The sequence below is a fragment of the Agarivorans sp. MS3-6 genome, assembly GCF_054112545.1.
Genome location: NZ_CM134202.1, coordinates 1,381,646 through 1,612,331 on the forward strand (window position 1 = coordinate 1,381,646; position 230,686 = coordinate 1,612,331).

The 230,686-nt window shown below is 44.5% G+C and carries 190 protein-coding genes, 2 tRNA genes and 2 pseudogenes (2 of these 194 cut by a window edge); 93 read left to right on the top strand and 101 right to left on the bottom strand.

Translation table 11 applies throughout. The features are described from left to right. The 6 genes from ACVFI8_RS06290 to ACVFI8_RS06315 all read right to left on the bottom strand — a co-directional run. Nucleotides 1–496, bottom strand: the 5' portion of a protein-coding gene (locus ACVFI8_RS06290; protein ID WP_457873384.1) for a hypothetical protein. Its footprint begins 29 nt before the window's first position; 496 of the gene's 525 nt are visible here — the first part of the coding sequence; the start codon lies at nucleotides 494–496; its stop codon lies off the left edge, out of view. Between the two features lie 63 nt (nucleotides 497–559). Continuing rightward, a complete protein-coding gene (locus ACVFI8_RS06295) occupies nucleotides 560–1,429 on the bottom strand; it encodes a phosphorothioated DNA-binding restriction endonuclease (protein ID WP_457873385.1) in 870 nt (289 codons plus the stop codon). Continuing rightward, nucleotides 1,419–6,989 carry a DNA phosphorothioation-dependent restriction protein DptH gene (gene dptH / locus ACVFI8_RS06300; RefSeq protein WP_457873386.1) on the bottom strand — a complete coding sequence of 1,857 codons (5,571 nt, stop codon included), beginning with the start codon at nucleotides 6,987–6,989 and terminating at the stop codon, nucleotides 1,419–1,421. Before dptH ends, ACVFI8_RS06295 begins: the two co-directional genes overlap by 11 nt. Next, on the bottom strand, nucleotides 6,970–8,325 hold the full coding sequence (gene dptG / locus ACVFI8_RS06305; protein ID WP_457873387.1) for a DNA phosphorothioation-dependent restriction protein DptG: 1,356 nt from the start codon (nucleotides 8,323–8,325) through the stop codon (nucleotides 6,970–6,972). Before dptG ends, dptH begins: the two co-directional genes overlap by 20 nt. Nucleotide 8,326: 1 nt before the next feature. Next, nucleotides 8,327–9,976, bottom strand: coding sequence for a DNA phosphorothioation-dependent restriction protein DptF (gene dptF / locus ACVFI8_RS06310; RefSeq protein ID WP_457873388.1), 1,650 nt, complete (start codon nucleotides 9,974–9,976; stop codon nucleotides 8,327–8,329). 299 nt (nucleotides 9,977–10,275) lie between these two features. Then, nucleotides 10,276–10,362 (bottom strand) — tRNA-Leu (locus ACVFI8_RS06315). Between the two features lie 205 nt (nucleotides 10,363–10,567). On the opposite strand from ACVFI8_RS06315, the gene ACVFI8_RS06320 reads away from it, so the two are divergent. Further along, nucleotides 10,568–11,038: an RDD family protein gene (locus tag ACVFI8_RS06320; RefSeq protein ID WP_457873389.1), complete on the top strand. Its 471-nt coding sequence runs from the start codon at nucleotides 10,568–10,570 to the stop codon at nucleotides 11,036–11,038. A gap of 36 nt (nucleotides 11,039–11,074) precedes the next feature. On the opposite strand, the gene lptG is transcribed toward ACVFI8_RS06320, so the two are convergent. Together lptG and lptF are read right to left on the bottom strand one after the other, a co-directional pair. Beyond that, nucleotides 11,075–12,142 (bottom strand): LPS export ABC transporter permease LptG, encoded by a 1,068-nt coding sequence (lptG, locus tag ACVFI8_RS06325; protein ID WP_248714322.1) that lies wholly within the window; start codon nucleotides 12,140–12,142, stop codon nucleotides 11,075–11,077. Next, on the bottom strand, nucleotides 12,126–13,241 hold the full coding sequence (gene lptF, locus ACVFI8_RS06330; RefSeq protein WP_248714321.1) for an LPS export ABC transporter permease LptF: 1,116 nt from the start codon (nucleotides 13,239–13,241) through the stop codon (nucleotides 12,126–12,128). The genes lptG and lptF overlap by 17 nt, the downstream gene beginning before the upstream one ends. 193 nt (nucleotides 13,242–13,434) lie before the next feature. Between lptF and pepA the strand changes: the two genes are divergently transcribed. The 4 genes from pepA to ACVFI8_RS06350 all read left to right on the top strand — a co-directional run bounded on the left by pepA (nucleotide 13,435) and on the right by ACVFI8_RS06350 (nucleotide 19,161). Beyond that, nucleotides 13,435–14,943 (top strand): leucyl aminopeptidase, encoded by a 1,509-nt coding sequence (gene pepA / locus ACVFI8_RS06335; protein WP_248714320.1) that lies wholly within the window; start codon nucleotides 13,435–13,437, stop codon nucleotides 14,941–14,943. A 129-nt stretch (nucleotides 14,944–15,072) separates the two neighbouring features. Next, entirely contained in the window at nucleotides 15,073–15,519 is a 447-nt protein-coding gene (locus tag ACVFI8_RS06340) for a DNA polymerase III subunit chi (RefSeq protein ID WP_248714319.1), read from the top strand. A 14-nt stretch (nucleotides 15,520–15,533) separates the two neighbouring features. Further along, nucleotides 15,534–18,395, top strand: a complete 2,862-nt coding sequence (locus ACVFI8_RS06345; protein ID WP_457873390.1) for a valine--tRNA ligase — start codon at nucleotides 15,534–15,536, stop codon at nucleotides 18,393–18,395. A gap of 64 nt (nucleotides 18,396–18,459) precedes the next feature. Next, a complete protein-coding gene (locus ACVFI8_RS06350) occupies nucleotides 18,460–19,161 on the top strand; it encodes a DUF445 domain-containing protein (protein ID WP_248714317.1) in 702 nt (233 codons plus the stop codon). A 15-nt stretch (nucleotides 19,162–19,176) separates the two neighbouring features. Here ACVFI8_RS06350 and ACVFI8_RS06355 read toward each other — a convergent pair whose 3' ends face one another. The 10 genes from ACVFI8_RS06355 to nudF all read right to left on the bottom strand — a co-directional run bounded on the left by ACVFI8_RS06355 (nucleotide 19,177) and on the right by nudF (nucleotide 30,399). Then, nucleotides 19,177–19,923 carry a substrate-binding periplasmic protein gene (locus ACVFI8_RS06355; protein WP_248714316.1) on the bottom strand — a complete coding sequence of 249 codons (747 nt, stop codon included), beginning with the start codon at nucleotides 19,921–19,923 and terminating at the stop codon, nucleotides 19,177–19,179. Nucleotides 19,924–20,020: 97 nt separating this feature from the next. After that, the gene (rraB, locus tag ACVFI8_RS06360; RefSeq protein ID WP_248714315.1) at nucleotides 20,021–20,398 is read right to left on the bottom strand and encodes a ribonuclease E inhibitor RraB; all 378 of its coding nucleotides are present in this window, start codon (nucleotides 20,396–20,398) and stop codon (nucleotides 20,021–20,023) included. Further along, nucleotides 20,398–21,180 carry a 1-acylglycerol-3-phosphate O-acyltransferase gene (locus tag ACVFI8_RS06365; protein ID WP_457873391.1) on the bottom strand — a complete coding sequence of 261 codons (783 nt, stop codon included), beginning with the start codon at nucleotides 21,178–21,180 and terminating at the stop codon, nucleotides 20,398–20,400. The genes rraB and ACVFI8_RS06365 overlap by 1 nt, the downstream gene beginning before the upstream one ends. Nucleotides 21,181–21,254: 74 nt before the next feature. Next, nucleotides 21,255–23,546, bottom strand: coding sequence for a DNA topoisomerase IV subunit A (gene parC / locus ACVFI8_RS06370; protein WP_457873392.1), 2,292 nt, complete (start codon nucleotides 23,544–23,546; stop codon nucleotides 21,255–21,257). Between the two features lie 15 nt (nucleotides 23,547–23,561). Next, nucleotides 23,562–25,964, bottom strand: a complete 2,403-nt coding sequence (locus ACVFI8_RS06375; protein WP_248714312.1) for a putative bifunctional diguanylate cyclase/phosphodiesterase — start codon at nucleotides 25,962–25,964, stop codon at nucleotides 23,562–23,564. 20 nt (nucleotides 25,965–25,984) lie between these two features. Next, nucleotides 25,985–27,877, bottom strand: a complete 1,893-nt coding sequence (parE, locus tag ACVFI8_RS06380) for a DNA topoisomerase IV subunit B (protein WP_248714311.1) — start codon at nucleotides 27,875–27,877, stop codon at nucleotides 25,985–25,987. A gap of 11 nt (nucleotides 27,878–27,888) precedes the next feature. After that, nucleotides 27,889–28,473 carry a YqiA/YcfP family alpha/beta fold hydrolase gene (locus tag ACVFI8_RS06385; protein ID WP_248714310.1) on the bottom strand — a complete coding sequence of 195 codons (585 nt, stop codon included), beginning with the start codon at nucleotides 28,471–28,473 and terminating at the stop codon, nucleotides 27,889–27,891. Then, on the bottom strand, nucleotides 28,474–29,298 hold the full coding sequence (cpdA, locus tag ACVFI8_RS06390; protein ID WP_248714309.1) for a 3',5'-cyclic-AMP phosphodiesterase: 825 nt from the start codon (nucleotides 29,296–29,298) through the stop codon (nucleotides 28,474–28,476). 20 nt (nucleotides 29,299–29,318) lie between these two features. Continuing rightward, a complete protein-coding gene (locus tag ACVFI8_RS06395) occupies nucleotides 29,319–29,759 on the bottom strand; it encodes a DUF1249 domain-containing protein (protein ID WP_248715589.1) in 441 nt (146 codons plus the stop codon). Continuing rightward, the gene (gene nudF, locus ACVFI8_RS06400) at nucleotides 29,749–30,399 is read right to left on the bottom strand and encodes an ADP-ribose diphosphatase (protein WP_248714308.1); all 651 of its coding nucleotides are present in this window, start codon (nucleotides 30,397–30,399) and stop codon (nucleotides 29,749–29,751) included. Before nudF ends, ACVFI8_RS06395 begins: the two co-directional genes overlap by 11 nt. A gap of 257 nt (nucleotides 30,400–30,656) precedes the next feature. Between nudF and tolC the strand changes: the two genes are divergently transcribed. Further along, complete coding sequence (gene tolC / locus ACVFI8_RS06405; RefSeq protein WP_457873393.1) at nucleotides 30,657–31,982, top strand: outer membrane channel protein TolC; 1,326 nt, start codon at nucleotides 30,657–30,659, stop codon at nucleotides 31,980–31,982. Nucleotides 31,983–32,055: 73 nt separating this feature from the next. Here the strand turns inward: tolC and hldE are convergent, their stop codons facing one another. Further along, nucleotides 32,056–33,489, bottom strand: coding sequence for a bifunctional D-glycero-beta-D-manno-heptose-7-phosphate kinase/D-glycero-beta-D-manno-heptose 1-phosphate adenylyltransferase HldE (gene hldE / locus ACVFI8_RS06410; protein WP_248714306.1), 1,434 nt, complete (start codon nucleotides 33,487–33,489; stop codon nucleotides 32,056–32,058). Between the two features lie 118 nt (nucleotides 33,490–33,607). On the opposite strand from hldE, the gene lpxL reads away from it, so the two are divergent. After that, nucleotides 33,608–34,534 carry an LpxL/LpxP family Kdo(2)-lipid IV(A) lauroyl/palmitoleoyl acyltransferase gene (gene lpxL / locus ACVFI8_RS06415; RefSeq protein WP_248714305.1) on the top strand — a complete coding sequence of 309 codons (927 nt, stop codon included), beginning with the start codon at nucleotides 33,608–33,610 and terminating at the stop codon, nucleotides 34,532–34,534. Nucleotides 34,535–34,575: 41 nt separating this feature from the next. Here the strand turns inward: lpxL and glnE are convergent, their stop codons facing one another. Then, nucleotides 34,576–37,440, bottom strand: a complete 2,865-nt coding sequence (glnE, locus tag ACVFI8_RS06420; protein WP_457873394.1) for a bifunctional [glutamate--ammonia ligase]-adenylyl-L-tyrosine phosphorylase/[glutamate--ammonia-ligase] adenylyltransferase — start codon at nucleotides 37,438–37,440, stop codon at nucleotides 34,576–34,578. Nucleotides 37,441–37,661: 221 nt separating this feature from the next. Between glnE and ACVFI8_RS06425 the strand changes: the two genes are divergently transcribed. Then, nucleotides 37,662–38,408 carry a potassium channel family protein gene (locus ACVFI8_RS06425; protein WP_248714303.1) on the top strand — a complete coding sequence of 249 codons (747 nt, stop codon included), beginning with the start codon at nucleotides 37,662–37,664 and terminating at the stop codon, nucleotides 38,406–38,408. Nucleotides 38,409–38,416: 8 nt separating this feature from the next. Here ACVFI8_RS06425 and ACVFI8_RS06430 read toward each other — a convergent pair whose 3' ends face one another. Both ACVFI8_RS06430 and ACVFI8_RS06435 read right to left on the bottom strand, forming a co-directional pair. Next, nucleotides 38,417–39,181, bottom strand: coding sequence for a YdcF family protein (locus ACVFI8_RS06430; RefSeq protein ID WP_457873395.1), 765 nt, complete (start codon nucleotides 39,179–39,181; stop codon nucleotides 38,417–38,419). Continuing rightward, nucleotides 39,181–40,668, bottom strand: a complete 1,488-nt coding sequence (locus ACVFI8_RS06435; protein WP_248714301.1) for a CYTH and CHAD domain-containing protein — start codon at nucleotides 40,666–40,668, stop codon at nucleotides 39,181–39,183. The genes ACVFI8_RS06430 and ACVFI8_RS06435 overlap by 1 nt, the downstream gene beginning before the upstream one ends. A gap of 182 nt (nucleotides 40,669–40,850) precedes the next feature. On the opposite strand from ACVFI8_RS06435, the gene ACVFI8_RS06440 reads away from it, so the two are divergent. The 4 genes from ACVFI8_RS06440 (at nucleotide 40,851) to ACVFI8_RS06455 (ending at nucleotide 44,898) form a co-directional block, all read left to right on the top strand. Next, nucleotides 40,851–41,528 carry a TIGR00153 family protein gene (locus ACVFI8_RS06440; protein WP_248714300.1) on the top strand — a complete coding sequence of 226 codons (678 nt, stop codon included), beginning with the start codon at nucleotides 40,851–40,853 and terminating at the stop codon, nucleotides 41,526–41,528. 31 nt (nucleotides 41,529–41,559) lie between these two features. Continuing rightward, nucleotides 41,560–42,825 carry an inorganic phosphate transporter gene (locus ACVFI8_RS06445; protein ID WP_457873396.1) on the top strand — a complete coding sequence of 422 codons (1,266 nt, stop codon included), beginning with the start codon at nucleotides 41,560–41,562 and terminating at the stop codon, nucleotides 42,823–42,825. A gap of 110 nt (nucleotides 42,826–42,935) precedes the next feature. Then, complete coding sequence (locus ACVFI8_RS06450; RefSeq protein WP_248714298.1) at nucleotides 42,936–43,547, top strand: TIGR04211 family SH3 domain-containing protein; 612 nt, start codon at nucleotides 42,936–42,938, stop codon at nucleotides 43,545–43,547. A gap of 256 nt (nucleotides 43,548–43,803) precedes the next feature. Next, nucleotides 43,804–44,898, top strand: a complete 1,095-nt coding sequence (locus ACVFI8_RS06455) for an acyltransferase family protein (protein ID WP_457873397.1) — start codon at nucleotides 43,804–43,806, stop codon at nucleotides 44,896–44,898. A gap of 61 nt (nucleotides 44,899–44,959) precedes the next feature. Here ACVFI8_RS06455 and ACVFI8_RS06460 read toward each other — a convergent pair whose 3' ends face one another. Together ACVFI8_RS06460 and ACVFI8_RS06465 are read right to left on the bottom strand one after the other, a co-directional pair. Next, nucleotides 44,960–45,769, bottom strand: coding sequence for a general secretion pathway protein GspB (locus ACVFI8_RS06460; RefSeq protein ID WP_457873398.1), 810 nt, complete (start codon nucleotides 45,767–45,769; stop codon nucleotides 44,960–44,962). Continuing rightward, nucleotides 45,769–47,391, bottom strand: coding sequence for an AAA family ATPase (locus ACVFI8_RS06465; protein WP_457873399.1), 1,623 nt, complete (start codon nucleotides 47,389–47,391; stop codon nucleotides 45,769–45,771). Before ACVFI8_RS06465 ends, ACVFI8_RS06460 begins: the two co-directional genes overlap by 1 nt. A 137-nt stretch (nucleotides 47,392–47,528) precedes the next feature. Here ACVFI8_RS06465 and ACVFI8_RS06470 point away from each other — a divergent pair, with 137 nt between their 5' ends. Then, nucleotides 47,529–48,776 carry a multifunctional CCA addition/repair protein gene (locus ACVFI8_RS06470; RefSeq protein ID WP_457873400.1) on the top strand — a complete coding sequence of 416 codons (1,248 nt, stop codon included), beginning with the start codon at nucleotides 47,529–47,531 and terminating at the stop codon, nucleotides 48,774–48,776. Nucleotides 48,777–48,816: 40 nt separating this feature from the next. Here the strand turns inward: ACVFI8_RS06470 and ACVFI8_RS06475 are convergent, their stop codons facing one another. From ACVFI8_RS06475 to folB, 3 genes are read right to left on the bottom strand one after another with little or no spacing between them, the layout of a single operon-like run. After that, nucleotides 48,817–49,617, bottom strand: a complete 801-nt coding sequence (locus ACVFI8_RS06475) for an undecaprenyl-diphosphate phosphatase (protein WP_248714293.1) — start codon at nucleotides 49,615–49,617, stop codon at nucleotides 48,817–48,819. Between the two features lie 20 nt (nucleotides 49,618–49,637). Next, nucleotides 49,638–50,126 (bottom strand): 2-amino-4-hydroxy-6-hydroxymethyldihydropteridine diphosphokinase, encoded by a 489-nt coding sequence (gene folK / locus ACVFI8_RS06480; RefSeq protein ID WP_457873401.1) that lies wholly within the window; start codon nucleotides 50,124–50,126, stop codon nucleotides 49,638–49,640. Continuing rightward, nucleotides 50,126–50,491 carry a dihydroneopterin aldolase gene (gene folB / locus ACVFI8_RS06485; protein ID WP_248714291.1) on the bottom strand — a complete coding sequence of 122 codons (366 nt, stop codon included), beginning with the start codon at nucleotides 50,489–50,491 and terminating at the stop codon, nucleotides 50,126–50,128. Before folB ends, folK (ACVFI8_RS06480) begins: the two co-directional genes overlap by 1 nt. 124 nt (nucleotides 50,492–50,615) lie before the next feature. On the opposite strand from folB, the gene plsY reads away from it, so the two are divergent. Beyond that, entirely contained in the window at nucleotides 50,616–51,206 is a 591-nt protein-coding gene (gene plsY, locus ACVFI8_RS06490; RefSeq protein ID WP_248714290.1) for a glycerol-3-phosphate 1-O-acyltransferase PlsY, read from the top strand. An 82-nt stretch (nucleotides 51,207–51,288) separates the two neighbouring features. On the opposite strand, the pseudogene tsaD reads toward plsY, so the two are convergent. Beyond that, a pseudogene (gene tsaD, locus ACVFI8_RS06495) lies at nucleotides 51,289–52,312 on the bottom strand (tRNA (adenosine(37)-N6)-threonylcarbamoyltransferase complex transferase subunit TsaD). 221 nt (nucleotides 52,313–52,533) lie between these two features. Between tsaD and rpsU the strand changes: the two are divergent. The 5 genes from rpsU to ACVFI8_RS06520 all read left to right on the top strand — a co-directional run bounded on the left by rpsU (nucleotide 52,534) and on the right by ACVFI8_RS06520 (nucleotide 57,223). Next, on the top strand, nucleotides 52,534–52,749 hold the full coding sequence (gene rpsU, locus ACVFI8_RS06500; protein WP_016403353.1) for a 30S ribosomal protein S21: 216 nt from the start codon (nucleotides 52,534–52,536) through the stop codon (nucleotides 52,747–52,749). A 15-nt stretch (nucleotides 52,750–52,764) separates the two neighbouring features. After that, nucleotides 52,765–53,208 carry a GatB/YqeY domain-containing protein gene (locus ACVFI8_RS06505; protein ID WP_248714288.1) on the top strand — a complete coding sequence of 148 codons (444 nt, stop codon included), beginning with the start codon at nucleotides 52,765–52,767 and terminating at the stop codon, nucleotides 53,206–53,208. Between the two features lie 84 nt (nucleotides 53,209–53,292). Beyond that, nucleotides 53,293–55,059, top strand: coding sequence for a DNA primase (dnaG, locus tag ACVFI8_RS06510; RefSeq protein WP_457873402.1), 1,767 nt, complete (start codon nucleotides 53,293–53,295; stop codon nucleotides 55,057–55,059). 147 nt (nucleotides 55,060–55,206) lie between these two features. Continuing rightward, complete coding sequence (gene rpoD, locus ACVFI8_RS06515; RefSeq protein ID WP_248714286.1) at nucleotides 55,207–57,033, top strand: RNA polymerase sigma factor RpoD; 1,827 nt, start codon at nucleotides 55,207–55,209, stop codon at nucleotides 57,031–57,033. Between the two features lie 113 nt (nucleotides 57,034–57,146). Then, nucleotides 57,147–57,223 (top strand) — tRNA-Ile (locus ACVFI8_RS06520). Between the two features lie 453 nt (nucleotides 57,224–57,676). Here the strand turns inward: ACVFI8_RS06520 and ACVFI8_RS06525 are convergent. Then, nucleotides 57,677–58,738: a hypothetical protein gene (locus ACVFI8_RS06525; protein WP_457873403.1), complete on the bottom strand. Its 1,062-nt coding sequence runs from the start codon at nucleotides 58,736–58,738 to the stop codon at nucleotides 57,677–57,679. Between the two features lie 509 nt (nucleotides 58,739–59,247). On the opposite strand from ACVFI8_RS06525, the gene ACVFI8_RS06530 reads away from it, so the two are divergent. After that, nucleotides 59,248–62,577, top strand: coding sequence for an alpha-amylase family glycosyl hydrolase (locus tag ACVFI8_RS06530; RefSeq protein WP_457873404.1), 3,330 nt, complete (start codon nucleotides 59,248–59,250; stop codon nucleotides 62,575–62,577). A gap of 209 nt (nucleotides 62,578–62,786) precedes the next feature. Here the strand turns inward: ACVFI8_RS06530 and ACVFI8_RS06535 are convergent, their stop codons facing one another. The 4 genes from ACVFI8_RS06535 to ACVFI8_RS06550 form a co-directional block, all read right to left on the bottom strand. Then, the gene (locus ACVFI8_RS06535) at nucleotides 62,787–63,077 is read right to left on the bottom strand and encodes a putative quinol monooxygenase (RefSeq protein ID WP_457873405.1); all 291 of its coding nucleotides are present in this window, start codon (nucleotides 63,075–63,077) and stop codon (nucleotides 62,787–62,789) included. 56 nt (nucleotides 63,078–63,133) lie between these two features. Next, nucleotides 63,134–63,424, bottom strand: a complete 291-nt coding sequence (locus ACVFI8_RS06540; RefSeq protein WP_248714254.1) for a putative quinol monooxygenase — start codon at nucleotides 63,422–63,424, stop codon at nucleotides 63,134–63,136. A 258-nt stretch (nucleotides 63,425–63,682) separates the two neighbouring features. Further along, nucleotides 63,683–64,339 carry an NAD(P)H-dependent oxidoreductase gene (locus ACVFI8_RS06545; RefSeq protein ID WP_248714253.1) on the bottom strand — a complete coding sequence of 219 codons (657 nt, stop codon included), beginning with the start codon at nucleotides 64,337–64,339 and terminating at the stop codon, nucleotides 63,683–63,685. 60 nt (nucleotides 64,340–64,399) lie between these two features. Next, a complete protein-coding gene (locus ACVFI8_RS06550; protein ID WP_457873406.1) occupies nucleotides 64,400–64,948 on the bottom strand; it encodes a thioredoxin family protein in 549 nt (182 codons plus the stop codon). Between the two features lie 453 nt (nucleotides 64,949–65,401). Here ACVFI8_RS06550 and ACVFI8_RS06555 point away from each other — a divergent pair. From ACVFI8_RS06555 to ACVFI8_RS06565, 3 genes and pseudogenes are all read left to right on the top strand, one after another. Continuing rightward, nucleotides 65,402–65,575: pseudogene (locus ACVFI8_RS06555) on the top strand (helix-turn-helix domain-containing protein); the annotation flags it as partial. A gap of 69 nt (nucleotides 65,576–65,644) precedes the next feature. Next, nucleotides 65,645–66,337: a substrate binding domain-containing protein gene (locus ACVFI8_RS06560; RefSeq protein WP_457873811.1), complete on the top strand. Its 693-nt coding sequence runs from the start codon at nucleotides 65,645–65,647 to the stop codon at nucleotides 66,335–66,337. A 95-nt stretch (nucleotides 66,338–66,432) separates the two neighbouring features. Then, the gene (locus tag ACVFI8_RS06565; RefSeq protein WP_248714250.1) at nucleotides 66,433–66,774 is read left to right on the top strand and encodes a thiamine-binding protein; all 342 of its coding nucleotides are present in this window, start codon (nucleotides 66,433–66,435) and stop codon (nucleotides 66,772–66,774) included. A 70-nt stretch (nucleotides 66,775–66,844) separates the two neighbouring features. Here ACVFI8_RS06565 and ACVFI8_RS06570 read toward each other — a convergent pair whose 3' ends face one another. Further along, nucleotides 66,845–69,367 carry an MMPL family transporter gene (locus ACVFI8_RS06570; RefSeq protein WP_457873407.1) on the bottom strand — a complete coding sequence of 841 codons (2,523 nt, stop codon included), beginning with the start codon at nucleotides 69,365–69,367 and terminating at the stop codon, nucleotides 66,845–66,847. Between the two features lie 133 nt (nucleotides 69,368–69,500). Then, nucleotides 69,501–70,490 carry a LacI family DNA-binding transcriptional regulator gene (locus tag ACVFI8_RS06575; RefSeq protein WP_457873408.1) on the bottom strand — a complete coding sequence of 330 codons (990 nt, stop codon included), beginning with the start codon at nucleotides 70,488–70,490 and terminating at the stop codon, nucleotides 69,501–69,503. 361 nt (nucleotides 70,491–70,851) lie between these two features. On the opposite strand from ACVFI8_RS06575, the gene ACVFI8_RS06580 reads away from it, so the two are divergent. From ACVFI8_RS06580 to ACVFI8_RS06600, 5 genes are read left to right on the top strand one after another with little or no spacing between them, the layout of a single operon-like run. Then, nucleotides 70,852–71,904, top strand: a complete 1,053-nt coding sequence (locus ACVFI8_RS06580; protein ID WP_248714247.1) for a sugar phosphate isomerase/epimerase family protein — start codon at nucleotides 70,852–70,854, stop codon at nucleotides 71,902–71,904. A 10-nt stretch (nucleotides 71,905–71,914) separates the two neighbouring features. Further along, nucleotides 71,915–73,084, top strand: coding sequence for a Gfo/Idh/MocA family protein (locus ACVFI8_RS06585; protein ID WP_457873409.1), 1,170 nt, complete (start codon nucleotides 71,915–71,917; stop codon nucleotides 73,082–73,084). Next, nucleotides 73,071–74,609, top strand: coding sequence for a sugar ABC transporter ATP-binding protein (locus ACVFI8_RS06590; protein WP_457873410.1), 1,539 nt, complete (start codon nucleotides 73,071–73,073; stop codon nucleotides 74,607–74,609). The genes ACVFI8_RS06585 and ACVFI8_RS06590 overlap by 14 nt, the downstream gene beginning before the upstream one ends. Continuing rightward, complete coding sequence (locus tag ACVFI8_RS06595) at nucleotides 74,606–75,610, top strand: ABC transporter permease (protein WP_457873411.1); 1,005 nt, start codon at nucleotides 74,606–74,608, stop codon at nucleotides 75,608–75,610. The genes ACVFI8_RS06590 and ACVFI8_RS06595 overlap by 4 nt, the downstream gene beginning before the upstream one ends. Before the next feature lie 37 nt (nucleotides 75,611–75,647). Next, nucleotides 75,648–76,622, top strand: a complete 975-nt coding sequence (locus ACVFI8_RS06600; RefSeq protein WP_248714243.1) for a substrate-binding domain-containing protein — start codon at nucleotides 75,648–75,650, stop codon at nucleotides 76,620–76,622. A gap of 112 nt (nucleotides 76,623–76,734) precedes the next feature. Here ACVFI8_RS06600 and ACVFI8_RS06605 read toward each other — a convergent pair whose 3' ends face one another. The 13 genes from ACVFI8_RS06605 to tkt form a co-directional block, all read right to left on the bottom strand. Next, nucleotides 76,735–77,628, bottom strand: a complete 894-nt coding sequence (locus tag ACVFI8_RS06605; protein ID WP_457873412.1) for a transglutaminase domain-containing protein — start codon at nucleotides 77,626–77,628, stop codon at nucleotides 76,735–76,737. Nucleotides 77,629–77,772: 144 nt separating this feature from the next. After that, nucleotides 77,773–78,462 carry an SIMPL domain-containing protein gene (locus tag ACVFI8_RS06610; RefSeq protein WP_248714241.1) on the bottom strand — a complete coding sequence of 230 codons (690 nt, stop codon included), beginning with the start codon at nucleotides 78,460–78,462 and terminating at the stop codon, nucleotides 77,773–77,775. Between the two features lie 27 nt (nucleotides 78,463–78,489). After that, nucleotides 78,490–80,421, bottom strand: coding sequence for a bifunctional diguanylate cyclase/phosphodiesterase (locus ACVFI8_RS06615; protein WP_248714240.1), 1,932 nt, complete (start codon nucleotides 80,419–80,421; stop codon nucleotides 78,490–78,492). Nucleotides 80,422–80,430: 9 nt separating this feature from the next. Next, entirely contained in the window at nucleotides 80,431–81,102 is a 672-nt protein-coding gene (locus ACVFI8_RS06620; RefSeq protein WP_457873413.1) for a transglutaminase-like cysteine peptidase, read from the bottom strand. A gap of 7 nt (nucleotides 81,103–81,109) precedes the next feature. Continuing rightward, the gene (locus ACVFI8_RS06625; RefSeq protein WP_248714238.1) at nucleotides 81,110–81,712 is read right to left on the bottom strand and encodes an OmpA family protein; all 603 of its coding nucleotides are present in this window, start codon (nucleotides 81,710–81,712) and stop codon (nucleotides 81,110–81,112) included. Next, on the bottom strand, nucleotides 81,712–83,007 hold the full coding sequence (locus ACVFI8_RS06630; protein WP_457873414.1) for a TolC family outer membrane protein: 1,296 nt from the start codon (nucleotides 83,005–83,007) through the stop codon (nucleotides 81,712–81,714). The genes ACVFI8_RS06625 and ACVFI8_RS06630 overlap by 1 nt, the downstream gene beginning before the upstream one ends. A 47-nt stretch (nucleotides 83,008–83,054) precedes the next feature. Further along, nucleotides 83,055–84,449: an HlyD family type I secretion periplasmic adaptor subunit gene (locus ACVFI8_RS06635; protein ID WP_248714236.1), complete on the bottom strand. Its 1,395-nt coding sequence runs from the start codon at nucleotides 84,447–84,449 to the stop codon at nucleotides 83,055–83,057. Beyond that, on the bottom strand, nucleotides 84,442–86,601 hold the full coding sequence (locus tag ACVFI8_RS06640) for a type I secretion system permease/ATPase (protein ID WP_248714235.1): 2,160 nt from the start codon (nucleotides 86,599–86,601) through the stop codon (nucleotides 84,442–84,444). Before ACVFI8_RS06640 ends, ACVFI8_RS06635 begins: the two co-directional genes overlap by 8 nt. 93 nt (nucleotides 86,602–86,694) lie before the next feature. Then, complete coding sequence (locus ACVFI8_RS06645; RefSeq protein ID WP_457873415.1) at nucleotides 86,695–96,636, bottom strand: Ig-like domain-containing protein; 9,942 nt, start codon at nucleotides 96,634–96,636, stop codon at nucleotides 86,695–86,697. Nucleotides 96,637–97,069: 433 nt separating this feature from the next. Beyond that, entirely contained in the window at nucleotides 97,070–98,146 is a 1,077-nt protein-coding gene (fbaA, locus tag ACVFI8_RS06650; RefSeq protein WP_248714233.1) for a class II fructose-bisphosphate aldolase, read from the bottom strand. 143 nt (nucleotides 98,147–98,289) lie between these two features. Continuing rightward, nucleotides 98,290–99,453: a phosphoglycerate kinase gene (locus tag ACVFI8_RS06655; protein WP_248714232.1), complete on the bottom strand. Its 1,164-nt coding sequence runs from the start codon at nucleotides 99,451–99,453 to the stop codon at nucleotides 98,290–98,292. Between the two features lie 55 nt (nucleotides 99,454–99,508). Continuing rightward, complete coding sequence (gene epd, locus ACVFI8_RS06660) at nucleotides 99,509–100,534, bottom strand: erythrose-4-phosphate dehydrogenase (RefSeq protein ID WP_248714231.1); 1,026 nt, start codon at nucleotides 100,532–100,534, stop codon at nucleotides 99,509–99,511. A gap of 84 nt (nucleotides 100,535–100,618) precedes the next feature. Then, entirely contained in the window at nucleotides 100,619–102,613 is a 1,995-nt protein-coding gene (gene tkt / locus ACVFI8_RS06665) for a transketolase (RefSeq protein ID WP_457873416.1), read from the bottom strand. 207 nt (nucleotides 102,614–102,820) lie between these two features. Between tkt and ACVFI8_RS06670 the strand changes: the two genes are divergently transcribed. Continuing rightward, nucleotides 102,821–104,092, top strand: a complete 1,272-nt coding sequence (locus ACVFI8_RS06670; RefSeq protein ID WP_248714229.1) for a chloride channel protein — start codon at nucleotides 102,821–102,823, stop codon at nucleotides 104,090–104,092. A gap of 120 nt (nucleotides 104,093–104,212) precedes the next feature. Further along, nucleotides 104,213–105,364, top strand: a complete 1,152-nt coding sequence (gene metK, locus ACVFI8_RS06675; protein WP_457873417.1) for a methionine adenosyltransferase — start codon at nucleotides 104,213–104,215, stop codon at nucleotides 105,362–105,364. A gap of 385 nt (nucleotides 105,365–105,749) precedes the next feature. Here the strand turns inward: metK and ACVFI8_RS06680 are convergent, their stop codons facing one another. Beyond that, entirely contained in the window at nucleotides 105,750–107,612 is a 1,863-nt protein-coding gene (locus tag ACVFI8_RS06680; protein ID WP_457873418.1) for a hypothetical protein, read from the bottom strand. A gap of 481 nt (nucleotides 107,613–108,093) precedes the next feature. Between ACVFI8_RS06680 and ACVFI8_RS06685 the strand changes: the two genes are divergently transcribed. Further along, nucleotides 108,094–109,983 carry a putative ATP-dependent zinc protease gene (locus tag ACVFI8_RS06685; RefSeq protein ID WP_457873419.1) on the top strand — a complete coding sequence of 630 codons (1,890 nt, stop codon included), beginning with the start codon at nucleotides 108,094–108,096 and terminating at the stop codon, nucleotides 109,981–109,983. Nucleotides 109,984–110,151: 168 nt separating this feature from the next. Beyond that, nucleotides 110,152–110,853 carry a substrate-binding periplasmic protein gene (locus tag ACVFI8_RS06690; RefSeq protein ID WP_248714225.1) on the top strand — a complete coding sequence of 234 codons (702 nt, stop codon included), beginning with the start codon at nucleotides 110,152–110,154 and terminating at the stop codon, nucleotides 110,851–110,853. Between the two features lie 42 nt (nucleotides 110,854–110,895). On the opposite strand, the gene ACVFI8_RS06695 is transcribed toward ACVFI8_RS06690, so the two are convergent. The 4 genes from ACVFI8_RS06695 to ACVFI8_RS06710 all read right to left on the bottom strand — a co-directional run bounded on the left by ACVFI8_RS06695 (nucleotide 110,896) and on the right by ACVFI8_RS06710 (nucleotide 116,581). Continuing rightward, on the bottom strand, nucleotides 110,896–112,164 hold the full coding sequence (locus tag ACVFI8_RS06695) for a cation:proton antiporter (protein ID WP_457873420.1): 1,269 nt from the start codon (nucleotides 112,162–112,164) through the stop codon (nucleotides 110,896–110,898). A 138-nt stretch (nucleotides 112,165–112,302) separates the two neighbouring features. After that, the gene (locus ACVFI8_RS06700; protein WP_457873421.1) at nucleotides 112,303–113,487 is read right to left on the bottom strand and encodes an AGE family epimerase/isomerase; all 1,185 of its coding nucleotides are present in this window, start codon (nucleotides 113,485–113,487) and stop codon (nucleotides 112,303–112,305) included. Nucleotides 113,488–113,694: 207 nt separating this feature from the next. Further along, entirely contained in the window at nucleotides 113,695–114,108 is a 414-nt protein-coding gene (arfB, locus tag ACVFI8_RS06705) for an alternative ribosome rescue aminoacyl-tRNA hydrolase ArfB (RefSeq protein WP_248714222.1), read from the bottom strand. A gap of 64 nt (nucleotides 114,109–114,172) precedes the next feature. Next, a complete protein-coding gene (locus ACVFI8_RS06710; RefSeq protein ID WP_248714221.1) occupies nucleotides 114,173–116,581 on the bottom strand; it encodes an EAL domain-containing protein in 2,409 nt (802 codons plus the stop codon). Between the two features lie 350 nt (nucleotides 116,582–116,931). Between ACVFI8_RS06710 and ACVFI8_RS06715 the strand changes: the two genes are divergently transcribed. The 6 genes from ACVFI8_RS06715 to ACVFI8_RS06740 are packed head-to-tail and all read left to right on the top strand — an operon-like array spanning nucleotide 116,932 to nucleotide 121,819. Further along, nucleotides 116,932–117,681 carry a DUF3450 domain-containing protein gene (locus ACVFI8_RS06715; RefSeq protein WP_248714220.1) on the top strand — a complete coding sequence of 250 codons (750 nt, stop codon included), beginning with the start codon at nucleotides 116,932–116,934 and terminating at the stop codon, nucleotides 117,679–117,681. Further along, nucleotides 117,668–118,990 carry a MotA/TolQ/ExbB proton channel family protein gene (locus tag ACVFI8_RS06720; protein ID WP_457873422.1) on the top strand — a complete coding sequence of 441 codons (1,323 nt, stop codon included), beginning with the start codon at nucleotides 117,668–117,670 and terminating at the stop codon, nucleotides 118,988–118,990. Before ACVFI8_RS06715 ends, ACVFI8_RS06720 begins: the two co-directional genes overlap by 14 nt. Beyond that, entirely contained in the window at nucleotides 118,987–119,532 is a 546-nt protein-coding gene (locus ACVFI8_RS06725; RefSeq protein ID WP_248714218.1) for a MotA/TolQ/ExbB proton channel family protein, read from the top strand. The genes ACVFI8_RS06720 and ACVFI8_RS06725 overlap by 4 nt, the downstream gene beginning before the upstream one ends. Further along, nucleotides 119,533–119,940: an ExbD/TolR family protein gene (locus tag ACVFI8_RS06730; protein WP_248714217.1), complete on the top strand. Its 408-nt coding sequence runs from the start codon at nucleotides 119,533–119,535 to the stop codon at nucleotides 119,938–119,940. It begins immediately after the preceding gene. Next, a complete protein-coding gene (locus ACVFI8_RS06735) occupies nucleotides 119,940–120,620 on the top strand; it encodes an energy transducer TonB (RefSeq protein ID WP_248714216.1) in 681 nt (226 codons plus the stop codon). Before ACVFI8_RS06730 ends, ACVFI8_RS06735 begins: the two co-directional genes overlap by 1 nt. After that, the gene (locus ACVFI8_RS06740; RefSeq protein ID WP_248714215.1) at nucleotides 120,617–121,819 is read left to right on the top strand and encodes a tetratricopeptide repeat protein; all 1,203 of its coding nucleotides are present in this window, start codon (nucleotides 120,617–120,619) and stop codon (nucleotides 121,817–121,819) included. Before ACVFI8_RS06735 ends, ACVFI8_RS06740 begins: the two co-directional genes overlap by 4 nt. Here ACVFI8_RS06740 and focA read toward each other — a convergent pair whose 3' ends face one another. Then, the gene (gene focA, locus ACVFI8_RS06745; protein ID WP_248714214.1) at nucleotides 121,820–123,337 is read right to left on the bottom strand and encodes a formate transporter FocA; all 1,518 of its coding nucleotides are present in this window, start codon (nucleotides 123,335–123,337) and stop codon (nucleotides 121,820–121,822) included. Nucleotides 123,338–123,527: 190 nt separating this feature from the next. Here focA and ACVFI8_RS06750 point away from each other — a divergent pair, with 190 nt between their 5' ends. Further along, nucleotides 123,528–124,433: a LysR substrate-binding domain-containing protein gene (locus tag ACVFI8_RS06750; protein ID WP_248714213.1), complete on the top strand. Its 906-nt coding sequence runs from the start codon at nucleotides 123,528–123,530 to the stop codon at nucleotides 124,431–124,433. Nucleotides 124,434–124,534: 101 nt separating this feature from the next. Here the strand turns inward: ACVFI8_RS06750 and ACVFI8_RS06755 are convergent, their stop codons facing one another. Next, complete coding sequence (locus ACVFI8_RS06755) at nucleotides 124,535–125,626, bottom strand: glycosyltransferase family 4 protein (RefSeq protein ID WP_248714212.1); 1,092 nt, start codon at nucleotides 125,624–125,626, stop codon at nucleotides 124,535–124,537. A 112-nt stretch (nucleotides 125,627–125,738) separates the two neighbouring features. On the opposite strand from ACVFI8_RS06755, the gene ACVFI8_RS06760 reads away from it, so the two are divergent. Next, nucleotides 125,739–126,836 (top strand): glycosyltransferase family 4 protein, encoded by a 1,098-nt coding sequence (locus tag ACVFI8_RS06760; protein WP_457873423.1) that lies wholly within the window; start codon nucleotides 125,739–125,741, stop codon nucleotides 126,834–126,836. A gap of 11 nt (nucleotides 126,837–126,847) precedes the next feature. Continuing rightward, nucleotides 126,848–127,852 (top strand): hypothetical protein, encoded by a 1,005-nt coding sequence (locus tag ACVFI8_RS06765; RefSeq protein WP_457873424.1) that lies wholly within the window; start codon nucleotides 126,848–126,850, stop codon nucleotides 127,850–127,852. 39 nt (nucleotides 127,853–127,891) lie between these two features. Here the strand turns inward: ACVFI8_RS06765 and ACVFI8_RS06770 are convergent, their stop codons facing one another. The 3 genes from ACVFI8_RS06770 to ACVFI8_RS06780 form a co-directional block, all read right to left on the bottom strand. Beyond that, on the bottom strand, nucleotides 127,892–128,227 hold the full coding sequence (locus ACVFI8_RS06770) for a DUF3634 family protein (protein WP_248714209.1): 336 nt from the start codon (nucleotides 128,225–128,227) through the stop codon (nucleotides 127,892–127,894). 329 nt (nucleotides 128,228–128,556) lie between these two features. Continuing rightward, complete coding sequence (locus ACVFI8_RS06775; RefSeq protein WP_457873425.1) at nucleotides 128,557–129,135, bottom strand: YceI family protein; 579 nt, start codon at nucleotides 129,133–129,135, stop codon at nucleotides 128,557–128,559. A gap of 17 nt (nucleotides 129,136–129,152) precedes the next feature. Further along, the gene (locus ACVFI8_RS06780) at nucleotides 129,153–129,704 is read right to left on the bottom strand and encodes a cytochrome b (RefSeq protein ID WP_457873426.1); all 552 of its coding nucleotides are present in this window, start codon (nucleotides 129,702–129,704) and stop codon (nucleotides 129,153–129,155) included. Nucleotides 129,705–130,148: 444 nt separating this feature from the next. Between ACVFI8_RS06780 and ACVFI8_RS06785 the strand changes: the two genes are divergently transcribed. After that, nucleotides 130,149–130,316: a PA3496 family putative envelope integrity protein gene (locus ACVFI8_RS06785; protein WP_248714206.1), complete on the top strand. Its 168-nt coding sequence runs from the start codon at nucleotides 130,149–130,151 to the stop codon at nucleotides 130,314–130,316. Nucleotides 130,317–130,382: 66 nt separating this feature from the next. Then, nucleotides 130,383–130,814, top strand: coding sequence for a VOC family protein (locus tag ACVFI8_RS06790; RefSeq protein WP_457873427.1), 432 nt, complete (start codon nucleotides 130,383–130,385; stop codon nucleotides 130,812–130,814). Nucleotides 130,815–130,848: 34 nt separating this feature from the next. On the opposite strand, the gene ACVFI8_RS06795 is transcribed toward ACVFI8_RS06790, so the two are convergent. Next, nucleotides 130,849–131,280, bottom strand: a complete 432-nt coding sequence (locus ACVFI8_RS06795) for a DUF3859 domain-containing protein (RefSeq protein ID WP_457873428.1) — start codon at nucleotides 131,278–131,280, stop codon at nucleotides 130,849–130,851. A 155-nt stretch (nucleotides 131,281–131,435) separates the two neighbouring features. Here ACVFI8_RS06795 and ACVFI8_RS06800 point away from each other — a divergent pair, with 155 nt between their 5' ends. Next, nucleotides 131,436–131,879 (top strand): DUF2059 domain-containing protein, encoded by a 444-nt coding sequence (locus ACVFI8_RS06800; protein WP_248714203.1) that lies wholly within the window; start codon nucleotides 131,436–131,438, stop codon nucleotides 131,877–131,879. A gap of 63 nt (nucleotides 131,880–131,942) precedes the next feature. Here ACVFI8_RS06800 and ACVFI8_RS06805 read toward each other — a convergent pair whose 3' ends face one another. After that, entirely contained in the window at nucleotides 131,943–132,599 is a 657-nt protein-coding gene (locus tag ACVFI8_RS06805; RefSeq protein ID WP_248714202.1) for a 7-cyano-7-deazaguanine/7-aminomethyl-7-deazaguanine transporter, read from the bottom strand. Between the two features lie 272 nt (nucleotides 132,600–132,871). Between ACVFI8_RS06805 and ACVFI8_RS06810 the strand changes: the two genes are divergently transcribed. The 6 genes from ACVFI8_RS06810 (at nucleotide 132,872) to ACVFI8_RS06835 (ending at nucleotide 141,523) form a co-directional block, all read left to right on the top strand. Then, nucleotides 132,872–136,597, top strand: a complete 3,726-nt coding sequence (locus tag ACVFI8_RS06810; RefSeq protein WP_457873429.1) for an ATP-binding protein — start codon at nucleotides 132,872–132,874, stop codon at nucleotides 136,595–136,597. Continuing rightward, the gene (locus ACVFI8_RS06815; RefSeq protein WP_457873430.1) at nucleotides 136,594–137,253 is read left to right on the top strand and encodes a hypothetical protein; all 660 of its coding nucleotides are present in this window, start codon (nucleotides 136,594–136,596) and stop codon (nucleotides 137,251–137,253) included. Before ACVFI8_RS06810 ends, ACVFI8_RS06815 begins: the two co-directional genes overlap by 4 nt. After that, a complete protein-coding gene (locus ACVFI8_RS06820) occupies nucleotides 137,250–138,464 on the top strand; it encodes a phosphoenolpyruvate carboxylase (protein ID WP_457873431.1) in 1,215 nt (404 codons plus the stop codon). Before ACVFI8_RS06815 ends, ACVFI8_RS06820 begins: the two co-directional genes overlap by 4 nt. A gap of 201 nt (nucleotides 138,465–138,665) precedes the next feature. Then, on the top strand, nucleotides 138,666–139,346 hold the full coding sequence (locus tag ACVFI8_RS06825; protein WP_457873432.1) for a MaoC family dehydratase: 681 nt from the start codon (nucleotides 138,666–138,668) through the stop codon (nucleotides 139,344–139,346). Between the two features lie 55 nt (nucleotides 139,347–139,401). Then, a complete protein-coding gene (locus ACVFI8_RS06830; RefSeq protein WP_248714197.1) occupies nucleotides 139,402–140,379 on the top strand; it encodes a carboxylesterase family protein in 978 nt (325 codons plus the stop codon). A gap of 538 nt (nucleotides 140,380–140,917) precedes the next feature. After that, nucleotides 140,918–141,523, top strand: coding sequence for an acetate uptake transporter (locus tag ACVFI8_RS06835; protein WP_248714196.1), 606 nt, complete (start codon nucleotides 140,918–140,920; stop codon nucleotides 141,521–141,523). Here ACVFI8_RS06835 and ACVFI8_RS06840 read toward each other — a convergent pair. Next, nucleotides 141,456–142,406 carry a DUF6279 family lipoprotein gene (locus tag ACVFI8_RS06840; protein ID WP_457873433.1) on the bottom strand — a complete coding sequence of 317 codons (951 nt, stop codon included), beginning with the start codon at nucleotides 142,404–142,406 and terminating at the stop codon, nucleotides 141,456–141,458. The genes ACVFI8_RS06835 and ACVFI8_RS06840 overlap by 68 nt on opposite strands. A 152-nt stretch (nucleotides 142,407–142,558) precedes the next feature. Between ACVFI8_RS06840 and ACVFI8_RS06845 the strand changes: the two genes are divergently transcribed. Genes ACVFI8_RS06845 through ACVFI8_RS06855 form a run of 3 tightly spaced genes read left to right on the top strand, consistent with a single transcriptional unit; the run spans nucleotide 142,559 to nucleotide 144,081 of the window. Continuing rightward, on the top strand, nucleotides 142,559–143,014 hold the full coding sequence (locus ACVFI8_RS06845) for a hypothetical protein (RefSeq protein ID WP_457873434.1): 456 nt from the start codon (nucleotides 142,559–142,561) through the stop codon (nucleotides 143,012–143,014). Then, nucleotides 143,011–143,619 carry an SCO family protein gene (locus ACVFI8_RS06850; RefSeq protein ID WP_457873435.1) on the top strand — a complete coding sequence of 203 codons (609 nt, stop codon included), beginning with the start codon at nucleotides 143,011–143,013 and terminating at the stop codon, nucleotides 143,617–143,619. Before ACVFI8_RS06845 ends, ACVFI8_RS06850 begins: the two co-directional genes overlap by 4 nt. A 15-nt stretch (nucleotides 143,620–143,634) precedes the next feature. Continuing rightward, the gene (locus ACVFI8_RS06855) at nucleotides 143,635–144,081 is read left to right on the top strand and encodes a copper chaperone PCu(A)C (RefSeq protein ID WP_248714192.1); all 447 of its coding nucleotides are present in this window, start codon (nucleotides 143,635–143,637) and stop codon (nucleotides 144,079–144,081) included. Nucleotides 144,082–144,121: 40 nt separating this feature from the next. On the opposite strand, the gene ACVFI8_RS06860 is transcribed toward ACVFI8_RS06855, so the two are convergent. After that, nucleotides 144,122–145,315, bottom strand: a complete 1,194-nt coding sequence (locus tag ACVFI8_RS06860; protein WP_248714191.1) for an HD-GYP domain-containing protein — start codon at nucleotides 145,313–145,315, stop codon at nucleotides 144,122–144,124. 139 nt (nucleotides 145,316–145,454) lie between these two features. Further along, entirely contained in the window at nucleotides 145,455–145,895 is a 441-nt protein-coding gene (locus ACVFI8_RS06865) for a GAF domain-containing protein (protein WP_248714190.1), read from the bottom strand. An 83-nt stretch (nucleotides 145,896–145,978) separates the two neighbouring features. Between ACVFI8_RS06865 and ACVFI8_RS06870 the strand changes: the two genes are divergently transcribed. The 3 genes from ACVFI8_RS06870 to ACVFI8_RS06880 all read left to right on the top strand — a co-directional run bounded on the left by ACVFI8_RS06870 (nucleotide 145,979) and on the right by ACVFI8_RS06880 (nucleotide 149,581). Next, nucleotides 145,979–146,776, top strand: coding sequence for a sterol desaturase family protein (locus ACVFI8_RS06870; RefSeq protein ID WP_248714189.1), 798 nt, complete (start codon nucleotides 145,979–145,981; stop codon nucleotides 146,774–146,776). A 107-nt stretch (nucleotides 146,777–146,883) separates the two neighbouring features. Then, nucleotides 146,884–147,789, top strand: coding sequence for a lysine exporter LysO family protein (locus tag ACVFI8_RS06875; RefSeq protein ID WP_457873436.1), 906 nt, complete (start codon nucleotides 146,884–146,886; stop codon nucleotides 147,787–147,789). Between the two features lie 136 nt (nucleotides 147,790–147,925). After that, a complete protein-coding gene (locus tag ACVFI8_RS06880; RefSeq protein ID WP_457873437.1) occupies nucleotides 147,926–149,581 on the top strand; it encodes a diguanylate cyclase in 1,656 nt (551 codons plus the stop codon). Between the two features lie 107 nt (nucleotides 149,582–149,688). On the opposite strand, the gene arcB is transcribed toward ACVFI8_RS06880, so the two are convergent. After that, nucleotides 149,689–152,034 carry an aerobic respiration two-component sensor histidine kinase ArcB gene (gene arcB, locus ACVFI8_RS06885; protein ID WP_457873438.1) on the bottom strand — a complete coding sequence of 782 codons (2,346 nt, stop codon included), beginning with the start codon at nucleotides 152,032–152,034 and terminating at the stop codon, nucleotides 149,689–149,691. Nucleotides 152,035–152,210: 176 nt separating this feature from the next. On the opposite strand from arcB, the gene folE2 reads away from it, so the two are divergent. Continuing rightward, entirely contained in the window at nucleotides 152,211–153,137 is a 927-nt protein-coding gene (gene folE2, locus ACVFI8_RS06890; RefSeq protein WP_457873439.1) for a GTP cyclohydrolase FolE2, read from the top strand. Nucleotides 153,138–153,149: 12 nt separating this feature from the next. Here folE2 and ACVFI8_RS06895 read toward each other — a convergent pair whose 3' ends face one another. Both ACVFI8_RS06895 and ACVFI8_RS06900 read right to left on the bottom strand, forming a co-directional pair. Then, nucleotides 153,150–154,943 (bottom strand): sensor domain-containing diguanylate cyclase, encoded by a 1,794-nt coding sequence (locus ACVFI8_RS06895; RefSeq protein ID WP_248714184.1) that lies wholly within the window; start codon nucleotides 154,941–154,943, stop codon nucleotides 153,150–153,152. A 106-nt stretch (nucleotides 154,944–155,049) separates the two neighbouring features. Continuing rightward, nucleotides 155,050–155,958 (bottom strand): TIGR01212 family radical SAM protein, encoded by a 909-nt coding sequence (locus ACVFI8_RS06900; protein ID WP_248714183.1) that lies wholly within the window; start codon nucleotides 155,956–155,958, stop codon nucleotides 155,050–155,052. Nucleotides 155,959–156,128: 170 nt separating this feature from the next. Here ACVFI8_RS06900 and ACVFI8_RS06905 point away from each other — a divergent pair, with 170 nt between their 5' ends. The 9 genes from ACVFI8_RS06905 (at nucleotide 156,129) to ACVFI8_RS06945 (ending at nucleotide 165,381) form a co-directional block, all read left to right on the top strand. Further along, on the top strand, nucleotides 156,129–156,506 hold the full coding sequence (locus ACVFI8_RS06905) for a DUF2750 domain-containing protein (RefSeq protein WP_248714182.1): 378 nt from the start codon (nucleotides 156,129–156,131) through the stop codon (nucleotides 156,504–156,506). Nucleotides 156,507–156,631: 125 nt separating this feature from the next. Continuing rightward, the gene (gene tyrS, locus ACVFI8_RS06910; protein ID WP_457873440.1) at nucleotides 156,632–157,918 is read left to right on the top strand and encodes a tyrosine--tRNA ligase; all 1,287 of its coding nucleotides are present in this window, start codon (nucleotides 156,632–156,634) and stop codon (nucleotides 157,916–157,918) included. 309 nt (nucleotides 157,919–158,227) lie between these two features. Further along, nucleotides 158,228–159,088 carry a glycoside hydrolase family 16 protein gene (locus tag ACVFI8_RS06915; protein ID WP_457873441.1) on the top strand — a complete coding sequence of 287 codons (861 nt, stop codon included), beginning with the start codon at nucleotides 158,228–158,230 and terminating at the stop codon, nucleotides 159,086–159,088. 181 nt (nucleotides 159,089–159,269) lie between these two features. Beyond that, nucleotides 159,270–159,698, top strand: a complete 429-nt coding sequence (locus ACVFI8_RS06920) for a GNAT family N-acetyltransferase (RefSeq protein WP_457873442.1) — start codon at nucleotides 159,270–159,272, stop codon at nucleotides 159,696–159,698. 63 nt (nucleotides 159,699–159,761) lie between these two features. Next, nucleotides 159,762–160,460: a 5'-methylthioadenosine/S-adenosylhomocysteine nucleosidase gene (gene mtnN, locus ACVFI8_RS06925; protein WP_457873443.1), complete on the top strand. Its 699-nt coding sequence runs from the start codon at nucleotides 159,762–159,764 to the stop codon at nucleotides 160,458–160,460. Continuing rightward, nucleotides 160,460–161,407: a cobalamin biosynthesis protein CobD/CbiB gene (locus ACVFI8_RS06930; protein WP_457873444.1), complete on the top strand. Its 948-nt coding sequence runs from the start codon at nucleotides 160,460–160,462 to the stop codon at nucleotides 161,405–161,407. Before mtnN ends, ACVFI8_RS06930 begins: the two co-directional genes overlap by 1 nt. Before the next feature lie 49 nt (nucleotides 161,408–161,456). Next, nucleotides 161,457–162,248 (top strand): cobalamin-binding protein, encoded by a 792-nt coding sequence (locus ACVFI8_RS06935; protein WP_457873445.1) that lies wholly within the window; start codon nucleotides 161,457–161,459, stop codon nucleotides 162,246–162,248. A 380-nt stretch (nucleotides 162,249–162,628) separates the two neighbouring features. Next, nucleotides 162,629–164,266: a peptidoglycan DD-metalloendopeptidase family protein gene (locus ACVFI8_RS06940; protein WP_457873446.1), complete on the top strand. Its 1,638-nt coding sequence runs from the start codon at nucleotides 162,629–162,631 to the stop codon at nucleotides 164,264–164,266. 8 nt (nucleotides 164,267–164,274) lie between these two features. Further along, nucleotides 164,275–165,381 (top strand): anhydro-N-acetylmuramic acid kinase, encoded by a 1,107-nt coding sequence (locus ACVFI8_RS06945; protein ID WP_457873447.1) that lies wholly within the window; start codon nucleotides 164,275–164,277, stop codon nucleotides 165,379–165,381. A 412-nt stretch (nucleotides 165,382–165,793) separates the two neighbouring features. On the opposite strand, the gene ACVFI8_RS06950 is transcribed toward ACVFI8_RS06945, so the two are convergent. The 4 genes from ACVFI8_RS06950 to ACVFI8_RS06965 form a co-directional block, all read right to left on the bottom strand. Beyond that, complete coding sequence (locus ACVFI8_RS06950; protein WP_457873448.1) at nucleotides 165,794–168,922, bottom strand: efflux RND transporter permease subunit; 3,129 nt, start codon at nucleotides 168,920–168,922, stop codon at nucleotides 165,794–165,796. Further along, the gene (locus ACVFI8_RS06955) at nucleotides 168,922–170,031 is read right to left on the bottom strand and encodes an efflux RND transporter periplasmic adaptor subunit (protein ID WP_457873449.1); all 1,110 of its coding nucleotides are present in this window, start codon (nucleotides 170,029–170,031) and stop codon (nucleotides 168,922–168,924) included. The genes ACVFI8_RS06950 and ACVFI8_RS06955 overlap by 1 nt, the downstream gene beginning before the upstream one ends. Before the next feature lie 184 nt (nucleotides 170,032–170,215). Next, a complete protein-coding gene (gene erpA / locus ACVFI8_RS06960) occupies nucleotides 170,216–170,575 on the bottom strand; it encodes an iron-sulfur cluster insertion protein ErpA (protein ID WP_248714171.1) in 360 nt (119 codons plus the stop codon). A 57-nt stretch (nucleotides 170,576–170,632) separates the two neighbouring features. Beyond that, the gene (locus ACVFI8_RS06965) at nucleotides 170,633–171,304 is read right to left on the bottom strand and encodes a DUF6776 family protein (protein WP_457873450.1); all 672 of its coding nucleotides are present in this window, start codon (nucleotides 171,302–171,304) and stop codon (nucleotides 170,633–170,635) included. Nucleotides 171,305–171,452: 148 nt separating this feature from the next. Between ACVFI8_RS06965 and hemL the strand changes: the two genes are divergently transcribed. Then, nucleotides 171,453–172,736, top strand: coding sequence for a glutamate-1-semialdehyde 2,1-aminomutase (hemL, locus tag ACVFI8_RS06970; RefSeq protein ID WP_457873451.1), 1,284 nt, complete (start codon nucleotides 171,453–171,455; stop codon nucleotides 172,734–172,736). Nucleotides 172,737–172,801: 65 nt separating this feature from the next. Here hemL and ACVFI8_RS06975 read toward each other — a convergent pair whose 3' ends face one another. Together ACVFI8_RS06975 and ACVFI8_RS06980 are read right to left on the bottom strand one after the other, a co-directional pair. Next, nucleotides 172,802–173,083, bottom strand: coding sequence for a hypothetical protein (locus ACVFI8_RS06975; protein ID WP_457873452.1), 282 nt, complete (start codon nucleotides 173,081–173,083; stop codon nucleotides 172,802–172,804). Nucleotides 173,084–173,142: 59 nt separating this feature from the next. After that, the gene (locus tag ACVFI8_RS06980) at nucleotides 173,143–173,517 is read right to left on the bottom strand and encodes a YbaN family protein (protein ID WP_457873453.1); all 375 of its coding nucleotides are present in this window, start codon (nucleotides 173,515–173,517) and stop codon (nucleotides 173,143–173,145) included. 213 nt (nucleotides 173,518–173,730) lie between these two features. On the opposite strand from ACVFI8_RS06980, the gene ACVFI8_RS06985 reads away from it, so the two are divergent. Beyond that, on the top strand, nucleotides 173,731–173,925 hold the full coding sequence (locus ACVFI8_RS06985; protein WP_457873454.1) for a hypothetical protein: 195 nt from the start codon (nucleotides 173,731–173,733) through the stop codon (nucleotides 173,923–173,925). Between the two features lie 93 nt (nucleotides 173,926–174,018). On the opposite strand, the gene ACVFI8_RS06990 is transcribed toward ACVFI8_RS06985, so the two are convergent. The 3 genes from ACVFI8_RS06990 to mrcB all read right to left on the bottom strand — a co-directional run bounded on the left by ACVFI8_RS06990 (nucleotide 174,019) and on the right by mrcB (nucleotide 177,744). After that, nucleotides 174,019–174,210 carry a hypothetical protein gene (locus ACVFI8_RS06990; protein ID WP_248714165.1) on the bottom strand — a complete coding sequence of 64 codons (192 nt, stop codon included), beginning with the start codon at nucleotides 174,208–174,210 and terminating at the stop codon, nucleotides 174,019–174,021. A 647-nt stretch (nucleotides 174,211–174,857) separates the two neighbouring features. Then, a complete protein-coding gene (locus ACVFI8_RS06995) occupies nucleotides 174,858–175,511 on the bottom strand; it encodes a dUTP diphosphatase (RefSeq protein WP_248714164.1) in 654 nt (217 codons plus the stop codon). 28 nt (nucleotides 175,512–175,539) lie between these two features. Continuing rightward, nucleotides 175,540–177,744 (bottom strand): penicillin-binding protein 1B, encoded by a 2,205-nt coding sequence (gene mrcB / locus ACVFI8_RS07000; RefSeq protein WP_248714163.1) that lies wholly within the window; start codon nucleotides 177,742–177,744, stop codon nucleotides 175,540–175,542. Between mrcB and ACVFI8_RS07005 the strand changes: the two genes are divergently transcribed. Continuing rightward, complete coding sequence (locus ACVFI8_RS07005) at nucleotides 177,734–177,973, top strand: hypothetical protein (RefSeq protein WP_248714162.1); 240 nt, start codon at nucleotides 177,734–177,736, stop codon at nucleotides 177,971–177,973. The two genes, mrcB and ACVFI8_RS07005, sit on opposite strands and share 11 nt — an antisense overlap. A 264-nt stretch (nucleotides 177,974–178,237) precedes the next feature. On the opposite strand, the gene ACVFI8_RS07010 is transcribed toward ACVFI8_RS07005, so the two are convergent. From ACVFI8_RS07010 to hrpB, 3 genes are all read right to left on the bottom strand, one after another. Continuing rightward, on the bottom strand, nucleotides 178,238–179,443 hold the full coding sequence (locus ACVFI8_RS07010) for a patatin-like phospholipase family protein (protein WP_457873455.1): 1,206 nt from the start codon (nucleotides 179,441–179,443) through the stop codon (nucleotides 178,238–178,240). 116 nt (nucleotides 179,444–179,559) lie between these two features. Continuing rightward, nucleotides 179,560–180,066, bottom strand: coding sequence for a porin family protein (locus ACVFI8_RS07015; protein ID WP_248714160.1), 507 nt, complete (start codon nucleotides 180,064–180,066; stop codon nucleotides 179,560–179,562). Nucleotides 180,067–180,301: 235 nt separating this feature from the next. Continuing rightward, nucleotides 180,302–182,776: an ATP-dependent helicase HrpB gene (gene hrpB / locus ACVFI8_RS07020; protein WP_457873456.1), complete on the bottom strand. Its 2,475-nt coding sequence runs from the start codon at nucleotides 182,774–182,776 to the stop codon at nucleotides 180,302–180,304. A gap of 228 nt (nucleotides 182,777–183,004) precedes the next feature. Between hrpB and ACVFI8_RS07025 the strand changes: the two genes are divergently transcribed. The 12 genes from ACVFI8_RS07025 to ACVFI8_RS07080 all read left to right on the top strand — a co-directional run bounded on the left by ACVFI8_RS07025 (nucleotide 183,005) and on the right by ACVFI8_RS07080 (nucleotide 193,028). After that, nucleotides 183,005–183,751, top strand: coding sequence for a substrate-binding periplasmic protein (locus ACVFI8_RS07025; protein WP_457873457.1), 747 nt, complete (start codon nucleotides 183,005–183,007; stop codon nucleotides 183,749–183,751). 140 nt (nucleotides 183,752–183,891) lie between these two features. Continuing rightward, the gene (gene sfsA / locus ACVFI8_RS07030) at nucleotides 183,892–184,593 is read left to right on the top strand and encodes a DNA/RNA nuclease SfsA (protein ID WP_248715587.1); all 702 of its coding nucleotides are present in this window, start codon (nucleotides 183,892–183,894) and stop codon (nucleotides 184,591–184,593) included. Between the two features lie 332 nt (nucleotides 184,594–184,925). Then, the gene (gene dksA, locus ACVFI8_RS07035) at nucleotides 184,926–185,369 is read left to right on the top strand and encodes an RNA polymerase-binding protein DksA (protein ID WP_248714157.1); all 444 of its coding nucleotides are present in this window, start codon (nucleotides 184,926–184,928) and stop codon (nucleotides 185,367–185,369) included. 69 nt (nucleotides 185,370–185,438) lie between these two features. After that, on the top strand, nucleotides 185,439–186,311 hold the full coding sequence (gluQRS, locus tag ACVFI8_RS07040; RefSeq protein WP_457873458.1) for a tRNA glutamyl-Q(34) synthetase GluQRS: 873 nt from the start codon (nucleotides 185,439–185,441) through the stop codon (nucleotides 186,309–186,311). A gap of 121 nt (nucleotides 186,312–186,432) precedes the next feature. Beyond that, the gene (pcnB, locus tag ACVFI8_RS07045; RefSeq protein ID WP_457873459.1) at nucleotides 186,433–187,773 is read left to right on the top strand and encodes a polynucleotide adenylyltransferase PcnB; all 1,341 of its coding nucleotides are present in this window, start codon (nucleotides 186,433–186,435) and stop codon (nucleotides 187,771–187,773) included. A gap of 2 nt (nucleotides 187,774–187,775) precedes the next feature. Then, nucleotides 187,776–188,276 (top strand): 2-amino-4-hydroxy-6-hydroxymethyldihydropteridine diphosphokinase, encoded by a 501-nt coding sequence (folK, locus tag ACVFI8_RS07050; protein WP_248714154.1) that lies wholly within the window; start codon nucleotides 187,776–187,778, stop codon nucleotides 188,274–188,276. Between the two features lie 56 nt (nucleotides 188,277–188,332). Beyond that, nucleotides 188,333–189,127, top strand: coding sequence for a 3-methyl-2-oxobutanoate hydroxymethyltransferase (panB, locus tag ACVFI8_RS07055; protein ID WP_457873460.1), 795 nt, complete (start codon nucleotides 188,333–188,335; stop codon nucleotides 189,125–189,127). Further along, entirely contained in the window at nucleotides 189,128–189,991 is an 864-nt protein-coding gene (gene panC / locus ACVFI8_RS07060) for a pantoate--beta-alanine ligase (protein ID WP_457873461.1), read from the top strand. Between the two features lie 10 nt (nucleotides 189,992–190,001). Next, nucleotides 190,002–190,382, top strand: coding sequence for an aspartate 1-decarboxylase (gene panD / locus ACVFI8_RS07065; protein WP_248714151.1), 381 nt, complete (start codon nucleotides 190,002–190,004; stop codon nucleotides 190,380–190,382). A 240-nt stretch (nucleotides 190,383–190,622) separates the two neighbouring features. Beyond that, nucleotides 190,623–191,084, top strand: a complete 462-nt coding sequence (locus tag ACVFI8_RS07070) for a hypothetical protein (RefSeq protein ID WP_457873462.1) — start codon at nucleotides 190,623–190,625, stop codon at nucleotides 191,082–191,084. Nucleotides 191,085–191,101: 17 nt separating this feature from the next. After that, nucleotides 191,102–192,193: a methyl-accepting chemotaxis protein gene (locus ACVFI8_RS07075; RefSeq protein ID WP_305883150.1), complete on the top strand. Its 1,092-nt coding sequence runs from the start codon at nucleotides 191,102–191,104 to the stop codon at nucleotides 192,191–192,193. A 1-nt stretch (nucleotide 192,194) separates the two neighbouring features. Next, nucleotides 192,195–193,028: a nitrate- and nitrite sensing domain-containing protein gene (locus ACVFI8_RS07080; protein ID WP_248714149.1), complete on the top strand. Its 834-nt coding sequence runs from the start codon at nucleotides 192,195–192,197 to the stop codon at nucleotides 193,026–193,028. On the opposite strand, the gene trmB is transcribed toward ACVFI8_RS07080, so the two are convergent. From trmB to hpt, 4 genes are read right to left on the bottom strand one after another with little or no spacing between them, the layout of a single operon-like run. Then, complete coding sequence (gene trmB / locus ACVFI8_RS07085; RefSeq protein ID WP_248715585.1) at nucleotides 193,025–193,702, bottom strand: tRNA (guanine(46)-N(7))-methyltransferase TrmB; 678 nt, start codon at nucleotides 193,700–193,702, stop codon at nucleotides 193,025–193,027. The two genes, ACVFI8_RS07080 and trmB, sit on opposite strands and share 4 nt — an antisense overlap. After that, nucleotides 193,699–194,472, bottom strand: coding sequence for an ABC transporter permease (locus tag ACVFI8_RS07090; protein WP_248714148.1), 774 nt, complete (start codon nucleotides 194,470–194,472; stop codon nucleotides 193,699–193,701). Before ACVFI8_RS07090 ends, trmB begins: the two co-directional genes overlap by 4 nt. Beyond that, nucleotides 194,469–195,386, bottom strand: a complete 918-nt coding sequence (locus tag ACVFI8_RS07095; protein ID WP_248714147.1) for an ABC transporter ATP-binding protein — start codon at nucleotides 195,384–195,386, stop codon at nucleotides 194,469–194,471. The genes ACVFI8_RS07090 and ACVFI8_RS07095 overlap by 4 nt, the downstream gene beginning before the upstream one ends. Before the next feature lie 56 nt (nucleotides 195,387–195,442). Further along, a complete protein-coding gene (gene hpt / locus ACVFI8_RS07100; protein WP_457873463.1) occupies nucleotides 195,443–195,973 on the bottom strand; it encodes a hypoxanthine phosphoribosyltransferase in 531 nt (176 codons plus the stop codon). A gap of 293 nt (nucleotides 195,974–196,266) precedes the next feature. On the opposite strand from hpt, the gene ACVFI8_RS07105 reads away from it, so the two are divergent. Beyond that, nucleotides 196,267–196,884 (top strand): TetR/AcrR family transcriptional regulator, encoded by a 618-nt coding sequence (locus ACVFI8_RS07105; protein ID WP_248714145.1) that lies wholly within the window; start codon nucleotides 196,267–196,269, stop codon nucleotides 196,882–196,884. A gap of 32 nt (nucleotides 196,885–196,916) precedes the next feature. On the opposite strand, the gene mpl is transcribed toward ACVFI8_RS07105, so the two are convergent. Both mpl and ACVFI8_RS07115 read right to left on the bottom strand, forming a co-directional pair. Next, a complete protein-coding gene (gene mpl, locus ACVFI8_RS07110; protein ID WP_248714144.1) occupies nucleotides 196,917–198,266 on the bottom strand; it encodes a UDP-N-acetylmuramate:L-alanyl-gamma-D-glutamyl-meso-diaminopimelate ligase in 1,350 nt (449 codons plus the stop codon). 68 nt (nucleotides 198,267–198,334) lie between these two features. Then, complete coding sequence (locus ACVFI8_RS07115) at nucleotides 198,335–198,670, bottom strand: hypothetical protein (RefSeq protein WP_457873464.1); 336 nt, start codon at nucleotides 198,668–198,670, stop codon at nucleotides 198,335–198,337. Nucleotides 198,671–198,716: 46 nt separating this feature from the next. On the opposite strand from ACVFI8_RS07115, the gene ACVFI8_RS07120 reads away from it, so the two are divergent. From ACVFI8_RS07120 to ACVFI8_RS07135, 4 genes are all read left to right on the top strand, one after another. After that, the gene (locus ACVFI8_RS07120; protein ID WP_457873465.1) at nucleotides 198,717–198,953 is read left to right on the top strand and encodes a hypothetical protein; all 237 of its coding nucleotides are present in this window, start codon (nucleotides 198,717–198,719) and stop codon (nucleotides 198,951–198,953) included. 83 nt (nucleotides 198,954–199,036) lie between these two features. Continuing rightward, on the top strand, nucleotides 199,037–199,957 hold the full coding sequence (locus ACVFI8_RS07125; RefSeq protein ID WP_457873466.1) for a hypothetical protein: 921 nt from the start codon (nucleotides 199,037–199,039) through the stop codon (nucleotides 199,955–199,957). 75 nt (nucleotides 199,958–200,032) lie between these two features. Beyond that, complete coding sequence (locus ACVFI8_RS07130) at nucleotides 200,033–200,575, top strand: YtfJ family protein (protein WP_248714140.1); 543 nt, start codon at nucleotides 200,033–200,035, stop codon at nucleotides 200,573–200,575. A 241-nt stretch (nucleotides 200,576–200,816) separates the two neighbouring features. Further along, nucleotides 200,817–201,635 carry a TIGR03899 family protein gene (locus tag ACVFI8_RS07135; RefSeq protein ID WP_248714139.1) on the top strand — a complete coding sequence of 273 codons (819 nt, stop codon included), beginning with the start codon at nucleotides 200,817–200,819 and terminating at the stop codon, nucleotides 201,633–201,635. Between the two features lie 81 nt (nucleotides 201,636–201,716). Here ACVFI8_RS07135 and ACVFI8_RS07140 read toward each other — a convergent pair whose 3' ends face one another. Genes ACVFI8_RS07140 through ACVFI8_RS07150 form a run of 3 tightly spaced genes read right to left on the bottom strand, consistent with a single transcriptional unit; the run spans nucleotide 201,717 to nucleotide 205,955 of the window. Then, entirely contained in the window at nucleotides 201,717–202,469 is a 753-nt protein-coding gene (locus tag ACVFI8_RS07140) for a phosphoadenylyl-sulfate reductase (RefSeq protein ID WP_248714138.1), read from the bottom strand. Then, nucleotides 202,462–204,165 carry an assimilatory sulfite reductase (NADPH) hemoprotein subunit gene (cysI, locus tag ACVFI8_RS07145; RefSeq protein ID WP_248714137.1) on the bottom strand — a complete coding sequence of 568 codons (1,704 nt, stop codon included), beginning with the start codon at nucleotides 204,163–204,165 and terminating at the stop codon, nucleotides 202,462–202,464. Before cysI ends, ACVFI8_RS07140 begins: the two co-directional genes overlap by 8 nt. Beyond that, nucleotides 204,165–205,955: an assimilatory sulfite reductase (NADPH) flavoprotein subunit gene (locus tag ACVFI8_RS07150; RefSeq protein ID WP_457873467.1), complete on the bottom strand. Its 1,791-nt coding sequence runs from the start codon at nucleotides 205,953–205,955 to the stop codon at nucleotides 204,165–204,167. Before ACVFI8_RS07150 ends, cysI begins: the two co-directional genes overlap by 1 nt. A gap of 285 nt (nucleotides 205,956–206,240) precedes the next feature. Here ACVFI8_RS07150 and ACVFI8_RS07155 point away from each other — a divergent pair, with 285 nt between their 5' ends. The 5 genes from ACVFI8_RS07155 (at nucleotide 206,241) to ACVFI8_RS07175 (ending at nucleotide 212,560) form a co-directional block, all read left to right on the top strand. After that, the gene (locus tag ACVFI8_RS07155; protein ID WP_457873468.1) at nucleotides 206,241–207,995 is read left to right on the top strand and encodes a sensor histidine kinase; all 1,755 of its coding nucleotides are present in this window, start codon (nucleotides 206,241–206,243) and stop codon (nucleotides 207,993–207,995) included. Then, complete coding sequence (locus ACVFI8_RS07160; RefSeq protein WP_457873469.1) at nucleotides 207,995–209,335, top strand: sigma-54-dependent transcriptional regulator; 1,341 nt, start codon at nucleotides 207,995–207,997, stop codon at nucleotides 209,333–209,335. Before ACVFI8_RS07155 ends, ACVFI8_RS07160 begins: the two co-directional genes overlap by 1 nt. Nucleotides 209,336–209,544: 209 nt before the next feature. After that, entirely contained in the window at nucleotides 209,545–210,525 is a 981-nt protein-coding gene (locus ACVFI8_RS07165) for a TRAP transporter substrate-binding protein (protein WP_248714134.1), read from the top strand. Nucleotides 210,526–210,601: 76 nt separating this feature from the next. Then, nucleotides 210,602–211,138: a TRAP transporter small permease gene (locus tag ACVFI8_RS07170; RefSeq protein ID WP_457873470.1), complete on the top strand. Its 537-nt coding sequence runs from the start codon at nucleotides 210,602–210,604 to the stop codon at nucleotides 211,136–211,138. Nucleotides 211,139–211,162: 24 nt separating this feature from the next. Next, nucleotides 211,163–212,560, top strand: coding sequence for a TRAP transporter large permease (locus ACVFI8_RS07175; RefSeq protein ID WP_457873471.1), 1,398 nt, complete (start codon nucleotides 211,163–211,165; stop codon nucleotides 212,558–212,560). A 33-nt stretch (nucleotides 212,561–212,593) separates the two neighbouring features. Here ACVFI8_RS07175 and ACVFI8_RS07180 read toward each other — a convergent pair whose 3' ends face one another. The 8 genes from ACVFI8_RS07180 to ACVFI8_RS07215 all read right to left on the bottom strand — a co-directional run bounded on the left by ACVFI8_RS07180 (nucleotide 212,594) and on the right by ACVFI8_RS07215 (nucleotide 222,178). Beyond that, nucleotides 212,594–213,040, bottom strand: a complete 447-nt coding sequence (locus ACVFI8_RS07180; protein ID WP_248714131.1) for an acyl-CoA thioesterase — start codon at nucleotides 213,038–213,040, stop codon at nucleotides 212,594–212,596. A 76-nt stretch (nucleotides 213,041–213,116) separates the two neighbouring features. After that, nucleotides 213,117–214,463 carry a PEP-CTERM-box response regulator transcription factor gene (gene prsR, locus ACVFI8_RS07185; RefSeq protein WP_457873812.1) on the bottom strand — a complete coding sequence of 449 codons (1,347 nt, stop codon included), beginning with the start codon at nucleotides 214,461–214,463 and terminating at the stop codon, nucleotides 213,117–213,119. Nucleotides 214,464–214,482: 19 nt separating this feature from the next. After that, a complete protein-coding gene (gene prsK / locus ACVFI8_RS07190; RefSeq protein ID WP_457873472.1) occupies nucleotides 214,483–216,522 on the bottom strand; it encodes an XrtA/PEP-CTERM system histidine kinase PrsK in 2,040 nt (679 codons plus the stop codon). Nucleotides 216,523–216,567: 45 nt separating this feature from the next. Then, nucleotides 216,568–217,629 carry an XrtA/PEP-CTERM system-associated ATPase gene (locus ACVFI8_RS07195; RefSeq protein ID WP_457873473.1) on the bottom strand — a complete coding sequence of 354 codons (1,062 nt, stop codon included), beginning with the start codon at nucleotides 217,627–217,629 and terminating at the stop codon, nucleotides 216,568–216,570. A gap of 2 nt (nucleotides 217,630–217,631) precedes the next feature. Continuing rightward, on the bottom strand, nucleotides 217,632–219,095 hold the full coding sequence (locus ACVFI8_RS07200) for a TIGR03016 family PEP-CTERM system-associated outer membrane protein (protein ID WP_457873474.1): 1,464 nt from the start codon (nucleotides 219,093–219,095) through the stop codon (nucleotides 217,632–217,634). Continuing rightward, the gene (locus ACVFI8_RS07205) at nucleotides 219,073–219,960 is read right to left on the bottom strand and encodes an XrtA-associated tyrosine autokinase (RefSeq protein WP_248714127.1); all 888 of its coding nucleotides are present in this window, start codon (nucleotides 219,958–219,960) and stop codon (nucleotides 219,073–219,075) included. The genes ACVFI8_RS07200 and ACVFI8_RS07205 overlap by 23 nt, the downstream gene beginning before the upstream one ends. After that, complete coding sequence (locus tag ACVFI8_RS07210) at nucleotides 219,957–221,519, bottom strand: XrtA system polysaccharide chain length determinant (RefSeq protein WP_248714126.1); 1,563 nt, start codon at nucleotides 221,517–221,519, stop codon at nucleotides 219,957–219,959. The genes ACVFI8_RS07205 and ACVFI8_RS07210 overlap by 4 nt, the downstream gene beginning before the upstream one ends. Nucleotides 221,520–221,536: 17 nt before the next feature. Continuing rightward, a complete protein-coding gene (locus ACVFI8_RS07215; RefSeq protein ID WP_248714125.1) occupies nucleotides 221,537–222,178 on the bottom strand; it encodes an XrtA/PEP-CTERM system exopolysaccharide export protein in 642 nt (213 codons plus the stop codon). Between the two features lie 276 nt (nucleotides 222,179–222,454). Between ACVFI8_RS07215 and ACVFI8_RS07220 the strand changes: the two genes are divergently transcribed. Continuing rightward, a complete protein-coding gene (locus ACVFI8_RS07220) occupies nucleotides 222,455–223,858 on the top strand; it encodes a TIGR03013 family XrtA/PEP-CTERM system glycosyltransferase (RefSeq protein ID WP_457873475.1) in 1,404 nt (467 codons plus the stop codon). Between the two features lie 3 nt (nucleotides 223,859–223,861). Next, nucleotides 223,862–225,298, top strand: coding sequence for an exosortase (xrt, locus tag ACVFI8_RS07225; RefSeq protein WP_457873476.1), 1,437 nt, complete (start codon nucleotides 223,862–223,864; stop codon nucleotides 225,296–225,298). On the opposite strand, the gene ACVFI8_RS07230 is transcribed toward xrt, so the two are convergent. The 6 genes from ACVFI8_RS07230 to ACVFI8_RS07255 all read right to left on the bottom strand — a co-directional run. Beyond that, the gene (locus tag ACVFI8_RS07230; RefSeq protein WP_457873477.1) at nucleotides 225,275–225,490 is read right to left on the bottom strand and encodes a hypothetical protein; all 216 of its coding nucleotides are present in this window, start codon (nucleotides 225,488–225,490) and stop codon (nucleotides 225,275–225,277) included. The two genes, xrt and ACVFI8_RS07230, sit on opposite strands and share 24 nt — an antisense overlap. Nucleotides 225,491–225,523: 33 nt before the next feature. Next, nucleotides 225,524–226,822, bottom strand: a complete 1,299-nt coding sequence (locus ACVFI8_RS07235) for a hypothetical protein (protein WP_457873478.1) — start codon at nucleotides 226,820–226,822, stop codon at nucleotides 225,524–225,526. 86 nt (nucleotides 226,823–226,908) lie between these two features. Further along, the gene (locus ACVFI8_RS07240) at nucleotides 226,909–227,916 is read right to left on the bottom strand and encodes a polysaccharide deacetylase family protein (RefSeq protein WP_457873479.1); all 1,008 of its coding nucleotides are present in this window, start codon (nucleotides 227,914–227,916) and stop codon (nucleotides 226,909–226,911) included. Next, nucleotides 227,906–229,096 carry a hypothetical protein gene (locus ACVFI8_RS07245; RefSeq protein ID WP_457873480.1) on the bottom strand — a complete coding sequence of 397 codons (1,191 nt, stop codon included), beginning with the start codon at nucleotides 229,094–229,096 and terminating at the stop codon, nucleotides 227,906–227,908. Before ACVFI8_RS07245 ends, ACVFI8_RS07240 begins: the two co-directional genes overlap by 11 nt. After that, the gene (locus tag ACVFI8_RS07250; protein WP_248714119.1) at nucleotides 229,093–230,265 is read right to left on the bottom strand and encodes a glycosyltransferase family 2 protein; all 1,173 of its coding nucleotides are present in this window, start codon (nucleotides 230,263–230,265) and stop codon (nucleotides 229,093–229,095) included. The genes ACVFI8_RS07245 and ACVFI8_RS07250 overlap by 4 nt, the downstream gene beginning before the upstream one ends. Further along, on the bottom strand, nucleotides 230,265–230,686 hold the 3' portion of the coding sequence (locus ACVFI8_RS07255; RefSeq protein WP_248714118.1) for a serine O-acetyltransferase. 106 nt of this gene lie beyond the right edge of the window; the window shows 422 of its 528 coding nt (coding positions 107–528); its start codon lies beyond the right edge, outside the window; its stop codon occupies nucleotides 230,265–230,267. Before ACVFI8_RS07255 ends, ACVFI8_RS07250 begins: the two co-directional genes overlap by 1 nt.

Consider the following 230,686-nt stretch of genomic DNA (forward strand, 5'->3'; position numbering starts at 1 on the left):
TAACTTCTGGGCCACCAGAAGCGGCATTGTCTTCTTCACTCTTCTGATAATTAGGATTGTCTACATTACCTAATATCCATACGTATAAGACAAGTAACCAAGCAAAAAATGAAGGCCAAGTAAAACCACTGCCTGACTTATAGCCAAAAACAAATAAAATACCAACGAACATTACAACCACTACAAATAATACCGAAAACCAGATTGCCACAGCGGCTTCTTCCGCTTTACCTTTTGCTAGCACTGTAACAATTTTGTCAAACACCAGGGTAACTAGAAGGGGTAGCGTGAAGGCAAGCAAATTTAGTGTATTAAAACTATTTTTCAAATTATTCCAATCGAATTGTGGTGCGACAAAAATGGGACTAACCCAAATTCCAAATGTACCAACTACAACAATAAAAACAATAAAAAACAATAAAAACAAATGATTCTGAAACAAGCACATTGTTCTTCTAATGACTTCATCCTTAAAATCAGATATTTTATACATCATTACCTCTCCACTCTTCCTTTACGTACATATCAAGTTTCATTGTTACTCTCTTATCGATAAGAATCATTTAAATACTTCTTTCTGATGCCAATTCAAATATCCAACGTTTGGCAACCACTTATCTCTTTTTGGTAAACGTATTAATTTGTCTTCAAAATCAAAAAATAATCGTTGTGCTTGCTCTCCACCATTAAGACTTTCTGACAGTTTCACTTTAAAATCTTCAGCGATTGAAAACGCACCTTTATCAAAAGCTTTATGATGCACGGCACAGAGTGTTAGCCCATTGCTTACATCACAGGGACCATGAAACTGCTTCCACTTGATATGTGCAGCTTCTAAACCAACGGTTACTTCATCCATTTTGAGATCATAGCCACACACTGCACATTGATAGTTATATGCACGGAGTACTTCTTTCCTAAAATTAGGATCGCGCTTTTGCACATTTCTTATCACTAAATCAACACCTAACTGTGTAGCAATATCAGGAATAAGACTTTCGGGAAAGCTCTCACTTAGAATCAGTTCAATCAACTCCAAAGTTAATTGGTGGTTTCCTTTTAAAATGGCATAAGCTTGGTCGTTAAAGCCAGCGGTTACTCCATGTTTGAATAACTCAGCTTTCGATGGATCTGTATTACTCTTACGAGACTTGCAATCTTCATCATTGTTTACCGCCCAAAAACCATCATTTTTTAAACGCCAAAATGGATATTCAGGATGATAAATGGAGCGTTGAGGCCCAAAACGTTTTAGCAGATCTTGTACATCTTTATGGAACGACTCTTCATATAAGAAGAACTGATGATGCCCATGAAAGTACTGAGACAAAACATACGCCATCATAATTGGCTTATTCGGTGCACGTTGGTCACTACGCGACCAACGCTTAACACCCAAAACTGCTACTTTAAGCTGATCAGGTGTCACTAAGTAACTCCCAAAACGCTTTATCACGCATCTTCTGAATTTTCTTGGCTCCATCAATATACAAGCTGCAATGCTTCTCAAGCTTGTTAATGCTTTCCATTAGCTTGTCTTGCTCGGCTTTCTCGTTCACTCCAAAGATGGCTTTGATATCTTGGTTTTTGATTTTAGCAACACGGTGTACAACCCAGGTAAGTACATAACTTGAGTAATCATTCTCGCTGGTTTGGAAATGAGTAATATCTTGAGTGGATAAGATCATGCCTACTCCGTATTCGCGGCCTTCTTTAAGTATTTTTCGAAGGCTTGGGAAGTTTTGCGACATAAAGTTATCAGCTTCATCCACCAAGATCATTTTGGTTACTTGGCGGTAGTCACCCTGCACAACTGGCTTTCCCTGCTTTTGCATTTGGGTGTAAAACAAGTCTAGGGTAAGTGCTACTACTAAGTTCTGAATTTCCCCCGGGTAGCCTGCTAGCTCAATGACTGTAACCCCGCTAACAAGCTCATACAGGCTTTGGCAATTGGCGCTGTTGTCTTCAAATATCTCTAGGTCATTGAGGCTCTCTAGTGCAGCGTAGAGTGAATCTTCGTCGGGTTCACTTTCGATAAACAAGGCCCAAACATCAGCAATCGTTGGTGCCGGTTTAGTCCAAGTACTTGCATTCGCTTTATTGATACCAGCATTTTCGTAGGCCTCGCCTACTAGTTTGCGTAGTCGTAGCTGCTGCTTTTGGCCCAAGTTAAAGGCCTTCCCCATGGTTTCAGAAAAACCGCGCGCCGTATGTACCGGCAGCATTGGCATATCACCAAACAAGCTTAAGGGGTTATATGGCAATTTGTGTAAATTGTAGTTTTTACCGCTGGTAGCATCTTGAAATTGGGTATCGACATAATCAGATTTGTAATCGAACACAAGCATGCCAATTTGAGCACCACTTACATTGTCTGCACGATTGCGATAAAGCTGGGTGAGCACAGATTTGGTAAACTGCGTTTTACCAGTACCCATGGTGCCAATAATACCGGTATTGGTATTCATAAATTTGGCGGTATTGGTTGGTTCCCAGTTGAGGGGGGCTTGTGTTGTTGCGTTGCTACCAAAAAGCACCGTTAAGTTAATCCCAGAAGCTACTGGCTCTATTACAACTTTTGTTTCTAACTCTTCGAGGTCTTTTGGTACTGGATCTAATTTTATATCAATTTTGGATTCAACTTTCGGTTCGACATTAGGTGCAATACCTCGACTCTTAAATATAGAGCCGTCAGCAAGGGCCCTTGTTTCAAAACTAGTATCAACAACATGTTCCACATCGTGGCCACTGCCTGTTGTTTCCTGATTCTCTTTGGGGTTTTCAGTATCGAATGAGTTATTCATTAAACAATCACTTTTGGTCTCACTTTCAAATTCAGAGAGGGTCAGATCGCAATTGACTTCGAAAAAGTCAGACAGAGCTCGAGTGTCAAAGCCATTTAGTTCGTATTGGCTGCGCACCCCTTTCATGCTTGGTTTACCTGAACTTGCTAAGTTTTGTTTAATCGTTGCAATAATTATCGCTTTTACGGCTTCGATTTGTTCGTTTATTTTTTGTGCTTCTTCATCAAATTTGTTCACATCTGTTGCTGGTTTTTCTGGTGTATAGCCAACATTATTTGTATGCGTTTCTTTTGGTGGCAGAGCTTGAATTGGCGTCGTCTTTAGTGACTCTACTGTTTTTATTGGCGCAGCACCGAAGCTTGAATCATCTTGCTGCTCAGGATTAAGGATAAACTCCAGTGGAACATGGCACGTTTTACTTATATCGATGACATTTAGCATGTCTTGCAAGGGCGTTTTAACCAATGTCGGTAGCAGTCCCATTGGCAAATCTATTTTTAGAATGCCATCTACCATCTTATAATCGGGCTCTAGGCAGCTGGCAGAGTCTAAGTGACTTACAACAAAACCCTGGGGGTAATCTGCAATGCTTGCGAGCTTGTAGTCGCCTTTAAGCCAAAACTCTTTGTTAGCCAACAGCAAATCAAAGTAATTTGGACTAAACACTTTGTATAAGTTGTATTTGTCCACTTGCATAAGTACCTGGCGTACAAACAAACCTTTATAAAGCTTGCTAGCCAAGTTTGATTCACCTAACAACTCTTCACTTAGATACCTGCCTAGCTCCTTAGCTTGTTTTATTGCTTTGTTGTAGTCAGGCCGAGCCCCAGTTTTTACTTCGACCGGCAGTATGTATAAGTTCTGGTCTCTAAATCCAACCAACAAAACATCATCTGAGATTGCACCTTGCCGATACCCATTCACATTACGTGAAAAATCACTTTCAGACATTTTGAGGCCGATATTACCTGAAACTCGAATCATTTCGGCCACAGACAAGGGCACCCAAGTAATATCAGATTTACACACTAAACTTGTAACAAACTTATAAGCTCCAATAACACCTTTGCGCTCTTTGTTAATCGTGGGTGAGCAGGTCATCATTTTAAGCAACCAGTCACCATTAAAGGCGTTAAATTCGTTAATTTGTCCGCCATCATCTTGTTCGATTAGTTTATCAAACAAACGGCGTTTTGCGGTTACTGTGATGGCATCATAGCTAGACGAACTTGTGTACTGATCCGAATAGTGAATCAGCACCACGTCTTCGTTGCTATGAAAGAAGTCTAAGGTGACTTTGGGGTCAATGATTGTGGTCCACATTGAACTACTGTAGGAGCGCTCCAGTAACTCTTTAAAGTCGTCACTTACAGCTAGTGCCACAGCATTAGCACCATGATAAGGTGTGTTTGCCTTTAAGGCCGGTTGAATCAAGCTTCCCATAAGCTTAGCAAGCTTTAAATGCGGAGCGTTGCTGTAATCTATGTGCTTTAGGCCAAAACCGGTAAAATAGGAACCTGATTTTTGCTCTGATGCTTCGCCAGCTAGCAATCCGCCACAAGCAATACCACTAGCCATATCGTCGATTGAGACGTTAGCAAAATCAACCTTGTCGTTGTTTCTAAAAAAACTTAAATGCGCATAAGCCTGGCCATCTTTTTTAGTCTGCGAGTTGCTAAATTTACTATAAGTTAAACGCGTTCTCATGCTGTCTATAATGGTGTCAGCTTGCTCACGTACTTTACCTTTGTTTAACTCCAACCATTGCTTAATTTCATCATAGTTCGCTGTTTCAGCGAAACGATCAAAGGCGTTAAAACTTAAGGTCTCATCATACAAATTTATGTGTATAGCGGTTGTATTGTTTAGATTGGCTCTAAAGAAGTCAGATAGTCCGAGAAACAGTTCTTCAGCTTGTTCTTGGTTTACGGCATTGATAATGATGCTTTTCCCACTTGCCTCAAATAATTGGGCGAATGATGATTGAAATTCATCAATTTTTTCTTTTACAAGTTTACGTACAAAACTTAGGCTACTTTGCTCTTGTGGAACACTTTTTATCCAAAAAAAGTTTTCTTTAATGTGTTGGTTGATCGAATACTGATGCTTAGGATGAAAAACATAAGGCAGCAGGCCTTTGGGCGATAATCGTTCTAAGGTAATTTTAGGCAGTGAACCAAAACTGTTGCTTTCGTCATTGATTATTTGTTGAGTAAGATTCACATAATAAGCCAGAATCAAAGGATGCAATGGCGAGTAGTATTCGTCCTCTCCATCAAGGACTATTCCTATTTTCAAGCTAAGCTTTTGAGCATCCGTTAAAATTTCTCCAGTGGGGATAGCCGCATAAAATTGGAGACACGATTGCACTACATTATGAGCAAGCTCCAAGAATTCAGGGCCCCAAGACACCAGCGAAGGCAATGTTTTCTTTTGTTGTAGATAATTAAATAGAGCTTGGTATGCGGCAAAAATACTTGGGTGTATATCTAAAAGATCTTCCAAGCTTATTTGATCATCATTAAGCAGTGAAACTACCTCTTCCTTTAGGCATTGCTCTTCCCATCGAAGTAAGTCACGCCTTAAGCCTGGTACTGTAAACTCACTGTTGTCGATACTAACTTTGCTTTTTTGCGAATAGAATTCACCATTGTATTCATCATTGAATAGCTTGTTGAATCGCCCTTGATTTAACAGCAGAGGCAAATTTAGAGAGTCTGTGGCAACAGCCCCTTCAATGTTAAAACACAGACTATTTTCACCAGACTTAACAGAAAAATTTATGACATCGGCTTCATTGGCTAGGTTTTCAAAATCAACCCAACCACAGTTGGCAACATTTGCTGTTTGGCCTGAATCGGTAATCTGACAAATATCTCCAACTGACTCACCGATCTGTAACTTATTCGCTTCCATATTCAGAGTAAGTCGTTTTTTAGAAGGCTCGACTAGGAAATGGTTTTTAAAAGCATCAACATAAAACTCATTGTTACGTAGTACTAAACATCTAAAGTTACACGACTCAGATTTGTTTTCGCGCTTAAGTGCGAGGGTAAAAAACAGCGGCTCCTGATGATAACTTGCTCTTAGAGTTGCGCTAGCCCCATTAAAACTGTTTCGCGCCGATATCAATTCTTGCTTGTTTAAGGCTTTTTGGGGAACAATCCCAAATTGCTTTTTGTCGAGATTTGAAGCGCCTTGAAATGATATTTTTAGTTCAAACTCATTCACGCCTTCATCAAGAAGAATGATCACTTGCCGGTCACGTTGGCCGGCTTTAGTTTCAGAGCGGGCTCGTGCAATAAATGTTGAACCGTCGCTCGTTTGTTCCCCTTCTAAAACTAACTTTTGCTGGGAGTTGCGCTTTTTCTCTTGCACATAAGCTTCAAAATCAACATCTTTCCACGCATCGGTTTCGCTGAAGTGCTCTTCAATAAACTTATCACCTAGAAATTTCAGGCGTTCTTTTAGCATGTTTGGGTAATGCTCAACCTCGAACGACAGACCTTGGTATAGCTTTCGATTTTCTTCCAACCGACGTTTTATCTGATTTTGATTACCACTCATCTGCGCAATGAGAGGGTCTTCAAACATGCCTAATTCATTGAATCGTAAATCGCCATCTTCTACAGCGTTATATAGCGATTCAAAGCCAAACATAGTCGCGCCATCGTCAGAAATAGCGGCAAACTGGTCGTCAAGCAAACAAAACGATACATCTTTACCTTTATCTTGTAGGTCAATTAATCCCTCTAAAGAGATTTTTATTTTGCTAGTACTCCACACCTGATCTTTGCCTGCTAGATCGTCCGCAGAGTTTATTAAGGTATCAAGTAAACTGTTATGTATAACAACTAAAGCGCAGCCTTTGAGTACTCCGGTTTGATTTGAAACTTCGTCTCGCAGATGCGAGATGTAGTTTTCGGAATATCCATCTGGGTTCTTAGGATCGTCACTATGCAGAACAGGTAAAATCTTTGTATCGCCACTAATAATATATGGGATATTTATACCATTGCCGGCGTCAATGCTACCATTTGCCTTTGCCAGCATTGCATGGTGCAAACGAATGCTGTTGGCAAAAGCGGGAGATTTAAACTGATAGCGAAAACCAGCTTCGAAAACGCCTCGCCCATCACCTAGAAGCTGTTCAACCAAAAAATCTTCAAATGGTTTTACGGACATATACTGCGTCTCCACTATCGCTCATGCGTTCTACATTACCAATGCGCTCATAAAAACTGATGAGCTCTAATTCTGTCTGTTTGTCTACAAATACACCACGATTCTGGAACTCAACAATTAACTCATGAAAGCGAAGTTTGTCGCTCGCCCCAACCACCAAGTTGGTTAGCAAAATCACGTAATCTTGATTGAGAACAAACACCTTTCCTGAGCGGCCTCTGCTTTGAATGAAACTTTTGGCTAAACTCTTTTCCACCTCATTAACATACTTTTTGTTAATCGCTGGTCTTTCCGTTGTGCTATCAGCAAACTGTGCATTAGCTAAAACAATAATATTTTCTAGCCAATCTAAGGCACTCTCAGATTCTTGAAAATAGGTACTCAAATTACGTTGCGAGCGAAAAGCGCGCGCAAAATTACGCAGGATGTCGACCAAGTTGTCTTTTGCTGAAGACTCAATGTCTTTTGCTATTTTCCACAACGGATACTTTTCAGTTTTAGGTGTTGGCTGGAGTAACTCCAGCATGGTTAATACAGGGTAAAGCTGTTTACTGGTTTCATGGAACAATTTATAACCGTGATTTTGAATATGAGTTCTTTCTATACTTGCCTTTTCATGGTCCATAATAAAATAAAGTGGTTTTGCTTTCGGTTCTTGCCCGCTTTTCCAATCTGGTATAGATAAACTCAGCTGCGCTGTATAGCTAAATGCATAAAACGTTAGCAGTTGTTGAAATTCACTAAGAAGATACTTAGGTTTTGTTGCAAGAAATTGGATGTCCTGCTTGAATGCTTGTGATAAAAACGGCAAGTATGGCGCTTCTTTAGGGCCAGTTTGTTGCGTTTTCTTCATTTGATTTTGGAGTACTAGCAACATTTCTTTTTCGACAAAATTAACTTGCGCATCAAAGCGTTCGATTTGTTGGTTTTGCGCCAAACTGTTAAAAAGAGATGCGATTCTTTGGTCACTTTGGGTCCGAATTTCCTTTTGGGCACTAAATAGTGAAAATTCAGGGCTAACACTAAGAATATCTTTATTTTTGAAATACATATCCTGCAAGACTTGCCAAAAATCCTTATTACTAAGCTTTCCTTCAAACTTGCTCTTACAAGCTTCTTCAAACTGCTCAAAACTGTAACTTTTAATTTCTTGGCGTAATAATCCTCTTAGCACTAAACCAACAACAGCATCCCAATTAAACTCATTTCCTTTAGTCCTAATCGGTAAAAAGCTGTTTAAGCTATTTTTATTGGGAATTCCTTCACTATCAGCACTTGAGTAAGCGGTTTGCGGAAGGTTCTCGTTTATTGGGTACGTATGTCTATCGATATTCATATTAGCTACCACTCACTTCAAAATACTCATTACCATCATTGGTAATTTTGTACCTTTTACTGTCTTTGAAGATAAACAACACATTGTTGTCGCTGGCTGCCTCTACGATTTGCTCAATAACCTCATCGAGCATTAACACAGCATTTTTATCATGCTTATTGGGTCTATAGCCTTGATTTATTCGCAATAACAGTTCGAGGAAATTTATGGATATAGAAACGGCGATAGAGACAGGTTCTGAGTGCCTTCGATCTACACAAAAATAAGCGTTGAAATACCCCACCTTGGTCGCATCTTGTTGATGAATTCGACTAAAATCGGGTTTTACCTCTAATTCAACTGCGCTCTTATACCCATTGAGATCCGATACAAAGTAAGTATCTTTATCCATTTGAGGGGCATTGCGATTACAGTAACGATGAATCGCCGAGATCAATACTTCTTTGTAGAAACGACTTAGCTCCCTTCTGGTATGTTGATGGCCGTTAAACTCTTGATGTATTAACCAGTTTTTAGAATAAAGTTCGACTATAGACAACTCAAAATCTTGCTTGAGCTCGTCAATGTAATCGTACGAAAACTGCTCTTCATCCTTTAAAAGGTAAATTAACCGTAGAAATGAATGCGCGTTTCTAACATCTAGCACTCCCAACTGGCTAATAGCTTGTTTAAAGCCATCGAGTTCTTTATTCTCAATGCCTAAGCCAAATTCTAAGACAAACTCATCAAATTTTTGAGTGTGGATATTACTTGGGTCAAAGCTTTCTATGTTCTCTAGTAGTTCGTTGTCAGCACCTGAAAAAATATTATTAAATAAGTAGTCATCTTTAGCCAATACTTGAAACACAAAGTCTAGTAATGCTCGAGCATTCATAAACTGGTCTTTTACCAAGCGCGACTTTAGTAACAACGAAATTAGATTTTTTCTGACAGACTCCAAACTTAATAAAGCGTAGTTTGCCCCCAATTTAGAAAAACCAAGTTTTGCTCGTTCATTTTCATACAAAGCATAAAAAGGATTTTCAAGGGTAGCTGAGGTGAGCTTCTTAATGAAGTCATCGGCAAACTTGGAGGTATTACCATCGTAGGCTAATGAAAATTTAGGAAACTTTTCAAAATCAATAAAAATACAATTTTGGGGTAGTTCACTAGCTCTGTTTTCCAAGAAGCTCTTGATCCACTTTATGATTAAAGTGTTTTGAGCTGAACCCTCTTCGGCATAATTGCCAAGCATTCCAATATTAATGCCGACTACTAAGGACTTTGAGCCGCTAGTAAAGCCCTCAAAGAGCCGGTCTAAGGTTTCAATTGCTGTTTGGTGAGGGTCAAAACTGTGCGTTGCATCAAGGTGAAAATAAGCTCTGTTAGCATATTTAGATGAATATTTGGTCAAAATCTCGGACTTGCCATCACCACTACTTCCGCATAAAAAGATTAACTTTTTTTCGCCAACTGTTGATATTTGGTTCAAGGTTGATACAAATTCGGTTTCAACATCCGTTTCGATATACAAATAGCGCTTATAAGTATCAAGCAAGTTAGAGTTAAGCTCTTTCCTCTGGGTAGCTACTGCATATGGCGAAGACTTTGACAGGACACTGAGAGCATCAAGAAAGGTAATTGCTGACTTAAAGTTGTAATCAGTTGACATTGTTCCCCGGCTAAGACTTTATAAACAGTTTTGTTAATTTGATACTACCAACCTACTTTAATAGGCACAATATTAGCTGTAGAAATTTTAGCTAAACTGTTCAATACATTGAGCTTCCTACCATTCTGCTAAGAAACTAGCCAATACTAAAGTTTGATTTCATTAATTATTGATATATTACGAACGGCAATTAGGTATTTGTTCTGGTTTTATTTCGTCGAGTAGTACTGAAATATCAACAAGGTAAGGATTGAATTTAAGGCACAAAAAAGCCGTCACTAGGACGGCTTTTTCTAATTTGGTACCAGAGGCCGGACTTGAACCGGCACGTTATTTCTAACGGGGGATTTTGAATCCCCTATGTCTACCAATTTCATCACTCTGGCATTTGTTTTACTCGCCTTAGCGAGTGATTGGCATTATAAGCTGCGTTTTAAGATTGGCAAGCGCTTTTTAACCAATAAGGCGCTAAGTGTTTAAGAATTGCGCTAGCGCTATGCTTATTCGGCCTAAGCGGCAAAAAATGACGATTAATTACTCTGTGCCCGCTAGTTTTGCTAAAATGCGCAAAATTTCTGAGGGTTAACATAGATGAGCCAAGTTTCTTCTTTTGCACAGCTTCCATCAGCCGGCTTTTTTCGCCGACTCGGTGCTTACATATACGATGCTGTAATGGCAATTGCCATTGCAATGGTTGCCACCATGATTGGCCTAGCGATGGTTGCGCTGTCCACCAGCATGGGCTGGACCGTTTTACCCGAGGGCATAGAGCACGCGAACTACTTAGTATCGCAAATTTGGTTTCAGGGATTGATGTGGGGCAGTATTATTTTGTTCTATATTTGGTTTTGGCATAACTCGGGGCAAACCATTGGTATGCGCGCTTGGCGACTACGGGTGCAAAATAAAGACGGCTCTAACATTAGCTATTCGCAGGCTTTAATTCGCTTATTTACCTCTGCACTGGGCTTAGGCAATTTGATGGTTATTGTCACCAAAGACAATACTGCTTTTCAAGATATGTGGGGCCAATGCAAGGTGGTAACTTTACCTAAAAAGTAAGCCCTCTAGCCCCCCAGCGAAGATTAATCGCCTCGCTTATGCGCGGCGATTAATAAGATAAAAAGCAATCGCTAGCACTAATACACTAGGTATAGCGGCACTAAAATAAGGTGGCACCCCATAAACTAGGCTCATTGAGCCAAGTACCTGATCCAAAATATAATAACTAAAGCCTGCTACCACACCTAACATAATTTTGGCCCCCATGCTGGAACTCCGCAATGGGCCAAACACAAACGACAAGGCCAGCAACATCATAATACCGGTTAATATCGGCATCATTAATTTGCGTGCTAGGGCCAGCTCGTAGCGCGCTGGGTCTTGCTTGTTTTGCTTTAAATAACCGATATATGAGTACATGCCAGATATCGATAAATCGTGCGGCTTAATGGTTACCACACTCAATTTATCTGGTGTTAGTGTGCTGCTCCAAGGGTAGTCGTCATACACCTGCCTAATCACTCCGTCATCACTGAAGTCTGTCACTTTTGCTTGGCGAATGATCCAGCGGTTTGAATCATAAAAGGCTTGGTTACCTTCCACTTGTTGATAAAGCTCGGCGTCATCATTGAAGCGATAAATGGTAATATTAAACAGCTCTTTGCTCTCTTGAACTTCTCCAATATTTACAAAGCTGTCACCATCTTTAGCCCATACACCGCGCTGCACGGCAACTAATGCCCCACCCGATATTTTGCTTGAGCGCAGCTCTTTAGCGGCTAAATCGGTACGCGGAGCCACATACTCGCCTAATAACATCATCGCAATCATCATTGGCACAGCGGTTTTTACCACCGCGGTGGCAATATTCAACCTTGATAAACCGGCGCTTTGCATCACCACTAGCTCACTGGTGCTAGCCAACGAACCTAAGCCAATTAATGAGCCTAATAAGGCCGCCATAGGAAAAAATACTTCCAACTCTCGCGGCACACTAAGTAGTACATACCAAAGCGCATCAACCACTTGATAATCACCTTGGCCAACACTGCCAAGCTGCTCCACAAACTTAACGATCATGCTCAGGCTTTGTAAGGTAACCAGTACCAGCAGGCAAGACATAATAATGGTGCGCCCAATGTACCAATCAAGAATTCGAAACACAGGCTTTTCCTTTAATCTTTCCACGCATTTTTAAGTAGTATTCACTGCGAATAAACAGGTACGCCAAGGCTATAACCAGCATCAATAAATGCACCGACCATAAACCAATATGAGGCGCTAAGCTGCCATCTTCCACACCGCTGCGTGCAGCACTTAGCATCAGGTAATAACTGAGGTAAAGTAGTATCGCCGGTAGCAATTTAGCATAACGGCCTTGTCGAGGGTTTACCGCTGCGAGTGGCACCACCATAAAGGTCAAAATGGGAATGGTTAAGGGCAACGATATTCGCCACTGCAATTCAGCAATGTGCGTTAACTCAGTGGCCCCCCATAAATCACGAGTAGGCAAAGACCATAAGCGCCTTTGTGATTGGTTACCTTCCTGTTGGCGTAAGTAAACCCTATAGCGCTCAAAATGCAGCACGCTATAGTCTAGTTGTTCGGGCGCTTTCTCATAACGTTTACCGTTCGTCAGCACCATCCATTGCGAACCGTCAGTGCGTCGTTCAATACCGCCTTCTGCGGCCATGACAACCGAGGGGCGAGTATCTGAATCACCTGAAGGCGTATGGGCAACAAACACTTTTTCTAAGTGTTGGCCTTTATTTTCAATTTGTTCAACAAAAGTAACAACCCCCCCACCTAAAGATTCAAAGCGCCCCTGAACTAATACCGAGATCCCCGCTTCGGCGTCCATTTGATCAAATAGCTTTTGTTCGAGTTCATTGGTATAGGGGCTGAGGTATAGGGTATTAAAGCCAGCAGCAGCTGTTGAGAACAGTGCCAAAATCAAGGTGTCTCGCAACAGCTGGGCAGTACTGTAGCCGCAGGCTTGCAATACCACCATTTCACTATCAGCGTATAAACGGCCGTGAGCCACCAAAACACCAAGAAACATGCTTATTGGCAAGATAAGAATCAAAAAGGCCGGCATATTTAACAACATAACCTTAGCGATGATTTCGCCGGCTACATTGCCTTCTGCCGCTTGCCCCAAGACTCGGACAAATTTTTGTGAGGTAAAAATCAACAGCAAAACGGCCAACACTGCCAGTTGCGTTTTTGCAGTTTCTTTAAACAGATAGCGGAATATTAGCACTCAGTCATTCACTTCAAACATAGAACTTTGCTGGTAATAGCAAAATTTTCAGATAAACTTTCTATTTTTTACAGTTTCGCATAGCAATATGCGCCTGTATAACCCATATTTGTTTAATCAGCAGACAAGATCAGTAATCAGATCCTAGTCAGTCGGCTATCTTAACCCAGTTTTGGTGATTGTAGGAGTATTCATGGAGTTTAGCGTAAAAAGCGGCAGCCCGGAAAAACAACGAAGCGCGTGTATTGTTGTTGGAGTGTATGAACCACGCCGTTTATCACCAGTAGCCGAGCAACTAGATAAAATCAGTGATGGCTACATCAGCGCCTTATTGCGCCGCGGTGACCTAGAAGGTAAAGCCGGACAAGTATTGTTACTGCATCATGTACCTAACGTATTAAGTGAACGGGTATTGTTGGTAGGTTGTGGTAAAGAGCGCGAGTTAAACGAGCGTCAATACCGCCAAATCATTACCAAAACCATTAATACCTTAAACGACACAGGTTCTATGGAAGCGGTATGCTTCTTACCCGAGCTACACGTTAAATCACGCAATACTTATTGGAAGGTTCGTCAAGCGGTTGAAACCACCCAAGAGAGCTTATATAGCTTTGATATGCTTAAAAGTAATCGTGAAGAAACCCGTCGTCCACTACGCAAGATTGTGTTCAATGTGCCTACTCGCCGTGAATTAACCATTGGTGAAAACGCCGTGCAGCATGGTTTGGCGGTAGCCCGTGGGGTGAAACATGCTAAAGATTTAGCCAACCTCCCGCCTAACATTTGTAACCCCGCTTACTTAGCCGAGCAAGCTAAAGAGCTGGCTGAAAAATACGACAACGTTACAGTAAGTACCCTTGGCGAAGCTGACATGGCCGAGTTAAAAATGGATTCTTACTTAGCGGTAGGCCGCGGTTCAGAGAATGAATCAATCATGAGCATCATTGAATATTGTGCCCCTGGCTGCGAAGACCAAAAACCGATTGTATTAGTAGGTAAAGGCCTTACTTTTGATTCAGGTGGTATTTCACTAAAACCAGGCGCAGGCATGGATGAAATGAAATATGACATGGGTGGTGCTGCGGGTGTATACGGCACAATGAAAGCTCTTGCAGAGTTACAACTGCCGCTAAAAGTAACCGGCATCTTGGCTGGCTGTGAAAACATGCCAAATGGCAATGCCTACCGCCCAGGTGATGTGATTACTACGATGTCTGGTATCACCGTTGAAGTGCTTAATACCGACGCTGAAGGGCGCATGGTATTGTGTGATGTTCTTACCTACGTAGAGCGTTACGACCCAGAGTTAGTCATTGATGTTGCCACCTTAACCGGTGCATGTGTGGTGGCTTTAGGTCATCACACTAGTGGCTTAATGACTCCACATAACCCACTAGCCCATGATTTGCTAAACTGTGCAGAGCAAAGTGGCGACAAAACGTGGCGACTACCATTAGGTGAAGAATACCAAGAGCAGTTAGCCAGCAACTTTGCTGACATGGCTAATATTGGAGGCAAAACTGCCGGTTCAATTACCGCAGCCTGTTTCTTATCGCGCTTCACCAAAAAGTACAACTGGGCTCACCTAGATATTGCCGGTACCGCATGGAAAACCGGTGGAGAGAAAGGTGCAACCGGTCGACCAGTGCCGCTGCTTACTCAGTTTTTACTGAGTAAAACAGGACAAGAAGTCGAAGAATAAGCACTAAGTTATTTGCTACCTACAGGGAGCTTAGCTCCCTGTTTTGGTTTTTAACGGGCTTTGCCTTTTAATGTTTAGTGGCCGCGGTTATCGTTGCCGAGCTTATTTCAAACAAGTAGTCTCTAGCGTATGCAAGCGAAATTTTATATCATGCCCGATTCTGTCACCACTGACAGCGAAGCGCTCGATAAAATAGTGTGCCAAATAGTTGCGCAGTATTACAGAAATGGTGAACGCATTTTTGTTTATACCTCATCGCAACAACACGCCGAGCGGCTTGATGAACAGCTGTGGAAATTTGAGCCAGAGCAGTTTGTCCCGCATAACCTCAGTGGTGAGGGCCCCCAAGGTGGGGCGCCTGTCGAGATATCTTGGCAAGCACCTAGGCAACGCCGCCAGTGTTTAGTGAACCTCACAGATACCGCGCCCGAGTTTGCCAGGAATTTTCAACATATTATCGATTTTGTGCCAGCAGATGAAACCGGCAAGGCTGCGGCTAGAGAACGTTATCGAGTGTATCGCCAGCAGGGTCTACAATTAGACACTGCCGCATACACAAACCCAGACATTACATAGAGTCAGTACATCCAATGGAAAAGACCTACAACCCTAGCGCTATTGAACAGGCGCTTTATCAAGAATGGGAACAACAAGGCCATTTTAAGCCGCATGGCGACACCTCTAAAGAGGCGTTTAGCATCATGATCCCACCGCCAAACGTCACTGGCAGCTTGCATATGGGACATGCTTTTCAAGACACCATTATGGATACGCTGATCCGTTATCAACGCATGCAGGGCAAAAATACCTTGTGGCAAGTGGGTACCGACCATGCAGGTATTGCGACCCAAATGGTCGTAGAGCGTAAAATTGCCGCTGAAGAAGACAAAACTAAACACGATTATGGTCGTGAAGCCTTCATCGACAAAATCTGGGATTGGAAAGCAGAGTCTGGCGGTACCATTACCAAACAGTTACGTCGATTAGGTGCCTCTGTGGATTGGGAGCGTGAGCGCTTTACCATGGATAAAGGCATGTCTAAAGCGGTAGAAGAAGCCTTTGTACGTTTGTACGAAGACGACCTCATTTACCGTGGCAAACGCCTAGTAAACTGGGATCCAAAGCTACACACCGCTATTTCAGACTTAGAAGTTGAAAATAAAGAGCAAAAGGGCCACATGTGGCACCTGCGCTACCCGCTGGCCGATGGTGAAACCACCAGTGAAGGCCTTAACTACCTCGTGGTAGCCACCACTCGCCCAGAAACAATGCTTGGTGATACGGGTGTTGCGGTTAACCCAGACGATCCCCGTTATAACGGCTTAATTGGTAAATTTATCGAATTGCCTTTGGTTGGCCGTCGCATTCCTATTGTGGGTGACGAACACGCCGATATGGAAAAAGGGACTGGTTGTGTGAAAATCACACCAGCCCACGACTTTAATGACTGCGAAGTCGGTAAGCGCCACCAATTACCAATGATCAACATTCTTACCTTGAATGCTGACATTCGTGACGAAGCAGAAGTATTTAATACAAAGGGTGAGCCATCAAAAGCCTACTCAACCGACATTCCAGCCGAGTACCAAGGCCTTGAGCGCTTTGCGGCCCGTAAAGCCATTGTTGCCAAGTTTGATGAACTCGGTTTACTAGAAGAAGTGGCAGAGCATAACAACACCGTTCCTTATGGAGACCGTGGTGGCGTAGTGATTGAGCCAATGCTTACTGACCAATGGTATGTACGTGCTGCCCCGCTAGCTAAAACAGCAACCGAAGCGGTAGAAAATGGCGATATTAAATTTGTTCCACAGCAATACGAGAACATGTACTTCTCGTGGATGCGTGATATTCAAGATTGGTGTATCTCTCGCCAACTTTGGTGGGGACACCGCATCCCAGCTTGGTACGACGAGGCAGGCAAAGTGTACGTAGGCCGAGATGAAGCCGAAGTACGCAGCAAACATGGATTAAGCGACGACATAAGCCTTCGCCAAGACGAAGATGTCCTTGATACCTGGTTCTCTTCAGGTTTATGGACCTTTGCCACCCAGGGCTGGCCAGAGAAAACCCCAAACCTTGCTACCTTCCACCCGAGTGACGTATTGGTAACGGGTTTTGACATTATCTTCTTCTGGGTTGCCAGAATGATCATGATGACTATGTACTTCATCAAAGACGAAAACAACAAACCCCAAGTGCCGTTTAACACCGTGTATGTCACAGGGCTTATTCGCGATGAGAACGGCGATAAAATGTCTAAATCAAAGGGCAACGTGCTTGATCCTTTAGATATGATAGACGGCATCGATTTAGAAAGCTTAGTCACTAAGCGTTGTGGCAACATGATGCAGCCACAGCTTGCCAAAAAGATTGAGAAAGATACCCGTAAAACCTTTGAAGGTGGCATTGAAGCCCATGGCACCGATGCTCTGCGTTTCACCCTAGCAGCAATGGCGACCACTGGTCGTGACATTAACTGGGACATGAACCGCCTTGAGGGCTACCGTAACTTCTGTAACAAGTTATGGAACGCCAGCCGCTATGTATTAATGAATACCGAAGAGCAAGACTGCGGGAAAGACGGCGGCGAAATGGAATTTTCACTGGCTGATCGCTGGATCGAAGGCCAGTATCAAGAAACCATTAACGCTTACCGCGAAGCCCTAGATACTTACCGCTTCGACATTGCCGCTCAGCTAATTTACGAATTTACCTGGAACCAGTTCTGTGGTTGGTACTTAGAGTTAACCAAACCGGTATTGTTCAAAGGTAACCAAGCACAGCAACGCGGTACCCGCTATACCCTGCTAAATGTATTAGAAAGTCTGTTACGCCTAATGCACCCGATTACGCCATACATCACCGAAACCATTTGGCGCCAAGTGGCACCGTTAGCCGGTAAAGCGCAAGCTAGCGATAGCATTATGCTGCAAGCCTTTCCTGAGTTTGACGCATCACGCATTGACCAAGCAGCGGTAGCCGATTTAGAGTGGCTGAAACAGTTCATTCTAGCGATTCGTAATATTCGTGGTGAGATGGACATTAGCCCTAACAAACCACTTAGCGTATTGCTGAAAAATGCCTCTGCTGAAGACTTACGTCGCTTGAACGACAATGCTCCGTTCTTAGCGTCACTGGCCAAACTAGAAAATACCACCGCATTGGCCGAAGGCGAACAAGCTCCGGCCTCAGCAACCGCTATTTTGGGTGATATGGAAATATTGATCCCAATGGCTGGCTTAATCGACAAAGACGCCGAGTTAGCACGGATTGGCAAACAACTTGAAAAACTAGAAAAAGAGCTAGCTAAAGTGTCTGGTAAGCTGTCTAACCAAAAGTTTGTGGCGAACGCACCTGAGCAAGTGATTGCTAAAGAACGTGCCAAGCTAGAAGAAATGGAAAGCGCTAAAGCTAAGCTTGTGGCTCAGCAAGAGACTATCGCGGCACTGTAAAACACCGCCTATAAAAAAGTCCTCCCCATGGAGGACTTTTTTGTTTTTGTAGAAAGGAGCAAATATGAATAAAAGCTTAATCACTAATCTGATAACTTTGGCCTTAGTGAGCTATGGGCATTTTGCGAATCAGCCGCTGGTGTTCTCCATTGGTTTATTTGCTTTATCTGGCGCGGCAACCAACTGGATAGCTATTCATATGCTGTTTGAAAAGGTGCCTGGTTTATATGGCTCGGGGGTTATTCCTGCCCGATTTGACGACTTTAAGGCTGGTATCAAGCAATTGATGCTTAATCAGTTTTTTACTGCTGAAAACATCGACCGATTTCTATCTGACGCAAGCGGCAAAGCGGTGCAGCTCAATTTGCGCCCAGTGATAGATAAAACCGACTTTAGCCCGGCCTACCATGCTTTAGTTGACACCATTGAAAGCTCATCTTTTGCAGGAATGTTAGCCATGGTTGGCGGTAAAGATGCGCTGACCCCCCTAGAGCAACCGTTTGTCGAAAAGCTGAAAAACGCCGTGATTGAAATTAGCGAAGACGAACAATTTTGTGAAGCGCTACGCGAAGAGCTTGAGCAACCAGAACACCTGGGTGATGTACAACAAAAAATAACGGTAATCATTGAGCAACGTTTAGCTGAACTCACCCCAAAATTGGTTAAGCAAATTATTCAAGAAATGATCCGTAAGCACCTTGGCTGGTTAGTGGTTTGGGGCGGCGTATTTGGTGGCTTATTTGGACTGGTTAACGGCTTAGTATAAAACCTAAAGAGCGCGCTAGTCGCGCGCTTCTAATTTGTGCTGATTGAGTATGGCGCTTATTTCACCGCTATCTAACATGCTTTGTATAGCAGTAGAGATCTCTTGCCTACGTTGCAACAGCGGTGACTGCTTAGACACTGCCAAATAAACATTTCGCTCACTATACTCAACGTAATGGGCATGTTTAAACCACTGGCTCAGCCCCTGTTGCTTGAGGAAGTTGTCCCCTTCAATACATGACATAATGACCGTATCGACGCGATCCCCTTTGAGTAAACGAAACAAACTCACATCATCAATGGCTTCATGTTTTGATATACTATCGTCATTATCAAACCGTTCAAAATAGGCTACTTTGCTTTGCAAACCCACGGTGATACTGGATAGGTCTTGGTAGCTGTTAAGCTCTACATCAGTTCCTCTATGTAGATAAAAGCAATGGCTTTGCTTGCTACGATACGGCGGGTCGATAAACGCCATGTATTGCTCGCGTTCTGCAGTTTTGAGCAGCCCTGTCATAACATCGCTTTCGCCCAGTACCATGTGTTTCAGGCAACGCTTCCAGCCACAGCCCTTAGTCTCTAACTGCAAGCCTAAACGCTGGCTCAGCTCTGTGAGAATGTCGATTTCAATGCCCGATAAACGTCCATCAGGCTCAAGCTCTCGCCAAGGGGGCCAATGGGCGTTGGCGGTGGTCAGCGTTTGCTGGGCCAGCACCGGCCAACAGAGCAAACATCCCAACACCACGAATCGTTGAATCACTGCTATTCCTTTAGCCTGTAGTCATCATGTCTAGTACTAATCAGTGTAGCAAAAAAAAACGACGCTATAGCGTCGTTTTTTAACAAATCTTCAACAACTAGTCTTCCTGCTCTTCGTCTTCATCCGACTCAAAGTAGGTACCCCAGCCATCATAAGTCACCTTATTCTTTTCGGCGATGTTGGCGAGGCTTTCAATATCTTGCTTAATTCCAGCAGCGTCTAAGGGCGCTTCAACAATCACATCGAAACACCATACCTTATCGCCATCTTCCCACTCTGCTTCTTCGGCGTCACTGACTTCATAGCCAGCTTTAAATACGTCTACTGCCGCTTTCTCAAGGATCTTAAAGTCTTTACAGGCGATGTGGTGCTCAATGGTGTATTCAGCATCAGGATCACTGCCGTCAGCCAACAATTCTTGAATAATTAAATCGGTTTCAGTTTGCCAATCAGCAATAAGTTGTTTGGTACTCATTAATTCTCTCCTGCCATCGCTTTGCTAGTGTCGGTGATATTACGTTGATGAACCTCTGCATAGTCGGCGGCTTCACCGCGTGCTTCCATGGTGAGTTCATAAATACGCTGTTCCATTTGCTGATGCAAGCCAGCGATTTCAGCACGTAAATTACTCTTCCAATCGCTCACGTCAATTGGGCGGCCTACTTCTACAATCACTTTGCCGTTATTCCAACGGTTAAGTTTTACTTGGCCGTGAGTAGACGAACAGCAAATAGGCAGCATGGGCACTTTAGCTTGCATTGCTAAATGAAACGCACCGGTTTTAAACGCTTGCAAGCCACGTCCATAGCTTCGTGTACCTTCTGGGAACATCCATACCGACAAGTGGCGTTTATCAATGGCCTCAGCGGCTTGCTTAATCGTATCCGCAGCTTTACTACGGCGATCTCGGTCGATCAAAATATTACCGGTAATCCAGTAAATTTGACCAAAAAACGGGATCTTCGCCAAACTCTTTTTACCGATGGATACCACCCCTTTACGCAGCGCAAATGGTAGGGTAAACATATCGTAACTATTTTGGTGGTTAGCTACCCACACGCCTTTCTCAGGCAAGTCTTGAGTAACAAATCGCACCTCAACCTTAATCCCAACGAAACGCCCACACTTGGCGATCAATACACCAATCTGATGGACCAAATCTGGATGTCGTGGTCGAGTTAAGCAATACAAGATCACAAACGGAAATGCCGTTAACATCACTACGGCAATAAATATAATTCGAATAACAGCTAACATAGCACCCCCATTAAAACAGCCAGCAGTATACTTGCTGATTTTTCGGTGAACAAGTGTAAGCTGAAAAACTTAAGCTAAGCATCATCTTGATTAAGCTCTTCGGTATCTATTGCGATTGTTTCAACCTCAATGGCGTCAACCCGTTGCAGGCCACGCGGCAGCTTGTTACCTCGGCGGCCACGCTCTCCTCGATAGTGGTCTAAATCACTCGGTTTTAAGGTTAACTTACGTTTGCCTGCAAATAGCGTCACCGAAGCATCATCGGGTACGACACTTAGCAAGGTCACAAACTCTTCGCGGTTTTTAACCCTAGCAGAAGGGATACTAATCAGTTTATTCCCCTTGCCTTTAGCTAACTCAGGCAAGCTAGTTAACGGAAATACCAGCATGCGGCCTTCGTTAGAAATAGCCAAGCAACTATCTTTTTCGTAGTTATGTACTTCAATGGGTGCAATCACTTTGCTCCCAGCGGGTAGGTTCAAAAAGGCTTTACCGTTTTTATTTTTACTGAGCATATCGACAAACTTACCGATAAACCCATAACCCGCGTCTGAAGCCACCAAATAGCGTTGCTCATCATTAGCCATTACGACATTACAGAACAACTCCCCGGGGGCTAAATTAAATCTCCCCGTTAAGGGCTCACCTTGGCTACGCGCAGACGGAAGTGTATGCGAATCTAAAGCATAACTTCGCCCGGCTGTATCAAGAAACGCCGCTTGCTGGTTGCTGCGCCCAATAGCGCTAGCGAGGAAGGTATCACCGGCTTTATAACTTAGCCCATGCGCATCCACTTCATGGCCTTTAGCGGCACGCGCCCAGCCTTTCTCTGATAGCACCACGGTTAAGGCTTCATTTGGCATTAGCTCTTTTTCGCTTAAGGCTTTGGCTTCTGCACGAACCATTAAGGGTGAACGACGCGCATTGCCATAAGTTTCAGCGTCGGCTAATAGTTCTTTCTTAAGCAAGGTGCTCATACGACGTTCGCTGCCTAGCAGCTTTTCTAGCTTGTCGCGCTCTTCAGCTAACTCGGCTTGCTCACCACGGATCTTGATTTCTTCTAATTTGGCCAATTGGCGCAATTTAATTTCAAGGATCGCTTCGGCTTGTTTATTCGATAAACCAAAACGTTCCATTAAGGCCGCTTTAGGATCATCTTCGGTGCGAATGATATCAATCACTTCGTCAATATTGAGGAACGCAATTAATAAGCCATCCAAGATATGTAAACGCGCCAGTACTTTATCCAAACGATATTGCAAGCGGCGACGTACCACATCACGACGAAAACGCAGCCACTCGCCCAATATCTGAACTAAACCTTTCACTTGCGGGCGATTATCTAGCCCCAGCATGTTGATATTTACTCGGTAGTTTCGTTCAAGATCAGTAGAGGCAAACAAGTGGTTCATTAACTGATCAATATCCACTCGGTTAGAACGAGGCACGACGACAATGCGGGTTGGGTTTTCATGATCAGATTCATCACGTAAATCCACCACCATAGGCAACTTTTTAGCTTGCATCTGCGCCGCAACTTGCTCGAGTACTTTAGAGCCAGACACTTGGTGCGGCAAGGCGGTAATCACGACTTCGCCATCTTCGGTATGAAATACCGCACGCATTTTTATTGAGCCACGACCGCTTTCATAGATTTTACGAATATCTTTAGCAGGGGTAATTATCTCTGCTTCAGTGGGGTAATCAGGCCCTTGCACATGCTGTAACAAATCATCCAGCTGCGCTTTGGGGTTATCTAATAGATGCACACAAGCACTGGCTACTTCTTTGACGTTATGTGGTGGAATATCAGTCGCCATACCCACCGCGATGCCGGTCACACCATTTAATAAAATGTGTGGTAAACGTGCCGGTAATACCTTGGGTTCGTTCATGGTGCCATCAAAGTTCGGCGTCCAATCACAAGTCCCCTGACCTAGCTCACTGAGTAACACTTCCGAAAATTTAGAGAGCTTCGCTTCGGTATAACGCATAGCCGCAAACGATTTAGGATCATCGGGCGCCCCCCAGTTGCCTTGTCCATCCACCAAAGGATGACGATAAGAGAACGGCTGAGCCATTAACACCATGGCTTCATAACAGGCCGAATCGCCATGGGGGTGGTACTTACCCAATACGTCACCCACGGTACGTGCTGATTTCTTATACTTAGCGTTAGCCGATAAGCCTAATTCAGACATCGCATAGATAATGCGTCGCTGTACTGGCTTGAGGCCGTCACCAATATGTGGCAAAGCCCTATCCATGATCACGTACATGGAGTAATTTAAATACGCCTGCTCTGTAAATTGACTCATTGAGAGGCGTTCTACGCCTTCTAAACTGAGATCATTAGCATCAGTCATGCTCTATAACCCTTTTTATGTACCTTGCAAAGCTAGCACTGCAGATGCTTTGTCAAATTGCCAGAAATAGCGTGCGCTAGCTGGTTTTCCAATGTAATAGCCTTGTGAGTAATCCACTCCCAAGCTGATTAGTTCTTCGTTTAGAGCCTCAGACTCTACAAATTCAGCCACCGTTTTATGGCCCAACTTGTTGGCTATTCCCACCAAAGCTTGAATAAACACTTTGTCTTCTGGCTGGTTAAGAATTTCTCTAACAAACGAGCCATCAATTTTTAGAAAATCAAAAGGCAGCTGTTTTAAAGAGTGGAACGAAGAATAACCTACGCCAAAGTCATCAAGTGCGATCGCACAACCCAACGCTTTAAGCCTTCTTATATGTTCTTCAGCTTGTTTCATATTTGGTAACGCAGCGGTTTCAGTAATCTCAAAAATAATCATATCACCGGCAATATTTCTGCTGACAAACTCACGCGCAATGCGGGCAATGACTTTCTCACTGCAGAACGAACGGGCCGACAAGTTAATCGCTAGCTTGTCTTGGTAACCATTTCTTAAGTTGGTTTCCATTTGCTGTAAGGCCTGTTGCACTACCCACAAATCAATTTTGTCGATTTGGCCGTTTTTCTCTGCCGCCAAGATCAATTGATAAGGCGAATGCAGTTGATTATTGTCATCACGAACACGCAGTAACACTTCATAGTGTTCAACTTTATTCAGCTTATTGTTCATGATGGGCTGATAGAACAACTCTAAGCGATCTCGCTCAATGGCGTTTTGTGCTAGATCTAACCAGTAGTGTTGTTTAACTAACTCAGTATCGGCGTCTTCACTTTGAAAACTGACAACACAATTTTTGCCCCGTTCTTTAGCTTGGTTGTTACATATATCAGCTTTCGCCATTAAGTCTTCGCAACTATTACCATGCTCAGGGAAAGCCACAATCCCCACACAGGCTGAGGCGGTATGGATAATTTCATGCCCTGGTACACTGACTTGAGCCAACATACTAATAATACGCTGAGCTACCACCTCTGCGTAGGCTAAACTGGTGCCTTCAAGATACACGGCAAACTCATCACCACTGATACGCGCCAAAATGGTATCGCTAGGTAGTAGTCGCTCTAAACTGCTAGAGACTTGGCGTAGCATTTCATCACCAGCGCCATGACCACTGATGTCATTGACGTACTTAAAGTTATCTAAATCGACCATCAACAAACAACCAGAGCGCTGCTCATGTACCATTTGGTTGATCACGCGTTCAAATTTTCGGCGATTAGGTAGATCGGTCAAATTGTCATAATTTGCCACCCATTCTAACTCTTCTGCGCGGCTTTTTAGCTGCTGCTCTAGTGCTTCTAATTGATAAGATAATCTGATTAGTGCGTGGTTAAGTTCATCAGACTCATCTTGCAATAGTCGCTTGCTGGTGCCTTCTAAATTACGCCTAAACAAATTATGAGATGAACGTGCCAGCAAAGGTAGGTTATCAATCGTGCGGCGCACTCTGCGTAGCGAGGGGCTAAGCGCAAATATCACAATAGCGCCGGCAAAAATCCACGCGCTAATACCAAACAGGAAATTATTATAATCAGCATTTTTCAGCTGCTCTAGCTGAGTACTTACATCGTTAACAATGGCGTAATAAACAGGGTTTTGCTTACTGGTACTATTGACCTCAAAGGCATGCAATTCGGTCAGTCCCATCTCGGTGTTGAACTGTTCGATGCCGTCTACAATATCTTGGCTAGTCAAACCTTGAATAATGTCTTCTATGGCGTTTCGATAATCAGACTCGGCATACAATAGCGTTAACGAACTATCTTGATGTAGCTCAACCAAAAAATGGTGGCTGCCTTGGCTGGATGGAAATAACTCTAATAAACGTAACGAATCTAAGCTATAAAACGCACGATAGTCTTCATTACCTACGACGTTATCAAACTCAGTTGCAATAATGATTCGGCAGCTTAAAGGACAATCTAAAATCCAATTTGGGCCCGCTGGGTCTGGCGGATTGAGCATCCACTCTAAGGCTTTTTCGCTATGCACCAGATAGCCATATTCAAACTTTAAGCCATCTTGGGGGTCGATAATGCTCAGGCTGCGCACTGGTAACTCAGAGTTGCTGCGCAAGTCTTGCCAAAACGAGTCAAAAATCGTGGGGAGTTGCTGCGGCTGATAATAATCGAAGCGATAACTTTGGCTGTCATTTATATTTTGAAGGCGAGCAAATACCTCACGATAATAATTATGTAACTGATATTGCTGATTTTCGATGATTTGAGCGCGACCCACTCGAAAAAAAGTTTTCAAGTTATCGTGATTAAAACTAATCAACCCTACTAAGGTGATTAGCAATACACCACACAGCAGTAATAATGCCTTGGTAGCTAAACCCAGTCGTAAATCGCGCATGTTATTAATGTTCCCTGTGCTTAAACTAAGTCAGATGCCATATTCCCTTTAGCTTCTAACCATTCCTTACGATCGCCTGAGCGCTTTTTGGCTAACAACATGTCCATCAAACTAAGTGTACCTTGTTGATCGTCCACGGTGAGTTGCACTAAACGTCGAGTATTGGGATCCATTGTTGTTTCGCGAAGCTGTAGAGGGTTCATTTCACCCAAACCTTTAAAGCGTTGTACGTTCACTTTGCCGCGCTTTTTCTCTGCTTCAATACGATCGAGAATGCCTTGTTTTTCGTCTTCATCCAATGCATAAAAAACCTCTTTACCTACATCTATTCGGTATAAAGGTGGCATGGCTACATAAATGTGGCCTTGCTCAACCAAGGTTCTAAAGTGCATCATAAACAGTGCACACAACAAGGTAGCAATGTGTAAACCATCGGAGTCAGCATCTGCCAAAATACAAATTTTACCGTAACGTAAACCGCTTAAGTCACTACTATCGGGGTCAATGCCTATGGCTACCGAGATATCATGAACCTCTTGTGAGGCTAATACTTCACTGGCATCAACTTCCCAAGTATTAAGAATTTTACCGCGCAAGGGCATAACCGCTTGAATCTCGCGATCTCGCGCCTGCTTAGCACTCCCCCCCGCAGAGTCCCCTTCAACTAAAAACAGTTCACCTTTTAGCGGGTCTTGGCTAGTACAGTCGGTGAGCTTACCCGGCAGTGCCGGTCCAGAGGTGACTTTTTTACGGGCAATTTTCTTGCTTGAGCGCATCCGGCGCTGGGCATTGTTAATGAACACTTCAGCCAACAGCTCAGCTTGATCAGTATTGGTATTAAGCCACAAACTAAAGGCGTCTTTGACAATTCCCGATACAAACGCCGCTGATTGCCGCGAAGATAAGCGCTCTTTAGTTTGCCCCGCAAATTGGGGATCTTGCATTTTTACTGACAACACGTAACAACAGCGATCCCAAATATCATCGGGAGTCAGCTTTAAGCCACGGGGTAGTAAATTTCGAAACTCACAGAATTCGCGCATGGCATCCAATAAGCCTTGGCGTAATCCATTAACGTGAGTACCGCCTTGCGCAGTAGGGATTAAATTAACATAACTTTCGGTGATGCTATCACCACCCTCTGGCAACCAACTTACTGCCCAATCTACCGCTTCATCTTTACTGGAAAACGCCCCAGTAAACGGGTCTTCAGGTAGACTAATAAAATCTTTAAATGATTGGCTTAGATAGTCTTTTAAGCCGTCTTCGTAATACCATTCTTCTGTTTCGTTATTGACCTTGTCAATAAACTTAATGGTAAGGCCAGGACAAAGCACCGCTTTGGCCCGCAGCAAATGGCGTAAGCGCGAAACCGAAAACTTAGGGCTATCAAAATAGCTACCAATAGGCCAAAATCTTACGCGAGTGCCCGTGTTGCGCTTACCCACAGTACCCGTGACATGCAGTTCTTCTACTTTGTCACCACTTTCAAAAGCCATTTCAAAAACTTGGCTATCTCGTTTTACTTGTACTTCCACCCGAGAAGACAAGGCATTAACCACCGAGATACCCACGCCATGTAAACCACCAGAAAACTGGTAATTATCATTGGTAAACTTTCCGCCAGCGTGTAAACGCGTAAAAATAAGCTCTACGCCACTCACCTTCTCTTCCGGGTGAATATCTGTAGGCATACCTCGACCATCATCAATCACCTCGATTGATTGGTCAGCAAACAAGGTCACGCTAATAGAGCGCGCATGTCCGGCCAAAGCTTCATCGACACTGTTATCGATAACTTCTTGGGCTAAATGGTTTGGGCGAGTGGTATCGGTATACATACCCGGTCTACGTTTTACCGGGTCTAAGCCGCTTAATACCTCAATAGAGTCTGAATTATATTGATCAGCCATGATAGAAATCGTTACCTAAGTGCCAAAAAGTCAAGAATCGCCGCGCAGTGGTTTTCAAAGCCTTGAAAACTATGGTCGCCGCCCTCTTCGATAGTGAATGTCGCGCCTTTATACTCTGTGACCGCCAAGTTAAAGTCCAGCACTTCGTCTGCGGTTTGCAACAGCACCCAAAGCCGTTGTTGGCAGCTTAAGTTTGAGACTTCTAACTGTTTCAAGTGCTCAATATGCTGTTGTTCTAAACGGTAAACTTGTTGAGTATAAGGATTGGTTTGTTCGCCCAAAAAATCTTTAAGCAAGTTATAAGGCTTAACCGCTGGATTAACCAGTACAGCTGGAGCCTGAGTTAATTGGGCGACTCGGGTGGCTAAGAAACCACCTAATGAACTGCCCACCACCCCTAAATTAGCTGTTTTGTGTAGCTCAAGCAGCTGTTCAATTTGTTGCCAAGCAGCCATTGGATAACAAGCCAGTTGAGGACATACAAATTGAATGTGCGGTTGATGTGTCTTGAGGTAGCTGGCCATTGCTTGTGCTTTAGCCGAGTTCGGTGAACTATTAAATCCGTGCAAATACAATAATACTGATGCTTGCTCCACTCAATAACCCTTGGATTTTGGATCAGGAAGAAAACTTTGCTCTGATAAGCGACGCAAACGAGTAGCAATACGCCCTTCAGGGGTCAGTTGTAAAAAACGCCACCCGGGTTGCTGATGGTCCAAGGCGAAGTTAGCCGATAACGGTAAAAACTGAATACAGGTACTCGGCGTTGCAATAAACGCGACGCCATCAAACTGAAATTCGTAGTTTTGATGAACATGGCCGAATATCACCCCGCGAACATTTGGGTAATTAGCAATAACCGCGAAAAACTCATCGGCATTTTTTAAATTGTGCTGATCTAACCACTTACTACCAACCGGTATGGCCTGATGATGCATGGCTATCAACACATGTTTATCCGGATACTCAGCTAAGGCGTGTTCCAGATCATCAAGTTGCCGTTGACTCATCGTACCGTGAGGCTCACCTTCCACCTGAGTGTCCAGCATGATGATTTGCCAATGCTCGCTAATCAATTGTTTGGCAGCCATCACCCCATGTTGCTCAAGGGTGCGCATATTGTGCTGCAAATCATGGTTGCCCGGTAACCAGAAACAAGGGCGGTCTAGCTCTGCAATTTTTTCAGCAAAACGTTGATAGGAAGCTTTGGTATGATCTTGAGACAAATCACCCGTCGCCAAAATGTAATCAAAAGCGATATTGTCGTCTTGAATATTTTGGGTCACCGCACTAAAGCTGTCATAAGTGTTCACCCCTAACAAACCGGTTTTCTGATTTGCAAACAGGTGAGTGTCAGTGACTTGCAGTAAATGCACGTTGCCGTCGTCGGCTGTAGTTATATTTAATTTAGTAAATGCCACAATGTTTTCTTGGAGTTCGACTATTCAAACTCAACTTTAATCCGCTGTTTAAAACAAAATGCTAACCAGTCGTTAAGAAACTGATTTGTTTGATGCTTTTCATCTCGATGATGCATCTTTTTATTTGGGTAATCATACCTTGGTTTCAGCTTATAAATCTGCTGACTAGCACACACTTCCGCCAACCTCGCGTCGTGGTATAAGCGCACCAGCAATTGCGGCTGCAAATAATTACGCGGTATTTCACTCGCCTGAGTGATCTCATACAAAGAGGTATAACGCGTTCGCTCTTTACATTCAAGTAAGTAGTCATCCCCCACTTGTGGCGTAAGGCGTAAACACTGGCCCAACTCTAAAGCAGGCGGAAATAACCGCATCATAAAGGTGTAATTAGCCGCATACAATTGCATCAGCTCATCAAGATTAACTCGATATTTTGACGAAACACCCTTAGCGTTCATCACCGCGGCCACTATTCTGCCATTGCAGTAACACTTTCTGCAAATTAAGCTGTAACCACTGAATGGTAATTACCGCTGCTGCATTGTCTATAATACCAGCTTGCACTGCTTGAAAAGCCTGCTCTCTACTAAGTACTTTGACTAAAATATCTTCATTTTCATTATCTAGGCCATGCACACCACCCGCTGAGCTTGCATCAACTTCACCAATAAATAAATGAATCCGCTCGCTCAAGCCACCCGCGCCTGGCAAAAAACTATTACAGGGTATCACCCGCTTTACGCTTAAACCGGCTTCTTCTTGGGCTTCACGCACTGCAACGTCCAACGGCGCCTGATTACTATCTAGCATCCCCGCCACAATTTCGAGTAACCACGGGCTACTGCCCGTTTCTACTGCGCCAATTCTGAACTGCTCAACTAATACCACTTGGTCTAATTTGGGGTCAAATAACAAAATGCCCGCCGCATGCCCGCGGTCCATCATTTCTCGTTGGATCCAGTTACTCCAACCGCCTTGGTATAAGCGGTGGCGCAGAGTATAACGTTGAAGCTTAAAGAAACCTTGATATACGTCTTCTACCTCTTTAATTTCTAGGTCTTGATGAGAAAATTGGCTGTTTTCATGCATTGTCGACATACAAACTGGATCTCCGTTTTTTTGCTGCTTAGTGTATAATTTTGTCATGAGCGATAAATCAAACACCGAATTAACTTAGATTAGTAGTTTTTCTTTGTTATCTTGCTCTTACTCTACAATTAAAGCTGTTATAGACTAGCATCAATGAATAATAGTGAGATTAAACACTAGACTAGAGAATTAAGACTCTCGCAACTAACTTAACTCACTTCATATATAATCTCGCAGTTAAAACTAGCGTTCAAAGGAAAGGCGTAATGAAGCTTAAAATAAAATCGTTAATACTGGCTTGCGGTATGGGTTCAATCGCCCTTCAAGCTCAAGCCGATGATTTGTTGCAAATTTATCAATTAGCCCAAGAAAAAGATCCTGTTATTTTGCAAAGTAAAGCCCAGCGCGACATTGCCTTTGAACAGATCACCGAAACCAGAGCATCGCTACTGCCACAAATTGGCTTCGCTGCAGGCGCTGAATATACTGCTACCGACAACAGCTCTATTGACAGCATTACTAATACCAATGCGTCGGTAGGACTTAGCCAATCAATTTATTCAAAGACCAATTGGACCAGCTTAAGCATTTCTGAAAAAAATGCTACTCGCATTGATGCTTTGTACGGCAACGATGTTCAAAGCCTGATTATTCGCGTCAGTAATGCTTACTTTAATGTACTACGAGCCATTGATAACGTATCGTTTGTTGAAGCCAACAAAACCGCGGTTGGCCGACAGTTAGAACAAACCAAACAACGCTTTAATGTAGGCTTAACCGCCATTACAGATGTGCACGAAGCTCAGGCTGAATATGACCGAACCTTGGCCCAAGAAATTCAAGCGCGTAACGACTTGTCTAACAGTTATGAAGACCTACGTGAGTTAACGGGTATAGAGCACCGCCAACTAAACGTATTAAATACCGAGCGTTTTGAGCCAGCCGAACTGACTGATGGCTCAGACTTCTGGTTAGCGACCGCTACCGACCGTAACCTAGAATTAAATGCCCAACGTATATCTAAAGAAATCTCGCAAGAGCAAATTGAGTTGGCACAATCTGGCCATCTACCAACTTTAGATTTAACAGCCGGTATTGGTTATGACAACAATAAATACGGCAATAGCGCCTATGATTCACTTCAAGGCGGCGCTTCTAACGCCGGTAATATTGGCCTTGAGTTCAACTGGCCTATCTACTTAGGTGGCAGCATCGACTCTCAAGTCAAGCAAGCTCAATTTAGCTACATTGCCTCTTCTGAAGCGCTAGAGCAAACTTATCGCTCGGTACAAAGTACCGTTAACTCAGTGGTAAACAACGTGAGTGCTAGCATTGGCTCAGTAAAAGCGTTTGAACAAACCGTCGTTTCATCGCAAAGTGCATTAGAAGCCACTGAAGCAGGTTTTGAAGTGGGAACTCGTACTATCGTTGATGTACAAGATGCGACTCGTAACTTGTACTCCGCTAAAAGTGATTTATCCAATGCGCGTTACGATTACATTCTTAACATGCTAGCGCTTAAACAAGCCGCAGGCACCTTAACTGAAGAAGATGTGGCATTGGTGAATTCTGGTTTAATGCCAGCCCAATAGTAAATAGCAGATAGTAAATAGCAGATAGTAAAAAGGCGCCTTTCGGCGCCTTTTTTATTGCAAATAGTATGAGTTAGTCAATCTGGTTTTGACGAATAGACCTAATAATTTCAGAGGTCGAACAACCATCTTCAAAGTTAAGCACCCGCACTTCACCACCGTTGGCAATAACCTCTGCACCACCGGCGATGTCTTCAGGTTTATAATCACCGCCTTTTACCAACAAGTCAGGCAATAAATTAGCAATTAAACGCTGCGGCGTATCTTCACTAAAATCAACCACCCAATCTACTGCGCCTAAGCCGGCTAATACTGCCATACGCCTATCGACACTGTTCACAGGGCGGCCTTCGCCTTTAAGACGCTTAACCGAGTCATCACTGTTAACCGCAACAATTAAGCGATCGCCTAAGGTGCCTGCATGGTTAAGATAAGATACATGCCCTGCATGTAAAATATCAAAACAACCGTTAGTTAACACCACCGTTTCACCGCGTCGCTTGGCGGCTTCTAAAGCATATTTAAGCTGTTGTTCGCTCAATACCCCAAAGCCCGTTTCTTGGTGACCATATACCGCATTAGCCAACTCAATAGTAGACACGGTAGAGGTGCCCAGTTTACCCACCACAATACCGGCCGCTGCATTAGCTAAAGCACACGCATCGTCTAGGCTTGCGCCTGCGGCTAGCGAGCTTGCAAGCGTAGAGATAACCGTGTCACCGGCTCCGGTTACGTCGTAAACTTCTTGGGCAAGTGCCGCCAAATGTAACTCGGGCTGGCCCTTACGTATTAAGGTCATACCGTGTTCACTGCGAGTCACGAGCAAGGCTTCAAGGTCTAACTGTTCAATCAGCGCGAGGCCTTTAGAGATAATTTCGTCATCATCTTTACAGTGGCCCACCACCGCTTCAAACTCGGAGAAGTTTGGCGTAAGCAAAGTGGCTCCGCGGTATTTATCAAAAGCACTACCTTTCGGGTCAACCAACACTGGTACGCCCGCTTCGCGCGCTAATGCGATTAAATCACCAACTTGGTTAAGCGCACCTTTGTTGTAGTCAGATAATATTACCACTTGATGCTGTTTAATATGCTGAGCAAAACTTGCTGTTAAGTCTTTACTATCAACATCTTGAAAGCTTTCTTCGAAGTCTAAGCGAATCAGCTGCTGATGGCGGCTTAATACCCGAAGCTTAGTGATAGTGGGGTAATCAGCAAACTTGGTAAATTGGCAAGCAACCCCAACCGTTGCCAATTGGTTTTCTAAAGCAATACCCGCTTCATCTTCACCACTCATACCCAACAGTGTAGAACTAGCCCCTAAGGCAACGGCATTTAAGGCTACGTTAGCCGCGCCACCAGGGCGTTCTTCAATTTGCTCTACTTTAACCACTGGAACAGGAGCCTCTGGAGAAATTCGTCCAGTGGGTCCATGCCAGTATCGGTCTAACATTACGTCACCAACAACTAACACCTTAGCTTGGGAAAACTCAGGGAGGGTAATTCGCATTGTTCACTCTCATCGAAAATTAATTAATAGCAGTTTATCATAGTTAAATATTCGGTCTGCGGCATAATTGTTGAAAATGCGGTAGACTTTTATCATTACTCGGAACAACAAGTTAAATATGGCGAAAATATCTCCTCCTAAACTCTCGGCCTCATCGTTTCACCCTAAAAACTGGGGAGCTTGGCTGCTGATTGGGTTTATGTTCACAATCAGTTTATTGCCCTACCGAGTACAACACTATTTAGCGATAGGTATCGGTCATTTAGCCAAACGCTTGTTAAAATCACGGGTGCATATCGCCCGTAGAAATTTAGAAATTTGTTTCCCGGAAAAAACGACCGCGCAGCGCCAACAAATTGTAGACCAATGTTTTCAACATTTGGGACACTCGGTACTCGATACTTCAAATGCTTGGTTTTGGCCGCAATGGCGCTTTGCCAAACACTTTACAATTGAAGGTTTAGCGCATTTAGAACAAGCCAGAAAACAACCCGGTGGGATTTTATTAGTAAGTGCTCACTTTTGGACATTAGAGAGCCACGCCAGAGCCTATGGCACTATTGACCCAGGCGTGGGAATTTATCGCCCCAACAAAAATTCAGTGTATGAGTATTTTCAATACCATGGGCGCACCCGATCAAATAAATACTTAGTGGACCGTACCGATGTACGCGGGATGATTAAAGCACTAAGAAACGAAAATGCAGTTTGGTATGCACCAGACCATGACTATGGGACACACGCAGCGGTGTTTGTGCCATTTTTTGCCCAGCCCAAAGCCGCTACAATTACTGGCACAGCCACTCTCGCCAAGGTAAAAAACGTGCAAATACTCCCTACCTATGCACTGCGTAATGCTGATGGCTCAGGCTTTACCCTGATGATAGAACCCGCGGTGGAGAATTACCCTTGTGGAGACGATGAAGCCGACGCTCGCACCATCAACCAGATCATCGAACAGGCCATTTTAAAAGCCCCCGAGCAATACATGTGGATCCACCGGCGCTTTAAATCCCGCCCTGCCGGTGAAAAAGGCCTCTATTAACAAGTAGGCGCTGAGGCAAACTCAGCGCCTAAGCGACACGCTTAATGAACGATTAGTTGCTGCCAAGTAGCCACTACTACACTCAAGTCTAAAGCAAAATCTTGTTTATTCGCCAAACGAGGCAAGCCTTGCAAGCCACAGCGATGACACTCATCGCGAATGTCTAAATAACACTGAGACAAACCTTTAGCTTGACCTTCATCAAGCAACCCGACCCGCGCACAACTCTCGAATATACGAACATTGTCAGTCCACTGGCTCAATTCTGGAAACTGCTGAGTATTAAGCAAAACCAAATACTGAGCAATAAACTCGATATCTACCATGCCACCCGCTGACTGTTTTAGATCAATCACCTCGTGAGTTTCACGGCTTAGATGGTCACGCATTTTAGTGCGCATTTGGGTTACCTGTGCGGCTAACTCAGCAGGTTGACGGGCTATCGACAAAATCCCATGGCGTACCTGCTCAAAACGCTGTGCCAAGTCTTTGTCACCATAAATCACTCTAGCCCGCACTAGGGCTTGATGCTCCCAAGTCCACGCTTCTTTAAGTTGGTACTGCTCAAATGCCTCGATAGCCGATACCAACAAGCCAGACGCACCAGAGGGGCGTAAGCGCATATCCAATTCATACAACACGCCAGAGGCGGTGCGCGTATTAAACAAATGCATAATCCGCTGTGCCAGCTTTAAATAAAACTGTTTACTATCAATTTGTTTAGCGCCATTGGTATAAGTACTGCTGTCGCTATTGTGTAAAAACACCAAATCTAAGTCAGAACTATAACCCGTTTCGATGCCGCCAATTTTGCCATAACCTACTACCGCAAATCCGCGCTGCTGCTCACTCAAGTGCTCGGGGTAACCATGACGCTCTACCATTTGTGACCACGCCTGCTCTACAACTGCATCGACAATTACTTCAGCCACTGCGGTTAAGTGATCGCTCACCTTCATCAATGGCAAGGCCCCCGCGATATCGGCCGCGGTTATCCTTAACTGTTGAATTTGCTTAAACTGACGTAATGCCTCCATCTGTTGTTCCATATCATCTGGGGGTATGCGCAGCATAAATTCACGTAACTGTTGGGCATAACTGTCTGGACTAGCGGGGTTATACAACAATTTAGGGTCGAGCAATTCATCTAATAAGATAGGGAAACTGGCGAGCTTTTCAGCCAACATAGCGCTACCCGCACACAGCCTTAATAACTGCTGTAATGATGCTGGGTTTTCGGCCAATAACTCCAAGTATGCGGTGCGCGACAAAATACGCTCTAGCAATACCATAACGCGCGGTAGCACCAGACTGGTTTTGGGATGTTCAAACAACTGCTGAAGCAAACTTGGCATCAGTCTTTCTAGGGTTTGCCGGCCCCGCTGACCAATGTGTCTATGCTCAACCGCATGCATGAAGTGATACATAGTTTCTACACGCCGCAGCTGCTCTTCAGCACTACATACATGTCTATCCATCAGGCTGGCCAAGGCCTCACGATCGGCACCACAGTGCCACAAATCATCGTATTCTTGACCCGCTGGCTGCTCGTTTTGCTCTTCTTCACCAATCGCACTTTGGAAACACAAGTTAACCTCAGCGAGACGCACTTGTAGCTGCTGATAAAAATCATCCCAACTGACGGCGCCCATGGCCCAAGCAATACGCTGCTGATCAATCGACGAACTGGGTAAAGTTTGGGTTTGTTGGTCGTCGATTTGCTGCAGAATGTTTTCAACCTGACGTAAGTAAAGATAGTGTTCACGCAACAACTTAGTTTGCTCTAGCGTTAACTCGCCATGTTCACTTAACTGTGACAAAGCCATTAACAACGAGCGAGTTTGCAGCACCGGCTCTCTACCGCCTCGAATTAACTGGAAAGTTTGCGCAATAAACTCAATCTCGCGGATCCCACCCGAGCCCAGTTTAATATTGTCGCGTAAGCCTTTGCGGCGGATCTCTGAATTGATCATCGCCTTCATCGAACGCAAGGCTTGTATCGCACTGAAATCAATATACCGCCGATAAACGTAAGGTTTTAGCATGGCTTGTATATCTTGGTCATAGCGTAAATCTTGATTAATGACCCGCGCTTTTACCATGGCATAACGTTCCCAATCACGGCCATGGTGCTGATAGTAGTCTTCAAATGCAGCGTAACTCACCGCCAAAGGGCCGGAGTCACCAAACGGTCGCAAGCGCATATCAACCCTAAATACAAAGCCATCTGCCGTTGGTTGATCAATCAACTGAATTAAGCGCTGTCCCATGCGAATAAAAAATTGCTGATTAGCAATACTGCGGCGACCGCCTTGGGTCTCGCCGTTTTCTGGGAAACAAAAGATAAGGTCTATATCGGAAGAGAAGTTAAGCTCGCGCCCCCCTAACTTGCCCATACCTATCACCACCAAAGGCTGGGCATTGCCCTCGGCGTCCATGGGGGTACCAGATTCAGAACAACAGCGCTGATATAACCACTGGTTTGCACAATCAACACTACTGTCAGCCACCGCCGACACTTGAACAAAACTGTCACTGGCCGCTTGCCCGTGCATCAAATCACGCCACGCGATGAGAACCATCTGTAAACGGCGGAATTGACGTAGAACTTTTTTAGCGCCGTCATCATTTATTTGCTCCGCCAAGTTTTGGCTAAGCTGTTGACGCATTTGAGTTTCATTTAGAATCTCATCCAACAAGTTATTCTGCCAAATATCCACCAGCATTAAGGGCTGGCTTATACAACTGCGAGCAATAAAGTCACTAATGGCAAACACAGCCTGAGTTTGCCGCTGTTGTTGCTGACTAAGCGTAGTTAGCAAGCTCGGTTGTAACTCTACAAGGCGTTCCCAAGACTTAAGCGCCAAGGCTTCTAGCTCGGGTTGAAGGGGTGAATTATTTGACATAACCTGAAAAGACCACAAGACAAAGAATGAATTAATCTGAACATGAAAGCTTGGCAAGTACAAGCGTCCGATGTCTGCTTATTGCAAACTTAAATGAGCAAACATAAGTCGCGCTAAGTCACTCAAATCATTTGATATGGGTGACTTAGTAGCGGCTTATGTGAGAATCTTAATAAGGTATAGTTTGGATGGTTCGAACACCTTGGCGATAGGACAAATAAATGAAAACCAACGTAAATGCCTTCGACTTGGCGATCATGCTGCTATCAATCATCGCTATTGGTATTGTCAGCTGCCTATTTTTCTACCCCACTGACTCCGAATTACGTTCTTTACTGGTCACCTTGGATACCTTAATTTGCTGTGTTTTCATTGCCCATTTCTTTAGCAAAATGCTACGTAGTAATAACCCTAAACGTTATTTTCAGCATCATTGGATAGATTTATTAGCCAGTATCCCTATGGTTGAACCTTTGCGCTTTCTGCGTTTCATTCACGCCTATAAGTTAATCAGTGCTATCTCAAAGCAACGACAGCTGTTTAAAAAATTACTTAGCCGAAGAATTGAATCCACCTTGGCGATGATTCTACTGATTATCTTTTTAATCGTTTTAGCGGGTTCGGTGGGGATTTTATTGGCCGAAGGGGGAGAAGGCGGACAGATACAAAACTCAGGAGAAGCACTTTGGTGGGCGATAGTCACGGTCTCCACCGTCGGTTATGGCGACTTTGTACCCGTCACCGATGCAGGGCGGATTCTCGCCAGTATCATGATTTTCACCGGCGTTGGCTTTTTTGGCGCGATATCAGGCTTAATGTCGGCACTATTACTCCGTGATGACGCCACTAAAGAAACGAGGCTAGAGCGCTTAATTCAACAACACCAAGCCGAACAAAAAATGCTGCGAGAGCAATTAAGTTTGATCCAGAAGCAACTCAAAAAAATGCAGCAGCGAGATAAAGATTAAGGGTAGATTCAGCTTTTCAGCCGCAGCCAAAGATTTGCTAAAGTCTCATAAACAGCGGTATCGGCTTTAGCGATGTGACTTAAACGAGGAACAAAGGAGCGCCAGGTGAATGGCTTTTGCCAATTTCTAACTTGATAGTAAGTCGGCGCGGCGACAACCTGTAAATCATACCTTGCAAACCAAGACATCGCTCTAGGCATGTGTGAAGCTTGGGTCACCAGCACCATCGATTGATCAGTATAAGTATTAGCCAGCCGAGTCACTTCGGTAGCGGTATCCTGATTATGATAGCTGCGGATTAATTGGGATTTTGGTACGCCTAAAGACTCCGCCAATGCGGCCAGCATATCGGCATGTTGTACGCCACTGCCTTCTATGTCGCCGCCAGAGAGTAATATACTTACCGAAGGGTTTTGTCGCCATAGCCGCACAGCTTCAACCACCTTCACCACCCCACAGGGCAAAATTTGACTAGATAGCGGTTGGTTATCATCTTGATAGTGTAAGCAGCCTAAGACCACGATTAAGTCGCTATCAGCGGGCAAGCGGGTTAAGCCTGAATACTGCCTTTCCCAGTAATGCAGCATTGCACCGCTAATCGGATACAAACTTAACAACAAGGTAGTGACTAAAGAAAAGCCAATTAAGCTTCGCCCTAGAAAGCGCCGCCCGACCAGCATAAAGAGCAAGCCCAATAACAGCAATATGACTAAAGCCGTGCTAGGCATAATCAGAGTAATCAGGATTTTTTTAAGAGCAAATGCGCTTAGCACTACCAATATACCGCTTGTTGTAGAGCTTGTTGTCGAGAAAACTCGATAGCCTCAAGTAAAGACTGTTCTTTTCTACGCATCCATTTTTCTATCGGCTTTTGTTGCTCTTGGTCTAAATTGGGCAATATATCGCGCAAGGGCTTGAACAAACTAAGTTCATCAATACCAGACAGTATATCAACCCATGGCAATCTAAACTCTTGCCGAGAGTCGGCTTCAAACAGTTCACCCACACAAATACCTACTAATAGGTTACGCCTAAGCTTAATGGCTTGCTTTATATAGGTATCGGCATTGACTTCAGGCGCGGCTAACTCTGACTTACGTAGCTTAGACCAACTGGTATCTAATACTTCTGTTGCCACCTGACGAATATTCTGCGATTGCAGCTGCTGATTTTTTTGCCATTGGCTTTCATATAACCAACGGGTGATTTTTAACATTAAATTGCAGTAGCGGGTGCTATGTAACAGCTGAATCACTTGCTCAGATTGCGGCAAGGCCAACTGCTGTTGCTGAAGAGATTTTAATAAGGAACGTTGCTGAGGGAGTTTTTTTATTAGAGCCCCGCGCTCGGCGGTTAAACGAGATAAGCTATTGGCCTGATTAATCCAACTGAACTGCTGGCGTAGCCAACGCAGCTCGGCTAACCAAGGGCACTCTACCAAGTTTAACTCACTAAACATCTTACACGCTTGACACAACATTTGTACTGCTAGCGATAACTGCTCTAAGGCGGCTAAGCTGGGGCGCTCAACAAAAAGCTGTTCATGATATTGCCAATGTTCCAGCGCGGTTAAAAAGATCAGGGTCAGCGATTCAGCAGTGTTGTTTGCGTCATTTAGAGGCACCGCCACCAGTGGCTTGACACTTTCGCTATGCGTAGTCGCCAATAAATAACCGCGTTTTGCTTTGCTTATGTTAGCTAAACGCAGGCCTTCTATGGTTGCAATGTCTTTAGCTAACTCAAAGAGCTGGGCAACATCACCTTTCACTAACTCTAACTCTATTTCACATATTGCTTCTTGATCGGTATTGGCCGTGAGCGAACCTTGATCAAAGGCCACCTCGATTAAAGTGTCGTTATCGAGATCAAGTAACCACGTTTGACGGGAAAAGGTAGTCGTAAATAAGGGGGCAAGCAAATTATTTAGCTGATTAAGATTCGCGTCGGCTGGCCATTCTAGCTGGTCAAACAAATACAGTTGCGGCTGGTTAGACTTAACAACCGTGTTATATTCAGGCCGCTGATGAAGGCCCCCTACCACCACACCGTTGGTTTTTAAGGTTTGAACATCATCGCCATCACCACTGCGAATACGTAAACCCATGCCCCAGCGCATTAATTGATGGTCAGGTGTATCAAAATAAACACTGGTTAAGGTTTTTATTTCTGTCTGTAGCACACTATACTGTGCAAGCCGTTCTAGCAAAACCGACGCACATTGAGGGTTAGCTAAGAGCTTGATTTCAATTTCATTGTTCATGGTTTATCCATGTTTGCTGACACAGTGACCAGCCCTCCTGTTCAGTTTTCAATCAAAACTTTTGATTCAGCTCTAGTAAAACTCGTGAATTAGACACATAAAAGCTTGCAACTATGCTTGGCTACGTTACCATGCGCCTCGCAAAAAATATATCGTTTGCATAGCTAATTGGAACAGAGATTATGTCCGGAAATACAATTCTAGGTTTGTTTGCAAAATCGCCAATTAAACCTTTAGAAGAACATATCAATGTAGTGCACGAATGTTGTGAAGGTTTAGTACCTTTTTTCGATGCTGTGTTAAATAAAGATTGGAAAGCGGCAGCTAAGCGCCGTAGAGACATCTCTAACTTAGAGAAAGAAGCCGATCGCATGAAGCGTGAAATCCGTTTAAACCTGCCGGGTGGGATTTTCATGCCCGTTGAACGTTCAGACGTGCTAGAGCTGCTAACCCATCAAGATAGAATTGCCAATAAAGCAAAAGATATTTCGGGCAGAATGCTTGGTCGTAAAATGGAGTTACCACCAAAACTAGCAGAGATGTTCATGGCTTACTTAGCCCGTTGCTTAGATGCAACAGGCAAAGCAAAAGAAGTGATCAACGAGCTAGAAGATCTGCTTGAGACCGGCTTTAAAGGCCGTGAAGTAGACATTGTTAAACAATTGGTTCAAGAACTCGATCTAATCGAAGATGAAACCGATGCCCAGCAAATCAAGATTCGTCGTAAGTTACAGAAGCTAGAGAAAAAACTAGACCCTATCGACGCAATGTTCCTATATTTCATCATTGAAGCTATCGGCGAACTCGCTGACCAAGCTCAGCGTGTTGGTGCACGTTTAGAATTGATGATTTATCGCTAAACAATAAAAGAAAATTACTTAGGTAACTCCAATGGAAATTCTTGCAACTTACGGCACTACGCTGATTATTATTGCGGCCGTTTTTGGCTTTGTGATGGCTTGGGGTATTGGTGCTAATGATGTAGCCAATGCTATGGGTACGTCTGTAGGCTCAAACGCTATCACTATTAAACAAGCGATTTTTATCGCTATGATCTTTGAATTTGCTGGTGCTTATTTGGCTGGCGGTGCAGTAACTAATACTGTGCGTAAGGGGATCATTGATTCAAGCGCGTTCACTCAAACACCTGAATTACTGGTATTTGGTATGATCGCAGCCTTATTGGCAGCAGGTACTTGGCTATTGATTGCTTCGTATAATGGTTGGCCAGTATCAACCACTCACTCTATCATCGGCGCTATTGTTGGCTTCGCAGCCGTAGGCGTAGGTACAGAAGCGGTTGAATGGGCCAAAGTAGGGGGCATTGTAGGTAGCTGGATTATTACTCCTGCCATCTCAGGGGTATTTGCTTATCTTATCTTTGTCAGCGCTCAAAAACTGATTTTTGACCATGACAACCCCTTAGCCGCAGCCAAGCGTTATGTGCCTGTGTACATGTTCTTAGCTGGCTTTATGATGGCACTTGTAACCATCAAGAAAGGCCTTAAGCACGTCGGCTTAGAAATGAGCGGTGCAGAGGGATACATTTGGGCAATCATTATTGGTCTATTGGTCGCGGTGGTGGGTAAAGTCATCATTAGTCGCTTAAAAATCGATCCTAAAGCTGACCGTCAAATGCACTACACCAACGTAGAGAAAGTGTTTGCGGTATTAATGGTTATTACCGCCTGTTGTATGGCGTTTGCCCACGGTTCGAATGACGTAGCTAACGCTATCGGTCCATTGGCAGCAGTAGTCAGCGTAGTCAGTAACGATGGTGAAATTGGTGCTAAAGCAGCCCTAGCTTGGTGGATATTGCCTCTAGGTGGCTTAGGTATCGTTGCGGGTTTAGCACTATTTGGTCATCGAGTGATCGCCACTATTGGTAAAGGTATTACTCACCTAACGCCTAGTCGTGGCTTTGCAGCTGAATTAGCAGCAGCCACCACAGTGGTCGTTGCATCAGGTACCGGTTTACCTATTTCAACCACCCAAACCTTAGTCGGTGCGGTATTAGGTGTAGGTATGGCTCGTGGTATTGCTGCGCTAAACTTAGGCGTAGTACGTAGTATCGTGGTTTCTTGGGTTGTTACTCTGCCTGCAGGTGCGGCTCTTTCTATCGTGTTTTACTACATCATGCTGGGTATTTTTGGCTAGTTTGATAAAAACAGCCTAACTTTACTCACAATAACAACGTTGCTGGTTGAGACTAGCAACGTTGTTTCGTACACTAAGCGCGACTACCCACCAATTCGAAGAGATACGCCGTGATCGTCAGAAACTTATCTGCTGCTGTTTTATCGCTTGCCCTCGCCTTTCCTGTCATCGCCCAAACTCGATATATTTCCGATGACTTATTTATTTTTCTCCACTCTGGTCCTAGTAATCAATTTCGTATTTTAGGCAGTGTTAACGCTGGCACCAAAATCAACCAAGTTGACTACAACGCGGAAAACAAATACGCCAAAGTGGTCTTAGAGAACGGCCGAGAAGGCTGGGTAGAGGCTAAATACTTAAATCGCACACCGGGTCTTGCCGCTCAATTGCAACAAGTGAAAACGCAATTGGAAACCAGTGAGAACCAAAGAAAGCAGCAGCTTGAAGACAGTGGCAACGCCACAGCAGAGCAAAGCGCACAGATTGAAGCGCAAGCTGTACAAATTGAACAGCTACAAGTCACTAACGACCAGCTTAACGAACAGTTAAACCAAATCAGTGAGCAAAACAGTAGCTTACAGCACGAACTAGACACCAAAGATGAAGCAGTGCAAATGCAATGGTTCATGCGTGGCGGGGCCGTGGCTGGTATAGGCTTACTACTTGGTGTATTACTGCCAATGATTCCTCGTCGTAAAAAACGCGATCAGCAGTGGATGTAATCTCAATCATTTAAAAAGGGCGCCTAATCAGGCGCCCTTTTTATTTTAATGAAAATTTAACTGTCCTTTAGCAAAGCCGCTGACTCTACAACTAAATACACCTCTCTCATTTCGCTAAACTGACGCTAAATACTGTTCATCGCGTAAATCGTAGCCACTGGCCGAACCATTACCTCCCCGCGCGTAAGACATCGAGTCTAGGTAAAGCGTGTTATAGTTTTAATTGATTTAGAAAAAGTAAGCACAAGGATGTGTCATGCGGGTTGAATCACTCACCTTTTTTAGATTTATTGCTGCATTAATAGTGGTTATATTCCACTTTGGTGATGCCACGGGGTTTGAAGGGGCATTAATAGCGGGACCGGAAATGGTCACGTTTTTCTTTGTTCTATCTGGCTTCGTCATGTCCATATCGCATTTTGAACGAGATATTAAGACCCGCTCTTATTTATGGGCAAGGGTATCGCGAATAGTGCCTATTTACATGGTGGGGATACTTTTAGTAATAGGCTTGGATTTCTACCACAATACACCTATATGGTGGTCAGCATTATTGTTAAATGTTACTTTTCTACAATCGTGGGTTTCGCCATATCCACTCTCTATTAATTACCCTGGATGGTCACTATCAGTAGAGGCGTTTTTCTATTTAAGCTTTCCGTTCATTTTACTGTATATCAAGAAGAATAAGTGCTCTGTAAAGTCCTTAGCTATATACTCAGCCGTTTATTGGCTGATAACCCAAACCATATTAACTTATGCTTTATCCAAAGAGACAAACAGCGCTTATTCCTCACTATTAAATGATTTAATTTACTACTTCCCTGCTTCTCATCTATGCAGCTTTTTAATTGGCATTTCAGGTGGAATATGGCTACTTCACAACAGATCTAACAAATCGAACGATACAATCGGATCTACGCGCCTTCCTATCGCATCAGCCGTGACCATCGTACTGGTGCTAGATAATAAGGAACACTTGGTAGACGTTATTGGGTTTGCAGTGCCGTTTAGCTCGAGCTTTTTAGCACCTTTATTTTTGATCTTTATTATTTCATTATCACTTTGTCAGTCAACGCTAGCCAGCTTTTTCAGCAGAAAACCTTTGGTGTTACTTGGTGAGGCGAGTTTTTCACTTTATATTCTTCAAGTTCCAGTACATAAACTATATACGATGCTTTCCTCTAAATTTTTTATCACATCGCCACTAATAAACTTTCTAACATACCTAATATCGTTAGTATTTATCTCTATTTTGACTTTTTTGTATTTTGAAAAGCCATCCAATAAGTTTTTAAGATATCAACTACCGAAATTACTCAATATGGGAGCTAGGGACCGCAAAAAATAACCACTACTGGTAACAAGCTAGATTCTCTCGCAATACCTTTAGCAGTGGCTATTGATAGCATTTAACCCCAGTCTGATAGCGCCTTTAGGCGGCACAAATGGCCAGCCACCCTCAGCACGACATCGTCTAAACGAATAGCAACGATCTCAATGTTGTTATTAAGTAAGTCCCCTTCTAGTAACTGCTTATTGTTAAACGTAACGTATCGACGAGCAGGATCAGAAGAAAAGACATGCGAGTTAAAGGTAATAGCCGGTACCAGTTTTTGCATCTCAGGAGACAATGCCCCTAGCATGGGCGCTTCATCGTAAGCGACGGTATCGGTTTCTTCCTGCCACTCTAATACTTGGGTGGCCTCTACGGCTGCTGCAAAACGCTCTGCTAAGTTGGCATCATCGGCAGGTGCTAAGGGCTGACTTTTTTGCGGCGTAACAATAGGTGCTTGTTGAACCGTACGCTCAGCAACAGCATTACTTGTAGGTGCGTTAGGCGAACCCTCGACAATCTCTGTTTGGTTTGTTTGTTGTGCCAATAGCTGGTCAAACCGTTGTTGGCGTAAAGTCAGTAAATCTACCTTCTTTAAATCGTTAAATTCGGGCAAGGGCATCAGTTCAAAGGCTAAGGGATTGGGCTCAATAGTCGAGACTTTAAGCACCGGCGGGTTAACCGGCGCAACAGTCACTGCAGGCGTAATAACTTGGTTCTCAGGCTGTTGATGCCCCATCCACCACCATAGCGCCAACGCTCCTAAAGCCAAGGTTAACCCCGAGCTAATTAAGGCTAACACTAAAGGATTAACCCTAGAAGGAGCCACCAAGCTGACAGCTTCATCTGGTTGATGACGGCGCTGCGCCGTTAAAATACTAGACATTAATTCAGCTCCTGAAGACGCGGTTGGTCAACATAAATTTGCTGGTTTAAACGCAGTAAAGTAAAGACGCCGGCAATACCGTCGGCGGTTAAACGATGACGGCGTTGAAATTGCTCAACTTGTTCGGCTAATTGGCGGTCAAACTGATAAATCTGGCGCGGCCTTTTACCCTGCAACAGTGACAAGCTTTGCTCTAGCCAATAAACAGCCTCACCTTGGCTGCCCTGTTTCAAGAGGTCATTAAAACCTGAAGGCGGCTGCCATAACACTTGAAACTCTCCATTCCAACGTTGCCCTAACCAGCGTTCACTCACTTTAAAAGAACGATCGCCTAGCCATAGCTCTACTTTCGCCCCCCAATGCCTAACCACGGCATAAAATTGAACCCCGTCTTCTTCCAGTTTAATCACCGCGGGAGAGTTTACATCGCGTAATGCCCGCATGCCGCCACTGAGAGATAAACAATGCAGATCCAAGTTACTGATTAAATCGCAGCGAGCTTGCACACTAGGTACATCGTAACCCCACAACCGCAGCAGTAACTGCCAAGCACCGTCAGAAAATCCATTGCTGCTTGTCAGCACTTGCCATTCTTTGGCTGTATCACTTAAGGCTTGGCTAGGCGCCAACGCAGCTAGCGGCGCTTGAGGTAAATCCGGCGGTGTTGGTTGCGCCGCAGCAGCGAGCGTTTTAGGGGGATGTTCAGGGGCTATGTTAGTGGTACTTTGCTGATACAAATAGCCACCAGCCAAAATAAAGCCGCCCAGCAATGCACCCGCTAATACATGGTTAACGCTCAGTTCAGACTTAGGCTCTGTTAACGCCACCTCTTCAATGGCTTGCTGCAGGGCGCGTTTATCAACGTGCATGAGATGTCGGCCATAACTGGCCAGCAGCGCCCTATCACAGAGTAAATTAATCACCCTTGGGATGCCTTCAGCCGCTTTGAAAAGTTGCTTAATGACGGCACGAGGGAACAATGGCCGCTCACAGCCCGCCACCTTCAATCGGTGTGCAACATACGATTCAACTTCAAACACATTTAACGGCAGTAAGTGATAACGCGCGGTGATCCGCTGGGCTAACTGACGCAAAATAGGTTGCTTTAGTTTTTGCTGCAACTCAGGTTGACCAATCAGCACCACTCTTAATAGTTTGCGGGTATCAGTTTCAAAATTGGTCAGCAAACGCAGCTGCTCTAACACTTCTACCGACAGATGTTGCGCTTCGTCGATAAGCAACATGGTATTGCCACCCGCCCAGTGGTTTTCAAGCAGCCGCTGACGAATAATATCGCCGAGGCTTTTCACGGTAAGATGAGCGCTGTCATAGCTAATATTTAACTCATCACATACCGTCGCTAATAACTCCACTTCCGTTAAGCTGGGGTTAAGCACCAAAGCCACTTCTGTTTGCTCTGGTAATTGCTTTAACAAAGCACGCGAGACGGTAGTTTTCCCAGTTCCAACTTCACCCGTTAACAGAACAAAACCACCGGTTTCGCCCAAGCCAAAAGTGAGGTGAGCCAGCGCTTCTTTATGCCGCTCGCTCATAAACAAAAAGTCTGGGTTTGGCGCTATCGAAAAAGGATTTTCCTTTAAGCCAAAATAATCCAAATACATTAAACCACTATCCTTAAGCCTTAATCACTCAGCGGTAGTTTGCTCACTACCAGTAATCGAAGCGCTATTGCGCATTGATAGGTGTATAATACCCCCACACAAGCCTTTTGTGCATAGAGATTAGTGAGGAGTGATAAGTGGAAACCTATTTAGTGGGAGGAGCGGTTAGAGATATGCTGCTGGGTTTAAAGGTTTTAGACCGTGACCACGTAGTAGTAGGTGCATCGCCTAAGCAAATGTTAGCCTTGGGTTATCACCGTGTGGGTAAAGACTTCCCAGTATTTATTCATCCTCATTCTCAAGAAGAGTATGCCTTAGCACGCACCGAACGAAAACAGGGCAGTGGCTATACTGGCTTTACTTGTTACTTCGCCAAAGATGTCACCCTTGAAGATGATTTACTCCGTCGCGACCTCACCATCAATGCCATTGCCAAAGCCGAAACGGGCGAGTTAATAGACCCCTACGGCGGCCAAGCCGATCTGCAAGCAAAACTGTTACGGCATGTATCTCCAGCGTTTGTTGAAGATCCTTTAAGGGTGCTGCGAGTAGCACGCTTTGCGGCGCGTTTTCATCATCTCGGTTTTACAATTGCTGATAACACTAAGCAGCTAATGAAAGACATCGCGCATTCGGGCGAGTTAAGCAGCTTAACGCCTGAACGGATCTGGAAAGAACTAGAAAAAGCCTTAAGCTGTGACTCACCGCAGGTGTTTTTTGAAGTACTGAAAGAGGCCGATGCCTTAACTGTGTTATTTCCCGAATTAGACAATCTATTTGGCGTGCCGGCTAGCCCCAAGTGGCACCCAGAGATTGATAGCGGCATTCACACCTTGATGGTGATAGAACAAAGCGCTAAGCATCACTACAGTAACGAAGTTCGATTTGCCGCCTTATGCCATGATTTTGGTAAAACCCTCACCCCTCAAGAGAAATTACCATCTCACCCAGGGCATGGGCCAAAAGGCGTAAAGCTGATCAAAGCATTTTGCCAACGGCTCAAAGTACCCAATCATTATCGTGATTTAGCGCTGCTGGTGGCGGAACACCACATCACTATTCATAGCGCATTAGAACTGCGCCCTGAAACGGTTTTAAAGCTGTTTGACCGCTGTGACGCTTGGCGCAAGCCAGTACGATTTAAACAAATATTAGAGGCTGGAGTCGCCGATATTAGAGGCCGCTTGGGTTTTGCTGAACAGCCCTACCCCGCTTATGACTACTTGCTAAGCCAACTTGAAGTGGCTAACAGTGTTAATGTACAAGCGATAGTACAAGAAGGTTACCAAGGCTCGGATATTCGTGAGCAATTACACCAACAACGCTTAGCCTTAATCAGCCAAGCCAAACAAGCCTACTTAGCAGAACACGCTAACTCAAACTAGCGAATATGGGCTATCTTAGCGATAGCCCATATAACAACCCTTACGCTAGGGCTAAAAACGCAAACAAACCTACGCCCAACAACATGCGGTAAATAACAAACGGCTTCATCCCTACTTTATTCACCCACTTAATAAACAAGTGTATGCATGAGTAAGCACTAACAAACGACACCAAGATACCTAAAGCCATCGCCGACCAGTCAATCACTACTGGTGCATCAGCAATGTCTTTCGCCATTAATACACACGCGCCAACAATTACCGGAATAGACATTAAGAAAGAAAAACGCGCCGCTGCTTCACGGGTTAGCCCCAACATTAAGCCTGCAGTAATGGTTATACCGCTGCGCGAGGTGCCAGGGATAATCGCAATCGCTTGAGCAACACCAACAAATAAGGCTTGTTTCCAGCCTATTTGATGCTCGGTTTTCTCTAACTTGGCTTGCGAGTCAGCCCACCAGAGTAGCGCACCAAATATTAAGGTGGTACTGGCAATAACATAGGCCGAACGCAAGTGTTCTTCAATCAGCGACTTAAACAAACCACCAAATAATACCGCAGGAATAGTGGCCAAAATAATCAACCAAGCAAGCAATGCCTCGGGGCTACGTTTACCGGTAAAAGACCCAAGCCAAGCCGTTAACATCGTCCAAACTTCTTTACGAAAGTAGCCCAATACAGCAAACAAGCTGCCTACGTGTACCGCTACGTCAAATGTGATCCCTTGATCATCCCAACCAAAGATCTGTGAAGGCAGAATAAGATGCGCCGAGCTTGAAATAGGCAAGAACTCGGTGAGTCCTTGAATCAAAGCTAAAAATATCGTTTCAAAAGTACCCATTAAATAATCCTGTAACTAATCTAAAAATCGAGAGAGTCAACCAAGGTCAACACCTGACTAGGGTGATCAAAATCTTGCCACAATTGCATGTAACTTTTATTTATTGTTGGATGAATCATCGAACCCGCAATATCTGCAAGCGGTTTTAACACAAACGCACTTTTGGTTATTTCTGCTCTAGGCAGCGTACATGGTATATCTACCACTAAGTGGTTATATAAAAGAATATCGATATCTAGGGTGCGTGACGAGTACTTTTGCGCATCCATTGCTCTGCCGTGTTCAAATTCAATGCCTTTGATGGCATCAAACACCGCTTGTAAAGACAAGGGGCTAGAGAATTTCGCGACTAAATTGTAGAAAGCCGGGCCGTCAAACCCTAAAGCGGGGCTTTCGTATACCGGGCTAAGTGTTAACCCACCAAAGCGCGCCTCTAAGGCTTCAACACCTTGGCGAATATAGCGCTCACGCTCAATGTTACTGCCGATGCCAACAAAAATATCCGCCATTACAAAGCGCTATCGGCTTGGCTACGTTCAATTTGCACACCAACACTAGTGGCAAAAGGAACGGCTCCGGGTTTATTAATGGTCACCTTAAGCCAAGGCACCGAAAACTGAGTTAACACTAAAGCGGCCACCTTCTCGGCAACGGTTTCGACCAATTCATGGGCTTGCCCTGTCACTAGGTCACTCACCGCTTGGCTTACAGCTGCGTAATCCAAGGCTAAGCTTAGGTCATCCGTTAAGGCCGACGGGCGGTTATCCCATGCCATTTCCAAATCAATCACCAGTTTTTGTTTGATTTGTTTTTCCCACTCATAGGCACCAATAGTGGCTAATACCGTGAGTTCTTTAATAAATACTTTATCCATGATGCTTTGCTGCTTTGTTGCAAACGCGCTTATTAGCCTTAGCTAAAAAAACAGCGTATGATTTGGCCTTTGAAAGAGCGCGATAATACCGCAATTCAGCAATAGGTGGAATGCTTCTAAGCTAATGGGTTTACTCGGTTTATTATTTATAACGGCAGCGTATTTACTGGGTTCGATATCCAGCGCCGTACTCATTTGCCGAATTTATCGCCTCCCCGACCCCCGCCAGCACGGCTCTAACAACCCTGGCGCCACCAATGTTTATCGCTTAGGCGGTAAAATGCCAGCCGCATTAGTGTTAATTTGCGACTTACTCAAAGGCACCATTCCGGTGTGGTTAGGCTATTACGCAGGGCTAGCCCCTTTAGTACTTGGATTTGTGGGTATCGCCGCGTGTCTCGGGCACATGTACCCAATATTCTTTCATTTTGAAGGGGGCAAAGGTGTAGCCACTGCACTGGGGGGCGTATTACCCATCGGCTTAGATTTAGCCGCCTTATTGGTAATAACGTGGATGATTACCCTAAAGCTGCGTGGTTACTCTTCATTAGCGGCGATTATTAGCGTGAGCCTTGCACCACTCTACACCTGGTTAATTAAGCCCGAATATACTCTGCCCGTTGCCATGCTGTCGTGCCTGATTATTATTCGCCACCAAAGCAATATTTCACGTTTGCGTAATCACACCGAAAGCAAAATAGTAAAAAAAGACTAACTCAGCACGCTAAGTTAGCCTCAACCCTATTCGCTGTTAACACAACGCGCCACTAAGCAAGCGTAATAAACAACACAACACCTTATAGCGGTTTTGCCGCAGGTAGCTCATCTAATGGCCAACGCGGCATGGCCTTAACTGACAAGCCATGAGTTTGCCCCGCTTTAAAGCGTTGCATGCCAGCATAGGCAATCATCGCGCCGTTGTCGGTACAAAACTCTGCCCGAGGATAAAACACCTTACCACCACGCGACGCTAACAACTCGCCCAGCTGCTCGCGTAAGGCTTTGTTTGCGCTAACTCCGCCGGCAATCACTAACCGTGTTAAGCCGGTTTGTTTTAAGGCGCGTCGACATTTAATGATCAGCGTTTCTACCACTGCTTGCTGAAAGGCCAGCGCGATATCGGCTTGAGTTTGCTCGTCTTTACCTTCTGAATCGATGGTATTTTTAGCAAAGGTTTTTAAGCCCGAAAAGCTCATATCTAAGCCTGGCCTATCGGTCATTGGCCGCGGGAATTTAAACCGGCCAGGCGGTGCCTTTTTCGGCCATACGGCTTAACGCAGGCCCGCCTGGGTAATCTAAACCCAGTAACTTGGCGGTTTTATCAAACGCCTCACCGGCGGCATCGTCGATCGACTCGCCCAAGATGGTGTATTCACCAATACCGTCAACTTCTACCATCAGGGTATGCCCGCCAGAGACTAGCAAGGCCAAAAAAGGAAACGCTGGTGGGTTGTCTTCTAACATCGGCGCCAGTAAATGCCCTTCCATGTGATGCACTGCGACGGCGGGTTTATCCCATGCCATGGCAATACTACGCGCAGTCAGCGACCCCACCAATAATGCCCCCACTAAACCTGGGCCGGCGGTATAGGCCACGGCATCAATATCATCGCTCGTGCAATTGGCAGCGGCCATCGCTTCTTTGATCAGCGGAATGGTTTTACGTATGTGATCGCGCGACGCTAACTCGGGCACCACACCACCATAATCTGCATGTAATTTAACCTGACTGTACAAAACATCTGCCATTAAACCTTGCAGGTCATCGTAAATTGCAATTCCGGTTTCATCACACGACGTTTCAATACCTAGTACACGCATAATCTTGCTCTTCCTGCTTGGTTACTGGTGTCAGTAACGTATAATCTGGCCCAAAGGCTCGCCTAAAATCGCGCCTATCTTACTTGTTCACCGCTTATTTCACCAGAGCTATACAAATAGGCTTTACATTGCCCCCTAGTTAGGCTTAAAATTCCGCACCATTTTTAAACACTCAGGCTGATTTTTGTTCGGCCGTTAATAAACCGGAAGGTGATAGGCATATGCCAATCGTTAAAGTACGTGAAAACGAACCATTTGACGTAGCTCTACGTCGTTTCAAGCGCTCTTGCGAGAAAGCAGGTATTCTTTCAGAAGTTCGCCGTCGCGAGTTTTATGAAAAACCAACTACAGCTCGTAAACGTGCTAAAGCTTCTGCTGTTAAACGTCACGCTAAGAAATTAGCGCGTGAAAACGCACGTCGCGTTCGCTTGTACTAAGCGCTGTTAAGACCTATGTCATTAAGAGAAACGCTACAAGAAGAACAAAAAGCAGCCATGCGTGCCAAAGACAAATTACGTCTAGGCACACTTCGCATGTTGCTTGCGGCTGTTAAACAAGTAGAAATTGACGAGCGCATTACTTTAGACGATGACCAGATATTGAGCATCGTTGTAAAACAAGTAAAACAGCGTAAAGACGCAGCTGAACAATTTTTAGCTGCAGAACGTCAAGATCTAGCTGATAAAGAGCTCGCTGAAATAACTATCTTGGAGACGTTCCTTCCTCAAGCGCTCAGCGAACAAGAGATTACATCGTTAATTGATGATGCAATCGCTAAGTCGGGCGCGGCTGGAATGCAAGATATGGGTAAAGTGATGGGTATCCTGAAACCTCAGGTGCAGGGTCGAGCAGACATGGGAGCTATAAGCACCGCTGTCCGCAATAAGCTCGCTTAAATCCATCTCTTAGGTACTAGAATAAGCCGTGCACTCTATGAGTTCACGGCTTGTTTGTTTTTAAAAAGGCTAGCGACGCACTAAATGGCTGGAAGAATTCCACAACAGTTTATCGATGATCTACTAGCTCGAGCCGATATCGTTGGCTTGATTGATCAGCGTGTGCGCTTGAAAAAAGCCGGTAAAAATTACTCCGCTTGCTGCCCGTTTCATAACGAAAAATCGCCCTCTTTTACGGTGAGCCAAGATAAACAGTTTTATCACTGTTTTGGTTGTGGCGCGCATGGCAATGCCATTAGCTTCTTAATGGAATATGACAAACTTGAGTTTGTTGACGCCGTTGAAGATTTAGCCAGCCAAATGGGCGTAGAAGTAGAGCGTGAAAACAGTAACAACAGCAAGTTTGACCAAGCTAAAAGCCAGCAGCAACGCCAGCTAAGCAAAGATTTATACGAATTAATCGGCCACGCCAGCCGCTTTTTTCAGCAGCAACTTAGAGTAAACCCTAACAAGCAACAGGTTATTGACTACCTAAAAGGCCGTGGGCTAAGTGGTGAAGTAGTACAGCGTTTTTCTATTGGCTATGCCCCCGACGAATGGGACGCACTAGGCAAGGCTTTAGGCGGTTCACAGCAAGCCAGCCAGCAGCTGGTTGATGCCGGATTATCTATCGAAAACGATAAAGGCCGCCGCTACGATCGCTTCCGCGATCGGGTTATGTTTCCGATTCGTGATAAACGTGGCCGTTACATCGGCTTTGGTGGGCGCGTATTTGGCGATGGCACGCCAAAATACCTTAACTCTCCCGAGACCAGCGTTTTTCATAAAGGCCGCGAACTATACGGTTTATACGAAGTACGCCAAGCCCATAAACAAGTGCCGCAAATTCTGGTCGTTGAAGGCTACATGGATGTGGTGTCACTGGCGCAATTTGATATTGATTATGCGGTAGCGTCTTTGGGCACCTCAACCACCCCAGAGCACCTACAAACGCTGTTTAGAGCCAGCAATCAAATCATCTGCTGCTACGACGGTGACCGCGCCGGTCGCGACGCGGCATGGCGGGCCTTAGAAAACGCCTTGCCGCACTTACGCGACAATGTAGAGCTTAAGTTTATGTTTTTACCTGATGGTGAAGACCCAGACACCCTGGTTCGCCAAGAAGGTAAAGACGGATTTGAAAAACGCATGCGTGAAGCTATGCCGCTATCGCGTTTTTTGTTTGAACGGCTTAGCCAAGAAATAGACATCACGACCGATGCTGGCAAAAGCCACTTGGCGTCTAAAGCTTACGAGCTTATCTCGCAGGTGAGTGCGGCGTTTTACAAAGAAACCCTGCTTACCGAACTGGCCACCCAGAATAGGATGATCCGTAGCCAGCTAGAAAAAGAGTTAGCCCGCTTAAAACAAGCCGAACGCTCGCGCCCCAATACCCAAGCGCAACTCAGCCTAACGCCAATGCGAAAAGCCATTGCTATGATTTTGCAGCTGCCTGCTATAGCCACTGACTTACCGCCGTCGGCGCAATTAAGCCAAGTAAACATAAAAGGCATGAGCTTATTATTACAGCTGATTGGCGAAGTACATAAAAAGCCCGATATCACCACTGGCCAATTACTTGAACGTTGGCGCGGACAACCAGAACAAAAACACTTAAATATTTTGGCAGGCTATAATTTAGAAATTGACGAGTCTGGTTACCAAGACGAGTTACAAGATATTATCGCCAGTTTTGTTGATCAGTTGCTATTGCAACGCTACGAGCAGCTCAACGTAAAATCTATTAGCGGCATAATCACCGTAGATGAAAAACGTGAAATGCATCAATTAATGATTGAACTTAAGCCTTAATTGGGCGGTATATACAATAAACAAAAAGATTTTATATAAATGCCCTTGATATAGAAATTTTAACCCATACTTGATATACTTCTTCGTTTGCGCCAGCGGCGCTTACGTTTATGGTTTTGCTAGCTTAATCTACTTCGGATGACATCTATGGAACAAACCCCACAGTCTCAACTCAAACTCCTTCTCGCAAAAGGTAAAGAGCAAGGCTACTTAACTTACGCAGAAGTAAATGACCATTTACCTGCTGATATCGTAGATTCCGATCAAGTTGAAGATATCATTCAAATGATCAACGACATGGGTATTCAGGTACATGAAAATGCACCCGATGCTGATGACTTATTGTTGGCGGAAAATACTACCGACGAAGACGCAGCCGAAGCGGCAGCGCAGGCTTTAGCCACGGTAGAATCTGAACTAGGCCGAACGACCGACCCAGTACGTATGTACATGCGTGAAATGGGTACCGTTGAGCTGTTGACTCGCGAAGGCGAAATCGACATTGCTAAGCGTATCGAAGAAGGCATCAACGAAGTTCAGCGTAGCGTTTCAGAATATCCCGAAACTATCTCTATTTTGCTTGAGATGTACGACAAGTACCAAGCAGAAGAGCTTAAAATTAGCGACATCGTTAATAGCTTCATCGATGAAAATGAAGTAGCAGAAGCAGCCCCTACCGCTACTCACATTGGTTCGGAACTAGAGGAAAAAGACCTCGAAGACGAAGATGAAGACGAAGATGACGAAGAAGAAGAAGACACCGGCCTAGACCCAGAGTTAGTTAAAGAGCGCTTTGATACACTGCGCGCTCAATACGACAAAACGCATGCAATTATTGCATCACATGGCCGTATGTCTAAAGAAGCTAAGGCTGAAATCTTTGAGCTAAGTGAAATTTTTCACACCTTCCGCTTAATACCAAAATTATTCGACAAGCTTGTAGCAAGCATGCGTCGCATGATGGAGCGTGTACGTACTCAAGAACGTTTAATTCTTAAGTTATGTGTTGAGCAAGGCAAAATGCCAAAAGGCATTTTTGTTAAAGCATTCTCTAAAGATGAAACCAGCGACGAATGGTTTAACGAACACAAAACATCGGCTAAAGATTATGCTCCGGCATTAATGGAAGTGGATGAAGAAGTGCGCCGTTGTATCTTTAAGCTTAAATCAGTTGAAGAAGAAACTGGCTTAACCATTAATAACATCAAAGACATCAACCGTCGTATGAGTATTGGTGAAGCCAAAGCTCGCCGCGCTAAGAAAGAAATGGTTGAAGCTAACTTACGTTTGGTAATTTCTATTGCGAAGAAATACACCAACCGTGGTTTACAGTTCTTAGATCTTATTCAAGAAGGTAACATTGGCCTAATGAAGGCCGTAGATAAATTTGAATACCGCCGTGGTTACAAATTCTCTACTTACGCAACTTGGTGGATCCGTCAGGCGATTACTCGCTCTATTGCTGACCAGGCACGAACTATTCGTATCCCGGTGCATATGATCGAAACCATTAACAAGCTAAACCGTATTAGCCGTCAGATGCTTCAAGAGATGGGCCGCGAACCTACTCCTGAAGAATTGGCTGAGCGCATGTTAATGCCTGAAGACAAGATCCGTAAGGTACTTAAAATCGCTAAAGAGCCTATTTCCATGGAAACCCCAATTGGTGACGATGAAGATTCGCATTTAGGTGATTTTATTGAGGATACTACCCTGTCTATGCCTGTAGATGCAGCGACCGGCGAAAACCTTAAATTTGCTACTCAAGAAGTACTTGCTGGCCTCACCCCGCGTGAAGCTAAAGTACTGCGTATGCGTTTTGGTATTGGCATGAACACCGACCACACGCTAGAAGAAGTGGGCAAACAGTTTGACGTAACCCGTGAGCGTATTCGTCAAATCGAAGCCAAGGCCTTGCGTAAGCTGCGCCACCCTTCTCGCTCTGAGCAATTACGTAGTTTCTTAGACGAATAGCCAATAAATAGGTGAATAAATAAGCGCTTAGATTTAAACGCATAGACAAGGCGGAAAGTATTTTTTATACTTCTGCCTCGTTGATTAGCCAAGCGCTTATCACACCCAAATTTGGCCCTTTAGCTCAGCTGGTTAGAGCACACGACTCATAATCGTTAGGTCCACAGTTCAAGTCTGTGAAGGGCCACCATATACAAAGCCTTGCACCACATCGGTTGCAAGGCTTTTTTATTGGCTAAAAATCACCAAGAGTCCCTAGAACTTTATTTATGTTTTTGGACAGAGTAATCATAAGATCAATAAAGGAACACGAGAAAGACCATTCCTACTAGTGAACACCACAGCCACAGTGATATGTACCAGTCTTTTTTCGTCGCTAGCTTACGGGTAGCATCTACTGGAACGAAGGGATAATTACTGTCATTAAGCAACTTTGTTTGAAACAAAATAATCGTTGCATAACTCAATACTCGAAAACCCGGTCCATCCCAACTTCCACAACTGAAGCCCTGCTTTATTAGTTCAGGCTCAATTCTTCTCATGGTGAACTTTGCACTTAATAGCCAAGCTACCATTGACGACACAAAAGTAATCATGAAAAAAAGTGAACGCCAGTCCTCATAACTTAAAGGTGGATGCTCCATTACAATGACCTTGGTATACGGTTAAAGATACCATTACGCTCGTAAAGGTTTTTAACCTCGCGCTGAGCTACCTCATCAGCTTTTGTCGCAGCGACATAAGCTGCACCGATTCCAATACAAACCACAATAGCCCATCCAACTGGAGTCATCGTTAGTCCAATACTCAAAGCTGCCGCTGCTGCACCAGAAATAACGCCCTTAGCTACCACAGAACCTGTAATAACCGCAGCTGACAGACCAGCAGCTTGCACTGTAGCTGTTTTCCCCCAATCCTTACCCTGCTCAAAATCAGCTTTAACCTTTTGCCCTCTATCAGCCACATCAACAGCCAGAAGAATATTTCCCCCTAACTTTAAACCGTTGGCCATATACTTAAGATTTTTCAGTTCTTTTGCACTGCTGAGCCTAATAGGCGCGTCAGTTCTATTACCTTTCGCCTTGTTTATAGCTCTTTGGGGATTATTAAACACAGTCCCCTTTCTCGCTTTTACTTTCGCTGTAGCCTTAACCAGTTCAGCCTTAAATAGGTCATTTAGTTTTTTCCAAGCCGCACGAGCACTAGATTCTAATTTCATCATTTGTAGTTTTGGCAGCTTTGCTTGATGCCCAGAGCGTACTTCCATTAGTGCTTTTTCATAGGCACCAATACTTTTTTCAAACTGCCCGCTACGACTCTGCAACAGCCCAACACCTGCACTCGCAAAATTGAACTTTTCTTTGTTCACCCATTGGTTGAGTCGGCTAGCCGCAGGAGCAATTTGCTGGTCAAATAACTCGGCCAAACCAAGTGTTATGTCGCTGCCTAGCTGTGCATTAACATTGGCTAACGAACGGCGATGGCAAGAAGGGATAGTTTGCAGCTGCCTACACTGCTGCATTAAATTAGTCGGTTTACTGCTTTGGCTTGATCGAACAATGTAAGGTGAACCAGCATGAAGAATACTGCCAGCTTGCAGCGAGTTATCACTTAAAAAGGCATTGAATTCGGCTTCATTTGAAAAGTCTCTAGATTTTAACTGACGGTTTTTGGTACTTAGAAAAATCTCGGCAGGCTCACTCACAGTTGGTTCCTTTTACTGCAAAATCAAAATTAGGGTAATAATTGCTATAAGGTAAACATAATTAACAAAGCAGTCAATAACCGTTAAGCTAAATGCCATTTAGTTATTGTGAGCCCGTTTATCAAAAACTTTGTTTATAAACCACGTTATTAAACAGAGTAACGTCACAGGCTTAACTTTTCGGCAAAAACATCAAACCGCCTCTACAGTCGACTATTTAATTCTTCTGGTAAATTAAAATAAACAGCCATTTATATTACCGTGACGCTAAAAACCTTCCGTTTGCCATATATAAGCCAATGAATTATATGACAATAAAAATGAAATCCTTTTCAATCACAAAACCAAGATAAATATTTGATACAACACTCATTTTGCTCGTTTTTTCGACTATTTTTGATTGGACTGGATTAAGGTCGCGCAAGAAATGACCGCAGAGTCATTTTATGTTGGCTAACACGCGCATAGCTTCAGGCTATCGCAAACAAACATTCGAATAAGGAAATGACATGAACAAGGTAGTATTACTTGGTCTGTTAACGGCCTCTCTGTCTGCGCAAGCAGAATGGGAGTTTCGTGGCACACCAAATGGCTGGCAAACCACAGCAATGGAACAGGTGGCTAGCACTCAGTTTCAAACCTGCCAAACTTTCGGTAACAATGATCCTCGTTTCAAAATTGACCGCTGGGGAGACTGGCAAGAAGCCTACCCTAGCGCAGACTACCGCGTATCGGCCGGTAGCTATCAAATTACCTTTTACAGCGACAGCAAAGATATCGATGCAGTTTCAGTCGCGAGCTGTGATACCAACCAATCGCCAACAGCGGTTATCTCACCCGCTAATGCGCAAACGGTTGACCCCGGTACTAGCCTGAGCTTCTCAGCGGCTGGCTCTAGTGACCCAGACGGCAGCATCGCCAGTTATGCTTGGAGCACTGGAGAGACCAGCGAGTCCATCAGCCTAACCGTTGAACAAAGCCAAACCCTAAGCCTGCAAGTCACCGATAACTTAGGTGCTGTTAGTGAACTGGCTAGCGTAGACATCACCGTTACTGGCGAACAGCCCGCTGTATGGTGTTTCCGCGGTACGGCAAACGGTTGGGGACAAACCCCAATGACCTTAGACACGGTGAGCGGCTTATATACCTTAACGCAAGCTTTTGCCGGGGAAGAAAGCCCAGCACGCTTTAAAGTAGCGGCGTGTTCAGACAATGGAAGCTGGGGAGAAAACTACCCAGACCAAGATTTCACCGTTGAAGATAATACTCACTACAGCATTAGTTTTGATGCTTCAAGCAAAGCGGTGAACGCTGAAGTTATCGTGCTTGAAACCAAACCTGAGTTAGCGATTAACCCAGGAAGCAGTGATTTTAGCACCGATACCCTAGCGGTAACCTTAAGCTACAAAGGCGACAACATCACCGACAGTAGCTACTTACTTAGTACCACTGGCGGTACTCAAGGCATCAGCTTTAATAACGGTGATGTGATTAATATTGGTGGTGAATTAGCCATTGGCGAGTCGGTTGAGCTGCAAGTGTATGTTGCCAACAATAAAGGCTCGGTAACGCAAACCTACACCTACAACAAAATTGATGCGCCTGAAACAGGCTTCACCGTTTGGTTAAACGCACCGAGTGACTGGGCGCCGTCTATTCACCATTGGGATGCACTTCCTGCCGGATCTACCGCCGATTCAGCTTGGCCTGGCGATAATATGGATGGCCTAGGTGAAAACTGGTGGGCTTATTCTTTCAACAATAGTGACTCAAGCAAGCTTATCTTTAGCAACCAAGGCAATAGCCAAACCGATGATTTGTTCCGCGACAAAGACGGTTGTTACACGATTAGCACGCAAAGCTGGACCGACAGCTGTGACTTACCAAGCAATGATGCTGAAGTCAGTATTAGCCCAGCACTAAGTACCTTCTGGACTGACCAAGTAAGCATTACCTTGCAAGCCACAGGGGATGAGGTAAATGGTGGACTTTACACTACCGATGGCAGCGACCCGGTAAATGGTATTGCCTTTACCAGTGGTGATAGCATTGATGTGGGCAGTAACTTAGCCGTAGATGAATCTCTAGAGGTCTGTTTATATGCCGCTAATGAATCTAGCAGTGCTAATCAGTGCTTCGTGCTGACTAAAGTAGCGCCACCTACAGCCTCAGATTTCACTTGGGACAACGCCAACGTTTACTTCGTGATTACCGACCGTTTTCACGATGGTAACTCAAGCAATAACAACTCTTATGACCGTCCACGCTATGATGCGACAGGCAAAGATATTGGTACCTTCCATGGTGGTGATATTGCAGGCTTAACCCAAAAATTAAATGAAGGTTACTTTACTGATTTAGGGATTAACGCCATTTGGTTAACCGCCCCTTACGAACAAGCCCACGGCTTTGTTGGTGGTGGTGACGACGGTGACTTTGCACATTACGCTTACCACGGTTACTACGTGCAAGATTACACCAACCTTGACGCGAACATGGGTACACCAGCAGAGTTTAAAGCCTTTGTAGATAAAGCCCACAGCCAAGGTATTCGCGTGGTAATGGACGTGGTAATGAACCACGCCGGTTACAACACCCTAAAAGACATGGATGAGTTTAGCTATGGCTCAGACACTGCGGGTCCAAATTGGACACCAAGCAATGGCGGCAACTGGTTCGGCTACCATGACTTTATTAACTACGATGGCGATGAAAACCTATGGTTGAAATGGTGGGGTAAAGAATGGATACGAGTAGGTTTACCCGGTTACGATGCCTGTGGCGGTGACGACTTAACTAAGTGTTTAGCTTACTTACCAGACTTTAAAACGGAGTCTACTCAAGCGGTAGGTATTCCTCCTTTCTTGGCGAACAAAGCCACCTTTGGTCAAGGTTACTTAAGTGATTACCAAGCACAAGGTAACAAACGGGTGCGTGATTGGATCACTGAATGGCTAGTGCAATACGTAAAAGACTACGGCATTGACGGCTTCCGTGTAGATACCGCTAAACACGTCACCTACGACAACTGGGCGAACTTAAAAGACCAAGCCAGCCTAGCCTTAAATGAATGGCGTCAAAATAACCCTAGCGCCCCAGGTGCAGAGTGGAGTGATGAGTTCTGGGCAACCGCTGAAGTATGGGGCCATGGTGTAGGCCAATCAGACATCCATACAACGGCTAAGTTTGATTCGGTGATTAACTTTAGCTTTAAAAGTGCGATCAACGGCATGATAGACAGCACCGATACGATGCTAAGCCAATTTGCCAGCTACGCTGACCAAGTTAATGGCAGCAGCGATTGGAACGTTCTAAGCTACATTTCAAGCCACGATACCGGTGCCGTGTTCTACAACGGTGATGATACTCGTCAAAAACGTGCTGGTACTGCTTTATTGCTACTACCTGGTGGCGTGCAAGTATTTTACGGTGACGAGCTAGGTCGTGTGAATGGCGATGGTGGCTCAGATGCAGACCAAGGCAGCCGCTCTAGTGTTGATTGGAGCAAAGCCGGTAACGGTGTTCATCAACACTGGCAAAAAGTGGGTCAATTCCGTCGTGATAACCCAGCGGTTGGTGCTGGCCAGCACTTTAACCTAAGTGGTCAATCTAGCGGTAAGGCCTTTGCCCGTACTTGGACTAACCCAATATCAGGCGCAATCAACAACGTAGTCGTGGTCGTAGACGGTTCAGGCACCGTAGACATTAATGTTGATAGCTACTTTGACGATGGCACCAGCGTACGCAACGCTTACGATGGTTCTATTACTACCGTTGCAGGCGGACGCGTAAGCTTCTCTGCCGGTAGCGAAGGGTTGATATTACTCGAAGCTTTATAATCCAACAGCCTTTACTTTAAATAGTTTGCCGCTCAAACCTTTGAGCGGCTTTTTTGTACTTTTTTTCTTAATAATTGTGGTGCATCCCCATTTAGCGAGACTTAAAGCCAAAAGTACCTTTGATGAGCATTATTGCCCAAATGAGGTTAAATCCTTCGGCCCTTACAGGTTATTATCGTTAAATCGAGTTAACTAAAACCACCTAGTTACTAGGCAATTTGGGTCATTTCGTTTAATACAAACTCCGCTACCGCGCCATCAGTGGCCGCCATGTACTCAGCGAGGTGAGTATTAGCCATATGGGTTTGCCAAAGTTCACGTGACTGCCAGTTCTCGTAAAACATAAAATGCGCGGGGTTGCTGTTATCTTGATGCAAATCGTAGTTGATACAGCCTTCTTCGGCGCGGGTTACTTCAATTAGCTTTAATAGCTCGGCTTTTACTAGGTCGATTTTGTCTGCATTTGCTTTGATGTTTGCAACAATAGTTAATGTAGCCATGATAAATCCCTCAATGTTAATCAGTTGTTCAAAAGTTTTACTTTGCTTATTTCTTACTAGGCAATTTGAGTCATTTCGTTTAATACAAACTCCGCTACCGCGCCATCAGTGGCCGCCATGTACTCAGCGAGGTGAGTATTGGCCATATGGGTTTGCCAAAGCTCGCGTGACTGCCAGTTCTCGTAAAACATGAAATGCGCAGGGTTGCTGTTATCTTGATGCAAATCGTAGTTGATACAGCCTTCTTCGGCGCGGGTCACTTCAATTAGCTTTAATAGCTCGGCTTTTACTAGGTCGATTTTGTCTGCATTTGCTTTGATGTTTGCAACAATAGTTAATGTAGTCATGTGCTGTTCCTCTAATATGAATGAATTGCTTGTTTGCGTTGACGGGAGAAATAGTAGCCTTTAGTTATCTCGCTTTAAACAGCCCAATGTTTGAATGATTATCAAATATAAATTGATAATCATGTAGAGGGTAACGAACTGAATCCGGCGACACGAACAATAGAGAAGCAGAAGCTATAAATAAGAAATATGAAGCTAGAAACAAAAAATCATCCCCTCTAAGCCAAGAAGGAATGATTATTACAACAAAGCGGATGACTAAAGTACCTTAACGACTTCTTTGAGAGGCAAGCGTGATTTAGGCAAACTGGCGTTGTAGTCTTCTTGCGGGTGGTGATAACCAATGGCTAGGGCTACCTCGCACTCGTAACCTCCAAGTTCATCTGCAAAGATCTCACTTATCAAAGCACTGTCTACGCCTTCCATGGTAGTGGAATCAATGCCTAAACGGGCCAATACATGCAAGGTATTACCTAAGGCTAAGTAGGTTTGTGATTGCGTCCATTTGGCATTATTACCATTTTCGTCGGTATTTAAATCAACAAAAGCATAAGCCCCAAAAGCTTGCTCGCGATCTTCTGGTTTAGTGCGTCCATCGGCAATGCCTTTATCGACCACCTTGGCGTAATCTTCGCGGCTATATTTGGGGTTATGGGCAAACAAAATAATATGCGAACAAGCTTTAATGTGCGGTTGATTAAACTGAAATTTATTGGCAAAAGTATCGTGCATACGCTGCTTTGCAGCGTCGCTTTCTATCACGATAAACTTCCAAGGCTGAGAGTTAATTGACGAAGCAGACAAGGTCATGGCTTGGTAAATCACATCTAAATCTTGTTGTGGTACGCGCTTTGACGCATCGTAACGTTTAGCAGTATAACGATCGGTTAAATCGGCAATAATAGGGTGTGTCATTCTAAACTCCATTGATTATTTAAAGGCTAATCGATAGCCCTGAACTTAGTTTGTTAAATCTTAATCTCGCCACTTAATAGAACAGCCCATACTTGGGGATTGTTCTTTGGGCCCTTGCCCTGTCGTCGCGATTTGGCGCATCGCGTGAAGCAATTCTGGTACTCGCAAAGCCGAGTCGCCCATACGCGCGTCGTCTAAACGGCCGCGATACTGCAGCTCACCTTGATGATTAAAACCAAAAAAATCAGGCGTACAAATGGCTTTATATTGCTTACCAACACTTTGGTCTTCATCCACCAAATAAGGGAAAGCAAAGCCATGTTGCAGAGCAAAGCGCTGCATATTTTCAGGTGAATCTTGCGCCACCAGCCGATAATCGTTCGACATTACTGCCAGCACGTTAATCCCCTCGTCCATCAGTTGTTTAGTATCTTCAGCTAGGCGGTCGGCAATGCGCTGAACATAAGGGCAATGATTACAAATGAACATAATCAATAGACCGTTCTCCCCCAATTGCTCGCTCATGGTAAAGCTATTGCCAGCGGGATCTTGTAGGGTGAAATTTGGCGCTTTCCAGCCAAAATCGCAAATTGGCGTATCGAGTAACATTGTGTTTCCTTCTTGAAGCAAATTACCTCAGCTCACAGTCACAAAGCTGCAACACTGAATTTGTCTAAACCTCTGTTAAGTCGCTATTACCTTTTTGGCTTCGATGCATCGAGTTGAATAACTCGCCTAAAAAACCATTACGCTACCAGCTTAGTTTATCTAGAATGACTTGCGGACCGATGCACAGTAAAAATGGTCTTACTATGCCTTCACGTTATTGCAGATAACGCTTTAGCTGATGACATACGAGGCAATATGGAAATATAAATTCACTTTTCATAAGCTTAAGGCTCAAGGATATCGATTAGTAATAGCTTCATCGTAATAACTTTCTCTATGACGGCATGCCAAACGCTAAAATCATGTTTTACCCTACTACATCGTCACCTTGCTAAAAACAGTGTAAAATTTGAAAGATTATCAAAATATATTAGATAGTAAGGTGGCAAACTTATGCTATTAGAAGATCTTCAAGTGATCCTTAAGGTGGCTGAGTTTCGCAGCATTACCGCCGCAGCAGCTAATTTAGATATGCGTACCGCCACCGCCAGTGCCGCGGTAAAGCGGGTTGAAAGCGCCTTAGGTGCCGAACTGTTTGTGCGCACCACTCGCCACTTACGATTATCGAGTGCTGGCGAACGGTATATTCCGCAATGCGAACAGGCACTGCTAATGCTTGAGCAAGCCAAGCAAAATATGAAACACGATTTAGACGTTATTGATGGCGAGGTACGCATTGCACTCTCCTCTGACTTAGGCAGAAACGTCATTACTCCTTGGTTAGATGCCTTCATGGACAGCTACCCATTGGTGAGCTTACGCTCTAGCATTAGCGACAGTAACATTGATTTTTACCGCGACTCGGTAGACATGGCGCTGCGTTATGGCTCTCCTACCGATGCTAATGTATATGGCTTCAAAATTTGTAATGCCCCTCGCTTATTGTGTGCCACCCCTGAATACCTAGAAGCAAACGGCACTCCAAAACACCCGCATGATCTGCCCTTACACAATGGCTTGCTTTACCAACTCCATGACGTAGTGCATAACGTGTGGCGCTTTAGCGATGACAACGCCGAACACAAAATCAAGATGAGCAGCAATCGCGCCGCGAACGATGGTGACTTAGTAAGGCGCTGGTGTGTTGCCGGGAAAGGGCTGGCGGTTAAATCTTGCCTGGACATGTCGGCCGACTTACTTAGCGGTAGCTTAGTAAGCGTTATGCCAGAGTTTAAGCCCACTCCTACCGAGCTGTGGTTAATTTGCCCTAGCCGCCAATCAATTACCCCTACGGTGCGCTTACTACGCGATAGTTTTCGCGAACAAACCAGCCAAATACTCCGCCAGTTGGTAGAGAAAGGCATAGTGGATGAAAGTGTGTTGAGTTGAGTTTAGGGCTTAGTGATGTGGTCTACTTAGCGGCAATAAATGCTAATATCGTCGGCCAGAAACATTCATAAGATAATTCATAAGAACATACTACGATGACTACAGATAATCCGGTAATTAAAGACGTATTTGTTGCTTTTCAAATTATACCAAGGCTAAAAGAAGGCAATAATTTTGAAGTGGTTGATAAGGCTATCGCAGTGGTAAAAGCGGCCAATGTGCCTTACCAAGTCGGTGCGATGGAGACAACCATGAAGGGCGAGCTTAATCACTTATTGGAAATAGTAAAAGCCGCTCAGCAAGCCTGTTATGACGCAGGCGCGTTAGAGGTGATTACTAACATCAAAATACATAGTAAAACTGAAGCCGCCACCGATACATTCTGTACCTATGACCGTGGCGTAACAGCGGCAAATCATATGTTTGTCGATAACTAAACGTTTGCTTATCGTGCCAACCTTTAGTGTTGGCACTTAGCGTTAATCACCGCTGCCTACAACCGTGCAACTAGGTCTTTGATTTAAGTTCGACCACCGCCGCGGTATCCATCTTTTTCACGCTAAACAGCAATGCCGGTAAAACAGTTAAACTGTAAAAAAGCAAAAAGCCAATGGCGATGGTTAGCAAGAAGCCAATGCTATACATGCCTCGATGATCCGCCAATAACAAAGAACCAAAAGTCGCCATGGTGGTTAATGAACTCAAAACTGCCGCTCTCGGAGTCGATGATTGAAAAAAGGCTCTCGCCGATCCCACCGAGCGAAAGCGCTCCACAATGTGAATACCATTATCAACACCCAATCCAAAAATTAAGGGGATAACAATAATGTTGGCCATGTTTAAGGCGAGTCCACTCCAGTGGGCTACGGCCATTGTCGATAAGGTCGTCAACAATAACGGAATAAATGTAAGAATAACGTCGCGTTTGTGTTTCAGAGCCAGCAACAAAATTACCGCGATCAATAGTAGTGAGTAACTCACTGCCTGAATAAATGACTTAATGATTATTTTACCCACTTGCTGTTCTGCTACGGGCCTGCCGGTGGCATTTGGCGCCACCTGTTTAACCACCTTGATAAAGCGGTCTAATTGCTGAACATTACGCATATCACCAGAGGGATAAGCCACCACTAACAGGTAGCTGTCATTTTGATAACGTTGGCTAAGCTCCGCTGGAATATCTGCGTAGCTAGGCGTTGGTGCTTGCATTAACCCACTCAAGCTTGCTTGCATCTGCTGTAAGGGGGCAAGTGCTGCTGTATTGATACGGCTATAGATAGTTAATTCATCATTGCCTTGCAGCCAAGGCAAGGTATTTGCCGCTAGTGCGGATTGAGCAACGCTAGAGGCCGCGAGGTTACTCTCTAAAACAGATAAGCTATTCATCGATAAATTTGCAGCTGGAGGCGTGTTCATGCTTTGTGACAACGCCGCCATTTTTTGCTCTCTATTTTTAGGTAAAAATGCGCTAATTGAAATGACATTACTTACTTCAGGTAAGCCTGTTAGTTGAGCCTGCCAAGACTCAGCTTGTGGCAGCGATGTGGCCAACATCATCATTTGGTAACTCGATGTTAAGCCTTGTGTTTGAATTTCTTCGAGTGTTTGAACGGACTCTGCCTTTTCTGATTTCAGTACTAAGGTGGAAAAATCAAACATCATTTTGCTCGCCCCGATGCCAGAAACAACTAAAACCAGTGCCGCTAAACCGACCACCAGTTTGTAGTGCTTAGGCAGCCAAAAGGCACTATCGCCAAGATCATTAGATTGGCGAACGGCTTTACGCCTCGGGTAACCAAAAATAAAGAAAAAAGTCGGTATTACGCTAAAGGTGGCCAGTAACCCCATCAGCATTCCCGCCGCAGAGATCACGCCTAACTCTGCTAACCCGGTATATGCGGTAGGATAGAAACCCAAAAAACCGATTGCCGAGGTTAACGCACATAAACTTAGCGGGGTAATCGTGCCGCGAATAGAGGCAATGAGACAGTCCATATTGTTATCGTGCAGTGCTTGCTCTTCGCGCAGCCGCAAGCAAAAATGGATAGCAAAATCGACCCCTAAACCAATAAACATCACCAAAAATACAATCGATATAGTGTTATACGAGCCCACCAACCACAGCCCAAGAGCTAGAGTCCAGCTTAAGCCAATAATCACAGCAAGGTAACTCGCCACAATAATTCGCAGCGAGCGAATACCAAAGCCCAGCACGACCACTAACCCAATAAATGACATAACTCCAGCCAATTTTACACTGTGGTTGGCATCGTTTATTTCGTCAAAATCTAATGCGGTTTGTCCTGTAATGCGTATTTGTAGCTCTGAGTCATCACTATATGGCTGGATAATTTTATGAGCCGTTTCAATGATAAACCTATTAGGCTCTTTATGATCATGTTGGGGCTCGGCATTTAAGCTAATAATCTGATAGTGAATGTCGCTGCTGTCAGGGAGTAATACCTCAAACCAATCCACCTTTTGCGGTGTGCTAGCCAATTGATTTAACACTTTAATCAGCAATGTAGACGCACGCTGATCGTTAGTCTCAATAGCATGATTAAGTTGCGCCAGTAACTGCATGGCAGCCCGATCCGGCTCTGCTGACATAGCTCCCTTTAACTTGGGCATTACGCTGCGTAAGTTTTCATTAAACGTCTGAAAGTCTTGCGCTGATAAAAACCATAAAGCTTGTTGTTTTAGCCACGGCAAGGTGCTGGGAGAAAATACATCTTTAAACAGAGGATCTGCTGAGAAATCATTTTGTAGTTTCTCTGTGACCTCCTGCACTTGGCGACGGTGAGTACCGGAAACAACCACGACTAAAGCATTCTCTGACTCACCAAACTCTGCAGCCGTTTTTGTTAAGTTGTCTTTCCATGGAGCATCTTGTTGCACCAGGCCATCTAAATCCGAATCAATCACAAAATGGTGCTGACTATAAACAGCGGCGATATAGCTCGCTAAGCCGATAAAAAAAAGTGATAAAACAAAGGGAAGAGCTTGCTTTGAAAAGAAACGATGCTTCACTGTTTAACTTCGTATTGAGAATGAATGTCCGATTATACTGCTGATAGCAGTTGAATGAAAAATGCGTTTCTCCAAAGCCAATAATTAAATCCAGATAATGGCGGTTTATCCTGTTTATTGAGCTAAACGTTCATTACTTACCCGGAGAAGTACAGCTAGCACGCACTAATAATTGGGTAGGTACAATGGTATCTTGATTGACCTTCCCGCCATTTAAAATTTTCATTAAAGTGCTGGCGGCCGCGATACCAATGTCTTCTTGTGGTTGACGAATAGTGGTGAGCTCTGGATTGGTATATTCAGCAAATAATAAGTCATCAAAACCGACAATAGATAACTGCTTAGGCACCTGAATACCTCGCTGAGTTGCTGCTTTCATGGCGCCTAATGCCATCATATCGTTAAAGCAAAATAGTGCGGTCATTGCATAATGCTGATGCAAGCGCATAAAGGCGCTGTAGCCCGATTGAAAACTAAAATCGCCATCTTCAAAAGCGGCTTCATCGAGCTCAATATTGACTTGGTTTAAGCCGTCTTCCACCCCCGCTTTACGATCAACACATATGGGGTTTTCCATGGGGCCGGTAATACAGCCTATTTTAGTGTGGCCAATGTCTAATAGGTAATCTACCGCTCGCTTGGCTGAGTTGCGATTGTCGATACGTACTGTCGGGATCGGAAAGCCCGGAAAATATTCACAAGCCATCACCATTGGGATTTCGGTGCCTTGACGAATTTCCATTGGCAGCTCAGCAGTCAGTGAGATAATCCCATCCGCTTGTTTGCTGCGTACCAAATCCATATAGGCTTTGGCTTGCTCAACTGTATGAATTGAATCCCCTAGCAATACTTTGTAGCCATTTTGTAAGGCCACCTGTTGAATACCACGAACAATGCTAGCAAAAAACATATTGGCAATATCGGGCACAATAACCACGATGGTTTTTGACTCACTACGACGTAAATTACGGGCGATAACATTGGGAGAAAAACCCGACTCAGCCACCGCTAGCTCTACCTTTAACCGCGTTTTTTCCGACACCTTTTCAGGGTTCATCATAGCACGCGACACCGTCGCGGTAGACACGCCAGCCAGCTTGGCAACGTCTTTTATGGTGGGCATAGTGAATCCTTTTTACTCACTCAAGCTTAGCCAGAACGGCTTAAACTCTAAACGAAATGTAACGGATTACATCAAATTTTGTAAAGTACTTTATTTTAAAACACTTAATTCACCTTTTGGCAAAGTGCGCAAAAAATAAACTTTTACAGTGATCACATTTTTGTAACATGCGCTAGATAAAAGGCAAAATATTGTATAAGTTTTATTCAGCTACCAAATAAATGCCATGCAGTGCGGCTTAAAATGCCTCCAGCTCACGATGAGTGCATGGTTTTTTTATACACCTCAATGTAATCGATTACATTTATTCTGTGTATCGAAGACAAATGTGGCTTTATACATCGATAAAAAGGGATTGCTGATGAAAACTCTTCAAGGACCTGCCTTATTTCTGGCTCAGTTTGCCAGCGATGAAGCGCCATTTAATTCTCTAGCATCTATCGCCGCTTGGGCTGCCAGCGTCGGTTATAAAGGTGTGCAAATGCCCAGTTGGGATAAACGCTTATTTGACCTAGAGCGCGCTGCCGAAGACCTCGATTATTGCCAACAAGTATTAGCCTTACTGCAAGGCAATGGCCTTACCCTCACCGAATTATCTACTCACTTACAAGGCCAGCTGGTTGCAGTGCATCCCGCTTACGATGAAATGTTTGATGGCTTTGCGCCTGACTCAGTGCGAGGCAAGCCCCAATTACGCCAACAATGGGCGGTAAATCAAATGATGTTAGCCGCTAAGGCCTCTAAAAACCTTGGCCTTACTGCCCACGCTACGTTTTCTGGTGCGCTACTTTGGCCATACATGTACCCCTGGCCACAGCGCCCACAGGGCCTAGTTGAAACAGGCTTTGCCGAGCTAGCCAAACGCTGGCTACCGATATTAGACGCCTTTGATGAAGCCGGCGTAGATGTGTGTTACGAAATCCACCCAGGGGAAGATTTACATGATGGCGTTAGTTTCGAAATGTTTTTGGATGCAGTTAAGCAGCATCCGCGTTGCAATATCTTGTATGACCCTAGCCATTTTGTTCTACAACAGCTCGATTATTTAGATTTCATTGACCGCTACCACTCGCGGATAAAAATGTTTCACGTTAAAGATGCCGAGTTCAACCCTACTGGCCAACAAGGTGTGTATGGCGGCTACCAAAGCTGGACCGAACGCGCAGGCCGCTTTCGCTCTTTAGGTGACGGCCAAGTAGATTTTGTGGGAATTTTTTCCAAGCTAGCCCAATACGACTTTAGTGGCTGGGCAGTGGTGGAATGGGAGTGTTGTCTTAAACACCCTGAAGCAGGTGCAGCCGAAGGGGCCACATTTGTTGAGCAACACATTATTGAAGTGACCGACAAAGCGTTTGATGATTTTGCCGATAGTGCGGTAGACCAAGCCGCCAACCAGCGCATCTTAGGGCTATAAGGAGAGCATCATGGACAGAATTAAACTTGGCATGGTGGGTGGGGGTAGCGGTGCATTTATTGGCGCGATTCACCGTATTGCCGCGCGCTTAGATAACCAGTTTGAATTAGTGGCAGGCGCGCTGAGCGCCGACCCAGCTCGCGCTCTGCAATCGGCCAAAGATTTAGGCATTGCGAGTGAGCGCAGTTACAGCGATTACGCGCAAATGGCACAACATGAAGCCGCCCGTAAAGATGGAATTGAGGCAGTGAGCATTGTGACTCCTAACCATTTGCACTTTCCCATCGCTAAAGCATTTTTAGCCGCTGGCATTCATGTTATTTGCGATAAACCCATGACCTGCTCATTGCACGAAGCACTAGAGCTAAAAGAGCTGGCCAATAATAGCGGTAAGTTATTTGTGCTTACCCACAATTACAGCGCCTACCCTATGGTTCGTCAAGCTCAGCAAATGGTGAGCGATGGTTTATTGGGCCAGCTGCGTTTGGTACAAGTGGAATACGCCCAAGACTGGCTAACCACAGCAGCCGAAAATACCGGTAACAAACAAGCCGAATGGCGCACCGACCCAAAACGTTCTGGCCCAGCAGGTTGCTTGGGGGATATTGGCACCCATGCCTTTAACCTAGCCGCGTTCATTAGTGGCTTACAGTTAGAGCAGGTAAGCGCCGAACTTAGCACCTTTGTAGATGGTCGAGTATTAGATGACAACGTGCATGCCATGTTGCGCTTTGAACAAGGCGTGCGTGGCATGTTGTGGAGCTCACAAGTCGCACCTGGCAATGAAAACGGCTTACGGATCCGCATTTATGGCAAAGACGGTGGTATCGAGTGGTCACAAGAGCACCCTAATCAGCTGTTGTATAGCCCCTTCTCACAACCTAGCCGAATGCTAAGTCGCGGCGGATATGGTTATCAATCGGAGGCTGAACACCTCGTTCGTACCCCTGCTGGGCACCCTGAAGGTTATCTAGAAGGGTTTGCCAACCTTTACACCGAAACCGCGCAAGCCATTCGAGCGGTACGCAAGGGATCGTCACCTGCTGACATTTTGGCAAACAATTTATTACCCGGTGTAAAACAAGGCGTGGAGGGTTTGCAATTTATCAATGCGATGATCCATTCCTCGCAAAATGACGGTAAATGGACTCGTTTGGAGAACGTGCATGAACTTGCCTGAAGAACCCATCCTTAGCCTAGAGAAAATATCTAAAAGCTTCTCTGGCGTGCAAGTACTGCATGGCATAAGTGTGCAGGTGCTGCCAGGTGAGGTAATGGGCATTCTCGGCGAAAATGGTGCGGGTAAATCAACCCTACTGAAAATTATCTCTGGGATTTATCAGCGTAGCGAAGGCCAAGTCTCGGTGGCGGGTAAAGCGGTTGACATCACTAGCCCAGCAGATGCCAAAGCGTTAGGCATTGCGATGATCCCCCAAGAATTTAACCTCATCGCTAGCTTAAGCGTATTTGAGAATATCTTTCTTGGCCAAGAGCTTAAAGGCAAGGTGCTGTTAAACAAAAAAGCAATGCGCCTGCGCACTAATCAACTGTTGAGCTTATTGGAAACCAGCCTTTCGCCTGATGCACTTATTGAAGAACTCAGCGTGGCTGAAAAACAAATGGTAGAGATAGCTAAGGCCTTGGTGAATGACGCCCGCATTCTGATTATGGACGAGCCCACTACGGTATTAACCAACCAAGAAGTCACCGTGCTATTTACACTTATCGACAAACTTAAAGCCCAAGGCGTAACCATTTTGTTTATCTCTCACAAACTTAAAGAGGTGAAAAAACTGTGCGATCGCCTGATGATCTTGCGCGATGGTGCGCTTATATCAATAGACCAAGTTAGCCAGATTGACGAGCAAGACATGGCGCGAAAAATGGTAGGGAGAGAGCTGAATCAGGTATTCCCGCCCCGCTCTATTGTGCAAAGTAAAGTGGCATTAAAAGTTGAAAACCTCGCTGTGAAAAACTTGCTCAGTGATATTAGCTTTGAAGTGCGCCAAGGCGAAGTATTAGGTTTTGCAGGTTTAATTGGCAGCGGCCGCACCGAAACCGCTGAAGCCATTATGGGTTTACGCCGCCGCCAACACGGAGACATTTATGTTCAGCAACAAGCGGTACAAATCCACAACATTAAAGACGCCGTAAGACATGGCTTGGCCTATTTAAGCGAAGACCGTCAAGGCTGCGGCCTTACTATGAGCTTTAACTTACCCGAAAATATTAGCTTGATTTCACTTAAAAACTATAGCAATGGCTTGATAAATCACGCTAAAACCCGTGAAAAGGCAGAGCAATATGTACGTAAATTCGACATTAAAGCCGCCTCATTAGATACCGAATTACTTTACCTAAGCGGAGGTAATCAACAAAAAGTTTACCTGTCCAAATGGATGGATACTCAACCACAAATTCTGATTTTGGACGAGCCCACCCGCGGGGTAGATGTGAACACTAAAAAAGAAATTTACCACTTTGTTCAAAGCATGACCGAGCAAGGTTTGGCGGTGGTAGTTATTTCTTCAGACATGGAAGAGTTAATTGGGCTCGCTCACCGAGTATTGGTGATGCGTGAAGGTCGCATTCAGGGAGAGTTACATGACCAAGACATTAATGAAGAACAAATCATGTTTTTGGCGGCAGGTTTACAAAACCAGGCAGCGCCGCTATCTGCGTCGTCACAGGATAGCCACCCATGAGTGAGGTTGTAAAAATGGAACAAAAATCTAGCTCATCACCTTCTACTAGCTGGTTGGCCAAGCTACCGAAATTTACCCTATCTAATTGGGCGCCACTGATTGCACTGCTGATTCTGGTTATTCTGTCAGCAATGGCCAGTGAGCACTTCTTAATTCCACGAAACCTTACCAACGTGCTTAGACAAGTGTCTTACACTGGCATCATCGCCTTAGGCATGACCTTTGTCATTATTGCTGGCGGTATTGATTTGTCGGTAGGCTCAATGGTTGCCTTGGTCGGTGTTTTGGTGATTATGCTGCTCAATTACCTTGGCGATGGCTGGATGGCCGTGACCGTGTCAATTGCAGCAGCAATGGCAATGGGTGCAGCCTTTGGAGCAGTAAACGGATTCCTCACCACCAAAGGAAAGATAACCGCCTTTGTGGCAACGTTAGCCACAATGTCTATCTTTCGCTCGCTTACACTCTATATCAGTGATGCCGGCGAGATGGTTTCACAAAACAGTCACTACCCCGATATTGGGGGCGGTTACTTTATGGGGATTCCGATCCCGGTATGGATATTCCTTGGCTTGGCATTTTTGGGGCATGTCATTTTGCGCCACACCGCCTTTGGCCGGCATGTTTGCGCTGTAGGCTCTAACCCTAAGGTAGCCGCTTATTCTGCGATTAACGTGCAGCAAGTTTACTTTCTAACTTTTGTGATTGTCGGATTCACCGTGGGCTTGTCTGCGGTAATGCTGTCATCACGACTTAATTCGGTGAGCCCGGGTGACGCGGGCTTGTTTTACGAACTGGACGCCATTGCCGCGGTTGTGATTGGCGGAACCTCGTTAGCAGGCGGCAAAGGCACACTATGGGGCACCGTTATCGGCGCCATCATTTTAGGCATTATTAATAACATGCTGAACTTAATGGGGGTTTCACCCTATTTACAAGGAACGGTAAAAGGCTTGGTGATTTTGATTGCGGTATTAATGCAATTCAAACGCGATCGTTAAACCTGCACCGACTATTAAAAACAAAGGAGAGTAACTCATGCGTTTATTGCAACACATAGGAAAACTACTACTTGCCGCTACACTGTTCAGTTCAGTTGGCATCAATGCAGCATTAGCAGATACCTTAAAAGTGGGTGTATCCGTTCCCTCAGCAGACCATGGTTGGACCGCCGGGTTATTGTGGTGGGCAGAAAAAGCTGCAGCTGATTTTAAGAAAAGTGAAGACGATATTGAATTTTACGTAGTGGCTGCCAGCTCCGGATCTAAGCAAGTTGGCGATGTGGAAGATTTAATGATTAAAGGCATTGATGCCTTGGTTATCTTGCCGCACAACCCAGCCACTTTACAAAAAGTGATTGAAGAAGCCTACGGCAGCGGTATTTACACAGTAGTGGTAGACCGAGAACTAGAAACACCAGCACAAAACGTGTTTATTGCCGGTGATAATGCAGGGCTTGGCAGTGTTAGTGGTGAATGGTTAGCCAAAGAAATGAATGGCAAAGGCAAAGTGGTGGTGATTGAAGGCATGTCTATTCCAATTAACAAACAACGGGTAGATGCCTTTAATGAGGTGATTGCTAAACACAAAGGCATGACGATTCTGGATAGCCAACCTGCTGATTGGTCTACCCAAAAAGCCCTCGCCGTAATGGAGAATTACTTGCAAAAACACCCTAAAATTGATGCGGTATGGTGCCAAGACGATGATATGTTAAAAGGAGTAATGCAGGCTATTAAAGAGTCAGGTAGAACCGACATTAAAACCGTTTTAGGTGGCGCGGGTGCACAAGACATTATTAACATGGTTGTGGACGGTAACCCTGTGGTGCGTGCTACCGTTACTTACCCACCTAGCATGGTAGCGTCGGGAATCGCTTTAGCCATTACTGGTGCTCGCCACGAAATGCTGGGGAAAATGTACCATAGCGCCCCATCACGCGTAATTTTGGCCGCTGAGTTAGTTGATACCAATAACGCCAAAGATTTTGTGGTAACCGGTGCTGCTTACTAAAGAATAGCCAATGTTAAACTTGAGGCTCACACATTAGGCTGTGAGCCTTTTCTTTGGACATAACCAATTTAACCTCTAACAATGCTCAAATGCTAAAAAGAATTGGCTTTTATTATTGGTAGTGACGCAGCAATTCAGCAATGCTTGGCGCTTGAGACCAACGCCAGTCACTCGGTAAAGCAATAGCGGCTTGTTTATCGCACGCTTGTTGGGCTTTGCTAAAATCTGAGCCATGACTAATGTTGGCTAATTCATCCAGTAGCAGCCATTCTTTGTCATCGGCTATATCGACTAAGTAGCTAGGTAAAATACCCCAACCACAATCCCAGGCCAGTAACTCTATTTGATTGAGGGCGAAAACATCCCTAATAAGGTTACCTTTAATTATTGGCCATCCAGTAAAGTTAAAAATACCAAAGCTACTCGACTCCGCTAGATTAGCACGGCACATTTGCCAAGCGCTTCCGGCGTAAATAAATCGATTATGCGGCACATCTAAAGGGTCAAAATCTATATCTAGTATCTCTTTATGTACCTGATCTAGCTGTGCATCTACCATTACCCAACGCTGTTGCTGCTGATGCCAGTACTCACAAACCCAGTGGTCTTCATATTCTCGCAAACCTAAGTATGTAGCAAAACCACAACGCAAACGCGCGGCGATACCTTGGGTTTGCAGCAACATACACGCCATGATGGAAAAGTCGCGGCACACCCCCACTAATCGCTGATCAGGCGCTTTATTCTCTAGTAGGCTGGTACCACTTCTAGCTTCTAGAATGGTCAGCATTTCACTTATGCTGCGGGCTTGCATTTCAGTAAACTTGCTTTGGAAAGGCTGGTTAATTTGGTATTTATCGAGCCAGTAAGCATGTACTAGGTTGTGCTGAACCAAGTTAACAATGTCAGCCACTGAATCAGGCAGGTTAACTAATTGCGGTTCAAATTGCTGAGGATGAGTCAATTCGCTATAGCAGGAGTATTGATCGAGTGTTTGGTTATTCATAGTGCAATCCATGGCAAAAACTAAAATCATCCTAGTAGATAATTTTAGTTTTTTCAGCCTTTCGCCGTCACTTTACCCCATTGCTATGCAGCAACTGCGTAATAGCTCACTGATTGATGAAACACCGTGAGTATCGCAAGGCATTTACTCTTCTGTTAGCAGCTCAAAGCTAACATCAACACTGTCGTGGTAAGTGAGTTGCGCGGCTTGGTAAGAGCTGCCACCGGTATCTGCCGCCGCCATATTCACTCGCTCAATCTTCATCATTGGTACCGCAGATTGATTGCGATAGTTAATCTCTACCACTGGGCCTAATTGACCATTATAAGCGCTAGCTAACTGCCTAGCCTTAGCATACGAATCGGCGACTGCCATAGCGCGAACTTGTTGTTTGTACTGTTCTTCTTGCGAGCTTTTGTACTGCAGTTGGCGAACTTCATTTACACCACTAAGCATTGCCGCATCAAGCACTTGGGTCAGTTTATCGCTATCGGCCAATTCAACTATAATACTTCGTTGAGCACGGTAACCAACAAATATTCGCTCACGATCTTGATACTTATATTCAGCTTGAATTTGTAATTGACTAGCTTCAAAACGGTCTGACTCACTCAGTAAATTGGCCAAGTTTGATTGGGTCACTGTAACTATTTTATCCACTTGCTGCTTAGCGTCGCTGGCAGTTTTAGACAAACTAGCAGCATGTAAGTCTAGTTGAACCTGATCAGCTGCCACCATTAGTTTTGCTTCACCACTGGTATGCAACATAGCCGACAATGCCGGGGCAGCTGCCAAGCTACCAGCTAACAAGGCAGGTAATAAAAGCTTATTCATCTATACCTCTTCTAAGTTATTGACCAACTATTCAAGTAATTTAAAGCGTTGAGGGGGGGCGATATAACCTTGATAAGCATCTACTGGCAAGGCCGCTAATCGTTCCACCTGTTGTTGATTCTCTACCCGCTGCGCCACCGTCACAATTTGTAGATTTCTCGCTGCACGGCATATTGCACTTAAGAAATGGGCATCGCCATCTTCCGCTAAAGCCTGTGCCGTATAACCATAGTCGATTTTAACGTAATTGGGTTTCACGCGGCTTAGATAGCTTAATGAATGTAGATTACGACCGTATTGATCCACTCCAATTTGAAAACCGAGATCACGCAATACCGCTAAGGCTGCATCTAGTTCTTTATTTTCTTGGAGAAATGCCGTTTCAGGTATCTCAAAGGCCATACGATTAGCGACCGCTTTAAACTGCTGCGCCGCCTCACTTAGCCAAGTTAAAAAGCTAAGTTCACTAATTGCCGACAAGGTTAAGTTAATGGCTAAACTGAGTTGGCTGTTTTCAACTAACGATTTAGCGGCTTGTTCAACCACCATTTGGTCAAACTTAGCGCCCAACCTAAACTGCTCCACAGCCGGCATAAATTGACCTGCCGCGTAGTGCTGAGCATCAACTTCAATCGTCGTAAACAGCTCATGGTGTAACACCTTATCACTATGAATAAAGTTAACTATTTGAGTTTTATAGGCCAGGCTCTGACGACTAATGGTCGCTTCTAACAATAACTTCCACTGGCTACGCGGAATATGCGTATGTTCTACGTCAGCTAAAGTATAAAAGCCCTCTCGCAGCTCACGTGCAGCCTGCAAAGCGTTATCTGCAGCAGTTAACAGTTCACCAATGTTTTCGTCTTTTTGGCGTAATACCAACCCCATCACCATCGGCCGCGGCATGTATTGCTTCCAGGTCGCTAAGCGACCTAGCACATCTTGGTGAATTTGTTGCGCTAACTCTAACAACTGCTGCTGATCGTAACCTTCAGCCAATACCGCGAACTCTAGCTTGCTAATTCGAGCAAACACTAACTGTTGCTGTTGCTGTGTGTAGGCACTAAATAACTCACCAATAGAATGGATAAACTCATCTCTGGCACTAAAACCATCTTGAACATGAATGGCATCAATAATGTCAAAAGATAGTAAAGCCACCCCGCCTACCCCTGACTCAGCTAACCAAGACTTACTCTGATTAATGAAATAAGCGCGGTTGCCTAAGCCCGAGACTGCATCTTGAAAAGCTTGTTGGCGTAACACGCTAGCTTCTTGCACTTGGCTTTCAAATTGCTGAGCAATATTGTCAGACATGTGGTTAATTGCACTCACCACACTGCGTAACTCTTGGGTATGCGGCAGTGGAATAGTTTGACCAAAACTGCGTTGCTCAATTAACTGAGCTTGTTGCTGAATTTGCTCCAGCGGTTTTAATAGGTAACGCAAAGCACGCATCAACAGTAACACTGTTGCTAAATAGCCTACTAAGAACAGTTTGGCTAGATCCACCATGGCATTCCACAACTGCAAATAAGCAAAACCTGAGTGGCCAACTACGGTTAATTGGCCAAGCTGCATCCAGCCACTCGTAAGCACTTGTTGCTGTGAACTTGGCTGGAACAACTCAAACGAAGTAAACCACTCTGGTACACCATCGATAGAACTAGTGTTATGTCGATCAATCAGACTATCATCGCTAAACAACTGCAAACTAATCTGCTGATAGTAGCCACTATCAAACATCGCATTGATCACCGATTCAGCGCCAACCTTATCATCAGCCTGTAAATACGGGCTTAAGGACAAACCTAAAGACGTCGTGGTGTTGTTTACATCTGATAATTGTTGCTCAGATAAATAACTGCGGGTATTGCCGATTTCAATACTAAATACCACAGCTAATAAGCCACCATAGATAAGCAGTACTACAATCAACAACTGGCGATATAAGGTCATAATGTTTCCCTAAGCATCGAAATTCTTTACCGGTTTTTTCAGTTTATTGAGCCGCCAGCGTTGCTGGAGATCAGTCCAAAGCTTTAGGCGGCTAGATTTTCCCGCCAATTGACCACGGCCTTTTTCTTTCATCAACCACAGATGTTGACCATTAAAACTGTAAATGGGCACCAAATCACCTCGCTGGGTAGCCGGTAAAATAGTCGGGTTAATGTTGTCGAGAATAATGGGCACCGATGAAGGTGTTTGGTAGTAAGCCACCACCATATGGAATTGGTTGTAAGTGAGCGATTTCACATACACTAAGCGCATTTTCTCATCGCTAACCCCTAACTCTATTAAGGAGAAATACTTAGCGATACTGAAATCATCGCAATCGCCCGCAGCCGCCCCCAAAAACTCTACCGGAGTAGCCCAGTAATCTTTTTGGCCCCACACTTCAATATCATCAACAAACTGCATTTGATTGAAAAAGTCATTGATTGAGCGAAGCTGCTCTGGCTCTTCTAGCTGATGACTATCGGCAATTAACTGGCGCCAAGCGCGAACTCTTAGCTCAGCTTTTTCACCATAAAAAGAACGAACCGTAGCGGCGAGTTCTTCAAGCTGGTAAGCACTGGCAAGAATGAATACCGGCCAAGCCAGTAATATTATCCACCAATGAGCGAGAAGGCGTCGCATGCTTAGGCTACGGCTTTAAATGCGGAGTATAAATTGACCACCGAGGAATCGCTTTGCGATATTGCTCTTGAACAAAGATTCGAGCGCGGCGATTGGCGGTTTCTGATTGTTCGCTATCACCTGCTACTAATAATTGTTCCTCGCCGTTGGCTTCTAAATCAACACGCTCAGCAGCAATACCAAACTGTTCAATAAGTTGTTGGCGAACACTTACAGCTCGGCGCTTGGATAATGCAAGATTGTAAGGCTTGCTGCCGCTTGCACTGGCAAAACCTTCTACGCTTATTTTCACCTCTGGGTACCGCTGCATAAAGTCAGCCACTTGCTGCAGTTGTGGAGAAAATTTAGGGCTAAGCTGACTAGAGTCATGTTCGAAAAACACCATCAGCTCATAGCCGTCATCGATATTTTGAAACTCACCACAACCATAATTATCAACCTCGGCGCCCAACACAGTGTTTGGGCAAAGATCGCGTTGATTAATCACACCATCGCTATCTTCATCTTGACGATCATAATTGGCAGGCTCTGCTGTATAAGGTTCAGCAGATTGACTGCAAGCCGTTAAAGCTAATACGGCAACAAGCACAAGCAACCCGTGGTTATTCATCAAAAATTCCAGTTCTCAGGTCGATCCACTCGCAGTGCTTCAAGCAATAAACCGGTGGCATTTAACAAACGGTACTTAGCGCGTAGTTCGTCAATATCGGCGCCAATATATTCATTCTGTGCTTCAAACAGTTCATTCTCAGTGTTTAACACATCAAGTAAACTACGTTTACCCAAATTAAATTGTTTTTTATATGCTTCTACTGTTTGATAGCTGGCCTCTACATGCTGCTGCAAAAACGATTTTTGGCGAACCAACACATCCCAAGCATTCCATGCTAAGCGAGTCCCCTCGGTCACTTGACGGTATGCATCGTCACCCACCGCTTTGGCCCGATTAACATCATAGGCGGTACGACGGATTTCAGCCGCATCGCTGCCACCGTTAAATAAGTTGTAACGCACGCGCAGCATAGCGGCCAATTCGTAATCTTTGGTATCGTCTAAACCATTTTGATTTCGATCCCAGTTTCCGTCCAATTCTAAAGCCAATTCTGGATAGTTGTTGGCTTTAGCAACGGTATTTTGAGCATTGGCTGCGGCTACGTCATATTGAGCAGCTTTTAACGTAGGGTGAACATCAACCGCCGCAGCTAAGGCAGCATCTAGATCAGCTGGCAGCAGATCCAAATCAGCGCCCGGTAACACCAAGTCTTGCGGCAAAGCATTAACGACCCGTAAAAACTGGGTTTGCGCGTCCATTAAGTTATTTTGAGATGACAAAGCGTTAGTGGTAGCGCGTGCAACCCGTCCATTTACTTGGGTTAAATCGGCACTGGACCCGACACCTGAATCAGTGCGTTTCTTAATATCTTTTTGAATCGCTAAATGGGTTTGCAGATTACTCTCCGCTAAGTCAGACAGTTGCTGCTGCTTTAGCACTTCCAGATAGACATCCACCACCCGCAGCGCAATATTTTCTGAATCGTTGTATAGCAGCCACTGATCAGCACGAGCTTCGTTTTCTGTTCGAGATACTTCGCCCGAAGTAGCAAAACCACTAAATAGTAGCTGCCGAATACTAATGCCTACTTCTGTGGGGTTAGCACTATTTACCCCCAAGGTTTCAGTTTCTCGCTGCCCCCAACCGGCCCCAGCAGTTAAATCAACCGTGGGATAATAGCCACCTTTAGCGCCTTGATATTGTTCGCTACTGGCTTTGAATTGGTTGAATGAAGATTGTAACTGTGGATGCTCAGTCAATACCTTAGCAACCGCTTGCTCAAGCGATTGCGCCGAAACACAGCTACTACTGATCAACAGCCCAGACACTATGGCCAAGGTCAACTTATTCATTAACACTCCTTGTTGTCGCCAACCAAAAGGGCAGCGAACAAACTCACTTATCGTTCTCGAAGCGCAGATTGCTGCGCTTTAATAATCGGTTTTAGCAGATAATCTAAAATGCTTTTCTTACCCGTAATAATATCCACACTGGATAGCATACCCGGAATAATTGGCAATGGTGCGCTATCACTACCGAGATAGTTTTTGTCGGTTCGAACCCGCACTAAATAGTAACTATTACCTTCTTCATCTAAGATGGTATCGGCACTGATGTGCTCTAGCTGCCCGTCTAAACCGCCATAGATAGAAAAATCATAAGCACTGAATTTAACAACAGTTTTAAGCCCTGGGCGAAGAAAAGCAATGTCTTTTGGTTGAATTTTTGCTTCAACTAATAAGTTGTCTTCCATAGGCACAATTTCCATGATACTCATGCCTGGTTGAACCACTCCTCCTACAGTATTAATGTAGATTTTCTTCACTGTACCTTTAACTGGTGACATTACCGAAGTTCTATCAACCCTATCTCGAAGACCAACCTGCCCTTCACTTAAAGGCTGTAGTTCAGCTTCAATCTGGTTTAACTCCTTTCGAGCCTCACTCAAAAAAGCTAAAGCGATATCACGTCGCTTGTAAATAGTTTCGGCAATCGCGCTACGAATTTTAGGTTCCAGTAGTTTACTACTTTGTAGTTCGCCGTTTAAGTCATTGGCTTGACGGCGTAGCTTAAGAATTTCGACTTGTGAAACAATACCTTCTTCCGCTAAAGGCTTGGTTATCTTTAATTCTTCTAAAAGCAATTTATAACTGTTATTTACATGCAGCACTTTAGACTTCAGCTCTAGTAACTCTTGCTGCTTTTGATCAATTTGCCCAGCAGTAATAGAGAGTTGGTTTTGCAAAGCGCGTAACCGGGCATTTTTTTGAAGTTGCTGACCGGTGACCTCTGAAGGGTAGTTCTGCTCAAGTGTATCGCTAAACTCGATATCAACATCAATAATTTTCACTTGGTCTTGCCATTGCTCGAGACCAAGTTGAGGCTTTAATTGAATACTGGCTATTTCACTTTTTAAGCGCGCTACATCAGCCTCTAAGTTGATCACTCGCTGCTGCTGCTCTCTAAAATCAGAACGAAAACGGGTATCGTCAATAAGTAACAGTGGCTGACCGGGTTCTACTTTCTCACCTTCGGTAACTAAAATCTGTTTAAGAATGCCACCTTCAAGGTTTTGAATAGTTTGGATCTGCCGTGATGGAATTACTTTTCCTGAGCCAATAGTGACTTCATCAACCTGAGCCCAATGCGCCCAATACAACGCACAGGCCATCAACACAAAAATAAGCCATAACAAACGACGCGAACGACGCGGAGTCTTCATCAAAATGGCGGCGTTGATGTCATCGACAAACTTTAGTTCTTCCTCTGAGATATCTTGTGATTGCTTACTCATTGGTGGCTCTCACTTTGCCAGTGCGTAGCAATTCTAATACATCCGCTTTGGTCCCATCTGCCACTACTCGGCCACGCTCTAATACGATGATTCTGTCGACCAAATCTAACATCGACATTTTGTGGGTAATTAAGATAAAGGTTTTATCTTCAGCCACTTGCTTAAGCCGGGTCTTCACCAAGTTTTCAGAGAAAGCATCCATGCTACTGGTAGGCTCATCTAACACTAGTACTGGGGGGTTGAACAACAGCGCCCGAGCTAAAGCCACAGCTTGACGCTGCCCACCAGATAAATACTGACCTCGCTCGCCTACTTGACGGTCTAAACCTTCAGGGTCAAGGTCGGTAAATTGAGTCACGCCCGCTAGCTCGGCGGCTCGGAATATTAACTCGTCTTCGATATGCGGCACACCCAGCGTAATGTTGTCGCGGATTGAGCCAAAAAACAGATTGATATCTTGCGGTAAACAACCAAGCTTTTGTCGCACGTCGGCAGGGCTAATTTGCTTTAAATCTACACCATCTAAGCGAATAGCTCCTTCTTGAGGTACATAAAAACTGAGCAGTAGCTTTTCTACGCTGGTTTTACCGGCGCCAATTTTACCAATAATGGCGACCTTTTCTTTAGCCTTAATCGAAAAGCTAACTTGCTTAAGCACTTGTTGGTCACTGCCGGGATAGCTAAACGTCACATCACTAAAACTAATTGCGCCGTCAAAGTGAGAACGGTGCATATAACGCTCTAAGTTTTCGTCAGGCAATTGCATGATATCTTCTAAATTCTCAAGTGCTGATTGCGCTTGGTTATACCGAGTTGCTAGTAAAGACACTTGAGAGAAAGGCACTAAAGCTCGGCCAGTAAGCATTACTGCCGCCACCAACCCACCCATGGACAAATTACCTTGTGAAATCTGGAATACTCCCACCACCACCAACAACACGGTGGTGCTTTGCGAGACAAAAGCGTTGACATTACCCACCGAGGTAGCCAACTTGCGAATGGCCATGTTCCAAGTAGCTATGTTGCCTACTAACTCTTCCCACTTATGCTGAAACTGACTTTCAGCACCGGCTAATTTCAGTGATTCAATACCATTAAGACTCTCAATCAGGTGAGCATTTTTTTGGCTGGCGAAGCGACTGCCTAGCTCAACTTCTTGGTGCATTTTACGTTTGATGTAAAACGAATATAACAACATCAATACCGCAGCGCCGGCAGGCACCAAGGCTAAAGGCCCTGCCACCATCGCAATCACCGCCAAGAATAATAAGGAGAACGGTACATCCACTAATGCGGCAATAGTAGAAGAGGTAATAAATTCACGAATAGAATCAAACTCTTGTACATTTTTAGCAAATGCCCCTACCGACGGCGGCCTCACTTCAGCCTTAATATTCAGTAGTTTTTCGAAAATTCGAGCCGACAATAAAATATCAGACTTTTTAGCGGCTAAATCGAGGGTATAACCACGCATCTGTTTTAGGGCAAAGTCAAAAACCAGTACCAAAGCCATGCCCACAGTGAGCACCCACAAAGTATCAATCGCGGAATTAGGCACCACTCGGTCGTAGACATTCATCACAAATAAAGGGGAGGCAATGGCAAACAAATTCAAAAATAATGACGCCACTAAAGCATCTCGATAAATAGGGGCTGAACGGCGCAATGTATTCCAAAACCAATGGCCTTGTTTGTTACTTAACGATTCAGGGGAGCGCGCATCAAAGCGATAGCGTTTGCGCACATAACAGCAAAAGCCGGTGTAATCAGGGCTTAGTTGCGCTAGCGGGATATGCTCATGACTGTCAGGCAGTTCAGGCCAAGCCACTTCAATAGTATCTTTATCTCGAGATACTAGAACGCAGCTGCGGCCGTCTTTAAGTAGCAGAATACACGGGAGCAACAGTGTAGGAATGTTATCTATCGGCTTTTTAACAATAGATGCATCCATACCGGCCCGTAAAGCCGCTCGAGGTAACAAGGCAGGAGAGAGCAGCCCGTCTTCCAATGGCAATCCCACCGATAATGCGCGAGCAGAAAACGGTTTTCCGTAATACTTAGATAGAAACACCAAACTGTTAAGTAGTGGGTCTATGTGCTCTGCGGTAATATCTAAATCAGCGTATTGCTGCCGTGATTTTGCGTCTTGCACCTAGCGTCCTTTCCAAAATATAAAACATCAAGAGTAAGCCTTAGCTTACTCTTGTATTGCCCATTACCAAAATAAAAACAATAAGCAAATAGCTTAGTTATCTACATTAAGCTGTTGATCTTCAATTAATTGAGTCAAGATTTCACTATCACTCATGCCACTAAAATCGACATCTTTCAGGGTAATAGTTTGATGAACACTCTCACCGTTGCTACCGCCATCTTTATCAATGGAAATAATGGTTTCAACACCACTGCCAGTACTCACCGTTTCAAAGGACAAATAAGACTCTAAACTTGCCTCGGTTTCACCTTGTAGCAAGTCACTCAAATCAAGAACATCGGCATCTGCGCCATCCGCCTTTAAAGTGAAATCGGTGACAGTGTCGTTGGTAGTGCCTTGATCATCGCCATCTAACCAAGCGAACATGTCACTATCATCCCCCCCAGTGAGGATGTCATTACCTTGGCCACCAATCAGTAGATCAGAACCTTCCCCACCCGCTAGCTGGTCATCGCCTTGATAGCCAACTAAGGCGTCATCACCACCTTCTCCACTAAGGGTGTTGGCAGCAGAATTACCAACCAATACTTCATCGCCGTCACCACCATCAATAGAATCACTATGAACACCAATTAATTCCGCAGTGGTTGAGTCTATGACTCCATCACCAATAATGCTGTACTCAAACTGTTCTGCTACGTCAGTACCAGCAGATTTTTGGTAAATGGCATTGCTAGCGTCAATGGTTAAGTGCATTTGGTAGAAACCACTGTCTTCATCGGTGTCGGCCACTATATGTAAATAATACTCACCCTCAGTATCTGCAGTAAAGCTGCCACGAGGACCTTGCCAATCTTCAGTAAACTTAGTGGTGCCATTGTCGGTAGTTAAAAGATTACCCTCTGAATCATAAATATAAGCATCAACCTTAACTCTTTCTTGGCCAGAAATAGTCGCCATATTAGCCCACAGAGTTTCACCTTCTGCTAGGGTAACTTTAAGCCAGTCTTCATCGGCCGCAGTTGCGGGTGAGTTGTCGTTAATTAACTCACTTTGATAAGTATAAGAATAACCACCACTGACAATTTGTGGAATATTTCCGTCGTTCAAACTAAACAATGAGCGGTCACTTAGGTCCACTGCACTATTGCCATTGAAATCGACAAAGTTCACATCGGCTTCAGTACCAATAATCGATAGTTCTTCCGTTTCAAAATTACTATCATGAATACCTAAGCCAACACCGTCATTAGAATCAAACAGTATTTCATCACTGCCACTAACTGAGCCGCCAACTGGGCTATCAACCCCGTCAAAACTAATAGCGGCCCCTGTATCGTTCCAAAGCAAGGCCAAACTTGGCACGCTAATGGTGCTGGTGCCGTCTTGGTTGGTTATAATTACATCGCGGTTAGCATCAACAACAGCTTCAAACACGGTGTTAATTTCAATATTAATGGAACTAGAGTCGCCATCAAAATCGGTAACCGTTACCGCCCAATTTTCTTGCTGTCCCCAGCCATCGCCAGCAACATCCAGCTCGTAAGAATAGGCGCCTGTAACAAAATTAAGCAGCAGTAATCCACCTAAGGCGGTGGTGACTGTCAGCGTTTTTTGTTCTTCAGGAATAGCCTTAGGATCATAGGTGTAAGTTGTTCCTTCGATAGTAATCGCACTCACATAACCACCATCAGCGCCGACGATGAAGCCATCGGTTGAAGCGGTTTCTAAAAGGCCTAAAGATGCACTGACTTCTGCTTCCAAATAACTCTCAACAATAGTAGCTGAAAGGTCTGAGGGATCTTCTACAATAAAGGCAAACTCGTCACTGGCTGATTCCGAAGCAACATCTTTAAGTACCTCTAAATCGGCATTCCCAATACCAATGCCATAACTAGTATCGATATTATTTTCAACAAAAGAGTCCCAAGCTTCTAGGCCATTTAGCCCGTTGTATGCCACCGTATCATCGATACCAAAACCATAGTTGGGCTCTCCATCAGAGATAAAGTACAACAAAGTATTATCTGCTGGCGGCTGCACGTCAGTACCACTGCTAACAATCACTTCATTCAACGCAGCATCATAATGGGTTCCCCCACCAGAGCTTAGGTCTTGCAGGTAACTTAAAGCATCGGCAACGTTATCGCTAAGCCAACCGCTACTTACTACTGAGTCAGAAAAGCCGATTATTTGCACATTCACATTGCCGCTATCATCTGCTTGGTTTATCAGATTTGATAGTGCCTCAACCGCTATATTTAGGTAATTAAGACCATCACCATGTTCACCGTTCGTCATACTTGCCGAAGTATCGAGTACCAGCACTAAGTTGGTGGTAATCGCGAGCGGGCTAGATTCTAAGTTATGTGAAACATCACTACCAACCGGCGCATCATCGGTAATGTTGACGTCTAATGTACCTTGAGTAACAACACCCGCTGCGGGGTCACTGATGGCATAACCAAAGCTTTCACTGGCATTATCTCCCGCTGAGCTAGACAACTCGAGTTGATACTCATAGTCACCTTTAGCAAAGCCATTATACGCTTCGGTATAGACCGTTAGTTGACCCTGTTCGGTATCAATACTAATCACGCCATTGGCATCAGCAGTATATGGCGAGCCATCATAAGCAATGCTAGAAATGGCTAAACCATCGCTAATCGCTTGATCATTTTCGAGTAAATTTCCACTTGTAGTCGTTGCGGCAATACCTGCTTCGCTACCGGAAGCTAAACCAGCTTCAAATACTTGGGCAGTATCATCAACCGCCCTAGGTGCAGGGTCTACCGTTACCGTGACGGTCGCGGTTGAAGTACTGCCGTCTTCATCGGTGATGATGTAGCTAAAGCTGTCTTCACCCTCAAAATCGGCATTGGGCGTATATACCACTTGGCCGTTAACGATCTCGGTGCTGCCGTTGGCGCCATTGGTGGCGCTGGTTAAGGTCGCGCCATCGGTCATCGCATCGTTATCGGTAACATCGATGGTGACGCTTTGTTCTTCGGTGGTTGTCGCGGTATCGGCGGCAGCCACAGGCACACCTTCATCATTCACGGTCACTGTCACGGTCGCGGTTGAGGTGCTGCCATCTTCATCGGTGATGGTGTAGCTAAAGCTGTCTTCACCCTCAAAATCGGCATTGGGCGTATATACCACTTGGCCGTTAACGATCTCGGTGCTGCCGTTGGCGCCATCGGTAGCGCTGGTTAAGGTCGCCCCATCGGTCATCGCATCATTATCGGTAACATCGATGGTCACTGATTGTTCTTCTGTGGTGCTGGCGGTATCGGCGGCAGCCACGGGCACACCTTCATCATTGACCGTCACTGTCACGGTCGCGGTTGAGGTGCTGCCATCTTCATCGGTGATGATGTAGCTAAAGCTGTCTTCACCCTCAAAATCGGCATTGGGCGTATACACCACTTGGCCGTTGACGATCTCGGTGCTGCCGTTGGCGCCATCGGTAGCGCTGGTTAAAGTCGCCCCATCGGTCATCGCATCATTGTCGGTAACATCGATGGTGACGCTTTGTTCTTCTGTGGTGCTGGCGGTATCGGCGGCAGCGACAGGCACACCTTCATCATTCACCGTTACCGTCACGGTCGCGGTTGAAGTACTGCCATCTTCATCGGTGATGGTGTAGCTAAAGCTGTCTTCACCCTCAAAATCGGCATTGGGCGTATATACCACTTGGCCGTTAACGATCTCGGTGCTGCCATTGGCGCCATCGGTAGCGCTAGTTAAAGTCGCGCCATCGGTCAAATCATCGTTGCTTAATACATCGATGGTCACTGATTGTTCTTCTGTGGTGCTGGCGGTATCGGCGGCAGCGACAGGCACACCTTCATCATTCACCGTTACTGTCACGGTCGCTGTTGAAGTACTGCCGTCTTCATCGGTGATGATGTAGCTAAAGCTGTCTTCACCCTCAAAATCGGCATTGGGCGTATATACCACTTGGCCGTTAACGATCTCGGTGCTGCCGTTAGCGCCATTAGTAGCGCTGGTTAAGGTCGCGCCATCGGTCAAATCATCGTTGCTTAATACATCGATGGTGACGCTTTGTTCTTCTGTGGTGCTGGCGGTATCCGCCACTGCGCTCGGCACACCTTCATCATTCACCGTTACCGTCACGGTCGCGGTTGAGGTGCTGCCATCTTCATCGGTGATGGTGTAGCTAAAGCTGTCTTCACCCTCAAAATCGGCATTGGGCGTATATACCACTTGGCCGTTAACGATCTCGGTGCTGCCGTTGGCGCCATTAGTGGCGCTGGTTAAAGTCGCGCCATCGGTCAAATCATCATTGCTTAATACATCGATGGTAACGCTTTGTTCTTCTGTGGTTGTGGCTGTATCGGCGGCAGCCACAGGCACACCTTCATCATTCACCGTCACCGTGACGGTGGCTGTTGAAGTGCTGCCGTCTTCATCGGTGATGATGTAGCTAAAGCTGTCTTCACCCTCAAAATCGGCATTGGGCGTATATACCACTTGGCCGTTAACGATCTCGGTGCTGCCGTTGGCGCCATTGGTGGCGCTGGTTAAGGTCGCGCCATCGGTCATCGCATCGTTATCGGTAACATCGATGGTGACGCTTTGTTCTTCATCGGTAGCGGCGGTATCAGCCACTGCGCTCGGCACACCTTCATCATTCACCGTTACCGTCACCGTCGCGGTTGAAGTACTGCCGTCTTCATCGGTGATGGTGTAGCTAAAGCTGTCTTCACCCTCAAAATCGGCATTGGGCGTATACACCACTTGGCCGTTGACGATCTCGGTGCTGCCGTTGGCGCCATTAGTAGCGCTGGTTAATGTGGCGCCATCGGTCATCGCATCATTGTCGGTAACATCGATGGTCACTGATTGTTCTTCGGTGGTGCTGGCGGTATCGGCGGCAGCCACGGGCACGCCTTCATCATTCACCGTCACCGTGACGGTCGCGGTTGAAGTACTGCCGTCTTCATCGGTGATGGTGTAGCTAAAGCTGTCTTCACCCTCAAAATCGGCATTGGGCGTATATACCACTTGCCCGTTGACGATCTCGGTGCTGCCGTTGGCGCCATTGGTGGCGCTGGTTAAGGTGGCGCCATCGGTCAAATCATCGTTGCCAGTGACATCGATGGTGACGCTTTGTTCTTCTGTGGTGCTGGCGGTATCGGCGGCAGCCACAGGCACACCTTCATCATTGACCGTTACCGTCACGGTCGCGGTTGAGGTGCTGCCATCTTCATCGGTGATGATGTAGCTAAAGCTGTCTTCACCCTCAAAATCGGCATTGGGCGTATATACCACTTGGCCGTTAACGATCTCGGTGCTGCCATTGGCGCCATCGGTAGCGCTAGTTAAAGTCGCGCCATCGGTCATCGCATCGTTATCGGTAACATCGATGGTCACTGATTGTTCTTCTGTGGTGCTGGCGGTATCGGCGGCAGCGACAGGCACACCTTCATCATTCACCGTTACTGTCACGGTCGCTGTTGAAGTACTGCCGTCTTCATCGGTGATGATGTAGCTAAAGCTGTCTTCACCCTCAAAATCGGCATTGGGCGTATATACCACTTGGCCGTTAACGATCTCGGTGCTGCCGTTAGCGCCATTAGTAGCGCTGGTTAAGGTCGCGCCATCGGTCAAATCATCGTTGCTTAATACATCGATGGTGACGCTTTGTTCTTCTGTGGTGCTGGCGGTATCCGCCACTGCGCTCGGCACACCTTCATCATTCACCGTTACCGTCACGGTCGCGGTTGAGGTGCTGCCATCTTCATCGGTGATGGTGTAGCTAAAGCTGTCTTCACCCTCAAAATCGGCATTGGGCGTATATACCACTTGGCCGTTAACGATCTCGGTGCTGCCGTTGGCGCCATTAGTGGCGCTGGTTAAAGTCGCGCCATCGGTCAAATCATCATTGCTTAATACATCGATGGTAACGCTTTGTTCTTCTGTGGTTGTGGCTGTATCGGCGGCAGCCACAGGCACACCTTCATCATTCACCGTCACCGTGACGGTGGCTGTTGAAGTGCTGCCGTCTTCATCGGTGATGATGTAGCTAAAGCTGTCTTCACCCTCAAAATCGGCATTGGGCGTATATACCACTTGCCCGTTGACGATCTCGGTGCTGCCGTTGGCGCCATTAGTAGCGCTGGTTAAGGTCGCCCCATCGGTCATCGCATCATTGTCGGTGACATCGATGGTGACGCTTTGTTCTTCGGTGGTTGTCGCTGTATCGGCGGCAGCCACGGGCACACCTTCATCATTGACGGTCACCGTCACGGTCGCTGTTGAGGTGCTGCCATCTTCATCGGTGATGATGTAACTAAAGCTGTCTTCACCCTCAAAATCGGCATTGGGCGTATATACCACTTGGCCATCAACGATCGCTGTGGTGCCGTTGGCGCCATTAGTAGCGCTGGTTAAGGTCGCCCCATCGGTCAAATCATCGTTGCTTAATACATCGATGGTGACGCTTTGTTCTTCATCGGTAGCGGCGGTATCCGCCACTGCGCTCGGCACACCTTCATCATTGACGGTCACCGTGACGGTCGCGGTTGAGGTGCTGCCGTCTTCATCGGTGATGATGTAGCTAAAGCTGTCTTCACCCTCAAAATCGGCATTGGGCGTATATACCACTTGGCCATCAACGATCGCTGTGGTGCCGTTGGCGCCATTAGTAGCGCTGGTTAAGGTCGCCCCATCGGTCAAATCATCGTTGCTTAATACATCGATGGTGACGCTTTGTTCTTCATCGGTAGCGGCGGTATCCGCCACTGCGCTCGGCACACCTTCATCATTGACGGTCACCGTGACGGTCGCGGTTGAGGTGCTGCCGTCTTCATCGGTGATGATGTAGCTAAAGCTGTCTTCACCCTCAAAATCGGCATTGGGCGTATATACCACTTGCCCGTTGACGATCTCGGTGCTGCCGTTGGCGCCATTAGTAGCGCTGGTTAAGGTCGCCCCATCGGTCATCGCATCATTGTCGGTGACATCGATGGTGACGCTTTGTTCTTCGGTGGTTGTCGCTGTATCGGCGGCAGCCACAGGCACACCTTCATCATTCACCGTTACCGTCACGGTCGCGGTTGAAGTACTGCCGTCTTCATCGGTGATGATGTAGCTAAAGCTGTCTTCACCCTCAAAATCGGCATTGGGCGTATACACCACTTGGCCGTTGACGATCTCGGTGCTGCCGTTGGCGCCATCGGTAGCGCTGGTTAAAGTCGCCCCATCGGTCATCGCATCATTGTCGGTAACATCGATGGTGACGCTTTGTTCTTCTGTGGTGCTGGCGGTATCGGCGGCAGCGACAGGCACACCTTCATCATTCACCGTTACCGTCACGGTCGCGGTTGAAGTACTGCCATCTTCATCGGTGATGGTGTAGCTAAAGCTGTCTTCACCCTCAAAATCGGCGTTGGGCGTATATACCACTTGGCCGTTGACGATCTCGGTGCTGCCGTTGGCGCCATTAGTAGCGCTGGTTAATGTGGCGCCATCGGTCATCGCATCATTGTCGGTAACATCGATGGTCACTGATTGTTCTTCGGTGGTGCTGGCGGTATCGGCGGCAGCCACGGGCACACCTTCATCATTGACGGTCACCGTGACGGTCGCGGTTGAAGTGCTGCCGTCTTCATCGGTGATGATGTAGCTAAAGCTGTCTTCACCCTCAAAATCAGCATTCGGTGTATAGACCACTTGGCCATTAACAATTTCAGTGCTGCCGTTGGCGCCATTAGTCGCGCTGGTCAGTGTCGCGCCGTCGATCAAATCATCGTTGTCGGTAACATCGATGGTGATACTTTGTTCTTCGGTGGTCGTGGCAGAATCTGCAACGGCCGTAGGCACGCCTTCATCATTCACCGTCACCGTGACGGTGGCTGTTGAAGTGCTGCCGTCTTCATCGGTGATGATGTAGCTAAAGCTGTCTTCACCCTCAAAATCGGCATTGGGCGTATATACCACTTGGCCGTTAACGATCTCGGTGCTGCCGTTGGCGCCATTGGTGGCGCTGGTTAAGGTCGCGCCATCGGTCATCGCATCGTTATCGGTAACATCGATGGTGACGCTTTGTTCTTCTGTGGTAGTGGCGGTATCGGCGGCAGCCACAGGCACACCTTCATCATTGACGGTCACTGTCACGGTCGCGGTTGAGGTGCTGCCGTCTTCATCGGTGATGATGTAGCTAAAGCTGTCTTCACCCTCAAAATCGGCATTGGGCGTATATACCACTTGGCCGTTAACGATCTCGGTGCTGCCGTTGGCGCCATTGGTGGCGCTGGTTAAGGTCGCGCCATCGGTCATCGCATCGTTATCGGTAACATCGATGGTGACGCTTTGTTCTTCTGTGGTACTGGCGGTATCAGCCACTGCGCTCGGCACACCTTCATCATTGACGGTCACTGTCACCGTCGCGGTTGAAGTACTGCCGTCTTCATCGGTGATGGTGTAGCTAAAGCTGTCTTCACCCTCAAAATCGGCATTGGGCGTATACACCACTTGGCCGTTGACGATCTCGGTGCTGCCGTTGGCGCCATTAGTAGCGCTGGTTAATGTGGCGCCATCGGTCATCGCATCATTGTCGGTAACATCGATGGTCACTGATTGTTCTTCGGTGGTGCTGGCGGTATCGGCAGCAGCCACGGGCACGCCTTCATCATTCACCGTCACCGTGACGGTGGCTGTTGAAGTACTGCCGTCTTCATCGGTGATGGTGTAGCTAAAGCTGTCTTCACCCTCAAAATCGGCATTGGGCGTATATACCACTTGCCCGTTGACGATCTCGGTGCTGCCGTTAGCGCCACTGGTGGCGCTGGTTAAAGTCGCGCCGTCGATCATCGCATCGTTATCGGTAACATCGATGGTAACGCTTTGTTCTTCTGTGGTCGTGGCAGAATCTGCAACGGCCGTAGGCACGCCTTCATCATTGACCGTTACCGTGACGGTGGCTGTTGAAGTGCTGCCGTCTTCATCGGTGATGATGTAGCTAAAGCTGTCTTCACCCTCAAAATCGGCATTGGGCGTATATACCACTTGGCCGTTAACGATCTCGGTGCTGCCATTGGCGCCATCGGTAGCGCTAGTTAAAGTCGCCCCATCGGTCAAATCATCGTTGCTTAATACATCGATGGTGACGCTTTGTTCTTCGGTGGTACTGGCTGAATCAGCTACTGTATTCGAGGACTCTTCATCAATTCGTGCTATGCCAACAGTGGTAGAATCACTAACAGCAATTCCATTTGCTTCAACCTGCACTGTAATCGTCAGCTCAGTTAAATTTAATTCATCGTTATTGACAGCATCGATACCGGCGGCAGTCAATTTGACTTGATTCCCATCGATAACAAAGAAGCCTTGAGTATCGTTGAGTAAACTGTGGGTGAGCGTATCACCATCGGGATCATTGGAGATGAAATTGGCTATAACGGTGTTTGCATCTACCGAGCCTTCAGTAATGCTTTGAGCTGTTACCTCAATGGTAGGTGCTTGATCAGGGCTTGGCTGAGAAACACTAGCTACAGCGGTGGGCTCTACTGCATTAGTGTCTTCTTCTACTTGCTCTACTGGACTTAGTGGGCTCTGAGTATCAAAGCCAGCTTGCGCAATAGTTTCACTGCCAATACGATCAATACTGACAAACCCGCCATTACCTGCTTCCGCACCGCCATCAGCAGGTGCGGCACCACCAGCAGCAGTCGCTTCAAATAGCTCTGTGGGATCAACGCCCTCTAGGATGGCTTGTTGTAAAGCCTCTACATCAAAATCATTCACTGCGGTTAGTTGAGGGGGAGCTTGCTCTGCGGTTTGTGGGACATTGGGTAATTGAGTCGCACTATTATCACCCAGTAAATACTGGTCATCTCCGTAATAAAAACCCAGCTGAGCGCCTTGAGAAGTAATAATCAATTCTCCAGGGACAACAACGTCACCTGGCTGTAAGGTCCTCATATTGCCTTGTTCATCCACAGCAAACGCTTGCCCTTGAATAGATACAATAGTCGCACTTGAGGTCGCTATACTTTGTTCCATTTGATTATCCCTTTACCGCTATTAAATCAATACACTAATTGCTAATAACCAGTGAATTAAACCGTCAACATGGCTAAAGTATAAATTTTAGCCAATTTATATCCATTAAACGAATGAATTTTTCTAAACTATGCTTTGAAACACATTTAAGGCTTTGAGTTCGATAGATAAATGTTAAACACCAAGCAAATAAATAGAATTAATTCATGAACTTATAAAGGATAACCAAAACAATCATGAACTAAAAGAAGTAAAGCGGTAACAATCGATGTAACGACAAAATCACTAATAAAATCAAGGCCAAACCGTAAATATTAATTTACAAAAAGCAGAAAAATAGAGATGAAAAATGTCAGGTAGGTATTTACACAGCTTATAAAAACAAATAAGGCTCGCCGAAGCGAGCCTTATTTAGCACAGTATTGCGACTAAATTACAGTACGTCTACTGCATTTAGGTCAGCAAATGCCTGCTCTAAGCGAGCAACCATGCTTTCTTGACCTTTACGTAACCAAACGCGTGGGTCGTAGAATTTTTTGTTAGGCTGATCATCACCTTTAGGGTTGCCGATTTGGCCTTGTAGGTAAGCTTCGTTTTCAACGTAGTATGCACGTACGCCGTCCCAGCTAGCCCATTGAGTATCAGTATCGATGTTCATTTTGATAACACCGTAGCCGATTGACTCTTGAATTTCAGCTTGAGAAGAACCAGAACCACCGTGGAATACAAAGTTAAGTGCATTTGGAGCGATACCAAATTTCTCTGCACAGTAAGCTTGTGAATCACGAAGAATAGTAGGAGTAAGTACTACGTTACCCGCTTGGTAAACACCGTGTACGTTACCGAACGAAGCAGCAATAGTGAAACGAGGGCTAATAGCCGTTAGTTTCTCGTATGCGTAAGCTACGTCTTCTGGAGAAGTGTAAAGCTCAGACGCGTCCATATCAGAGTTGTCTACGCCGTCTTCTTCACCACCAGTACAACCCAATTCAATTTCAAGGGTCATGTTCATTTTAGCCATGCGAGCAAGGTACTCACCACAGATTTGGATGTTTTCTTCTAAAGACTCTTCAGAAAGGTCAATCATGTGAGAAGAGAACAAAGGCTTACCAGTTTGAGCGAAGAACTCTTCACCCGCGTCTAGTAGACCGTCAATCCAAGGAAGCAATTTCTTAGCGGCGTGGTCAGTGTGAAGAATCACAGGAACACCGTAAGATTCAGCAACAGCGTGAACGTACTTAGCACCAGCTACAGCACCTTGAATCGCAGCGCCTTGGCCTTCTAATTTAACGCCTTTACCAGTGAAGAAACCAGCACCGCCGTTTGAGAATTGAACAACAACAGGCGCTTTAGCTTTTGCTGCTGCTTCTAAAACACCGTTGATGGTGTCAGTGTTAACTACGTTAACCGCTGGAAGTGCGAACTTGTTTTCTTTAGCGATAGCAAAAACTTTTTGCAAATCGTCGCCAGAGATAACACCAGGTTTTACTGCATCGAAGATCTTAGACATGGATATAATCCTATTTTTAAAAATAAAACTTATTAAGTTTAAATTCTTACTTACGTTTGCTCACAGGCCGCATATTCTAACAAAGATATTCTCGGCATGCAGCAAACGAAAAAGCGGAATGAAATAATCCCGCTAAAGAAAACTTATGCTTTTGCGCGTTCTTCTAACATTGCCACTGCTGGAAGTACTTTACCTTCAACGAACTCAAGGAATGCACCACCGCCAGTAGAGATGTAAGAAACGTCAGCCTTGATACCGAACTTGTCGATAGCCGCTAGAGTATCGCCGCCACCCGCTACAGAGAAACCAGCAGAGTCAGCAATAGCTTTAGAAATACCTGCGGTACCCGCTTCAAAGTTCTTGAACTCAAATACGCCTACAGGGCCATTCCATAGAATAGTTTTAGCGTTACCGATGATTTCCGCAAGTGCTGCCGTTGAATCTGGGCCTAAGTCGAAGATCATGTCATCGTCTTGAACTTCTGAAACGTGCTTAATTTCAGCTTCAGCGTTCTCATCGAATGCTTTAGCACATGCAACATCAGTAGCCACTGGAATTGCACACTCTTTCATCAATTTTTTAGCGGTATCAACGAGGTCTGCTTCGTATAAAGATTTACCTACGTTATGACCTTCTGCTGCGATAAAGGTGTTAGCGATACCACCACCAACAACCAGTTGATCAGCAATTTTAGATAGAGACTCTAATACTGTTAACTTGGTAGAAACTTTAGAGCCACCAACGATAGCAACCAATGGGCGAGCAGGATTGTCCATCGCTTTACCTAATGCTTCTAGCTCTGCAGCAAGAAGAGGACCAGCACAAGCTACAGGTGCATATGTTCCTACGCCATGAGTAGACGCTTGAGCACGGTGAGCCGTACCAAATGCATCCATGACAAAGATGTCACAAAGAGCAGCATACTGCTTAGATAGTGCTTCTTCGTTCTTCTTTTCGCCTTTGTTAAAGCGAACATTTTCAAGAACGACTAACTCACCGGTGTTTAGCTCTAAGCCATCAAGGTAATCTTTAGCTAGTTTAACGTCACAATCTAGCGCGTCGTTTAAGTAGTTAACTACAGGCGCAAGAGAAAACTCTTCGTTATATTCGCCTTCAGTTGGACGACCAAGGTGAGAAGTAACCATTACTTTTGCGCCAGCTTCAAGACACAATTTGATAGTCGGTAGAGATGCCAAAATACGCGCATCTGAAGTTACTTTACCGTTTTTTACTGGAACATTTAGATCAGCGCGGATAAATATGCGTTTACCGGCTAGATCTAGGTCGGTCATTTTGATAATTGACATTATCAGTCCTCTATAGTTTCAAATTAAACTTACAGTTTAGCCTGCGTGGCTAAACCTACAATTCCGTGTTACTCATTAATTCTGCGGTGTCTAACATACGATTGGCAAAGCCCCATTCGTTGTCACACCAAGCCAACACTTTAACCAAATGTTCGCCACTAACCCGTGTTTGAGAACCATCAATAATGCTTGAATGACTATCGTGATTAAAATCGATAGACACCAAAGGTTCTTCGGTATAACCCAAGATGCCGCTTAATTTACCGCAAAGTGCTGCCTGTATGGCTTGATTTATATCAGAAACTGTAACTTTTTTACACAATGTTACACTTAAGTCCATCGCAGTAACGTTCTGCGTTGGCACCCTTACAGCAATTGCCTCAAACTTCCCTGCAAATTTTGGCAGGATCCGCTCTACGCCTTTAGCCAGCTTAGTATCAACTGGAATAATTGATTGCCCAGCGGCACGCGTTCTGCGTAGGTCCGGGTGGTAGGCATCAATCACTTGCTGGTCATTCATAGCAGAGTGAATTGTAGTAATAGTACCACATTCGACCCCAAAGGCTTCATCTAAGACCTGAATCACCGGCACAATACAGTTGGTGGTACATGAGCCATTTGAGACAACTGTATCTTGCGCTGTGAGCAGATGCTCATTTACACCATAGACTACTGTGTGGTCTACGCAAGGATCCGCAGGGTGGGAAAACAAAACTTTCTTAGCGCCAGCGTCAATATGCATTTGCGCATCGGCAACTGAACTAAAACGCCCTGTACATTCCATCACAATATCTATACCTAAATCCTGCCAAGGCAGCGCTGTAGGATCGCTTTGGTTGAATAATTGTATTGATTGGCCTTCTACAAATAGGGTGTCATTTTGCAGTAAAACATCCGCAGCAAATGTGCCGTGGGTGGAATCATACTTAAGCAAATGCGCCATTGCTTCTGGGCTCGCTAGTTCATTAATTGCGACAATATTGATTTTATGTTGGCGATGCGACTCAAATAAAGCTCGAAGCACACTACGACCAATTCGACCAAAGCCGTTAATCGCGACCCTTATGGGGGGGTTAGGCATAATATTCGCCTTTTATGTAACGCTGAAACAAAGAACCCTCTTAGCAGAGGGTTCTATTTTTACTGAACGACCAAGCAATAATGCTTACAGCAGTTCGTTAGCCATGTTCACCAAGTTTTCTTTAGTGAAACCAAATAGCTTAAATAGCTCACCAGCAGGTGCTGATTCGCCAAAGGTGGTCATCCCAAGTACTTTGCCATCAAAACCAACATACTTGTACCAGAAGTCAGCAATACCGGCTTCTACTGCAATACGCTTGCGTACTGAAATCGGTAATACCGATTCACGGTACTCTGCTGATTGCGCATCAAATACGTCGGTAGCAGGCATTGATACTACACGTACCGCTTTACCTGCCGCAGTGAGCTCTTCATAGGCAGCTACCGCTAGCTCTACCTCTGACCCCGTCGCTATTAAAATAAGCTCTGGCGTGCCTTCGTTATCTTTTAATACGTAACCACCGCGGGCTACATCAGCAAGCTGCTGCGCATCACGAGGCTGAGGAGCCAAACCTTGACGAGAGAAGATAAGCGACGTTGGGCTGTCGGTACTTTCTACCGCATGACGCCACGCTACTGCCGACTCTACTGAATCACAGGGGCGCCAAGTGCTCATGTTAGGCGTTAAACGTAAACTCGCTGTTTGCTCTACCGCTTGGTGAGTCGGGCCATCTTCACCCAGACCAATTGAATCATGAGTGTAAACAAAAATCGCCGGTTGCTTCATTAACGCAGCCATGCGTAACGCATTACGTGCGTACTCCATGAACATTAGGAATGTTGCGCCGTAAGGTTTTAGGCCACCGTGTAAAGTAATGCCATTCATGATGGCCGACATACCGAACTCACGTACACCGTAGTGCATGTAGTTGCCAGACGCATCGGCTGCTGTTACAGCTTCAGAACCAGACCACATTGTAAGGTTAGATGGAGCCAAGTCAGCACTACCACCTAGCAACTCTGGTAATTTAGGGCCAAATGCTTCTAAGGTTTTTTGCGATGATTGACGTGTGGCAATTTTAGCTTGGTTGGCTTGTAAGTCAGCGATGTAGTTATCAGCGAACTCTTTCCAATCACTTGGCATCTGACCAGTAACACGACGTTTAAATTCAGCCGCTAGTTCTGGGTGAGCAGCTTCGTAACCAGCGAATAGTTGGTTCCATGCTGATTGTGCTTTTTCGCCGGCTGTTTTTGCTTCCCAGGCTTGGTATACATCCTGTGGAATTTCAAAAGCAGCATAAGGCCAGTTTAAGAACTCGCGAGCAGCTGCAATTTCTTCGGCACCTAAAGGAGCACCATGACAATCATGGCTACCAGATTTATTTGGCGAACCAAAACCAATCACTGTTTTACAGCAGATCATCGTTGGCTTGCTCGTTTCAGCTTGCGCTTCTTTAATCGCGGCACTAATTGCGTCACTATCATGGCCATCTACGCCAGCAATCACGTGCCACCCGTAAGACTCAAAGCGCTTAGGAGTGTCGTCGGTAAACCAACCTTCAACGTCACCGTCGATTGAAATGCCATTGTCATCCCAAAATGCGATCAACTTGCCTAAACCTTGCGTACCCGCTAATGAACAGGCTTCGTGAGAAATACCTTCCATCAAACAGCCATCACCTAAGAAAGTGTAGGTGTAGTGATCAACAACAGGGAAACCTTCACGGTTAAACTGCGCAGCCAAGATTTTCTCAGCTAAAGCCATACCCACTGCATTAGTGACACCTTGACCTAATGGGCCTGTAGTGGTTTCTACACCAGGGGCATAACCATATTCTGGGTGACCAGGCGTTTTAGAATGCAGCTGGCGGAAATTTTTCAATTCTTCAATTGGTAACTGATACCCTGAAAGATGCAACAAGGAGTACAACAACATTGAACCGTGACCATTCGACAAAATAAAGCGGTCGCGGTCAGCCCAAGTTGGATCAGTAGGGTTGTGTTTCAAAAAGTCACGCCATAGTACTTCAGCGATATCCGCCATACCCATTGGGGCACCGGGGTGACCAGAGTTAGCTTGCTGAACTGCATCCATGCTTAAAGCACGGATCGCGTTGGCGTATTGACGACGAGAAGACATGAATTGCTCCTGAAATTTTAGGCTTTAGGGTATCGAGAGGCGCGTATTGTCACAAAGTCAACGAGCTTACTCAATATTTATCTAAAAAGAATCTGTCTATTTATTATAAAAATTGTTGTTAGTGCCAATTTTAGCGCATATTTTTTATTGCTTTGTTCATGATAAAGTACTGATACAGGATAGGTATTAATAAAGGAAAGCAAATAAATGACCTTAGATTTTTCTTTCCGTAGTCGTAGTTTATTTGTCTACCTATTGATTGGACTCTTCTCTAGCGCGCTGACCTTATTATTTAGTGACCTTGCTCACCTCGATATCAATCACCTACTCAACATACAAATCAGTCCCTTTATGTTCCCCATTGTGGCGGCTGTGAGCATTTTAGTGTTTGAAGCGATACTCAGCCCCTACAAACAAGTCGGCTTAATTTTTGTGGTAAAAGCTTATCATTTTGATGAAGGAAGGCTCTTTTGGGGGAATTTGCTTTATCAATTTGCCGTCGGTTTAATACTCACTTGGGGAGGGTATGCCGTTGGTGTTGTTGGACCCGCTTGTTATCTGACCGCTGTTGTAGCGAGTAATCTTTCACATGCAGCCCGTCTAACCCCTGGACAAGTAAGATTAAGCGTAGCGTGTGGCACCGCAGCAGCTGTCGCCGCGTTATTTAGTGCACCATTAGCAGGCACCGTTATCGCTTATGAGTTAATCATGCGGCGCTTTAACTGGCGGTCAATTATGACGATTGCCCTGGTCGCATATACCGCCAGCGCAATATCCCAGTTACACGGCGGAAGCGTATTGAGTATAGCGCTTCCACCACAGCAATTAGCATTTGAATCATTGCCGCTATTTGCCTTGCTAGGGCTGTTATGTGGTTTATTTGCCACCTTACTAGTACACGCGATTCGTTCAATGCCTAAACTCAAACGTAGCTATGCCATAACGATAGCCGCCACGGTTACAGCGTTTGCCGGCATGCTAAACCCGCAATGGTTAGGTTTAGACCCAATTACTCCTAATGGCCTACTCTATTGGGAGTTAGATCTTGAGCAGCAATCTTTGTGGTTGCTCGCTCGAATCGTTCTAACCACCGTCGCACTCGCTTTTGCCTTACCCGGTGGAAGCCTTGGTCCCATGCTGGTTATAGGGGGTATAGTAGGCAGTATCGTTGGGGAAGTGATCCCTAACTCCCCTAATTTGATGTTAGTCATTGTCGGTATGGGGGCGATGTTTGGGGCTGTTTTTCGAACCCCTTGGGCAGCTTTTTTACTAATAAGCGAACAAACTATGCAGCTGGAAATAGTGCTGCCAGCCATGGTGGCATGCCTTTGCGCTAGCGCCATTGCGAAGTACATTTTTCGCTCTCCAAGCCTGATCGAACAACAGCTCCTTAATGCTCAAATACGTTTGATTAATAGCCCTGTTATCGCCAAAGAAGAAAATAAAACCCTTGAGCCAGCGAGTCATCAACACAACTAATTACTGAAGGTGAATTATTTTCATTAATAAGACCTAGTAAAAGTAGTTTGCCTAAATTAGAATAGACGTCCAGATGGTAAAACATCCATACGTATAAAATTCATTTTACGAGATTTAAGCATGGCTACTCATTTATTTACTTCAGAATCAGTTTCTGAAGGGCATCCAGACAAAATTGCTGATCAAATTTCTGATGCAGTACTTGATGCAATTTTAAAGCAAGACTCTAAGGCACGTGTAGCCTGTGAAACCTACGTAAAAACCGGCATGGTTATGGTTGGCGGTGAAATCACCACTTCTGCTTGGGTTGATATTGAAGAAATCACTCGCTCAACAGTTCGTGAAATTGGTTACACCCATTCTGATATGGGTTTTGATGCCGACTCTTGTGCAGTGCTTAATGTTGTGGGTAAGCAAAGCCCCGACATTAACCAAGGCGTAGACCGCTCTCGCCCAGAGGAACAAGGTGCAGGCGACCAAGGTTTAATGTTCGGTTACGCAACCAACGAAACCGATGTATTAATGCCAGCGCCTATTACTTACTCTCACTTATTGGTTAAACGCCAAGCCGAAGTACGTAAAAATGGTACTTTAGATTGGTTACGCCCGGATGCTAAGTCACAAGTTACCTTCGCTTACGAAAACGGCATTATTACCGGTGTAGACGCAGTGGTATTATCGACTCAACACTGTGACAGTATTTCAACCGCTGATTTACGTGAAGCAGTCATGGAAGAAATCATCAAGCCGGTGCTGCCTGAGCAATGGCTAAATAAAAGTACTCAGTTCCACATTAATCCTACCGGTCGTTTTGTTATTGGTGGGCCAATGGGTGACTGTGGTTTAACCGGTCGTAAAATTATCGTAGACACCTACGGCGGCATGGCTCGTCATGGCGGCGGAGCCTTCTCTGGTAAAGATCCATCAAAAGTCGATCGCAGTGCTGCATACGCGGGACGCTACGTTGCCAAAAACATAGTAGCAGCCGGTTTAGCTGAACGTTGTGAGATTCAAGTGTCTTACGCTATTGGCGTAGCCGAGCCAACATCTATCAGTATCGAAACCTTTGGCACGGGTAAACTCAGCGAAGAAAAACTGATTGCATTGGTACGCAAACACTTCGATTTACGCCCGTACGGTATTCTGAAGATGTTAGATTTAGAGCGCCCAATCTACCAAGCAACTGCTGCCTATGGTCACTTCGGTCGCGAAGAGTTTCCTTGGGAGCAAACAGATAAAGCCGAGCTATTAAAAAGTGAAGCTGGCCTTTAAACCATTTTTGCATGAGTAGCTAAAAGCCTATAATCAATGATTATGGGCTTTTTTATTGTTTCACCCATTCTCAAAACCCTCCTCTACGCTTAAGAGCTAAGGCACTTCCTCTCATTACTCCCCTGAGTATTCCATGCTTGCTGCAAGTTGAGAGTCCGAATAACATATTTGCAGATACTCGCTCCACCAATAAGCGAAACACTCTGATTGCTTAAGCTAGGTAACACTATTAATAAAACAGGTATTTTATTAGAGAGATAATCCGCCACAAAGCGAATCTGGAAACTAATAAGAACAAAGAAAGGTCGATGATGGCTGGTACTGCAGTCCCAAAAAACGCTCTCAACAAAGAGAGCGTCACTGCAGTTTTACTGGGCAATCAGCACTACGCTAAATCTTTATCTTTTAGTGACTCGACATTGCTCAATTGATTACTCAGCTTGGTATTTGCGAAGCTTAAACTACTAATATCCTGGTTGGCTTCATTGACTTGTCTTTGTAACTGACGATTAAAGGTTTCACTTGCCTTAAGCTTATCTGAGAGCTCATCAAGGCTAGCTTTCAATGAACCATTATCGATCTTGCTATCAAGAAACTCTTCGTCAAGCTTACTTAGCGCCAATTTAGTCAAAATATGCCCATCTTGCTCTTTACGTAAGCTTATTTCTAAAGATTTTAGTTGCTGTTGTATTTGATTAATTTGGTGTTCTTTATCTAATAATCTTCCGTCAACATCAGACAAGCTATGATTCAATTGTAATTGCGAGTTTGCTGCGGCTAACTGGCTACGAGCCTGAGTCAATTCAGCGGTTGCCTCTAAGTAATTAGACTCGATTTTTTCAATCCTACTTTCTAATTGAATTTCTCGTTGTTGGTATTGCTCTAATTCTGGTAGCACTTGTTCTAATTGGGCTTCAACACCGTTATTTAAGGTTTCTAAGGCCTGATTATTCCCGGTTAAATCGGCAATGTTGTCGGTTAGTTCTTGCTGCTGTTGATATAAGGCTTCAATGCTCTGTGCATCACTAAGGCATCGTTGCTCTAAAGTACTTACTTGCTCCCTTAGTGCTGCCTCTCGGTCCAATATTGCGTCTTTATCCGCTTGGTCAATGACTGAATTTTCCAACTCAGTATTTAACTGGGTAAGCTGTTGCTCAAATTGTTCAAGCTGCTCTTTTTGTTGGGTATTCTCTTGCTTCAACTGCTGGTATTGTAGGCTTAACTCTTCTGTTTGCTGACTTGCCTCTAGGGTTTGCTGCTCAGAACTCACACTCAACTGTTGATTTAACTTGCTTAACTGCTCTGATTTTTCATGCAATTGCTGGTTATTGGCATTAGCTTGCTTCACTTGCTGGTCTAACTCTTGATTTTTCTGCTTAAGCTCTGCTAGCTCGAGAGTTAAACCAGAGTCTCCCTCTTGTAATTGCTTATTTTCTTGCTCTAAAAACTGATTAGCTTTAACCAGTTCGGTCACTCGGCCACTAATATCACAGTGTTCTTCGGTCAACTGCTTAGTATGGGCTAATTCTTGATCTAAGGCTTCACTCATTTCACCAAGCTGCTTGCGTAAAGCAAGTTCTGTTTCAGATTGCCTTGTCGTTGCAAGCGCATCACTCTCTTTATATTGAGCTAGCTCCTGCTCTGCAACTTGTAATTGTTGTATTAGCTCTGCATTAGCGGCTTCAATTTGTTGCTGCTGAAGGTGTTGCTGTTGTGAATTTACATTTGCTTGCTCAAGGTCTATACGAACAGTTTCAAGCTGATTCAGCAACTCTACTGAGTGTTGATTAGATTCATCTAAGCGCTTGAGTTGTTCACTATTGTTAGCTGTTGAGGTATCCAATTGCTGTTGAAGTTCGACTAACTCCGTTTGCAGCGCATGGTGACGCGCCTCTGACTCGGCAAGAGCATGTTGATGATCGTGGATCAGCGACAAACGCCCCTCTTCCCATAGTTCTTGTTTCTCTTTGGTTAAACGTTCCACTCTAGCTTCAGTGGATTGATTTAATTGCACGAACCATTGGTTGAGAGACTCAGCAAAACCATTTGGTAATTCAGCAATAGCATGTTGCTGCCCATACATTTTTGCCAAGCGCTGTTGAGTACTGCAAATAACTTGATTGAGCTGCTCTGCTGGCACAATCTCGCCAGTTTGTTCTTTTATGTACTCAGCAAAAGCCTGGTCTTCTAAGCTGGCTCCTTGCTGAATAAACTGACAGGCCAATGTATCTAATTGTTCAACATCCATCGTATTTGTCCCAAAGACCGATCATTCCATGGTCTATTTACTACTCGCCCAATACAAGCACAGCAGAAGTATAGCTCTCCCATACATCTCGCTTGAGCACTAACATATCTAGCTAAAAAACTATCCATTAGTCCGACTATACCAATGCTTAATTTGCTGGATCAATCGGCAATATTTAAAACAGTTAAGAGAATCATCATATTGTGACTAAACAGGTGTAACGACATTACCTAAGTCTCAGTTTAACTGAGAGTATATCTATCTTTTTGAAAACTAAGTTCAACATTACTGGCCTGTAAGCAAGGGCGATAAGCCATCTATGACAGAGACAAAATCAGCAGATTGTTAAAAGTATTAAGGTTACACTTCTTATCAAGCGCTATTCTTTCGCTAATAGTTAACTTTATTAATCGCTTGGCTCGATATAGCCAACATTTTAGTGCTATAACAAATGTGTACGTGTCTAAATTGAAGGTTAAAGATGAATTTTATTTCTCGCTCTGTGTGTATACTATTTTCACTGTTGGCAATCCAAACTCCTGTTTTGGCAACATCTCTTCAGCAAAGCCCCTTCTATGTAAACGGTGCCTATTACCACTTAGACAGTAAATTAGTCATGGGCCGAATTGAAAATATTTATTATTCAGGCGTAGAACAACTACAAGGTGTTGGCGTGCCCGCTAAAATCGATACCGGAGCAGACACCACATCAATTCATGCCATTAACATTAGCATTCACAGCGAACATCCAACGTTTTCCCAGTTGCAAGGTGAAGAGTTACTAGAAGCGATAGCCAACACTTTTGGCGACCCAGCAAGCGAATGGTGGTTAAGCAGTTTCGACACTCCCGAGCGGAACATCAAAGCCACCGTAAAGTTTGACTTAGTTCACCCCCGTACTGGAGAGCTTATCCCGCTTGAACGACCTTTAGCGCGATTAAGTGGTATTCAAGGTCGAGGGGATCACGGCATCCTTTACCGCCCAGTGGTAGAACTAGCATTGTCTGCTGGTGACATAACGGTAAACACAGCTGTTAACCTGACCGACCGTAGCGCCTTTTCTTATCCTATTTTGATCGGTAAAACCTTTCTACGCGAGCAAGCGTGGGTAGATTCCAGTTACGATTACTTACAGCAAGAACCCTTAGCCAGAATAATTGGCACTAAAGAAACAGCCTATTTAGATGAATTGCCATTGGCGGTGAGCGTGTCCTTAAAAAATCGCCGAACTAGCCTACATGCGAGCAATATTAAAATAGATGATAAAAAGCAACATGTGAGCTTTGAAGCTGAAGGTAAGAATCAAAAAACCAAAATGTATAGCTTACCGCTACTACGCATGCTTAAAATTGGCGAACACCATCACCCATTAGTGAATATATCTATTAGTTTTGGCCAAGAACTGAAACACCTAGAGGTGGTATTACGAGATCGTTCTCAGCGTAGTACTCAATTACGCTTAGGCAAAGAAGCCTTAAACCAATATTTCCTTATTGATTTAAGCGCCGAGTACTTAACAGACCAGCCTTTAAAATCAGCCATGGATGTGGTGAAACAAGCGCCGTTAATGATAACCCCTGAAGAAACACTATTAATCAATGATGTGGAACTACCGGCTGAACCTTCTTTTTCCGTTAACACTTCTTTACTGCGGGTAAAAACGTTAAAAACACTTGAAAGAAGCAGTAGTAAACAGACTTTGGCCGCATTTTCGGCGACAGATAGCCAAGGTAAAGTTTACTTATTTGAGCAAGCCATTGAACGAAACATAGTGGTGGGCGAGGTAACCCGCCCAGTGATCAGCCCGATGATTAAATATGCGGGAGAATACCACCAAACTGAAATAGCCTTAGAGCAGGCTTCTAGTGATGATCCTGAAATGCTAGCTATTGGCGAAAAATTTGTTACCGGTTCAATACTCATCAATACCCGCACTAGCCACATTTTAAGCAAACGGAATATCATAAAAGCTGGCTATGTAGAACAAGCTAAGGTTGAAGATTTAGCCATTTCAGTAAAACTAGATACTGGTGCGGATGTCAGCTCGATGCATGCCGAAAACCTTCAATATTTCGAGCAAGACGGTAACACCATGGTGACATTCACCTACAGTAACGCAGAAGGATTAAAGCAGCAATTCACGCGTGAAGTGGTCGATGAGATGGTGATTAAAGCACGAGTTGGCGAAAAGGCTAATTCGCGCCCCGTCGTCTTAATGACCGTTAAGCTAGGTGAGGTAACAGAAACAGTAAAGGTTAATTTGCAAAACCGCGAAAACTTCAGCTACAGCATGATATTAGGTAAAAATTACTTACGCCATGGTTTCGTTGTTAGTAGTGATAAACGCTTTATATTGACCCCAAAACCTTAATCTTACTAACTCACATTTAAACCCTTGTTTTATATGGCGAGCAGGCAATAGCGAAATATTGATTTTAACTCGCTGTTTTTATAAGCCTAGGCTATTTTTACTAAGTGTTAAATAACGCAGCAGAGACTCGAGCTAATGCTAACAAAATCGACGTTGGGTTTGCTTTTAATGGGGTTAATTAGCTTTTTTAGCAACGCCAACACGTATACTGTTTACAGTATCAATGCTCCGCCTTTAACCATGCTAAACATTGAAAAAGCAGGAATCGTGGGTGATGTTGTCATTGAAGCATTTCAGCGCCTCGGGCACCAAGTGAAGCTTGAAGAACTCCCTTGGAAGCGCGCCCAGCGAATCGTCAGCCAAGGCGATAATACCTTCATTATGCCCTTGGCCTTATTGCCAAGTCGCGAGGCCAGTTTTACCTGGATTGCCTATATCATGGACTTAGAACGTAGTTTTGCAACTACCCATTTAGCCATTAACAGCTACCCACAAGCCCATGCTCAGTTAACCAAAATAGGAGTGGGTCAAGGCTCTGCACAAGCGAATATTCTACGTAGCAAAGGCTTTTCCAAAAGTCAGATTGTAGAAATAAAAATAGGGCCAGCTGCCGCACAAATGCTCCAACTAGGAAGAATTGATGCTTGGTTCAATGGTACTCCCGAATCTATTTGGTATTGGAATCAGCAATTCCCCAAAAAATCTTTGATTATCGGTAATGCAGTTGAGTCTAATTCGTTGTTTTTAGCGGCATCTAAAAAAGCAGACGCCGAATTAGTGCAAGCTCTCGCTCTTACCATTCAACACTTACACGACGAAGGTTTTGTCGAGAAAACTAAACAGCGCTATTTAGGTGGCATCAACCAATGACCTACACGACCTCAAACACTTAAACCATTGATTGGCCGATGCTTACTCATATTGTTTAGCTTTATTGATTAAGGGCACGATGGTGGAGCCTTGCACCAAGATTGAAAACACGACCACCGCATAGGTCATAACTACAATGATTTCGCGTACATCGATATTTTTACCAGGAAGAACCATCACTCCAGCGGGCACCGACAAAGCCATAGCTAACGCCAAGCCACCACGTAATCCTCCCCAAGTAAGAATAGGCACAGACATTGGATTGTAGGATTTTACCAGAACAAATCCCAGATAAGGCAAGCCCACACTTAGCAAACGGCTCAGCAACACTAAGGGGATCGCTATCAATGCCAACCAGCCATCTTCAATATGAAATGTGAAACTAATTAGCACTAAACCAATTAATAAAAACAGCAGGTTATTTAGAAACTCTTCCAGCACATGCCATAGGTGGTCAAAACTATGCTTACTGGCTTCGGTAAAATATTTTCCACGAGTAATATTACCAATATATATGCCGGCAACTACCATCGCGAGCGGACCCGAAACGCTAATATGCTCTGCAAATACAAACCCGGCGGTGGGTATCGCTAAACTAATCAGTAACTCTAGTGAGTCATCATCGGTATATTTAATCAAATAATTGGCCAATAACCCTAGTGCAAGTCCATAAATAACACCGCCCCCTGCGTCCTGAAAGAACAGCCAAGCCACTGCTGAACCACTAAGCTCTTGATGAGTAAAAGCGATGCCAAATACTGAGACAAACATCACCAAACCAAAGCCATCATTAAATAGTGATTCGCCTTCAACTTGAATCGATATTTGTTGTGGAGCCTGCATTTTTTTTACAATGGCTAATACCGCGATAGGGTCAGTAGGCGAAATTAACGCACCAAACAACAAACAGTAAATGAAGTCTAAGGGCAGCCCTATCCAGGGTAATACTAGCCACAGTAACCCGGCAACCAGAAAGCTCGATAACACTGTAGAGAATAGGGCCAGTACGGCGATTTCGGCCCCTTGGGCGGCTAAGTGTTTTAGGTTAATGCCTAAGCCACCCGCAAACAGCAAAAAGCCTAACATGCCGTGCAACAATACATTTTGAAAGTTGATGCTATGTATCGGTTCAAGTAACTGCGGATAGTCTGCTAATAGACCCGTTTTACCCAACAATATCACCAGCAACGACAGCACCATTGATGCGGCTGTAATGGTAATCGTTGATTGCAATGAGCCAACTTGACTATTCACATAGGCAATCAACAGCGCTAAGGCAGATAAGTAACAGAGGCTATAATAGGTTTCCAAGTATCAATTCCTAAGTTGAATACCCAAAATAAACTGAAGGTATAGGACAATGTAGGTTCAAGTATAGGAGAGCAAATAGGATTAATTTTAAAAGGCCCGCAACATAGCAGGGCCTTAAGTGTCTGCTGGAGCCGCAGGTTAGGTTTGCATTGCTCGCAACACCTCTAAGCAAGCGCCCATGGTGTGATAGTCAATTTTAGCGCCAGGACTGGCGACCAAGGGATCGATCACCTCCCCTTCTCGATTCAAGACTCGCCACCAAGGTTGGTGCTTAGCACCACAAAATTGTTGCCAGCTATACTTCCATATACTGTCGTAGGCACTCCAATACTCTTGCTTGCCCGTGGCAGTGGCTAATAATGCCGCTGCAGCAAACGATTCAGCTTGAACCCAAAAATACTTATCGTCATCACATACCGTTCCGTCTGGAGCCAAACCATAATAAAGCCCTCCATGTTGATGATCCCAAGCTTTTTCAACCGCATATTTAAATAGCTTTTCAGCACAAGGAAGCAACCAATCTGCATTATGATGTCGAGATAACATCACCAGTAATTTACTCCATTCGGTCTGATGACCAGGTTGAAAACCCCAGGGGCGATATAGATTTTTGGGATCATTTCGGTTGAACTCCCAATCTACTCGCCAATCTGTATCGTAATGCTCCCAGATCAAACCATCAGTAGTGAAGCTTTGCCGTAAACAGATATTTTGAGCAATAGTAATCGCCCGATTTAAATAGCGAGACTCTTGAGTGGCTTCGTAGGCAGCGATCATTGCTTCACAGGCGTGCATGTTGGCGTTCTGTCCGCGATAGTCATTGAGGCTTTGCCAATCGGCACTCGCCTCATCAGCATATAAGCCCCACTCAGCCTGCCAAAAGCGTTGCTCCATGAGCTCATAAGTCATTGCTAGCTGCTGCCTCGCACCCACTCGCCCCATTTTTACTGCCGCCGAATACATCAACACTACAAAGGCTAAACCATAACAGTAATTTGTCTGCTCAATGGGGCTGTTGTCATCTATCACCCAATTGTAAGCATTCCGCTCGGGGTCATAATGTTGACTCTCCACATAGCTGAAACCATGCTCGGCTAAATCAAGAAAGGCTGTGTTTTGTTCACGTAAGCCCACATGAGCAAATATATACGCTAAGCGGGTAGAGCTAACTAATTGTTTAACGGAGTGATGCTGCGCATCACCATTGGGCAATAAAGCCTGAAAATAACCACCTTGTGGATCAACCGCATGCTGTTGATAGAACTCGCAAAGAGATAAAACATGTTGCTGAAGAAACTGAGAACTGCGAAACACCGGAAGCATAACAACTCCTTGTTTAGAACAAATAATGGGCCGCCTTACACGGCGCACAGCGCCCCGCTTAGTTCCCCACACACAGTGCGATCTCAACCATCGGGTAGCCATCTGCACTGCAGATTGCTCGCTATAAAGACTGGCGTTAACGTTACACAGAAAAGCCTAATAGGTCATCCCGTTAACAACTAAACAGCGTGCTGATGGGAATGAATCCTACTGATTAATCTTTCCGCGTAGTTGTTTGGTTTGGCCTCGCTGAGTCTTCTTATCCATGCGACGTCGTTGCGACCCATAAGTTGCTTTGGTTGGACGGCGAGTTTTCTGCACCACCACGGCGCTCACTATCAGCTCTTTTAAACGCAATAAGGCATCTTCTTTGTTACGTTCTTGGGTTCGATGGCTCTGCGCTTTAAGTATAATGACACCGTCTTTACTAATCCGTTGATCATTAAGCTTAAGCAAACGTTCCTTATAAAAAGCAGGCAAACTGGAACGTTTGATATCAAAACGCAAATGAACCGCACTGGACACTTTATTGACGTTCTGGCCGCCGGCCCCTTGGGCTCTAATAGCGCTTAATTCTATTTCCCACTCAGCAAGGGTTACACTATTGGAAATTTCCAGCATTATTTATTACAGCCACATCAGGGAAATAGATTGATTCACAGTATAACAAACTCAAGCTATCGAATTAACTATCAACACCATTATGCGGTAAAGCCTTAGGCTCATTTTTCAATATCTGCTCAAAGTCGTTTACCGCCAAAGGTTTTGAAAACCAAAAACCCTGACCAAAATCACAACCTGCATCGCGTAGTAGACTGCGCTGATGTTCGGTTTCGATTCCCTCAGCAATCACCTTGATACCCAACTTATGCGCCATCACAATAATCGCTTTACATACAATAAGGTCATCACCATCCAAGACCAGGTTGTGAATAAACATTCTATCGATCTTCAAGTAATCAATATCAAACTTTTGCAGATACGCTAAAGAAGAATATCCAGTACCAAAATCATCTAAAGCTATTTCAACCCCTGCTTCACTAAACGCTAACAATTTATTGTTCACTATTGGGCTAGCGTCCATCAATAAACCTTCGGTAATTTCCATTACTACATCGGCGCTAGATAAACCCGCTTGTTCTAGCTCTATTAGCCACTGATTTACATCACACTCAGCTTCATAATACTGCTTGGGAGAAGTATTAATACTGAGTTGAATAGTAGGTAAGCCTTGTTCTTTCCATTGTTTTAGCTGCGCAACTGCCGAACTAAACACCCAGTTACCAATCTCAACCACTACCCCTGTTTCTTCGGCAACGTGAATAAAATCACTGGGGCTAATCCACCCACGAACAGGGTGTTTCCAACGGACCAATACCTCAGCTTTTAATAGTTCACCAGTAAGCAAGTCCACAATAGGTTGATAGTGAAGGTGTAATTGCTGCTTTTTAACCGCTTGACGCAAATCATTGGCTAAGGAATGCCTATTTTGAGCTTGTTCTTGTAAAGACGCAGTGAAATAACTCAGTCGATTACGCCCCTGCTGCTTAGCAACGTACATCGCTTGGTCGGCATGCTTAAGTAAGTCTTCGATCTTAGTACCATCTTGAGGCGAAAACGCGACCCCAATGCTGGTTGATATATAGACCCGCTCAATGCCTAATTGAAAAGGGGTGCTGAGAGTTTTAAGTACTGCATCTCCCACTTCAGCTGTTCTATTGAAGTCGCTGTTCTCTTTAAGCAAGATAATGAATTCATCGCCACCCAATCTGGCGACATGCTCATCGTGTGCAATACAATGCTGAATACGTTGAGCGGCAATTTGTAACAGCATATCGCCCATATCATGGCCAAGTGTATCGTTAATCCCCTTAAACTGGTCTAAATCCAGTAGCATTAATCCAACGACCTCTTCGTCATGACGCGTCGCTAAAGCATCACTTAATATGCGGTTTAACATACGACGATTTGGCAGCCCCGTAAGCGGATCAAAATTGGCTTGCTGCCAGACTTGCTCTTCGGCTTTTTTGCGGACGGCAACTTCCTTACTAAGTGCCGCGGTGCGTTGCTTGACGCGCTGCTCAAGCAGTGTCCGACTAGTATATACCTCACCAGCCATGGCATTAAACTTGGCTATCAACGCCGCAATTTCAACCGGGATAAACCAACGCTTGGCATTAACAAACTTACCCATCTCTCCTAAGCTTATCCCTTGAGCTGTATCTACAACTTGGCGAATAGGCCGCACAATGACACACGACAAATACCATGTTATCACCCCGACAAAAAATACACATAACATGGATACCCAAAAAGTATATTGCTTAAGTTGTAGGGAGTTAGAGTGCAGTTCAGCAATAGGTTGAGGCACCATTACCCCCCAACCGGTATTCTCAACTCTAGCAAAACCAGCAATCATATCTTGTTGCAAAGCGGGAGAATAAAAGCTTGTCACTCCAAAAGCGTGCTGTTTTACGGCCAATACCGGTTCAAGACTAGAGATGTCTTTAGCCCGTTGCCACCACTGCGTGTTGGGATGAGCAAGCACTCTGCCGTATTGGTCAAACATTGCCATGTGCCCCAACTCACCAAAACGGATTTCAGTTTGCAGTTGTACAAAATAATCGGTTTTTAAAGCCGCCATCAAAAAGCGCTCATGCCCCTGATAAATAACCATAAAAATCGAAGGGGATGTTACTCCCTCAGACACCACTCCACTAAAAACCACCTCGCCTTTGCTAGCGCGAGCTAGGCCCATCGCTACTTGCAACTGAGCAGGCACAGAGGTGAACAAGCTAATTTTTTGATCGTTGTAGAAAAAACGTTGCCCGCGGCCTAGCTGCCACTCCAATAACGCGTACATATTCACGCTTCGAAGCAAAGGGTAAAGTTCCTGGTGAAGGCCTTGCTGTAAGATTTGTTGATTAGCACTGCTAAATACTGCCGCCGTATCAAGGGCATAACGTGACAAAGTGATACTCAAGTTACGAGCAATTAAGAGATGCTTTTCTTGCACCATAGATGTTTCACTTTGTTGCACCTGATGTTGCACCCAAAAGCTCACCATTAAAGTGGGCAATAGCGCTGCAGACATGCAAATAACAAATAATATATATCGAAGAGAAAGCGGCCGTGTCATCCATGAGTGCCAGAAAAATAAAATCGATGGCCGATTTTACATCAAACAGACTTATTATTGACTGTAATTTTGCAAATTATTGGTAATAACTAATAAACAATTATTAACGATTAGCTAACCGGCAGAAGCTAATCATAGTTTGCGAGCCTAATCATGCATAGAATTCACTTTACTGTTTTGCTTTTCGCTTATAATCACGCTGAGTTAAAATAGCTCACTGAGACGTCAAATGGCGATGATATTCGCATATTGGCGCTGATGAACATCGCTTTGTTATTTCACTAGCACTAGGAAACTTACTCATAATGCGGCGCTTTATACTTTTGCTTATCTTGGCGATGACAGCCAAATCAGCCCTAGCAGATGGAGTTATTGAACAGCAATTACATGCTCAAGAAATCAATCAACAATCTCAGCTGCGCATTGATGAATTAGATGCTCAGCGCCAAATAGTCAGCGAAAAAAGTCGTAGTATCCGCCAACAAGCTGAAATTATAGAGCAATATAATCAATACCTTGCTGCAATGATTAGCCAGCAACAACAAGAATTATCTCAGCTCAAAAAAGATATGGTCTCAATCGATGACTCTGAGCAGCAAGTGCTTCCTTTAGTCCACGACATGCTTCAGAAATTATCCGCTTTTATAGCGAAAGATTTACCGTTTTTGGCGCAAGAACGCCAACAGCGTCTACATCGCTTAAACCAGCTACTAGCTCGAGCCGATGTAACACTTGCTGAAAAATATCGGCAAGTATTAGAGGCCTATCAAATAGAAATGGAATACGGTGACACGATCGAAGCCTACTCCGCCCCTTTAGGTCAACAGCAAGTTAACTATTTTCGGCTTGGGCGCACTGCTTGGTATTATCAAACGTTAAACGGCCAGAACTCTGCTCTTTGGGATCCTATCAAGCAACAATGGCAAGTACTTAGCCAAGCTGAAAACTTAGCCTTAAGTGATGCGATGGCGATCGCTTGGCAGCAACAGGCTCCTAGCCTAATTCACCTGCCGCTCAACCTCGCCTTACCAGAGGTAAATAATGCAACGAATTAGTCTACTCATTCTTGGTATTATCACTGCCATCTTGCCGGGTCAATACGCTTGGGCAAATAGTAAAAATGTAGCGGAAATCGATACGGCTATTAATCAACAACGTGAACAACGCTTTGCCGATGCGCTAAGCCAGCAACAACAACTAATGGCGCTAAATGCCCAACGCCTTAGTGAGGCGCAGGTTAAACAGCAACAATTAAAACAACAATTTGCAGACAATGAACTGGCATTAAGCCAGCAATATCTTCAACTGCAACAACGCAGTGGTCAGCTAGGCCCCGTATTTGAAGTGGTTAAGCTAAAAGCGCAAGAGAGCCAACAAACAATCAGCAACTCACTGATAAGTGCCGAGCACCCAGAAGCGCTTAGATTACTCGATTTTGCTCAACAACAGGCCTTGCCGTCAGCAAAAGATATCCATCAGCTAGCTGCAACTTTAATCGCTCATTTGCGGCATACCTCTACTATAAGTTTTTTTGATGGAGAGGTAATAAATAAAGAAGGTTACCGCGAAACCCTGCCTTTATTGCGAATAGGCAGCTTTAATATCATTAGTGAACAAGGCAAATATGTAGAATGGTTAGCTGACAGCTTACAATTGCAAGTATTTGCCACGCAACCTTCACATCAATCTGACGCTCAAGCTTACTTCGCTGGACAACAGCATCGAATAACCATTGATCCCTCACGCGGGCATTTGTTGGGCTTGTTAGACCATCAGCCTTCCATCAAGCAGCGCCTTAAACAAGGCGGTTCGGTGGCCGTGATTATAATCATAATAGCGCTGCTGGGGATATCGGTGGCCCTGTACCGTATTGCTCGACTATTTCAAGTAGAGCATAGAATTCGGCAACAACTCGCTAGCCCGAGCTTTTCAGCCAACAATCCATTAGGCCGCGTACTACTGGCAGCGAAAGATAAAAACCAATCATTGGAAGAGTTAGAGCTAAGAGTTGACGAGGCAATTTTGAATGAGCTGCCCCAACTTGAGCGCGGCCAGAGTTTGGTCAAGTTATTTGCCGGCATAGCCCCTTTATTGGGCTTGCTGGGGACCGTAACCGGTATGATTGCGACCTTTCAAAGCATTAGTTTGTTTGGAAATGGAGACCCAAAATTATTGGCAGCAGGTATTTCTCAAGCCTTAGTGACAACAGTGCTAGGCTTGATCGCCGCCATACCCTTACTGTTTTTTTCCAGTTTGATGAGCGCTCGTAGTCGAGTGTTGCTGCAACTTTTACAACAAAAAAGCCTCGCCCTACTCGCTAACCAGCATAAGCAAAGCGCAACAAATAGTGAGAACAAAGCGTGAACACACTGAGTATCAGCCTGCAGCAAACTTGGCTATCTTTGAGCCAATTGCTGCACTTAGGAGGTTGGGTGCTAACATTGTTACTTGGCATAACAGTATTGCTTAGCAGCTTGCTCATTGAACGTTACTGGTTTCGTTTTGTTAGTTTTCCTGCTTATTTTCAATGCTATCAACAACATATATCTCAACACAGCATCACTGCCAGCGGCCAGCAAGCCCTTTGCTTAAGCTTACGTTGTGATATGGAGCTGCGCCTAAACCAACATTTAAGTTTAATCAAAAGCTTAATTAGCTTATGCCCTCTGGTGGGCCTATTAGGCACGGTAACCGGCATGATTCAGGTGTTTGATACGATGGCTCTAGCTGGCAGTAACGATCCTCAGCTTATGTCTGCGGGGATAGCCAGGGCAACCTTACCCACTATGACAGGTATGAGCATAGCCCTAATTGGTATTATCAATTTTACTTATTTAAAACGCTGGAGCTCTCGATGCAAACAGTCGTTGCACATAGCCCCAAGACATTTAATGGTGGAGCGATAGATGAAGCGTCGAGATTTGTTAAACCGTCCAGAAGAAGATGCCGAGATAAACCTCACACCGATGCTAGACATTGTGTTTATCATGTTAATTTTCTTTATCGTTACCAGCAGCTTTGTTCGACCTAGCAGTATTGAGGTAAACACACCCAGCGCACTCACTTCAGAACCCGCCAGTAACACAGCGATCCTACTTAGCTTAGCCGCGGATGGCAGCGTAGTGTTAAATGGGCAAATTAGCGATATTCGATTGATACAAGCCAAGCTCAGGCAATTGAAACTTCAACAAAGCCAGCTTGCCGTATTGGTACAAGCAGATCAAAACTCAACCACCGGTCAATTAGTCAAAGTACTTGATCAACTTAGGCTAGCGCAAATTCCATACAGTTTGGCTACAGTGAGCCAACCCTAATGTGGCGTCTATTACTGGCGCTTCCTTGTGGATTGGCCTTATCGGCTAGTTTATTCGTATTACTGGCTGAAGTGTCAGGCATCAACCCTCGTGCAACCCGCCCGGCTAACCCGCTCAGTAATGTGCATCTCTTTACTTTGCGCAGTAACAGCGACACCCAGCGTAGGTCAAGAGAACTACCAAACCCACCAGCACCGGAGACAAGTCAGCAAAGCGCCTTAGTACTTCCGTTATCGGGCAGCAAGCAAAATAATCGTATTGCTCCCCCTGATGCACCTTCAATATCAAATTTGTTGCAGACTTCTTTATCGCCCCAAGAAATAGCCTTACCTCAGCTCGTGACTGTCGAGCAATCTACACCTATAGCACATCGCACATTAGGCTTAGCTAAAGGGCCACAGCTAGATTTAAGCATACAGGCGCAATACCAACACCCTCCCGAATACCCGATGTCAGCGCACCGTCGTGGTATCGAAGGAGTCGTTGAGCTAGAGTTTACCGTGAATACTAAAGGAAAAGTCGTCGCCAGTAGCATCAAAGTGCTTTCCGCCGAGCCCGCCGGTATATTTGAACAAGCAGCAATCCGCAGCGTCAGCCAGTCACGCTTTCCCATAAAATACCAAGGTTCTGCTGTACCTTTCATTAGTAGACAGAAAATTGGATTCAAACTTAACCAATGATCAGACATTTAGCTTTACTATCAATATTTCTTATATCACTCTCTGCTACAGCACAGGATTTAAGTGAAGCAGAGAGTCGACAACTGAAGCTAGCACATAATTTCATTCAACAAGGCCAGCTCGAACGAGCGGAACAATACCTGAAGCCTCTCGGCCAACAGTACCAGCAACAACAACGCCACTATGCCTTAGCGGTCTCTTGGCAATATCAAGCTCAAGTCGCCATTCAGCAACAAGATTACTCTAGGGCGTTAGCTTATTTACAGCGGACCTATAAGCTAAAACGACTATCAGAGGAACAACAACAGCAAAGCCTTTATAGTATTGCCCAGCTGCAGCTGCAGCTGAGCCATTGGTCGGCAGCCATTGAAAGTATCGACGCTTGGCAGGCACAACAAGACGACCGATACCTTTCAGCCGAGTCGTTTTTTTTAAAAGCCCAAGCCTTAGCTAATCAGCAAGATTGGTATCAAGCGAGTGAGAGCATCGAAGAGGCTCTGCACCGCCAAGCGAACCCGCAGATAGATTGGTGGAGATTTGCCGTTGCGCTCTATAGTCAACAACAGCGATGGCCAGCAGCGATCAAGGCTCAGCTTGAGGTTTTGCAGCTCAGTGATAAAGACATTCTAGGCTGGTTCCAGTTGGCTTCTTTATATCTGCACAACCAGCAACCACAGCAGGCTTTAGCTTATATGCAGCAAGCCTATCAGCAAGATTTGTTTGGGCTCGAGCAACATTACCAATTATTGGTTCAGTTGCTCGAGCAACAGCAACAGCCTTATCGAGCCGCAAAGATACTAACGTTAGCCATGCAAACTAATAAGATCAAAAGTCGTCCTGACTTACAAACTCGCTTGTGCCAATTGTGGCTCAGCGCCAAAGAGTATGCACAAGCAGAGCGCTGCTTATTGAAGCTAGTGAATAAGCAAGCAAATGGTCAAGCATATCAATGGCTGGCTTACAGCCAAGCTCAACAGAATTTGCTGGCTAAAAGCATCCATAGTTACCAGCAAGCCAATCTGTTTAGCGATGCTAACACGGCTGAGAACTGGCTGAATCAAGGCTTGTTATACTTAGAACTAGCCCAATATCAACCTGCTAAACAAGCATTAAAAAAGGCAGCTACCTATACGGTAACTGCCCCTTCAAGTCAGCAAGCGCTGCGACTTTTACAGCAGCGCCTCCAATTTCAAAAATAGTTAAGCCACAGACTCAGCTAACAGCTCTGACTCTGCTTCCATCTTTACTGGCGCACCTAAGGCTGGGCGTAAAGCTTTTAGCACCTGATGGCGTGTCACTACACCAACTAATTTACCATTATCGACCACCGGGTAAACTTTAGGGCGGTATACGCTGCTGTTGCGTAAACGTTCTTCTAAAGGTTGATGAGTTGAGCTCAACAAAACACCAGAGTCAGACACGGGGTAAACTTGAGCAACATCAACACTCATGTATTCAGCTAATTTTAATAAGTTATGATTTGGAGCCACGGTCATTATGTCCTTTTGCATGATACTTTCCACAGTGGTTGAGCTTGGTTTACGGTAGTCTTCTAACCACAGCTTTCTAAGAATCTCCAATTCAGAGACGAAACCTTGTAGTTCGTTATCTTGATTAACCACTACCGCTCCAGGCAGATCTTGCTTAAGTAGTGCATCACATGCGCTGGCAATGGTCATATCAGGATTTAGGGTATTGTTTGCAGGTGACATAATGTCAGCCACTGTCATAGTTTTAAGATTTTGCATAATAGGTTCTCCAATAGGACCAGAAGATTGATTTGATAAAACTGAAAAAGTAGCTCGGCTTGCTGTAATTGAAGTACCACGGCTATACACCGACCAGTACCCCAGACCAACAATAACCGCTCCACCAATAATATTTCCGATAGTTACAGGTAGTAGATTATTCCAGAAGAAGCTCGCCCAATTTAGGTGCTCAAAAGCACTGGCTTGGGTACCAATTTGTGCCCAAAATGCGGGTTCAGCCCAGCTTTTAATCGCGATGCCTAAGGGCACCATAAACATATTTGCGACTACGTGTTCAAACCCGGTGCTAACAAACATGGCAACCGGCAATATAACGAGTGCTGCTTTGGCCGAGCTGGTTTTAGCGCTAAAGGTCATCCACACGGCTAAACACACCAATAAATTACATAACATGCCCAATAGCACCGCTTGCACAAAACCATGCTCTAACTTGTGTTGCGCTATAGATAAGGCGTTTAGCCCCCATTGGCCGTGGTCTAATTGATAAAGCTTGGCACCACTTACAATGAGTACTAGCAATAAGGCCCCCACAAAATTGCCTACATAAACTTTGCTCCAATTGGCAATCATGGCGCGAGTATTAAGCTGGCCACTCGCACGAGGAATAATCGATAACACGCTACTGGTAAATAACTCACCGCCACACACCACAAGCAGCACCAGGCCCATGCTAAAGGCCAAACCACCTAATAAACGGCTAACCCCCCAACCCATCGCTGATGATCCGGTGGTAACGGTGATATAGAAGACAAAAGCCAAGCCAATAAATACCCCAGCGCTTAACGCTAAGCTGAGCATTTTCGGTGTGCTACTGGTTGCTTTCTTATAAGCATACTGTTCGGCAAATTGAGTCATTTGGTCTGGGCTTAATGCCGCTAGTGGTGAGCTTTCGCTACCACCGGTGACCATTTTAGGAGCGGAAATCCGCTCGACTTGAGGATGATTCATTTACACTAAAACCTGTATTAACAAGCAACTTAAGTCGCTAATGACTAAACGTGCTAATACCATAGCGGTTATAATTTTTGCTGGTAAGCGGATAATTTTCATGACCACTATCAATACTTTTGATAGTGCCTTCAGCTACTATGCTTAACAGCTTTTCCAACGTTGTAATTTGACACTTTTGGAGTGATTCATGCGTTATTCTTTAAAACAACTCACTGTTTTCGAAGCTGTGGCTACTCACGGTAGTGTAAGTTCAGCCGCCGACCACCTAGCGCTAACTCAATCGGCGGCGAGTATGTCGCTAGCTCAACTTGAAAAGTTGCTTGGTAAGCCGCTGTTTGAACGGCGGGGAAAACGCATGGTTCTAAGCCAATGGGGCCTATGGCTGCGGCCTAAAGCTAAGCAACTACTGCTTGATGCACTACAAATTGAGGAAGGCTTTGCCGAGCAACACCTAATTAGTGGGGAATTGCAGCTCTGTGCCAGTCAAACCGCCGCAGAGCACCTTATACCAGACCTTATCAGTATTGTTGATAGCAACTTCCCACAATTGAGAATCAGCTTTTCGGTAGAAAATACAGCGGAGGTAATTAATGGTTTAATTAACTATGATTACCAACTCGGGGTCATAGAGGGGCGCTGTGATGACGACAGAATTGCTCATCAGGTATGGTGTAACGACCATTTGGTGATTGTGGCTGCCGCTCACCACCCTTACGCTAAACTCGATAAAGTGAGTGTCTCTCAACTAGAGCAAGCCAGTTGGGTACTGCGAGAGCAAGGCGCCGGCACACGGAGAGTTTTTGACAGTGCAATTCAAGGCACAATTGAAACCCTAAAAGTACACCGAGAGTACGAACACGTACCGGTATTGCGTTCAATGGTGGCCAATAGCAACTATTTAAGCTGCTTACCTTACTTAGATGTCATTAAGGCATTGGAACGTGAAGAGTTGGTGGTATTGAATGTCCCCGAGTTAGACATAGAACGTTCGTTATCCTTTGTATGGCGTAATGACACCACAGAAAACCCCTTACGAGATTTGGTGATTACCGAAGCCAAGCGGATGTTCAAAGTTCAATCTAAGAAAATGTAATCGGCAGTTCCCCTAGCGTTTAGCAGTCGCCTACAGGGGAACAGTCAAAGATAATCTAGCCAATGGCTACCGACGTATACGAGAAGGGCCTATTTTGACATTTAGATACTCGTACCAAAATCCTGATAGACTTTTTGGTACTGACCTTGAGTGCGCTGTAATGAAAACTCACTCAATACTCGTTGTCTCCCAGATTGTCCATACTCGATCAAACGCTCTGGTTGGCTCAAGGCTGCTTGGATAATATCAGCTAACTTTTGGCTATCATCAAAATCAAATAGCCAACCGTTTAGCTGCTCTTTTACCAATACCGAGTTACCACCAACCTTACTGGCCACTACCGCCCGTTTATAAGCCATTGCTTCCATGATGGCCAGAGACATACCTTCTGTTTCAGACGTGACCGCTAACAACTCAAAGCTATTATATATTTTGCTTCTATCGCTCTCCAGTCCATGAAATACCACTGTAGAGTGGCTTAACTTTTGCTGGCTGAACTGTTGCAACTTTGTCAATTGGTCTCCCACCCCAAAGAAATGCAGCTCGACTTTAGGTTGGATATCCTCGGGAAGCAACTCAAGCGCTTTTAACAAACTAATCTGGTGTTTAAGGCCAACCATACGGCCAACAGAACCGATACGTAAGCAACCATCTAGAGGGTGAGGCACAATATCTTCTTCTTTAGGCATGGCAATGCCATTATCAATCACCGAGGAGTCCACATGCTCCCAACCATGAACCTGATGAAAGATTTGCTGGCCTTCTTCAGATACGAAACAAATGCTGTCAATGTAGCGACGAGCGAATTGATGCACTTTGAGCCAACGGTTAGTGGACAATTTAGCCGCGCCATGACGGGTATAGACAATTTTCCGCTCTAAACAAAAGGGGAGGATAGGCAATGAAACCATAAGCACTGCCGGGGAGTGAATATGGATGATTGGACGCCCTCTATAAGCTTTCCATAAGCGCCACTGTACTAGGCCTTTCATACCTCTTACTACAGTGACTTTTATGCCTAGATCTTCAGCGACCGCAATCAAAGGATCGTCAGGGTGTCCTAAAGAAACAATCTCTGGCTCCATGCCTTGATGACTCTGTTCGATACATAAATCGATAACAAATCGCTCTGCCCCACCCACTTGTAAACTACTAACAACATGAGATATCTTACTATTTGACGATTTATTCACAATACCATTACTTATTTGACTATCCTTAGTGGGCTTATGATAAGTCAGTTGGGAAAGAAGGAACACTGACCAACTCAAAGAAATTGTTAATTTTTATCAAAGGATTGAATAAATGGATGAAAACCTGAGGGTCTTGGAGGTTGTCCAAAGCCTCGAACGAGGTGGTCGCTCAGTGAGATTCATCACTACCGTTGAAGGCTTAAGAGAAAACGGGGCATTTGTACTGCCTGTTAGCTTTAGGGCGCCTAAGTTCGAAACCTGTCAGCCAAAAAGTTTAGTGGTGCTGCACAGTAAAGTCTTTGATGGCCCCTGTATTTTATACAACTTGGTTAGGTTAATTCGCAAGCACCAGATTAACTTGATTCATTGTCACTGTGACCGAAGCATGATTTGGGCTGGTATTGCGGCTAAAATTTGTCGTTTACCCACTGTATTAACGTTTCATCGTTCTATTCTAAGCTATTACCAAAAGAATCGGGTTAACCGTCTATTAATGCGCTTAACCAATCGTTTTGTTGCTGTATCAGAACAACGGCGCCGCTTGCTGATTGATAACTTAGGTTTAACCGAGCAACGCTGCATCGCTAATCATGGTGGCATTGACACTCAGGCCGAAGTAGTCGGTAAAACTGAAGCCCGAGAACAACTAAAACTGCCTAACCAGCAAGTCGTGTTGTTTAGTGCTGGTCACCTTGGTCGCATCAAAGGTCATCAGGATACCATTAAAGCTTTTAAGCAAATTAGTGATCAATATGATTGCCAATTATACATAGCAGGCAGCGGCTCAAATAAAGAAACTAAAGTGTTAAAACGTTATAGGGACAAATTGCACTTGCAGGATCAGGTCCATTTTTTAGGGCAAATTAGTAATGCGTCATTATGGATGGACGCAGCGGATATATTTGTGCAACCATCACGAGAAGAAGCCTTTGGTTTAGTATTCATCGAAGCCGGCTTGCATCATACTCCTGTCGTTGCCACCAACGTTGGTGGGATTCCAGACATCATCATTAGTGGTGAAACTGGATATTTGGTGCCTGTAGCCAGTCCTGATGCATTGGTCGAAGCACTCCGCTCACTGATAGAATCAAGCCAACTTAGAGAGCAGTTTGGCGCAGCCGCTGAACAACGAATTAAATCGAATTTCGACAAACAAAACATGATAGATAAATACCTCACTACTTTTAATCAACTACTCACGGAAGCATAAGCGAGAACGACATGGACAATAGCGCGATCACCGTCGTCATTACCCCGCGTGACCGATACTCAGGCATCATTAATTGCATTCGCAATTTATACCTCTGCACGAAGCAAGCTTTCGAGCTGAAAGTGATCGATTTAGATTACCCGAAATCACTAAAGCGACAAATTACCAAAGAGCTTGAGCAGCACAATAATGCAGAACTATTGAGTTATGGGCTGATTTCTCCAATCCAGGCAATGCAAAAAGTTCGTCCTTTAATTGAAACCCCCTATGTGATGTTTCTAGATAATGATTCTAATGTTACGCCCAACTGGTTACCGCCCTTATTAGATATCGCTAACTCCGATTCAAGCATTGCCGTGGTTAACCCGGTAACACTGGAAAAAGAAGGGGTTGATAAGGGTGCAGAACTGCGTAGCCATCTATTCACCAACGCTGTACATACCATTGACTACCAAGGTGAAGACTATTTAATTGAACATAAATCTTTTCGCCGAGCTTTACCTGAAGAACTCCCTAAGGGTATTCAAGAAAGCGAGATGTTTGAACTGCATGGTGTTTTATTTAGTACTAAGGCACTAAATGACATTGAGTTACCCAATATGGTGATTCGCGAGCATATTGATATTGGTATTCAGCTAAGACAACAAGGCTATAAAATAGTTACCCAGCCTGACTCTATCGTTATTTTCGACAATTTAGGAACAAGAATGGCTTGGTACGACATGAAGTTCTTCTTCTTCCGTTGGCACCCTAAATATACCGAAGCTTCGTCTAGATTATTTGAGCAGCGCTGGGGTTACCGCTTTTACTCTGAGCAAGCCATGTATTTATGGGTATTTCGCCGTAAAGTATTTTTGTTTGCTCGCTGGCTATATATTCCGGTAAACGGCGCAAATATGGCAGTGAGGATTGCTGCAAAACTACGCTCATTTATTAGACCAGTATGGGATCCAATCAAAGGCGTAGAAGAAAAAGCCTCACCAGCGCCCTTAACTATGTTTTCTAAAGCCAAATAAAAAAGCCCGGTAAAACCGGGCCCTTTTATTCAATTAGTTTTAATCTAGCGACACACTGCCATCAATATCGGAAGGTTTGCTGCTATACAACTTGTGAGGAAACTGTTTCTCTAAATACACTTGATCTGATTGCGCCAGAGAGCGTGAAAAGCGTAAGTGCATTTTACCATTAGCGTTAATCCCTTTAACCAAGCCCGTCACTTTACGGCCTCGCATCATTTGGCGGCAATCATGAATAAATGAACTGGGTACATGGCCTTTCAGCACACTGACTTTGCCTGAACGTAACTCACAAACAAACGTATAATGTACATGGCGAAGACGATAAATTAGTACCGCTAAGGCCACCAAACCGATCACTATGCTAATAGTCAAACCCACACTCCCTGTGTTTAGCTGGTCATTGAGCTTGCTCGTCGACCTCAAAATAAGCTGGAATTAATAAACTCAACAAGAGTAAACTTTGTTCACAAATATAACCAGAATGTTTTTCAGAAATAAGAGATCAATCAAGCATTTATATAAATTGTGATGGGTTGGTCTACAATTTTAGCCAAATGTCACCTCTGAAAGCATTTTCAATGAATTTAACAAAAGATGGTTTTATTAGTAGCTAGAACAAATAAAGAGGAGGGAGTTAATTAGTGCCAATAGCTAATTGAATGGACCAATCAGAAAAGCTGCCCTAGGGCAGCTTATGAGATCTACTTTTTAATACCTTCAATCACTAAATCCATCACCACCGTGGTTGATTTAGGTCCTAGGTTAGTGGGAATACCAAAGTCCTTCATCACTAACTCGGTAGACCCCACAAAACCAGCTCGGTAGCCTCCCCAAGGGTCTTCGCCTTCACCCACTTTAGTCACATCGATAATAATCTCTTTGCTAACACCACGAAGCGTTAACTGGCCATATAGTTTACCAGACTCATCACCACTAGCTTCATACTTAGTACTGCTAAAGCTAGCATCTGGAAACTGATCTACCGCTAAGAAATCTTTACTACGAATATGTTTATCACGCTCAGCATGATTAGAATTAACTGAAGTAGTCTCTATTTTCACATTTACGCTCGTCGTTTCTGGCGCTTGTTGATCATAGCTAAAATCACCGCTAAAAGTATCAAAGCGCCCCACCACAAAGCTGTAACCCAAGTGATTGACTTTGAAATTAATAGAGGCATGTGCGCCGCGAGTATCAATAGTGTAGTCTGCAGCGCTAGCAGGTAAAGCTATTGCAACGGTACTTGCTAGTAGTAAGGCCGCTTTGATCTGTGTTTTCATTATTTATCCCTTCAAATTTACTTAGTAGGTTTCAACATCCGAACTAAGGTGCTGTCTTTGTCAATAAAGTGATGTTTAAGAGCTGCCAGCGCATGACCAGCAACCAACGCGATTAATGTCCAAGCCAAAATCTCGTGAATATCTCCAGCCAACTCTTCCTGTTGGTTAATACTAGTGATAGTCGCTGGCACGTCAAACCAATCAAACACACTTATCGGGCGTCCGTCGGCGGTAGAAATTAAGTAACCTGAAATCATCAAAACAAACAACACCAGGTATAACAAAAAGTGCCCTAGCTTAGCCCCTTGCTTCTCCCATTTTTTATGGCCCTCTGGGCTATTGGGCTTTTGATTCAGGCTGCGCCAAAGCAGACGAAATAACATCGTAGCAAATAGCAATATGCCGATACTTTTATGGATCATTGGTGCCGTTTGATACCAACTAGAGTAGTAGTTGAGATCAACCATGAACAAACCTAGGCCAAACAGCGTAAAAACGCTAAATGCCACCAGCCAATGTAGCGCTATAGATAACCACCCATAACCTTGTGCTGAGTTGCGAATACTCACCGACTCTCCTTTGCCCAAATATTAAATATTCAATAATAAGTATTAGCATCACTTAAAACTCCAAGTAATAAAATTGAATTTTATGTGAAAAAACTTTCGAACAATTAGAAAGAAATTCGCCTGAAAATTGACATTTGAAATCAAAAAAGCACGCGATTACCAATAGTATATCCCTTGAGGTTTTTCTCTGGTTCGCCCCTGCGTATGACATTAACCTTACGGATTCATTATAAAAATGCAGAATAAGTAGAAGCTAGCAACGACATAATCCCCTTTGCAGGCTACAAACTTGGCAACGAGAACCCAGTCTCTACGTTACATTTTGGTAACAAAATATTCATTTTACCTACTATACTTTTTACTGCACATTTTGCGTGTCTCGCAACCGCGAGAAATTGAAAAATTGGGCGAATAAATCCCAATAAAAAGGCTTGGAGCAGGCTTATGAAACAATCACGCTTTGATGATATGGACGAATGGGATGAAGAAGACCTAGACCATAACGCAAAAAGTCATAAAAACCAAAGAGACAAGGCTCGAGCACGTAGACGTATCGATGAATACAATGAGCGTAAACAGCTGGAGCGTTATATTGATGAAGACTATAACTAGTTAATAATAGCTACCAAGGGGAGAATTAACTCCCCTTCTATTTCACCTCTATCTGTAGGTAAGCCGATGCAAGCCATTATTCCTTATTTAAACTTTTCAGGTAAAAGCGAGCAAGCCTTACTTTTTTACCAAGATTGCTTCGCTGGTGAGGTTATCGCCTTAATGCGCTTTAAGGATGTGCAAACAGATATGCCGATCCCTGACGAATTACTTAACAACATCATGCACTGCCATTTTAAAGCGGACCAGCTAGAGTTCATGGGCTCAGATGGCATGCCAGGTGAGCAATTAAAGAGCGCGGGAAATATTGAACTCAATCTCAACTTTAGTGATTTGACAGAACAACAGCGGGTGTTTGAAAAACTGAGTGAAAATGGCGCTGTTACCATGGCGCTACAAGATACTTTTTGGCAAGCGCGCTTTGGCCGCGTGTGTGACCAATTTGGCATAAATTGGATGCTAAATTGCCCCTTAGTGAGTGACAACATCGCTAAATAGGCTAATAACCAAGACAGGTAACTAATGACGAAAACTACATGCCTCGCTTACGAAAAAACTGAGCAGGATCGCCTGGCGTGAGCTGGTAAAGCTCAAATGACTTATCAGCTATTAGCTGACCAGCCAGTTCTAAGGTCATTCGCCAAGTGCCCAATTTATTACTGACCGGCGCCCAAATGGTGTCACCTAAATAGAAATCCCAATCATTACTTCCCACATACACGTCACCATCAAAGGGCGACATAACCAGGCCTTGTTCATCAGGAATATTAGGATGGTAGATGCAATATCGGACTTTTTGCCCCTTAGCTTTTTTGATATTAACAATCAGACCAAACTCTACATCAATTGCCGCTTCTACTTGGGTGGTAAACTCAGTAATCTGCGGCAGTGCTTTGTCATCACTGTCCCATTTATTGTAGATACCATAACTATGCAATTTCACTTGGGGCTTGGGTTTCGCCATTACTTATCAACTTCGCAATTAGGGAGAGTAAAAGGCCTATTTTAGCGCAAACAATCGAGAATCTTCCATTACAATCCTTCCCCCCCTTTTATAGAAGGTGTAGGCTTGCTACTCAAACTAAAATTTTTCAACATCGCGCCTCTCAAGGATGAACCATGAAAAAGCTACTTGCTGCCGCTATAGTACTTGCCAGCTGCTCTGCGCAAGCAACCCCTATTAATGATCTGCTTGAACTGAATAATAGCGAACAGCAAATGCAGATCATTCGCACCAATCTAAACAAAGCACTGATTCGCCAAAACCCGCCGTTAAAGAATTTTGAACCCGTATTGAATCAATGGGCCGATACTTACTTAACTTGGGAAGAAATGAAGCCAAAGATTGCTGAAGTCTACCTAAAACACTTTACTGATGAGGAGCTAGCAGAGCTAGTCGCCTTCTATAAAACGCCAGTAGGGAAAAAAAGTCAGGCGCTTAATGCCACCTTAATTAGAGAAACCGCACTGGCGAGTGCCTTAGTCGCTAAAGGGCACCACAAAAAGTTAGAAGAGATGCTGCAACAAGCAGCAGATCAAAACAAAGCTCAACAGAGTAATTAAGACTACGGCGAGTAATTAACAGACCCTAACAACGCTAAGGTTGTTAGGGTAACACAGCCAAAATTAGCGAGTTACGCTTTGGCCGACTGTTAAACGGCTTTGCAAGAAATGCAACAACATACCGTATAAAGGCACAAATAAGGCGAGGTTTACCGCCAACTTAAAGCCGTAATCAACCCAGGCAATCTCTAACCAATGTTCAGCCATGAAAGCATCACTACTGGCGTAGAACGCAACAGAGAAGAACAAAATGGTATCGACTAGATTGCCAAATACGCTAGAACCGGCAGGTGCAGCCCACCAATATTTGAACTGACGTAATCGGTCAAATACTTTTACATCTAATAGCTGACCCACCGAGTAGGCCAAGAAACTGGCTATAGCAATACGTGCCACAAAGCCATTCCAAGCTAATAAACCGTTTAAGCCTTGGTATTCCCCTTGATAAAAAACTACCGACACAATATAGCTGACCAACAAAGCAGGGAACATTGCGGTAAAAATAATCTTTCTGGCTCGACTTGCGCCAAATAAACGCACCGTTAAATCGGTAGCCAAAAAGATAAATGGAAAGGTGAATGCTCCCCACGTGGTGTGGAAACCAAATATGGTGAAGGGTAGTTGAACCAAATAATTGCTGGCGGCAATGGCCACAATGTGAAATAAGGCCAAGATCATAACACTGCGGCGCTCGGCCTCAGTCAATTGTAAAAACCACATAATAGACAACCTATCTTTTTGTTAATTGGGGGTGAGAGAACCCAAGGGCGCGGGAGTATTCCATAAGCGTTAGCGATCTGCAATAAAAATTATTTGCTAAGAAAAACACCGCGAGATATTTTTTGGCGATAACTAACAGTTTTTAAGCAAACACACACCGCAAAGCTTCGCTCACCCTCCAATCTTGGTTACACTGGGTGATTGCCCAATCTAGTGGCGGCGCCTCTGTTTCACTCAGCAAAGGCTCATTTGTTTTTTATAAAGGATGTATTTTGTCTGGCTTATTGCGGATCATCTTGATCGACACTCACCTAAACGGTGTAGTAGAACTAAAACTTGACCAACACAGCAACATTTGTGGTACTAACGCCTCAGGTAAAACCACTTTGCAACGTCTCATTCCGGTTTTTTACGGTGAATACCCAAGCCGAGTGGTGCCTAGTACCCGCGATAGTTTCGAGCGCTGGTATTTACCACGCGAAGCCAGTTACATCATCTACGAATACCAGCAATACAATGGTCAACATGCCCAAGTGGTGTTGTCGTCGGCCCGTGAAGAGCAAGGGGTAAAATACCGTTTTATTGGTAAGCCCTTTGAACTAGAAGACTTTATTGAACGCCAAGACGAACAAGGCACTTGGTTTCTCGCCCCTGCTAAACTAGGTCAGCAACTGAAGAAATTGCAGCATAATGGCAGCCAATTAGCCACCACCCGCTTTTTAAATACCCGTGAGTATCGCGCTATCATTCAAAATGACCGCAGCTTACAAAACGCCGGTGACAGTGATCTTAAAGCTTTTGCTCGTCAGTTTTCAATGTGTGACCCCAAACACGGCTTACGCCATATCGAAAAGCTAGCTAAAGCGGTGCATTCTAAAGAAGGCAAAATGGAAACTATCAAATCGATGATAGCCGCCATATTGGAAGAGGAAGGGGTCACATTAAAGCCTACTTGGGTAGATGCCAACAAAGCCCAAGCGTGGATTAGAGAAACACGACTGATACAGCAGTTTGAGGCTATTCGCCCTAAATTTGTCAAACTAGAGCAAATAAACCAGCAACTATTGTCTAGCGAAGCACAACTTCTACAACTGGACAAAAGCTTACAAAGTGACGAACAAGAGTTATTTAGCCAAACCGAGCACCACCAGCGCCAGTTAAACCAACTAAAAGAGGCGCTAAACGAATTAGAGCAGCAATGGACCAAGCAGCGCGATCTACTCAATCAAACGGTTTCTCGTGCTGACGCAGATGTAAGTAGCTTTGATAAGCAACTCAACCAAATCGAAGACGACTATCTAGCTTGGCAAGACAAACAGATTGAAGACGCTCTGAGCGCAGTAGAACAATTGCCGCAATGGCGAGAACAAGCCCGTGAAGTTAGCGAGCGCCACCAGTTACTGACAGAGCAGCACAGTGATATTGAAGCACATTTTAATCAGCGTAAGAGCGAAATTAACGAACAGCTGAATAACGCCCTAACTAAGCTGCACAAAACCAAAGATCAACTACAACAGCAACTCAATCAAGAACGTCAGCAGCAACAAGTTGAGCTAAATAACGAGCAGCAACGGCAGCAAACACAAATTAGCCAAGTGGAACAAAAATTCCAACAGCAACAACATCAGCACCAATTAGAATTAGCTCAACTTGAAGCCGGCACCCTACAAATGGGTTACACCGAAGATGAAAGCCGCCAGCTCAATATTATGGACAACCGCTTAGATGAAGCCAGCCAACAGCAGCAGCTATTATCTAGTCAAATGCGCCAGCACAATGAGCAGCTACAACAGCTAAAACAGCAGCGACAGCACGCCGATCAACAACTCGCCACTATTAGTCAGCAAAATCGCCAACTTGAGCAAAAACTGAGCCAGTTAAAAAGCAATTTACAGCCCGAAGATGGTAGCTTATTGGCACATTTGCGCAGTGAGCACCCTCAGTGGGAACATAGCATCGGTAAATTGATAAACCCCGAGTTACTCAGTCGCCGAGACCTAAAGCCACACGGTGAGGAAACTACGCATAATATTTTTGGCTTAGCGCTTGATTTAAAAGCCATTGATGCCCCTGAGTGCGCCGCCACCGAACAACAAATCAAGCTGCAAATTGATCAAGTGCAACAGCGTTACCAAGAGGCACAAAAGCAGTTAAAGCAAACCGAAACCGCCCTTGCCGACGCCAACAAAGCGGTACAAGCACAAGATTTAAGTGTCGCTGAGTGCACCGCTGCGCATCATAACAGCGAAGATCAGCTAAAACGCTTGCATGAAGAAAAGCAGCTACTTAAAGAAAATTTTTCAAGTGCCCTGCTGCAACGCCAGAGCATCGCTCGCCAGCAACAAAGCAAACTTAAGTCCTACTTAGAAAACGCTCAAGCACAGCATCAAAATTACCTAGAGGAACTGCACGAGCAACACCAAGAAGCTAAATTGGAAAAAATGGCCTGGTGGGAAGAGAAGGTAGATGCCTTAGCAGTGCAACTAAGCCAAGCGCAAGACGCCATTACTCAGCGCCAAACTCAAGCTAAACAAGCGCTAAAACAATCAGAACAATGGTACCGCGGCGAACTACAAGAGCAAGGCCTAGACGACCAACTGATTATTGACTTAGCCAAACAGAAACGTCAACTCAACCAGCAAATTCAAGACGCCGAACAATATCGCGATCAAGTCAGTGAATACAAAATTTGGCACCAACAGGTGTGGTTGTCGCAAAAGCCGCAGCTAAATGATGCTTTAGCCAATGCTCGCCAACAACAAAGCAGTGCTAAACAGGCGCTCGGTGAGCAACAAGCGCATTTTAAGCAACAACGAGATAACCAGCAAAACCAATTAACTCAGCTGAAGCAGCAAGTAGAGCAATTAGAGCAACAGCATGCCTTAAGCCAAAACTTACTGCGTAAAATTAAGCAGCTTGCATTAGTTAATGGCCCACAGCACAAGACGAGCGGAAACGATATTGGCGGCTCACCGGCCGAGCGGACTCGCCAAGCAGAACAGCAAATACAACAACGTAATCAGCAACTGGAACAAGTGAATGAATCAGTGCGTCACTTTGACAGCTTATTAGCGCAACAAGCCGGTTCTGATCTCAGTGAAACTTGGGAGCGCTCACGCGCTGCATGTCGTCGCCAAACTGAAGACGGTGAAACCAGCTTAGCCTACCGCGAATTAGTACCGCACTTATCTGAACTACTGAATGGTTTAGTACCACAAAAAGTGCAGGGTTTAATCGACCATGGCCGTAACTTGGGTATGAGCATTAGCAGCTTCTACCAAAATCTCAGCGATATTGATCAACGGATCCTCAGTCAAAGCCGTCGCATTACCCGGGAAATTGGCGAAGACTTAAGCCTAGACGGGGTGTCAGACTCAGCGGTGAAAATACGCTCAAAAATTAGTGAACTGGAATTTTGGGACGAACTGAAGGCCTTTGTCGAGAACTTCCAAGCATGGCAACAGCAAGGTTTTAACCAATTGCCTAATGAAGACTATGCCAACAGCATGCGAATTGCCCTAGACATCATAGGCCGTAGCGCGCTTAAAGAAGGTGTATCACGGCTATTGCTGATTGAGCTAACTCTACGAGAAGGCAATAGTGATTTAGTTATTCGCACCGATCGCCAACTCAATGAATCAAGCAGCCACGGTATGGCCTACCTGATTTTATGTAAGTTCTTACTCGCCTTTACCCGTCTACTACGCGGTAATGCCGATACCTATATTCACTGGCCGATTGATGAATTGGGAACCCTACACCAGAGCAACGTGAAAAAGATTTTTGATGCTTGTGACCATAACCAAATCCGTATTTTGGGCGCCTTTCCTAACCCAGAGTCTGAAGTATTAGATTTATTTACACACCGCTACATTATTGACCGCGACAAACGCCAGCTACAAGTCGTACAGCCTCGCGTTAATTTGTTGCAGCAAAAACTACGTGCAGCCAAAGCCGCTAAAGAAACCAAGCAACAACAGCCAGAGGCCGAACTATGAGCAAATTTAGCGCTACCGGTATGAGTGAAACCGGCCGAATATTAGAAGCCCTATTGGGTGGCCAATTCATTTGCCAAATTAGTGACGAAGACGGTTTTACTTTTCTAGCAGAAGACGCTAATCGCGAGCGTATTGATAGCCACCTGCATGTCCTTAACCGCCGCTTGGCCAGCGCCTGTGAGGGCGAGCTATATTTTTGTGCCTACCGTGAACTCGGAGATAACGAGCACCGAGTCATCAGCCAACAATTTAATGATATTGCCGGTAGCTTGTTACCCTTGACCGAGTGGCTCATATTGAGTCAAGAAGCACAGGGGCAAGATAGCCCCATCAGCGCAGGTTCAGCGCTGCGTTTAAGTGAATTACAGACGGTAGTAGAAGATACACCAGCACTGCGTGAGCAACTGGCCAAAATTTCGCAATATAAGTTATTTGGCTCTACCAGTTCACAAGTCGATAGCCAGTTAAAGCAAGTCTTTAAACGCTTGTGCGAACAAGGTTATTTGATTCGCCCCAATCAAGAAAAACAGATTTACATCGCTACTGCTAAAGTCGATTACATTTTTGAAGTCATCAGTTTTATCGATGAAGCCGAGGGTTTGCATTTAGAGCAACAAGCCATGGACGCCATTGGCCAGCAGGAGTCTTTACTGTGAACCAACACCTGCAACAAGCTGGCTTAAAGGTATTTAAGTTATTAGCTCGTTATGGCGAAAGCCTAATGCATGCCTATGTCAACGGTAAGCTAGACGAAGCGAAGCTCGACCCAAAGCAAATAGACGCGCTGCTAAAAGCCGGCGTTATTTGGCGCCCCTCGGCAGATGAAGGCTTACACTTAAGTTCCAATCTTCGATCTTTATTAGAAGAAGCGCTGAGCGATACCCGCAACCGACAAATTGACGCGAACGTGGGCTCGCGCTTAGAAGCCATTAAAACCTTGGCTGCGCATTACAAAGAAGCATTACACATTGGTGACTTGGCTGCTGCCGACGTATACCTGAGTGATTTAAGTGAACATAGCTATAGCCTAACTGAAAGCTTGCGCCATAGTTCTCGTGTGTTGTGGAGTCGAATTAATAATGAGTTTGGTTACGTACCGCATCTCAGCGCTAAAATCCGCGAGAACGAATTAGCGCAACAACAAGTTAGTGAGCTACTCGACAGCCTATCCTTACTCAACTTTGATACTTTGAGTCAAATTGCAGGAGATATACGCGAATTACGCCGCATATTAGTGCTAAACCTTAGCCAAGCAGTTTACGACTGCACCCAAGAACTCGCTGTAGTGCAGACCCGTTTACTCACCTTGCTAGGACGTTTTCGCGAGTTACGTGGTAAATCTCGCTTACTGAAAGGCTTACAGCTTTTCCATGCCCAGCACCCTGACTTTCGACCGCAAGACCCCACTCAACTATTAGAGGTGGCTAGCTTATTTAACCAAGCACCCGCCGTGCTCAATACCGCCAGCTTGGACATTCACAACCCCGAACACGAACAAGATTTACTGGCGGCGGTGAGTCAAATACGTTTGCAACGTCAGCCAAGTAGTCACGGAGTTGAATCCGAACATGGAGTGTCGCTAGAGAGCGTTGATGAGTTTGCGTTGCAAGAGCAAAGAATAAAACAAGACGTTGAACATTACTTGTTGGGCGTAATTGAAAATGCCCAAGGACAAACGGCCCTAGAGTACTATCAACAACACCAGTTAGATTGGAATGCCGAAGCCTGGTTGTATCAAGTGTGGGGGAGCTATCATGCCTTACCTGAAGAACAACGCGATTACTTTGCCCTTGATCCCATTGAGGATCCGCATCCCATCTTTAGTGGTAATAGAATAGTGCGTGACCTGCAGGTATGGCTACGTTAAAAGTAGAAGCCAAAAACAACGATAACTCTTGGATTCTGGAAGGAAAATCGATTTTGTATAGCGTATATAATTGCTGAATAATTGACGCTTGCCTATATTTAATTACAGGGATTTTCAATTAGCACTCAGATTTATTTGACTGACTAGATGAAACTCTTAGAATAGCCGGATTGTAAGGCCTAGCAGCATTGGGAAGTAAATATGAAGGTTGTTGATTTTCTTAAGAAAAAGCGTGACATGCTGGCTCAAAACCCCTTTGAACTAAAAGATTGGCTGTCTCCAGCCATACGTGACCATTGGATTGAGTTTCTTAATAAAGCCCATGACAGTCAATTAGTGAACTGGGTGAGAGAGTATCAATTAAGCTCAAATGGCGACCAACAAGCCAGTTTTAAAGAAACCATCGAGCTTCACCCAAAAGCAGAAGCTCTCTTAGAAGAACTGTCGATGCAGCTAGGGGAAGAAATTCATGTTGGCGACTGGCTCAATGTAACTCAAGAGCGAATTAACCAATTTGCTGATGTTACCAAAGACCATCAATGGCTACATACTGATCCACAACGGGCCGCCGAAGAATCGCCCTTTAAAACCACCATTGCTCATGGTTTTTTAACCCTCTCGTTATTACCCGCGTTAACCGAGAGCGTAGACCCTGACCAACCGCTTTACCCCTCCGCAAAAATGATGGTTAATTATGGTATAAATCAGGTGCGCTTCCCCTATCCGGTGAAGGTAAATAACCGTATTCGCGCTCGCACTCGTTTAACCCGTGTAGCCCCTATTAAACGTGGTTTAGAGTTAGTGAAAGAAATCACCGTAGAAATTGAAGGCTGCCGCCGTCCTGCGTGTGTGGTTGAATCTGTGGTTCGTCTCTATTTTTAATCGCTTTATCTCGCTATGATGGTTCACGTTAGGTATTAAGCATAAGGAGCTTAACGTGAACTCAGCGCATTCTCATACTCTCTCTGTTCAACAACATACTCATCTTCAGCGACCTTCTTATCAGTACCTTGTGAGTCAACCTCGCCAAATAAAACCAGAGCAAGCCTATCCCTTAGTGCTGTTTTTACATGGCCGAGGCGAAATAGGCCAAGACATTCAACAGCTAGTCGATTTTGGCCCCAATGCTTACCTAAAGCAGCGCCATTTAGACGCTATATGCGTAAGCCCGCATATTCCGGAAGGACGAGAAGGCTGGGCGATCGCTGAGCTAATTAGCCTACTAGACCAACTGGAGCAGCAATTTAATATTGATAAGAGTCGGATCTACTTAAGCGGTTTGAGCATGGGGGGCTTTGGCGTGACAAATTTAGCCCTAGCACAACCGAATCGTTTTGCCGCTTTAAGCATACTCGCCGCTGGTGATCCAAATCGTTTAGCGCCATGGTCACTAAACTTACCTCCACGCCCAGTATGTGAAGAGCTTTACCAACGTTTAGATCACCTGCCTATCTGGTTGGCCCACGGGCTTAAAGATGAGGTGATTCCAGCCGAGTTCTCGTTAGAGCTAGCGGCAAAGCTCACCAATATGGATCGCCAAGCCTGCTTACAGTCAACTTGGTACCCTCAGCATCAACATAATATCTGGGATGACTTGTATAGCAGTGATAGCTTCTGGCAGTGGTTATTTGAACAACGTAATGCTCAGGCCTCATCACACCCCCTAGCAGAGCAAGATTTTAGCTCACTGGTGGGGGATTATGGCAATCATCAAGATTACGTCACTATCGTTTGTGAAACCGAAGGGGTACGTTTATTGTGTAAAGACTTACAAGATAACGAACTAAGCTTTATGCTTCACCCCGTTGCTAAAGACATGTTATTTTGTGAAATAGGCTGTTTAAGATTCCTTAAACAAACCAATGGGCCTACCCAATTAGCGCTAACGCGCTTAACCCTATTAGATAAAATGTAAATAGCTCGACTCACTAAAGGACACGCTGACTATAACTATCGCGTTGAATATCCACGACTTCAGCGCTTAGGCTTTTCACCCTTGTAAGTTCAGGTGAAAACTTCCCGACCATCAGTTTGCTCAAAGCCAGTTTCTGCGTCTGACTTCTGCCTGACAATAGCTGTCAACGCAGGTGCATAAAACGGTGCTCATTAAGTCCGCTGAACACATCTGTATAGACAAGCAGCTCGTACTTTTATCGTGCTAGCTGAAAACTATCTGCAACCATCTAAGACTGCATAAAGGCTAACCAACGTATTATTAATATCGACTTTATCGATAAATTAAGCTTAATATTTTGCGACGCAATGCGACATAATTAGACCAAGCCTTTGCTTAAACATCATTCTTCAAGGTAAAAATAAACATTTAGTAATACAATTCGAAAAAATACAATATAATGTTGATCTAGATCACACCTGAAGAACGAGCTCGCTCAGATAATGCTCACCCGTTTGAGCCGCGCGCTTTTTCATCCTTTTATTTGGAATTACACACTATGAGCAATGCTACTACCGCTAATCCTGCACCACTAGGGTTAATGGGTTTCGGTATGACCACCGTATTATTAAACATCCACAATGCTGGCTTCTTTCCGATTGACTCGATGATTTTAGCCATGGGCATTTTCTATGGCGGTTTATCACAAGTGATTGTTGGTATTATGTGTTTTAAACGTGGTGATACCTTTGGTACAACGGCTTTCACCTCTTACGGATTGTTCTGGCTAACCCTAGTCGGTTTATTGATTATGCCTAAAATGGGCTTAGCTGAGCCAAGCCCACACGCCTTTATGGGTTGGTACTTGAGTTTATGGGGTCTATTCACCGCATTTATGTTTGTAGGCTCATTACGTTACCCAACTGCCAAGCAAGTTGTATTTGGTAGTTTAACCATTTTGTTCGCACTATTAGCCCTGCGTGATTTCACTGGCAGCGAGTTAATCGGCACTATTGCAGGCTTTGAGGGCATCTTCTGTGGCTTATCTGCCATTTACTTTGCTATGGCTCAAGTACTTAACGCCGAATACGGGCGTGTTATTTTGCCGGTAGGTCGTCCGATGAACTTTCAAGACAACAGTACGCAACTAAAAGTGGCGGCTTAAGACCGAGCACTTCGCCCATAGCTGCGACAACAGCTGGTTTTGCTGCAGTAGGAGTATCATCAATCAGTGATTGTAGATCCTCAATATAAGCGTCTATCTTTTTTAAGATATGACGCTTTTGTTTTTTATTGGCAAGGGCTAACACTTCACTCATGCCGCCAGCCCACAACTGCTGATTTTGGGTAAAGCGCTCAGCTAAGCCTTGTGGCCATAGCTGTTGAGAATTAACCATTAACACGTAGAACTGTTGTTCAAAATTGTCTGATTGCCGTTGTTGCCCCAATGAATAAGCAAGGTACTGCTGCCATTTACTTTGCACAGTATGCCAATCAGGCCGAGTATCTAACAAGCGTTCGGCGAGTTGCTCTATGATTTGCAGCTGCTTAGGTTCAAGCTCCCCTAACCAGCGTTCAGTGCTTTTTGATAAATGCTCAAGGCGATACTCGAGGTGTGCTTGCTGGCGATCATCATTGTTGCGTTGTTCGGCTAATTTACTCATGAAGTCATTCAATTGTTGTTGTGATGCGGTTTGCGCCAGCTGGGCGATATCTGAATACACATAACTCGCCAATACTCGATAATGCTCTCGCCAAGCATTCACTTGCTCGAGTAATTGCTGCTGGCTAATACCACTGTCTACTTGCGCTCGAAACAATTGTAATTGCGCTAAATAAACCGGTAACTGTTCACTACGATGCCAATTAAGCCAATGAGCCAGCATTGGTTTGAACAACGCCCGTTGATCGCTATTCATATCTACGTAATCATCGATATACCAATAAGCCATCCAGTTGAGATTGTTATAAACAAAACGCATGCCGCAAGCGCTAAGCAATACACTCAGTAACAACACGCCTACCCAACGACCAATCTTGTTTCGCATAGTCACCCCTCTTACTAGCAGACCTAAATAATCATAAATAGTTCTCACTATGACGCAATTTAAATATTTTGGCTTGAGAGATTGATTTAAGCAGAGTAGATTAGCCATACCAGCAATAAGGGCGTGGCTTTAACCTCGCAATGGAAGCATAATTGATTGGTTTAATTAAAAAATTGTTACTGGTATTAGCAGTTGTATCGGCAGCATTCGGACTAGGTATTGGCTATAGTTATTGGCAGCAAACCACACAAAATGAGCAACAGTTTGAGCACTGTGAGCAGCTTCAAGAAGGTAAATGTACTTGGAACCTTGCCAAACAACAGTGGCAATTAAGCTTACCGAGTAACAATCTTCCGGCTATGTTGGTGCAAACCATAGAACTAATCAGCAGTGAGAGCAACCCGCCCCCCTTATTGTTAACATTGCAAGGCAAGGACATGTACATGGGCGAAGTGAGTGTCAATTTAAGCCCCGAAGAGAATGGCCATTACCAAGCTGAACTACTATTGCCTATTTGTAACACTGGAAAAATGCGCTGGCGAGCTGAAATTATTTCTCTCGATTCAGAGCGCCCCCTAGCCCTTAGTTTTGAGGTAGATAGCCAATGAAATACCTAGCATGGATAGCTTTAGTCGTAATCAGCGCACTAGCTGGAGTAATAAGCTTTCAGTGGTTCTCTGCGCCAACCACGCCCCCCCCTGCAACCAGCCAAGTACAAGTAAAGACGAACGTCCCTATTAGCCTGTTTAACATTGAAAGCAGCGATGGTCGATTTAGCCATTTAAGTGACGATAAAAAGCTCTACATCGCTTACTTTGGATTTACCCACTGTCCCGATGTTTGCCCGACTTCCTTAGCTGTTTTAAGCGTAGCTCTGCAACAAGTGTCAGAGGCGCAACGTCAGCAGCTTCAAAGCTTATTTGTGAGTGTTGACCCGCAACGCGATGATCCTAAAACGGTATCGACCTACGCTGGTTACTTTCACCAAGATATCATCGGCCTAAGCCCACAAGAAGGCCAGTTATTAGGCTTAACTCAAGCCTTAGGGGTCTACTATAAATACGTAGAGACACCAAACTCCGAGCTTAAATACAGTGTCGACCACAGTTCGTTTTTCTATTTTTTAAACGCCAAAGGTGAGTTACTGGCAAAAGTGCCTCATACCCTTGACCCACAACCTATTATCGAAAAAATCAGACAATTATTGCCATAACATAAGGAACGTATAATGCGCGCTTTTTACTTATTAATAAGCTTACTATTTACTAGTCACATGGCCTTTGCTAGCGACGCTATCATGGTCAGTGAAGTTTATGCTAGAGCAACGCCTCCCAATGCTCCAACTAGCGCAATCTTTCTCACCATGCACAACCACAGCGAGCAAGCGATTAGCTTGGTTTCAGCGGAAACCCCCGCTGCAGGTAGAGTAGAATTACACACCATGTTGATGGACGGCGATATAATGAAAATGCGCCAAGTAGAGAAGATAGAAGTACCCGCCAAGCAAATGGTTGAATTAAAACCAGGCGGCTTTCATCTCATGTTGTTTAACTTACAACAACCGTTTAACGAGGGAGAGCAACTAGCCTTGAGCTTGAATTTTTCTGATGGTAGTAGCCAGCAATTTAACGTAGCCGTGAAGAAAGTTATGCATAAAATGAAGCACTCACACTGAGTGGTACTCAGTAAGGATTAACACTGCTTGTTAATCCTTACTAGGCTAAATAACGATCTAAAGAAATACCAAAATCACGTGCAGAAACAGCCCCCTCGATTTTTTCTTGGCTATATTTGTTTAAGTCTAATAGCTTCACTTCGGTATGGGTATTGGTAATTGTATTAAACACCAGTTTCAGCACTGGCTGCAGTGGTTTAAGTTCATTACGTTCAACCACAACACCTAGCTTCCCTGATTTTAACTTCACCAAAGTACCCACCGGGTATACTCCCATACAACGAATAAATTTTTCGACTAAGGCCTTATCAAATTGTCTATCGACCCCTTCTAATAATATACGGAAAGCGGTAGTAGGCGGCATGCCACTTTTATAGACACGGTCTGCGGTTAGTGCATCGTAGCAATCTACAATATTAGCCATGCGAGTATACGTCGACAATTGCTCGCCTATTAATTTATTCGGGTAACCGAGGCCATCTAAACGTTCATGATGGTTACTGGCAATCTCCAGCATAATTTTACTGGTGCCAGGTTGAGCCTTCAGAATATTATGACTATGCACTACATGTTCACGCATAATAACAAACTCTTCATCGGTCAATTTGGCAGGTTTATGCAGTATTTCGTCAGGGGTATTAATCTTACCAATATCATGCAACATACCGCCCATCAACAACTGCTTCTGAGTGGCTTTACTCATCCCCAGTGAACGGCCAAAATAAGCCAGCAGCATGCCAACGTTTAGTGAATGCTCCATTAAATACTTATCTTTAGCGCGTATCTTGGCTAAACATAACATGGCACTACTTTGGTTTTCTAAAGAGTCAATTAAACCGTCGGCAGCTCGCTCCATGGGAGCAAAATCAATCGGCTCACCTTGCTGCAGTTGCCTAAAGTATTTTGACTGCAAGCTCTTTGCTTCATTAAACAACTGCTTAGCCATTCGTTTTTGGCTATCTTCACTTAAGGGCTTACCTTTACTGCTTGAGGTTTCTATTGCTGGAGCGGTGGAATCAGCTAATTCGGTGTCTGCAAAGTGGCTTCGTAACCAGTCAACCTTAAGCAACTTTACGCCTTTGTTTTTGAGTAAGGTAATTTGCTCGGCTTTTGTGATGCGGCCAGACTGCAGAACATTAGCTTTGCCTTTTTGGCCAGCAATCGCAACCACAAACATCCCTTCTTTCAAAGCGTCGATGTCAATGGTCCGTATATCAGTTTTTGGAGTCGTCATGCTGCTCTGCTAATACAAAAAATCAATTAAAGGGAACACCCCAAGTTTTCACATCTTGTTTCGATACTAAAGCAATCGAAAAATAAATCGTGCCTATTAAGTGTAGAATGTTATCGCTATCAAAAAAGGAAACTAAATATCAACATTTAGGCAACTCATGGGAAGGTTCGGCCTCTCTATATTCTAGGTACTGAGAAGCAAAAAACTCCATCATCTGTATGTCCTGCTTTTCAAAAGGTACCGTTCTAGGTTCCAGTGATGAAAAGTTAAGCGTGCCGATGATTTTGTTTTTTACAACTAGCGGGATACCAATATAGCTTTCTAAGTGCATGGCCTGATAACAAGGGTGTAAACACATTTTGGTCATCGCACCGACTTGTTCATAAGCGACGATTTTGCCAAGGTTTACTACATTTGCGCAATAGGTCATATCAACAGCAAACTCATCGCCCGCCTTTACTAAGTCTAAACTGGAATAAGCTTCTACAACCACATAACGATTATCATCAATATCGCTAATGATCGCTAACTGCATATTAAAGGCTTCTGCTGCTTGCTGTAACCACTGATGCAAATCCATTAGCACTCCGATTCAATTAGCCCCTGATAAAGCTTATTTTACTTAGCTCTACTTGTTGTTTCAATGCTAGCCAGTATACTCGAATGATGCACTCTCCCGATTTTTGGCGAATGATCATCTTCGTCGGCCTATTAGCAATTTTTATGCTGTTAGAGTTTTATAAACCTAAACACACACGCCGCATGGCGCGCAGCCAACGCTGGCCAGCTAATTTATCACTGATTGCCATAAATGCCGTAGTACTAAAGCTAATATTTCCTGTTTCCGCAGTAACATTTGCGCTGTGGATCCAACAAATGCAATTTGGTGTATTAAATTTACTCGCGCTACCTTGGTTTATTGCGATTCCCTTAGCGGTGGTGCTGCTCGATCTTGCTATATATTGGCAACACCGACTGTTTCATCAATCTTCTTTGTTATGGCGTGTACATAGAATGCATCACGTAGATCCTGACTATGACGTGACTTTGGGTTTACGCTTTCACCCCATAGAAATCGTTCTCTCGATGATAATAAAATTTACCGTTATTGCCCTATTAGGCGCACCAATGATGGCGGTGTTTGTGTTTGAGATAATCTTAAATGCAATGGCAATGTTTAATCACAGCAACATTCGCTTGCCAATAAAAGTAGATGCCAAGCTAAGATTACTGTTAGTAACACCAGATATGCACCGAGTTCATCACTCAACCTTAAGAGATGAACACAACGCTAATTATGGCTTCAATTTATCCTGTTGGGACCGCTGGTTTAATAGTTATGTTGCCCAGCCCAAACTTGGCCATCAAGATATCCAGTTCGGTTTGAGCTCTTGGCGAAAAGCCCAAGACAATCGCCAGCTAAAAGGTTTACTCAGCCTACCTTTTCGCTCTTCTAAGTAAGCACTTAATAACCCCTAAGCAAGCAACCATTCAGCAAGCGTCGACTTCGCTGGAGAGCGATTGTATTTACTGGTATATTTCAGCTCCGCTCAAGGAGGTGAATAGCGATGTATAGCAGTTTATTTATGATTTTAGGAGCATTAGTTATAGGTTATGCAATTCCTTTAACACATAGCACCACATTAAGCCTAGTTCGCCGACTAAGCAGCTGGATGCTTTACCTGATTTTATTTTTGATGGGCTTTGGGCTAGCGTTTATCGACAACCTTGGTCAAAACATCGTTCAAATATTTAGCCAAGCCGTCACCCTAATTTCCTTATTACTGCTGTTCAACGTCACTGCGCTTTGGCTGATAGGCCGCCATTTGGCGATGCCCAAAGCCGAACCGATGCATAAGCAAAGTTCTAGCAAACTAGCGATGTTTAAAGAACCCTTATTACTGATCGCCCTGCTGGTAGTAGGTTTAATATCGGGCTTAACCTATCAACAGCCACTACCAGCTCAGGAGGTGTTAGCCGAATACGCCCTGATTGTCTTAATATTTTGTATTGGTGTAGAGCTCCGCAGTGCAGGTATTAGTGTCAGGCAGCTGTTACTTAATCGACGCGGGCTGATTATTTCTCTGGTTGTAGTATTGAGCTCTCTGCCCGCTGGCGCACTGACGGCTTGGCTATTTAATTTACCGCTCAATATTGGCTTAGCCATGAGCAGTGGCTTTGGCTGGTACTCTTTGTCGGGTGCATTACTTAGTGAAGCCACTACGCCACTCATTGGTAGCACCGTTTTTTTTGCTGATTTAAGCCGAGAGCTGATCACCCTGTTATTGATACCTACACTTATGCAGCGTTCTTCGGCTGCAACCATTGGTTATGCAGGAGCCACCGCCATGGACTTTTCTCTACCAATGCTGCAACGCGCTGGCGGCAATCAATTGGTGCCAGCCGCAATTGCTAGCGGCTTTATATTAAGCCTACTCTGCCCAATCATGATTCTGGTACTAGTGAATTTATAACCAACTATATGGCCTATTTTGTAGACTACATAGCCGCTTGAAGACCAGATACCTTATACATTTGAATAAACCACAGTTTAATTATGGTTATGTTGCTATGCTGATATAAGGCAATCTTCATGGAGTGCAGAAAGCGATGTATTGGTTAAAACTTTGCGCTTTACTGCTTTGGTCTATTGTTGTCAGTGAAGCGCAAGCAAAAACACAGAAAGTACTGGTTTTGCACTCTTATCATCAGGGCTTAGAGTGGACGGACAGTATCAGTGAAGGCATAAAGTCTGTCTTTTCATCCAAAAACCGTAACATAGAAGTCTATTTCGAATACCTTGATTCCAAGCGTAATACAGGGACGCTTTATACCAAAAAACAGATTGAATTGTTTAGAGCTAAAAGTGATCAAACCCCTTTTGATTTAATTATTACGTCCGATAACAACGCCCTTGAGTTTGTCCGTCAGCATAATGCTGAGTTATATCCGGATATTCCTATTGTTTTTTGTGGGGTGAATTTTTTTCAAACGGCACTCATTCAGGGCTTAGAACAAGTCACCGGCGTCGTTGAAGAAGCCGATGTCATCGGCACCATAGAATTGATGTTGAGCGTTCACCCTAAAACAAAAGAAATCATAATTGTCGTTGATAAAACCACTACAGGTTTAGCTATCAAGCAAAGCTTGTCTGGGCTGCAAGATCATTTTTCTCAACGTGTGGCTATAAGGTTTTATAGCGATTTTACCTGGCAGCAACTTCCTAAATATATCTCATCATTAAACACAGGAACGCTGATCTACTTATTGTCATTCAATCGTGATGATAACAATGAATTTGTTTCTTATCTTGATGGTATTGATATCGTTAATGGTGCGGCTAAAGTGCCCTTATATGGCTCGTGGGATTTTTTTCTAGGAAAAGGTATCTTGGGTGGCGTCATTACCTCCGGTAAAGAACAGGGTCAGAAAGCCGCTGAATTAGCGTTAGCGATCCTATCGGGTACCCCTGCAAATCAAATTGAGATTGTTCAGAATTTAGTTTATCAAACAGTGTTTGATTATAACTTAATGCAGCGATTTGCTGTGAGACCTGCAACGCTCCCCGACAACGTGCATATTATTAATCAGCCCGCAGGACTACTGGAGCAAATAACAAACATCCCACTATGGCTTAAGATCAGTATGCTGATGACACTAGGTTTAATGCTACTGCTAATGGCGATGTTAAAGCTTAGGCAATCGCTGATCTTAAAGTCAAACCTACTACTAGATAAAAAAGTAAAAGATAAAACCGCTGAGCTTGAACGGGCAAACAGTCAGCTCAAGGAAATAACGAATACCGATGAGCTAACCGGTATTTTTAATCGTAGGTTTGTATTTGAACAGCTATCCCAAGAGTTACATGTCAGTAATATCAGGAATTCGCCGTTGTCAGTTGTGATGGTTGATATCGATTATTTTAAGCGAATCAATGATCAATATGGGCACCTATTTGGTGATGAAGTTCTGCACTGCATCGCTAATTGCATAGCGGGCTCTCTTCGCCAATGCGATACGGTAGGCCGCTATGGCGGGGAGGAATTTTTGGTGATATTGCCTAGCACCCCATACTCAGCGGCATTTGCTTTAGCTGAGCGAATCCGTTGCAACGTGGCAGATATACAATGGAAAAAGGGAGAACTAAAAGTTACCTTAAGTTGTGGGGTAGCCACCGCTGAAAAGCATAGCGAAACCGAGTTATTAAAACTGGCTGATGAGTGTTTATATCAAGCCAAAGCTGAGGGTAGAAACAGAGTCAGATGACAAGCGCTGGTTGACCCAAGACATCTCACGCCCCCTTATTCAGCAGTCTGACACTGACAGACACTTCCACAATAAAGCGGCTGTCAGCTCAGAGCCTCTATCCATAGTTAGTGCTGTTCAATACTCAAGTCATCAATCATTTTGTCTAAAAGCTTTAAGTCTTCAGGGTAGTCATGGCTCAATTGATGGATCCAATCTTCAACATTATCCCACCACGCAGGTAACTCAGGAGACTGTATCTTGTTGGCTAAACGCTGAATTCTGGCTAAACCAATAGAGCCTGCGGCACCCTTGATTTTGTGAGCTTCAGAAGCGATTCCGTCTTGATCCTTAGCATACAGATTGGTTTCCAAAACCTGTAGGTAGTCAGGCATGACTTGCCTAAACAAGGCAATGCTGTCGGTGAGCACCTTCTCGCCGATTTGATGACAAAACTGCTCAATTAAATCTAAGTCTAAAATGGGTTGAGAACTTCGGCTCAAGGCCTGTTTAGGGCTGGAGTCTGGCTCGGTAGATAGCGTTTCACCAATAGCAAACACACCATTAAAACAATGTACAACGGCATTTCGATTGATCGGCTTATGAATAACATCAAGCATACCGGCATCGATAAATTCTTGACGGCTACTGACTGCGTTAGCGGTGAGTGCGACTAACGGCGGCAAGTCAGCCTTGTCGTATTGCTGCAGCAAATGCTTGGCAATATCAAACCCCGTCATGTCGGGCAACTGGATATCGAGTAACACCAAATCAAATTGGTCGGGGTCAAAGGCTTCGATAGCCTCAGCTCCGGTCATTGCTACCACCACGTAATGGCCTAGCTTTTCTAATAGAGCTTTAGCAATGGTGACATTTAATTCAACATCCTCGACCAATAGGATGTCTAAAGGAGGGTGGTCTATTTGCTCTGCTTCATCAGGAATTTCATCTAATTTCACAGCTAAACTTATGGTGAAACAAGCGCCCTTACCTTCTTCACTGGTGACCGTTATATCCCCACCCATGGCGCGGATCAACTGCCTTGATACCGATAAACCAATACCCGTTCCGGTGGCCGACTTACTGCTTTCTACTTGATAATACATGGCAAATATTTGTTCAAACTGATCCTCAGGTATACCCGGTCCAGTATCCTTGATGCTAATGTCTAGCTGAACTTCTTGCTCAGACAGATTTTGCGCTTTGACAAGTAAATCTACCCCACCCACTTCGGTAAACTTCACCGCGTTATGGGTTAAATTCCAAAGCACTTGGCGCAAACGTGTAGGATCAGCCACAATACTACGCGGTATAGGCCCAATTTGTTCAAAATTGAATGCTAAGCCTTTATTTTGCAACTGCATTTCAGTCAAGGTTTCAATGTCTGTAAGCAAGGCGTTAAAATCCATGGGCTCCATTGCTACCGAAAAGCGACGGCGATCCAGTTTATCTAAATCGATAATATCATTGAAAATATTACCTAAGGTGGTAGCACTCAACAATATGGTATTTACCTGTTTGCGCTGCGCGTCATTAAGCGGTGTATCTAACAGCATTTGACTCAAGCCAACCACTCCATTTAGCGGAGTGCGTAGCTCATGACTAAGCGTAGAGATAAACTGAGTTTTATCACGATTAGCCTTTTCAATATTAGCTTGGTGGCGCATTCGCTCGGTAATATCGCGGCCAAAACCCAGCAGTCCGAGACGGTTGCCGTTGCGCCCATAAAACGGTACTTTTCGCAGTTCAAAAAAGGCTTTTCGTCCGTCTGGGTACTCCAACCATTGCTCGTAAGTTAACGGTTCGTCGTTATCAAATACTTGATGATCTGTTTCTACAATTTTATCGGCAATATCTTCTGGATAAACATCATAAGGGGTTAAGCCAATCAGTTTTTTTTCAGAACGGCCAACCAGCTGTTCCAAGGCCAAATTACATCCTGAAAACTGCCCTTGTTCATTTCGGTAATAGACTAAATCGGGCGAACTATCGATGAAGCTACGCAACAATGCCGAATGCTCTTCGAGTTCTTGTTGAGCTTGCTGCCGCTGCTTGACCTCTTGCTCGAGTTTAACGATGGCCTGACGGCGCGCAGTTTCGGCTTTTTCACGCTCATCCATCTCAGTATTCAATTGGTTTATGTTAGCTTTCAATTTGTTAGTTAACTGCAAATCACGCGAACGCATTTTCTCCAATTTTCGAATCATTTTACTTAGCCGTTGCCGAGAGTCTTCGATCTGCTCAACCACCACCGACATAAAATATACCGCCCAAGGTGTAATGATGAGGCCAAAAAACACCGAGCGAATTAAATCTACGGCTGACACCTGCCCGGTAAGCGCAAAGGTAACGCTCATTTGTATTGCTAAGGCCACAAAAATAATGGCAGCGGCTAAACTAATACTGAATTTAACCAAGCCTAATCGGGACAACAGGTGCACGTAATAGGTCGCTAAATTTTTTAATGGCGTCATTAAAGACATTCCTTCTATTTGCAATGTTGAAAGAGGAGCAGGCCCTCAGATCAATATCCATACAACAATGGTGGTTAATAATAATCAAGGTTTTGTGGTATAACTTGCCATCTTTTAAGCCCATTCAATGTTGCGAGTGTTATACCGCACATTACCGCCTGTGGAGTACTAAGTGCATGTCTACTGTAATGCCTGACATCGCAAATTCAAGCCAAGCCCAAACTGAAGGGAAACTAGATTGGGTAGGCATGAGCGAAATTGAAATGCCCATTTTGTTAGCTTTTGAAAATCAGGCCCCAGCTCGTGTTAGTGCTCGTATCGAAGCCTTTGTTAGCTTGGATGACCCCAAAGCTAAAGGCATTCATATGTCTCGCTTATATTTATTGCTAGACCAACTATCTAATGAAGATGTTTTAGATTATGCCGTATTAAACACTCTTCTGGATAAGTTTATTAAAAGCCATCAAGAATTAAGTGAACACGCGCAAGTTAGCTTCAGTTTTGATTACCATCTGCGCCGTCAATCTCTGGTTTCAGGGAAAACCGGTTGGAAGGCTTACCCTATGCAGATCAAAGCCAGCCGATTGCAGCAACGCACTCATATAGAGTTGAGTATCAAGGTACCTTATTCTTCTACCTGCCCTTGCTCAGCGGCACTGGCCCGCCAACTCATTCAAAAGGCATTCAGTAAGCAGTTTGATCAAGATCAGGTCGACAAAGCAGAAGTTGAACGCTGGTTAGGTAGCACTGAAGGTATTATTGCTACACCTCATAGCCAGCGAAGTATTGCTCAGATAAAAGTAAAGCTTGCCGATAATGCTAATGATTTCCCCTTTATAAGCTTGATAGACAGGGTAGAACAGAGTCTCCAAACGCCTGTGCAAGCGGCGGTAAAACGAGAGGACGAACAGGAGTTTGCGCGTTTAAATGGACAAAACTTAATGTTCTGCGAAGACGCAGCTAGGCGCTTACAACATAGCTTTAACCTAGCCGATCAGGTGAGTGACTTTTGGATACGGGTGAATCATTATGAAAGCTTACATGCCCACGATGCTGTGAGCATTGTGACCAAGGGCTTAGCTGATGGTTACACCGCTTATTAATTATTGAGGGTATTATTCACTATCGCCTGCAGCACAATAACGCGCCTTGCCTTGGTGTTTAGCTCGATACAACTGTAAGTCAGCAATCCGCACCATTTCCCCATAATCCATCCCTTGCTCGGGAACAATGGTCGCCAAACCAATACTCACCGAAACATAGTCTTCTACATCTGAATATTGATGGGAAATCTGGGCTTCGGCAATATTATTAAGCACGTTTTCAGCGATTCGCTTAGCCCCTTCTTTACCAGTATTGGGCAACAAAATAGCAAACTCTTCGCCACCATAGCGGGCGACGAGGTCTGAGCCGCGCTTAACCGAACGGCTAATCAGCTTGGCCACCTGACGCAGGGCGTCATCGCCTTTTTGATGGCCATAATTATCGTTATATTGCTTAAAGCAGTCTATATCTAACAACAATAAGCTTAGCTCTACATTCTCTCTTCGATGAGTTAACCATAACTGCTGCAGCTTTTCATCAAAGCTACGACGGTTAGCAACTTGCGTTAAACTATCAATGAAGCTTAATTCTTGTAACTGCATAATTGCATCTGCCAGCTGTTGCTCGGTGGCTTTGCGCTCTGTTACATCACGAGTAATAAAAATAATGCCTCGTTCACCACTAGTATCATCTTGGTAAGGCCCTTTAATGACTTCATACCAAATCTGATGACCATCATCTAGATAAACCAGTTCTTCATAACGCAAAGGTTTACCCGTTGTGAGGATTTCATTATTTTGCTGCTGATGCTGCTCTAACTGTTCTTCACTAAGTACTTCAGTTAAATGCTTGCCTAATAAGTCATCACTGGTGTACCCAAACATCTTGGCAAAGGGCTCGTTGCCCCCGATGAAATGCCCTTTATCATCAATAAAGCCCAAGGGGTCGGGAGAAGAATGAAAAACCGTGCGAATAAGGTTATTTTGCCGACCGAGTTTCTTTTCTGAACTAATGCGGTTTTGGTTTTCTTGTTCAAGTTTACGGTTTAGCTCATGCCATTTGGTGACGTCATAGGAAACATTTAGCACCCCCGTGACTTCATTTTTTTGGTTTTTGAGCGGATAAATATTGTTTTGTAGCAGAATTTGTCTGCTATCTGGCGCACTAAACCACTCGGTATGTTGGCAAGGTTCACCCGACAGAACTTGTTTATCGTAATGTTGGCTGCGCTCTAGTTCTTTGCGAGTTAAAAAATCGCTTAAGCGTTTACCGGCCAACTCACCGGGCTTCAAACCATGAAACCCTGCCCAAGCCTGATTACACCCTAACAGGCGGTCGCTAGAGTCTTTAAAGTAAATAAACTCTGGTATCGAATTAAGCACGTTAGCGAACAGTTTTTGCTCTTGCTCTATACGATTAAGATAAGAAAAGCCTTGTGAGTTTTCGTAGGCATTGATAAACCATAACTCGCGGCCATTGTGTTCGGTTAAATTGGCATAAACCAGAAATGCTTGAGACTTCTCTTCGAAAGAGACCTGCCAATGCAGGGCCTCAATATGGCCAACTTGTTGGTAGGGAGCTAATAGTTCAACCAGCTGACCTAAGTGTGCTTTATCTGAAAATAACCACCGCTTACCATTATTAGATAGCTGTAACAAATCACAAAAGCGAGGATTAGCAAACACCACTTGTTGATCATTGGCGTCTAGCATTAATTGTGCAGCAGGCGATTTTCGCATAGCAGCTCGCTGAGCTTTATAGCGCCTAAATGTTACTATCCACAGCGAAATTACTATCACTAACAGTGCACTAAGCACCGCAATGGTAAATTGCATCCACATTGCTGGGTAAAAACCTTGTTGCATCCATAGTCCAAATATTCAACACCCGCAACTACTTTACCTGATATAGCGATATATGAAAATAAGTGTTTAGTAAACAAGTAATTAACTTCGCACTGATCACTAAATATCAGTTTAATGCGGAGCCTTGACCACCACTAGCGGCCAATTTTTTAGCGATATCGGTCAATGATAACCATTTGTTTTCACACCAATTAGGAGCCAATAGTATTGGCGGACGAGAGTGAGCACTCACTCGATGATAAACAATGTTTTGCGGGGTATGTTGAATCAGTTTTACCGCCTGATTTACGTATTCATCTAGGTCCAAGGTGGGTAATCGTCCCGCTCGCCAAGCCTTGGCCATGGTACTTCCTTCAACCACATGCAACGGATGTAACTTAATACCCGCAATATTCAAAGCCAATACGGCTTGTAAAGACTGCATGTAATGGCTTGCATCCTCGCCAGGCAAACCTAGAATCAAGTGGGCACACACTTTAATATTGTGTCGGTGTGCTCGCTCTACCGCATCCCTAAAAGCCGCAAAATCATGGCCGCGGTTAATTCTCTTTAAGGTCATATCATGCGCGGTTTGCACCCCCAACTCCAACCATACTTCTTTGCCTTGCTGTTGATACTCAGCCAACATTTCAAGCACAGCGTCTGGTACACAATCAGGGCGAGTGCCAATGCATAAACCCACCACAGAATCATCATCTAACGCTTGCTGATACATACCCTGAAGATAGGTAATTTCAGCGTAAGTACTGGTATAAGCCTGAAAGTAGGCTAAATAACGAATATCTTTATGTTTAAGTTCAGCTTTGCGCTCTGTTAATTGCTCGGTGATTGATAAGCTCTGCTGCTGCGGCTTGACAAATGAATCCACATTACAAAAAGTACAACCACCTTTGCCAATACTGCCATCACGGTTTGGGCAAGTGAAATCACCATCAACGCTGAGTTTGCGTACCCGCCCACCAAAATGCTGTTTAAGGTGACGACCAAGGGTATTTACATATAAATCTAATTGCACAACAACTACTTAATCTAGAGGGCTAAACCTAGCCAAAAAAACAGCCGCTAGTCTACCGCTAAGCATCCGCTGCTGCGTAGGCATAGATCAATAGAGCTGATGATTTCCCCCTATTCTGTTTGCCCTGAGCTGTTATACTACGCGCCGCCAATTAGTAGCTAGGATTGACCATGAGTAATGAATCACTGATAGAACAAAGCAACCGTCTTACCACCAAACAGCGCTACCAGCAGTTTATCGAGCAAGCCCGTAAAACTCAGCAGGTATGGACCTTAAGTGATGAGCAAGGCTGTTTAATCATCGAAACCGGTGAAGAAAAAGTATTGTTATTGTGGAGCGACCAAGCCCTCGCAGAACATTGGGCTAGCAAAGATCACGTAGGCTTCAAAGCCTTAGCCATCAATTTAACCGAGCTAATCGACAAATGGTTACCCGGCATGACCAACGATGGTTTTGATTTGGCGGTAGCACCTAGTTTTTCTGGTGAAGGCACTATTGTTGCGCCTTTAGACTTAAGCGAAGAGCTAAGCAGTGGAAAAATCAAATAAGCCGAGCAATTAAAAGCGCTTAGTGCTACTAAGCAGTTTTTTTAGCTACTACTTAGGTGTAGAATCTTCGGCTGGAAATTTGTTCATCGCCCCTATTGGGTACAGAAATACATACAGGTTAAATTATGACGACAACGGTTAATCCATTAATAGAAGATCTTAAGGCGCGCGGCTTAGTAGCTCAATGCACTGCCGATGAAGAACTGGCCGAACACCTTTCTAGTGGAGCCCGCACCCTGTATTGTGGTTTCGACCCTACAGCCGATAGTTTGCACATTGGTAGCCTAGTGCCACTGCTTATGCTTAAACGCTTTCAACAAGCTGGCCACAAGCCATTAGCACTGGTAGGCGGCGCGACAGGCCTAATTGGCGATCCAAGCTTTAAAGCCGCCGAACGAAAACTTAACAGTGACGACATCGTGACGGGTTGGGTAGGCAAACTACAAAAACAAGTGAGCCAATTTATTCAGTTTGGCGAGCAAGCAAATGCCGCCAAAGTGATCAATAATCTGGATTGGATTGGCAAGGTTAACGTTATCGACTTTATGCGTAACGTGGGCAAACACTTCAGTGTTAACGCCATGATCAAAAAAGAATCGGTAAAACAGCGTATCGACCGCGATGAGTCGGGCATCTCGTTTACAGAGTTTAGCTACATGCTGCTGCAATCTTACGACTTTGCAGAACTTAGCGATAAAGAAGAAACGACCCTACAAATTGGTGGTTCTGACCAGTGGGGGAACATCACTGGTGGTATCGACCTAGCGCGCCGTATGTACGGCAACAAGGTGTACGGTTTAACCATGCCTTTGGTTACTAAATCAGATGGTACTAAGTTCGGTAAAACCGAAACCGGCACCATTTGGTTAGACCCAAAACGTACTTCGCCTTACGCCTTCTTCCAGTTTTGGATTAACACTGCCGATGCCGACGTATACTCGTTCCTACGTTACTTCACCTTCATTGACGTTGCTGACATTGCCACCATCGAAGAAAATGATAAAGCGGTTCAAGGTCGTCCTGCCGCACAAGGTATTTTAGCCAAAGAAGTCACCCGCTTAGTTCACGGTGAAGAAGGTTTAGCCTCTGCCGAACGCATTACCCAAGCACTGTTCTCTGGTGACTTAGCCTCGCTAAGCGAATCAGACTTAGAGCAATTAGCGCAAGATGGCTTGCCTACCACTCGCTTAGAGCAAAACGAGTTAAGCTTAGTTGAGTTACTTACTACCACTGAGCTAGCTAAATCTAACAAGATGGCTCGCGAGTTTATTGGTAATGGCGCTGTATCAGTAAACGGTGAAAAACTTACCGACCCACAACTTACTCTGCTAGCTAGTGACGCCCTTTACGGCAAGTACTCAGTAGTTAAGCGCGGTAAAAAACTGTTTAGCTTAGTGGTTTGGCCTAACTAAGCGAGTTAGCTATAACAAATATAAAGGCTACTAACGAATAGTTAGTGGCCTTTTTAATACCCACGCCTTACCAAACAGATCTTCACAGCCTTGCTGCAATAGCAACTAACTATAAACCTGATGAAACCAAACCACGCTTTAAATCATTAATTCGAGTGACAGTTCAAGCTTTCTCAATCATCAAACTCATCGCTTTGGCGTAGAATAAACCAGCAGTGCAGCGCAGTTCTTTTAAGACGCTGATTGTTTAGAGGCCGATGGTCTTTAACAGTAAGCTAGCTAACCGCACACCGTTTGAAGGATTAAATAATGGCCCCCACACGTATACTGCCGCTCATACCCATAGCTTTATTCATCACCGCTTGTGGCGGTGGTTCTTCAGGGTCAAACCCCAATAGTGAAATAGGTAAAATGCCCGCGACTCCAGAAGCAGAAAATTGGCTACTGGTGTGGTCTGATGAATTTGATAGCGACGGCCTACCCGATCCTACCAAGTGGGACTACGACGTAGGCGGTCACGGATGGGGCAACCAAGAAGAACAGTATTATACAGACAGCGAAACAAAAAATGCGCGCGTTGAAAATGGCCAGCTAATGATTACAGCGATTAAAGAAACTCAAGCTGGCAACGCCTATACCTCGGCGCGTTTAGTATCGCGCAACCAAGGCGACTGGTTATACGGCCGCTTGGAAATTCGTGCCAAGCTGCCTACTGGACGCGGTACTTGGCCAGCGATTTGGATGTTACCCACTGATTGGGTTTATGGCGATTGGCCCGCTAGCGGTGAAATAGACATCATGGAACATGTTGGTTATGACCAAGATAAAGTGCATAACTCTATTCACAGCTCTGACTTTAATCATACTAAAGGCACGCAGATCACCACCTCTTTCATGGTTGATGACGCATCTAACGAATTTCACGATTATGCTGTTGAATGGCGCGAAAACCGCTTAGATTTTTACCTTGACGGTGTACACACCTTCACCACTGCCAATAGCCAATCACACCCTGAAAATGGATCATCTGCTTGGCCATTTGATGCTCGCTTTCACTTACTGTTAAACATTGCAGTAGGTGGTACTTGGGGAGGAAACAATGGTATCGACTCGAATATTTGGCCGCAAACAATGATCGTGGATTACGTTAGGGTTTATCAAGCGAATTAACATTGCGCTTAATGTTAGGCTTCGAATTGCATATTTGTCTTGTCGTCGTAACGAATACTAGGTTGCCTTTTGTCTTAAAAAAGTCATAAATCTCACCTAAGCTGCTTGCAGTTCACTGCTTAAGTCGGTAACTATGGTCTTACAAAACCAGCTCTTGGTTTACGAGAATAAAAGGAATGCTATGCAAATTCGCCCGATAAAAGAAGAAGACGCGCTAGATATCGCAATGTTAGCTAAACAACTAGGCTACCATCCAAGCGCGCAAAGCGTTTTACCCAATATCCACGCTATTTTAGAAAACCCCGCTCATCAGGCTTTTGTCTATGTGAATGAACACGATCAAATGGTGGGGTGGGTACATGTCTATATTGCTCTGCGCTTAGGCTCACTACCTTTTGCTGAAATCAGTGGAATGGTAGTTGATCAGGCGTTTTCCAAGCAAGGCATTGGCCGGGCTTTAGCCAAGCAATGTCGCCACTGGGCGGCTAGCCGCGGTGTTGGTGAAATACGGGTTCGTTGCGATACTACCCGTGAAGAGGCCAACCAGTTTTATCAACATATAGGTTTTAAACAGCGTAAGTCACAACGCGTATTTGTGCGCGATCTGTAGCTGTTCCTCACATCGGCTTGTGGTAATATTCCGCTGATTTTTCTATTTATTAAAGAGACGGTTATGACTACTGCAATTATCGGTGCTATGGAACAAGAAGTGGTGGCACTTCGTGATTTAATCGACAACTGTGATACCTATAGTTTTGCTGGTTGCGAATTCTACAGTGGTGAAATAAACAATCACCCAGTGGTAGTAACACGTTCAGGCATTGGTAAAGTAGCGGCGGCGATTGCTACTACGGTGTTATTACAGCGCTACCAACCCACCCAAGTGATTAATACTGGCTCTGCTGGCGGCTTTGACCCTGCATTAAAAGTGGGGGATGTGGTTATTTCTAACGAGCTACGTTACCACGATGTTGACCTTACCGCTTTCAGCTACGAAATGGGCCAGCTTCCGGCTAATCCGGCAGCTTACAAAGCTGACACAATGTTAATTAATATTGCTGAACAAGCCGCCACGCAGCTGTCAGGTCATCAAACGGTTCGCGGGCTAATTTGTACTGGCGATATTTTTATGGCAGATCCCGAACGCGTGGCTAAAGCCCGTGCAGACTTTCCCACTATGGCAGCCGTAGAAATGGAAGGAGCAGCTATTGCCCAAGTCTGTCATTTAGCAGAGGTACCGTTTGTAGTTATACGGTCGCTATCTGATATTGCCGGTAAAGAATCCCCATCATCATTTGATGAGTTTTTAGAAACCGCGGCCAAGCATTCAACGGCTTTGATACTGGCAATGCTTGAGAAACTGACTAAATAATGGACGAAAGCTCCTGGCTATGGCTAAGCCTTAGTTTACCTTTGCTAGGTATTGCCATAGAGCGGCTATTACCGGGGCGGGGGTTAGGAAAAGTCATGCTGCTGATCCGCTGGTTTGCCGAGCAACTCGCCGCAAAGGTTAATCGGGGCAGTAACGGGCCTCGTCAGCAACGCCTGGCGGGGCGTATCGCGCTGCTGGCAATATTGGTGCCTCTAACCCTAGGCTTAGCACTATTTAACCAACTCATCCCCTTGAGTAGCTTGCTTGATGCACTATTGCTCGTCTGTTTATTACAATGGCAAGCACCAATGCATAGCTACCATCGCATCACCTTGTTATTAAACAAGCAGCAACACCAGCAAGCGCGTGGCATCCTGCGCCCTTGGGTATTGCGCGATTGTGACAACTTATCTGCAGTGGGTGTAGCCAAAGCTTCAGCGGAAATGTTATTGCTACGCTTGGCGGCCAATTGGTTTGGGGTTATTTTTTGGTTTATGCTCGGCGGTATATTACCGGCCTTAATCTACCGAGTAGTCAGCGAGCTACATTTCGCCTGGAACCCTAAACTGTCCCAATATCGCCAATTTGGTATCAGCGCGAGCCATTTCTACCAGCTAATTAGCTGGATCCCCTTTCAATTGTTAGCTTTAATTTTTTGTTGTTACGGAAACGTCGCGCGCAATAAAGCCGCCCTCAGCCAAGGTTTTCGCTGGCCTTATGCGGCGAGCGGCAAACTGATTAGTGTTAGCGCCAGTAGTTTACACAGTGAGCTAGGTGGACCTCGCCACTATCAACAACAAAAAGCAGAACAAGCGCGCTTTGGTCCAGCCAAGCAATATCCAGAAGCCGCCGAATTAGACCGATTAGCGCTTAAACTAAACATGAGTGCGCTGTTATATTTACTTTTACTTAGCCCTATCTACCTTGTTCGCGCCGTTTATTTATAAACCCTTCCAAGCTATTTATCTAAGGCTACTGCTTGGCCTATGCGCGCTATTGATTAGCTTTACGCTGTTAGCTAAGCCACAACGCGTTATCTCACTTGCGCCGCATTTAACTGAGCAGGTTTATGCCCTTGGAGCGGGTGATAAGTTAATTGCCACTGTAGATTACGCCGACTATCCAGAAGCGGCTAAGGCTTTGCCCCGCATTGGTAATTATCAATATATTAGCTTAGAAAGTGTGATTGCTTTGAAACCCGATTTGGTACTCATTTGGCAGCAAGGTAATCAACAACACTTAGCAGACAAGTTAAGCGCTTTAAACATTGCCGTGTATGTCTCTAAACCAAAACAACTAGCCGCATTATCTGAGCAATTTGTACAACTCGGTAAGGTGCTCGGAGAACCAGAGCAGGGCTTAGCACTTAGCCAATATACACAACAACAACTCAACCACTTAGCCCAGCAATATCAGCAGCAGCGCAAGGTGAGTGTGTTTTATCAAATGTGGCATACTCCGCTGCGCAGCATTTCGGCTAAAAGTTGGATTAATGATGGCATCACTTTATGTGGTGGCGAGAATATAATGGCCGAGGCTTTAGCCCCCTACCCTTTGTTATCAGAAGAATGGGTATTAGCGGCTGACCCGCAAGCCATTATTGTGGCGCAATGGGAATTTAGCCACCATTGGGATAACTGGCCGCAACTGCAGGCGGTAAAATACAACAATATCTACCACATAGATCCAGACAAAGCCCACCGCTTAACTCTGCGCACTTTGGATAATCTAAAGCAGCTTTGTAGCATGCTCGATAAAAGCCGAAAAAAAACCCACTCAGAAAACTGAGTGGGACGAGAGCATATACGAGTGAAGAAAACTCTTCACTATTACTAATGGAATAGTTGTGCCAGTTTTTAGCGAACCACGCGTCTAATATAAACTTCAACACACTTAACCACCTCTAAAGAGGTATTTGGTTTTTTATATCGTTAACCTGCTCTTGGTTTTGCTAAATACCTAAATTATTCTTTATCTGGTTAAACTTATAAATTGCAGGGATTTATCTCGCACAGCATCCCTTGCACCATACTTAATCACTATGCGCTAATTTGGCTAGCATTTACTGTGTAAGCTGTTTAGCTCACGGCCAGACAAGCTGAATCTGGCATTCTAGCGCTCATCTGGCTACAATCGCGATAATCTCTGGTTTGTATGTTGGAAGTAGATTGCAAAGCTTATTACCGAAACGCCACCGCCGACTGTTAATTATTCTCGCCCTTGTGGTGGCTGCCGCTGTTCTTTTCCCTAGCGAACAAAACTCGCCCAATGCCAGTCAACGTCAAACTATCGATCTTTCGGCTAAAGCCAATAATAAGTTAACCCTTGAGCCACTAACGGAGATGACCAGCGCAAAAACCGAACCTTCGCTAGCTAACATCCAACAGCGAGAAAAACAGCCTCAACTTAACACAACTACTGAGCCTAAGCCTGCAAACAGTGAGGTTAATGGGTCTGAGATAAAGCAGACCACGCTTAAACCAGAGCTCGTTGACGCAACCTCAACGACATTACAGCCACTAAAAATTAGCGAAGCCGCTAAGCCCGCTAAATCAGCAGAGGCTGAACCTATCGCGACAAAAATCAGCGAACAACTTAGCGATAGTGATGCTCTTGGTACCCTCGAGTCACTAAAACAAGGTGGAGAACTGCATTTAGGTGTCCGTTATCCACTAGCGCTAAGTATCCCATTATCAGAGATGCCTTCCGAGCCAGAGCATTTTTATACCCTTAAACGGCAAACCGTAAAATCAGGCGATAGCATGGCGCTGATCTTTTCTCGAGTAGGCTTAAGTGCCAGAACCTTATATAACATCGACCAATTGGGCGGCGAAGCCAAAAAGCTGCGCACGGTTCACCCCGGCGATACCTTAGACTTTTATCTTGATGACCAAGATCGTTTAGTAAAACTTAATTACCCACAATCTAAGTTTGAAACCTTGGTTATCGAACGGGACCAACAACAAAAATTTACCGCCCGTATCGACACTCAAGAGCTGGAAGTAAGAACCAGCTTCGCCCAAGGCACCATTAGCTCAAGTTTTTGGAATGCGGGTATCAGCGCCGGCTTAGGCCAAGGACAAATTATGGCGCTAGCGGCTGTATTTGGCTGGGATATCGACTTTGCCTTAGACATCCGTAAAAACGATAGCTTTATGGTGTTATTTGAAGAGCACTATATCGATGGTCAATATGCTGGAAATGGCGATATTATTGCTGCCGAATTTATCAACCAGGGTGACATTTTCCGAGCAGTTCGCCACGATGATGGCAACTATTACACACCTGAAGGCCGGCCAATGCGCAAAGCTTTTTTGCGCGCACCGGTAAACTTTAAATACATTAGCTCTAGCTTTAACCCACGCCGCTTACACCCAGTAACAGGTAAAGTGCGCGCTCATAATGGCATAGACTACGCTGCTAAAGTCGGCACTCCGATATTAGCAGCGGGTGATGGCCGAGTCACCAAATCTGGCTATAGCAAATACAACGGTAACTATGTATTTATTCAGCACAGTAGCGCTTATATGACGAAATACCTACACCTACAAAAACGCTATGTAAAAACTGGGCAACGGGTAAAACAAGGTAAAACCATTGGTACATTAGGAGCGACTGGCCGAGTAACAGGCCCCCACCTACATTATGAATTTTTAGTGCACGGGGTTCATAAAAACCCACGTACTGTTAAGTTACCGACCTCTACGCCATTAAAAGGCGAGAAAAAGCAACGCTTTATGCCTATTGCTAAAGCCCGTATTGAACAGCTTGATAATACCAAACGGGTATTATTGGCAATGAACTAGGCCAAGCGATGAGCGACATGTATTTAGGCTTAATGTCTGGCACCAGCATGGATGGTGTCGATGCAGTAGTGGCTGATTTTTCCCAGCTACCACCGAGAATATTAGCCCACCACCAACAAGCTATTCCCAGCCCTTTGTTGGCTAAGTTACACCGCTTATGTAAGCCTGGAGACGATGAATTGACGGTGATGGCAGAAGCCAGCGTAGAGGTAGCGGCACTGTTTGCTCAAACCGCCATACAAGCAATCAATCATGCTCAGTTGCAAGCCAGTGATATTGTAGCAATAGGTAGCCATGGCCAAACTGTTCGCCACTTTCCTGAGCTAGGTTTTAGCCTGCAAATTGGTAGCCCTAGCCATATAGCTGTCGCCACCAATACTGATGTGGTAGCCGATTTTAGAAATAAAGACATGGCCTTAGGTGGCCAAGGCGCCCCTTTGGTGCCGGCCTTTCATCAAGCGGTATTTAGTCATCCCCAACAAGCTCGCTTTATACTTAACATTGGTGGCATAGCCAACATTACCCGCTTAATCCCCGGTCAGGACTTATTGGGCTACGACACGGGCCCGGGCAATACCCTGCTAGACCAACATTTCAAGCGCCATCATCCCAACGGGACTGATTACGATGATAACGGCCAATGGGGCCGCAGCGGCCAGCTGATCCCAGCGTTATTGACACAACTACTGGCTGATAACTACTTTGCTTTAAGCGCACCTAAAAGCACGGGGCGTGAATACTTTCACTTAGCGTGGTTAGACAAGCACCTACAACAACCCGCATTTATCAAGGTTCAGCCAGCAGACATTCAATGCACTCTGCACCACCTCACCGTGCAAAGCATCGCCGAACAATTACAAGGCTTTGAGCAAGGCACGGTATATTTATGCGGCGGTGGAGATAACAACGGCTTGTTACTTGAGCTACTGGCTAAAGCCTTACCTAAGCTAAGCTTAAGCAGAACCTCAGAGCTGGGCATTCCTGAACAAGCCTTAGAAGCACTTGCTTTTGCTTGGTTAGCTAGGTGTTTTGTGCAACAAAAAAATGGTAACGCCGGATCCGTTACAGGTGCTAACCGCGCAGCGATCTTAGGTGGGTTTTATCCATCTAAATAGCCCCAAGTGTACCTCGCCATCTTAGCAAGCGCAGCTGTTGCTAAAGTGAGCAGCAACCTCCTAAAAGCCCGTGTTGGTTAGTATTGATGCTTAAACCCGGTATTTAAACCAGTTGCAGCTTATAAAAACACCAACAACAATGTTCTACGAATATAGAGTCGATTAACGAGCCCTATCTTTTAACCTTCTCTACACAGCACCTAGCGGAGCAGGCTAGCGCCGAGAACGTCAACATCGGTTTGGAAGGTGGTGAGTGATTTCCGTGCGGAAAAAGATAATAGAGACTGCTTTTCAATGTGACCACCTTAAGCTTTATCAGCGCAAAGCTTAAGGTGGTCGTGGTCAAGACGAAACGGCTACCTTCCGTAAGCATTAAGGCTTAAAGATTGGCGGCTAATGCTCGCGTTAAGCATTAAGCTCCTAATAACTCTTGTTCTTTCGCTTCAACCAATTCAGCTTGCTTATCCTTACGGCTAAACTTTGCCCCTAACATTAACAAACAAGGGGTTAGAATCAGCGTAAGTAAGGTAGCAAAACTCAACCCGCCCGCTACAGCTGTCGCCAATTGCGACCACCACTGCGAAGACGGCGCGCCTATTTCTATGGTTCGCTCAAACATATCTATATTCAGCTGCAATACCATTGGCATTAAACCTAAAATAGTGGTGATGGTAGTGAGCATTACCGGCCGCAGACGCTGGGCACCAGTGCGCATAATCGCTTCTTGGGCGGCAATGCCCTGCTTCCGCAAGACGTTGTAGGTATCAATAAGTACAATATTATTGTTCACCACAATACCGGCTAAAGTTATCACCCCTAGTCCACTCATAATGATGCCGAAAGCTTGGCCCGCTAACAGCAAACCGAGTAATACCCCAATGGTAGAAAACAGCACCGCCGAGAGGATCAACAAGGCTTGATAAAAACTATTAAACTGGGTGACCAAGATCAAGCCCATGACAAACAGGGCCACCATAAAGGCCTTGCCTAAAAAGGCCATCGTTTCCTCTTGGTCTTCGTTTTGCCCACGTAGCTTAATATCAACCAGTGGATCTAACGCTAATTGCTTGATCTGCTCTTGTAATTTAGGCAGCTCTAAACTGAGATTTTGCCCTTCAGCCATGTCGGCACTCACCGTGAGTACTTGGCGGCCATCCACTTTGTTTATCACATCTTGCTTGGGCTTAGCTTCTAAACTTACAAAATTGGTAATCGGCACTAAGCCATGGGAAGTTTTAACCCGCAGTTCACTTAAGCGGCTAATACTGCGGCTTTCTTCCGGAAAGCGAACGCGAATCTCTAGCTCGTCATCAACATCATCGGGACGATAGTCACCAATGTTAAGACCGTTGGTGACAAACTGAACGGTATTCCCCAACAACGTCACATCGGCGCCAAAGCGCGCCGCTTTGCTTCGATCAACCTTTAACTGCCACTCTATACCCGGTTTGGTCGTGGAGTCTTCGGCATTCACGAGATGCTCATTATCATCAATCAACTGGCGGATTTTTTTGGCCATCGGCTGTAAGCGTTCAGGGAAACGCGAGCTTAACTCTAACTGAATATCTTTGCCCGCCGGCGGGCCGGCTTTATCTTGGCGAAACTCAATTTCTAAGCCCGCGATAGGCGCTAACCGAGAACGTAAGTCAGCAATCACTTCATCGGCTGGACGGCGCTGATTCCAGTCTTTAAGGTTAACCCGAACATTACCCAGTTGATCGCCACCCACTTTATTGTATAGCGTATCGTAGTCTTCAAGATCAATGATTCTACGCTCAACTTCTTGCATGATGGCTAACTTTTCATCAGTAGAATAATCGCCATGCGAACGTACAATGATGTTAAAGCCTACCGGTTCAACTTTCGGGAAAAACTCGACGCCTTTACCGGCACTGCTATAGGCCATAATCACCGCCACTGCGATAACAATACCGATACCCAATACCCTTAATGGCGCGTTTACGGCTTTATCTAATACGCGTAGATACACGCCAGTGAAGCCTTTTAGATCTTGCCATTCACCACGGTCAGCCTTGACTAAAGCGGTTTGCTGAGCAGCCGTTAATTTGCGTGGGCGACCAAAAATATTACCTAATGAGGGGACAAAAATAAGCGCCATCACCAACGATGCGCTTAAGGTGGCGATAAGCGTTAGCGGTAAGTAACCCATAAACTGACCAACCATGCCAGGCCAAGCCAGCAAAGGTGCAAAAGCGGCCAAGGTGGTCGCAGTAGAAGCAATAATCGGCCAAGCCATACGTTGCGAAGCTAGCGAATATGCTTGATGCCTTGGCACCCCTTCACTCATTTGCCGATCAGCAAACTCGGTGACGACAATGGCACCATCCACTAGCATGCCAACCGCCATGATTAACGAGAACAGCACAATCATGTTGATGGTGAGGCCACCCAGTGATAACACCAAAATACCCGCCAGAAATGACCCCGGAATAGCAATACCGACTAATAAGGAAGAGCGCACTCCCATTACCGCAATAATCACGACTACCACTAACAAAACTGCAGAGAGGATGTTGTTTTGCAGCTCTGAGAGCATGGTACGAATGTCTTTTGATTTATCGCCCGCATAATCGATGATGACGGAGTCGGGCCAAAACTGACTTTCGCTATCGATCAAGTGTTTTACCTGTTCGATGGTTTCTATTAGATTTTCTCCAGGGCGCTTACTCACTTCTAAGGAAATAGTCGGTTTACCATTAACTCGAGCATAAGTACTAGCGTCTTTAAAGGCACGACGCGCGCTCGCCACATCACCAAAAGTAACAATTCGGTCGCCATCCACTTTAATAGGCAGGTCGATAACGTCTTTCACTGTCTCAAATACAGCGGGCACTTTTACCGCAAAACGGCCATTACCAGTATCTAAGGTTCCGGCGGTGACTAAGCGGTTGTTGCGACTGACCAGATTATAGATATCGGCTTGATCTAGGCCGTAAGACTCCATTAATAAGGGGTTTACGATGATCTCTAGGTAATCTTCTCGGTCACCGCCGATGTTGACCTCGAGCACTTGTTTCATCGCTTCCATTTGATCTTGCAGGTCACGTGCAATAGTCAATAAGGCACGTTGCGGTAAGTTGCCTGATAACAACACCGTTATAGCTGGCTGCTCGGTTGCCAAGGTCACTTGATTTACCTCTGGCTCGTCTCCCCCTGCAGGTAACTTAGGTTTAGCTTGATCTACCTTGGCGCGCACATCAGCCAAGGCTTGGTCGATATCGACACCGACAATAAATTCTAGCACTACCGAACCGTGACCTTCGCTGGCGGTGGCAGTCATCTCTTTGATGCCTTCAATGCCTTGAAGCTCTTGCTCCATAGGGCGCAGTAGCAAACGCTCGGCATCTTGTGGGGAAATACCATCATGCGGAATAGACACATAAATGACCGGGATCTCGACATCGGGATCCGATTCTTTAGGAATATTAATGTAGGTAATGATGCCAGCAATGAATAAGAACACTAACAATGATAAAACGGTTCTAGTTCGCGACAGTATCGCTTCAATAAAGCTATGCATTACTCAACCCTCTCCTGCATGAGTAACTCAGCTTTAGTGACCGCTTCAACGGTATCGCCGGCCCGTACAAATCCTTGACCCAAAATAATCACCTGATTATCACCAGTGAACCCCGACAACCATGCACCATCAGGGTCTGAACGGACCAAACTGGCAGGAATGAACTGTACAATGTTATCTACAACGGTTTTAACACCTAGATTTCCCTCATCATCTAAGGCTAATACTGCAGGGCTAACCTTAATAGCTTCCACCTCACTAAGCGGAAAACGAACACTTGCGCTAACCCCTGCACGAAGTTGATTTTGTTGGTTATCAATCAGTACTTCAACTTTAAAGGTGCGCGTATTAGGGTCAGAGATAGTCGCAATAAAACTCACAACGCCTTCGACTTCTTCGCCAGTCACCATCGTGACATAGGCTTTTTCATCCAACTTAAGCTGGGGAATATCTCGCTCAGAGACATCAGTACGAACGACCAGCTGTTGGGTGTCGGCAAGCGTTAATATCGGGTCACCAATGGCGAGGTAGGCACCAGCTTCCACAATATTTTCTTCGAATATCCCGTCGTAAGGGGCAAGAATAAGGGTATTGTCGATCGCCAAGTTAAGATTTTTCACCATGGATTCAGCATCAACTAGCGAGGCCTTAGCCTCGGCTAAGCGGGCTTTACCTTGGAAGCCTTTTTTACTTAATGCATTTACCCCAGCATATTCAATTTTTCGTTGCTCTAACAGCGCTTCAGCGCGTAATAGCTGAGAGCGACGATCTTGAATATCTAAGCGAGCTAAAGCTTGGCCCTTGGTAATGGGTCGGCCTTCTTTAACTAAAAACTCAAGCAAACGCCCTGACACTTCAGCCGAAATAGTGCTTTGGCGGCGCGCTTCAGTTTGACCATATAGGTGTATGGCTCGCTCAATGCGCTCTGCAACGTAAGTTTTCACTTGTACTCGAGTAACATGAGTCTGTTTAGTGCTGAGCTGCACTGACTCATCAGGGCTATCAGCTTTCAGTTGTCCAGAGAGCATCCACAGCACCACAATGGCAACAATAATAATGGATAGAATATACGGGCGAGCGGCGAAAAATTGTTTTAATGCAGAAGGCACAATCAAACATTCCCTGTTGACAACTTGAATAGGTCAAACAGTATACAAGGTGTTTTAAAGGAACAACATTAAATATCAAAGACTACTGACAAATTTGATACAAAAGACTATCTCAGCACCCTGAAACAACAAAGCCACCTTAAGGTGGCTTATAAATCAACATAACTGGATCCAGCTATAAGATTTAGATACTAAAAGACGAGCCACAACCGCAGGTGGTACTGGCGTTAGGGTTACTTACCAGAAAGCGAGACCCCTCTAAACCAGAGGTAAAATCTACAATACCGCCAACCAAGTATTGTAAGCTCATCGAATCAACAATCATTGATACGCCCTGCTTCTCGACTAAGGTATCACCTTCATTTACTTTTTCATCGAAAGTGAATCCATACGAGAAGCCCGAGCAACCGCCACCGGTAACATACACGCGTAGCATCAAGTCCGGATTTTCTTCTTCGGCCACCAATTCTTTTACTCGTGATGCGGCGGCATCAGTGAATTGGATTGGAAATGCGGCTTGTTCAGTTACAGCTTGCTCTGACACGGTGTATTCCTTAAAAACGTTAACTAAAGCGGATTATGTAATACCTGAGTAATTAGTTCAAGTATTACCCGGATCTGGCCAACTTTGCTGATAAACGATCTCGGCTTTTTTATTCCATTTATTGCCATCTACCTTGGCTGTTAGCTCGATACGCTCAGCCAAAAAACCTTCAGGTAGTTTAAGGTCGGTGTTCACTTCTTGGAAATAACGAAACTTAAAGCTAAGAGGAGTGGCTTGTACTTGTAACTCATCTAAACGATATTGCATAGGCTGCTGGTCTTGACTACCAATTACGACTAACTCTAACTCTCCACTTAACCAACGCTTATTACGAGCCACTTGCATCAGCAATACTTGCACTCGAAAGTAGCCTGGGCTTAACATTGCTTCGATATGAAACTGCTCTATCTTCATACCACCAGCCTGTTGCTCTGGTGCCATGATTTTTCGGTAAATCAGTAACTCTTCGGTTAGTGCCACATTTTGCTCACTAAGCTGATCAACCTTTTGATTGAACAGCGCGAGCTCTGCAAGGCTGGTATCTTGTTCGAGTTGAACCATAGATAAACGCTGTTGCAACACCGATTGACTGTCTAGCGAGTGAGAGAGTTGCCGTTGCAATTGACTAATCATTTGGTCTTTTTCTTTTACGACCACCGACAAGCCGTATACGCCGGTTAAAGCCAATGCCCCTATCAAACTTACCACTAACAACTTTGGCTTCGCCACTTTGTACCCGCTTACTCGGAAAAACCGATAGTTTACCGAGAATTAAGGCTGGCAACAAACCAGAGATTTAGCCCAAGTTGATAGTTTGTTATAGTGAGCCCAATTTAGTGCCTCAGCGGCCAGTAACTAAGATTTAATAGGATGCTTTATGTCTCGTTCAGAACAATTATTTAGCCAAGCCCAGCAAACCATTCCCGGCGGCGTAAACTCTCCGGTTCGCGCATTTAACGGCGTTGGCGGTACACCGGTATTTTTTGAACGAGCCGATGGCGCCCGCATTTTTGATGCCGATGGTAAAAGCTATATAGATTATGTGGGTTCTTGGGGACCAATGATCTTGGGACATAACCACCCCGCGGTCTACCAAGCTGTAGTGGATGCCGCCGCTAAAGGCTTAAGTTTTGGTGCGCCTACTGCGGCTGAAATAGAAATGGCTAACTTAGTGTGCGAGTTAGTGCCGTCAATGGACCAAGTTCGTATGGTGAACTCAGGCACTGAAGCCACCATGAGTGCAATTCGTTTAGCCCGAGGCTACACCGGACGCGATAAAATTTTGAAGTTTGAAGGTTGTTACCATGGCCATGCAGATTCACTGTTAGTGAAGGCAGGCTCAGGTGCGCTCACTCTTGGCCAGCCCAGCTCGCCAGGTATTCCTGCTGATTTAGCCCAACATACACTGACTGCCACGTATAATGATTTAGCTTCGGTAGAAGCCTTGTTTGCTGAATACCCTGACGATATCGCCTGTATTATCGTTGAACCAGTGGCCGGCAACATGAATTGTATCCCCCCTGTAGAAGGCTTTTTACAAGGCCTTCGCGCAATCTGTGATAAGTACCAAGCCGTGTTTATTATCGATGAAGTTATGACCGGTTTTCGTGTCTCGCTCGGCGGTGCGCAAGCGCATTACCAAGTAGAACCAGATTTAACCTGCTTGGGCAAAGTGATTGGTGGAGGTATGCCAGTTGGCGCCTTTGGCGGCAGTAAAGAAATCATGGCTTACCTCGCCCCTGTTGGCCCGGTATATCAAGCAGGAACATTATCAGGCAACCCTATTGCTATGGCGGCAGGTTTAGCAGCCTTAACCGCACTGCGCGATCCTGCTGTACATCAACACTTAAATGCCATTACCGAACGTTTAGCAAGCGGTTTGAAAGCCGCGGCTAAACGCCAAGGCATTCCGCTAACAGTAAACCAAGCAGGCGCAATGCTAGGCTTTTTCTTTACCGAGGAAGACAGTGTTAGTAACTTTGCCCAAGCGTGCGCATGTGATGCTGAGCGCTTTAAGCAATTTTTTCATATGATGTTAGAAGAAGGCATCTACTTGGCACCGTCAGCTTTTGAAGCGTCGTTTACTTCTTACGCCCATAGTGAGGCTGATATTGACGCAACCATCGCCGCAGCGGAACGCTGTTTTGCTAAATTGAAATAAGTACTTAACAGCACATTCTTAGTCTTATATGGCTAAGAATGTGCGGTAGTTAAAGCGATAATTGCTTAGTGTAACCACTCTATTTTTGTAACTCGGCCTGTTTTTAAATAGATAACATATCGCTTGCCATTAATCGTGTAGAGCAAGCCTTCTAACTTATTATTATTATCACCACTTACCACTTCCGAGTACTCAGCCTTCCCACACGCGCTGATCAACGTTAGCTTGTCAGTTTCTGAACGGATCCAAGTACCACTGCAGTTAATGTTAGACACTTCGCTGCCATTGCCAGCCAAGACACTAATGGCGATAACTAAGAGTAATAAGCCGAGTTGGATTGAGCGCATGCCGACTCCTTGAATCGCCACTATTGATAATATTAAAACTATAGACAAAGGAGAGGATATTATCGAATATTTTCTTTGTTTGAAGGCCGACTCCACAAAAAGCACATAACTAAAAATAAACAGCTACCCGCGATGATTCGAGCAAACAACGGCACATTCATCCACATCATAAGCCCAGCCGAAATCACTACCATTAGCGTGGCACTGCATTTGGCTTTTAGACTAACAACACCATAGCGTTGCCAATTATTAATTAGGGGGCCAAATACTTTATGTTGCAGCAGCCATAATTCAAAACGCGGCGAGCTTTTAGAAAACAACACGACTGCTAGCAATATAAACGGAGTGGTAGGTAACAGCGGCAAAAAGATACCTAAGGTACCTAACAATACCGATATCCAAGCCACCAGCATGTAAAACAGCTTTAACATCATCGAGAGCTTTTAAGTTATCCACATCCTCGAATTCTACCGATAAACGCGACAATTAATAACTAATTGTTATTATATGTGCATAAATAAATTAGACATCTAGATGGCTAAAATGATAATTTGGTTCTACCGCCGATTTATCGCTAACTTGCGGGCGGATTAAAAATGCAGCTAAAGCGCCCTATTAAGGCGCAAACATTAAACTAGGAGTTCGTTATGTTTGAAGCAATCCAAAAAGAAACGTTTTTGAGCCAAAAGCCAACGGTTAAATCATCTGTAAAAGTACTGTCAAGTAGCCCGCGGGATTACCCACCAGCTAAACAAATAATCGTTACCAATGAGACTCAAGCTTGGTTGGTTGATGACTTTGAATGTTCTGCATTTAACGACAGCTATCGCCCAAGGGCTTAGTTAAGAATGAGTGAATTGAGTTTGACGATAATCTAGCAAGCTAAAGATAAAAAGCGATGTAAACCTACATCGCTTTTAGTGTTATCGCACTGCCTAACAAAATGGTGATTGTACTTCGCCACGCATTTTCTCTCGCTGACAGGTATGGCGATCAACACCACTGGGCCCTATTTGCAAACTATCTTGAGCACCAACTGCGGGGCTAATCGACGCTTGAGTAGCAGTACTAAACAGCAATACTGTACCGAAAATCACACTGAGTAATGTTGTAGTAAAGGCTTTCATATTGTTTCTCCTGGTAATGAGCCAAGACTGCGCAGCCATAATCTAAAAGACCTACCAGAGCGTGGTAATATTTCAGATATTTTGAGCTAATTAGAAGAAATTCTGCAGAAAGAGTAAAAGGTGAAGTTTTTCCTTCACTTAAGAGTGAGGAAGAATGAAATATTTAATTTCTATCAGGCATAGCATAGAAACGCCCACGACAATGCAGACGCTCTAGGTAAGATTAAACACGCTGTAGTTAGCTAATCGGTTTAGCCGCTTTACGCGTTTGTTGGTCTGTTGATTTACTCGGACAAAAACTGGCACCAGAAGCACCTCTAAAACTTGAAACAGCCATAATATACACCCCTACTACTTAACATTATGTCGGTATTAAGCACTACGCTTAAACTCACAATAGTAAGATTGCAATAACAAGACCAAGATCAAGCAACAGCCAACAACAGCAAAAAAAACCAAAAGGTGAAAACCAGCCCGTCGCATTTAGATAAATAATTCATTAATTATCATTCAGCAACACTTTCATCTTTACCGGTAAATGCTCTATAAATGCAAGCTGCTGGCTAATTGTCGGCTTTGTACCAATTGGGCGCAACAACACACCAACTTGGTACAATTCACTACATATTCAGAATAATCATCTAAAGCTATTTGGATAAGCCATAACGTTGATGCAGGGCTTCATAGAGATTTTCTTGGAAGCTAGTTGAACCGATGTCTAGGCAGCCCATTAATTCGACTAAGTGTTCGTTATCTTCACGGCCATCCCATACCTTTCGGTAAGTGCCTTGTTTGTATCCATTGTCTTGACGGAAGAAATTCAATACATTTTTACTGACATACTGCACGTATAAATCTGGCCAGTTCATTTGGCAATCTTTCAACAAAGCAGAAAACAAACCGATGCTAGTGCGCTTGGCCGCCGCTAAGCCAATCATTAATTCTAGCTTTTCAAGCAAGTTAAGCTCTGCAAACTGCCATTGTTTACCGTCAAAATCTATAGTCGCTTGGTCGATATTAGCAAAGATATAGGCTTGAGCTGCGGAGTGACTCCCATCTGCTTGTAACAATAATTCTGACAATACAAAGTGCCAAATATCCACTAACTCCATTTGCAGTTGCTCTAGGTCGCAATCTTGCTTTTTCCACCACTTCCAGCCGTGATGCTCAATCGCTTCCGCCCCTTCAATCACCACCGCCCGCAAAAATGGAGAACCAGTGATTAACCAATCAGGATTTACTTTAGCGTTCATATTGTCTTGCAGTTGCAACATTACTTGCGCTTGATTTGCTTGTAACATGACGAGTCCTTATTCGATAAATGATTGCTTAATTAAATAAACTTTTCAGCCAGCTTGTTGCTTTTTTAGCGCTTTGTTGTACACATCCTTCAGCCAAGTCGGCTTGACGACGAGGCGCAGGCAGTAAGCTAGACTCTCCGCAACCTGCCGAGGTCGGCCGCCCGTTCGCTTGGGCGAAATGTACCCAACTAAGTTGCTCGGGCTGCATCGCTCTAAGAGATTGCGGGTAAGAGGTTTTTAAGTACGCCGCGTACACCGGCAAGGCTGCCGCTGATCCCGTCACTGCGGCAGGTTTATTATCATCTCTACCCACCCAAACAGTGACAATCTCTCGCTGATCGATCCCCACATACCAGCTATCACGTAATTCGTTAGTCGTGCCGGTTTTACCGGCTAAATCTACTTTGGGAATTCGCCACTTTAATGAACGAGCCGTGCCGCTGCGGGTCACCTCGGTCATTCCATACAGGGTCAAGTAGTTACTCATTTCTGACCAGCGGCGCTCGGCGCTGACATCTGCTTTATACAACACATTGCCCTGACCGTCATTGACTTGGTGCACTGCATATAAGGGGCGGTGCTCACCATCACCACCAAGAGTTTGGTAAAGTTGCGCAACTTGAAACGGCGATAAACTTAAACTCCCCAATAATAAGGCAGGATAGGGCTGTGTATCTTCTTCTAAACCGGCTTTTCTAAGGGTATCCACCACTGAATCAACCCCGACTTCGAGGCCTAAGCGAACTGTAGGTACGTTGAGAGACTCCGCCAAGGCCCGTACTAGCATCACTGGCTGGCTAAACGTTTTGTCGTAGTTGTTCGGTTGCCACTTAGTTCCATCATCTAAAGGCACTGATAGAGGACTGTTATCTAAGAGTTCTCCCAATTGATGACCTTGCTCTAAAGCTGTTAAATAGACAAAGGGTTTTACCAACGAACCGATTTGACGGCGGGCATCTAAGGCGCGATTAAAGCCTTGATTGTTCTTTTCTCGCCCACCTATCAGCGCTCTAATCGCGCCACTGTGACGTTCACTGATCACCATGGCGGTTTCTAATTGTTTTTTACCGCCCTTATCGAGCTGTTCTAGCACCGTATAAGCGGCAGTTTGCGCATGACGCTGCGATAATGGATCTAAAGTCGTAAATACTTTAACACCATTATAATTTCGCCAATTCCCGGCATGCTGTTGAAGTTCACGGCGCACTAAAGAAACAAAACCAGGGGTTCTTTGATAACCCATGCTGCCACGCAGGCTTAAACCTAAAGGCTGTTTCACCGCTAGCTGATATCGCTCGGCCGATATCTCACCTTCTTCAGCTAATATTCGCAATACTAAATCTCGTCGATTAAGCGCGCGTTGCTCGCGTCGCCAAGGGTCATAATAAGAAGGCCCTTTAATAATAGCCACCAGCAAAGCCACTTGCTCTATCGACAAATCGTTGACTGGTCGGCCAAAATAAAAATAACTGGCTAAGCCAATGCCATGTACCGCATTACTCCCATTTTGACCTAAGTAAACTTCGTTGAAATAGCTCTCGAGTATCTCGTCTTTACCGTAACGAAAATCAATCAGTAACGCCATGTATGCTTCTTGCAGTTTTCGCCATAAGGTACGATCACGGGTTAAGAAAAAGTTCTTCGCTAATTGCTGAGTAAGAGTGCTGCCGCCTTGCACCGTTCGACCAGCGCGCACATTCACCACTAAAGCCCGCGCTATTGCCATTGGCGATACTCCATCGTGCTGATAGAACTGGCGATCTTCAGTAAGAATCAATGCTTGCTTAAGCGACTCGGGTATATCACTTAAGGGGACAAACAAACGGTCTTCTTGCTCAGCCACATTTAGCCGTTCCAGTAGCACCGGATCTAAGCGAGTTTGGGCAATCTCTTCACCGCTATCACGATGTTGAATTTTAGACAGACGAGAAGGGCTAAAGGTCAACAACATAGCTAACTCAGGCTCCACCCCGTCTGCAAATTCAAACTGCCTCCGTACAACTTCAATTTTAGTTTTCGATACCGCGTATTCGCCACCCCGCTTGGCCCGTTTAACCTTACGGTAATTGAGTAATGCCAGTTCGTCCTGCAACTCTTTACGCGTTAATCGTAAGCCGGGGTATAGCTGTAGCTCACGGCCGTACACCGCCGCGGGCAACTGCCACTTTTCGCCATTAAAGCGTTGCTGAATTTTACTATCAAGAACGACTCCCCAAGCAACAATGAGTACCATACCAACCAATGCGAGCTTCCAGCTTATTCGCCAAATTCGTTTGCTCCATGAAGGTTTATTGGAAACCTTCTTTGATTTGCGCTTGCTAACCGCCTTTTTTGCCGGCGCTCGTTTGGTTTTAGCGGCGGGCTTTTTAGCAGTCGTTTTTTTTGGGATGGGCTTTTTGGCCGAAGAATGGGGCTGTTTTGGAGTCATCACTGCCTTACTGCTAAATAAACATGCGGTTTAAGGCTTACTGCAAGCTAATTAGCGTCAGTAAGTCAAAAGTGGCTTTAGGATACTCCCACTGGCGTGCTTTTTTAAGCACAAAATAAACGAAGGTATCGCGAAGCGACATACTTGATTATAAGCCCGGGTCATGTAAGTCATGTAGACTCGCTGGCCGATCACTAGATAGCGGACCTAATTGAGCATAACACGCCTTATCAAGAAGCTTAGCCCTTCCAAGAGGCCAAACCTAAAACTTGAATTCGCAAAGATAAATCTGCCAGTATTAATGAGCCAATTGTAAACTCGGGGGCACCGTTTCCCAGAGTTGCTTAGCTAGCATATTTTGGTATCCATAATAGTAAAGGCTTGTCATATACTCTTTGGTAAATGCTTCTTCACTTATCAAAGGGAAATCGTTATCAATATAAGCAAGATGAAAGCTCATTTTGTGGCGCTGAGAAAAATGGTAAATATGTTCAACATCACCAATTCCCTGATTGCGGATCATAGTTGAAATAGAGCGCAAACCTATTTCGGTAAGGCTGTTCTCAATAATCTGATAATTGGGTTTTAGCACACCATTACGAATAACGTAAACGTGCTGAGGTAAGCCGGCTAGATATGGGCTATGGTAAGCCCATTGAGGGGCAAGAAATACTTGACGAGATACACCGCCATCTACGTGTAACTCTTCGTAACGTTGCTTGCCGTCATCAACAATAATCGTTTGTGCTGGAAACGCACCTGGAACCGAACTACTCGCAATAATGATGTTCTGAATCATCTCAACGGACTGCTGAGTACCTACCTGAGCAATCTTACCAATATCCCACATTGACATCTTTTCATTGTCTAAGTTAGTGGTGCCTATAATTAATAGCCGCCCTTTGCTGCGTTCATTGGCTAGCTTAGCGACAGTTTCAGTATTAACATAACTACGAACTTTCTCTTCAAAACCTTTAGTATTTAATGCTGGCTTCCCACCGAGCATACTAAGAACACTATTTAGCTCAAATAGACTGCTCATACTGGTATTGGTGTAATAGTTTTTTAAGGTTTGGTCGTAATCACTCCCCAAATAAGCAAAGATTGACACGATTGCACCCGTTGATACTCCGGTAACCAAATCAAATTCAGGTCGATTTCCATTTACCGTCCAGGCATTAAGTACCCCTGCAGAAAACGCTCCGTTAATCCCACCTCCAGATAAAGCCAAATGATAAACATCATCAGGCTGCCCACGTTTACGGCTTTGTCGGCTACTTATAATTTGTTGATATTCACTAGCCAAATCATGACCCGTAATTTCTTTGCTTTCGCCGTCCCAATAACGGATCCCCGAAGTAGCGAGTGGAGACATCAGTTCGGAGTGTTGTGAAGCATGCCTAGCCGAATGACCACTGCAGGCAACTAACACAAGCACTATAATGAACATCACTAACTTACGCAGTGCATTGAAGATATAAACGCTAAACGTTTGTTTAGTCAATGGTCGTTACTCCAGCTTGAAGGGCTTTACGGCTAAGTGGATTTAAGAGGGAAAAATCTGAAAGTTACATGAAGGCTAGGCTGACGTCCTTGCTCAGCCAATAGCAATGTGCGTTGTTAGAAATGATAATCAACAGACAATACTATTTGTTGGGTATCATTTAGCTTGAAGCCAGCTTCTTCATAATCTTGCTCTAAGTAGCGATAAGCTAGTTCAGTACTCCAATGACGGTTAATTTTATACATCGCGCCTACCTGCCCACCCCATACAAACTCAGTAGAACTTTGTTCATTAATCTCACTATCTGCAGCGCCTGCTGACACGCCAGCAAATAGGCTAAACTGGTCATTCAACGAATATAGGTAATCATAAGATGCAAGGAAGCTGTTTTGGCTTAACTCGTCCATGTAGGCATAAGTACCCATTACTCGGTGGTTTTCATCAATAATAACGCCACCACGCAGTTGGAAGGTAGCATCGTCATCCCCGCCAGTGTACTGACCTTTAATATTATCAGCTTGGTAACCCACGCCAGCACCAGCGAACCAATCTAAGTCAGCTGCAAACGTAGCGCTAGAAACTGAAGCGATGATTAACGCGCCTAAAAAAGTCTTCTTATTCATAATGGTAATCTCATAATTTATAAAGGGTGATCGCTAACTGCCTTAACTAGAGCAGCACTTAGCGGCATTAAAGTCTTTGTTGTGACGAGGCCAAGCTCGCCACTGCCAAGAATAATATCGATATAAATTGTTCGGATATACCGTTGCCAGCATCACATACTGTCACGATATTTATGACAATAAATGGAGCCAAACGGTTAGACTGTATTAGGCGCTGCAGGTGAAAAAACGTCGTTCACTGCTTGGAGTAATTAAGCTGTCGCTTAGTTTTGTGAGTGGCTTGAGCACTAATCGGGTCGTCTGGCCATGGGTGCCTTGGGTAACGCCCTTTCATTTCTTTTTTCACCTCAACATAGGCAGATTGCCAAAAGCTTGCCAAGTCTTGCGTAAGCTGAAGGGGTTTACCTCCCGGAGATAATAGCTCTAAGGTAATAGCAATTTTGTTGCCTAATTGTGGTGATTGCGGCTGACCAAACATTTCTTGTAATTTTATCGACACTACCGGCGCTTTCCCCAATTGATAACGAATAGCCGCTCGATTGCCCGACGGAGCCAAATAGTGACTTGGCACTAACACTTCAACTTGCTGCTGTTGTTGCCAGTCTAATCGCGATTTTAATGCCGCTAGCCAGCCAATATTTTTTAGCTGCTGCCAGTTACGGCAAGTGTGTAAGTGTATGCTTAGCCATTGGTCTGCATCACTAAGTAGCCCTTGCTCGCTAAAGTCGGCTAATGCTAACTGTTCAAACCAGCGTTCAGCACAACGAACTCGCTCTAACCAAGCGGCAGCCTTATCACCTAATGGAAGCCAAGCAAAACCTTTTTTCCTAATTTGTTCTAGCCATGCTTGCGCCACTAACTCAGGAGCCACTTGCTCGGCTGGCTGAGCGCTCAGCACTATGGCACCAAGTCGTTGCTGTTGCTCGGCAACTATTCGTTTTGCCGACTCAGACCACAGACAATGTAGTTGCGAGGTAAACCGCTGTGGTTGCCATTTTTCTAGTAGGCTCAAATCCACATCACAGGCTAAGGCGATACGACCTTGATTGCGCCCTTCTGGCCAATATAGATCAACCACTACCAAGGCTTTATGTTTAGCGAGAGACTGCTGTTCTTGAGCTAACTCCAAACCAAAACCCGCACTCGCCGTATAATTATTAGATTGGCGCTTTACAGCGATGCGATCGGGAAAAGCTTGCGCTAATAGGAGACCGTCCCAACTTGCATCAAGTGATTGTTGCGGATTCAACGTAAAGCGCTGGCTCAAATTAGCTAACTGCTGCTTATATTGCTGTTTAGCAGCACCTTGCAACTGTAAAATAGCCAGATTAGGCTCACTAGCATTTAATGGTGCATTAATGTCTAGCAAGGCAGCTAGCTCGCAAGCTCGCCACAACAAGCCAGGCAAAGGTAGTTGTTGCTGCCACTGCTGCGCTTGCTCTAACATCGCCAAACAGCGTGGACCTAAACCGCTACCACTCACCGCTTTAGCACGATCGGTTAAATGGTTCTGCTTTATTAAACCCAAATCTTCTAATAATTGCTTAGCTTGCGCTAAGTGTGCTTGAGGTGGTTGATCTAACCACTGTAATTCATCTGCTGTTGCCCCCCATTGTAATAGCTCAATGACTAAGCGGCTTAACTCGCTACGACAAATTTCTGGGCTATTGGCAAAAGGGCGGTGGTTCAGTTGCTCTTCGCTAAATAAACGATAACAGTGACCGGCTTGTAAGCGGCCAGCTCGCCCCGCCCGCTGAATCGCAGACGCCCGGCAAATCATTTTAGTTTGCAGGCGTGTAGTTCCGCTGGTGGCATGATATGAAGCTTGCCGCTCTAAACCGCTATCAACCACACAGCTAATACCGTCAATGGTGAGACTCGTTTCGGCAATATTGGTTGCTAATACCACTTTACGTTTACCGCTTGCTGGCGCTTGAATTGCCGCTTGTTGCTCGGCCAAACTGAGCTTACCGTACAAGCTATGCAGTTCAATATCTGTGCTTAAGTTGGGAGCAAGTTGCTGCGCCACTTGGCGAATTTCAGCATTACCCGGTAAAAATACCAACACGTTACCGATTTGCTCAGCCAAGGCTTTGGCGGTGATTTGGGCAACGCGTTCACTCCACTGCCAATCACGATTAAGTGGATGGTAGCTGTAGCTAATTGGAAAACTACGCCCTTCACTTTCTAACAATACCGCCTCTGGTAACAATTGCTGCAGTGCCTCGCTTTCCAAGGTCGCTGACATCAGCATTATTTTAAGCTCAGGATTAAAAGCTTGCTGAACCTCCAAGCTAAGCGCCAAGCCCAAATCAGCATGAATGCTACGTTCATGGTATTCGTCAAAGATAATTAAGGCCACGCCGGCCAATTCAGGTTCGGCTTGAATTAAGCGAGTTAACACACCTTCAGTGACCACCAGCAGTTGGGTTTTAGCCGATTGCCGGTTTTCACCGCGCATTTGATAACCTACCCGTTCGCCCACCTTTTCACCAAGCTGATTCGCTAAGTATTGCGCAATATTACGTGCCGCAAGACGACGCGGCTCAAGCATAATGATTTTACCATTTAACGTTGCCTGCTTAAGCAGCATCAAGGGTAAGGCGGTCGATTTCCCCGCCCCGGGAGGGGCACAAACAATAAAATGTTGCTGAGCAGGCAAATGCTCTAATAAAGCGGGAAAAATTTGTGCTACCGGTAGCGCGCTCAAAGCAGCTCCTCAACCTAAGGGGATAAACCCGCTTAGTTTACCCAAACAGCTTCAACTACCCAAGTAAGTGTTTTACGGCCATTTAACTGTTGCTATGGCATATTAACAACAACCAAAACAGATTAGGGCTAAACTAGGTGGAGATGGTCTTGTTTATACCCTAATAATTTTCACCGAATCTAGAGAGGCTAAATTTAAATGATTATATTTTCAAAGAAGTTTATTTTTTTGAAAATTACCCTAATCGGCATCTTCCTATCGGCGACATCAAATGCCCAAGAATCTAGCCATGGTATGACTATAGATTCTTGGCCTCCCTATATGTTTTTTGAAGACGGTCAGCTAAGCGGTATCGCAACCGATATTGTTGAGGCCACGTTCAAAAAGGCGGGTTTAGAACTTGATATTGATGTCTACCCTTGGGCGCGAGCTTACCAAATAGCCTTAAATCAAGAAGGTACGCTAATTTATATGTTATATCGAACTGCCGAAAGAGAATCATTATTCAAATGGGTTGGGCCTATCGTAGCTGCGCAACCGATGTATTTTTATAAATTGAAGAATCGCCCTGAAATAGACATAAACGCCTTGGAAGATGCAAAAAGATACACTGTAGGAGTAGTGAGAGATGTGGCTAACCACAAGTTCTTACTTAAGCAAGGTTTTGAAGATGGCAAAAACATTGCGGCTGTCACCAGCCCACAACAAAACTTAAAAAAGCTGCTCGCAGGCAGAATAGACTTGCTAATTAGCAGCGAGTTAACACTCATTATGCAAATGAAAGAACTCGGCCTTTCAATGAGTCAGCTCGAGTCATCCTTCACTCCTATTGAAACACAAGCTGGGTACATAGGTTTAAATTTACAGACCTCAGACCAAAAAGTTCAACAACTGCAACATGCGCTGGAAGCCTTGCAAGAAGATGGCACAGTGGCAAACATCAATAATAAATACATCAACAAATACCGACAATAAATCTTCGCTTTATCGCCGAACAGCGGCGTTTACCGTGGATGAACCGCTCACACCTAAGCAAGCCTTGCAGCCTCTACTTAACAAAAGGCTCTGTTTAGGTGTTAGCATGGCTTCATTACTTACTCATTCTAAAAAACAGCATGTCATTTGAATCGCCACTACAGCCAGCCACCCTAGTTAAACGTTATAAACGTTTTTTGGCCGATGTTATTCTAGCCGATGGCAGCGAAACCACTATTTATTGCGCTAATACAGGCGCGATGACCGGTTGCGCTGAACCCGGAAGTACAATTTGGTACAGCCAATCAGAGAACCCAAAACGTAAATACCCGCTGAGCTGGGAGTTAAGCCAAACGCCCGATGGCCATACAATCTGTGTCAATACCGCCAAGGCTAATCAATGGGTAGAGCAAGCCATCACTCAAAATGTAATTGGCGAGCTAGCAGGCTATGCGAGTCTGCGTCGCGAAGTTAAATATGGCAGCGAAAACAGCCGCATCGATTTTTTGTTAGAAGATCCTCAGCGAACCGCTTGCTACATAGAAGTTAAATCTTGCACATTACTCCATGAGGGGAATGGCTATTTCCCTGATGCGGTAAGTACGCGTGGACAAAAGCACCTGCGTGAATTGATAGACATGAAACAACAAGGGCACCGCGCGGTACTGTTGTTTGCGGTATTACATAGTGGTATCAACAGCGTAAGAGCTGCGGCTCATGTTGATCCTAGCTATGCGCAATTGCTCGATCTAGCGAAACAACAAGGAGTTGAAGTGTTGGCTTATAAAGCCAAGCTTAATCCTAAATCATGCCGTTTAGTTAAAGCCTTACCCACCTATTAAAACCCAGCTTAAAAAATGCATTTATAGACTATAATTTAGCTATGGTTACACAGGGTTTAAACAAGCCACCATAGAGAATAGTTAATAAGGCCTCACTAGGCCGTAAGTCGTCGGGCAACCCTCTTACTACGCTCACAGCAGTATATTTACCACTTTGGAGGAATGGTCAAAAAACCAGCAAACAGTCTAAGATATTTTGTTTAGCTTAGGTGAAAACAGCAAATTCACGGCAATTCATTTGCGGTATGTTAGCCTTTCTGCTATAGATACCCGCCTAATTTACATCCTCGACTATTACACTCATAAAGTCGTACGGAATTTGGGAGAGAAGTATGCCAGAAGGCAAAAAGAAAATACTAGGTGTGCTCTCTATCGCAGGGGTTGAACCTTATCAAGCTCAGCCTGGCGAAGAGTACATGAACGATGCTCAGATTGACCACTTCCGAATTATTCTAGAGGCGTGGCGCAATCAACTTCGTGAAGAAGTAGATCGCACAGTAACGCACATGAAAGACGAAGCGGCTAATTTCCCTGACCCAGTTGATCGCGCAGCACAAGAAGAAGAGTTCAGCCTTGAACTTCGTACTCGAGATCGCGAACGCAAGTTGATCAAAAAAATCGAGAAAACTTTAGTGAAAATTGAAGATGACTTCGGCTTTTGTGATGCCTGTGGCGTGGAAATCGGCATTCGCCGTTTAGAAGCAAGGCCCACAGCTGATTTGTGTATCGATTGCAAAACCTTAGCTGAGATCAAAGAGAAACAACTGGTCGGCTAGTTTTGTTAAAGTTTAGGCAGATATGCAACTGCATCCATCTGCCTAGCTTTATATTTTAAGACTATAACTATGAGCGCTAAGCCCTACGTAGGCCGTTTTGCCCCCTCTCCTTCAGGCCCACTTCACCTAGGTTCTTTGGTTGCTGCCCTTGGTAGCTTTTTGCAAGCGCGAAGCCAAAACGGACAATGGTTAGTCAGAATAGAAGATATTGACCCTCCACGAGAGCAAGCGGGCGCCAGTAGCTTGATTCTTCAACAACTAGAGCAATTTGGCTTATATTGGGATGGCTCTGTCCTCTACCAAAGCCATCATCTTGCCCGCTATCAACAATACATCGACCATTGGTTACACCTACAACAAGCCTATCATTGCCAATGCACCCGTAAAATGATTAAGGCTAGTGGTGGCGTTTATAGCGGTACTTGTCTAGGTAAAGGCTTATTAGGTGACCACTATGCGACGCGACTGCACTCCCATGCTGCGATATATCAATTTGATGACCTATGCTACGGCCAAGTAGATATTCCTGCCGCTATAGCGGAAGAAGACTTCATTGTTAAACGGCGTGATGGCTTGTATGCCTATAATCTCGCGGTCAGCCTAGACGATGCAGAGCAAGGCATTACCGAAGTTGTTCGTGGAGCAGACTTAATCCTTACCACTGGCCGTCAATTAGCTATTTTCAAATTGTTGGGTAAAGCAGCGCCTCAGTATTTACACCTTCCGCTAGTGCTTGATGAGCATGGCAATAAACTCAGTAAACAAAACCACGCCCCCTCGATTTCAAGTAAACAAAATCAGCGATTATTACTGCAAGCGTTAACTTATTTAGGGCAAACAAGCGAAGCTGGCTGGCTTGAGCTAAGCTGTGAACAAATATTAAACAAAGCGATAGCCAATTGGCGATTAACAGAGATACCGAAAAACTCAATGTCTAACTAGCGAATTGGTTGTATTTCTGTGTAAAAAAGCTATATTAGCGCCTTATTTTTCACCATGTTGATAATGCGCGCTCAAGGGGGCACCCATTTTACGCAAGCTAGCCAAAGTATATAAACGGATCATGCAGCCAAATTCTACTGAACCAGTAGCAATGCAGCAGCAAGTGATCCCGCGTGCCGAACACAATATATCCCGTCAGGACATCAGTGAAAACGCACTCAAAGTTTTATATCGTTTACACAAATCAGGCTACAACGCCTACTTGGTTGGTGGTGGAGTAAGGGATTTACTATTAGGTAAACAACCTAAAGACTTCGATATTGCAACCAACGCCACGCCAGAACAAATAAAGGCGCTATTTCGTAACTGCCGCTTAGTGGGTCGCCGTTTTCGATTAGCCCATATTTTATTTGGCCGTGAAATCATTGAAGTAGCAACGTTCCGTGGTCACCATGACAGCGATGCGGCCAATACCGAGTCTAAGCGCAGTGAAGAAGGTATGCTGCTTCGCGATAATGTGTACGGTAATGTTGAAGAAGATGCCGAACGAAGAGACTTTACCGTTAATGCGCTTTATTACAACATTGCCGATTTTTCAGTCGTCGATTTCGCCGGTGGAATCAGCGATATTGCCGATCGCCGCTTACAATTGATAGGTGATCCCGAAACCCGTTACCGCGAAGACCCGGTAAGAATGCTTCGTGCAGTGCGTTTCGCAGTAAAACTCGATTTCAGTATTGCCAAAGAAAGTCGTGACCCTATCGCACAATATGGCCATTTACTTAAAGATATTCCGGCAGCACGCTTATTTGAAGAATGCCTCAAGTTATTCTTAGGCGGTGACGGTAAAGCCACCTTTAAAATGATGGCAGACACACAGCTACTTTACCCGCTATTCCCGCTTCTCAAGCCCTTATTGCAACAATGGGACGAAGACTCGCCAGAGCTACGCTTTATGTTGATGGCATTAGCGAGTACCGACAAACGAGTACGCGGTGATCAGAAAGTGACCCCAGCTTTTGTTTTTGCAGCGCTGTTGTGGCCCCTATTAGAAATTAAAAAAGACGAGCTGCTTATCGAGCTGTCGTTGGGTGAACACGACGCATCAGCTATGGCGATGAATTGGCTACTGGAGCAACAATGTAAGAATGTCGCCATTCCAAAACGTTTTACTACCGGTATTCGTGAAATCTGGCAGCTGCAGGCACGCCTTGACCGCCGCTTTGGTAAGCGGGCCTTCCAAACTTTTGGCCACCCACGTTTCAGAGCTGCTTTTGATTTCTTGGAACTACGAGCTAAAGCCACGCAAGACAGCAAACTCCTTGAGCTAGCAGACTGGTGGCAACAATGGCAGCGCAGTAATGAGCAAGGCCGAAATACTATGGTTAGAGAGCTGAACAAAGCATCCGGCCGTAATAAGAGCCGCCGTAGAACACGCAAACCTAAAAAAACAGACAGTTAATAATGGTACGTTGTTTTATTGCCTTAGGCAGTAACCTTGTGGATCCCCTGAATCAAGCTATTGCTGCCAGACGCGCGCTGGCAGCTGAGCCCAACTTAGCCCTAGCGAGTTGTTCATCGCTGTATCAAAGCCGGCCTATGGGCCCGCAAGACCAACCAGACTATCTCAATGCGGTGTTGGAACTATACACCGACTTACCTCCTCTCGACTTGCTCGACCTAACACAAAAAATTGAACAGCAGCAAGGTCGTCAGCGAAAGAAAGAACGTTGGGGCCCGCGTACTTTAGACTTGGATTTATTGCTCTATGCCAACCAAACAATCAATAACCCTCGTCTAACTGTCCCTCACTATGGAATGAAGCAGCGAGAGTTTGTATTATTACCGCTTGCTGAAATAGCCGTAGATTTATGCTTGCCCGACGGATGTACAGTGCAAAATTTAGCAGAATCTATCGATAGTAATGGATTACAAATATTCAAACGCCCTGTTGAATGGGCTTAATTAGAAATATTAACTCAATAAATTTACACCCCAAACGGTGTAAACGGTAACCAACTATGAGCAGAATAACGGTTTCTCAATTACTAAAATTTAAGCAAAGCAACGAGAAATTCTCCTGTATCACCGCTTATGATGCGAGCTTTGCGTCTTTATTTGATGAGCTAGGCATGCACCTTCTACTAATTGGTGATTCATTAGGAATGGTGCTGCAAGGCCACAAAGATACCCTTGCTGTTAGCATTGAAGACATCGCCTACCATACTCGCTGTGTGGCTCGTGGTACCGAAAACACCATGATTGTGGCAGATATGCCATTTATGTCTTATGCCACACCAGAGCAAACTTATCATAACGCAGCCAAGCTAATGCAAGCGGGTGCACAAATGGTTAAAGTGGAAGGTGGTGAATGGTTAAGCGCAACGATTAAAGGCTTAGTTGAGCGAGGCGTACCTGTATGCGGTCACCTTGGGCTAACCCCACAATCAGTGCATCTTTTTGGTGGATATAAAGTTCAAGGCCGCACTGAACAGCAAGCGCAACAAATGTTAGACCATGCCAAGCAGCTTGAAGCTGCAGGCGTTCAATTGTTGGTACTTGAATGTATTCCAACTGCACTCGCTAAAACCATCACCGAAGCGCTAAGTATTCCGGTTATTGGGATTGGTGCTGGCAACGTCACTGATGGTCAAATTCTGGTCATGCATGATGCCTTTGGCATTAGCAAAGGCCATATACCTAAGTTTTCAAAAAACTTCTTGGCAGACAGTGGGGATATTCGTGGCGCAATTAGTAGCTACTTAGCCCAAGTAGCATCAGGCGAATTCCCAGGTGAAGCACAGAGTTTTAACTAAATGACCCACTTAGTAAGTAAACCGAATGAGTTACGCGCGGTTTTAAATAGCGTTCGCCAGCAGCAAGTTAGCATTGGGTTTGTCCCGACTATGGGCAATCTGCACCCGGGTCATATCGCCTTAGTGAAAGAAGCACAGGCGCATTGTGATTATGTGGTCGTATCGATTTTTGTTAACCCTATGCAATTTAACAATGCTGTAGATTTAGAAAACTACCCTCGCACCTTAGAGCAAGATTTGGCGGCTCTGTCGGCGGCGGGTGCCAATTTAGCGTTTGTACCAGAAGCTAGCGCCTTATACCCCAATGGCTTAGAACAAGAAACTAGAGTTCAAGTACCGGGATTATCTACCATGCTTGAAGGCGCGCTGCGTCCCGGTCATTTCGATGGCGTGTCTACCATTGTCTGTAAGCTATTTAATTTGGTTCAACCTAATGTTGCGGTCTTTGGTGAGAAAGATTTTCAACAATTAGCCTTGATCCGTAAAATGACCGAAGATTTACTTTTGCCGATTAGCATTATTGGCCTACCCACAGTGCGTGAGAGCAATGGCCTAGCAATGAGCTCTCGTAACAATCGGCTAAGCGCTGAACAGCGACACCTTGCCCCACAACTTGCCCAACACATGCAGTTAATGGCCACCGAGTTGCGCCATGATAATAGACAGGCCTTGCAAACTCGTACTAAAGCGCAACTTGAGCAACAAGGTTTTGTCTGTGACGGTATCGATATTGTTGATGCCGATACCCTTAAGCCATTAACTCAGCAATCACGCCGCGCCGTTATCCTTGTCGCAGCCTTCTTAGGCGAGGTAAGGCTAATAGATAATTGCGTGATTGAATTAAACCCAATTGTCGATCAATAGAGAGAAACTGATGCAAACCACTATGCTTAAAGGCAAGCTACACCAAGCCCGTGTTACCCATGCAGAATTGAACTACGAAGGTTCCTGTGCAATCGACCAAGATATTCTAGACCTAGCCGGTATTATCGAATACGAGAAAATCGATATCTATAACATTGAAAATGGTGAACGTTTCTCTACCTATGCTATTTCAGGAGAGCGAGGCTCAAAAATCATTTCAGTCAATGGCGCAGCAGCACGCCGTGCAGCAGTAGGAGATAGAGTCATTATTTGTGCTTATGTAGGCCTCAATAGTGAGCAAGCAGCAGCACACAAACCGTCGCTGGTTTACTTAAATCAACACAATGATGTAGTGAGAACCAGCAAAGATATCCCTGTTCAATTGGCTTAAGCCCAAAATAGTGCAGGAGATCCCAGGGCGCACCAATTTGGCGCGCTCATTTTATTTTCACTCATCTTTATCCCTCTCAACACCTGTGTTTTTAACAGTCGACACATAAATTTAATACGCTTGCTTAACAAGTGTGTATTAAGCCCGCCTAAATGACCTTTATTACTGCTTTAGCAAGGTAGTGGTTTGTTTTTTGCTTTGTTCAAAGGTGTATTTAACTTCTCGCACAGGAGTGTAGTCGTGCTGAGCTTATACCTGATTTTTTTCGGTCTACTGTTATTAGCGCTAATGCCTATTCCGGCTATAGTGAAAGCACATCGCCGTGTTGATAATCAACAATACTTAGAGCAAAACCAATTACTAAAGTCACTTAGCCAGATATTACGCAGACATTGGCGATTGCAGGCCCAGAAACTTGGCGACCCGTTATTCTCGCCCGCCGAACTCGAAAGTACCAAGGAGCAAATTGACGAAATATTAGTTTTGTTGAATGCTCAAATCAACTACCAGCCAAACCAACAGCTAGATGATCTAATGCTGCACTGGCAAGCCCTAAAAGGGTGTTTTCAGCTGTCTATGCTGCGTTATCACCACCAGCATATGTTAATGCTCTGCCAACATGCCCCTTGCTCACCTTTTAAACAAAAATATCAAAAGGGAACGGTCCTTGCTTTAGCTATAGGAAAAGATGATAGCCATTAAGACCACAAGGAGCGGATATGCGCAAAGCCTCCGCAATATTTAGTACATTGGTGATGAGTTACCTAGCACTGATTTGTTTAAGCTTGCTAAACACTCACAAGCATGACTACATTAATGCAGTTGCCCTAACTTGCTTAAGTATAAGTCTGACCATTGTTAGCCTGTACATTATCAATTTACTACTCAAACAAGTGCAACAGCCCGAACGAGTGCACACTAAGGGCCTCGCCGCTTATTTTTTTCAAGATACCCGTCACCAACAATTAGACATACTCAAGCTGCAACAACGAAAGGTATTACAACAACAAGATGCATTAGACGAAATTAACCATTGTTCAAAAGAATTATCTCTACAAGCACAATCGGTTGCTAGCGGAGCTATTCAGCAAGCCGATGCAAGCCAAGCATCGGCAAGTGCCGTAGTTGAAATGAGCGAAAGTATCAAAGACGTTGCAGAACAAGTAAAAAATGTTGCGCAAGCTAGCTCTGAAGCCAAGCAATTTTCAGAACAAGGGCAGCAAGCAACAGCAGCGGCCCTAGAAGTCACCACCGAGATGTTGGTTAAAGGGCAAGCCAGCCTCGAGCAGGTCACCTTGCTACATCAAAAATCTCATTCTGTCAGTGGCATTTCGAAAACCATTGAAGAGATAGCCGAGCAAACCAACCTGCTGGCCCTAAATGCCTCCATAGAAGCAGCAAGAGCTGGCGAGCACGGGCGAGGCTTCGCCATTGTGGCTAACGAAGTAAGAGACCTTGCCAATCGAAGCCGACAATCAGCCAATGAAATCAGCAATAGTATGAAAGACGTACAAACCAGCATTAATCAAGTCGTAGAACAAATCACCCAACTCACCAATCAAGCTCAGCAAATTCAAGCTACGGTTGATCACTCTCATCAACAACTGGGGGCGATTTATAATAAAAACCATGAGTTACAAGCACAAACAGAAATCATTGCCTGCAATAGCGAACAACAACATGCAGCCACAATCGAACTATCGGCTCATATCAACCAAGTAGCAGATTCTGCTCGTAGCAACACCGAGAGCGCAGAGCAAAGCGCCCATATTGCCAAGCACCTCAGTGTGTTAAGTCAGCAAGGAGCTTGATATGAATACCAGTGCCATAATCGCCGCCTGTATTGTAAGCTTGATCATTATTGGAGCCTGCATTTCACTGCTCATAACAAAGCGCCAAAACGCCCAGCAATACGCAGGCTTAGCGGCCTTAAAATTGTTAAAAGATCTGGTGGTAGCACTACAAAAACACCGAGGGCTCAGTTCAGCCATACTCAATGGTGATAAACAATCCAACGCCGAATTAGAGCGCCAGCAACAGCATATACATCGTTGTCAGCATAGCCTCACCGAAAATCGATTTATTTGCCAGCAAGCTCGCTGGGACAGTTTTCATCAACATTGGCCACGTTTACAACAAAACTGGCGCAGTAATAACCTTGAAAACAACATCGCCCAACACAGCTTGATGATTAAAAACCTTCTGTTCTTGGCCCAAGATTTAGCCACTTTTTACAGCTTGTCGAGCTTAAGTAAACAACACAAAAATATCGACTTCCTGTGGCATGAGCTGCTAGAGACTGCGGAGTCTATAGGCCAGGTTAGAGCCTTGGGCTCAGGCTTAGCTGCGGCTAAAAAGAGTACCAGTGTTGAAAGGATACGGCTGGCTTTCTTGCATAATAAAATAGGTCAAATTGACGCCAAATCACTTAATCATTTTGCCCATGTATTTGTGCCACAAGACTCTGCATATCAGTCATTATTAGAGCAACTACTGACTACCATTGAAGTCGAGTTGATCAATAAGCCGCAGCCTTCTATTTCAGTGAGTGACTACTTTCAACAGGCCAGTAATGTATTAGAGGGCTTATATCAGCTATTTGATGCAGGGATCGCTCACCTAGAGCAACAAAACACCAAACACTAGCCAACGAATTGCCTTAAGTAGCTACGCAGCTGCCAAAGCTGCTGGCCGCTGTTGAGATACTTACGCTCAAAGGCGGTAATCGGATTATCACTGTGGTACTGATTTAGCTGGCTAGTATGGCCAGCTAAGCGCAATGCAATTTGAAACTCTTCTAGGTAAGTTGACCAATTACTGCGTAACTCTAACTGCCCACCTAGTTTTATCATATAAGGGAATACCGCACTACCATGCCAACGTCGCTGTAAATGACGAGACTTAGGCCATGGATTTGGGTACAACACATAGTGATGACTAGGTTGCCAGCCAGCGTCACAAGCTAAACGCCAAAAATCATTCAGGTCCACCTGTAATAATTGGTAGTTTTGCCCTTCCTGATCAAAATGAGCATGATGCTTGGTTAAGCGGTGAGCTGATTTATCTAAACCAATCACGACCGCTTCTGGGTGAAGGAGAGCCAAGGCCGCAGTACTTAGCCCGGTACCGCAGCAGGAATCTAAAACAATTGGCCGTCCCAGCACTGAAACTTGTTTCTCAAGCTGCCTAAATGCATCTAAAGTATGCTGCTGATAAGGCTTTTGAAAAGGCTCGTTTAGGTGACGCAATACCACCTTTTCAAGTTTTTCATGAACACCTTGTTGATTAGAACTAACGCTGCGTGAGTTACCTTCCATTATGATCTCAACCCATAACCACGCTTAATTAAAATAAATGCCCAACTATATAGCAGCACAATAAAACCCAAAATCATGCTAAAGGAAAACCATAAAGACACATCACTGATGCCTAAAAAACCAAAACGAAATGCATTAACCATATAAACAATGGGATTAATCTGCGATACCCCCTGCCAAAAATCGGGTAGTAAGCTGATAGAGTAAAACACCCCTCCCAAGTAAGTTAAAGGGGTCAAAATAAAGGTCGGTATAATGCTAATATCATCGAAGGTATTGGCATAAATGGCATTAATTAAACCGCCTAGTGCAAATAATACGGAAGTGAGAAACACCGTTAAAACAATCACAGCAATGCTATGCAGCTGTAAGGGAACAAAAAATAGCGATACCATGGTAACAATAAAGCCCACCGATAAACCGCGCGCTACCCCTCCACCCACAAAGCCCAGAATAATAATGTAGTTAGGGACCGGGGCGACTAGTAGCTCTTCAATATTTCGCTGAAACTTACAGCTAAAAAATGATGATGCAACATTGGAATAGGAGTTAGTAATCACCGACATCATAATTAATCCCGGGACGATAAATTGCATATAACTATAGCCACCCATTTCACCGATACGAGAACCAATTAAGTTACCGAAAATAACAAAATATAAACTCATAGTGATAACCGGCGGCACCAATGTTTGCACCCAAATTCTGCCAAACCGAATAATTTCTTTAGTTAGAATGCTGCTAAGCGCGGTAGTGTATAAGGCTAGTTTCATGCTTTTCTTCCCTTGGCGACTAAAGTGACAAACAACTCTTCCAAACGATTAGCCTTATTACGCATACTACGAACTGATACCCCAGCTTCATCTAGCAGACGAAACACCTTATTTAAGCTCTGACTTTTCTCTACATCGACTTCTAAGGTATGGTCATCTACCAAGCGAGAAACGAAACCATCTAAAATTAGGGCCTGATGCCGACTCTCTATATCAAAAATAAAAGTCTCCAAATTAAGGGTTGATAATAGCCGCTTCATAGACGTGTTTTCGACCAGCTCACCCTTATCAATGATACCAATATTACGACATAGCATTTCTGCTTCTTCAAGGTAGTGAGTGGTGAGAATGATAGTAATTCCCTGGGTATTTAGCTGCTTCAGAAATGCCCACATTGAACGACGCAACTCTATATCGACACCAGCGGTAGGTTCATCCAGTATCAGCAACTTAGGTTCATGCATGAGTGCGCGGGCGATCATCAAACGCCGTTTCATGCCTCCTGATAACTCGCGAGCACGGGCATTGCGCTTTTCCCATAAATCTAACTGAGATAAGTACTTTTCAGCTCGCTGCATAGCTAAAGCGCGAGGAACACCGTAATAGCCGGCTTGATTGACTACGATCTGCAACACTGTTTCAAATTGGTTAAAGTTAAATTCTTGAGGAACCAAACCCACAAAAGACTTGGCGGCTTCTAATTCTTGGTCAATATCATGACCAAAGATTTTAACACTGCCCGCAGACTTGTTGACCAAGGAAGTAATTATCCCAATAGTGGTTGATTTGCCAGCCCCGTTTGGCCCTAGCAATGCAAAGAAGTCTCCTTGCTCGACCACTAAATCGAACCCTTTTACAGCTTGCACACCGCCAGCATAGGTTTTTTGTAAACCTTGTATTAATAACGCCTGCATAATCACAACTTTAATTGAAAGAAAAAAAATGGGCCCTTAGGCCCAGTTATATCCGCTTAATCCAGCGGTATCACTTTGCCTACATAAGGTAGATTGCGGTAGTACTGGTCAAAATCAAGTCCATAACCAATAACGAACTCATCAGGAATACTAAAACCGACCCAATCTACTGGCACTTCGACTTCTCGACGTGAGGGTTTATCTAATAACGTACAGATAGCCACGCTATTAGGCTCTCTTAAACTTAGCATCTCTCTCACTTTGCATAAGGTGTTACCCGTGTCGATGATATCTTCAACGATGATGACATCACAGCCTTTGATATCATCATCTAGATCCTTAAGTACTCGGACATCACGCGTACTGACCATACTGCTGCCATAGCTAGAGACAGTCATAAAGTCGAGCGTCAGTTTACGGTCGATTCTACGCGCTAAATCAGAGAGGAAAATACATGAACCGCGCAGCAAACCCACTAACACTAATTTGCGTTCAGTAGGATAGGCAGCATTTATTTCTTTGCCTATTTCTGCAACTCGTTCAGCAATTTTTTGTTCGCTGATCATTTCTTCTACGCGATGTTTCATAATTTGGACCTATTGATAGCTGCTTTATCAGCAATTTGTTACCGAGTATGAATGTCAATTGACACTTAAATATACAGAATATCAATGCATTAACAAAAAAATCATTAGTTACTTATATCAGTAACTATTAATTGGCTTGTAAATACACTATTATTCAATTGAAGGTATCTGCATGTTCGCATTTAAGCGAACGCCATATTTTAGATGATTTTCACCTAAAATGGTAAGCAACAAATGCCTCTTAAAAATAATAATTTTAATATCAATTAAAATAACAAACGCGAGAATAACTTATGCAAACTAGCACACTAAGACGCCGTACCCGGCTGTCGCCGGAAGTCCGTCGTAAACAACTTATGCAATGCGCTGTTGAAATCTTTGCCCGTCGCGGTATTGGTCGTGCAGGTCACGCCGAAATTGCTGAATTGGCCAATGTATCGGTAGCCACTGCCTTTAACTACTTTAATACCCGCGAAGACTTGGTTGACGCGGTACTGTCTGAAGTAGAGCAAACCATGTTGGGTCTAGTTGAACAAACTTACCCTTCTGATGAGAACGCAATCACTGCCGTTCAACATCACTTATCTGCACTGGTCGAATTAGCCTACACAAACTCAGATATCATTCATATTTGGTTAGAGTGGAGCTCGTCGGTTCGTGAAGATGTTTGGCCGCGTTTTAGCGCAGTAATGGCCAAAATCAATCAACAGATTGGTGAAAGCATTCAAGCAGGTTTCGATAATAAAGAAATTAGCAGTGCATTGAATGCCCTTCAAGCGGCGCAAGCGATTAACGCAGGATTATACTTAGCGGTTCAAATGATGAACCGTCCAGATAGTCCTGAGCGTCAAGAAGTGGTTGACTTCCTTAACGACTTTGTACTTTCATTATTACGCCCACCGGGCCAGTAGTACAGTACAAAAAAGGGCCTCACGGCCCTTTTTTATTGTTTCAGCACGGCGCCAAGCTTAGCGTGGATCCCCTCAAAGCCACCATTACTCATCACGAGTATTTGATCTCCAAACTCAAGCATTTGCTGCACTTCTGCAACAATTTGCTCTACCGTTTGACAGACTTTGGCTTGTTTAAGTTCAGCGGCAACATCAGCTATATATTGATTTTTTTCATCGGGTTGAAACAAAAACACCCTGTCAGCTGCTTGTAAACTCTCTGCTAATCTGTCTTGGTGAACGCCCATTTTCATGGTGTTAGAACGCGCTTCGAGTATGGCGATAATACGTTGTTGGCCGACTTGTGCCCGAAGGCCAGCTAAAGTACTACTAATAGCGCTTGGATGGTGAGCAAAATCATCAAATAGCCGCACACCATTAACCTCAGCTAATAATTCTAAACGACGCTTAGGCGGAAGAAATTTTTGCAAGCTCTCTATAGCTAAATGTGGCAATACGCCAACGTGTCGAGCCGCAGCTATCGCCATTAATGCATTTTCAGCATTATGCTGACCGATTAACCCCCAGCTTAGTTGCCCTTGTTCCTCTCCATTTAACGTAACATTTAGCTCACTGCAATCGCTCTTCAAGGCATGCCATTGCCACGCCTCTCCAGCGCCAGTTTGCTCCAAATCTGACCAACAACCTTGCGTCAAGACCTGCTGAATAGCCGAGCTACCTTTGGGCGCAATCACTCTTCCTGAAGAGGGAACAATGCGCAGTAAGTGGTGAAACTGCTTCTGAATCGCAGCAAGATCGTCGAAAATGTCTGCATGATCGAACTCTAAGTTATTTAGCACCAAGGTTCTTGGTTGATAATGAACAAACTTAGAACGTTTATCAAAAAAGGCACTGTCGTATTCATCGGCTTCCACAACGAAAAACGGCGTTTCACCTAAGCGGGCCGAACCAGAAAAGTTACGCGGCACCCCTCCTATTAGGTAACCAGGAGACATTCCGTTATCTTCTAATATCCAAGCTAACATACTGGCGGTGGTGGTTTTACCGTGAGTGCCTGCGACAGCCAATACCCAGCGCTGCGGCAAAATAAATTGCTTCAACCACTCAGGTCCCGAACAATACTTAAGTCCTTTATCAAGAACATACTCAACACAAGGGTTGCCTCTACTCATTGCATTACCCACCACCACTAAGTCGGGCGCGGGGTTTAACTGGGACGGATCGTAGCCTTGGATCAGCTCGATACCCAGCGACTCAAGTTGAGTGCTCATTGGAGGGTAAACATTGAGATCACTACCAGTAACTCGCATGCCAGACTCTCTGGCCAGCATGGCTAAACCACCCATAAAGGTGCCACAAATACCTAAAATATGAATATGCATAAAATACTAATTTTTCGAGACTAAAAATCAGCGCTTAGGATAGCACTTAATACGGTAAAAATTAGCGGCTATTGCTCAATTCGAGGACTTGTTTTTGGCTCAGAGAGCTCAATATACAACTGCTGCTGTTGGTAACGATAGGGGCGATACCAATTTAAACCACATTGATAATCGCCATTTCTAGCGACAATGCACCCTACTGGTAATTGCCGGATCCATTGCAAATGGGCGTCTGCCCGCACTTGCTCTTGCCACTGTATTTGTTGCAACAATTCTTTTTTTAGCTCAAAAATGTCTATCTTATTTGGGTCAGAGCTTTTTTGTACAATAACTGGCCCAGCATCAACGTGGCTGACGATAGCCACCCACAAAACCAAACCGTAAACTAGTCGACTAGCCATCATTTTATCATCTACAATGAGAACCCCCTTAAACTTTAGGTGATAGCTGATGATTAAGCACCTTGTTATTTTGTTTTTTACATTTCTTATAATGGCTTGCAGCCAAGAACCAGCCGTAACTTTAGGTGCAGATGGCATCTGTGAAGAACCTCGCCCAGCAATGTGTACCATGCAATACGACCCCGTTTGCGCTGAAACATCTGGTGAACTCAAAGAATATGGGAATGCTTGTTCAGCTTGTGGTGATCCAGAGGTAAAAAGCTACCAGCTTGGCACATGCCCATAGTAACAATTAATTAACAAAATTTAGTAATTTCGCCAAATACTGCTATTTACTTAAGTACACGCTAAAAGTTTTGAGAGGCGTTTATGTATCGTTTAATAGCTATTTGGCTTTATTGCTTGAGTATTGTTTTTGCGACGACTTATGCCTTAGCAATATCTAATACCAGCAACCTTGAAGAGCCGTCCTTCTCTGGCGAGTGGCATTGGCCTGATACTCAAGGCAACTATCAGCAGCTAAATGTACAGTTTTCAGAAAAACTGCTGGCTGAATCAGAAACCGAAACCTTTAAAATAAACTACAGCCTGACCTACCCTTCTCAGGCTATTAGTGCTTATTTGAGCCCTAGGCTTGAGCACGCCATAACCATGATTAATCAATATGTGGCCGACCCTGATACACGTATTGATGACATGCTAAGTGCCCTGAAAAATGGCGATGATAGCCCCTCATCCAGAATGCTTTGGGACGCATATAAGCAATATACTCAAGACGCATTTCGTCATTTAGGCTTGCTTCCATGTGCCCACCCACAAGGTGCTGAGTACCCGTGTGTACGGCCTAACTACTCGCAATTGTTCTACCAAAACCGAACCAGAATACTTCCCGTGGTAGAATCGTTTAGTAAACAAACCGACCTTAACCGTTCTTTAGCAGAAGCGCAGGCATGGTTGGTCACCATTCCCATTAAACAAGAAAATACCTTTAGTTTTTCACCGCCGATCAGTGTACTTAAAGATAACCTTGCCGATAGCGATGAACGAGCACTGCTGCTAGCGGTGGTGTTGAGCGAGTTGGCACCCAATTACCCTATCTATATGGTGTACCCTGCCAGCAGCGTAGGCAGTGCATCTCCAGCTTGGCTTACCATTGACTCGAGAAGTGGTATTGAAGGGCCTACGATAATGATTGATCAGCAAGCCCACACCTTGGTTTCAGGCTCACCAAGCTTAATAAAAGAGATGTTGCTCGCAGATGTGGCAATGATTAGTGACGCCCTCTATTAGTAGATGTTGATTTTTTGTTATAAAGATTAGACAGGTCTGACCTGAATAGTCTTGCTAATACGAAAGGATACTACTGTGAAACATCTATTATTGTTGCTCGGCCTACTACCCGCTTGGGCGATGGCATTAAACATAAACCCAGGTACAAGCCTACCCGCTATCACCATCGAGAATACCGGTGAATTACTGTTAGATAAAGACGACATCAGCTATCAAAAATGGAGCAGCGAACAACTCACCGGTAAAGTTCGCTTGCTGCAAGTGATGGCTGGGCGTAGCAGTGCAAAAGAACTGAATGCGCCAATGATTGAAGCAGTGAAACAGGCTAAATTTGCAGAGACAGCCTATCAAACCGTCACCATTGTTAACCTAGATGATGCCATTTTTGGCACCTCTAGTTTCGTTAAAAACAAGTTAAAGAAAAATAAGAAAGACTTCCCACAAGCTAGTTTTGTATTAGACAAAAAAGGCAAGTTATTTGATTTGTGGAAGGTACAGCCGAAATCATCGGCGATCATTTTACTTGATGTTAATGGGCAAGTATTGTTTGCAAAAGATGGAGCCCTGAACGAGCAAGACATCAACCAAGTGATCCACTTGATTGAAACGAACATTTAAATTATATAGGCGTAACTAGCGTTACGCCTATTCAAACATCGTCATTAGTACCAATAAACTAAGTAAATACACACTCATCAGTAAGGTTAATACCTTATGTCGCTTGGTCCATACGGTAAGGTTTTTTAACACAACTACCTCCCTTCTTCACCGTTAACCTAAATTTAACACTTTTAACAATGAATGCAAACTTGCTTTATCGTCGAATCCTCAGTAAAAAGAACTAGCGAGGGAGTATCATATGTCTGACAAACCAATTATCGAGAACAAAAGTAGCCCAGTTGAAAACACCTCTGTGCAACTTGCTAAATTAGCAAAGCAACGCGGCTTAGACGCATTACTGCAGCAAAGTAAGCCCAGTTCAACCTGGTCTCAACGGGCTCAAGCTCGTGCGATAGTCGAACATGCGACCCAGCAAAAAAATCTGGAAAAAATCATTTATTTTGCAATGCAAAAAACCAGTGAGGAAGAAGTCGGCAATGAGCCTGATGCTGATTGGATGACTGAATTCTTAACGCTGGCGAGCAATACCCAAGTGAAATCTATGCAGATATTATGGGCTGATATTCTTAGCCAAGAGTTAATGACCCCAGGGAGTTACTCTGTAAAAGCCTTACGTACACTAAAATTAATGACGCAAAGAGAAGCCCAATGGTTTCAATCCGCTTGTGAACTGAGCTCTATAATTGGTGGAGAAGCCAATAATAAAATCATTACTGGTGTTGTCAGGCCCACCAGCAGCCTTGGCTTAGTAAGAGCAAAACTCGACAAAGTGAGTCTTGGCCAACATCGAATGCCATATCATCACATATTACAGCTCACTGAATTAGGCTTATTGTTTGATCGAGAGTTAGAGATCCGCCCCTCAGGGCACCATGAAACGCCGCTTGTACACGGTTCTACCCATTACCAGCTGCGACCACGGTATAAAGGATGTAAATTGATTTATCATCGTTTTACGCCAATCGGAGATGAGCTGGCAAAGCTTATTACTAAACAGCCCATAACAGCATACCAAGAAAGTTTAGAACGACTACTGCAGACTTACTTTGAAGGGTAATAGAATGATTTATCGCTCTACCTTTGCATTGTAACCACAAAAAACGCGGCCTGAGCCGCGCTTGATAGAAACAGTAAGCGATTAAATGCCACTTCCCGCCACTTCTTCATGAATACCACACTCACGTTTCAGACCAAAGAAGCGAGTATCCTCTTCGTTCATACCAGCCTGCAGCGGTTGTGAAGTTTGCACATCACCCACCGATACATAACCTTGATCCCAAAGAGGGTGGTAAGGCAAGTTATGCTCTTTCAAATAGTAATGCACATCCTTATTGGTCCAATCAATAATTGGTAATATTTTGAAAGCACCATTTTGAATCTGTAATACTGATAAGTCAGCACGGGTTGACGATTGACTACGGCGCAAGCCCGAGAACCAGCTTTTCACACCTAAATCTTTAAACGCGCGCTGCATAGGCTCAACCTTGTTTAGGCTATTATATTGCTTTAAGCCTTCAACTCCCTGCTCCCAAAGCTTACCAAAACGCGCTTCTTGCCAGGCGTTGGATTGCTTCGCCTGATAAACTTTTAAGTTTAAGTTTAACCGCGTAGTAAGCTCATCGATAAAGCGGTATGTTTCCGGAAACAAATAGCCGGTGTCGGTTAATATCACCGGTATATCGGGTTTGATCTGCGTCAGCATGTGCAAACTCACCGCCGCTTGAATACCAAAGCTAGAGGTAAGAACCACTTGTGGAGGCAAGTTATCGAAAGCCCAAATAATACGTTGCTGGGCAGTCATCTCTTCAAGCGAACTATTTATCGATGACAACTCGGCATTTCTTAACTCAACAGGGAGCAGCAGTAACTGCTCCAAATCTAAGCTAGTCATGAAAATCCCTAGCGCTTACTTTGACTTCAGCGACGATACCAACGCGAATTACAAAGTCACCAAATGCTTCATCTTGCTCACGTTCCTTCGACCAGCGGGCAATCAAACCGTCAAATTCTGACAAAATTTGTTGCTCACCAATGCCCTCTAAATAGAGCTTAGGAATACGCGTTCCGCTTTGGTTACCACCTAGATACAGATTGTACTTACCCGGGCCTTTACCCACTAATCCCGCTTCAGCCAACATAGACCTGCCACAGCCGTTAGGGCAACCCGTTACCCGTAAAATGATGTGTTCGTTGCTCATATCATGCTTAGCCAGTAGCTGTTCTACGTCATCGACCAAACCTGGTAAATAACGTTCTGCTTCTGCCATTGCCAACGGACAAGTGGGAAATGCCACACAGGCCATTGAATTAAAGCGTTGTGGGCTGTGCCCATCGTCAATGAGTCCATGCTCACGGGCAATTTTTTCAATCTTGACTTTGTCTTTTGCCGCTACGCCAGCCACGACTAAGTTTTGGTTAGCGGTCATGCGGAAATCACCCTTGTGAATTTCAGCAATGTTGGCCACACCCGTTTTTAGCGCTTTTTCTGGGTAATCCAACAACCGACCATTCTCAATAAATAGGGTGAGGTGATGTTTGCCGTCGATACCCTCAACCCAACCAATACGGTCACCCCGCGAGGTAAACTCATAAGGTCGGCTAGCTTCAAAGGTGATCCCAGCACGTTTCTCTACTTCTTGCTTAAAGGTATCGATACCTACGCGATCGAGCGTGTACTTGGTTTTGGCATTTTTTCGGTTAACTCGGTTCCCCCAGTCACGCTGGGTTGTGACTACCGCCGCTGCCACCTCTAAGGTTTTGTCTAATGGCACAAAACCGAAATCGTCAGCACGACGTGGATAGGTAGATTTATCACCATGAGTCATGGCCAGACCACCGCCCACCAAAACATTAAAGCCTACCAATTTGCCGTCTTTAGCAATCGCTACAAAGTTTAAGTCGTTCGCATGAACGTCAATATCATTGCTTGGCGGAATAACCACTGTAGTTTTAAACTTACGCGGTAGGTAGTTCGAGCCTAAAATCGGCTCTTCTTCACCACCTTCAACCTTTTCACCATCTAACCAAATTTCGGCATAGGCGCGAGTTTTAGGCAATAGGTGTTCACTAATCTTGGTCGCCCATTGGTAAGCCTCTTGATGCAGTTCGGATTCAACCGGATTGCTCGTACAAAGTACATTCCGATTAACATCACCAGCGGTCGCGATAGAATCGATGCCAATACTATTCAGCGTTTGGTGCATCAACTTAATGTTGGGCTTTAATACTCCATGAAACTGAAAAGTTTGACGAGTTGTTAAGCGAATGCTGCCGTACATAGTGTGGTCTGCAGCAAATTTATCAATAGCGAGCCATTGCTTTGGTTGAATAATCCCACCAGGCATACGGGCACGTAACATAACGTTATGTAGAGGCTCTAGTTTTTGCTTAGTACGCTCGGCACGAATATCACGGTCATCTTGCTGATACATACCATGGAAACGAATTAACTGGAAGTTATCAGCTGTAAAACCACCGGTAATACGATCACTTAAGTCAGCTTCTATGGTGCCACGCAGTAAGTTACTCTCTCGCTTTAGGCGCTCATTATCCGACAACTTGCCTTCAACAATTAGGTCCGAACTCATTAGTAAACATCCTTTTGGTAACGCTTAGCACTGCGTAACTGTTTCAAATACTCTTCTGCTTGCTCTGGACTCTTAGCCCCTTGCTCAGCAATAATCTCTAGCAGGGTTTGATGAACATCTTTAGCCATTCGGTTGGCATCACCGCAAATATAGAGATGCGCGCCTTCTTCTAGCCATTGATAAACGTCAGCTGCATTTTCTTTCAAGCGGTCTTGAACGTAGATCTTTTCCGCTTGATCGCGTGAAAAAGCCACATCAAGCTTGGTCAATAAACCCGACTTTAGATAAGCCTGCCATTCTGTTTGATATAAGAAATCTTGAGTAAAGGTTTGGTCTCCAAACAACAGCCAGTTTTTGCCGGTCGCATCGCTGGCATCACGTTGTTGTAAGAAAGCTCTGAACGGCGCGATACCTGTTCCAGGGCCAACCATTATGACTGGCGTATTTGGGTCACTTGGCAAGCGAAAGTTATCATTATGTTCCACAAATACCTTAACCGTAGCACCTTCTTCAGCACGCCCACCTAAGAAACCAGAAGCCCCACCTAAACGCAGCTCATCGCCTTTTTGATAACTCACCACACCTACCGTTAAATGTACTTCTTCTTCCACTTCAGCTTGAGCAGAGGCTATAGAGTACAAACGTGGTGTGAGTTTGCGTAAAGCATCAACAAAATCTTGAGCGTCGACTTTAGCTTTCTTTTCAAGTAATACATCAATCACCTGATGGTTAGCTGCATAGTCGCGCAGTTTGTCTTTATCGGCCACCACCGTTTGTAACTTTTTGCTCGCTGACCAGTTAGCCCAAGCTTCCACAAATGCACCACTTGTTTGAGTGATTTCAAGCTTTTCTGTTAACGCTTCACTTAAGCTAAACTCTTGATCGTCAATGCTTACTCGCTCATCTTCTTTCAAGGCGAGGCGCGTTATGATCTGCTTAACTAAATGCTTATCGTTTTCAAACCACACTCCTAGAGCATCACCCACTTGGTATTGAAGCCCTGAGTCACCTAAGTCTATTTCTACGTGGCGAACATCTTTAGCAGAATCTCTACCCGTTATTTTTTGGCTAAGACTTAACTCGGCAGCATAGGGGTTTTTCTTATTGAACTGGCTCGCGGCTGGAGCATGAACAGGAAGATTAACCACAGAACCACTTGGTTCTGCCGCTAAAGTTTGCTGTATTTGCTCAAGTGCTTTTGCTGTCCAGCTGTCAGCGTCTTTATCGTAATCAACATCACAATCAACTCGCTCACAAACTCGCTCTGCACCAAGAGCGGCTAAACGCTCATCAAAGTCTTTACCCGTTTGGCAGAAAAACTCATAGCTAGAATCACCAAGCGCCAATACGCTATATTTCAAGTTATCCAGTTTGGGCGCTTTTTTCGACGCTAAAAATTCGTGAAACTCAATAGCATCATCAGGCGGCTCACCCTCGCCGTTAGTACTCGCTACAATCAGTAAGTGGGTCTCATTTTTAAGACTCTTGGCTTTATAGTCAGAAACATTTACCAACTCAGCATGAATATCCTTAGCCAACGCCGCCGCTTTCAACTCTTCAGCTACACCTTTGGCGTTACCGGTTTGGGAAGCGTACAGAATGGTTAGCTTGCCCGCAGGCTGTGCTTGTGTAAGAGGGGCTATTTGCCCTGCATTTTGCCCCACTCCAGCAAGGTAGCCACTTACCCACGCTAACTGAGTTACCGATAGCTCGGCCGTAGCCTGTTGCAGCAGGTTAACCTGTTGCTCAGACAATGGGCTAGCCAATGACGAAAGTTCCTTTAACAGCATTTTATCGCACCCTAGAATCACAATTGACGCTAGTCTACCCAAGCATTGGTATCGACAATAAAGAATAAAACGGGCTTTTTTATAACCATAGGGAATATAAGCAACTCAAAACAGGAAAAGTAGCGTCGGCATTTTCACTATGTGACTAAGTAGCCAGCAAAAAGCATATTTTTCTTTTAAGCTGAAATATCCAATCAATCTACTTAGTGAGCTATGGAACAGCGCCTAACAAACAGAATTCCGCTTGGACAAAAATTCATTATTATATTGGCTTGGTTCGCGCTAATGCTGATAGCTGCTTTAGTGGCGCACTATCAGGCAGGACTAGAGCGTCAACGCCAGCTATTAGAAGAAAGTCAGCGTTTACAACGCAGCATCCAGCACGAGTTAAACCGATTTCGAAACTTCCCAAAGGTATTAGCGGTACAGCAACAATTAGTAGACGGATTAACTCACGTATCGAGTAACGATATACGCCACCAGCTCAACCTTTATTTGCAGCAAGTCAATCAACTACAAGGTAGTGATGTCACCTATCTCTTAGATATAGAAGGCAATACGCTGGCCTCTAGTAATTGGCAAAGCAGCCACTCTTTTGTTGGCAGTAGTTATAGTTACCGGCCTTATTTTCAAACAGCGATATTGGGGAAATATGCGCAATACTTCGCTTTAGGTTCACGCTCGGGGGTAAGGGGGTATTACTTTTCAGCCCCGGTCTTCAAACAGAATGCTGTTATTGGGGTTTTAGTGGTTAAAGTCGCACTTAACATTATCGATAAAAGCTGGCGCGATCCTAACTTTGAATATTTGTTAACCGATAAACACGGTGTCGTGTTTTATGCCTCTCAAGCTCATTGGTTATATAACAGTATTAAGCCACTGGCTGATTCACTGCGACAACAACTAATTAATTCGCGTCAATACGGCGATTACCTTTTACCTAACATTGCAGAGAACTTACAAGAATCAAGCATCAATTTACCCGACTATAATGGTAAAAGGTCAGATTACATCAGTACGAGTAGAGTTCTGCCTACAGCTGGTTGGCGTCTCTACGCCTTATCTAAAGACAGAGGTTACACTCGAGAAATTGGCGAAGCATTGTTGTTAAGCTCATTGCTTTATTTCGGGCTTATTTTGCTCTATTCATATTGGCGTCAGTTACAAGCTGGGCGCCGCTTACAAACTGAGATAAACCAGCAGTTAGAAATTAGGGTTGAGCAACGCACAGCCCAACTCACCACCACTAACCAGCAACTTCAGCAGGCCATTGACGACTACCAGCGTACTGCAAACACACTAAAAAAAACCGAAGATGAATTAGTTCAAGCCGCCAAACTAGCCACCTTAGGCGAGCTCTCTGCGGGTATCAATCACGAGCTAAATCAGCCGCTCACAGCAATGCAAAGTTACGCTGAAAATGCCTTACGCTTCCAGCATAAACAGCAATATGAACAGGTCACGAGTAACCTTCAAGACATCGTAAAGCTCACTACGATGATGAGCAAAATGATCGCTAAGTTTAAAATTTTCTCTCGAAAATCCTCCGGGCAAACCAGTGCTGTATCCAGTTCCACATCGATTAACGCGGCGTTGTCAATTTTGGCCAACCGCATTGTACTCAACAATATAAAAATAGAATTCAGTGGGCTTGATGAACAGTGGGTCAAGGCTGATGCTATTCAGCTTGAGCAAGTGCTAATAAATTTAATTAACAACGCCATTGATGCTTTAGAGCTGGTAGATAGTCCCATCTTGGGGATTCGCCAATACAAAGATAACAACTGGCAATGCATTGCCATTTGGGATAATGGCGCCCAGTTAAGCGAAGAGCAACTAACAAGAATTTTTGAGCCCTTTTTCACCACCAAGAAACAAGGACTCGGACTAGGCATGGCAATATCAAAGCGTTTAGTCGAATCCTTTGACGGTCAACTCACAGTCAGCAATTTGGTTGATACTGGCCCAGAATTTGTCATTAAATTACAAGCGCAAGTACCTCAATGTTTTAAGTCTTCTATTAAGCCACAGGGGGAATAGTGAAAGCACCCGTAATCATCATTGACGATGATCCAGACATCCTTCGATCGCTAGGCCAAACACTCGAGTTAGAAGATTATACCTGTTTAGCCTTTGACAATGCCGAACAAGCCTTAACGCAACTCAAGGAGAATTGGCCAGGAGTCATCATTTCAGACATTAATATGCCCGGTTTAGGTGGCTTAGAAATGATGCAGCAAGCTCACCAAATTGACGCCGACTTACCGATCATCTTACTGACCGGTCATGGGGACATTTCGATGGCGATTAAAGCGATACGTGATGGCGCTTATGACTTTCTGGAGAAACCGTTCTCTACTAGCCACTTATTAGATGTATTGCAACGCGCCTTAGATAAACGGCGGCTGACCATTGAAAACCGTGAATTGAAAGCAGAGTTAGACGCGCAAAGTGGTCCCGGCCCTCGCATATTAGGTTCAACACCCGCTGTTGCCCGCCTCCGCAAAATTCTCAGTCATATCAAAGATACCCCCGCTGATGTCTTAATTAACGGTGAAACAGGAACCGGTAAAGAATTGGTTGCGCGTTTTTTACATGACCATAGCGTACGAGCTAAGCATCCTTTTGTAGCAATTAACTGCGGGGCTGTCCCCGAAACCATGATTGAAAGCGAGTTGTTTGGCCATGAAGTCGGTGCTTTTACCGGCGCGCAGAAAAAGCGAGTTGGCAAAATAGCCTTTGCCAATAATGGTACTCTCTTCCTAGATGAAATTGAAAGCATGCCGATGGCCTTGCAAATAAAGCTTTTGCGGGTACTAGAGGAACGCAGTGTTGAACCGCTGGGAAGCAACCAAGTAATCCCACTCAATTTACGGGTGATTGCCGCCACCAAAAGTGATTTAAAGCATTTAGGTGAGCAAGGTGAGTTTCGCAGCGATCTTTATTATCGCCTCAATGTCGTAGAGGTCTATATACCTGCACTACGCGAGCGCTGTGAAGACATCCCTTTATTACTTGAAAACTTCTTACGGGTAGCAGCCGCCCGTTACCAACTAAATAGCCCGGAGATCAGTCAGCAGCGCTTATCAGAGCTGGTGCAACACAACTGGCCAGGCAATGTACGAGAATTGCGTAATCTGGCCGAGCGTTGGGTACTAATGGGGGAAGACGCGGCTTTTAACGAAGCGCAAAATGACCAGCAAAGCTTAAACTTGGCGGAGCAACTTTTTCGCTTTGAGCGGACCTTATTGCAAGACGCACTGCATCGCCACAAAGGTCACCTAAAAGCGGTCCAAGAAGAACTGCACATTGGCCGTAAAACCCTTTATGAGAAAATGAAAAAATACCAACTCGATAAAGGTGACTATAAAAACCATTAACAACGCTAAGGGGTGGAGTTCCCCCCATTCGTGCCTAAGCGGTGGGGGGAACTCCCCCCATGATTGCTGATAATGGCAATTTCAGCCCACCATGAAAGTCAATATTATTCATATTCTTCAAACACTTAAAATCCGATCTTAGTGTTGGCTCGTAGCTTGCTAATAAGCCTAGCGAAGTAAGCAACCAACCCTACACAAGGATGATAAAAATGAAATTATTAGCAAGCACGCTGACAGCATTGAGTATCGCTTTAGCCAGCGTAGTAAACGCCGCTCCAATTGAACTGAAATTTTCCCATGTGGTCGCCGAAAACACGCCTAAAGGACAGATGGCACTTAAATTTAGAGACTTAGTTGAACAGCGCTTACCTGGAAAAGTGGAAGTGAAAGTCTACCCTAATTCTCAGTTGTACGGTGACGGTAAAGAATTAGAGGCTTTATTGTTAGGGGATGTGGAGCTTATTTCACCTTCATTATCTAAATTCAAAAAATATACTAAAAAACTGCAAATCTTCGATCTACCGTTTTTGTTTAAAGACATGGCATCAGTTGAACGTTTTCAAGCAAGCAGTGCTGGTCAAGAGTTATTATCGTCATTAGAGAGTAAAGGCCTAATTGGCTTAGGTTATTTACATAACGGCATGAAGCAACTGTCGGCCAACGAGCCTTTATATACGCCTGCCGATGCCAAAGGCAAAAAGTTCCGCATTATGTCTTCAGACGTATTAGCCGCTCAATTTGAAGCTGTGGATGCGGTGCCACTTAAAAAACCCTTCTCAGAGGTATTTACGCTGCTGCAAACTCGCGCTATCGACGGCCAAGAAAATACGTGGTCAAACATCTATTCTAAAAAATTCTTTGAGGTGCAAGCCAGCATTACCGAATCAAATCACGGCGTACTTGATTACTTAATTGTGACTTCCGCTGAGTTTTGGTATGGCTTACCTGAAGATATTCGTGCCGAGCTGCAATTGGCTTTAAACGAAGCCGTTGCCCACGGTAATCAAATCGCGGCAGAAAAAGCAGACAAGGATAAAGCCAATATCATGGCATCGAATCGCTCTGAAGTTATCTCTTTGACAGCTGAGCAACGTCAACAATGGGTAGAAGCAATGAAACCCGTCTGGCAACAGTTTGAAGATGAAATAGGCAAAGACACCATTGCCGCGGCAGTTGCCGCCAACCAATAAGCATAGGCTTTGTGCAGAGACCCCTCGCTCTGCACTCTCTTTGTAGCCAAACAAAAAATGCGAATAAGGACATCACATGAAGTTTGTTAATTGGTTTCGGCGCTTTGAAGAAAATTTCATTGCCTTTCTACTGGTCGCGATGACCCTACTGGTTTTTATAGAAGTGATTATGCGCTTTGTCTTTAATACGGGGATCCACTGGGTCCAAGAAGTCACACTATATAGTTCAGCATGGTTAGTGCTACTCGGAGCAAGCTGGGGCGTGCGTGAAGGCGCCCATATTGGTGTTGATGCCTTTGTGCGAATACTCCCTCCAGCACAACGTAAGCTACTGACCTTGATCGCTTTAGCACTATGTTTATTTTACTGCGGCTTATTTATGTATGGGTCTTGGGTGTACTTAAGCAAGCTACACATGATTGGTATTGAAATGGAAGACTTACCGATTGAAAAATGGAAGACCATGAGTGTTCTATTTATCGGCTTTGTTTTACTAGTCATTAGATTTTTAGAAGTGGCTTGGAAGGTAATTACTGACCAACAAGATGGTTTCCATCTCGCAGACGAAGCTAAAGACAGCATGCTCTTAGCTGACGAAATAAAAAAACAATAAGCATTAGCGGCAAAGGATTTGACCATGACTACCTTCACTTTATTTCTGCTTTTATTTGTATGCATGCTGATTGGTATGCCCATTGCGATTGCCTTAGGGCTCGCAAGTATCACTACTATACTGTTGTTTTCTAATGACTCTTTGGCGTCAGTGGCATTAAAACTGTTTGAAGCCACCTCTGAGCACTACACCTTGTTAGCCATTCCATTTTTTATTCTATCGTCAGCCTTTCTATCTACAGGTGGGGTGGCGCAACGGCTGATTAACTTTGCCATGGACAGTGTTGGACATATTCGCGGAGGCCTCGCCATGGCATCTGTATTAGCGTGTATGTTATTCGCCGCTGTCTCCGGGTCTAGCCCAGCCACTGTAGCCGCGATTGGCTCCATTGTCATTGCAGGCATGGTGCGCTCGGGCTACCCCGAGTCATTGGCAGCAGGCGTGATCGCCAATGCGGGTACCTTAGGTATTTTAATTCCACCCTCCATTGTTATGCTGGTGTATGCGGCCGCTACAGAAGTATCGGCTTCACGCATGTTCATGGCGGGGTTTATACCAGGCATTATGATGGGCAGTATCTTAATGATTGCTATCTACGTGGTGGCAAGAATCAAAAATTTACCTGCTCAACCCTATCCTGGTTGTCGCCAGTGGGGAATATCAGCCCTTAAAGCCACCGGCGGCTTAATGCTAATTGTGATTGTATTGGGTTCTATCTATGGCGGTATCGCTAGCCCGACTGAAGCGGCTTCTGTGGCTGCGGTCTATGCCTTTCTTGTATCGGTATATGGCTATCGAGATATAGGACCGATTAAGGACCAAGCTTGGAAAAACCCCGGAGAAAGTAACGGGGCCGCCGTCGCCCGTAACTTGGCCTTGTTTCCAATCAGCATCATAAAGTCAGTCACCAACGAAGAGGTTCGCCATGTATTAAAAGACGCAGCAAAAGTCAGCATTATGCTGTTGTTCATTATTGCCAACGCTATGTTGTTTGCTCATGTACTCACCACTGAGCGGATCCCGCATATGATTGCTGAATCTATCGTGGCGTATGGACTGCAGCCTTGGGCTTTTTTAATCGTGGTAAATATTTTGCTGCTAATTGCGGGTAACTTCATGGAGCCTTCTGCCATCTTGCTAATCATGGCTCCGATCTTATTTCCAATCGCAACCCAATTAGGAATTGACCCAATCCATTTAGGGATCATCATGGTAGTGAACATGGAGATAGGGATGCTTACCCCACCGGTAGGCCTAAATTTATTCGTTACCGCAGGGATTACCGGAAAAAGTATGGGTTGGGTCATTAAGGCGTGCTTACCTTGGCTAAGTCTACTATTGTTCTTCCTAATACTGATTACTTATATCCCACAAATTTCTCTGTTCTTACCTGAATATTTCGACCGCCTCAACGGCTACTAATAAGCTAATAAGGCCTGCAGAGCAGGCCTTATTTTATAACTTTTCCATTCTTCTTTGGCGACGTCGTAAGGCATCGTCAAAACGACGTTTTGCTACTTCAGTCGCGGGTTTAAGCGGAGGAACCTTTGCAGAGTTTCCTTGTTCGTCAACAGCAACCATGGTGAAAAAGCAAGAGTGAGTATGACGCACGGTTTGTTCTTTAAGGTTTTTAGCGATCACCTTAATACCGATTTCCATTGAAGTGCGACCGGTATAGTTAACCGATGCCAAAAATGTAACAAACTCTCCAATTTCGACTGGGTTTTTAAACAGCACCTGATCGACGGATAAAGTCACCGCATAATTACCACAGTATTGTATCGCTGTCGTGTAGGCCACTTCATCGAGCTTCTTAAGCATGGCGCCGCCGTGCATTTTCCCCGAAAAATTTGCCATTTCCGGGGTAACCAAAATATTCATTTCAGTTTGAGAGTTATCCATAATTCGCCTAATTGGATTTGTGGGGCTACCTATAGCAGCCCAATAGATCTAATGTTATAACGCTGAGAACTGCGGTTTAATCGGTTTTCAATCCATATTTATCTAACAATGAATACAGAGTTGGTCTAGTCACTCCCAATAAACCCGCGGTATTAGACACATTACCATTACTTAAAGCCATTGCTTTATTAATGGCTTGTTTTTCTGCGGCCTCACGCACATGCCGTAAGTTCAAGGCCAGTTTTATTTGTTCTTCGTCCCCCAACGGTAAGGAGAGGTCTTCAGCAGATATCTGTTTACTATCAGCCATAATCACTGCTGATTTCACCTTGTTTTGCAATTCTCTAATATTGCCTGGCCAGCGGTGACTAGTGAGAGCGGTAATAGCGTCATCACTGAAGCCATTTATATTTCTTTGCATTTGCTTGTTGTAGCTTTGTAAGAACGCTCTAGCCAACAAAATAACGTCTTCACCGCGGTCTCGCAAAGGAGGGATATTTATCGTTATCTCGCTAATGCGATAAAATAAGTCTTCTCGGAATTCTTTCTGTTGCACCATATCTTGTAAATTTTGGTGAGTAGCGCAAACAATTTTCACATCAACAGGGATCTCTTTTCTACCGCCTACTCGCTCAACAATTTTTTCTTGTAAAAAACGCAATATTTTAGCTTGCAGCGAATAAGGCATATCGCCTATTTCATCAAGAAATAGAGTGCCGCCGTTGGCACACTCTATCTTACCTTCAGTAGTTTTATGCGCGCCGGTAAATGCCCCTTTTTCAAAGCCAAACAACTCACTTTCAAGCAAGTTTTCAGGTATCGAGGCACAGTTAATGGCAATGAAGGGATTATCTTTACGTGGACTTTGCTGGTGAATGGCCCTAGCGAGAACCTCTTTACCGGTTCCGCTTTCCCCAAGTAATAACGTTGTCACTTCTGTCGGGGCTATACGCTCAACCATACGGCACACTTTTTGTACCTGCGGAGAGTTCCCCAAAAAACCGTTATTATCTAATGACGCCCCCTTTAGGGCATCATTTTCTAACTCGATATTGGCGACCCAGAAAGCGCGAGCAATAATCACCGACAAGGTATCATCATCGATCGGCTTTTGATAAAAATCATGCGCCCCCATAGCAATCGCCATCAGTGCATTCTCTTTGTCTTCATTGCCGGTTATAACAATCACTTTCAACTTGGGGTTGAGGTCTAGCATTTCTTTTAAGGTCGCCAAACCTTCGCTAGCATTTGCTTCATCGGGGGGCAAACCTAAATCAAGGGTAACGACTTTGGGTTCATAACGCCTTAGCGCAGTAATTGCCTGATTACGATCACCCGCTACCACTACCTGATAGTCGCTAAAACTCCATTTCAACTGTTTTTGAATACCCGGATCGTCTTCAACAACCAGTAAGGTTTCCATCGTTATATCATCCATTTAGCTAAATCTTATGAATAGGTAGGTAAAGCTTGAATAAGCTGCCTTCACCCAAACTACTTGTTACTTGAATGTGCCCGCCGAGTTCTTCTACGAAGCGCTTGGCATCGTATGCTCCAACACCCATCCCTGCATTCCCTTTGGTAGTATCAAACGGCTTAAACAATCGCGTATCGATAAACTCGACACTCATGCCTTCACCATGATCTTCAACCTCAACGATGCACTCTTGTGATTGGCAATAGGCGCGAACAATAATCTCTCCCTCATTGTCGCTGGCATCTTGGGCATTTTGCACTAAATGCGACAACACGTTCACAAATCTTTCTTGGTCGCCCACTAACTCGAAATCTGGCTCCGCAGAATATATTAGCTTAGGTATAGGTACATTCAAGGATCGCGACGCCACCACCTGTTGCAGCGCGCTTTTTAGGCCGAACGGCGCAACAACTGTATCAATACGTTGTTTCTTGCTTAAATGCGCCACCACTTTGGTTAATCGAGCGGCCGCAGAGTCAACGGTTTCAAACGCATCGTCAATAAACTCTGGATTATGTTTGTGTTTAACTGCATTTTTTGACATTAACTGCAGTTGTGCCAGTACATTCTTTAAGTCGTGTACCAGATAAGCTGACATTCGATTAAACGTATCGAATTGCTGGCTCTCTGCTAAGGCCAAGTTTGAACGGTGTAAGTTCAAAAAAACCGCTAATTGGCGACTAATTGCCCGCATCAAATCCCTGTCTTCCCAGTTTACACTATGGATAGCCGTCGGTGCGGACAGCAAAATAACCCCTTTAAAACCGGCACTGGTGCTAGCAGGAATAACATAATTAAATTTCTCGATTCTGGATAAATCATCGAGTGACACTTTAAAAGGAACGACCGACAAATCCTTTTTCAGCTCTTCAATATCCACGATCCATTGGTGCTCAATGGCGTGAGCAGCCAGGCATTCCAAACACAAAATGGCCTGCGGGTCATCATCGCGTAGGTTATAACTAGCCTTAACGGTAAAGCGGCCATTTTCAACAATCGCTAAGCTGGCATAACGACAGTCAAATGGCTGGTTGATCGCCTTTAAGGCAATAGCATATGGTGAAATACCATCTTCTTCGAGAACCGCTGCAAACTTCATCCATTCTTCTCGGTACTCATACTTATTGGCAAAAAAGTGTTTAGTGATTTGGACTTTTAATTTCTTTCGTAAACGTTCCGACAGAAACAAACTCACCAATATCAAAACACTTAAGGCAAAAAAACCATTCTGTGCAATGTTGCCCCAATCACCACCTGCATAACGAATATAGTAACCCACTAGGGCCATTACCAATAAATAGCCTCCAGCAACCACCAACAAAGTGCTGTGATAAATTACATCCCGTGAAATGTAAATTTTGGTCGACCAACGCTTCACACGTCTAGCGCTTAACAATACTAATGGCGCGGCCAAAATAGCGACAGGACCCCGTAAGCTCCAAAAATCAAAAGAGATACCAGAGGTTATCAGCGCGTTCGCATAGAGCGCAAAGTCAAAGGCAAACATTCCCCCTAGACCCAAACACATGGGTTTTATAGTGGCCCTAGCGCTAACGTCAATCCGTCGATATAACTGCTCAATTAACCACAAGCCAATAACCGCTTGTGACAACTGTGTGATTAACCACAATTGGTTTAACCCCAGTTTAAAGCTAGCGCTTAACAACTGACAAAGCGCGACAAAAATCAGGGCAATTAGGATCCCTTTGCGTTGTGCTGATCCAGTAAAAACATTGCCAAGAGAAAATCGAGGAGCGATGGTGGAATAAAGCAGTAAGAACCACAATCCATTGCGTAAAGTCTCAAAAAAATAGAGGTAACCGAGGGGTAACGAAAACCGCATCTGAGCGGCGGCTAGCCCAGCCCAGAGCACAGTAAAAAATACCGCTAAACTCAAGGCTAAACGTTGAAAACCACTTTGCTTAGTTGTCAGTAAAAGTAAACTAAACACCAAATAACAAAGTGCAGCTAAACTGTATCCCAATAAACCAACAATAATACTCAATCTAGATCATCCATATGCAGAGCGTATAGCTTCTTAGCTCGATAACTAACTATTTTCGCCTAACTCGACAATGTCTTTACGCTTCTTTTCAATCATTTTATCTAGATAACGAATAATCTTGATTTTTCTCAACACCACTTCCTCTAGGTAACTAGACACATCGAGTAAATTGGCCTTTATTTTGTCATCGCTTAAGTTAATGGAGGGATGCTCTGAAGGGCTCTCGTCATAGCTACGACCAAGAAGCGCCTCTATGTCACCACCATGCTGTTGAACTGGGGTAGCTTGTAACGACCCTGAAAGTTCCCCTCCCATTTCTTCAATAACAGCAGCAACATCCTTTTTCTCAATGCGATGTAGGTCTTCAAGAAAAGCGTATAAAAACAAACGGTCAGCAAAAATATTGATTTTACGCGGGACACCCTTGGTAAAGTCGGCGATTTGCTGGAAAATATCTTCGTCTAACTTCGGGTTTTGCTGCCAGCCAACTTTGTTTAATCGGTGTAAAATGTACCCTTGGGTTTGCTCCGCATCAAAAGGTTGTAGGTGGCATGAAGCAATTATTCGCTGCCTAAACTGCTCCATCTCAGGCAGTTCAATAATCGGCTTTAACTCTTCCTGTCCTAACAAAAAACTTTGGAAGAGAGGCTTGTCGTCTAGTTGAAAATTCGACAACATTCGCAATTCTTCCACCGTTTCTGCCGGTAAGTTCTGGGCCTCATCAACCACCAGCAAGGCGCGTTTCCCTTGCTTATGCAGAGTTAATAAATATTGCTCAAAACGCTTTAAAATTTCAGCCTTATTTAAACCCTCTACATCGATATTAAATTGAGCCGCTACTAATCGAACTAACTCATCGGGACTTAATCGTGTGGTTGCAATTTGGGCCGCGACAATCGACTCATCGATAGAAGCAAGCAAACTACGTGCAATAGTGGTTTTACCTGTACCAATTGGGCCAGTAATCACAATAAAGCCCTCGCCCTGAGAGAGACCATAACGCAGATAAGAAACGGCTCTATCATGATGGGGGCTAGCAAAGAAAAATTTTGGATCGGGGCTAAGTTTAAATGGCTTGTCACTTAGCCCAAAGAAAGATTCATACATGTTTAAAACTGCTTAGTCGCGTTAATCGAAACTCGGTTTTCGTCATAGCTTCGATCAACGAAATTCGAGCTACGATGGGTAAATTGATAACGATAGGTTAAGAAAAAACCTTCGATAAGATCTTGTTCTAAAGATAAGTCATAACGGCTATATTTATCTACTTGATCGGTGCCAGTAAGACGGTCGAATGTATAATGATCATAATCAAAAGCAAAAGCTATAACCAACTTGCGACTGAGCTTGTGGTCGATACCAATGCCACCTCCGTAAGTGGTATCTTTTACAAAATCAGTTTCATCTCTTAAGCTCGCTCTAGTCTGATGACGAAGTTCGAAATCGATACCTGAGCGACGTAAGTCTAGCGCGGTTGTCCAGCGAAGTGTTTTATCCAGCTTCTGTTCTTCAACAGTGTCGCCCTCTACAAAAAATCGACGGTCAAAGCTGGTAGGCTCTTCAATATAACTTATATCGGTATTAATGCGGCGTTTTTGATGAGTAAATGTAAACTCGTAAGCGTCACCATAAAATCGCTTGCTGTACTCAAAGAACAATTTAGTGCGACGATTAGGCTCAAGGTTTACTGCAGCGCCTAAGTAGTCGTCATTTTTGTCTTTATCTAACGAGAAATTATAACTCAACTCTAGGTAACTCAAGCGAGAGCGAAAGTAACGAATAGCCGGGCCCCAGCTTTCTGACTCGCCGACTTTTGAAGAAGAACTAACCCCTTGCAAGTAGCTTTCAGCGTAATAACGAATAAACGGACTGAAACCAGAGCGTTGTTGTAAACCAAACTCGCCTTTGTATTTAATATTCTCTGTTTCTTGAGAATTTCCGCGCGCTTCGCGCCTGATATAATCGGAGTCAACTAACCAAAATACGGTATTAACTTTCTGACCATTTTTAAAAACGAGGGACCCATCGAAATCATTATTATTACCTCGGTCGTCTTCATAACGATACAAGCTAGCAGCTGCTCGAGCATTTAAATCGATCCACTTTCGGCGATTTGACTGATAATTTAAACCAACACCTATCTCGCTACCTTGAATCAAATCGCCTGAAATTACATCGGTAATGGCGTTGCTACTAAATTCAGCAGGTAATATATCTACTGCTGCTACAGCGTCTATACTAAAGCCACTACCGCCAAGTTTTTTATCGGCGGTAAAGTCGAGTTCATGATAGAGTTTATTTTTGTTGGCATCGTAAGAATGGTAAGTTTGCCTCGCTCGGTAATCTAACGAAACTTGACCGTCTTTACCGGTAATTTCGGAAACAACCCCTGCGGACAATATGCCAATTTCACCCGACTCTGGTGATTCTTCAGTTAAGCCTGCGTTGTCGGTATAAACCAACTCTGCACCTATTTCAGGGCGGAATTGCACATCAGCTGCATACACCGATGCAGACAAGCCCATAGCGATAGCAAGCGCAAGAACAACACTAGGCGCTGCGTTCTTCCTCATATCCATAGCCATATCCGTAGCCATAACCGTAAGTCCCTGTTTTACCGTGCACTGCTTTATTTAATACGTAACCGATCGCTAGATCTTCACTAAATTGCGATACAGCTGATTTAATCGCTGCCATTTTGGTACTGTCTTGCTCAACGACAACCACTGCTTGGCCAATGAAATTGGACAACACCACCGTTTCATTAACCCCTAAAACTGGCGGGCTATCAAATAACACAACCCGGTCAGAATAACGACTATTCAATTCTTCAGTAAGCGAACGCATTTTATCACTGGCCAACAACTCATTACTTAAATGATGAGGCATACCAGCTGGCATAATCCTTAGATTGGGGATGTTGGTGTGATAGATCACATCCGCGATATCGTCGGTTTGACCTAATAGGTATTCCATTAAGCCCATATGCTGGCCAATGCCTAAAGTTTTACTGACAGTGGGCTTCAGCACATCGGAGTCTATCAACAAAACCGTCTTGTCTTTCTCTAAAGCTAGGCTTAACGCCAAGTTGATTGAGGTGAACGTTTTCCCCTCCCCAGGGTTAGCACTGGTCACCATTATTAGATTACTTTTGTTTTGAGGAATTAAGCCTGTCTCAAAAGCATTTTTTAACAGTTTACGTTTAATGCCTCGGTACTCATCACTTAACATTCTTGTCTCTCTAGTTCGAATGTCAGAAAGCATACCTAAACGCTTCAATACTGCTGAATCAATTTGTAAAACCGGTTTATCATTTCTGGCTTCGCTTTGAGTAGCATCTAATGGCGCGGATGGCTGCTCAATACGGTTTTCACTTGACTCTTGGTTGGCTTGAGCTTGCTTTGCTAGCTTGCCCATCGCTTTTTCTATCGTACTCATAGCAAGCCTACCCCAGCTAATCCGGTTATAATTTTATTGTGTAAGCCGGGCAGTGCATTAATCACCATAAATCCGACAAAACCGCATAATAAAATGGTATTTGATAAGACAAACAATCGCATTTTTCTCTTCTCAATGCCGATTAGCCCTGAGCTTTCAGTGGCTGACACTACGCCCAATACAGGGAAGCCAGTTTGCTGATAAAGCTGCTGCACACTCGATACCGCAGGATTTATCTGACTAAAAGCTAATGACAAACCACCACCAACAGCTAGAGCAAAGATTAACACTGCGGCAATCAACAATGGTCTTTTGGGGCCTGAAGGCTCTAAAGGTACACGCGGAGCATCAATGACTCTAAATTTAATATCATCGGTAGTTTTACCGGCACTTTGAGAAATTAAGGCGCTTTCTCTACGCGATAGCAAATCTTCATACTTAGACTTGGTGATTTCGTAATTACGATTTAAGCCAGTTAGTTTGGCCTCTACATCTGGCACTTGGCGTAACTGTTCTTCTAGATCATTTACTTTAGCGTCATGCCGTGATTCGCGAACTTTCAACGAAGCCACTTCGTTTTCGAGCTGGCTGACGGTAATCTTTAAGTCTTGATAAATCACTGACTCAGAAGCGAGGGCTGCCGGGCTTTTAGCCGTAATTAACGCATTGTCTTTTTGTTTTTGGAGTGATGCAATTTGGCGTTTAACTTCAATCACATCAGGGTGGCGCTCGGTGTAACGCAATAACAAATCATCTAAACGCGTTTTCATAGCGACAATACGGTCATCAAATTCTGTACGAACTTTCGCCGTTTGTTGTGAAGCCAATATTTCTTCGCTAGCTAGTTGCGAACGCGCAGAGACTAGCTTGGTTTCGGCTTCGCTCAACTGCAGACGAGTCTCTTCAAGCTGCTTCTTTACACCTTCCAAATTACTGTAATAAGTAGACTCTTTGCCCGGTAAAAAGGCGGTATATTCTTGCTTGAACGAGGCCAGCCTTTTTTCAGCTTCAATTAAGCGCGTTTCATACTCTTCAATCTGCTGATTAATAAAAGAATTAGCCGTATCTGTATCTTGGCGTTTCTCTCCTAAAGTATTTTCAACAAAAACATCCAGAGCGGCCTGGACCACATCTCTAACGTATTGCGGAGAATCAGCTTCAAAAGTAATGGTGTATAGGTTTTCACGACGTGTTTTGTTTATCTCAATATTGTCTTTCAAATTGTCCAACAACACGTCATATTCAGCCCGATTGTTAACACGAACATCAGCATCGCTGGCTCGAGCAATTTTTTCTAGGTTGCTGCGGCTGAGCAAAGTTTTAACCATCATGGCCAATTCCTGCGACGGATCGGTTTGAATAGCTAAACCTTTCAGCAGAGGTTGCAATAACGAGCGAGTGTCGGCATAAACTCGAGCTTCAGCGGTATATTGATTAGGCAGTAAAGTAACCGCTATCCAACCAATAGGACAGATGATCCAAAGTGCGATCAAAATATAGCGGCGCTTTAGCCATACCCCACGCAGGTATTGCAAAAAGTCCTCAATTAAATCTTGCATTTAAACGACTACTCCGACTAAAACCAAGCTTCTGGGATAATAATAATATCACCAGGAAGGATATCTACATTGGCTTCAATCTCACCATCTTGTATTAGCTTACCGACCATTACATTATACGAACGTTGCTCACCACTAACCACTCGAACCAAGCGAGCATTGTCGCCGTCAGCGTACTCTGTTAAGCCGCCTACCTGAATCATCACATCTAATAAGGTCATGTCTTCGCGGTAGTTTATGGCTTGGGGCTCAAAGGCTTCTCCGATGACCCGGACTTGCTCACTAAACGGCCCTATAAAGCCATCAACAGTAACAGTTACGATAGGATCACGAATAAATTCTGCCAGCTCTGACTCAATAAGACGGGCCAACTCTGTTGGAGTTTTACCAGACACTTCTAAGTCTTCAACCAAGGACGTTGATACCATACCGTCGGGACGAACGATGAAGGTTCCCGATATTTCAGGGTTGCGCCAAACAAATATATTAAGCACATCTCCAGCACCGATAAGATACTTGTATTCCGCAGGGTTTTTGGTCAACGAAGGGTTGACCGATGCACTAGGCAAATTTGGTAAAGAGTTCGAACACGCGGTAAGGTAAAAACTAACCGCGACAAAAGAGAGCAACTTTATTACTACTTGATTGATTTTTTTCATAGCACTATCCATTACGCTGAGTGTCGATCAACAAACATTGATTGATAAAATCCTTTTGACCATCATAGTGCGCGAGTAAGCATCTTGTAAATCTATTGGGCTAAATAGTTTTAATTTATCGACATTTTTAGGTAAATCAGCCGATGTAAAGCAAAAGTAACAAAATTGTTTTTTAATTAGTATCTATGAGCATTCAGGTTTTTGGTGGCTCTAGTAGTAAATCTCGGTATACTGGTAAATTAAAAATCAAATTTCAATTTGTTTCAAGGAAGAAGCGTGGCTGGTTCGAAGTTTCACAATTTAGACCCTGGTAGCAGAGCTATCATTTTTGCTGAGTTTTTGGCGCTGCTAATAATATTTGTTATTGGCGTTGAGCTGTTGCGATTTACGGGGTTTGAAGGCATTCCCCCTTACGGCGAAGGTACTATATTAATGCACTTGGTTGCATTTACCTTCCCTATTCAGTTATCAATATTGTCAGTTGGACTTTATAACCAAAAAATCCGAGAAACGTTTCGGGGTGTAATAAGACGACTGCTGGTTAGCATCGCCCTTGGCTACTTCATTTCCTCTGTTATTTACGTATTAACGCCTTTAGATGTTCTGCCGGGTAACTTTAGAGAGTTGTTATATGCAGCTGTCATGATCGCTCTCACCACCATCCGTTATTTTGCACTCAAGATGCAATATGAACATATGGGCAGAAAGCGTATTTTGGTACTAGGAGCAGGAGAGCGAGCAAGCATTATTGAAAAAAGAATGCGTCGAAAATCTGATCGAGTGAGTTTTGAGATGGCGGGTTTTGTCCGCATGCAAGGAGACTCCGAAGACGGCATCAAGCGCGAGACTATTTTAGAACTAGACCAGCCTCTAGAATCATTTGTTTTAGCTAATGGCGTAGAAGAAATCGTTATAGCGGCAGATGAACGTCGAGCGAATTTACCCGTGGATAGCTTATTTCTCTGCAAGCTGCGCGGTGTAGAAATAACCGACATCATTGATTTTATCGAACGCGAGTCGGGCCAAATTGCGGTCAACCTTATCTACCCTTCTTGGGTCATATACAGTAATGGTTTCCACTCTACCAACTACTTACGTAGCTCGCTAGACTGGATTTGTAACACCTTCTTAGGGCTAATTGTTCTTCTACTCACCTGGCCACTCATGCTCATTACTATTGTGATGATAAAAATCGAAGAGGGGATTAAAGCTCCAGTACTTTACTCTCAAGAGCGTATTGGCCTAAATGGCCAGCCATTTAACATCTTCAAATTTAGAAGCATGCGCACCGATGCAGAAAAAGATGGAGCCAAATGGGCACAGAAAGAAGACCCACGAGTCACTAAAGTGGGTAACTTTATTCGCAAATACCGTATCGACGAGCTACCGCAAATATATAACGTACTAATCGGTGATATGGGATTTGTTGGACCTCGCCCCGAACGCCCATCGTTTGTTAAAGAGCTGGTATTATCTATCCCTTATTACAACCAGCGCCACAATGTTAAACCCGGATTAACTGGCTGGGCTCAGCTGAAATATCCCTACGGAAGCACTGAGGCGGATGCCTTAGAAAAGCTAAAGTTTGACCTTTATTACATCAAGCATCGCAGCTTTTTGCTTGATTTATTAATTTTGGTGCGCACTGCTGAAATAATTTTGTTTGGTAAAGGGCGCTAATTTTTGGAGCCAAATCAAGTAGAAGTTAAGCAATCAAACACCGGTAACTTGCAGGCTTTAGTCGTGCTAGGTATTACTGGTTTGGTTGCTTTGCTATTTTGGCCAGTCTTGTTAGATATATGGCGCTATAGTTTTGACGACGGCACCTACTCTCATGCCTTTCTCATTCCTTTGGTTGCATTATATGTGCTTTACGACTGCCGCCGGCAGTTACAATTCCGCCAGACCACTAGCCTTTGGCTAGTTTTGTTAGTGATATGTTTAGCTCTAGAATTGCTGTTTTATCTAAGCCAAATCAGCTTGCCGGTGCGTGCGCTGCTCCCTCTTGTATTATTGTTTAGCCTATTAAGCGCCTTTAAGCACAACAAAGGGTTGTATGTATATGCCTTGGTGATGCTATTTGCTACACCCATTTGGGGGATCTTATCTCCCCCCCTACAAAGCCTTTCTACCAACATGGTAGAAATGGTAATGGCCTATACACACGTTCCTAGTTATTTTGAGGGCAATGTCGTTTCCATTCCCTCTGGACGCTTCGAAATAGCCAATGGCTGCAGTGGATTGCGCTACTTTATTACGTCCTTGTTTCTATGTTTATTATACATTTACTTCAATATTCGTAGCCTCAAAAAAGCTGCCATCTTTTTTATCGTATGCATGCTAGGAGCATTACTGGTTAATTGGGTACGGATAATAACCATTATTTTAATTGGCCACGAAACCCAAATGCAAAGTGACATTATCTACGATCACAATAATTTGGGTTGGTATTTATATGTTCCCTATTTATTACTGGCTTTTTACATTGGGGGGAAGTTGGCCAATGATTCAATGCCGACTGCTGCCCTTCCCAAAACCTCTTCCCCGTCAGTTAAGCCTCTTGCGTACCTAGCGCTTGCGCTGTTGGCATTTTCGCCCAGTTTAATTGATTGGCCAGTGCTAGATGCCAATAAGTTAAATACTCATCAGCAAAGCCCTGCTAGCCCCTACCATAGCTCATTGCAAGTAACTCAATTTCAGTCAGTTGAGCATCAAACTATCGTGGTTAACACTTTTGAGATCCATCAATGGGTCTATTTGTTTAGCGGGTTGGGTTTAGATAACAAGGCTTCATTCTATTTAAATGATGTTGTACCAGAAGATCTAAGAGTGGTAAGAAATGAAAAAAATAAAGCCATTAACTTTGTTTATTTTCACCCCTCCAGCAATCAAACCGCTTTGTTAGCCTACAGCTACGCTGGAGTAAACGGTATGGTAGCAAACAGAGCCGCATTAAAGGCCCAGCGCTTCTCAGAGGTGCTATCAGGGAAACGAAAAAGCGCAATTATAGCCGTCTCAGCGCTTTGTATTGACCAGAGTTGCAGCCAAGTTAAAACCTCGCTGGAACAGCACTTATCTCAATTTAGCGACTTCGAGTTATTGTTGCAGCATCCAGGTTAATGAACCATTACTGGCAAACCACCAATTAAATTTCCTCAATGGTTTTAAGCCCCATGCCGGCTTACTGGCTGCCGTTTTACCTTTCTTATCCATAGTACCATTACAGGTATTTAACAATTCCTGCGCGAGTAGCTCTAACAAAAACTCATCTTGGCCACCTTCGCGCTTCAAGTAAACAGCTTTATATACCATACCTGCCACATCACAAGCGTGTTGCCGTTCTGTTCAGGAGTTTCTGTCTTGAAAAATAGATTCTTTAAAAAAGACTAAGTAATCAGGAATGTACAAAGTCTTCCCTTTAGAGTCGACCTTATACACACCTTGATGTAGCAGCATTTCAGCAAAATCTACGATTAACTCTGCCGCCTGCTGATCTTTAGTCATCCAAAAGTAACGCCACAATTGCTCTGCCACTAAGGCACTCATCCACGGCGAACACACCTGCTCTTTACTATTTTTTGCGGAGTGAGACTTAAGACTGTGTTTTAAGCATCCCCCCCGCCCTGGCATACTGACCCAAAGGTTATCTCGAATGCCCGCTAGCAGCAGCTCAAGACGCTTATAAGCTTGCTCTGAACCGTCTAACTCCCAATGGTTTAGCGCTAAACCTAAAGCCACAGATAAGTGTCGTTCAGTCCAAAAGCCTAAATTTGAGCTATATCTGGCTGGCCAACTGAGACCTTTAGCTGCAATTTCTTCTATGACTAATTTGGTAGATTGGTGTGGATAAAATAAGTAGTCAATCAACAGGCCTGCGCTCAACATATACTTGAGATCAGCGGAGCCTTTCAATGCAAAGTCACCATTTTTATCCAATTGACTAATAAAAAATTGCGCTTGTTGATGCGCCGTTGTTTTCCAGCGTCGGTCTGCCGTTTTAAAATACAATTGATAGAACGTGTAAGGCCGATCGTACAGCCAAGGTGCCGCACTATTACTGGGTAAAGTCGTTTTCTTAGCTGGATCTTTGGGTTTACTCAATTCGCCAATCAATACTTCGTCTGCGCTATAACTTGCATAACGCCAATAAGCGTTATCAAACCAGCCCCAATCAATATTGTTAGCGTTATATATAACAGGCGAGTAAAGCGCCATATTCAGCCATTCATCAGTAAATTCAGCTTCGACCAATAAAGGCTCTTCAATCGCTATTATACCTGAGGGTTTAGTTAAATTTTTTGCCCAGCGAATGGTCAACTCACCTGCATTGAGGCCAGTGACTTTAAAAAGTACTCCTCGGTAATACCTACTAGTGTTGGCTTGCGGCCACATAAGATGGGCATTTGCTGAAAAATCGAGAACTCTACCTGCTTGACTAAGCTCGAAACCGTGTTCTCTAGAGATAGTAAAATTTGGCACAGGCAGAACGAAGTAGCGATAAGAACTAGCGCCTTCAAAGGACTGAATAACCACCTCTAATTGTGACGGTTTGGCGACAGCATTGGTTGATAACAAAACACTAACCAGACAAAATATAGGAACTGATACTAATTGGGCTAAAACTCTACCAACAAACCGAGTCATTTCAATCATCCTTGCTTGTTACGTAAACAGAGCTACATTGCTCTCCTAGTTAAGTGCAAATAGTTGAATTCAGCAAGCCTGCGTTTTCAATTCCCTAGTTTGGAATTCAGCTCCATTATTTGCACCTTCAGTGAATCTACCGACTTATTTCCATCTACAGAGATACGCTTTAAGCTGTATGCACTTTGCTCGTCTAACTGTTTGTTAATACCGTTCATAAATGAAAAAGCCAAGCGATACCCAGTTTCTTTAGCGAGCATCTGAGTGACCTCAGTAAAGCTATCGGTACTGCCAACAGGATAAGCTAACATGCACACCGAGCTATTTAATTGATTTTCGATATAACGCCGAGACTCATCAAGCTCTTCGCGCTGTTGGTCGGGCTCTAAATGAGCCAATATTGGATGACTGCGAGTATGAGAGCCAATGGTCATGCCTGAAGCCGCCATTTCTTGTAACTGCTGCCAGTTAGCAAATAGGCTGAGGGAGTTTTGCAACGCAGGAGCCTTACAAATGGCCCTCAGTTGCACTAATTTTTGTTCCATTGTGTACTGTTGGTCAGCCTTAAAAGCAAACAGCATTTTACGAATATTTTGCTTTTCATTTTTACCCGATAGATCCACGGCATTTGCCCAATGTTCAAGCTTAAGTTGGCTGACTTTACTATGTTTAACTAACCAAGCGACTTCATCCCACCATGCTAAGCTCCCACCGTTAGTATATTCAGTAACAACAAAAAACATCGCACTTAAACCATGCTTTTTTAACAGTGGAAACGCCTGTTGATAGCTATCAATATAGCCATCGTCAAAGGTAATTAATGCATACGGCTTTGTAATCGCTTGTTGCGAATCTAACAGACTCAATAGTTGAGCTTCATTTAGCACATCGAACTGCTGCTTGTAGAAAAGTAAATGCTGTTCAAATTGCTCCGCAGTACAGCTAAAAACATTAGGATCAAAGTCACTAGAGCGAGCATCACCGATACGGTGGTAATTAAAAACATAAATACCAGGCAATCGTTGCTGCCAACGTCTGTCTGAAATACTGCGTTTACCAAATATTAACTGCCTAATTTTGGCCTTATTCAGCATTAGCGCACTCGTCTAAGGTTTTATAGCTTGGAGCTTTTACTATGTAGTCCCGGTAGGCATGAGGGTTACCTGTTTCTCCGGCCTCTGCAGCTTTAGCCATATTATACATCTCTCGAGCCGATACATAATGCAACACGTAATCACGACCATCGTTGTACCTGCTCTCTAGATAACTACACATTTCATCAAACGGTTTACCTAGTAAGGTTGGCATGTCAGCCTCTTGGGTGCCATGAGTGTGGATTTTAATAAAGCGCCATTCTGGGCGTCCTTCCACGTGAATATTGGCGTTTACCCACAAATCTACGCGGTCTTTAGTTGGTGCCATGCTAGTTCGAATATCTGCGTTTTCTATTTGCGGAAAAATGCCTTTTTTACGCGCTTTCCAGTTCAAATCTAGTGGGCCGTTAATTAGCATTAAATCCCCCCAAGCTTGACCACCAACTTCGACCATTTTTCCTTTGTCATGTGACTTAGGTCCATGCGGGTCATCTTTTGCGTAATAAATAGCATTCACGGTAGCTGGTTGTGTCACACTCGGCGCAGAAGGGAAGGTATAGTCAACAAAACAACCGGTTTCTCTTAAAACGATAAGCTCATCATTTACTCCACATAATTTGCCATCAGGGTGAGAGTTATCGAGAGTCCAGTTACCATGAATAAAGGCATACTGCAGTTTTCCGGTTTCTTCACTACGCACGAACGCACCGTGTTTTTCATGTAATAACTCGGTAAAACCTTCAAGCGTTTTGCGAAGGTTAGCACTGGTATCATCATCATGATGCAAGTGAATCTCTATTTCACCAAAGCCACGAGCACACAAATCAGCAACTTTAGCTAAATGCTCGAAACGGTACTCTTCTTCTGGGTAAAAAAAGGAGTGCTTTGGAAAACAACCATCAGCGTCTTGGTGTTTACCCGCCACTTCAGGGTATTCATTAAACCAACGATCTACTCTTGAGCGCTCTTGATCCAAACTAATGTTTTTCCCCCACTGCGGCTCATAATGATCAACAAAACAAAATAAAATGTGGGTGGGGCCATCAATTTTTGCGCGAGGCCTAAACTTTTGCTTAAGATAATGAGGCAACCACAGATGCATCTGTTTTTTGCGAATGATAAGAGCGACCGCTGCAGTGCCAGCTAGCAGTAACAATAGTAAAATGAAAAAGATTATCACCTTGACGTCCTTTGCCATGTGCCTTGCACATTTTTAAATAAGAATGAGTAAAAGCCTTTGAGTAACGCTAAGTTCATCGAAACAAAAAAAGTTAAAAAGGCAATACTTCCGGGTAAGCTTTTACCTTGCTTACTGCGGCTATTACCCCAAGCCGCGATGAGGTAACCCGCTACCTGCAAAGCCAGTAAAGCGCCATACCAAGCGTGCCCAACTAACATAAGGTTGGAAAACAAGGCAATCAGCATTAAGTGAGGAGTAAACCAACGCAGTACCTTATGGCTAATATAAGAAAAACAACGCGCCCCCAACAAAGGGTTTAAAGCCCATAAACAACGCGTAAAAGCTTGATAGTTTCCGGTACCAATGCGCACTCGGCGCTTCTCTTCCTCATGTAATGAAGGAGCAACCTCCTCGTAAGCTACTGCGTTAGGTTCATACAACACCTTTTTGCCCGCCTTAGATACATTCATTACAATCATGAAATCATCCACTATCGTATTGGCCGGTAAAGCTTGATAAAGTGGTTTAGCTATCGCGTAAATCGCGCCGTTCGCCCCCAACAAGGCGCCTAGACGTGACTCATGAAATTTCAACATTTGCTCATAACGCCAGTAAATACCGTCTTTATTATCTTCCGATTCTGAATCGACTAAATGCAACTCTCCGCATACAGCACCAATATCATCGCTATCAAAATGACGAACTAGGTTTTCAATTACGTCGGCTTCAAAATGAGTATTGGCATCAGACATAACCAAAATAGAATCTGCAGCTATCTCGACCAAATCATTCAATACGTTGATCTTGCCGCGATTTTGTTCGAAAACATGGGCCTTAACATGGCTCGCCTTCACCGCATTTAAGATGTCAGCGGTAGCATCTGTACTACCATCAGAGCCAATATGGATGTTTAACTTATCTTTGGGATAATTAAGCTGCAAAAGATTATCGATGCGCTGTTGTAAACATTGCTCTTCGTTGTAGGCGGCAATAATGATTGATACTGAAGGCCAGGTCTCCGGCTGATTAGAACGTCGCTCGTGACGGCGCCAAACATAGCGAGTATCACGTATTGCCTGCTTTATACCGCTCATCATCAACAATACAATCGGATATAAAGCATAACTATAAATAATTAGGCCTACCGCTATCCAAAATAGTAGTTCCATTATTGCTCTGCCTTCTCTGCAGCCCGATGGTAAGGCTTAGCTGGAATACCCAACATAGTCATCCCTTCTTCTGCGTTTTTAGTTAATACCGCATTAGCACCAATTTTCACCTTGTCAGCCACGGTTAAACCACCAATAATTTTCGCGCCAGCCCCTACAAAAATCTCAGAGCCCAAGCGCGGAGATTTGCCTTTTTCATCGCCAATCACCACCCCACTTTCTAAAGTGATATTAGCGTCACCTTTTACTTTGGAATTAATCACAATTCCTACTGGGTGCATAATCACAAAGCCTGGGCCAAACTCTGCTCCACTACCAATAACACAGCCATTAAGAAACTTGTTAAACCATTGAAAAAAATAAGCAAGTAAACCCAAGTTATGGGTCGCACACCAACGCATACAACGATAAATAATGTTGG

Excerpts from the sequence above, each read along its gene's own strand:
- hemL (WP_457873451.1), top strand. The coding sequence starts at position 171,453 with ATGTCTCGTTCAGAACAATTATTTAGCCAAGCCCAGCAAACCATTCCC.
- ACVFI8_RS06975 (WP_457873452.1), bottom strand. The coding sequence starts at position 173,083 with ATGCGCTCAATCCAACTCGGCTTATTACTCTTAGTTATCGCCATTAGT.
- ACVFI8_RS06805 (WP_248714202.1), bottom strand. The coding sequence starts at position 132,599 with ATGTGGTTTTTACAATTGACTGAGGCCGAGCGCCGCAGTGTTATGATC.
- ACVFI8_RS07180 (WP_248714131.1), bottom strand. The coding sequence starts at position 213,040 with ATGGATAACTCTCAAACTGAAATGAATATTTTGGTTACCCCGGAAATG.
- ACVFI8_RS06680 (WP_457873418.1), bottom strand. The coding sequence starts at position 107,612 with ATGGATGTTGAACAATTAGATACATTGGCCTGTCAGTTTATTCAGCAA.
- ACVFI8_RS06710 (WP_248714221.1), bottom strand. The coding sequence starts at position 116,581 with ATGTCTGCAGCGCTATTGCCCACTTTAATGGTGAGCTTTTGGGTGCAA.
- ACVFI8_RS06635 (WP_248714236.1), bottom strand. The coding sequence starts at position 84,449 with ATGAGTAAGCAATCACAAGATATCTCAGAGGAAGAACTAAAGTTTGTC.
- ACVFI8_RS06540 (WP_248714254.1), bottom strand. The coding sequence starts at position 63,424 with ATGACTACATTAACTATTGTTGCAAACATCAAAGCAAATGCAGACAAA.
- ACVFI8_RS06795 (WP_457873428.1), bottom strand. The coding sequence starts at position 131,280 with ATGGCGAAACCCAAGCCCCAAGTGAAATTGCATAGTTATGGTATCTAC.
- ACVFI8_RS06825 (WP_457873432.1), top strand. The coding sequence starts at position 138,666 with ATGAAGGTTGTTGATTTTCTTAAGAAAAAGCGTGACATGCTGGCTCAA.
- hldE (WP_248714306.1), bottom strand. The coding sequence starts at position 33,489 with ATGCGAATTACCCTCCCTGAGTTTTCCCAAGCTAAGGTGTTAGTTGTT.
- dptH (WP_457873386.1), bottom strand. The coding sequence starts at position 6,989 with ATGTCCGTAAAACCATTTGAAGATTTTTTGGTTGAACAGCTTCTAGGT.
- rraB (WP_248714315.1), bottom strand. The coding sequence starts at position 20,398 with ATGAGTACCAAACAACTTATTGCTGATTGGCAAACTGAAACCGATTTA.
- ACVFI8_RS06630 (WP_457873414.1), bottom strand. The coding sequence starts at position 83,007 with ATGAATAAGTTGACCTTGGCCATAGTGTCTGGGCTGTTGATCAGTAGT.
- ACVFI8_RS06535 (WP_457873405.1), bottom strand. The coding sequence starts at position 63,077 with ATGGCTACATTAACTATTGTTGCAAACATCAAAGCAAATGCAGACAAA.
- pcnB (WP_457873459.1), top strand. The coding sequence starts at position 186,433 with ATGCAGCCAAATTCTACTGAACCAGTAGCAATGCAGCAGCAAGTGATC.
- ACVFI8_RS06475 (WP_248714293.1), bottom strand. The coding sequence starts at position 49,617 with ATGGGTACTTTTGAAACGATATTTTTAGCTTTGATTCAAGGACTCACC.
- plsY (WP_248714290.1), top strand. The coding sequence starts at position 50,616 with ATGGGTTTACTCGGTTTATTATTTATAACGGCAGCGTATTTACTGGGT.
- ACVFI8_RS06530 (WP_457873404.1), top strand. The coding sequence starts at position 59,248 with ATGAACAAGGTAGTATTACTTGGTCTGTTAACGGCCTCTCTGTCTGCG.
- lpxL (WP_248714305.1), top strand. The coding sequence starts at position 33,608 with ATGGCGAAAATATCTCCTCCTAAACTCTCGGCCTCATCGTTTCACCCT.
- ACVFI8_RS06880 (WP_457873437.1), top strand. The coding sequence starts at position 147,926 with ATGTATTGGTTAAAACTTTGCGCTTTACTGCTTTGGTCTATTGTTGTC.
- ACVFI8_RS06950 (WP_457873448.1), bottom strand. The coding sequence starts at position 168,922 with ATGCATAGCTTTATTGAAGCGATACTGTCGCGAACTAGAACCGTTTTA.
- ACVFI8_RS06585 (WP_457873409.1), top strand. The coding sequence starts at position 71,915 with ATGGACAGAATTAAACTTGGCATGGTGGGTGGGGGTAGCGGTGCATTT.
- ACVFI8_RS07150 (WP_457873467.1), bottom strand. The coding sequence starts at position 205,955 with ATGCTGTTAAAGGAACTTTCGTCATTGGCTAGCCCATTGTCTGAGCAA.
- ACVFI8_RS06860 (WP_248714191.1), bottom strand. The coding sequence starts at position 145,315 with ATGACGACTCCAAAAACTGATATACGGACCATTGACATCGACGCTTTG.
- ACVFI8_RS07235 (WP_457873478.1), bottom strand. The coding sequence starts at position 226,822 with ATGACTCGGTTTGTTGGTAGAGTTTTAGCCCAATTAGTATCAGTTCCT.
- ACVFI8_RS06350 (WP_248714317.1), top strand. The coding sequence starts at position 18,460 with ATGAATAAAAGCTTAATCACTAATCTGATAACTTTGGCCTTAGTGAGC.
- ACVFI8_RS06760 (WP_457873423.1), top strand. The coding sequence starts at position 125,739 with ATGGATGAAAACCTGAGGGTCTTGGAGGTTGTCCAAAGCCTCGAACGA.
- ACVFI8_RS06750 (WP_248714213.1), top strand. The coding sequence starts at position 123,528 with ATGCGTTATTCTTTAAAACAACTCACTGTTTTCGAAGCTGTGGCTACT.
- ACVFI8_RS06395 (WP_248715589.1), bottom strand. The coding sequence starts at position 29,759 with ATGAACGCTAAGGGTGTTTCGTCAAAATATCGAGTTAATCTTGATGAG.
- mtnN (WP_457873443.1), top strand. The coding sequence starts at position 159,762 with ATGACTACTGCAATTATCGGTGCTATGGAACAAGAAGTGGTGGCACTT.
- ACVFI8_RS06670 (WP_248714229.1), top strand. The coding sequence starts at position 102,821 with ATGACCTTAGATTTTTCTTTCCGTAGTCGTAGTTTATTTGTCTACCTA.
- ACVFI8_RS06945 (WP_457873447.1), top strand. The coding sequence starts at position 164,275 with ATGAGCGACATGTATTTAGGCTTAATGTCTGGCACCAGCATGGATGGT.
- folE2 (WP_457873439.1), top strand. The coding sequence starts at position 152,211 with ATGTCTACTGTAATGCCTGACATCGCAAATTCAAGCCAAGCCCAAACT.
- ACVFI8_RS07230 (WP_457873477.1), bottom strand. The coding sequence starts at position 225,490 with ATGGTATATAAAGCTGTTTACTTGAAGCGCGAAGGTGGCCAAGATGAG.
- glnE (WP_457873394.1), bottom strand. The coding sequence starts at position 37,440 with ATGTCAAATAATTCACCCCTTCAACCCGAGCTAGAAGCCTTGGCGCTT.
- dksA (WP_248714157.1), top strand. The coding sequence starts at position 184,926 with ATGCCAGAAGGCAAAAAGAAAATACTAGGTGTGCTCTCTATCGCAGGG.
- pepA (WP_248714320.1), top strand. The coding sequence starts at position 13,435 with ATGGAGTTTAGCGTAAAAAGCGGCAGCCCGGAAAAACAACGAAGCGCG.
- ACVFI8_RS06455 (WP_457873397.1), top strand. The coding sequence starts at position 43,804 with ATGCGGGTTGAATCACTCACCTTTTTTAGATTTATTGCTGCATTAATA.
- ACVFI8_RS07240 (WP_457873479.1), bottom strand. The coding sequence starts at position 227,916 with ATGCTGAATAAGGCCAAAATTAGGCAGTTAATATTTGGTAAACGCAGT.
- folK (WP_248714154.1), top strand. The coding sequence starts at position 187,776 with ATGGTACGTTGTTTTATTGCCTTAGGCAGTAACCTTGTGGATCCCCTG.
- nudF (WP_248714308.1), bottom strand. The coding sequence starts at position 30,399 with ATGTCGACAATGCATGAAAACAGCCAATTTTCTCATCAAGACCTAGAA.
- ACVFI8_RS06440 (WP_248714300.1), top strand. The coding sequence starts at position 40,851 with ATGTCCGGAAATACAATTCTAGGTTTGTTTGCAAAATCGCCAATTAAA.
- ACVFI8_RS07080 (WP_248714149.1), top strand. The coding sequence starts at position 192,195 with ATGAATACCAGTGCCATAATCGCCGCCTGTATTGTAAGCTTGATCATT.
- ACVFI8_RS07175 (WP_457873471.1), top strand. The coding sequence starts at position 211,163 with ATGACTACCTTCACTTTATTTCTGCTTTTATTTGTATGCATGCTGATT.
- ACVFI8_RS06850 (WP_457873435.1), top strand. The coding sequence starts at position 143,011 with ATGAAATACCTAGCATGGATAGCTTTAGTCGTAATCAGCGCACTAGCT.
- ACVFI8_RS06565 (WP_248714250.1), top strand. The coding sequence starts at position 66,433 with ATGACTACAGATAATCCGGTAATTAAAGACGTATTTGTTGCTTTTCAA.
- ACVFI8_RS06620 (WP_457873413.1), bottom strand. The coding sequence starts at position 81,102 with ATGCGACGCCTTCTCGCTCATTGGTGGATAATATTACTGGCTTGGCCG.
- ACVFI8_RS06460 (WP_457873398.1), bottom strand. The coding sequence starts at position 45,769 with ATGTCTAGTATTTTAACGGCGCAGCGCCGTCATCAACCAGATGAAGCT.
- dnaG (WP_457873402.1), top strand. The coding sequence starts at position 53,293 with ATGGCTGGAAGAATTCCACAACAGTTTATCGATGATCTACTAGCTCGA.
- ACVFI8_RS06545 (WP_248714253.1), bottom strand. The coding sequence starts at position 64,339 with ATGACACACCCTATTATTGCCGATTTAACCGATCGTTATACTGCTAAA.
- dptG (WP_457873387.1), bottom strand. The coding sequence starts at position 8,325 with ATGAATATCGATAGACATACGTACCCAATAAACGAGAACCTTCCGCAA.
- ACVFI8_RS06895 (WP_248714184.1), bottom strand. The coding sequence starts at position 154,943 with ATGCAACAAGGTTTTTACCCAGCAATGTGGATGCAATTTACCATTGCG.
- prsR (WP_457873812.1), bottom strand. The coding sequence starts at position 214,463 with ATGGAAACCTTACTGGTTGTTGAAGACGATCCGGGTATTCAAAAACAG.
- ACVFI8_RS06505 (WP_248714288.1), top strand. The coding sequence starts at position 52,765 with ATGTCATTAAGAGAAACGCTACAAGAAGAACAAAAAGCAGCCATGCGT.
- ACVFI8_RS07125 (WP_457873466.1), top strand. The coding sequence starts at position 199,037 with ATGTATCGTTTAATAGCTATTTGGCTTTATTGCTTGAGTATTGTTTTT.
- ACVFI8_RS06345 (WP_457873390.1), top strand. The coding sequence starts at position 15,534 with ATGGAAAAGACCTACAACCCTAGCGCTATTGAACAGGCGCTTTATCAA.
- hpt (WP_457873463.1), bottom strand. The coding sequence starts at position 195,973 with ATGAAACATCGCGTAGAAGAAATGATCAGCGAACAAAAAATTGCTGAA.
- ACVFI8_RS06735 (WP_248714216.1), top strand. The coding sequence starts at position 119,940 with ATGTGGCGTCTATTACTGGCGCTTCCTTGTGGATTGGCCTTATCGGCT.
- ACVFI8_RS06655 (WP_248714232.1), bottom strand. The coding sequence starts at position 99,453 with ATGTCAATTATCAAAATGACCGACCTAGATCTAGCCGGTAAACGCATA.
- ACVFI8_RS07215 (WP_248714125.1), bottom strand. The coding sequence starts at position 222,178 with ATGAAAAAAATCAATCAAGTAGTAATAAAGTTGCTCTCTTTTGTCGCG.
- rpsU (WP_016403353.1), top strand. The coding sequence starts at position 52,534 with ATGCCAATCGTTAAAGTACGTGAAAACGAACCATTTGACGTAGCTCTA.
- ACVFI8_RS07250 (WP_248714119.1), bottom strand. The coding sequence starts at position 230,265 with ATGGAACTACTATTTTGGATAGCGGTAGGCCTAATTATTTATAGTTAT.
- ACVFI8_RS06365 (WP_457873391.1), bottom strand. The coding sequence starts at position 21,180 with ATGTTAGCTGTTATTCGAATTATATTTATTGCCGTAGTGATGTTAACG.
- ACVFI8_RS06320 (WP_457873389.1), top strand. The coding sequence starts at position 10,568 with ATGAGCCAAGTTTCTTCTTTTGCACAGCTTCCATCAGCCGGCTTTTTT.
- panD (WP_248714151.1), top strand. The coding sequence starts at position 190,002 with ATGCAAACCACTATGCTTAAAGGCAAGCTACACCAAGCCCGTGTTACC.
- ACVFI8_RS06765 (WP_457873424.1), top strand. The coding sequence starts at position 126,848 with ATGGACAATAGCGCGATCACCGTCGTCATTACCCCGCGTGACCGATAC.
- ACVFI8_RS06625 (WP_248714238.1), bottom strand. The coding sequence starts at position 81,712 with ATGAATAACCACGGGTTGCTTGTGCTTGTTGCCGTATTAGCTTTAACG.
- ACVFI8_RS06340 (WP_248714319.1), top strand. The coding sequence starts at position 15,073 with ATGCAAGCGAAATTTTATATCATGCCCGATTCTGTCACCACTGACAGC.
- ACVFI8_RS06615 (WP_248714240.1), bottom strand. The coding sequence starts at position 80,421 with ATGACCTTATATCGCCAGTTGTTGATTGTAGTACTGCTTATCTATGGT.
- ACVFI8_RS06815 (WP_457873430.1), top strand. The coding sequence starts at position 136,594 with ATGAGCAAATTTAGCGCTACCGGTATGAGTGAAACCGGCCGAATATTA.
- ACVFI8_RS07140 (WP_248714138.1), bottom strand. The coding sequence starts at position 202,469 with ATGACTAGCTTAGATTTGGAGCAGTTACTGCTGCTCCCTGTTGAGTTA.
- ACVFI8_RS06985 (WP_457873454.1), top strand. The coding sequence starts at position 173,731 with ATGTTTGAAGCAATCCAAAAAGAAACGTTTTTGAGCCAAAAGCCAACG.
- rpoD (WP_248714286.1), top strand. The coding sequence starts at position 55,207 with ATGGAACAAACCCCACAGTCTCAACTCAAACTCCTTCTCGCAAAAGGT.
- focA (WP_248714214.1), bottom strand. The coding sequence starts at position 123,337 with ATGAATCATCCTCAAGTCGAGCGGATTTCCGCTCCTAAAATGGTCACC.
- ACVFI8_RS06375 (WP_248714312.1), bottom strand. The coding sequence starts at position 25,964 with ATGCGCGATTTACGACTGGGTTTAGCTACCAAGGCATTATTACTGCTG.
- ACVFI8_RS06730 (WP_248714217.1), top strand. The coding sequence starts at position 119,533 with ATGAAGCGTCGAGATTTGTTAAACCGTCCAGAAGAAGATGCCGAGATA.
- ACVFI8_RS07090 (WP_248714148.1), bottom strand. The coding sequence starts at position 194,472 with ATGAAACTAGCCTTATACACTACCGCGCTTAGCAGCATTCTAACTAAA.
- ACVFI8_RS07005 (WP_248714162.1), top strand. The coding sequence starts at position 177,734 with ATGAGTACCATACCAACCAATGCGAGCTTCCAGCTTATTCGCCAAATT.
- ACVFI8_RS07105 (WP_248714145.1), top strand. The coding sequence starts at position 196,267 with ATGCAAACTAGCACACTAAGACGCCGTACCCGGCTGTCGCCGGAAGTC.
- dptF (WP_457873388.1), bottom strand. The coding sequence starts at position 9,976 with ATGTCAACTGATTACAACTTTAAGTCAGCAATTACCTTTCTTGATGCT.
- ACVFI8_RS06720 (WP_457873422.1), top strand. The coding sequence starts at position 117,668 with ATGCAACGAATTAGTCTACTCATTCTTGGTATTATCACTGCCATCTTG.
- arfB (WP_248714222.1), bottom strand. The coding sequence starts at position 114,108 with ATGCTGGAAATTTCCAATAGTGTAACCCTTGCTGAGTGGGAAATAGAA.
- fbaA (WP_248714233.1), bottom strand. The coding sequence starts at position 98,146 with ATGTCTAAGATCTTCGATGCAGTAAAACCTGGTGTTATCTCTGGCGAC.
- ACVFI8_RS06740 (WP_248714215.1), top strand. The coding sequence starts at position 120,617 with ATGATCAGACATTTAGCTTTACTATCAATATTTCTTATATCACTCTCT.
- arcB (WP_457873438.1), bottom strand. The coding sequence starts at position 152,034 with ATGACGCCATTAAAAAATTTAGCGACCTATTACGTGCACCTGTTGTCC.
- ACVFI8_RS07095 (WP_248714147.1), bottom strand. The coding sequence starts at position 195,386 with ATGCAGGCGTTATTAATACAAGGTTTACAAAAAACCTATGCTGGCGGT.
- ACVFI8_RS06775 (WP_457873425.1), bottom strand. The coding sequence starts at position 129,135 with ATGAAAACACAGATCAAAGCGGCCTTACTACTAGCAAGTACCGTTGCA.
- ACVFI8_RS06445 (WP_457873396.1), top strand. The coding sequence starts at position 41,560 with ATGGAAATTCTTGCAACTTACGGCACTACGCTGATTATTATTGCGGCC.
- folB (WP_248714291.1), bottom strand. The coding sequence starts at position 50,491 with ATGGATAAAGTATTTATTAAAGAACTCACGGTATTAGCCACTATTGGT.
- ACVFI8_RS06610 (WP_248714241.1), bottom strand. The coding sequence starts at position 78,462 with ATGAATAAGCTTTTATTACCTGCCTTGTTAGCTGGTAGCTTGGCAGCT.
- ACVFI8_RS06800 (WP_248714203.1), top strand. The coding sequence starts at position 131,436 with ATGAAAAAGCTACTTGCTGCCGCTATAGTACTTGCCAGCTGCTCTGCG.
- mpl (WP_248714144.1), bottom strand. The coding sequence starts at position 198,266 with ATGCATATTCATATTTTAGGTATTTGTGGCACCTTTATGGGTGGTTTA.
- ACVFI8_RS06685 (WP_457873419.1), top strand. The coding sequence starts at position 108,094 with ATGAATTTTATTTCTCGCTCTGTGTGTATACTATTTTCACTGTTGGCA.
- ACVFI8_RS06600 (WP_248714243.1), top strand. The coding sequence starts at position 75,648 with ATGCGTTTATTGCAACACATAGGAAAACTACTACTTGCCGCTACACTG.
- ACVFI8_RS06920 (WP_457873442.1), top strand. The coding sequence starts at position 159,270 with ATGCAAATTCGCCCGATAAAAGAAGAAGACGCGCTAGATATCGCAATG.
- ACVFI8_RS06840 (WP_457873433.1), bottom strand. The coding sequence starts at position 142,406 with ATGCGAAACAAGATTGGTCGTTGGGTAGGCGTGTTGTTACTGAGTGTA.
- ACVFI8_RS06785 (WP_248714206.1), top strand. The coding sequence starts at position 130,149 with ATGAAACAATCACGCTTTGATGATATGGACGAATGGGATGAAGAAGAC.
- ACVFI8_RS06980 (WP_457873453.1), bottom strand. The coding sequence starts at position 173,517 with ATGATGTTAAAGCTGTTTTACATGCTGGTGGCTTGGATATCGGTATTG.
- ACVFI8_RS06875 (WP_457873436.1), top strand. The coding sequence starts at position 146,884 with ATGTATAGCAGTTTATTTATGATTTTAGGAGCATTAGTTATAGGTTAT.
- ACVFI8_RS06790 (WP_457873427.1), top strand. The coding sequence starts at position 130,383 with ATGCAAGCCATTATTCCTTATTTAAACTTTTCAGGTAAAAGCGAGCAA.
- ACVFI8_RS06560 (WP_457873811.1), top strand. The coding sequence starts at position 65,645 with ATGAAACACGATTTAGACGTTATTGATGGCGAGGTACGCATTGCACTC.
- ACVFI8_RS07210 (WP_248714126.1), bottom strand. The coding sequence starts at position 221,519 with ATGCAAGATTTAATTGAGGACTTTTTGCAATACCTGCGTGGGGTATGG.
- ACVFI8_RS06865 (WP_248714190.1), bottom strand. The coding sequence starts at position 145,895 with ATGGATTTGCATCAGTGGTTACAGCAAGCAGCAGAAGCCTTTAATATG.
- ACVFI8_RS06550 (WP_457873406.1), bottom strand. The coding sequence starts at position 64,948 with ATGTTACTCGATACGCCAATTTGCGATTTTGGCTGGAAAGCGCCAAAT.
- epd (WP_248714231.1), bottom strand. The coding sequence starts at position 100,534 with ATGCCTAACCCCCCCATAAGGGTCGCGATTAACGGCTTTGGTCGAATT.
- ACVFI8_RS06465 (WP_457873399.1), bottom strand. The coding sequence starts at position 47,391 with ATGTATTTGGATTATTTTGGCTTAAAGGAAAATCCTTTTTCGATAGCG.
- ACVFI8_RS06575 (WP_457873408.1), bottom strand. The coding sequence starts at position 70,490 with ATGCCCACCATAAAAGACGTTGCCAAGCTGGCTGGCGTGTCTACCGCG.
- parC (WP_457873392.1), bottom strand. The coding sequence starts at position 23,546 with ATGACTGATGCTAATGATCTCAGTTTAGAAGGCGTAGAACGCCTCTCA.
- ACVFI8_RS07170 (WP_457873470.1), top strand. The coding sequence starts at position 210,602 with ATGAAGTTTGTTAATTGGTTTCGGCGCTTTGAAGAAAATTTCATTGCC.
- ACVFI8_RS07135 (WP_248714139.1), top strand. The coding sequence starts at position 200,817 with ATGTCTGACAAACCAATTATCGAGAACAAAAGTAGCCCAGTTGAAAAC.
- ACVFI8_RS06645 (WP_457873415.1), bottom strand. The coding sequence starts at position 96,636 with ATGGAACAAAGTATAGCGACCTCAAGTGCGACTATTGTATCTATTCAA.
- ACVFI8_RS06690 (WP_248714225.1), top strand. The coding sequence starts at position 110,152 with ATGGGGTTAATTAGCTTTTTTAGCAACGCCAACACGTATACTGTTTAC.
- parE (WP_248714311.1), bottom strand. The coding sequence starts at position 27,877 with ATGGCTGATCAATATAATTCAGACTCTATTGAGGTATTAAGCGGCTTA.
- ACVFI8_RS06425 (WP_248714303.1), top strand. The coding sequence starts at position 37,662 with ATGAAAACCAACGTAAATGCCTTCGACTTGGCGATCATGCTGCTATCA.
- panC (WP_457873461.1), top strand. The coding sequence starts at position 189,128 with ATGACCCACTTAGTAAGTAAACCGAATGAGTTACGCGCGGTTTTAAAT.
- tolC (WP_457873393.1), top strand. The coding sequence starts at position 30,657 with ATGAAGCTTAAAATAAAATCGTTAATACTGGCTTGCGGTATGGGTTCA.
- metK (WP_457873417.1), top strand. The coding sequence starts at position 104,213 with ATGGCTACTCATTTATTTACTTCAGAATCAGTTTCTGAAGGGCATCCA.
- ACVFI8_RS06990 (WP_248714165.1), bottom strand. The coding sequence starts at position 174,210 with ATGAAAGCCTTTACTACAACATTACTCAGTGTGATTTTCGGTACAGTA.
- ACVFI8_RS06605 (WP_457873412.1), bottom strand. The coding sequence starts at position 77,628 with ATGAATAACCAAACACTCGATCAATACTCCTGCTATAGCGAATTGACT.
- ACVFI8_RS06700 (WP_457873421.1), bottom strand. The coding sequence starts at position 113,487 with ATGCTTCCGGTGTTTCGCAGTTCTCAGTTTCTTCAGCAACATGTTTTA.
- ACVFI8_RS06855 (WP_248714192.1), top strand. The coding sequence starts at position 143,635 with ATGCGCGCTTTTTACTTATTAATAAGCTTACTATTTACTAGTCACATG.
- ACVFI8_RS07115 (WP_457873464.1), bottom strand. The coding sequence starts at position 198,670 with ATGATGGCTAGTCGACTAGTTTACGGTTTGGTTTTGTGGGTGGCTATC.
- ACVFI8_RS07120 (WP_457873465.1), top strand. The coding sequence starts at position 198,717 with ATGATTAAGCACCTTGTTATTTTGTTTTTTACATTTCTTATAATGGCT.
- tkt (WP_457873416.1), bottom strand. The coding sequence starts at position 102,613 with ATGTCTTCTCGTCGTCAATACGCCAACGCGATCCGTGCTTTAAGCATG.
- ACVFI8_RS06715 (WP_248714220.1), top strand. The coding sequence starts at position 116,932 with ATGCGGCGCTTTATACTTTTGCTTATCTTGGCGATGACAGCCAAATCA.
- gluQRS (WP_457873458.1), top strand. The coding sequence starts at position 185,439 with ATGAGCGCTAAGCCCTACGTAGGCCGTTTTGCCCCCTCTCCTTCAGGC.
- folK (WP_457873401.1), bottom strand. The coding sequence starts at position 50,126 with ATGGCGGATATTTTTGTTGGCATCGGCAGTAACATTGAGCGTGAGCGC.
- sfsA (WP_248715587.1), top strand. The coding sequence starts at position 183,892 with ATGTCATTTGAATCGCCACTACAGCCAGCCACCCTAGTTAAACGTTAT.
- ACVFI8_RS07155 (WP_457873468.1), top strand. The coding sequence starts at position 206,241 with ATGCTGATAGCTGCTTTAGTGGCGCACTATCAGGCAGGACTAGAGCGT.
- ACVFI8_RS06915 (WP_457873441.1), top strand. The coding sequence starts at position 158,228 with ATGGCCCCCACACGTATACTGCCGCTCATACCCATAGCTTTATTCATC.
- ACVFI8_RS06835 (WP_248714196.1), top strand. The coding sequence starts at position 140,918 with ATGAGCAATGCTACTACCGCTAATCCTGCACCACTAGGGTTAATGGGT.
- ACVFI8_RS07165 (WP_248714134.1), top strand. The coding sequence starts at position 209,545 with ATGAAATTATTAGCAAGCACGCTGACAGCATTGAGTATCGCTTTAGCC.
- ACVFI8_RS06870 (WP_248714189.1), top strand. The coding sequence starts at position 145,979 with ATGATGCACTCTCCCGATTTTTGGCGAATGATCATCTTCGTCGGCCTA.
- ACVFI8_RS06435 (WP_248714301.1), bottom strand. The coding sequence starts at position 40,668 with ATGAACAATGAAATTGAAATCAAGCTCTTAGCTAACCCTCAATGTGCG.
- ACVFI8_RS06590 (WP_457873410.1), top strand. The coding sequence starts at position 73,071 with ATGAACTTGCCTGAAGAACCCATCCTTAGCCTAGAGAAAATATCTAAA.
- ACVFI8_RS06595 (WP_457873411.1), top strand. The coding sequence starts at position 74,606 with ATGAGTGAGGTTGTAAAAATGGAACAAAAATCTAGCTCATCACCTTCT.
- ACVFI8_RS07205 (WP_248714127.1), bottom strand. The coding sequence starts at position 219,960 with ATGAGTACGATAGAAAAAGCGATGGGCAAGCTAGCAAAGCAAGCTCAA.
- ACVFI8_RS07200 (WP_457873474.1), bottom strand. The coding sequence starts at position 219,095 with ATGAGGAAGAACGCAGCGCCTAGTGTTGTTCTTGCGCTTGCTATCGCT.
- tyrS (WP_457873440.1), top strand. The coding sequence starts at position 156,632 with ATGACGACAACGGTTAATCCATTAATAGAAGATCTTAAGGCGCGCGGC.
- ACVFI8_RS07075 (WP_305883150.1), top strand. The coding sequence starts at position 191,102 with ATGCGCAAAGCCTCCGCAATATTTAGTACATTGGTGATGAGTTACCTA.
- ACVFI8_RS07015 (WP_248714160.1), bottom strand. The coding sequence starts at position 180,066 with ATGAATAAGAAGACTTTTTTAGGCGCGTTAATCATCGCTTCAGTTTCT.
- ACVFI8_RS06930 (WP_457873444.1), top strand. The coding sequence starts at position 160,460 with ATGGACGAAAGCTCCTGGCTATGGCTAAGCCTTAGTTTACCTTTGCTA.
- panB (WP_457873460.1), top strand. The coding sequence starts at position 188,333 with ATGAGCAGAATAACGGTTTCTCAATTACTAAAATTTAAGCAAAGCAAC.
- mrcB (WP_248714163.1), bottom strand. The coding sequence starts at position 177,744 with ATGGTACTCATTGTTGCTTGGGGAGTCGTTCTTGATAGTAAAATTCAG.
- ACVFI8_RS07195 (WP_457873473.1), bottom strand. The coding sequence starts at position 217,629 with ATGTATGAATCTTTCTTTGGGCTAAGTGACAAGCCATTTAAACTTAGC.
- cysI (WP_248714137.1), bottom strand. The coding sequence starts at position 204,165 with ATGAGTTCGGACCTAATTGTTGAAGGCAAGTTGTCGGATAATGAGCGC.
- ACVFI8_RS06995 (WP_248714164.1), bottom strand. The coding sequence starts at position 175,511 with ATGTTACAAGCAAATCAAGCGCAAGTAATGTTGCAACTGCAAGACAAT.
- ACVFI8_RS06905 (WP_248714182.1), top strand. The coding sequence starts at position 156,129 with ATGAGTAATGAATCACTGATAGAACAAAGCAACCGTCTTACCACCAAA.
- ACVFI8_RS06580 (WP_248714247.1), top strand. The coding sequence starts at position 70,852 with ATGAAAACTCTTCAAGGACCTGCCTTATTTCTGGCTCAGTTTGCCAGC.